At 32.1% G+C, this 230,686-nt stretch carries 197 protein-coding genes, 5 tRNA genes, 2 pseudogenes and 1 riboswitch (1 of these 205 cut by a window edge); of the genes and pseudogenes, 73 read left to right on the forward strand and 131 right to left on the reverse strand.

Going from position 1 to position 230,686, the window contains the following annotated elements; all coding sequences use genetic code 11:
* Window positions 1-239: 239 nt before the first annotated feature.
* From ABD771_RS02275 to ABD771_RS02290, 4 genes are read right to left on the reverse strand one after another with little or no spacing between them, the layout of a single operon-like run.
* Window positions 240-956: a CREC-EF hand family protein gene (locus ABD771_RS02275; RefSeq protein ID WP_345090072.1), complete on the reverse strand. Its 717-nt coding sequence runs from the start codon at window positions 954-956 to the stop codon at window positions 240-242.
* A 21-nt stretch (window positions 957-977) separates the two neighbouring features.
* Window positions 978-1,661, reverse strand: coding sequence for a hypothetical protein (locus ABD771_RS02280; protein ID WP_345090075.1), 684 nt, complete (start codon window positions 1,659-1,661; stop codon window positions 978-980).
* Window positions 1,662-4,079, reverse strand: coding sequence for a TonB-dependent receptor (locus tag ABD771_RS02285; RefSeq protein ID WP_345090744.1), 2,418 nt, complete (start codon window positions 4,077-4,079; stop codon window positions 1,662-1,664).
* A 54-nt stretch (window positions 4,080-4,133) separates the two neighbouring features.
* Window positions 4,134-5,825: a M23 family metallopeptidase gene (locus ABD771_RS02290; protein WP_345090078.1), complete on the reverse strand. Its 1,692-nt coding sequence runs from the start codon at window positions 5,823-5,825 to the stop codon at window positions 4,134-4,136.
* 193 nt (window positions 5,826-6,018) lie between these two features.
* Here ABD771_RS02290 and ABD771_RS02295 point away from each other — a divergent pair, with 193 nt between their 5' ends.
* The 3 genes from ABD771_RS02295 (at window position 6,019) to rny (ending at window position 8,397) form a co-directional block, all read left to right on the forward strand.
* Window positions 6,019-6,309 (forward strand): hypothetical protein, encoded by a 291-nt coding sequence (locus ABD771_RS02295; protein WP_345090080.1) that lies wholly within the window; start codon window positions 6,019-6,021, stop codon window positions 6,307-6,309.
* A gap of 4 nt (window positions 6,310-6,313) precedes the next feature.
* Entirely contained in the window at window positions 6,314-6,607 is a 294-nt protein-coding gene (locus ABD771_RS02300) for a cell division protein ZapA (RefSeq protein WP_345090083.1), read from the forward strand.
* A gap of 227 nt (window positions 6,608-6,834) precedes the next feature.
* Window positions 6,835-8,397, forward strand: a complete 1,563-nt coding sequence (gene rny / locus ABD771_RS02305; protein ID WP_345090086.1) for a ribonuclease Y — start codon at window positions 6,835-6,837, stop codon at window positions 8,395-8,397.
* A gap of 50 nt (window positions 8,398-8,447) precedes the next feature.
* Here rny and xerD read toward each other — a convergent pair whose 3' ends face one another.
* Together xerD and ABD771_RS02315 are read right to left on the reverse strand one after the other, a co-directional pair.
* Window positions 8,448-9,344, reverse strand: a complete 897-nt coding sequence (xerD, locus tag ABD771_RS02310) for a site-specific tyrosine recombinase XerD (protein ID WP_345090089.1) — start codon at window positions 9,342-9,344, stop codon at window positions 8,448-8,450.
* Between the two features lie 112 nt (window positions 9,345-9,456).
* Complete coding sequence (locus tag ABD771_RS02315) at window positions 9,457-10,059, reverse strand: outer membrane beta-barrel protein (RefSeq protein WP_345090092.1); 603 nt, start codon at window positions 10,057-10,059, stop codon at window positions 9,457-9,459.
* A 189-nt stretch (window positions 10,060-10,248) separates the two neighbouring features.
* Between ABD771_RS02315 and ABD771_RS02320 the strand changes: the two genes are divergently transcribed.
* The 6 genes from ABD771_RS02320 (at window position 10,249) to ABD771_RS02345 (ending at window position 14,717) form a co-directional block, all read left to right on the forward strand.
* Window positions 10,249-10,809 carry a porin family protein gene (locus tag ABD771_RS02320; RefSeq protein ID WP_345090095.1) on the forward strand — a complete coding sequence of 187 codons (561 nt, stop codon included), beginning with the start codon at window positions 10,249-10,251 and terminating at the stop codon, window positions 10,807-10,809.
* A 72-nt stretch (window positions 10,810-10,881) separates the two neighbouring features.
* On the forward strand, window positions 10,882-11,301 hold the full coding sequence (aroQ, locus tag ABD771_RS02325) for a type II 3-dehydroquinate dehydratase (protein WP_345090098.1): 420 nt from the start codon (window positions 10,882-10,884) through the stop codon (window positions 11,299-11,301).
* A 128-nt stretch (window positions 11,302-11,429) separates the two neighbouring features.
* Entirely contained in the window at window positions 11,430-11,606 is a 177-nt protein-coding gene (locus ABD771_RS02330) for a GxxExxY protein (RefSeq protein WP_345090747.1), read from the forward strand.
* On the forward strand, window positions 11,593-11,745 hold the full coding sequence (locus ABD771_RS02335) for a GxxExxY protein (protein ID WP_345090100.1): 153 nt from the start codon (window positions 11,593-11,595) through the stop codon (window positions 11,743-11,745). The genes ABD771_RS02330 and ABD771_RS02335 overlap by 14 nt, the downstream gene beginning before the upstream one ends.
* Before the next feature lie 98 nt (window positions 11,746-11,843).
* Window positions 11,844-14,318 carry a DUF5686 and carboxypeptidase regulatory-like domain-containing protein gene (locus ABD771_RS02340; protein WP_345090102.1) on the forward strand — a complete coding sequence of 825 codons (2,475 nt, stop codon included), beginning with the start codon at window positions 11,844-11,846 and terminating at the stop codon, window positions 14,316-14,318.
* Window positions 14,319-14,393: 75 nt separating this feature from the next.
* Window positions 14,394-14,717, forward strand: a complete 324-nt coding sequence (locus ABD771_RS02345) for a hypothetical protein (RefSeq protein ID WP_345090105.1) — start codon at window positions 14,394-14,396, stop codon at window positions 14,715-14,717.
* A gap of 39 nt (window positions 14,718-14,756) precedes the next feature.
* Here the strand turns inward: ABD771_RS02345 and ABD771_RS02350 are convergent, their stop codons facing one another.
* The 4 genes from ABD771_RS02350 to ABD771_RS02365 form a co-directional block, all read right to left on the reverse strand.
* Window positions 14,757-15,524, reverse strand: coding sequence for a sulfite exporter TauE/SafE family protein (locus ABD771_RS02350; protein WP_345090108.1), 768 nt, complete (start codon window positions 15,522-15,524; stop codon window positions 14,757-14,759).
* A gap of 68 nt (window positions 15,525-15,592) precedes the next feature.
* Window positions 15,593-16,900: a UDP-N-acetylglucosamine 1-carboxyvinyltransferase gene (gene murA, locus ABD771_RS02355; protein ID WP_345090111.1), complete on the reverse strand. Its 1,308-nt coding sequence runs from the start codon at window positions 16,898-16,900 to the stop codon at window positions 15,593-15,595.
* 77 nt (window positions 16,901-16,977) lie between these two features.
* Window positions 16,978-17,703 carry a DUF4290 domain-containing protein gene (locus tag ABD771_RS02360; RefSeq protein WP_298306662.1) on the reverse strand — a complete coding sequence of 242 codons (726 nt, stop codon included), beginning with the start codon at window positions 17,701-17,703 and terminating at the stop codon, window positions 16,978-16,980.
* A 1-nt stretch (window position 17,704) separates the two neighbouring features.
* Window positions 17,705-17,989 carry a DUF493 family protein gene (locus ABD771_RS02365; protein WP_298306661.1) on the reverse strand — a complete coding sequence of 95 codons (285 nt, stop codon included), beginning with the start codon at window positions 17,987-17,989 and terminating at the stop codon, window positions 17,705-17,707.
* Window positions 17,990-18,272: 283 nt separating this feature from the next.
* On the opposite strand from ABD771_RS02365, the gene ABD771_RS02370 reads away from it, so the two are divergent.
* From ABD771_RS02370 to ABD771_RS02395, 6 genes are all read left to right on the forward strand, one after another.
* Window positions 18,273-18,809 (forward strand): AAA family ATPase, encoded by a 537-nt coding sequence (locus ABD771_RS02370; RefSeq protein ID WP_345090116.1) that lies wholly within the window; start codon window positions 18,273-18,275, stop codon window positions 18,807-18,809.
* Window positions 18,810-19,304, forward strand: a complete 495-nt coding sequence (locus ABD771_RS02375; RefSeq protein ID WP_345090119.1) for a MepB family protein — start codon at window positions 18,810-18,812, stop codon at window positions 19,302-19,304.
* 77 nt (window positions 19,305-19,381) lie between these two features.
* Window positions 19,382-21,277: a RecQ family ATP-dependent DNA helicase gene (locus ABD771_RS02380; RefSeq protein ID WP_345090122.1), complete on the forward strand. Its 1,896-nt coding sequence runs from the start codon at window positions 19,382-19,384 to the stop codon at window positions 21,275-21,277.
* A complete protein-coding gene (fmt, locus tag ABD771_RS02385) occupies window positions 21,277-22,224 on the forward strand; it encodes a methionyl-tRNA formyltransferase (protein ID WP_345090125.1) in 948 nt (315 codons plus the stop codon). The genes ABD771_RS02380 and fmt overlap by 1 nt, the downstream gene beginning before the upstream one ends.
* Before the next feature lie 181 nt (window positions 22,225-22,405).
* The gene (locus ABD771_RS02390; protein ID WP_345090128.1) at window positions 22,406-22,696 is read left to right on the forward strand and encodes an HU family DNA-binding protein; all 291 of its coding nucleotides are present in this window, start codon (window positions 22,406-22,408) and stop codon (window positions 22,694-22,696) included.
* Window positions 22,697-22,806: 110 nt separating this feature from the next.
* Window positions 22,807-23,367 carry a YqgE/AlgH family protein gene (locus tag ABD771_RS02395; RefSeq protein WP_345090131.1) on the forward strand — a complete coding sequence of 187 codons (561 nt, stop codon included), beginning with the start codon at window positions 22,807-22,809 and terminating at the stop codon, window positions 23,365-23,367.
* On the opposite strand, the gene ABD771_RS02400 is transcribed toward ABD771_RS02395, so the two are convergent.
* Both ABD771_RS02400 and ABD771_RS02405 read right to left on the reverse strand, forming a co-directional pair.
* A complete protein-coding gene (locus ABD771_RS02400; protein ID WP_345090134.1) occupies window positions 23,359-24,189 on the reverse strand; it encodes an aminotransferase class IV in 831 nt (276 codons plus the stop codon). The two genes, ABD771_RS02395 and ABD771_RS02400, sit on opposite strands and share 9 nt — an antisense overlap.
* Before the next feature lie 62 nt (window positions 24,190-24,251).
* Window positions 24,252-24,644 carry an START-like domain-containing protein gene (locus ABD771_RS02405; RefSeq protein ID WP_345090137.1) on the reverse strand — a complete coding sequence of 131 codons (393 nt, stop codon included), beginning with the start codon at window positions 24,642-24,644 and terminating at the stop codon, window positions 24,252-24,254.
* A gap of 136 nt (window positions 24,645-24,780) precedes the next feature.
* On the opposite strand from ABD771_RS02405, the gene ABD771_RS02410 reads away from it, so the two are divergent.
* Window positions 24,781-24,854: transfer RNA gene (locus ABD771_RS02410), tRNA-Met, on the forward strand.
* A gap of 410 nt (window positions 24,855-25,264) precedes the next feature.
* On the opposite strand, the gene ABD771_RS02415 is transcribed toward ABD771_RS02410, so the two are convergent.
* From ABD771_RS02415 to hisS, 3 genes are all read right to left on the reverse strand, one after another.
* Window positions 25,265-25,489 (reverse strand): hypothetical protein, encoded by a 225-nt coding sequence (locus ABD771_RS02415; protein WP_345090141.1) that lies wholly within the window; start codon window positions 25,487-25,489, stop codon window positions 25,265-25,267.
* Window positions 25,490-25,525: 36 nt separating this feature from the next.
* Window positions 25,526-25,939, reverse strand: a complete 414-nt coding sequence (locus ABD771_RS02420) for an HNH endonuclease (protein WP_345090145.1) — start codon at window positions 25,937-25,939, stop codon at window positions 25,526-25,528.
* A 308-nt stretch (window positions 25,940-26,247) separates the two neighbouring features.
* Complete coding sequence (gene hisS, locus ABD771_RS02425) at window positions 26,248-27,606, reverse strand: histidine--tRNA ligase (protein WP_345090148.1); 1,359 nt, start codon at window positions 27,604-27,606, stop codon at window positions 26,248-26,250.
* Window positions 27,607-27,804: 198 nt separating this feature from the next.
* Between hisS and ABD771_RS02430 the strand changes: the two genes are divergently transcribed.
* Entirely contained in the window at window positions 27,805-29,049 is a 1,245-nt protein-coding gene (locus ABD771_RS02430; protein WP_345090151.1) for an ABC transporter permease, read from the forward strand.
* A gap of 1 nt (window position 29,050) precedes the next feature.
* Here ABD771_RS02430 and prmC read toward each other — a convergent pair whose 3' ends face one another.
* Window positions 29,051-29,920, reverse strand: a complete 870-nt coding sequence (gene prmC / locus ABD771_RS02435; RefSeq protein WP_345090154.1) for a peptide chain release factor N(5)-glutamine methyltransferase — start codon at window positions 29,918-29,920, stop codon at window positions 29,051-29,053.
* Window positions 29,921-29,948: 28 nt separating this feature from the next.
* A complete protein-coding gene (locus ABD771_RS02440; RefSeq protein ID WP_345090157.1) occupies window positions 29,949-30,425 on the reverse strand; it encodes a GNAT family N-acetyltransferase in 477 nt (158 codons plus the stop codon).
* Between the two features lie 105 nt (window positions 30,426-30,530).
* On the opposite strand from ABD771_RS02440, the gene ribD reads away from it, so the two are divergent.
* Genes ribD through ABD771_RS02455 form a run of 3 tightly spaced genes read left to right on the forward strand, consistent with a single transcriptional unit; the run spans window position 30,531 to window position 32,751 of the window.
* The gene (gene ribD, locus ABD771_RS02445) at window positions 30,531-31,538 is read left to right on the forward strand and encodes a bifunctional diaminohydroxyphosphoribosylaminopyrimidine deaminase/5-amino-6-(5-phosphoribosylamino)uracil reductase RibD (protein WP_345090160.1); all 1,008 of its coding nucleotides are present in this window, start codon (window positions 30,531-30,533) and stop codon (window positions 31,536-31,538) included.
* A complete protein-coding gene (locus ABD771_RS02450; RefSeq protein WP_345090163.1) occupies window positions 31,531-32,142 on the forward strand; it encodes an HAD family hydrolase in 612 nt (203 codons plus the stop codon). The genes ribD and ABD771_RS02450 overlap by 8 nt, the downstream gene beginning before the upstream one ends.
* Before the next feature lie 3 nt (window positions 32,143-32,145).
* On the forward strand, window positions 32,146-32,751 hold the full coding sequence (locus ABD771_RS02455) for an IMPACT family protein (protein WP_345090166.1): 606 nt from the start codon (window positions 32,146-32,148) through the stop codon (window positions 32,749-32,751).
* On the opposite strand, the gene ABD771_RS02460 is transcribed toward ABD771_RS02455, so the two are convergent.
* Complete coding sequence (locus tag ABD771_RS02460; protein ID WP_345090170.1) at window positions 32,748-33,152, reverse strand: acyl-CoA thioesterase; 405 nt, start codon at window positions 33,150-33,152, stop codon at window positions 32,748-32,750. The two genes, ABD771_RS02455 and ABD771_RS02460, sit on opposite strands and share 4 nt — an antisense overlap.
* Before the next feature lie 184 nt (window positions 33,153-33,336).
* Here ABD771_RS02460 and dnaA point away from each other — a divergent pair, with 184 nt between their 5' ends.
* From dnaA to ABD771_RS02475, 3 genes are read left to right on the forward strand one after another with little or no spacing between them, the layout of a single operon-like run.
* A complete protein-coding gene (dnaA, locus tag ABD771_RS02465) occupies window positions 33,337-34,764 on the forward strand; it encodes a chromosomal replication initiator protein DnaA (protein ID WP_345090174.1) in 1,428 nt (475 codons plus the stop codon).
* A 53-nt stretch (window positions 34,765-34,817) separates the two neighbouring features.
* Window positions 34,818-35,285, forward strand: coding sequence for a low molecular weight protein-tyrosine-phosphatase (locus ABD771_RS02470; protein ID WP_345090177.1), 468 nt, complete (start codon window positions 34,818-34,820; stop codon window positions 35,283-35,285).
* On the forward strand, window positions 35,285-36,010 hold the full coding sequence (locus ABD771_RS02475; RefSeq protein WP_345090180.1) for an SAM-dependent methyltransferase: 726 nt from the start codon (window positions 35,285-35,287) through the stop codon (window positions 36,008-36,010). Before ABD771_RS02470 ends, ABD771_RS02475 begins: the two co-directional genes overlap by 1 nt.
* Before the next feature lie 47 nt (window positions 36,011-36,057).
* Here the strand turns inward: ABD771_RS02475 and ABD771_RS02480 are convergent, their stop codons facing one another.
* The 5 genes from ABD771_RS02480 to dapF all read right to left on the reverse strand — a co-directional run bounded on the left by ABD771_RS02480 (window position 36,058) and on the right by dapF (window position 40,144).
* Entirely contained in the window at window positions 36,058-36,696 is a 639-nt protein-coding gene (locus ABD771_RS02480; RefSeq protein WP_345090183.1) for a peptidoglycan-binding protein LysM, read from the reverse strand.
* 98 nt (window positions 36,697-36,794) lie between these two features.
* Window positions 36,795-37,712, reverse strand: a complete 918-nt coding sequence (locus ABD771_RS02485; RefSeq protein ID WP_345090186.1) for a DUF2279 domain-containing protein — start codon at window positions 37,710-37,712, stop codon at window positions 36,795-36,797.
* Between the two features lie 3 nt (window positions 37,713-37,715).
* On the reverse strand, window positions 37,716-38,750 hold the full coding sequence (gene mltG / locus ABD771_RS02490) for an endolytic transglycosylase MltG (RefSeq protein WP_345090189.1): 1,035 nt from the start codon (window positions 38,748-38,750) through the stop codon (window positions 37,716-37,718).
* A 12-nt stretch (window positions 38,751-38,762) separates the two neighbouring features.
* Window positions 38,763-39,293, reverse strand: a complete 531-nt coding sequence (locus ABD771_RS02495) for a GNAT family N-acetyltransferase (protein WP_345090192.1) — start codon at window positions 39,291-39,293, stop codon at window positions 38,763-38,765.
* A 47-nt stretch (window positions 39,294-39,340) separates the two neighbouring features.
* A complete protein-coding gene (gene dapF / locus ABD771_RS02500; RefSeq protein ID WP_345090195.1) occupies window positions 39,341-40,144 on the reverse strand; it encodes a diaminopimelate epimerase in 804 nt (267 codons plus the stop codon).
* 132 nt (window positions 40,145-40,276) lie between these two features.
* Here dapF and ABD771_RS02505 point away from each other — a divergent pair, with 132 nt between their 5' ends.
* The 3 genes from ABD771_RS02505 (at window position 40,277) to ABD771_RS02515 (ending at window position 43,880) form a co-directional block, all read left to right on the forward strand.
* Window positions 40,277-41,665: a trypsin-like peptidase domain-containing protein gene (locus ABD771_RS02505; protein WP_345090197.1), complete on the forward strand. Its 1,389-nt coding sequence runs from the start codon at window positions 40,277-40,279 to the stop codon at window positions 41,663-41,665.
* A 156-nt stretch (window positions 41,666-41,821) separates the two neighbouring features.
* The gene (locus ABD771_RS02510; RefSeq protein ID WP_345090202.1) at window positions 41,822-43,270 is read left to right on the forward strand and encodes a glyceraldehyde-3-phosphate dehydrogenase; all 1,449 of its coding nucleotides are present in this window, start codon (window positions 41,822-41,824) and stop codon (window positions 43,268-43,270) included.
* Between the two features lie 253 nt (window positions 43,271-43,523).
* Entirely contained in the window at window positions 43,524-43,880 is a 357-nt protein-coding gene (locus ABD771_RS02515; RefSeq protein ID WP_345090205.1) for a hypothetical protein, read from the forward strand.
* 56 nt (window positions 43,881-43,936) lie between these two features.
* Here the strand turns inward: ABD771_RS02515 and ABD771_RS02520 are convergent, their stop codons facing one another.
* The 5 genes from ABD771_RS02520 to ABD771_RS02540 form a co-directional block, all read right to left on the reverse strand.
* Complete coding sequence (locus ABD771_RS02520; protein WP_345090208.1) at window positions 43,937-46,198, reverse strand: aconitate hydratase; 2,262 nt, start codon at window positions 46,196-46,198, stop codon at window positions 43,937-43,939.
* Window positions 46,199-46,511: 313 nt separating this feature from the next.
* The gene (locus ABD771_RS02525; protein ID WP_345090211.1) at window positions 46,512-46,862 is read right to left on the reverse strand and encodes a hypothetical protein; all 351 of its coding nucleotides are present in this window, start codon (window positions 46,860-46,862) and stop codon (window positions 46,512-46,514) included.
* 261 nt (window positions 46,863-47,123) lie between these two features.
* Window positions 47,124-48,077 (reverse strand): AAA family ATPase, encoded by a 954-nt coding sequence (locus ABD771_RS02530; protein WP_345090214.1) that lies wholly within the window; start codon window positions 48,075-48,077, stop codon window positions 47,124-47,126.
* 66 nt (window positions 48,078-48,143) lie between these two features.
* Window positions 48,144-49,550 carry a peptidylprolyl isomerase gene (locus ABD771_RS02535; protein ID WP_345090750.1) on the reverse strand — a complete coding sequence of 469 codons (1,407 nt, stop codon included), beginning with the start codon at window positions 49,548-49,550 and terminating at the stop codon, window positions 48,144-48,146.
* Window positions 49,551-49,564: 14 nt separating this feature from the next.
* Entirely contained in the window at window positions 49,565-51,529 is a 1,965-nt protein-coding gene (locus ABD771_RS02540; protein ID WP_345090217.1) for a peptidylprolyl isomerase, read from the reverse strand.
* A 228-nt stretch (window positions 51,530-51,757) separates the two neighbouring features.
* On the opposite strand from ABD771_RS02540, the gene ABD771_RS02545 reads away from it, so the two are divergent.
* Window positions 51,758-53,347, forward strand: coding sequence for a peptide chain release factor 3 (locus ABD771_RS02545; protein WP_345090220.1), 1,590 nt, complete (start codon window positions 51,758-51,760; stop codon window positions 53,345-53,347).
* A gap of 120 nt (window positions 53,348-53,467) precedes the next feature.
* Window positions 53,468-53,680, forward strand: a complete 213-nt coding sequence (locus ABD771_RS02550; protein ID WP_345090223.1) for a hypothetical protein — start codon at window positions 53,468-53,470, stop codon at window positions 53,678-53,680.
* A 173-nt stretch (window positions 53,681-53,853) separates the two neighbouring features.
* Here ABD771_RS02550 and ABD771_RS02555 read toward each other — a convergent pair whose 3' ends face one another.
* The 22 genes from ABD771_RS02555 to ABD771_RS02660 all read right to left on the reverse strand — a co-directional run bounded on the left by ABD771_RS02555 (window position 53,854) and on the right by ABD771_RS02660 (window position 79,258).
* Window positions 53,854-60,090, reverse strand: coding sequence for a YDG domain-containing protein (locus tag ABD771_RS02555; protein ID WP_345090226.1), 6,237 nt, complete (start codon window positions 60,088-60,090; stop codon window positions 53,854-53,856).
* A 189-nt stretch (window positions 60,091-60,279) separates the two neighbouring features.
* Window positions 60,280-60,594, reverse strand: coding sequence for a DUF3467 domain-containing protein (locus tag ABD771_RS02560; protein ID WP_298303737.1), 315 nt, complete (start codon window positions 60,592-60,594; stop codon window positions 60,280-60,282).
* A 2-nt stretch (window positions 60,595-60,596) separates the two neighbouring features.
* On the reverse strand, window positions 60,597-64,913 hold the full coding sequence (gene rpoC / locus ABD771_RS02565) for a DNA-directed RNA polymerase subunit beta' (protein WP_345090229.1): 4,317 nt from the start codon (window positions 64,911-64,913) through the stop codon (window positions 60,597-60,599).
* 236 nt (window positions 64,914-65,149) lie between these two features.
* A complete protein-coding gene (gene rpoB, locus ABD771_RS02570; RefSeq protein WP_345090232.1) occupies window positions 65,150-68,962 on the reverse strand; it encodes a DNA-directed RNA polymerase subunit beta in 3,813 nt (1,270 codons plus the stop codon).
* Between the two features lie 247 nt (window positions 68,963-69,209).
* Window positions 69,210-69,581 carry a 50S ribosomal protein L7/L12 gene (gene rplL / locus ABD771_RS02575; RefSeq protein WP_333601479.1) on the reverse strand — a complete coding sequence of 124 codons (372 nt, stop codon included), beginning with the start codon at window positions 69,579-69,581 and terminating at the stop codon, window positions 69,210-69,212.
* Between the two features lie 54 nt (window positions 69,582-69,635).
* The gene (gene rplJ, locus ABD771_RS02580; protein ID WP_344815211.1) at window positions 69,636-70,136 is read right to left on the reverse strand and encodes a 50S ribosomal protein L10; all 501 of its coding nucleotides are present in this window, start codon (window positions 70,134-70,136) and stop codon (window positions 69,636-69,638) included.
* A gap of 22 nt (window positions 70,137-70,158) precedes the next feature.
* A complete protein-coding gene (gene rplA / locus ABD771_RS02585; RefSeq protein ID WP_344815212.1) occupies window positions 70,159-70,848 on the reverse strand; it encodes a 50S ribosomal protein L1 in 690 nt (229 codons plus the stop codon).
* A gap of 8 nt (window positions 70,849-70,856) precedes the next feature.
* Complete coding sequence (gene rplK, locus ABD771_RS02590) at window positions 70,857-71,297, reverse strand: 50S ribosomal protein L11 (RefSeq protein ID WP_344815213.1); 441 nt, start codon at window positions 71,295-71,297, stop codon at window positions 70,857-70,859.
* A gap of 66 nt (window positions 71,298-71,363) precedes the next feature.
* Window positions 71,364-71,915, reverse strand: coding sequence for a transcription termination/antitermination protein NusG (gene nusG, locus ABD771_RS02595; RefSeq protein WP_344815214.1), 552 nt, complete (start codon window positions 71,913-71,915; stop codon window positions 71,364-71,366).
* Between the two features lie 10 nt (window positions 71,916-71,925).
* Entirely contained in the window at window positions 71,926-72,123 is a 198-nt protein-coding gene (gene secE / locus ABD771_RS02600) for a preprotein translocase subunit SecE (RefSeq protein ID WP_298305976.1), read from the reverse strand.
* Window positions 72,124-72,144: 21 nt separating this feature from the next.
* Window positions 72,145-72,215 (reverse strand) — tRNA-Trp (locus ABD771_RS02605).
* 57 nt (window positions 72,216-72,272) lie between these two features.
* On the reverse strand, window positions 72,273-73,460 hold the full coding sequence (gene tuf / locus ABD771_RS02610) for an elongation factor Tu (protein ID WP_298120327.1): 1,188 nt from the start codon (window positions 73,458-73,460) through the stop codon (window positions 72,273-72,275).
* A gap of 57 nt (window positions 73,461-73,517) precedes the next feature.
* A tRNA-Thr gene (locus tag ABD771_RS02615) sits at window positions 73,518-73,589 on the reverse strand.
* 41 nt (window positions 73,590-73,630) lie between these two features.
* A tRNA-Tyr gene (locus ABD771_RS02620) sits at window positions 73,631-73,712 on the reverse strand.
* A 28-nt stretch (window positions 73,713-73,740) separates the two neighbouring features.
* Window positions 73,741-73,814 (reverse strand) — tRNA-Thr (locus ABD771_RS02625).
* A gap of 90 nt (window positions 73,815-73,904) precedes the next feature.
* Window positions 73,905-74,207 (reverse strand): ribosome hibernation-promoting factor, HPF/YfiA family, encoded by a 303-nt coding sequence (gene hpf / locus ABD771_RS02630; RefSeq protein ID WP_345090237.1) that lies wholly within the window; start codon window positions 74,205-74,207, stop codon window positions 73,905-73,907.
* Between the two features lie 31 nt (window positions 74,208-74,238).
* Complete coding sequence (locus ABD771_RS02635; RefSeq protein ID WP_345090240.1) at window positions 74,239-75,132, reverse strand: tyrosine-type recombinase/integrase; 894 nt, start codon at window positions 75,130-75,132, stop codon at window positions 74,239-74,241.
* A 92-nt stretch (window positions 75,133-75,224) separates the two neighbouring features.
* Entirely contained in the window at window positions 75,225-75,419 is a 195-nt protein-coding gene (rpsU, locus tag ABD771_RS02640; RefSeq protein ID WP_298303504.1) for a 30S ribosomal protein S21, read from the reverse strand.
* Between the two features lie 239 nt (window positions 75,420-75,658).
* Window positions 75,659-76,831, reverse strand: coding sequence for an acyl-CoA dehydrogenase family protein (locus ABD771_RS02645; RefSeq protein ID WP_345090244.1), 1,173 nt, complete (start codon window positions 76,829-76,831; stop codon window positions 75,659-75,661).
* A 35-nt stretch (window positions 76,832-76,866) separates the two neighbouring features.
* Entirely contained in the window at window positions 76,867-77,763 is an 897-nt protein-coding gene (locus tag ABD771_RS02650; protein WP_345090247.1) for a helix-hairpin-helix domain-containing protein, read from the reverse strand.
* A gap of 3 nt (window positions 77,764-77,766) precedes the next feature.
* Complete coding sequence (locus tag ABD771_RS02655; protein WP_345090250.1) at window positions 77,767-77,988, reverse strand: PspC domain-containing protein; 222 nt, start codon at window positions 77,986-77,988, stop codon at window positions 77,767-77,769.
* Window position 77,989: 1 nt separating this feature from the next.
* On the reverse strand, window positions 77,990-79,258 hold the full coding sequence (locus ABD771_RS02660; RefSeq protein WP_345090253.1) for a DUF2851 family protein: 1,269 nt from the start codon (window positions 79,256-79,258) through the stop codon (window positions 77,990-77,992).
* 111 nt (window positions 79,259-79,369) lie between these two features.
* Between ABD771_RS02660 and ABD771_RS02665 the strand changes: the two genes are divergently transcribed.
* Window positions 79,370-81,031 carry a GLPGLI family protein gene (locus tag ABD771_RS02665; RefSeq protein WP_345090256.1) on the forward strand — a complete coding sequence of 554 codons (1,662 nt, stop codon included), beginning with the start codon at window positions 79,370-79,372 and terminating at the stop codon, window positions 81,029-81,031.
* A gap of 37 nt (window positions 81,032-81,068) precedes the next feature.
* On the opposite strand, the gene ABD771_RS02670 is transcribed toward ABD771_RS02665, so the two are convergent.
* The 4 genes from ABD771_RS02670 to ABD771_RS02685 all read right to left on the reverse strand — a co-directional run bounded on the left by ABD771_RS02670 (window position 81,069) and on the right by ABD771_RS02685 (window position 89,544).
* Window positions 81,069-82,430, reverse strand: coding sequence for a pyridoxal-phosphate dependent enzyme (locus ABD771_RS02670; RefSeq protein ID WP_345090259.1), 1,362 nt, complete (start codon window positions 82,428-82,430; stop codon window positions 81,069-81,071).
* A 168-nt stretch (window positions 82,431-82,598) separates the two neighbouring features.
* On the reverse strand, window positions 82,599-84,548 hold the full coding sequence (locus ABD771_RS02675; protein ID WP_345090262.1) for a putative porin: 1,950 nt from the start codon (window positions 84,546-84,548) through the stop codon (window positions 82,599-82,601).
* A gap of 136 nt (window positions 84,549-84,684) precedes the next feature.
* Complete coding sequence (locus tag ABD771_RS02680) at window positions 84,685-86,319, reverse strand: SusD/RagB family nutrient-binding outer membrane lipoprotein (protein ID WP_345090265.1); 1,635 nt, start codon at window positions 86,317-86,319, stop codon at window positions 84,685-84,687.
* Between the two features lie 9 nt (window positions 86,320-86,328).
* A complete protein-coding gene (locus ABD771_RS02685) occupies window positions 86,329-89,544 on the reverse strand; it encodes a SusC/RagA family TonB-linked outer membrane protein (protein ID WP_345090268.1) in 3,216 nt (1,071 codons plus the stop codon).
* Between the two features lie 199 nt (window positions 89,545-89,743).
* On the opposite strand from ABD771_RS02685, the gene ABD771_RS02690 reads away from it, so the two are divergent.
* On the forward strand, window positions 89,744-90,343 hold the full coding sequence (locus ABD771_RS02690) for a ribonuclease HII (RefSeq protein ID WP_345090271.1): 600 nt from the start codon (window positions 89,744-89,746) through the stop codon (window positions 90,341-90,343).
* 28 nt (window positions 90,344-90,371) lie between these two features.
* Here the strand turns inward: ABD771_RS02690 and lipB are convergent, their stop codons facing one another.
* Together lipB and ABD771_RS02700 are read right to left on the reverse strand one after the other, a co-directional pair.
* The gene (gene lipB, locus ABD771_RS02695) at window positions 90,372-91,070 is read right to left on the reverse strand and encodes a lipoyl(octanoyl) transferase LipB (protein ID WP_345090274.1); all 699 of its coding nucleotides are present in this window, start codon (window positions 91,068-91,070) and stop codon (window positions 90,372-90,374) included.
* Window positions 91,071-91,166: 96 nt separating this feature from the next.
* The gene (locus ABD771_RS02700) at window positions 91,167-91,991 is read right to left on the reverse strand and encodes a hypothetical protein (protein WP_345090277.1); all 825 of its coding nucleotides are present in this window, start codon (window positions 91,989-91,991) and stop codon (window positions 91,167-91,169) included.
* A gap of 234 nt (window positions 91,992-92,225) precedes the next feature.
* Between ABD771_RS02700 and lysS the strand changes: the two genes are divergently transcribed.
* Both lysS and ABD771_RS02710 read left to right on the forward strand, forming a co-directional pair.
* Window positions 92,226-93,920: a lysine--tRNA ligase gene (gene lysS, locus ABD771_RS02705; protein WP_345090280.1), complete on the forward strand. Its 1,695-nt coding sequence runs from the start codon at window positions 92,226-92,228 to the stop codon at window positions 93,918-93,920.
* Between the two features lie 76 nt (window positions 93,921-93,996).
* Complete coding sequence (locus ABD771_RS02710; protein ID WP_345090283.1) at window positions 93,997-94,362, forward strand: hypothetical protein; 366 nt, start codon at window positions 93,997-93,999, stop codon at window positions 94,360-94,362.
* 49 nt (window positions 94,363-94,411) lie between these two features.
* Here ABD771_RS02710 and ABD771_RS02715 read toward each other — a convergent pair whose 3' ends face one another.
* The 4 genes from ABD771_RS02715 to ABD771_RS02730 form a co-directional block, all read right to left on the reverse strand.
* On the reverse strand, window positions 94,412-95,371 hold the full coding sequence (locus ABD771_RS02715; protein ID WP_345090286.1) for a transporter family protein: 960 nt from the start codon (window positions 95,369-95,371) through the stop codon (window positions 94,412-94,414).
* A gap of 4 nt (window positions 95,372-95,375) precedes the next feature.
* The gene (locus tag ABD771_RS02720) at window positions 95,376-96,416 is read right to left on the reverse strand and encodes a cytochrome-c peroxidase (RefSeq protein WP_345090289.1); all 1,041 of its coding nucleotides are present in this window, start codon (window positions 96,414-96,416) and stop codon (window positions 95,376-95,378) included.
* Between the two features lie 57 nt (window positions 96,417-96,473).
* Complete coding sequence (locus ABD771_RS02725; protein ID WP_345090292.1) at window positions 96,474-97,259, reverse strand: MbnP family protein; 786 nt, start codon at window positions 97,257-97,259, stop codon at window positions 96,474-96,476.
* 126 nt (window positions 97,260-97,385) lie between these two features.
* Window positions 97,386-97,763, reverse strand: a complete 378-nt coding sequence (locus tag ABD771_RS02730) for a hypothetical protein (protein ID WP_345090296.1) — start codon at window positions 97,761-97,763, stop codon at window positions 97,386-97,388.
* Between the two features lie 128 nt (window positions 97,764-97,891).
* Between ABD771_RS02730 and ABD771_RS02735 the strand changes: the two genes are divergently transcribed.
* Entirely contained in the window at window positions 97,892-98,344 is a 453-nt protein-coding gene (locus ABD771_RS02735; RefSeq protein WP_345090299.1) for a Spy/CpxP family protein refolding chaperone, read from the forward strand.
* 69 nt (window positions 98,345-98,413) lie between these two features.
* Window positions 98,414-98,740 (forward strand): hypothetical protein, encoded by a 327-nt coding sequence (locus tag ABD771_RS02740; protein ID WP_345090302.1) that lies wholly within the window; start codon window positions 98,414-98,416, stop codon window positions 98,738-98,740.
* 50 nt (window positions 98,741-98,790) lie between these two features.
* On the opposite strand, the gene hemL is transcribed toward ABD771_RS02740, so the two are convergent.
* The 4 genes from hemL to ABD771_RS02760 all read right to left on the reverse strand — a co-directional run bounded on the left by hemL (window position 98,791) and on the right by ABD771_RS02760 (window position 103,868).
* Complete coding sequence (hemL, locus tag ABD771_RS02745; RefSeq protein ID WP_345090304.1) at window positions 98,791-100,077, reverse strand: glutamate-1-semialdehyde 2,1-aminomutase; 1,287 nt, start codon at window positions 100,075-100,077, stop codon at window positions 98,791-98,793.
* 24 nt (window positions 100,078-100,101) lie between these two features.
* Window positions 100,102-100,998 carry a glucosaminidase domain-containing protein gene (locus ABD771_RS02750; RefSeq protein ID WP_345090307.1) on the reverse strand — a complete coding sequence of 299 codons (897 nt, stop codon included), beginning with the start codon at window positions 100,996-100,998 and terminating at the stop codon, window positions 100,102-100,104.
* Window positions 100,991-101,893, reverse strand: a complete 903-nt coding sequence (locus tag ABD771_RS02755; RefSeq protein WP_345090312.1) for a 1-aminocyclopropane-1-carboxylate deaminase/D-cysteine desulfhydrase — start codon at window positions 101,891-101,893, stop codon at window positions 100,991-100,993. Before ABD771_RS02755 ends, ABD771_RS02750 begins: the two co-directional genes overlap by 8 nt.
* A gap of 97 nt (window positions 101,894-101,990) precedes the next feature.
* Entirely contained in the window at window positions 101,991-103,868 is a 1,878-nt protein-coding gene (locus tag ABD771_RS02760) for a T9SS type A sorting domain-containing protein (RefSeq protein WP_345090315.1), read from the reverse strand.
* Between the two features lie 383 nt (window positions 103,869-104,251).
* On the opposite strand from ABD771_RS02760, the gene ABD771_RS02765 reads away from it, so the two are divergent.
* Window positions 104,252-109,639 carry a hypothetical protein gene (locus ABD771_RS02765; protein WP_345090319.1) on the forward strand — a complete coding sequence of 1,796 codons (5,388 nt, stop codon included), beginning with the start codon at window positions 104,252-104,254 and terminating at the stop codon, window positions 109,637-109,639.
* Here ABD771_RS02765 and ABD771_RS02770 read toward each other — a convergent pair.
* Complete coding sequence (locus ABD771_RS02770; protein ID WP_345090322.1) at window positions 109,629-109,961, reverse strand: hypothetical protein; 333 nt, start codon at window positions 109,959-109,961, stop codon at window positions 109,629-109,631. The two genes, ABD771_RS02765 and ABD771_RS02770, sit on opposite strands and share 11 nt — an antisense overlap.
* Window positions 109,962-109,989: 28 nt before the next feature.
* On the opposite strand from ABD771_RS02770, the gene ABD771_RS02775 reads away from it, so the two are divergent.
* The 3 genes from ABD771_RS02775 (at window position 109,990) to ABD771_RS02785 (ending at window position 112,802) form a co-directional block, all read left to right on the forward strand.
* Window positions 109,990-110,166, forward strand: coding sequence for a C1orf53 family protein (locus tag ABD771_RS02775; protein WP_344815243.1), 177 nt, complete (start codon window positions 109,990-109,992; stop codon window positions 110,164-110,166).
* A gap of 60 nt (window positions 110,167-110,226) precedes the next feature.
* A complete protein-coding gene (locus ABD771_RS02780) occupies window positions 110,227-112,203 on the forward strand; it encodes a urocanate hydratase (RefSeq protein WP_345090326.1) in 1,977 nt (658 codons plus the stop codon).
* A gap of 71 nt (window positions 112,204-112,274) precedes the next feature.
* Window positions 112,275-112,802, forward strand: a complete 528-nt coding sequence (locus ABD771_RS02785; RefSeq protein ID WP_345090329.1) for a DUF4136 domain-containing protein — start codon at window positions 112,275-112,277, stop codon at window positions 112,800-112,802.
* A gap of 158 nt (window positions 112,803-112,960) precedes the next feature.
* Here ABD771_RS02785 and ABD771_RS02790 read toward each other — a convergent pair whose 3' ends face one another.
* From ABD771_RS02790 to ABD771_RS02865, 16 genes are all read right to left on the reverse strand, one after another.
* Entirely contained in the window at window positions 112,961-115,009 is a 2,049-nt protein-coding gene (locus ABD771_RS02790) for an alpha-ketoacid dehydrogenase subunit alpha/beta (RefSeq protein ID WP_345090332.1), read from the reverse strand.
* A gap of 74 nt (window positions 115,010-115,083) precedes the next feature.
* Window positions 115,084-116,151, reverse strand: coding sequence for a branched-chain amino acid aminotransferase (locus ABD771_RS02795; protein ID WP_345090334.1), 1,068 nt, complete (start codon window positions 116,149-116,151; stop codon window positions 115,084-115,086).
* A 4-nt stretch (window positions 116,152-116,155) separates the two neighbouring features.
* Complete coding sequence (locus ABD771_RS02800) at window positions 116,156-117,448, reverse strand: dihydrolipoamide acetyltransferase family protein (RefSeq protein WP_345090337.1); 1,293 nt, start codon at window positions 117,446-117,448, stop codon at window positions 116,156-116,158.
* A 39-nt stretch (window positions 117,449-117,487) separates the two neighbouring features.
* Window positions 117,488-118,084 (reverse strand): acyltransferase, encoded by a 597-nt coding sequence (locus tag ABD771_RS02805; RefSeq protein WP_345090340.1) that lies wholly within the window; start codon window positions 118,082-118,084, stop codon window positions 117,488-117,490.
* Between the two features lie 95 nt (window positions 118,085-118,179).
* Entirely contained in the window at window positions 118,180-118,929 is a 750-nt protein-coding gene (locus tag ABD771_RS02810; protein ID WP_345090343.1) for an enoyl-CoA hydratase/isomerase family protein, read from the reverse strand.
* 213 nt (window positions 118,930-119,142) lie between these two features.
* A complete protein-coding gene (paaZ, locus tag ABD771_RS02815; protein ID WP_345090346.1) occupies window positions 119,143-121,638 on the reverse strand; it encodes a phenylacetic acid degradation bifunctional protein PaaZ in 2,496 nt (831 codons plus the stop codon).
* 197 nt (window positions 121,639-121,835) lie between these two features.
* Window positions 121,836-123,038, reverse strand: coding sequence for a 3-oxoadipyl-CoA thiolase (gene pcaF / locus ABD771_RS02820; RefSeq protein WP_345090349.1), 1,203 nt, complete (start codon window positions 123,036-123,038; stop codon window positions 121,836-121,838).
* A gap of 88 nt (window positions 123,039-123,126) precedes the next feature.
* Window positions 123,127-123,534 (reverse strand): PaaI family thioesterase, encoded by a 408-nt coding sequence (locus tag ABD771_RS02825; RefSeq protein WP_345090352.1) that lies wholly within the window; start codon window positions 123,532-123,534, stop codon window positions 123,127-123,129.
* Between the two features lie 56 nt (window positions 123,535-123,590).
* Window positions 123,591-124,739 (reverse strand): 3-hydroxyacyl-CoA dehydrogenase NAD-binding domain-containing protein, encoded by a 1,149-nt coding sequence (locus ABD771_RS02830; RefSeq protein ID WP_345090355.1) that lies wholly within the window; start codon window positions 124,737-124,739, stop codon window positions 123,591-123,593.
* A 28-nt stretch (window positions 124,740-124,767) separates the two neighbouring features.
* On the reverse strand, window positions 124,768-125,550 hold the full coding sequence (locus tag ABD771_RS02835; RefSeq protein ID WP_345090358.1) for an enoyl-CoA hydratase-related protein: 783 nt from the start codon (window positions 125,548-125,550) through the stop codon (window positions 124,768-124,770).
* An 82-nt stretch (window positions 125,551-125,632) separates the two neighbouring features.
* On the reverse strand, window positions 125,633-126,133 hold the full coding sequence (paaD, locus tag ABD771_RS02840) for a 1,2-phenylacetyl-CoA epoxidase subunit PaaD (RefSeq protein WP_345090361.1): 501 nt from the start codon (window positions 126,131-126,133) through the stop codon (window positions 125,633-125,635).
* Window positions 126,134-126,182: 49 nt separating this feature from the next.
* On the reverse strand, window positions 126,183-126,935 hold the full coding sequence (gene paaC, locus ABD771_RS02845; protein ID WP_345090364.1) for a 1,2-phenylacetyl-CoA epoxidase subunit PaaC: 753 nt from the start codon (window positions 126,933-126,935) through the stop codon (window positions 126,183-126,185).
* Between the two features lie 93 nt (window positions 126,936-127,028).
* The gene (gene paaB, locus ABD771_RS02850) at window positions 127,029-127,310 is read right to left on the reverse strand and encodes a 1,2-phenylacetyl-CoA epoxidase subunit PaaB (protein ID WP_298177646.1); all 282 of its coding nucleotides are present in this window, start codon (window positions 127,308-127,310) and stop codon (window positions 127,029-127,031) included.
* 71 nt (window positions 127,311-127,381) lie between these two features.
* Window positions 127,382-128,338 (reverse strand): 1,2-phenylacetyl-CoA epoxidase subunit PaaA, encoded by a 957-nt coding sequence (gene paaA, locus ABD771_RS02855; protein ID WP_345090366.1) that lies wholly within the window; start codon window positions 128,336-128,338, stop codon window positions 127,382-127,384.
* A gap of 548 nt (window positions 128,339-128,886) precedes the next feature.
* Complete coding sequence (gene paaE / locus ABD771_RS02860; RefSeq protein ID WP_345090370.1) at window positions 128,887-129,960, reverse strand: 1,2-phenylacetyl-CoA epoxidase subunit PaaE; 1,074 nt, start codon at window positions 129,958-129,960, stop codon at window positions 128,887-128,889.
* A 151-nt stretch (window positions 129,961-130,111) separates the two neighbouring features.
* The gene (locus ABD771_RS02865; protein ID WP_345090372.1) at window positions 130,112-130,681 is read right to left on the reverse strand and encodes a TetR/AcrR family transcriptional regulator; all 570 of its coding nucleotides are present in this window, start codon (window positions 130,679-130,681) and stop codon (window positions 130,112-130,114) included.
* A 118-nt stretch (window positions 130,682-130,799) separates the two neighbouring features.
* Here ABD771_RS02865 and ABD771_RS02870 point away from each other — a divergent pair, with 118 nt between their 5' ends.
* On the forward strand, window positions 130,800-131,108 hold the full coding sequence (locus tag ABD771_RS02870) for a rhodanese-like domain-containing protein (protein ID WP_345090375.1): 309 nt from the start codon (window positions 130,800-130,802) through the stop codon (window positions 131,106-131,108).
* A 59-nt stretch (window positions 131,109-131,167) separates the two neighbouring features.
* Here the strand turns inward: ABD771_RS02870 and ABD771_RS02875 are convergent, their stop codons facing one another.
* The 4 genes from ABD771_RS02875 to ABD771_RS02890 form a co-directional block, all read right to left on the reverse strand.
* Entirely contained in the window at window positions 131,168-131,833 is a 666-nt protein-coding gene (locus tag ABD771_RS02875) for a DUF4230 domain-containing protein (RefSeq protein ID WP_345090379.1), read from the reverse strand.
* Window position 131,834: 1 nt separating this feature from the next.
* On the reverse strand, window positions 131,835-132,785 hold the full coding sequence (locus ABD771_RS02880) for a GSCFA domain-containing protein (protein ID WP_345090382.1): 951 nt from the start codon (window positions 132,783-132,785) through the stop codon (window positions 131,835-131,837).
* Between the two features lie 101 nt (window positions 132,786-132,886).
* Entirely contained in the window at window positions 132,887-135,523 is a 2,637-nt protein-coding gene (gene alaS / locus ABD771_RS02885; RefSeq protein ID WP_345090385.1) for an alanine--tRNA ligase, read from the reverse strand.
* 14 nt (window positions 135,524-135,537) lie between these two features.
* Window positions 135,538-136,392 carry an SRPBCC family protein gene (locus ABD771_RS02890; RefSeq protein WP_345090388.1) on the reverse strand — a complete coding sequence of 285 codons (855 nt, stop codon included), beginning with the start codon at window positions 136,390-136,392 and terminating at the stop codon, window positions 135,538-135,540.
* Between the two features lie 132 nt (window positions 136,393-136,524).
* Between ABD771_RS02890 and ABD771_RS02895 the strand changes: the two genes are divergently transcribed.
* Genes ABD771_RS02895 through ABD771_RS02915 form a run of 5 tightly spaced genes read left to right on the forward strand, consistent with a single transcriptional unit; the run spans window position 136,525 to window position 139,772 of the window.
* Window positions 136,525-137,502 (forward strand): M23 family metallopeptidase, encoded by a 978-nt coding sequence (locus tag ABD771_RS02895; RefSeq protein WP_345090391.1) that lies wholly within the window; start codon window positions 136,525-136,527, stop codon window positions 137,500-137,502.
* 55 nt (window positions 137,503-137,557) lie between these two features.
* Window positions 137,558-137,890 carry a MerR family transcriptional regulator gene (locus tag ABD771_RS02900; RefSeq protein WP_298120414.1) on the forward strand — a complete coding sequence of 111 codons (333 nt, stop codon included), beginning with the start codon at window positions 137,558-137,560 and terminating at the stop codon, window positions 137,888-137,890.
* Between the two features lie 45 nt (window positions 137,891-137,935).
* Window positions 137,936-138,538 carry a LemA family protein gene (locus ABD771_RS02905; protein ID WP_345090394.1) on the forward strand — a complete coding sequence of 201 codons (603 nt, stop codon included), beginning with the start codon at window positions 137,936-137,938 and terminating at the stop codon, window positions 138,536-138,538.
* Entirely contained in the window at window positions 138,538-138,975 is a 438-nt protein-coding gene (locus ABD771_RS02910; RefSeq protein ID WP_345090396.1) for a TPM domain-containing protein, read from the forward strand. The genes ABD771_RS02905 and ABD771_RS02910 overlap by 1 nt, the downstream gene beginning before the upstream one ends.
* A complete protein-coding gene (locus tag ABD771_RS02915; RefSeq protein WP_345090399.1) occupies window positions 138,972-139,772 on the forward strand; it encodes a TPM domain-containing protein in 801 nt (266 codons plus the stop codon). Before ABD771_RS02910 ends, ABD771_RS02915 begins: the two co-directional genes overlap by 4 nt.
* Window positions 139,773-139,855: 83 nt before the next feature.
* Here ABD771_RS02915 and ABD771_RS02920 read toward each other — a convergent pair whose 3' ends face one another.
* The 7 genes from ABD771_RS02920 to ABD771_RS02950 form a co-directional block, all read right to left on the reverse strand.
* Window positions 139,856-142,636 carry an outer membrane beta-barrel protein gene (locus ABD771_RS02920; RefSeq protein ID WP_345090402.1) on the reverse strand — a complete coding sequence of 927 codons (2,781 nt, stop codon included), beginning with the start codon at window positions 142,634-142,636 and terminating at the stop codon, window positions 139,856-139,858.
* A gap of 215 nt (window positions 142,637-142,851) precedes the next feature.
* Window positions 142,852-144,507, reverse strand: a complete 1,656-nt coding sequence (locus tag ABD771_RS02925) for a tetratricopeptide repeat protein (RefSeq protein ID WP_345090405.1) — start codon at window positions 144,505-144,507, stop codon at window positions 142,852-142,854.
* An 11-nt stretch (window positions 144,508-144,518) separates the two neighbouring features.
* Window positions 144,519-145,442 (reverse strand): PstS family phosphate ABC transporter substrate-binding protein, encoded by a 924-nt coding sequence (locus ABD771_RS02930; RefSeq protein WP_345090408.1) that lies wholly within the window; start codon window positions 145,440-145,442, stop codon window positions 144,519-144,521.
* A 225-nt stretch (window positions 145,443-145,667) separates the two neighbouring features.
* Complete coding sequence (locus tag ABD771_RS02935) at window positions 145,668-146,471, reverse strand: energy transducer TonB (protein ID WP_345090411.1); 804 nt, start codon at window positions 146,469-146,471, stop codon at window positions 145,668-145,670.
* Window positions 146,472-146,492: 21 nt separating this feature from the next.
* Window positions 146,493-147,065 (reverse strand): ExbD/TolR family protein, encoded by a 573-nt coding sequence (locus ABD771_RS02940; RefSeq protein ID WP_345090414.1) that lies wholly within the window; start codon window positions 147,063-147,065, stop codon window positions 146,493-146,495.
* A gap of 19 nt (window positions 147,066-147,084) precedes the next feature.
* Window positions 147,085-147,714, reverse strand: coding sequence for an ExbD/TolR family protein (locus ABD771_RS02945; RefSeq protein WP_345090418.1), 630 nt, complete (start codon window positions 147,712-147,714; stop codon window positions 147,085-147,087).
* A 57-nt stretch (window positions 147,715-147,771) separates the two neighbouring features.
* Window positions 147,772-148,593, reverse strand: a complete 822-nt coding sequence (locus tag ABD771_RS02950) for a MotA/TolQ/ExbB proton channel family protein (protein WP_345090423.1) — start codon at window positions 148,591-148,593, stop codon at window positions 147,772-147,774.
* A 389-nt stretch (window positions 148,594-148,982) separates the two neighbouring features.
* Between ABD771_RS02950 and ABD771_RS02955 the strand changes: the two are divergent.
* Window positions 148,983-150,491 (forward strand): annotated as a pseudogene (locus tag ABD771_RS02955) (helicase HerA-like domain-containing protein).
* Between the two features lie 33 nt (window positions 150,492-150,524).
* On the forward strand, window positions 150,525-150,890 hold the full coding sequence (locus tag ABD771_RS02960; protein WP_345090426.1) for a cupin domain-containing protein: 366 nt from the start codon (window positions 150,525-150,527) through the stop codon (window positions 150,888-150,890).
* Here the strand turns inward: ABD771_RS02960 and ABD771_RS02965 are convergent.
* From ABD771_RS02965 to ABD771_RS03045, 17 genes and pseudogenes are all read right to left on the reverse strand, one after another.
* Window positions 150,887-152,236 (reverse strand): FAD-dependent oxidoreductase, encoded by a 1,350-nt coding sequence (locus ABD771_RS02965; RefSeq protein ID WP_345090429.1) that lies wholly within the window; start codon window positions 152,234-152,236, stop codon window positions 150,887-150,889. The two genes, ABD771_RS02960 and ABD771_RS02965, sit on opposite strands and share 4 nt — an antisense overlap.
* A gap of 64 nt (window positions 152,237-152,300) precedes the next feature.
* Window positions 152,301-154,685 (reverse strand): penicillin acylase family protein, encoded by a 2,385-nt coding sequence (locus tag ABD771_RS02970; RefSeq protein WP_345090432.1) that lies wholly within the window; start codon window positions 154,683-154,685, stop codon window positions 152,301-152,303.
* Between the two features lie 84 nt (window positions 154,686-154,769).
* Complete coding sequence (locus tag ABD771_RS02975) at window positions 154,770-155,858, reverse strand: agmatinase family protein (protein WP_345090435.1); 1,089 nt, start codon at window positions 155,856-155,858, stop codon at window positions 154,770-154,772.
* Window position 155,859: 1 nt separating this feature from the next.
* Complete coding sequence (gene kynU, locus ABD771_RS02980; RefSeq protein WP_345090439.1) at window positions 155,860-157,143, reverse strand: kynureninase; 1,284 nt, start codon at window positions 157,141-157,143, stop codon at window positions 155,860-155,862.
* A 322-nt stretch (window positions 157,144-157,465) separates the two neighbouring features.
* A complete protein-coding gene (queA, locus tag ABD771_RS02985) occupies window positions 157,466-158,515 on the reverse strand; it encodes a tRNA preQ1(34) S-adenosylmethionine ribosyltransferase-isomerase QueA (RefSeq protein ID WP_345090442.1) in 1,050 nt (349 codons plus the stop codon).
* Between the two features lie 152 nt (window positions 158,516-158,667).
* Window positions 158,668-159,918 carry a 3-phosphoshikimate 1-carboxyvinyltransferase gene (aroA, locus tag ABD771_RS02990; protein ID WP_345090445.1) on the reverse strand — a complete coding sequence of 417 codons (1,251 nt, stop codon included), beginning with the start codon at window positions 159,916-159,918 and terminating at the stop codon, window positions 158,668-158,670.
* 2 nt (window positions 159,919-159,920) lie between these two features.
* Window positions 159,921-160,247: a nucleotide pyrophosphohydrolase gene (locus ABD771_RS02995; RefSeq protein WP_345090448.1), complete on the reverse strand. Its 327-nt coding sequence runs from the start codon at window positions 160,245-160,247 to the stop codon at window positions 159,921-159,923.
* Between the two features lies 1 nt (window position 160,248).
* Window positions 160,249-162,237: a transglutaminase domain-containing protein gene (locus tag ABD771_RS03000; RefSeq protein ID WP_345090451.1), complete on the reverse strand. Its 1,989-nt coding sequence runs from the start codon at window positions 162,235-162,237 to the stop codon at window positions 160,249-160,251.
* Between the two features lie 3 nt (window positions 162,238-162,240).
* Window positions 162,241-164,253, reverse strand: coding sequence for a DUF3857 domain-containing protein (locus ABD771_RS03005; RefSeq protein WP_345090453.1), 2,013 nt, complete (start codon window positions 164,251-164,253; stop codon window positions 162,241-162,243).
* Between the two features lie 3 nt (window positions 164,254-164,256).
* The gene (locus tag ABD771_RS03010) at window positions 164,257-166,158 is read right to left on the reverse strand and encodes a DUF3857 domain-containing protein (protein ID WP_345090458.1); all 1,902 of its coding nucleotides are present in this window, start codon (window positions 166,156-166,158) and stop codon (window positions 164,257-164,259) included.
* Window positions 166,159-166,208: 50 nt separating this feature from the next.
* Window positions 166,209-166,661 (reverse strand): D-aminoacyl-tRNA deacylase, encoded by a 453-nt coding sequence (gene dtd, locus ABD771_RS03015; protein ID WP_345090462.1) that lies wholly within the window; start codon window positions 166,659-166,661, stop codon window positions 166,209-166,211.
* 64 nt (window positions 166,662-166,725) lie between these two features.
* Window positions 166,726-167,706: a ribosome small subunit-dependent GTPase A gene (rsgA, locus tag ABD771_RS03020; protein ID WP_345090465.1), complete on the reverse strand. Its 981-nt coding sequence runs from the start codon at window positions 167,704-167,706 to the stop codon at window positions 166,726-166,728.
* A 91-nt stretch (window positions 167,707-167,797) separates the two neighbouring features.
* Complete coding sequence (locus ABD771_RS03025; RefSeq protein ID WP_345090468.1) at window positions 167,798-168,880, reverse strand: chorismate mutase; 1,083 nt, start codon at window positions 168,878-168,880, stop codon at window positions 167,798-167,800.
* Window positions 168,881-168,965: 85 nt separating this feature from the next.
* Window positions 168,966-169,805: pseudogene (locus ABD771_RS03030) on the reverse strand (prephenate dehydrogenase).
* 2 nt (window positions 169,806-169,807) lie between these two features.
* Window positions 169,808-170,950, reverse strand: a complete 1,143-nt coding sequence (locus tag ABD771_RS03035) for a pyridoxal phosphate-dependent aminotransferase (RefSeq protein ID WP_345090471.1) — start codon at window positions 170,948-170,950, stop codon at window positions 169,808-169,810.
* Window positions 170,951-171,051: 101 nt separating this feature from the next.
* Entirely contained in the window at window positions 171,052-171,879 is an 828-nt protein-coding gene (locus tag ABD771_RS03040) for a prephenate dehydratase (RefSeq protein ID WP_345090474.1), read from the reverse strand.
* Between the two features lie 242 nt (window positions 171,880-172,121).
* Window positions 172,122-173,054, reverse strand: coding sequence for a M28 family metallopeptidase (locus ABD771_RS03045; RefSeq protein WP_345090477.1), 933 nt, complete (start codon window positions 173,052-173,054; stop codon window positions 172,122-172,124).
* A 120-nt stretch (window positions 173,055-173,174) separates the two neighbouring features.
* On the opposite strand from ABD771_RS03045, the gene gldA reads away from it, so the two are divergent.
* Entirely contained in the window at window positions 173,175-174,077 is a 903-nt protein-coding gene (gene gldA / locus ABD771_RS03050; RefSeq protein WP_345090480.1) for a gliding motility-associated ABC transporter ATP-binding subunit GldA, read from the forward strand.
* Window positions 174,078-174,192: 115 nt separating this feature from the next.
* Here the strand turns inward: gldA and ABD771_RS03055 are convergent, their stop codons facing one another.
* Window positions 174,193-174,942, reverse strand: a complete 750-nt coding sequence (locus ABD771_RS03055; RefSeq protein ID WP_345090483.1) for a head GIN domain-containing protein — start codon at window positions 174,940-174,942, stop codon at window positions 174,193-174,195.
* 12 nt (window positions 174,943-174,954) lie between these two features.
* A complete protein-coding gene (locus ABD771_RS03060) occupies window positions 174,955-176,043 on the reverse strand; it encodes an acyloxyacyl hydrolase (RefSeq protein WP_345090487.1) in 1,089 nt (362 codons plus the stop codon).
* A 239-nt stretch (window positions 176,044-176,282) separates the two neighbouring features.
* Between ABD771_RS03060 and ABD771_RS03065 the strand changes: the two genes are divergently transcribed.
* A complete protein-coding gene (locus tag ABD771_RS03065; protein ID WP_345090489.1) occupies window positions 176,283-176,573 on the forward strand; it encodes a hypothetical protein in 291 nt (96 codons plus the stop codon).
* Here ABD771_RS03065 and metF read toward each other — a convergent pair.
* The 4 genes from metF to ABD771_RS03085 all read right to left on the reverse strand — a co-directional run bounded on the left by metF (window position 176,570) and on the right by ABD771_RS03085 (window position 182,521).
* On the reverse strand, window positions 176,570-177,526 hold the full coding sequence (gene metF / locus ABD771_RS03070; protein WP_345090492.1) for a methylenetetrahydrofolate reductase [NAD(P)H]: 957 nt from the start codon (window positions 177,524-177,526) through the stop codon (window positions 176,570-176,572). The two genes, ABD771_RS03065 and metF, sit on opposite strands and share 4 nt — an antisense overlap.
* A gap of 70 nt (window positions 177,527-177,596) precedes the next feature.
* On the reverse strand, window positions 177,597-180,272 hold the full coding sequence (gene metH / locus ABD771_RS03075) for a methionine synthase (protein WP_345090495.1): 2,676 nt from the start codon (window positions 180,270-180,272) through the stop codon (window positions 177,597-177,599).
* Window positions 180,272-181,261 carry a homocysteine S-methyltransferase family protein gene (locus ABD771_RS03080; protein WP_345090498.1) on the reverse strand — a complete coding sequence of 330 codons (990 nt, stop codon included), beginning with the start codon at window positions 181,259-181,261 and terminating at the stop codon, window positions 180,272-180,274. The genes metH and ABD771_RS03080 overlap by 1 nt, the downstream gene beginning before the upstream one ends.
* Window positions 181,262-181,333: 72 nt before the next feature.
* Window positions 181,334-181,440, reverse strand: a riboswitch (SAM riboswitch).
* A 151-nt stretch (window positions 181,441-181,591) separates the two neighbouring features.
* Window positions 181,592-182,521 carry a T9SS-dependent choice-of-anchor J family protein gene (locus tag ABD771_RS03085; RefSeq protein ID WP_345090501.1) on the reverse strand — a complete coding sequence of 310 codons (930 nt, stop codon included), beginning with the start codon at window positions 182,519-182,521 and terminating at the stop codon, window positions 181,592-181,594.
* Between the two features lie 224 nt (window positions 182,522-182,745).
* On the opposite strand from ABD771_RS03085, the gene metK reads away from it, so the two are divergent.
* The gene (gene metK / locus ABD771_RS03090; RefSeq protein WP_345090504.1) at window positions 182,746-184,032 is read left to right on the forward strand and encodes a methionine adenosyltransferase; all 1,287 of its coding nucleotides are present in this window, start codon (window positions 182,746-182,748) and stop codon (window positions 184,030-184,032) included.
* A 56-nt stretch (window positions 184,033-184,088) separates the two neighbouring features.
* On the opposite strand, the gene ABD771_RS03095 is transcribed toward metK, so the two are convergent.
* The 3 genes from ABD771_RS03095 to ABD771_RS03105 form a co-directional block, all read right to left on the reverse strand.
* Window positions 184,089-186,329 (reverse strand): hypothetical protein, encoded by a 2,241-nt coding sequence (locus tag ABD771_RS03095; protein ID WP_345090507.1) that lies wholly within the window; start codon window positions 186,327-186,329, stop codon window positions 184,089-184,091.
* A 157-nt stretch (window positions 186,330-186,486) separates the two neighbouring features.
* Window positions 186,487-189,198, reverse strand: a complete 2,712-nt coding sequence (locus ABD771_RS03100; RefSeq protein ID WP_345090510.1) for a carboxypeptidase-like regulatory domain-containing protein — start codon at window positions 189,196-189,198, stop codon at window positions 186,487-186,489.
* A 31-nt stretch (window positions 189,199-189,229) separates the two neighbouring features.
* A complete protein-coding gene (locus tag ABD771_RS03105) occupies window positions 189,230-190,168 on the reverse strand; it encodes a GLPGLI family protein (RefSeq protein WP_345090513.1) in 939 nt (312 codons plus the stop codon).
* A gap of 128 nt (window positions 190,169-190,296) precedes the next feature.
* On the opposite strand from ABD771_RS03105, the gene ABD771_RS03110 reads away from it, so the two are divergent.
* Window positions 190,297-191,088 (forward strand): NHL repeat-containing protein, encoded by a 792-nt coding sequence (locus tag ABD771_RS03110; protein WP_345090516.1) that lies wholly within the window; start codon window positions 190,297-190,299, stop codon window positions 191,086-191,088.
* On the forward strand, window positions 191,088-191,702 hold the full coding sequence (locus ABD771_RS03115; protein ID WP_298303709.1) for a deoxynucleoside kinase: 615 nt from the start codon (window positions 191,088-191,090) through the stop codon (window positions 191,700-191,702). The genes ABD771_RS03110 and ABD771_RS03115 overlap by 1 nt, the downstream gene beginning before the upstream one ends.
* Before the next feature lie 31 nt (window positions 191,703-191,733).
* Here ABD771_RS03115 and ABD771_RS03120 read toward each other — a convergent pair whose 3' ends face one another.
* The 5 genes from ABD771_RS03120 to ABD771_RS03140 form a co-directional block, all read right to left on the reverse strand.
* Complete coding sequence (locus ABD771_RS03120) at window positions 191,734-194,208, reverse strand: beta-mannosidase (RefSeq protein WP_345090521.1); 2,475 nt, start codon at window positions 194,206-194,208, stop codon at window positions 191,734-191,736.
* 93 nt (window positions 194,209-194,301) lie between these two features.
* Window positions 194,302-194,970, reverse strand: coding sequence for a copper homeostasis protein CutC (locus tag ABD771_RS03125; RefSeq protein ID WP_345090524.1), 669 nt, complete (start codon window positions 194,968-194,970; stop codon window positions 194,302-194,304).
* On the reverse strand, window positions 194,970-195,962 hold the full coding sequence (locus tag ABD771_RS03130; protein ID WP_345090527.1) for an isoaspartyl peptidase/L-asparaginase family protein: 993 nt from the start codon (window positions 195,960-195,962) through the stop codon (window positions 194,970-194,972). Before ABD771_RS03130 ends, ABD771_RS03125 begins: the two co-directional genes overlap by 1 nt.
* A 10-nt stretch (window positions 195,963-195,972) precedes the next feature.
* Entirely contained in the window at window positions 195,973-198,240 is a 2,268-nt protein-coding gene (locus tag ABD771_RS03135; RefSeq protein WP_345090530.1) for a glycoside hydrolase family 20 protein, read from the reverse strand.
* Window positions 198,241-198,336: 96 nt separating this feature from the next.
* A complete protein-coding gene (locus tag ABD771_RS03140; protein ID WP_345090533.1) occupies window positions 198,337-200,931 on the reverse strand; it encodes a sodium-translocating pyrophosphatase in 2,595 nt (864 codons plus the stop codon).
* Window positions 200,932-201,147: 216 nt separating this feature from the next.
* Between ABD771_RS03140 and ABD771_RS03145 the strand changes: the two genes are divergently transcribed.
* Window positions 201,148-201,597 (forward strand): DoxX family protein, encoded by a 450-nt coding sequence (locus tag ABD771_RS03145; protein WP_345090536.1) that lies wholly within the window; start codon window positions 201,148-201,150, stop codon window positions 201,595-201,597.
* On the opposite strand, the gene ABD771_RS03150 is transcribed toward ABD771_RS03145, so the two are convergent.
* The 3 genes from ABD771_RS03150 to ABD771_RS03160 form a co-directional block, all read right to left on the reverse strand.
* Window positions 201,594-202,187 carry a DNA-3-methyladenine glycosylase family protein gene (locus ABD771_RS03150; protein ID WP_345090539.1) on the reverse strand — a complete coding sequence of 198 codons (594 nt, stop codon included), beginning with the start codon at window positions 202,185-202,187 and terminating at the stop codon, window positions 201,594-201,596. The genes ABD771_RS03145 and ABD771_RS03150 overlap by 4 nt on opposite strands.
* 21 nt (window positions 202,188-202,208) lie before the next feature.
* A complete protein-coding gene (locus ABD771_RS03155; RefSeq protein ID WP_345090542.1) occupies window positions 202,209-204,695 on the reverse strand; it encodes a DUF5686 and carboxypeptidase-like regulatory domain-containing protein in 2,487 nt (828 codons plus the stop codon).
* A gap of 79 nt (window positions 204,696-204,774) precedes the next feature.
* Window positions 204,775-205,752, reverse strand: coding sequence for a pyruvate dehydrogenase complex E1 component subunit beta (locus ABD771_RS03160; RefSeq protein WP_298303726.1), 978 nt, complete (start codon window positions 205,750-205,752; stop codon window positions 204,775-204,777).
* 335 nt (window positions 205,753-206,087) lie between these two features.
* On the opposite strand from ABD771_RS03160, the gene ABD771_RS03165 reads away from it, so the two are divergent.
* The 7 genes from ABD771_RS03165 (at window position 206,088) to ABD771_RS03195 (ending at window position 211,972) form a co-directional block, all read left to right on the forward strand.
* The gene (locus tag ABD771_RS03165) at window positions 206,088-206,633 is read left to right on the forward strand and encodes a hypothetical protein (protein WP_345090545.1); all 546 of its coding nucleotides are present in this window, start codon (window positions 206,088-206,090) and stop codon (window positions 206,631-206,633) included.
* Between the two features lie 175 nt (window positions 206,634-206,808).
* Complete coding sequence (locus ABD771_RS03170) at window positions 206,809-207,228, forward strand: hypothetical protein (protein WP_345090548.1); 420 nt, start codon at window positions 206,809-206,811, stop codon at window positions 207,226-207,228.
* A gap of 311 nt (window positions 207,229-207,539) precedes the next feature.
* Window positions 207,540-208,286, forward strand: coding sequence for an electron transfer flavoprotein subunit beta/FixA family protein (locus ABD771_RS03175; protein ID WP_345090551.1), 747 nt, complete (start codon window positions 207,540-207,542; stop codon window positions 208,284-208,286).
* 94 nt (window positions 208,287-208,380) lie between these two features.
* Window positions 208,381-209,349 (forward strand): electron transfer flavoprotein subunit alpha/FixB family protein, encoded by a 969-nt coding sequence (locus tag ABD771_RS03180; protein ID WP_345090554.1) that lies wholly within the window; start codon window positions 208,381-208,383, stop codon window positions 209,347-209,349.
* Between the two features lie 149 nt (window positions 209,350-209,498).
* Window positions 209,499-210,119, forward strand: a complete 621-nt coding sequence (locus ABD771_RS03185) for a bifunctional nuclease family protein (protein WP_345090557.1) — start codon at window positions 209,499-209,501, stop codon at window positions 210,117-210,119.
* Between the two features lie 55 nt (window positions 210,120-210,174).
* Window positions 210,175-210,999, forward strand: a complete 825-nt coding sequence (locus ABD771_RS03190; RefSeq protein WP_345090560.1) for a thymidylate synthase — start codon at window positions 210,175-210,177, stop codon at window positions 210,997-210,999.
* 10 nt (window positions 211,000-211,009) lie between these two features.
* The gene (locus ABD771_RS03195) at window positions 211,010-211,972 is read left to right on the forward strand and encodes a TonB family protein (RefSeq protein ID WP_345090563.1); all 963 of its coding nucleotides are present in this window, start codon (window positions 211,010-211,012) and stop codon (window positions 211,970-211,972) included.
* Window positions 211,973-212,023: 51 nt separating this feature from the next.
* On the opposite strand, the gene ABD771_RS03200 is transcribed toward ABD771_RS03195, so the two are convergent.
* Window positions 212,024-212,320 carry an isoamylase early set domain-containing protein gene (locus ABD771_RS03200; protein WP_345090566.1) on the reverse strand — a complete coding sequence of 99 codons (297 nt, stop codon included), beginning with the start codon at window positions 212,318-212,320 and terminating at the stop codon, window positions 212,024-212,026.
* Window positions 212,321-212,557: 237 nt separating this feature from the next.
* Here ABD771_RS03200 and ABD771_RS03205 point away from each other — a divergent pair, with 237 nt between their 5' ends.
* The 4 genes from ABD771_RS03205 (at window position 212,558) to porT (ending at window position 214,931) form a co-directional block, all read left to right on the forward strand.
* The gene (locus ABD771_RS03205) at window positions 212,558-212,890 is read left to right on the forward strand and encodes a 2TM domain-containing protein (protein WP_345090569.1); all 333 of its coding nucleotides are present in this window, start codon (window positions 212,558-212,560) and stop codon (window positions 212,888-212,890) included.
* A complete protein-coding gene (locus ABD771_RS03210; protein WP_345090572.1) occupies window positions 212,890-213,372 on the forward strand; it encodes a dihydrofolate reductase in 483 nt (160 codons plus the stop codon). The genes ABD771_RS03205 and ABD771_RS03210 overlap by 1 nt, the downstream gene beginning before the upstream one ends.
* An 85-nt stretch (window positions 213,373-213,457) precedes the next feature.
* On the forward strand, window positions 213,458-214,189 hold the full coding sequence (gene ubiE, locus ABD771_RS03215; RefSeq protein ID WP_345090575.1) for a bifunctional demethylmenaquinone methyltransferase/2-methoxy-6-polyprenyl-1,4-benzoquinol methylase UbiE: 732 nt from the start codon (window positions 213,458-213,460) through the stop codon (window positions 214,187-214,189).
* 37 nt (window positions 214,190-214,226) lie between these two features.
* Window positions 214,227-214,931 carry a type IX secretion/gliding motility protein PorT/SprT gene (gene porT / locus ABD771_RS03220; RefSeq protein WP_345090578.1) on the forward strand — a complete coding sequence of 235 codons (705 nt, stop codon included), beginning with the start codon at window positions 214,227-214,229 and terminating at the stop codon, window positions 214,929-214,931.
* On the opposite strand, the gene ABD771_RS03225 is transcribed toward porT, so the two are convergent.
* The gene (locus tag ABD771_RS03225; protein WP_345090581.1) at window positions 214,928-215,656 is read right to left on the reverse strand and encodes a TrmH family RNA methyltransferase; all 729 of its coding nucleotides are present in this window, start codon (window positions 215,654-215,656) and stop codon (window positions 214,928-214,930) included. The genes porT and ABD771_RS03225 overlap by 4 nt on opposite strands.
* A gap of 36 nt (window positions 215,657-215,692) precedes the next feature.
* On the opposite strand from ABD771_RS03225, the gene tamL reads away from it, so the two are divergent.
* From tamL to accD, 3 genes are all read left to right on the forward strand, one after another.
* Window positions 215,693-218,239: a translocation and assembly module lipoprotein TamL gene (gene tamL, locus ABD771_RS03230; protein WP_345090584.1), complete on the forward strand. Its 2,547-nt coding sequence runs from the start codon at window positions 215,693-215,695 to the stop codon at window positions 218,237-218,239.
* A gap of 50 nt (window positions 218,240-218,289) precedes the next feature.
* On the forward strand, window positions 218,290-219,357 hold the full coding sequence (gene fbaA / locus ABD771_RS03235; protein ID WP_345090588.1) for a class II fructose-bisphosphate aldolase: 1,068 nt from the start codon (window positions 218,290-218,292) through the stop codon (window positions 219,355-219,357).
* 137 nt (window positions 219,358-219,494) lie between these two features.
* Window positions 219,495-220,349 carry an acetyl-CoA carboxylase, carboxyltransferase subunit beta gene (gene accD, locus ABD771_RS03240; protein ID WP_345090591.1) on the forward strand — a complete coding sequence of 285 codons (855 nt, stop codon included), beginning with the start codon at window positions 219,495-219,497 and terminating at the stop codon, window positions 220,347-220,349.
* A 108-nt stretch (window positions 220,350-220,457) separates the two neighbouring features.
* Here accD and ABD771_RS03245 read toward each other — a convergent pair whose 3' ends face one another.
* Window positions 220,458-221,705, reverse strand: coding sequence for an ABC transporter permease (locus tag ABD771_RS03245; protein ID WP_345090594.1), 1,248 nt, complete (start codon window positions 221,703-221,705; stop codon window positions 220,458-220,460).
* A gap of 228 nt (window positions 221,706-221,933) precedes the next feature.
* Between ABD771_RS03245 and purH the strand changes: the two genes are divergently transcribed.
* From purH to rodA, 6 genes are read left to right on the forward strand one after another with little or no spacing between them, the layout of a single operon-like run.
* Complete coding sequence (gene purH / locus ABD771_RS03250; RefSeq protein WP_345090597.1) at window positions 221,934-223,460, forward strand: bifunctional phosphoribosylaminoimidazolecarboxamide formyltransferase/IMP cyclohydrolase; 1,527 nt, start codon at window positions 221,934-221,936, stop codon at window positions 223,458-223,460.
* A 57-nt stretch (window positions 223,461-223,517) separates the two neighbouring features.
* Window positions 223,518-224,546, forward strand: coding sequence for a rod shape-determining protein (locus ABD771_RS03255; RefSeq protein ID WP_298302974.1), 1,029 nt, complete (start codon window positions 223,518-223,520; stop codon window positions 224,544-224,546).
* A 52-nt stretch (window positions 224,547-224,598) separates the two neighbouring features.
* Window positions 224,599-225,426, forward strand: a complete 828-nt coding sequence (gene mreC / locus ABD771_RS03260; RefSeq protein WP_345090600.1) for a rod shape-determining protein MreC — start codon at window positions 224,599-224,601, stop codon at window positions 225,424-225,426.
* Window positions 225,419-225,925: a rod shape-determining protein MreD gene (locus tag ABD771_RS03265; protein WP_298302980.1), complete on the forward strand. Its 507-nt coding sequence runs from the start codon at window positions 225,419-225,421 to the stop codon at window positions 225,923-225,925. Before mreC ends, ABD771_RS03265 begins: the two co-directional genes overlap by 8 nt.
* On the forward strand, window positions 225,922-227,892 hold the full coding sequence (gene mrdA / locus ABD771_RS03270; protein WP_345090604.1) for a penicillin-binding protein 2: 1,971 nt from the start codon (window positions 225,922-225,924) through the stop codon (window positions 227,890-227,892). The genes ABD771_RS03265 and mrdA overlap by 4 nt, the downstream gene beginning before the upstream one ends.
* 12 nt (window positions 227,893-227,904) lie before the next feature.
* On the forward strand, window positions 227,905-229,170 hold the full coding sequence (gene rodA, locus ABD771_RS03275) for a rod shape-determining protein RodA (RefSeq protein ID WP_345090607.1): 1,266 nt from the start codon (window positions 227,905-227,907) through the stop codon (window positions 229,168-229,170).
* 1 nt (window position 229,171) lies between these two features.
* Here rodA and ABD771_RS03280 read toward each other — a convergent pair whose 3' ends face one another.
* On the reverse strand, window positions 229,172-229,960 hold the full coding sequence (locus tag ABD771_RS03280; protein WP_345090611.1) for a DNA/RNA non-specific endonuclease: 789 nt from the start codon (window positions 229,958-229,960) through the stop codon (window positions 229,172-229,174).
* A 125-nt stretch (window positions 229,961-230,085) separates the two neighbouring features.
* Between ABD771_RS03280 and ABD771_RS03285 the strand changes: the two genes are divergently transcribed.
* Window positions 230,086-230,634 carry a hypothetical protein gene (locus ABD771_RS03285; protein ID WP_345090614.1) on the forward strand — a complete coding sequence of 183 codons (549 nt, stop codon included), beginning with the start codon at window positions 230,086-230,088 and terminating at the stop codon, window positions 230,632-230,634.
* A gap of 43 nt (window positions 230,635-230,677) precedes the next feature.
* On the opposite strand, the gene ABD771_RS03290 is transcribed toward ABD771_RS03285, so the two are convergent.
* Window positions 230,678-230,686, reverse strand: partial view of a carboxy terminal-processing peptidase gene (locus ABD771_RS03290; protein WP_345090617.1) — the end only. It continues 2,265 nt past the right edge of the window; the window shows 9 of its 2,274 coding nt (coding positions 2,266-2,274); the start codon falls outside the window, past its right edge; it ends in the stop codon at window positions 230,678-230,680.

A 230,686-nucleotide genomic window follows, 5' to 3' on the forward strand; every position in this document is an offset into this window, starting at 1 on the left:
TTGCTTACAATTTTGCTGAGAAAAAACCATCTTTAAAAAACAACTTTGTAGATACTAAACAATTAATTCTTTTTCAATAATTTTATGTCGAACTCACGTTAAATATTAATTATTCTTACTGAAGCTAACCAATAAAATTTACGTCATGATAAATCTAATTGTAAAAATCGTTGTTACTGCTTTAAAAATCGTTGTTAGTTATTTGTTCTAAATTTAATGATAAATTATTTTATTTACTTTTAAATCGGATTATACTCCACTACTTTCAAGTCTTTTGAAAGTAAATCAACATATTGATAATGTACTTTATCATCTTTATCAAAGGCACCATTTTTATTGATGTCTTCTATTGTTCTGAAGTATAATCTGTTTTGTGAATCAATCACATTCCAATCTATAAACTCTTGAAATTCAACAGAAAGTTTTTTAAAGTTACTTCCATCGATAGTACTAATATACAAATCTTTGATGTCGTTACTATCAAGTTTTCCGTCTTTATTAGAATCCATATCTTCAAGAACATAAACTAAAAATTGCTTTTTTGTTTTATCAGCAATCGATTTCAAATAGGTTACTCGCTCTATTAAAACAGGTTTGTCGGTTAAAATTTTTAATGAATCTGAACCAATTTGCTGGAATTTAAAATTACTTAAATAACCTGTAATTTCGTATTCATTAGAATTAGAAACCACAAAACTTTCTCTTTCTGAACTCGAATATTTTGTTTTAGATGTTCCATTAGCAACGGTAAACTCACCAATTGGAAATAACAAAACCGAAGTTCCTTCCATCTGAACAGGTAAATCAGCAACTAATATTTTAGAAGTATCAATCTTTGGTTCTGAACGCTCTTTAGAAGTATTTTCGTAAATTACTTTAGGCTTTTCTATTTCTTCTTTACAACCAACTAAAATTATGATTAATGTAAGGACACTATATTTTGAGAAATTTTTCATTTTAACAATATTTAATCTTTATCAAAGATATGATTTTTGATTGTATTTTCTATTTCTATTGAATTTTAGTAGTACAAAAATATTTAGAATTATAATTCCTAAATAAGCTAAATATAAAAACCACACTTTTTTATAAAATGAAAGCAATAATTCATTTTTCTCTTTTTCTTTTTCTTCTGCTTCTATCTTTAAAGTTTCTAAATGAGTGTAAAAACTTGTACCACAGTTTACTATTATATGTTCTTTCTCTCTTTGATTAGCTTTTTCTTTTCTTTGATTACCATTTAAAATCCATAAATAATTTTGATATTCAATATAAGTTGGAGTTTTTTCAGATTGTAAAATATCTAATATTCTAATATAAACTTCATAAGTCATTTTTTTACCAAGTTGAAGTTTAATTCCATTGATAGTGTCTTTAAATTTATTTTGAATTTTAAGAGACTTTTGAAAATTTATTAAATTATTTTTCTCCTTTTCTAATGTATTATTAAAAACAAATATTTTATAATTTCTTAAATTAAGAAAATCAAATTCATTTAATATTTCATAATAAGATTTTTTGTCAGCAAGACCTAACTCTATACACGAATATTCCTTAAAAGAATTACTAAAGTATAAAAACCACAAAAATAGAATTGGCAAAACCACCAAAGAAATCATTCCAGGAACATAAAAAATCTTTCTATGTTTCTTGAAACTCATTTACAATCTTGCAGTCAACTTCACATTAAAAACTCTCGTTGTCATATAATTTGGAATTCCGTATTGATTTTTGGTATAAGCATCACGAACCCAAGTGTTGGTTATCGCGTTTTGATTGTTGAACAAATTAAATGCTTCTACTCCTAATGATAATTCTTTAAACTTTTTTAACCAATGTCCATCTGGTTTTAAATCATTTTTTTCGGTAAACGAATAGAAAAATCCAACATCTGCTCTACGATAATCTCTCAAACGACTTTGATATTGATACACATCAGCATAAGATGGTGAACCACCTGGAAGTCCTGTATTGTAAACCAAATTCAAATACAATTTCACGTTAGGAATGTTTGGCATATAATCTTGAAATAAAATACCAAATTTTAAACGTTGATCCGTCGGACGAGCGATATTTCCTTTATTATCTTGATTTTCTTCTGTTTTTAAATATCCAAAACTAAACCACGATTCTGTTCCTGGGACAAACTCACCATTTAATCTGCAATCAAATCCGTAAGCATAAGCCGTAGCATCATTATTGGCTCTATAACGAATTCTCACATTCTCTAAAGTGTAAGTATTAACGTCGTTCATAGTTTTATAAAATGCCTCTGAAACCAATTTGAATTTACGATTCCACATTTTAAAATTGTAGTCATTTCCTACTACAAAATGAATTGACTGTTGTGCCTTTACATCTGATTGAACTGCTCCATTTTGTTCACGCAATTCTCTATAAAATGGCGGTTGATAGTAAAATCCTGTTGAGAAACGAAAAATCATGTCCTTATCCCAATCAGGCTTGAGTGAAATTTGAGCTCTCGGACTAAAAACCGTTTGACTCGAAGATGAAATATTATCACCAGAAACCATCCAATTGTGTGTTCTAACACCTGCGTTTAAAAACAATTGACTGTTTCCAAGTGTCGTTTTTGTATTCCATTGCGCAAAAGCTGAAATTCTATCAATGTTTACAAAATTAAGCGCTCTTACATTTTGAAAAGGTACTAAAGGACCAACATAAGGATTGTAAGGTTGATCATTAGGAATATCGATTATTGGTGGATTAATAGAAAATCCAGCCGAATCGATAACTTCCCATTCAACTATTCTATCTCGAATATTTTCGCGTGTATATTTTACACCCCAATCTATTTGATATTTCTTTTTAACGTTGTGACTTCCTTTTACTTCTGCATTAATTATAAGCGCATCCAAATCATTTCTTGCATGATTCAATTGTGAACCAACAGCGCGATTGAAAGTTACATCACCAAAAGTTTCAGAACCAATATTACTGTCAACTTCTCCTAAAAAATAAGCCGCATCAATGTCATAATATTCTTGCTCTTGAGTAAGATATGCCGAAGCTATAAATTTGTAGGTATTGTCATCATTTGATTTGAAAGTAGATTTTATAGCTCCAAAATACGTTTGGTATTGATCTTCTTCTTGACCTTCATAAAAAACTTGCAACGCAATAGGATCGCTCAAAGTTCCGAAATTGGTTTGACGTGTTAATGGTTGGTAACTGTATTTATTTTGAGCAATATTTCCTAAGAAACTCCATTGCCATTTTGCAGAAGCATCATAATTCACAACCGTTTGTACATCGGCAAAAGTAGGTCTATAATTACTTTCAGTTTCTTGACTGTTAACCAAAAGTGAATTGTCTCTGTAACGAATACCAGTCATGGCACTCCATTTTTTATTTTTAGAAACACCTTCAGCTGAAATGCTTCCACCAAGGAAACTTGCTTCTAGTGAAGCAGCAAATTTTGTAGGTTTTCTATACGTAATATCTAAAACAGAAGACATTTTGTCTCCAAATTTAGCTTGAAATCCACCAGCAGAAAATTCTATATTTTGAATTAAATCAGTGTTAGTAAAACTCAATCCTTCTTGCTGACCTGAGCGTACCAAAAAAGGTCGATAAATTTCTACTTCATTTACATAAACCAAATTTTCATCATAATTTCCACCCCTAACAGAGTAGGCAGAACTTAGTTCCGTACTTGAAGTAACACCTTGCAATGTTTTAATCACACTTTCTATTCCACCAGACAAACTTGGATTTCTTCTAATAACTTCTGGCTCAATACTTATAATTCCTTGCGCTCTTCCTCTATTATTAGAAATAATAACCTCATCCAATTGAGCATTTTTAGAACTCATAACAGGATTATATTCAACGATATCATTCGCTTTTAATTGAAATGTTGCTGTAATATTTTTTAAAGAAACGTGTGTATAAACCAAAACTACTTTTTGATTAGCCGGTATGGTGATTACATAAAAACCTGTTTTATTAGTAACCACAGATTGGCTTTGATAACTAACATTAACTCCTTCAACAGGATTATTGTTTTCATCTAAAACTAAACCCGTAACTTTTGCAGTTTGCCCTGAAGACACCATGGAAAATAGAAAAAAAACTAGGTATATAAATTTATTAATTGCTTTCAAGTGATATTATTTTTTTTGACTTCTGTTAAACTGAGTTTCAAAGATAGTAGAATTTCCAACATTATCTGTTACAACAACTTTCAATTTATTGCTTCCTTCTAGTAATAAATCGTCGTTAAAAACGTGAGTCAAGCGCTTTAACTTTGATTCATATTCAAATAAAACCCATTTATCATTGATGTAACCATTATAGGTTTTAACGCCAGACAAATCATCAGAAATCGTTACGTTGATACTTTTTTGATTTGTAATCCATTTACCTTCAATGCTTTTTGACATACTTATTTTTGGAGCAGTTATGTCTTTTGCTAATGTAAATTGTCCCAAATTCCTTGTTTTACAAGTAAACGTATTATCTACAAGTTTTGTTGTGATGAATCCTAATTTAGTTCCGTTTACTGTTGCGATAAACATTTTTTTCTTTTCTTCTTCTGAAGATTTAGTGTCTTCGATAGAAATTGTAAAATTGCTATGTGCAGGAACGGTATCATCATGAAGGAAAAGTGTGTTGTTTTTCACATCAAAATTTAGATAAAAATCTTCATAGAACGTCCCAGCTGGAAAATAAACAGAAAAATTATCCTTTTCAAAATTGGATTCTACTTTAGATTTTACCAAATACTTGGTCACTTTAGTATCTTCATTAATAAGAGCTGGCTTTGCAGAATATTTTACAGGAATTGAAATAACAGTTTTGTTTATAAAGAAATCTGACACTTCAATACGTTGAATTTCTGAGGTATTTGGCACAATGTTTAATATTCCATTTTCATAATTTTGATAAATATTACTCCAAGGAAATGGATTTTTCATAAAAAGCTTTTGTACTCTTTGATGCATCTTCTTATATCTCGAATAATCAATAAATGCATTAATATATTTAGCTTCATCAAAAACCATGGTATCAAATTCAAATCCAAAAATAACCTTCCCATTAGATATCAATTGAGTTTTGTAAATACCATTTGCATTATATGATACATTATCATTATCTACTGCAATAATTCCAAATCCAATTTTACCACTTGCAAAAACTTGTTGCGCTAAATATGTACCATCTGATTGAAGAGACAAATTAAGAAGAACTGGTCTTTTAGACTCATTTACTACTGCTGAATTATCTAAAGGATAAACCAAAAGACTTGAAACAGTTGGATTTTTTGTGTCTTGAGTTTGTATACCAAAAAACAATGGATTTATAATTTTCTCTGTTTTATTATCTCTAAACTCAAAATGTAAATGTGGTCCTTCTGAACCTCCTGTATTTCCTGAAAGTGCTATTATATCATTCTTTTTTACAGGCATTTCACCTGGCTTAAAAAAAGCTTCTATTTCATAACTTTTTTCAGCATATTGCAATGCAACTATTTTTTCTTGAATACTTCCAATAGCTTTTTGCAAATGACCATAAACAGATGTGTAACCATTAGGATGAGTTATGTAGATTGCTTTGCCATATCCTGCAGTAGAAACTTTGATTCTAGAAACATAACCATCAGCAACGGCATAAACATTTAGACCTTCTTTTTGATTGGTTTTAAAATCAAATCCAGCGTGAAAGTGATTTGGACGTAGCTCCCCAAAATTTCCAGACAATTGCAATGGAATATCTAAAGGTGATCTGAAGTAATCTTTTGGATACTCATTTTGGGCAAACGAAAAAATCGAAAACAAGAAAATAAGTGGGATATATTTCATTCTATATGGTTTTTTGCTAAAGTATAAAAAACTTTATAATTACAAAAAAAATACCACAAACAGATTTATAACTAACTATTTTACAAAATATTAGAAATGATTAAAAAAATAAATTTAATTTTTAACGAAAAATATTGCTTTAATAGATTAGGAATTATAAATTTGTAAGATTAAGTAATGAATAGTGTCATAAATGAGTGAAATTGCAGAAATAATTGATACTCTTGAGAATAAAATTCAAAAATTGTTTAAAAGGATAAACGATTTAGAAGAAAAAAATCAAGTGTTGCAACAAGAAATCAAGATTTCTGTACAATCACATCAAAATCAAACTTTGACGTATGAGTCGTTAAAAAAAGATTTTGAATCATTAAAAATGACCAATTCGTTACTAGGCAGTGAAGATTATAAAAGAGAAACGAAGCTTAAAATAAATTCATTAATTCGCGAAATTGATTATTGTATAGCCCAACTTGCAGATTAAAACTATGGATGAAAAGCTTAAAATTAAAATATCAATTGCTGACAGAGTTTATCCGTTAACGGTAAATATGCAGCAAGAGGAGGCTATGAGAAGCGCTTCTAAAAAGATAGATTTAATGATTAAGCAATTTGAAGAGAATTATGCTGTTAGAGATAAACAAGATGTTTTGGCAATGTGCGCTTTACAATTTGCATCACAATTAGAGCAAAAAAAAGTGGACAATGCTATCGACGGAACAGAATCAATAGAACGATTAACAAAAATCAATAGCCTTTTAGACGACTATCTCAATAAATAATAAGTTACAAGAAAAAACGTTCTTTTAAATAAACTAAAAATACTGCCTACATTAGTTCATTTTTGGTAAACTCAACACTAACAAATTAAAATGAGTAAATCTTCGCTACTATAGTAAGCCCATTAGGTTGGGAAACTTGAACCGCGAGTTAACTCAAAACTTGTCCTTACGAGTTTATACAAGCAATTAATGTAGGTTTTTTTTATATATAAATTTTTTACACAACCATGGACATAGTATCAATAATTATCGGCGTAATAGTTGGAATAGCTGGAGGTTTTGCAATAGCAAAAATGCTCGAAAAAAGTAACGTTTCTAACCTAATAAAAAACGCAAAAAAAGAGGCATCATCAATATTGAAAGATGCTAATTTAGAAGCAGAGAATATCAAGAAAGACAAATTATTACAAGCAAAAGAAAAATTTCTTGAATTAAAATCTGAGCATGAAAAGGAGATTTTATCGAAAGATAAAAAAATGGCAGAAGTTGAAAAAAGAATTCGAGATAAAGAATCACAAGTTTCAAGTGAATTAGCTAAAGCTAAAAAAATAAATGATGATTTTGAAGCTAAAACTGTAGAATATACTTCTAAAATTGAAATGCTCGACAAAAAGCATCAAGAAGTAGAAAAAATGCACAAAAGTCAAGTTGAACAGCTTGAGGTAATCTCTGGACTTTCGGCAGAAGAAGCTAAAGAACAATTAGTTGAAAACTTGAAAGCTGAAGCTAAAACTAAAGCAATGGCTCACATTCAAGAAACCATTGAGGAAGCCAAACTTACTGCTGCACAAGAAGCTAAAAAAGTAATCATCAATACTATTCAGCGAGTAGGAACAGAAGAAGCCGTGGAAAATTGTGTATCTGTCTTCAACATAGAATCTGATGATGTAAAAGGAAGAATCATTGGTCGTGAAGGAAGAAACATTAGAGCACTAGAAGCTGCAACTGGCGTAGAAATAATTGTTGATGATACTCCAGAAGCAATTATACTTTCTTGTTTTGATCCAGTTAGAAGAGAAATTGCTCGTTTGTCTCTTCATAAGCTTGTTACTGACGGACGTATTCACCCTGCTAGAATTGAAGAAGTTGTTGCTAAAACAACAAAACAAATTGATGATGAAATCATTGAAGTTGGTAAGCGTACTGTAATTGATTTAGGTATTCATGGATTACATCCTGAACTGATTAAAATTGTAGGTAGAATGAAATATCGTTCTTCTTACGGTCAAAACTTGCTACAACACTCTCGCGAAGTGTCAAAACTTTGTGGAATAATGGCAGCTGAATTAGGTTTAAACGTTAAACTTGCTAAACGTGCTGGTCTACTTCACGATATTGGTAAAGTACCCGATGCAGAAAGTGATTTACCTCACGCATTACTTGGTATGCAATGGGCTGAAAAATTTGGTGAAAAAGAAGAGGTTTGTAACGCTATTGGAGCACACCACGACGAAATTGAAATGAAATATTTAATTTCACCTATAATCCAAGTTTGTGATGCTATTTCTGGAGCAAGACCCGGAGCAAGAAGACAAGTATTAGATTCTTACATCCAACGTTTAAAAGACTTAGAAGAAATTGCTTTTGGATTTAATGGTGTAAAAAATGCTTACGCTATTCAAGCTGGACGTGAACTTCGTGTTATTGTAGAAAGTGAAAAAGTTAGTGATGATATGGCGTCGAATCTATCATTTGAAATATCACAAAAAATTCAAACAGAAATGACTTATCCTGGTCAAGTGAAAATTACTGTTATTAGAGAAACTCGTGCAGTTAATATTGCTAAATAAATATTATTTATTTTTATTTATAAAAAGCTTGTTATCAAACAAGCTTTTTTTTATTTTCTAGGATGAAAACTATTCATTATCTGAGTCAAATGCTTTCTATCTAGATGCACATAAATCTCTGTAGTAGTTATTGATTCATGCCCTAGCATTAGTTGAATAGCGCGCAAATCAGCACCATTTTCAAGTAAATGGGTAGCAAAAGAATGTCTAAAAGTATGTGGGCTTATAGATTTATTCAGATTAATCTTGACTGCTAAATCTTTAATAATAGTAAAAATCATCGCTCTTGTAAGTTGTCTTCCTCTTCTATTGAGAAACAAAGTATCTTCATGTCCTTTATTTATAGTAAGGTGATTTCTTACAAGGTCTTTGTAAAGCAAAATAAACTTTTGTGTAACATTACTAATAGGAACAAATCGTTGTTTATTCCCTTTTCCTGTTATTTTAATAAAACCTTCGTCAAAAAATAAATCGGAAATTTTAAGATTAACTAATTCGGAAACTCTCAATCCACAACCATATAGTGTTTCAAGCATTGCTCTGTTTCTTTCACCTTCTGGTTTAGATAGATCAATTGCCTCTATAAGTGCGTCAATATCTTGAATTGATAAAGTATCTGGAAGCTTTCTACCTAATCTTGGAGCTTCTATTAACTCCATAGGATTGTCAGAGCGATAATCTTCAAATATTAAATAGGAAAAAAAACTCTTTAAACCCGAAATTATTCTCGCTTGAGAACGAGCATTAACTTCTTTTGAAATTGTATAAATAAATTGTTGAATGGTTTCTTCAGATATTTTGACTGGAGAAACATCAACAGCGTTTTCTTCAAGAAACAAGCAAAGTCGTTCTATATCAAAAGTATAATTGTCAATAGTGTTTTTTGACAATCCTCTTTCAATTTTTAAATACGACTGATAACTTTTAATAAAGGTTTTCCAATTCATTATTCAAATATATTGGAAAAATTCTGAAATTGAAAAGATTATGAAACTAGTTCAGAATAAAAAAAAACCTCACCAAAGTGAGGTTTTCTATAATTTAAATCTAAAATTTAGATTAGAATTTGTAGTTAACTCCGAAAGATACTGCTCTCCAGTCTCCACCAAAAGAAAATGCTGTAACATTCTCAGCACCAGTTACGTCAGCTTTTGCAGAAGCAAAGTTCAAAACAGCAACACCAGCTTCGATAGAGAAGTTAGAAGATACGAAATAGTTCATACCTAAACCTAAACCAGCACCAAATCCGTTTACTTTAAATTCTGGAGTTGATAAGTTATCAGTTGTAGAAACATACTCAGCACCAAGTTCTCCAAATAAAGAGAATTTAGAAGCTGGAGTAAAGTAATATCTACCTGCTAAACCGAAAGATACAGATGAATCATCTTGAGTATCAACACCATTAACATCAGCTTTGTCAGAAGCGAATCCAACTTTAAGACCAACTGAGATGTTTTCAGTTACGAAATAGTTTACTTGAGGAGCAATTTCGAAAGAACTAGTTTTTTCGTCATTGTTTTTGTTGTTAGTACTTCCAAGAGAAAATGCACCTGTTACAAATACATCACCTTTAGAAAAACCTTCAGAAGATTCTTTTTTGTCTTGAGCGTTAGCAAATCCGAAAGCGAATACTGCAGCTACTGTTAAAATAATTTTTTTCATGTTTTATTTTGTTTAAAATTAATAGGGCAAAGTTAAACCTATTCTCTTTTTATTCATTTATATTAACATTTAGAGTTATCAACATAGTTATTAACAATTTCAATCGCAAAAGGTTTTGACACACAATAACTTATAAACAATTTCGTTAATAACTAAAATCAAGTCTCATTTTATAATCATACTTTTTTTATGCTGAAACACAAAAAAAACGTCGTATTAGTAGTAATTGCATTACTTTTTGGTTCAAAAAGTATTGCTCAAGAAACATCCTTTGCAAAAGTTGGACTTAAAGCCGGAATCAACTATGCCAATTACACTAGCTCAGAAGTTAATACCGATGCCATTACCAATTTTCACGCAGGATTACTTGTAGAATTAAAAATTTTCAAAAATTTTTCACTTCAACCTGAACTACTTTATTCTACTCAAGGCGCAAGTCTAAAGAATCTTAATGAGGAATTTAAAAACGAATTGGGTTATATTTCAATTCCAGCATTAGCTAAATTCTATCTTACAGACCATTTAAGTATGGAACTTGGACCGCAAGCATCATTTTTATTAAGCGAAAGAAATGAAGTTAAAGCAGGAGATTCAAACACCTTTGATTTTGCTGTTGCAGGTGGTATAAGCTATAAATTTGGAAAACATTTCTTCGTTCAAGGAAGATATGGATTAGGGTTAACAGAACCAAAACGTGATGCCGATGTAAAGAATAGTGTAGTTCAAGCATCACTAGGTTACCTTTTTTAAAAATATCATAAACTTTTCTAAAACCGCTTATTTATATGAGCGGTTTTTTTACTTTTACATAAACCTATTTATATGAAGATTATCATTATCAACGGCCCAAATCTAAATCTCCTAGGAAAAAGAGAACCCGAAGTTTATGGAAATGAAACCTTTGAAGAGTATTTCAATCAATTAAAATATAAATATCCTTCTATTGATTTAAGTTATTATCAAAGTAATATAGAAGGTGAATTAATTTCAAAAATTCAAGAGGTTGGTTTTTCTTATGATGGTATAATTTTGAATGCAGCAGCCTATACTCATACTTCAATAGGAATAGGCGATGCTTTAAAAGCAATAACTTCACCATCAATAGAAGTTCATATCTCTAATACCTTTTCGAGAGAAACTTTCAGACATCAATCTTTTATCTCACCAAATGCAAAGGGAGTTATTATTGGCTTTGGACTGAAGAGTTACGAATTGGCTTTGCAAAGTTTTTTATTACACTAATAACAAAAAATTTACACAGAGGACTCAGAGGTTTCACAGAGTGTAATATAATGTTGTTCAATATAAAAACAAACATTGATGATAATTAATTAACAGATAAAATTATAGGTTGTGCAATTGAAGTCCATATAACACTTGGACCAGGATTATTAGAATCTGCCTATCAACAATGTTTGTTTTATAAACTAAGAGAGCAAGGTATTTGGGTTGAAAAAGAGATAAGTTTACCAATTATCTACAAAGAAATAAAAATAGATCATGGTTATAGAATTGATTTATTAGTAGAAAATAATGGGAATTTATAGAGAAACAGTTGAAAAATTTACAGATGTTCATAGTGCACAAATATTAACGCACATGAGATTAGGAGAATATTCTACAGGATTATTAATAAATTTCAATACAAAACTTTTGAAAGATGGATTAAAACGATTTATAATTTAAAAAAAACTCTGTGAGACCTCTGCGTTCTCTGTGCAAATTTAAAACAACCATACAACCTTTTCACATTAATAATCGTCTATAAATTAAACACCATACAAATGAAAAAAATTACCTCTATCCTATTCTTATTGTTTTCAATCTTAAGCTTTTCACAAATTAAAGGAACTGTTACTGACTCTAATGGTAAACCCATGTCTTTTGTTAATATATATGTAAAAGATACCTACATAAGTACTACTTCTAATGAAGAAGGTAAGTATGAACTGAATCTAAAAACAACTGGCTCTTATGTTATTTTGTATCAATACCTTGGTTATAAGACTGAAAAAAAAGTAGTTGAAATTGAAAAAATTGCACAAACAGTAGATGTCACTTTAGTAGAGGAGGAAATTAAACTTAATGAAGTTGTAATTAATCCAAATGTAAATCCTGCTATTGAGATTATTAAAAATGCTATTGCAAATCGTAAGGAAAACTCAAAACTAACAGAGAAATACAATGCTGACTTCTATTCGAGAGGTATTTTTAGAGTAAAGAATCTACCTAAAACTATATTGGGACAAAAATTAGATTTCTTTGATGAAGTAATAGATTCAACAAGAAGTGGAATTTTATATTTATCTGAAACCGTTTCGAAAATTACTTTTCAAAAACCAGACAAATTAAAAGAGACTATCATTGCATCAAAAGTAAGCGGAAATGATAATGGATTTAGTTTCAATAATGCAGCACAAGCCAACTTTGACTTCTATGAAAATTATTTAGATTTTGATGTAAAAGTAATTTCTCCAATTGCAGATAATGCATTTAATTACTACAAATATAAATTTGAAGGTTCCTTTGCTGATGAAAACAATAAAGTAATTAATAAAATCAAAGTTACACCCAAAAGGACATCCGAACCAGCTATGGAAGGATACCTATATATAGTAGACGAATCGTATGCCATTTATGCTGTAGATTTATCTATAACTGGTAGTCAAATGCAAAATCCTGCATTGAATAAATTAACTTTAAAACAAAATTATAGTTTCAATACAAAAACTAAAATCTGGACAAAAAACACCCAAACCATTGACTTTGAAGCTGGAATGTTAGGCATAAACATAAACGGAACGTTTACTCATGTTTTTTCAAATTTTGAATTCCCACAGAAATTTGAAAAGAAAACCTTTACAGCTGAAGTGCTAAAATTTGAAGAAAACGCCAATAAAAAAGAAGATGCTTTTTGGGAAACCATCAGGCCAGTCCCATTAACTGTTGAAGAAAGCACGGATTATACTAAAAAAGATATTCTTCAAACTAAAAAGAAATCTGAAAAATATTTAGATTCTATTGACGGAAAGAGAAACAAATTTAAATTTACCGATATCATTACTGGATATAGCTATTCTAATTCCTTTAAAAAATGGTCTTTAAATTATGACGGCCCTTTACTTTCAACATCGTTCAACACAGTTCAAGGTTGGAAAACTCAAATTGGATTTTCATTCAATAAAAGAGATGAAGAAAAAAGAAGTTTTACAAGAATAGCTACAAAATTAGATTATGGTTTTTCAGAAAATCAGTTGCGTGCAACCGGAATGTTTTATCATAAGTTTAATAATACCAACGATAGTTACATAAATATATCTGGAGGAAGTGCTGTAAACCAATTCAATTCGAGCAACCCAATTTCTAATAGTGTTAATTCAATTAGTAGTCTATTTTTCAAAAACAACTTTATGAAATTGTATGAAAAGAATTTTGTTTCAGCCAATTTTGGACGTGAAGTAGTTAATGGATTAAACTTAAATGTAGGTTTAGAATATTCAGAAAGAAAACCTTTGTGGAATAATTCTGATCAAAGTTCTGTAAAAACATCAGACGTTTATTCTTCAAATAATCCATTAGCTCCATTTGATTTTATAACACCAGCTTTTGAGAAATACAATTTAATGAAAGCCTCTGTTAATACAAGAATTAAATTTGGACAAAAATATTGGACTAGACCGGATGGAAAGTTTAACATTGGAAATGAAAAGTCACCAACATTGTATTTTGGTTATGAAAAAGGATTTTCGGCTTCAGAAAAGAAATATGAATATGATTTCCTTAGCGGAAGAATTACACATGATTTATCTATTGGAAATAAAGGTGACATGAAATTAAATTTAAAAGCCGGTAAGTTTTTCAATGCAGAAAATATAGCTTTTGTTGATTACAAACACTTTAACGGAAATCAAACACACATAACTGGTGGAGATGGTTATACAAATGTTTTTAATAATTTACCGTATTACAAAGCAAGTACAAATGATAGCTTTTTAGAATTTCATGCCGAGCACAATGACAAAGGATATATTATGAATAAAATCCCATTGCTAAATAAATTAGGTTCGCAATTGGTTTTGGGATTTCATAACTTATCAGTTCCAGACAGAAAGCCTTATCAAGAATTTTCTATCGGTTTAGATAATTTAGGTTTTGGAAAATTCAGAATGTTTCGTGTAGACTACGTTCGTTCCTATCAAAATGGTTATCAAGGTGATGCAGTTATTTTTGGTCTAAAATTTTTGAATATCGTTGAATAATAATATAATAGGTTTTTCGTTTAATTTAAAACTAAATGAATAAAAAAAATACTATTATTTATTGTCTTAGCTGTATTGACCTTTTCAATTATTGGTCTAAAACCAATAGATACTTCAAAAGAAAACAGTATTGAAGTCGTAGGAATTATTAAATCGGTTTCTGAAGGTGGCGCGAAAGATTTAGTGTTTGAAATAGAAAACAGCGAAATTACATATTACATCAATCGCGGTTTAGAAAACGGATTCTATTTAGATAAATCCAAAAGTGATTTTATTGGAAAAAAAGTGACTTTAAATTATGCAAAAAGTTGGACACCATTAGCGCCATTTGGAACTACTTGCAAGCACATTACTCAAATTTCCATAGATAACAAAGAAGTTTATTCGGAATTTGAATAACTCTAAATTAAATCCCAAGATTAATCATTTTGGGATTTTTTATTTAAAAAAAACATCATATCCAAATCTAATCAGTGTTCCAATCACTACAATCAAAAAGAAGATTCTTATAAATCCGTTTCCTTTTTTGATGGCCAATTTAGCTCCAATAAAACCACCAAGTGCATTACAAACCGCCATTGGAATCGCAATTGCCCATATAATTTTACCTTTTAATACGAAAAGACAAATCGAACCAAAATTGGTTGCCAAATTCACCATTTTAGCATTGGCAGAAGCGTGAAGAAAATCGAAACCAAGAATGGCTACAAATCCAAGAACTAAAAAACTCCCTGTTCCCGGACCAATGAATCCATCGTAGAAACCAATTACGATACTCATCAATATTCCATAAAAAAGTAAATCATTTTCTGATAAATTCTTTACTTTATGGCTACCAAAATTCTTTTTCATAAAAGTGTAAATCGCTATCAAAATCAAAACAACGAAAAGCAATGGTTTCATAAAATCACTACTAACATAAGTCAAAAGTGTTGAACCCAAAAATGCCGAAATAAATGCTACAATTGCCATGATTATTAGCAATTTCCAATTCATAGTTACTTTTTTCAAATATTGTCTTGCTGCGAACGAAGTTCCGCTAAACGCAGGAATTTTCAACGAACCAATAATAGAAGAAACAGCAACATTGGGCAATAAAATCAGAGCCACTGGAGTTTGAATCAATCCGCCACCGCCAACAATAGCATCGACAAATCCTGCGAAGAAAGAGGCTATGCAAAGAAGTATGATTATATAGGTTTCCATAGTTGTAAAATGAAAAGAGGCACAATTTGCGCCTCTATTTTCTATATTCTTTTTTCTATATTCTAAAATTATACACGAACAATATTTGCACCTAAAGCTCTCAATCGTTCGTCAATTCTTTCGTAACCTCTATCAATTTGCTCAATATTTTGAATTGTTGAAGTTCCTTTAGCAGAAAGTGCAGCAATTAATAACGAAATTCCGGCTCTAATATCTGGCGAACTCATAACTGTAGCTTTCAATTGCGATTTAAAATTATGTCCCATAACCACAGCTCTGTGCGGATCACATAACATAATTTTGGCACCCATATCAATCAATTTATCCACAAAGAACAAACGACTTTCAAACATTTTTTGATGAATCAATACATCACCATTTGCTTGTGTAGCAACTACTAAAACAATACTCAATAAATCAGGCGTAAATCCTGGCCATGGCGCATCAGCAATAGTCAAAATAGAACCATCAATATCGGTTTTTACTTCGTAGTTTTCATGCGTTGGAATATAAATATCGTCACCGCGTCTTTCAAGCGTAATTCCTAATTTTCTAAACACACTCGGAATTACACCTAAGTTATCCCAAGATACATTTTTAATTGTAATTTCACTTCTTGTCATCGCCGCAAGACCAATCCAAGAACCAATTTCAATCATATCTGGAAGAATTCTGTGTTCGCATCCTCCTAAACTTTCAACTCCTTCAATAACTAATAAATTTGAACCAACACCTTTAATGTTTGCTCCCATTGAGTTCAACATTTTACACAATTGTTGCAAATAAGGTTCGCAAGCAGCATTATAAATTGTTGTTGTTCCTTCAGCTAAAACAGCAGCCATAACAATATTGGCAGTTCCTGTTACAGAAGCTTCATCTAGCAACATGTAGGCACCTTTTAATTTTCCATCAACTTCAACACCATAAAAATGGTCTTCTCTTTCATAACGGAATTTTGCACCAAGATTTATAAATCCTTCAAAGTGAGTATCTAACCTTCTTCTTCCAATTTTATCGCCACCTGGTTTTGGAATATAACCACAACCAAAACGTGCCAATAATGGACCAACAATCATAATAGAACCTCTCAAACTTCCGCCTTCTTTCTTGAAAGCTTCTGTTTTTAAGTAGTCAACATTTACTTCGTCGGCTTGAAAAGTATAATCTCCAGGACCATTTTTTTGGATTTTAACTCCTAAATTTCCTAATAATGTAATCAATTTATTGACATCAATGATATCAGGAATGTTTGTAACTCTTACTTTTTCTGATGTTAATAAAGCAGGACATAAAACTTGCAATGCTTCATTTTTTGCTCCTTGTGGTGTAACATCACCTTTTAGTCTAATGCCTCCTTCAATTTGAAAAGTTCCCATTTTTTTCTGTATAATGTAAAATTGTATAATGTATACTGCAAAATCGATTTACAATTTTGCAGTATACATTATACAAATTAAGGTTTTGGATTATTATTATTTTTTATAAAAGGTTTTTTACCAGGAATTGGTTTTTTGAACCCTTGAATTTTCATGTTTTTTTGTTGTAATTGTGATTTGTTTGAAACCTTTTTGTTAGTTCTAATCAAATCATTTGTAGTCGAAAGTTCTTCTTCGCTTCCTGTTAGATTGATTCTTCCATCAGATAATTCGAAAAGATGTTCAAAAATTACGGCATCAGTCACAGTATCTTTATTCCAACTCAAATACGATTTTTTCATGTGATTGGCAATTACTTTTACCAATGCACTTTTCATCTCGCCTTCCTCCCATTTGTTGGCAACTTCTATCATGTATTTGATATTATTACCATAAAAACGATACTTTGGGTTTTTCTGTGGATACGCTAATCGTTCTGGTTTCAAATTGATTACATCACGCGTCGGAATTGGATAAGGTGAATCTACATCCAATTTGAAATCGGACATAATAAAAATTTGATCCCACAATTTGTGCTGAAAATCTGGAACATCACGCAAATGCGGATTCAAACTTCCCATCACTTGAATGATGTATTTTGCCGCTTTGTTACGTTCCGTTTTGTCTTCAATTGCCACAGCCAAGTCAATCAATTTTTGCAAATGACGACCATACTCTGGAATGATTAAATGCGAACGCTCTGCGTTGTATTCTAAATTGAATACCACATCGTTAGCATTTTCTTTTATATATTTTGGTACCATATTAAAATGAAATTATTCCTTCAATCGAAGAAACTTCTATGTATTTCTCAACCACATCTGCTGGCGATTCCATCATTACATTGATAGAAACACTCGTATATTTTCCTGCTTTAGATTGATGTGTTTTTATTACTGCGCCCATATTGTCAAAAGCATTTTCAACTTCTTCAATTTTTTTAGCATCAGTTGGCACAATAAATTTGTAAAGGTATTCTGTTGGCCACTCAGAAGTATTTCCCAATTCTTCCTTCAGCCGAATGTAAAATTCTTCCGTCTTCTTATCCATTCTTGAAATTAAAATAAACGCAAATATACATTTTTGATATTACAATTTGTTTAGTTTTTAGTTTTTTTTAGGAGCGAATGGGTTGGGCTTTCTTGGTTTCCTTATTCCTGCTTTTCGTTTCAATCTTTTCTATAGTTGCCTTCGAGTGCCTCAGGCAACTATAGAAAAAATTTCCACTACAATCAGGGCTAGACAGTAATTGTATCGAATAGAAAATAAAATTTCAAAACAACCTCAATAATCTAAAACAATTCAATAAATTTGCTCCTTATTTCAAAAAAATTTGGAAAAAGAAATTGTAGTTATTATTGGCGGTCCTGGTACAGGAAAAACAACAATTATAGATAATTTATTATCGAAAGGACATTGTTGTTATCCTGAGGTTTCGCGCGAAATTATCAGCGAAGCACAAAAACAAGGTATTGAACAACTTTTTTTAGAAAAACCTCTACTTTTCAGCGAGTTACTTCTCGAAGGAAGAAAAAAACAATACCAAAATGCCAAAAATGAACCACACAAAACAGTCTTCCTAGACAGAGGAATTCCAGATGTTTTGGCTTACATGCATTATATTGGCGATAGTTATCCATCCTTTTTTGATCAAGCTTGTCGCGACCATAATTATGATAGAATTTTCATCCTTCCACCATGGGAAGAAATTTACGTTAGCGATGACGAGCGTTATGAAAACTACGAGCAAGCCAAATTAATCTACAATCATCTTGTAGAAACTTATGAAAAATACGGTTACCACTTAATCGAGGTTCCAAAAGGAACGGTTGAAGAACGTACAAACTTTATTTTACAATCATTACAATAAATGACGCTTCAAGAACTAGAAAAGGCTTCAAGCTTAGTTTTTGAAAAATTGGATTTAAAAATCCGTAATCCCATTATAGAAAAAGAAAGTCAAGAGTATTGCGCAGCTCAATTTGAACTCAACAATTCAAAAATAATTTTTCGAAAATCTAAAATCACACCAACTAAAATAGGACAATTCGTTACTTTATGGAAACGTATTAATGAAAAACCAATTCAACCGTATTCATCAACAGATAACTTTGACTTAGTGATTATTAATTGCGAAACTTCTAATCACTTTGGACAATTTGTTTTTCCGAAAACTATTTTAGAAGAAAAAGGATATCTTCAAAGTCAATCTAAAAAAGGAAAATTAGGATTTAGAGTTTACCCTTCTTGGGATAAAACTGAAAATAAACAAGCGCAACGAACTCAAAATTGGCAATTAAATTATTTTACAGAAACGCCAATTTCTATTTTGAAAATAAAAACGCTTTATTCAAAAAATCTGTAAGTTCAATTATATTTATTGTTTTTAGTACTTTTACGAAATATTCCTAATTTTAAATTCCTAATTCGTAATTGAATACAATGCCTAAACCATTAGAAATCCTTCAAAAATATTGGAATCACGATGCGTTTAGAACTCCGCAAGAAGACATAATTGCCTCCGTTTTAGCAGGAAAAGATACTTTTGGATTAATGCCAACTGGAGGTGGAAAATCAATTACATTTCAAGTTCCAGCCATGATGATGGAAGGCATTTGTTTGGTCATTTCGCCTTTAATTGCTTTAATGAAAGACCAAGTTCAAAATTTGCAAAACAAAGGAATTAAAGCTATTGCATTAACTGGCGGAATTGCATCAGATGAAATCATTGACTTATTAGATAATTGTCAATATGGAAATTATAAATTCCTCTATTTATCACCTGAACGATTGCAAAGCGATTGGATTTTAGAACGCATAAAAGGTCTTCCTATAAATTTAATCGCTATTGACGAAGCACATTGTGTATCGCAATGGGGACACGATTTTAGACCAGCCTATTTAAAAATTTCCAAACTCAAAGAATATTTTCCTAAAGTAGCTTTTTTGGCACTAACAGCTTCGGCAACTAAAAGAGTTCAGGAAGATATCATTACTCAATTACAACTTGAAAATCCTGCGATTTTTGTAAAATCATTTGCTAGAGAAAATTTGGCGTATATGGTTTTTAATGTAGAAGATAAATTGCATTTGATGGAGCAAATTTTGAAGAAAAATCCGCAGCCATCAATCATTTATGTTACCAATAGAAAATCATGTTCAGAAACTGTTAAGCAATTGGAATCTTTAGGATTTTCGGCAACTTATTATCATGGTGGTTTATCTTCAAAAGACAAAGAAAATCACATGAAACTTTGGATGGACGAGAAAGTACAAACCATAGTTGCCACCAACGCCTTCGGAATGGGAATTGATAAAGCTAATGTAAAAACGGTCATTCATTTACACATTCCACCCAATCTAGAAAACTATTATCAAGAAGCTGGACGCGCTGGAAGAAATGGCGAAAAAGCATTTGCAGTTTTATTAACCAATCCCTCCGATGTAATTCATGTTGAGGCGCAATTTCTTAGCATTTTATCAGATAAAGCATTCTTGAATTTGGTTTTTGTAAAACTTTGCAATTATTTCCAAATTGCTTATGGCGAAGGAATTGACGAAAAATTCAGTTTTAACATCAACCATTTTTGTACAAAATACAGCTTTCCTGTTCTAAAAGTTTATAATGCTTTACAATTTTTAGATGGACAAGGAATCATCAGTTTATCACAAGAGTTTACTGAAAAAATCACATTGCAATTTGTAATTCCGTCTAAAGAAGTGATTCGTTATATGAGTTTGAATCCGCAAGATGAGGAAGTTATTTTAACCATTTTACGAACTAATCCAGGAGTTTACGAATCACAATCGGTGATTAACATTTCTTTGATTGCGAAAAAATCCAATTGTGATGAAAGCAAAGTTTTAGCAATTCTTCACAAATTAAATGAAAAGCAAGTTATCGAATTGCATGCTAAAAACAATGATGCCACGCTTACATTCAATGAAGTTCGCGAAGATGAACGAACGATTAGTAGAGTTGTAAAATATCTTGAAGCTCAAAATCAACTTAAAACAGAGCAATTAAAATCAGTATTACATTATATAAAGGAAGAAAAAACTTGTAAGACTAAATTGCTTTTAGAATATTTTGGTGAAACAATCAAAAAAGATTGTGGTGTTTGCTCCTATTGTATTTCCAAAAAGAAAAACAAGACGGATACTTCAAGTTTATCAGATAAAATAATTGGTTTACTGAAAATTCAAGAAATGAGTTCGAGAGATATTCAAAAGTTGACTAAATATACAAAAGACGATGTTATCTTTGCACTTCAAAATTTAATGGAAAACGATACTATTATTGTTAAGACAAATAATTTATATTCGATAAAATCATAATGGAAAAATTAAGAATCGTTTTTATGGGAACTCCAGAATTTGCCGTCGGCATTTTGGATACCATAATTAAAAATAACTATGAGGTTGTTGGAGTTATAACCGCAGCCGACAAACCAGCAGGACGTGGACAAAAATTAAAATATTCTGCTGTAAAGGAATATGCTTTAGAAAATAATTTAAATTTATTGCAACCTACCAATTTAAAAGACGAAAGTTTTTTGGCAACATTAAAAAGTTTGAATGCCAATTTGCAAGTTGTTGTAGCTTTTAGAATGTTACCAGAAGTGGTTTGGAAAATGCCATCATTAGGAACCTTTAACTTACATGCCTCACTCCTACCTAATTATCGTGGAGCGGCACCAATTAATTGGGCAATTATAAATGGAGAAACTAAAACTGGAGTTACCACCTTTTTTATTGATGATAAAATTGATACTGGCGCCATGATTTTGAGCAAAGAAACTTCAATTTTATTTACAGAAAGCGCTGGAGAATTACATGACCGATTAATGACTATTGGAAGTCAAGCAGTAGTTGAAACATTAGCATTGATAGAAAAAGGAAATGTTGTTACTACAATTCAAACTGATTCTACAGAAATTAAGACTGCTTACAAATTAAATAAAGACAATTGCAAAATTGATTTTTCTATATCTGGTATTGAAATTTACAACTTAATTAGAGGATTATCTCCATATCCAAGTGCTTGGTGTTTCTTTAAAGACGGAACTGAAGAGTCGAATGTAAAACTATATGAAGCAAAATTGATTGAAGAATCGCATAATTTTGAAGTTGGAAGTATCATTACAACTAAGAAAGAAATCAAAATAGCTGTTAATAATGGATTTTTAGAAATCCTAAGTCTACAGTTTCCTGGAAAAAAGAGAATGAAAAGCTTCGAATTGTTAAACGGAATAACGTTTTCGACAGATGCAAAAGCGTTGTAAGGTGTTGCAATCATTGAAAAAACTAGGATTTTTTACCTAAAATCGTCACTTTTATTAACAAATATACCGAGTTATCAACAAAATTAACAAAAATAACCCCTGTTACTTGTGTAGTCTGTAATTTCTACTAAATTTGTTTTGATTAACAAAAAAGTTTAACCAACAATTAATAACTATTATTATGAACAAATCAGAATTAATCGATGCTATTGCTGCTGACGCAGGAATTACAAAAGCAGCTGCAAAATTAGCTTTAGAATCATTTTTAGGAAACGTAGGATCAACTTTGAAAAAAGGTGGAAGAGTTTCTTTAGTAGGTTTCGGATCATGGTCAGTTTCTAACAGAGCTGCTAGAGAAGGAAGAAACCCTCAGTGGAAAGAAGGAGATCCAGGAAATGGTAAAATTCAAATCGCTGCTAAAAATGTAGTAAAATTTAAAGCTGGATCAGACTTAGAAGGTTCTGTAAACTAATCTAGTTTATCTTTGATATAGAAAACCATTCGTTGATCGAATGGTTTTTTTTTGCTCTAAAATTTGGTTTTAAAACTTTTATTCGTACTTTTAGTTAAAATTGCGTCAATATGACATATGAAAAACTCCAAAAAGGACAACTTTTAATAGCAGAACCATCCATAATTGGCGACTTATCTTTTAATAGGTCTGTTATTTTATTGGCCGACCATAACGACGAAGGCTCTGTTGGATTTATTTTGAACAAACCTCTTGAATATACTATCAACGATTTACTTCCAGAAATTAACAGTTCGTTTGTCATCTACAATGGTGGACCAGTGGAACAAGACAATTTATATTTCATCCACACTAATCCTGAGTTGATTCCAAACAGTATTGAAATTTCAAATGGAATTTTTTGGGGTGGCGATTTTGAATTAACCAAGAACTTAATCAACGATGGTAAAATCAATAAGGAAGATATTCGCTTTTTCTTGGGTTACACCGGTTGGGGTTCATGTCAACTTGAAGATGAACTGCAAGCCAACTCATGGATAATTACGGCTAATAATTATCAAGCTTCAATTTTGAGTAAATCTTCAAAGCAATTTTGGAAAGAAAAAATTATCGAATTAGGTGGCGAATATGTCATTTGGTCTAACGCACCAGAAAATCCAATTCTAAATTAAGTCATTAATTTTCTCCAATAGCACTTTAGACAAATCACTTTTATATTCCTTTTTGCGGTATTTTGTAATAGGTTGAATTCCTGTAATTACATTAGTAATAAATAATTCATCTGCTTTTTGCAAATCGAAAGGTGAAATTGGTTGTTCCAAAACTTCAACATCTTCAATTTTTCTAGCAACTTGAAGTACTTGTTTTCTCATGATCCCATTTAAACAGCCGTCTTCAACAGATGGTGTTATCAATTGATTTCCAATTAACATGAAGAGATTTCCATTCAATGCTTCGACTACGTTTTTTTCATTGTTTAGAAGCAAACAATTTTGCAAATCATTTTCATCGGCAAAAATACTACCAGTTATGTTTATCATCTTATTGGTAGTTTTGATAGTGGAAAGTAACTGCTTAGTAATAAAAAAATCTTTGTATAAATCTACTTCATAAATCGCATCCGAAAAGGAATAATGCGTTTCATTTAATGGTGAAACTTGAATTAAAAACGAAACAGTTCTTGTTTGTGGAAGATAAAATCCGCCATCGTTTCTATTAACGGTTAATCTTACTCGAGCTGAATTTTCACAATTGTTAGCTTTCGCCAAATTCAAAACTTGCTCTTCTAGATATTCTAAAGTAAAACTATTTGGAATTTGCATTCTAACAATTCGCATAGAAGCCATTAATCTAAAATAATGGTCTTCAAAAAATAAGATTTTATTATTTACGATTTTTAGTGTTTCAAAAACACCATCACCATATAAAAAACCTCTATTAACATTAGACAAAGTAGTGTCTGAAGATTGAATTTCTCCGTTGTAATTAATCATAAAAAAAATCTCGTCTCATTATTAGAAAGAGACGAGACAAATATAAGTTTTAAAAATGATTTTTAAACAGAACCAATAACATGTTTTAAATCGGAAACTTGATTTTCCCATAGTTGTTTAGATTCGTCTAATTCTTCTTCGATTGCAAAATCTACAACCATTAATGAGACATCTTTAGTAATTTCATCTTCTAAAATTCTTAGTTCAAAATAGTATTCTGTATCCTTTTTGTTGTCATCAATCCACTTGAACTTTACTTTTTCGCCAGTTTTCTTTGCGGCTAATCTTGCATGTTCTTCCGTATCATCCCACTCAAAGGTAAAAAACTCACCTCTAGAATTAACAATATCTGCAAACCATTCTTGTAATCCAGAAGGAGTTGATATATATTGATATAGTAATTGAGGAGAAGAATTAATAGGAAATTCTATTTCGTAACGTACTTTTGGTGACATAATGTAATTTTTTGCGAAATATATAATTTTTATTTAAAAAAGCAGTCAAGAAAAAAAATATTTTTTTTCAATTTATTATTTGGTCAATGTTATAATAGTCTTATATTTGCACCCGCATTCAGGGAATGCCAATTTAGGCGAGGTAGCTCAGTCGGTTAGAGCGCAGGATTCATAACCCTGAGGTCGGGAGTTCAAATCTCCCTCTCGCTACACATTAACCCCTTAACAATCAGTTGTTAAGGGGTTTTTTATTGGAAATCACTCTTATTCGTGTTTTATGGAGTAAGGAAACGGAGTAAGGAAATTTGAAAATCATGGTTAAAACACTTGATATTACTGAATAAATTAAAAGGATACACAGGGTAAAAAGTTGTCTTAATTCTGGGGATTGTATTTTATTAATTTTGCAGTTGTGGATTGGTGAAATCTATTTACAAGAAACGAATACAAAGACTTGCTTTTAGAAGTTATTGTGTGTAGACAAGAATAAAATACAGCAGTGCTACTGACTACATAGGTAAAAAAATAATGTTAAAGGGGGGGGTGTGTTTTTCAATATTTTAAATTGCAGTACCAAGCGAATGAATTTGCGCGGGAAGCTGGCGCATATTACTATTGAATTATTTGTTTTTATTATACATCATTTGACAGACCTTATCCATTGCTTTAAAAATTGTAATATCAAAAATGAGTTCCTTTGTAATACTTGTTAAAGTAATAACAGCATTATAAAGAACTTCATTGTCTTGACGTTTAATTCGTTCAATAAATATTATTTCATTACTTCCTTTTGGAGAATCTGAAACGATTATTTCCTCCGTTTTAGTGTCTATTGCAAACAACATACTCATGTTCGTTAAGATTTTAAATTGTTTAATAAATTATAGATGTAAATAACAACGTCCACTAGAGTTGGTTGTCATTTTTTTACATCTTTTGCCTTTTTTTGTTGTGCCTCCGCATTGGGTTGATGTAGTTGTTGGCTTACTGGTAGTGTTGCCATCACAACAATTTGAACCTACTTTTTTATCATGAACTTTACAATAACAACTGTTAGATTTACTACGATTGCATTTACGACAAAGCAATTGAATATTTGAAGGACTGCTGCTACCACCACAAGAAAATGGAACAATATGGTCATATTCTAAACTATAAGAACTACCACAACATTGGCATACACCACCATCTCTAGTGTATACAATCTTTTTTGTTGTTTGTGAAACATAACGACTTTGAGAAAAACAACAAACACTAAATAAAAGCAGTGATAAGATTAAATATATTTTTTTCATTGTATCGTATTTATTTCAAGAATAATTAAAATAGTATTATGTGCTTCTTGAATAGTTTTATTTTGTTTTAATACATCAAAACTAGGCAAAAGATTCTGAAAATCAAAACATAACAGGTTTTGTACGATTAACAATACCTATCTGTGTCTTCCAGCCTCCACACCAAGCTGTAGCGCGAATCCTTTTGCGCGGTTCTTAATAAAAAAGGTGATACTAGCAAAAAAATCGTTTTTAATTAAGGTTTAAATGATTGATTTGACGCCAAAAAGCTACTTAAATAGACTGCACCCAAAAGTTTAGACAAATTTTTAATTAATTTTAGTCAACAATTCTTCAAAACTAACCTGGACTTGCAAACCAGAAATAATATTTTTCAAAGTGAATAAACCATTTGAAATCTCCTTAACCACAAAAGGAATTCCTCTTTTTTCAGCATGCTTAAACTGTTTGTCAATCTTTACAGCATCAGGATACATTTCAGTTTTAATATTAATTGAACGAAGTTTCTGAACAGCTTGCATTACTTCAAAAGATTGGGTTTCTCCAAAATTTAAAAACATCACCTTAGTTGCGATAGTTACCGTTTCTGGAAACAATCCCAACTCATCAAGAACCAAATAAATTCTATCCAAACCAAAAGATATTCCAACGCCACTAATATTTTTCAATCCAAAAATTCCAGTCAAGTCGTCATATCTTCCACCACCACCTATAGAACCCATGGCAACTCCTTCTGGCGCAGCTACTTCAAAAATTGCTCCAGTATAATAATTCAATCCTCGAGCCAAAGTTACATCTAAATCTAAAGTAGCTTTTTGCAATCCGAGTTTAGTAACATTATCACAAATAAAACGTAACTCCTCTACTCCTTTCATACCTTCATCTGACGAAGAAAGTAAAACCGAAAGTCTCGCGATTTTCTCTTGAATGGTTCCAATAAAATTAAATAATGGTTGTACTTTGACCAACGCTTCCTCAGAAATTCCTTTTTCAAGCATCTCTTTTTTAACGCCGTCCTCTCCTATTTTATCTAATTTATCTAAAGCTACTGTAAAATCAATCAATTTATCTGAAGCTCCTATGACCTCAGCAATTCCTGATAAAACTTTACGATTGTTAATTTTGATAGTAACACCATCCAAACCCAAATCAGCAAAGACAGCATCATAAAGTTGGACCAACTCTACCTCTTGCCACAACGATGTTGAACCAACAACATCGGCATCACATTGATAAAACTCTCTAAAACGACCTTTTTGTGGTCTATCGGCACGCCAAACAGGTTGAATTTGATATCTTTTAAAAGGAAACTCAATCTCACTTTGGTGTTGCACTACGTATCTTGCGAATGGTACCGTTAAGTCATAACGTAAAGCTTTTTCAGAGATTTTACTAGTTAATTGTTTGTAGTTAATTGTTTGCAATTCTTCAGATGATACTTTATCTAAAAAATCACCACTATTCAATATCTTAAAAATCAATCGATCACCTTCTTCACCATATTTACCCATCAAAGTATCTGAATTTTCAAAACTTGGTGTTTCTATAGGTTGGTAGCCATAGTTCTCAAAATGAGTTCGCATAATAGCAATAATATAGTTACGTTTAGAAACCTCAACTGGTGAAAAATCGCGTGTGCCTTTAGGAATACTTGGTTTAGATGCCATTTTTAAAATATTAGATTTTTGATTTTTGATTTTTGATAACAAATATTAAATTTTCAGATTGCTTTTTAGACATTAAATCCAATATCTAAAATCAGATATCTGAAATTATGGTACAAATATCATACTTTTTAAAATAATTTGTAATTCTTATAACACAAACTTGTAACAAAAACTGTAATTTCGTGTCAAATAAGAATTATGAATTCAGTTTTTAGAGAAAATATTAAGATTGCTTTGGGTTCGATTCGTGCACAATTGTTGCGTACGATTCTTACCATCGTCATTATTGCCATAGGAATCACAGCTTTAGTAGGAATTCTTACCGTTGTTTCAGCAATTGACAATGAGTTGAACTCGAAGTTTGCTTCTATGGGTTCTAATACTTTCAACATCAATCAATATGAGTTTTCGACAAGAAACCAAGGTGGTGGCGAAATTGAAAAAATAAATCCTATCATTTCTTATCCTGAAGCCAAAGCATTCAAAGAAAAATACGATTATCCTTTTACACATACTTCTATTTCATTTACAGCAACAAGTACCGCTGAAGTAAAATATGAAAACGAAAAAACCGATCCCGAAATAAGTGTATTAGGTGTAGACGACCTTTATACAACCAATTCAGGTTTAGAAATTGTAAATGGTAGAAACTTCAATCCATTCGATATTTCAAACAATGCATATGTTTGTGTTGTTGGTAGCGATTTTGCAACAAAAGGTTTACTAAAAGACGTCAATCCTGTTGATAAAATTCTTTCTATAAGAGGTGCAAAATTTAAAGTAATTGGGGTTTTAAAAGAAAAAGGTTCAACCTTCGGAAACAATCAGGATTTACGAATTCTTATTCCAATACAAGTCGCACGTTCTATATTTTCGACACCAAACATCAATTACACAGTAAGTTCGATGGTAGATCAAAAAGAACTTTTAGAAAGTGCTGTAAATGATGCAACGGTTACTATGCGACAAATTAGAAAACTAAGTCCAGTAGAAGAAACCAATTTCGGAATATCAAGAAGTGACGATTTAGCCAACAGAATTGCTAATATTACAGGATATTTAAGTGCTGCTGCATGGGTAATCAGTATTATCACCATTATGGGTTCATCAATTGCCTTAATGAACATCATGATTGTTTCTGTAACCGATAGAACAAGAGAAATTGGTGTTAGAAAATCACTTGGAGCCAAAAGAAATACCATTGCTTGGCAGTTTTTTATGGAAACCTTACTAATCGCTCAAATTGGTGGATTAATTGGAATAATATTTGGAATGTTGGTAGGTTATTTAATGGCATCCTTAATGAAATTCGGATTTGTAATTCCTTGGGGAGCAATTCTAGCTGCAGTAATTACAAGTTTCATAGTAGCAATAGTTTCTGGACTTTATCCTGCTATAAAAGCATCGAAACTTGATCCTATTGAGGCTTTGAGATACGAGTAATTTATATCCAACAAGAAATCATTCTATCATTTCCATAAATATCTTTTTTCAGAACAATATTCTTGAAACCCATTTCTTCAAGTAATTCAACTGTTTCTTTGCCTAAATATTGATTGATTTCAAAGTATAATTTTCCGTTTTCAGATAAATTTTTCTTGGCTAATGTTGCAATTTTTCTGTAAAAAAGTAAAGCATCATTATCCTCAACAAACAATGCTAGATGAGGTTCATATTGTAAAACATTAGACTTAATTTCTTGTTTTTCAAGATTTCGAACATAAGGAGGATTGGAAACAATAATATCGTATTTTTCATCTAAAACTTCTGTTTCCAAAATATTTTCCAAAATAAAATTTACTTCTACTTTATTTATTTCAGCATTTTTATAAGCTGTAGCCAAAGCTTTTTCAGAAACATCAATAGCAGCAACTTGAGCATCTGGAAGATTTTTAGCCAATGAAATAGAGATACAACCACTTCCTGTTCCTATATCTAAAATTTTCAATTTTGCACTTTTGTCAGACTGAGCTTGTCGAAGTCCTTCATTATTCGAAATAATCCATTCTACCAACTCCTCAGTTTCTGGTCTTGGAATTAAAGCATTTTCATTTACAAGAAATGGCAAACCATAAAATTCGGTTTCTCCTAATATATATTGTATAGGTTTCTCCTTTTTTAAATCAGATAAAACGCTTTCCCAACGCAACAATTGAACAGCATCCATTTCCATTTCTGGATTTAATGCCAAATCGATTCGTTTCTTGTTATGAAAACTTTCTAATACAATATAAAAGAAACTCTCTATTTCCTTTTCATCATATAAAGTAGAAAGCTCTTGTAAAAATGTGGATTTGTATGATTTCAGTAACATTAAACTATTTTTAAACAACATTAAACCACTATAAACTTTTTATCATCCAAATAGGACAACTCGTATGACCAGTTCCACCAAGTGGTTCGCAAAGATACTCAAACCCAACTTTCTTATACAAACTTTGAGCTGGAAGCATTTCGGGAAGTGTCTCTAAATAGCATTTTTCATAGCCAAACTCTTTTGCTTTTATCAAACATTTTTGAATCATTTCAAATCCAATTCCTTTTCCACGAGCTTCTTGTAAGAAATACATTTTCTGCAATTCACATATATTTTCTTCCGAATTATCCAATTGACTTACTCCTGCTCCACCAACAATTTTTCCATCAATCACTACAACAAAATAGATAGCTTTTGGTTTATCATAGGTTTCAAACATAAAATCCAATTGCTTATCGGCAAAAGCAGTTCCTGTTTTTGGATAATCATCCGATATAAACACTTGACGAATTACATTGGCAATTTGTTTGTTATCTTCAGATTGGATTTCTCTAATTATCATTTCTAAAATTTAAAAATTCTTTATTCAAAGTTGGATATTCAAAATTCAAAAAATCAAATGCTTTTGAATGATAAAATTACATTACAAAAATAGTACTTTTGTGATGTGAAAACACATGATACATACATAAAACGCTGCATCGAATTAGCAAAAAATGGTTTGGGCACAACTTATCCAAATCCTTTGGTTGGAAGCCTAATTGTATATAATGATGAAATTATTGGTGAAGGTTGGCACAGAAAATCAGGCGAACCGCATGCAGAAGTAAATGCTATAAATTCTGTAAAGGACAAATCATTACTATCTAAATCAACTATTTATGTAAGTTTAGAACCTTGCAGTCATTTTGGAAAAACACCGCCATGTTGCGATTTAATTATTGCTAATAAAATTCCAAATGTAGTTATTGGAACCATAGATCCATTTGCAAAAGTCGCAGGAACTGGAATTAAAAAGCTTATCGAAGCCGGAAAAAATGTCACCGTAGGAATTCTCGAAGACGAATGCAACGAACTAAACAAACGATTTTTTACTTTTCACAATAAAAAGCGACCTTACATTATATTAAAATGGGCAGAAAGCCAAGACGGATTTATAGCTCCATTAACAAAAGAAATAAAAGAACCTGTTTGGATAACTAACGAATTTTCACGTCAATTGGTTCATAAATGGCGCAGTGAAGAACAAGCAATTTTAGTTGGAACCAATACTGTTATAGAAGACAATCCAAGCTTAACAACCAGAGATTGGTCTGGAAATCATCCTATTAGAATAGTTTTAGACCAAAATAATAGAATTTCAAAAGAAAGTCATATCTTTGATAATCAAATAAAATCCATTACGATAACTAAAGAGAATATCAATTTCAATAACAATATTGCTCTTGAAATTACCGATTTCTTATTTAATGAAGGAATTCAATCGGTAATTATTGAAGGTGGAGGACAAACTTTGCAGACATTTATAGATGCAAACATTTGGGATGAAGCGCAAGTTTTTAGAGGCGAAATTTATTTCAAATCTGGAACCAAAGCGCCAACTATTTCTAGAGAAAATAGTAAAAAAGAGAAAATTTTAAATGACGAACTTTTAACATTTTTCAATTATGATTGATACAATAATTTTTGATTTTGGCGATATTTTTATCAATTTAGAAAAACAGGCTCAAATTGAAGCATTCAAAAAATTAGGTTTAAACGAACCTAAACCTGAACTGATGGAAATAAATGACTTATTTGAAAAGGGAAAAGTTACAGAATTAGAATTCATTCAGTCGTTTCATCAATTTATTCCTAATGCATCTTTAGAAGAAATTAGAGGAGCCTGGAATACTATAATTGGTGAATTTCCATTATATAGATTGGAGTTTTTACAAATGCTTTCCTATAAAAAGTACAGATTATTTCTACTAACAAATACAGATGAAATTCACATAAGCAGATTTGAACACAATGTTGGAGTTTCTTTTTTCAGTGATTTCTATCAATGTTTTGAAAAAGTTTTTTACTCGTATGAAATGGGAATGAGAAAACCCGATCCTGCCATTTTTACAACCATAATGAGTAAATACGATTTATCTCCTAAACGCACTCTATTTGTAGATGATAAAAAAGTAAATACCGATGCAGCAGCTAGTTTAGGACTTCACGTATGGAATCTAGAAGTTGGAAAAGAAGATGTTGTAGACTTGTTCAATCAAAAACATTTGCCGCTTTAAGTTTTGAACGATACCTACAAAACCATTGCCACATCATCTGAAGAAATTTTATTTAAAGAAAAAAATAGCAAGTTTTTTGGCTACGCATTTCCTGTAACTTCTGAAGAAGAAATCAAAAATCATTTAGACATCTTACGAAAGCAACATTATGGCGCAGTACATTTTTGCTATGCTTTTCAAATTGGAACCGATAAAATTCAATATAGAGCCAATGATGATGGCGAACCAAGTAATACTGCTGGAGCACCAATTTATGGACAAATTCAATCTTTTGGACTAACTAATATATTAATTGTAGTAGTTCGATTTTTTGGCGGAATTAAATTAGGTGTTGGCGGATTGATTTCAGCATACAGAACTTCAGCTCAAATGGCATTGGAAGCATCAGAAATTATTGAAAAAACAATTAACATACATTATACAGTATCCTTTGATTACAAAAACATGAATAAAGTAATGCGAGTAATTAAAGAAAAAAATCTTGAAATAATTTCGCAAAACATGAACGAAAGTTGCGAAATTGAAATTGCAACACGCAAAAAAAATGCCGAACAAATTGTCGACATTTTTAATAATTTATTTGAAATTGAGATAAAATTAAAAGACTAAACTTCTGCTTTTAAAATATCTAAAATGTAGCTTGGTGGAACAATAGGTTTTCCATTTTTTATGTCCACAAAAACGAGTATAAAATGAGCAGTTGTTAACAACTCTTCGTTTTCACTGCGGATTTCACAATCAAATTCAATCTTTACACCACTATATTTCTTCAACTTCGTATTGATTGTTAACATATCATCATAACGAGCTGGTTTTTTGTAATTCAAATGCATTGAAACTATAGGTAAGGCTATTCCGCTTTCTTCTAATGCTTTGTACGAAACGCCTTTATTTCTAAGCCATTCCACTCTTCCTATTTCAAAATAAGGCACATAACTGCCGTGATATACTACTCCCATTTGGTCGGTTTCACCATATCTAACTCTAACTTGTACTTCGTATCCGTTCATCTATTTTTTTTGCTTTTAATCAAAATTCAAATTATTCTTTACAACAAAATTTTTAAAAAATCAATACCATATTATTTTTTTTTAAAGAAATTTGTTCACATATTTGTTAACCCAAAAAACACGAAGAAAATCTCCTTTTTTTTGTAAGAGAACCTTTAATTAAATTAGTAATTTTAACAATAATATGAACAAAACTGCGCAATCGGTATGGGAAAACTGTCTGTCATTTATAAAAGACAATATTCAAGAGCAAGCATACAAAACTTGGTTTGAACCTATTAAGTCAGTTGAACTTTCTGATAACGCATTGTACATTCAAGTTCCAAGTAAATTCTTTTACGAATGGCTAGAGGAACACTATGTGAAATTACTAAAAGTTGCCCTAACCAAAGAACTTGGAAAAAACGCAAAGTTACTCTATAAAATTAAAATGGAAAACACTTATGGCAATAAACAACCGTTTACGGAACAATTGCCATCTGCTCACCGTGGTCCAATTAAATCACAAGATGTTGACGCTCCTTTTAAAAACCTAAACCCTGAACTTAAAAATCCTTTTGTGATTCCTGGAATTAGAAATTTAAAAATTGAGTCGCAACTTAATCCGAATTATAGCTTTGATAATTTCTTAGAAGGTGATTCTAACAGATTAGCTCGTTCAGCTGGTATGGCAGTTGCCAATAAACCTGGAGGAACTTCATTCAATCCATTATTAATTTTTGGTGGTGTTGGACTTGGAAAAACTCACTTAGCTCATGCTATTGGTGTTGAAATTAAAGATAAATATCCTGAAAAAACCGTGTTGTATATTTCTGCCGAAGTATTCACACAACAATATATAGATTCTGTTAAGAAAAACAATCGTAATGATTTTATTCATTTTTATCAATTGATAGATGTGTTAATAATTGATGACGTTCAATTCTTATCAGGAAAATCAGGTACTCAAGATGTGTTCTTCCATATTTTTAATTATTTACATCAAAATGGAAAACAAGTAATTCTTACTTCAGACAAAGCTCCTGTTGATATGCAAGATATCGAACAACGTTTGTTGTCTCGTTTCAAATGGGGATTATCTGCCGAATTACACCAACCTGACTACGAAACAAGAGTTTCTATTTTGAACAATATACTTTATCGTGATGGTGTTGAAATGCCAAACGAAATTGTAGAATATGTTGCACAAAACATAAAATCTAATGTTCGTGAACTTGAAGGCGCAATTATTTCTTTAATCGCACAATCATCTTTCAATAAAAAAGAAGTTACTCTCGAATTAGCTAAAAGCATTGTTGAGAAATTTGTAAAAAATGTAAAACGTGAAATATCAATCGACTACATTCAAAAAGTAGTTTCTGATTATTTCCAATTGGATTTAGATACTTTACAATCTAAAACCAGAAAACGTCATGTGGTTCAAGCAAGACAGCTAGCTATGTTTTTTGCAAAGAAATTTACTAAAGCTTCTTTAGCAAATATTGGTTCTCAAATTGGAGACAGAGATCACGCTACTGTTTTACACGCTTGCAAAACAGTTGACAACTTGGTTTCTACCGATAAGCAATTCAAAAAATTTGTTGAAGATATTCACAAAAAATTATCATTATAGCAATCAGCTTTTCTTACTTTTGCATTTGAAAGTAAAAACTGAAACTTAATACTATGTCCGTTAAAATTTTAATGGTTTGCTTAGGCAATATCTGTCGTTCACCATTGGCAGAAGGTTTATTAGCTGCAAAACTTCCTAAAGATAAATTTTTGGTAGATTCTGCCGGAACTGGTCATTGGCATGTTGGTAAACAACCTGATGATCGTTCTATAGCTACAGCTAAAAAAAACGGACTGGATATATCCAACCAAAGGGGTAAACACTTTTTTCCTAAACACTTTGACGAATTTGATTACATCTATGTTATGGATGGTTCAAATTATGACGATGTTGTCTTTATGGCAAAAACCGAAGAAGACAAAAACAAAGTACAACTTATTTTAGAAGAATTATTTCCTGGTGATAATGTTGACGTACCAGACCCATATTATGGTTTACAAAACGGATTTGATATGGTTTACGAAATGCTTGATGAAGCTACGGATTTATTAGCAAAAAAATTAATAGCAAAACATTCCTAATGAAGCCAGTAAACTTAAAAGGTATTTTATATTTAATTCCAACAACACTTGGAGAAAGTAATCCAGATGATGTTTTGCCTCAAACAGTTAAAAGAGCCATCGAATTTATTGATTGCTATATTGTTGAGAATGAAAAAACTGCACGTAGGTTTATAAAAAGTATTTACCCAGAAAAAGTACAATCCTCTCTAATAATTAGTTCTTTAAACAAACACACCGAAGTTTCTGAACACAATGAAATGATTCAGCCTTGTTTGCAAGGAATCAATGTTGGATTAATGAGCGAAGCTGGTTGTCCTGGAGTTGCCGATCCTGGTGCTGCAATTGTTAAACTAGCTCATGAAAAAGGAATTCAAGTAGTTCCTTTAGTTGGGCCATCCTCCATTTTATTAGCTATGATGGGAAGCGGAATGAATGGACAAAGTTTTGCTTTTAATGGTTATTTACCCATTGACAAATCTGATAAAAAATCGGCTTTGAAAAATTTTGAAAAACTTTCTTTTGACAAAAACCAATCACAAATTTTTATTGAAACACCTTATAGAAACAATAAATTATTAGAAGATTTTCTCCAAACATTACAACCAAATACTCATTTATGTATTGCTGCAGATATAACACTTCCAACAGAATACATCAAAACAATGAAAGTTTCAGAATGGAAAAAAGCAACTATTGATTTACACAATCGACCGACGATATTTATAATACACAAATCCTATTAAATAAAAAAGCCATCAGAATTGATGGCTTTTTTTAATTTAACTCTTAACTATTTTATCACTTTAGGACTGCTCTCTGGTTTGATATTATGAGTTTCATAACCCCCAAACTCTTTCATGTAAGACTTTACAGAAGTTCCATAATTGTCTTTACATTTTTTTCTTCCGTTAGATTCTAGAAACTTTCTAACAGAACCTGCTCCACCTAAATGAGCCGCAGCTAAAATTCCTGATTCAGTAATTCTTACACCATCAATCATTTTACCTCTATATTCTTTTATCACTTCTCTTAATTCCCACTTGTTCTTTTTCAACAACGCGATAAAAGCTTTTTCTTGCATTTTGTGATTTCTCAAAAACAGCATGCTATCTTTAATTCCGATTGAAGCTAATGTAGATTTACCAAATTGGTATTTACCTAAATATCCTAAAGAATTAACTTTACTATATTTTCCTTGAGATTCTTTGAAAGCGATAGCTTCTTTAAATCCAATAAAATATTTTCCGGTAAAAGGTATTGAAGTATTAATATAATCTGATGGTTTTTCTGAAGGAAATTGATATAACAATTCTTCATTTTCGTCTACATAAAACCAGTTATGATTGAAAGATTCTATAGGTTTAAAAGCGGAGCTTATAAATCCAATTAACACAACGATTCCTATGTAAAACGACCACCTATTTATCATAAATTGTAATTTCCAAGTGCTGTCACCATCTTGATATTGACGATGCAAATGTACAACTTATTTTTAAATAAAATTGAAAATCAAGCAGTTAAAGTTTTCTAAAAGTAAAAACCTTGCCATTTAACTCCTTGTGAGCCACTGATTTCAATCGTTGGAGCTGGAATTTTGATAGCGTTAAAAATCGAAAAAAAAGTCTTTAAAAAAGCAGATTTTGTTTCAATTTTTGTTAAATCTGCATCCAAACTTAGGTAAAATTGTCGTTCTCTTTTCGAAAAAGGAAGGTTTAAATCAACTACTGTTTCACTTCTTCCAGCTATCATTCCATCAGCACCATAACCAACAGCCAAATTTAACCATTTGGGCAATTTAGACGATTTTAAAAACGAATGTAAATTCACTGATAACCAATAAGTTTGTCCGTTATAATCTTTAAAAATCTCTTCAGAAAGTGAACTACCCAACACATTTGGACGTAAGGAAGCATATTTTGTAGTATGAAATGAAAATTTTGGCACAATGCGTTGCTCTTTCCATAATAATTCTTGCGAAACATATAGAGCAGTTCCACCAGCATTAGCAATTAAATCTCCTGAAGATGCACCCCATTCTTGGGAAAAGCCGTCAAAAACCTCGACAGCAGTTAAAAAAGCAAAACCAACAGTTGCTCCATATACTAATTGACCTTTTCTATCACAACCACTCCATTTCAAAGCATTTGCACCATAGCTTCCCAGATGATAAGCCGAAAAAATATGTCCAGCTTTATCCATTTGAAGCCATTCATCATTATCATTAATAAAATGAAAGTCAGATTTTGGGTAATCTGCATACCAAAGTTGATTAAGACCTACCAAAGCACTAGATGCTAAAACAGTTTCAGAGATAATAACTCCGTTGAGACGTTTTTTATTTAAAGAATCGGAAGGTTTAAAAAAATTATTGAAGTCACTCTGAGAAAATCCGAAGTTGAATTTTAACAGAAGTAAAAGCAATAGTATTAAAGGTGATTTTTTCAACACTTATCGGTTGGTTCCAGTCGTATTTAACCAATCAGCATACTTCTTTGCATTAACTTGATGCTGAGGATAAGTTGAAGCAAATTCATGATATCCAAAACGTTCAACGCTTGCACAAAAGTAGATATAATCATGCTTTTCAGCATTCAAGACAGCATCTATAGCATTAATATCTGGCTGCGCAATTGGTCCTGGAGGCAAACCAATATTAACATAAGTATTGTAAGCTGATGAAATAGTCAAATCACCGTAAAGAACTCTTTTTATAACTTGATCAAAATCATTATCTCTAAGTTTAAGTGAATAAATAACCGTTGGATCTGCTTGCAAAGGCATTCCTTGTGTAATTCGATTCAAGTACGCACCAGCAACCCTAGGGCGTTCGTCCTTTTTTACTGTTTCTTTGTGCACAATAGAAGCTAAAGTTATAACTTGCTCAGGTGTCATTCCTAATTCTTCTGCTTTAGCTAAACGATCTTTATTCCAAAATTTCTTGTACTCATCAAGCATTTTATCACGGAATTTTTCTGCAGAGGTATTCCAATAAAATTCATACGAATTAGGAAGAAACATACATAAAACATTTTCTTTTGTAAAACCATTTTTCTTTAAAAAAACGCTATCTCTAAAAGCTGTCATCAATCCTAAAGAATCCGCCTCAATTTCAGAACCAATTCTTTGAGCCACGTTTTCTAATCGTTCTTGATTGTTAAAAGCAATTTTTACAGGTAAATTTCTTCTTAAAGAAGCTATCAAACCAAAGTTACCCATTCCTTTTTTAAACAAAAACCTACCAGACTTAACATTATCATCATATTTTCTCAAACCAGCCATAAGATCAAAACCACTCATACTTTCAACATATGGTGAAACGATTCGTTTAACATCTTCATAATTGGAACCTGTTGGAATTTCAACATAGAGTTCTTCTTTGGAAAATTTAGTATTAGATGAGAAAAATTTGACATAAACGACAGTAGCGACAATTAGAAAAAGAGCCGTTCCAATTCCTAAAATGGTTTTTAATTTTTTGTTCAAAACAATATTTTTTTAATGTTGATGATTGATTAACTGAAAAAGTGCTTCGTCATGAAAGGCATTGTGATAAATCCAATCTTTCTTCACTCCTATTTTCTGAAATCCAAAAGTAGTAAAAAGGTTTAAACTTGCTTCATTATCCATTCCAATATTTGCATAAAGTTGATGTAATTGAAGTTGGTTAAAACTATAATCGATTAATAAACCTAGCGCTTCCTTACCAATTCCATTGCCACGATTAGTTTCATTTTGGATTAAAATCCCAATTCCTGCACGATTATTTACAGGATCAAAATCGAATAAATCTATTAATCCAACAGCTTCAAAAGTGTCATTTTTACATATTGCAAGTCGCAATTGTTTGGCTTCATAAATATCTTGATGTGCGTTTTCAAGATACTGACGAATTAAAAACTTACTGTAAGGCGTTTGCGTATTACTCACATTCCAAATAGATTCGTCATTTTCTATTTGATAGACAAATTCCAAATCTTCTGGTTCGAGAGCACGTAAGTATATGTTTTTTCCTTTTAATGTTATCATGAAAAGTACGAATTACGAGGTACAAAGTACGAAGTAGTATTTACAAATTATATCTCAATTATTCCTTCAAAAACAAAAGTTGCTGGTCCAATTAAAAAAACTTTTTCGAAACCTTTGTCTGCTTTTTCAAATGTGACTTTTAACTTTCCGCCTTCTACATTTATATCAATTGAATTTGAATTGGTTTTTCCGATTACATTCATTGCAATAGCTGTTGCAGTTGCTCCTGTTCCACATGATAAAGTTTCGTCTTCAACACCACGTTCATAAGTTCTTAGTCGGAAATGATTATCAGAAATTTGATTTACAAAATTCACATTACTTCCCGCTTTTCCATACAAATCGGAATACCTAATTTCTACTCCATTTTCTTTTACATTATAGTTTTCCAAATCATTTACCAAAGTTACATGATGTGGCGAACCTGTATTTAAAAAAACATATTCTGTATCGATTTTCACCTCATCAACATCTTTCATTTGAAGAGAAACAATACCGTTTTCGTCAATTGTTGCATGATGTAAACCATCCGTTGCAATGAATGTTGCGTTATTGTTTATAACATTCAAACTTTTAGCGAAAGCTACCAAACATCGTCCGCCATTACCACACATCGAACTTTCATTTCCGTCAGAATTGTAGTAAACCATTCTAAAATCTACCTTCTCGGTAGACAAGTCTGTCGAATTGTCATTTTCTAAAAGAATTAAACCGTCAGCACCAATACCAAAACGTCTGTCGCAAAGGCGTTCAATCAGTTTGGTATCGTTTTTGGGAAATAAATTTTGACGATTATCAATCATCACAAAGTCATTTCCTGTTCCTTGATATTTGTAAAATTTGAGTTGCATTTTTATTTTTGTATTCCACAAAGTTACAAATATTAATGATACGTTAAAGATTGTTAAACGAGCGTTAAACTGATTTTATAAAAATAATAAATTACTAAATTTGATGTTAAATGATTTAAAACAATTTAAAAAATGAAAAGATTATCAAGTTTATTTTTAGTGTCTTTGTTAAGCGGTGCGACAACACTAGGTGCTTATAAATTATTTATTGAAAAAGATGTCAATGGAAATTCAATTGTTACACAAGCTCCGAGTTCCTTTGGAAGAACTGTTGGAATGGGTGCCGAAAATATTGATTTTACCGCAGCTGCTGAAAATGCAGTACACACGGTGGTTCACGTAAAAAATGTCTCCATAAGAACAGTTTACAACCCAATTATGGAGTTTTTCTATGGTTCGCGAGGTGGTCAACAACAAGAACAAATAGGGACAGGTTCTGGAGTAATAATTTCGGAAGATGGTTATATTGTTACTAATAATCATGTGATTAAAGATGCTTCTGAGTTGGAAGTAACTTTAAATAACAATAAAGTTTACAAAGCAAAATTAATTGGAACCGATTCTAAAATGGATATTGCTTTGCTAAAAATTGATGCTGATGGAAAATTACCTTATTCAACATTTGCAGATTCCGATCAAGTGAAAGTTGGTGAATGGGTTTTAGCAGTAGGAAATCCATATAATTTGAATTCGACCGTTACAGCAGGAATTGTTTCTGCGAAAGCTAGAAATTTGGATACCAAAGGAATTCAGTCATTTATTCAAACCGATGCAGCTGTAAATCCAGGAAATTCTGGTGGTGCTTTGGTAAATACTCGTGGCGAATTGATTGGAATTAACACTATGATTTCTTCTCCAACAGGAAGTTATACTGGATATTCATTTGCAGTTCCATCAAATATTACACGCAAAATCATTGAAGACATCATGGAATTTGGAAATGTTCAAAGAGGAATTCTAGGTGTTGAAGGAAGTGAATTGACAGGAAACTATTCTAAAGAATTAGGAATTAAAGATACTGAAGGATTCTATATAAATAAGGTAAATAAAAATTCTGGTGCTGAAAAAGCAGGTTTAAGAAAAGGTGATATCATCAAAAAATTAGACAATCAAAAAATTTCATCTTATGCTGAACTATCTGGATTTATTAATACAAAACGTCCGAATGATAAGGTAAATGTGACTTATGAAAGAGACGGACTAATCAAAGTTGTTCCTGTAATTTTAGTGAAAAATGATATCATTCAAACAGACTTTAAAGGTTTAGAATTAGAAAATTTAACTGATGCTGACAAGAAAAATTTCCGAATTGACTATGGTGTAAAAATCAAAGAAGTAAGTAACAAAAGACTTTTACCATACAAAGACGAATTAGAAGGAAGCATCATTTTAGACATCAATGGTGTAAAAGCATCCGATGTTGAAACGGTTTCGAGAGCAACAAACAACACCAATGAAAGTCAAGGAACGAGTGTAAAACTTATGACAAAAAATGGTCAAGTAATGCGCATTATCATCTAAACATAATTTAATAAAAGGTGAAAAACCATTCTGAATAAAACAGAATGGTTTTTTTATTTAAAAAAAGTTTGAAATAATTTTACGAAAACGTTATAGTTGATTACTTTTGCACCGAAATTTATTTATAAAAACACAACTAATCAATTTTTTCTCAAAATGAACAAAAACGCATTATACGAAAAAGAGCTCTCTTTTCAAGCTGATAGAAGAAAGGCTGGTGTAGAATTTATTAAAATTATCAGTGATTTATGGTATGACAAATCTATTGAATTGGTTTTTTTTAGAAATCAATTAATTGATAGAAACGTTAGCGATATTATGAACTTGCATGAATATGCTGGTGAATTCGTTCAAAAACCAATTAATGTTTTTGATTCTGTTGAAATTGCTCGTGCTATTGAAAATTTAGATTTACCACCATCAAGAATTGATATTGGAAAACTAACTTATGAATATCATTTGGAAGACAATAAATATCACGATGCACGTGCGTTTGTAATTGACAAATTAAAAGACGCTAAAAATTCACAAGAAATTAAACCTAAAGATGTAGTTCTTTATGGATTTGGTAGAATTGGAAGATTATTGGCTCGTGAAATGATGAGTAAAATTGGAAAAGGACAACAACTTCGTTTGAGAGCTATTGTAACTCGTGATAGAAATGACGCACAATCTTTAGAAAAAAGAGCTTCGTTATTAAGATACGATTCTGTTCATGGCGATTTTGAGGGTTCTGTAAATGCTGACACTGAAAATGATGCTTTAATAATCAACGGAACTACAGTTCACATTATTACTGCTAATTCTCCAGAAGAAATTGATTATACAAAATACGGAATTGAAGATGCTTTAGTTATTGATAATACTGGAGCTTTCACAACAGAAGAGGCTTTGAAACGCCATTTAACTTCTAAAGGAGTTGATAAAGTTTTATTGACTGCACCAGGAAAAAGTGTTCCGAATATTGTTTATGGAGTAAATCATAATGATTATAATCCAGACACAGTAAATATTTTCTCGGCTGCTTCTTGCACAACAAATGCAATTACACCAATTTTAAAAGCAGTTGAAGATACGCTTGGAGTTGTAAAAGGCCACTTAGAAACAATTCATGCTTATACCAACGACCAAAACTTGGTAGATAACATGCACAAAAAATATCGTCGTGGGAGAGCTGCTGCTTTAAACATGGTAATTACAGAAACTGGAGCTGGAAGTGCAGTTGCAAAAGCATTGCCTAATTTAGCAGGAAAATTAACTTCCAATGCTATTCGTGTTCCTGTTCCAAATGGTTCGCTTGTAGTTTTGAATCTTGAAGTTGGTAAAGAAACTTCTATTGAAGAAGTAAACAATATCATGAAGAAATATGCTCTTGAAGGAGAACTTGTTGAGCAAATAAAATATTCATTAAATAATGAGCTAGTTTCTTCTGACATTGTTGGAACATCTGCTCCGTCTATTTATGATAGTAATGCAACAATTGTTTCTGGCGATGGAAAAAACATTGTCCTTTACGTTTGGTACGATAACGAATATGGTTACAGCCACCAAGTTATAAGACTTGCAAAATATATTTCTAAAGTAAGACGTTATACTTACTATTAGTAGATTATTAATTCGAGATAAAAATTCCATTTCATTTATTTGAAGTGGATTTTTTTTTAATTTCAAAATTAAACCAAACTATTTCAATTTCCATTTTATAGAGTTTTTCACAGCAAATACAATACTTCTTTGAATTATTATTTAATATTTAATTAATTTTTAAAATAAAAGTTACTACTTTCCAATAATTATGATATTTTAGCGTTTTGAAATGTAACCCGAATTTACATCTATAAACAAATCCTTTTTAGTTTTGCTACTTTTAGTATTGACACAATTTTCTTTTGGTCAAGAAAAATCAAAAGTTACCACTTATAAGTATGGCTACAATGGCATGGAGCTAATTGTAAAAAACAATAGCGGAAATATGATTGTTGTGAGCACCTTTAATTCTAAAAAAGAACTTAAAGAAGAAATAGCACAAAAAGTTTATCAGCAATTTAAAGAAAGTAAAGTAGTAACAGGTGATACTCTTAAAATTCAAGTTGACAACGCAATTGTAACCGGAAAATGTTTCATCCAACAAAAAGGAAAGTTAACTACACTTAACTTTTATTATGAAACTGTAGAATGGGATTCTAGCTTGACCGAAATTTATAAAAATATATAATTAAAAAAGCTCCTAAATTTAGGAGCTTTTTTTTGCAAAAATAAATTACTAACCAATTATGCGTTAGCAGCAATTAAGTTTAATGCACTTCCAGCTACAAACCAACCAATTTGGCTTTCGTTGTAAGTGTGATTTGCTAAAATTATATCTTTTGAACCATCAGCGTGAACAAACTCTAATGTTAATGGTTTTCCTGGTGCAAATTCTGTTAAGTCTAAGAAATTGATAGTATCATCTTCTTTAATTTTATCATAATCTGCTTCGTTAGCAAAAGTTAACGCTAACATCCCTTGTTTTTTCAAATTAGTTTCGTGAATACGAGCAAATGATTTTACCAAAACCGCTTTCACTCCAAGGAAACGTGGTTCCATTGCAGCGTGCTCTCTTGATGAACCTTCGCCATAATTTTGATCACCAACCACAATTGAAGGAACACCAGCAGCTTTGTAAGCTCTTGCCACAGCAGGAACAGCAGCGTATTCTCCTGTTAATTGATTTTTAACCTTATTAGCTTCTTGGTTGTAAGCATTAACAGCACCAATCAACATATTGTTTGAAATATTATCTAAATGTCCACGGAAACGTAACCATGGTCCAGCCATAGAAATATGGTCAGTTGTACATTTTCCGAAAGCTTTGATAAGCAATTTTGCTCCTGAAATATTTTTTCCATCCCAAGCATCAAAAGGTGCTAAAAGTTGTAAACGATCTGAAGTTTCAGAAACAGCAACTTGAACGTCACTTCCATCAGCAGCTGGAGCTTGAAAACCTGCATCTTCAACATCAAAACCTCTTTTTGGAAGTTCGTCACCTGTTGGAGGATTTAATTTTACAGCTTCACCTTTATCATTCAATAAAGTATCAGTTATTGGGTTGAAAGACAAATCACCTGAAATTGCTAAAGCAGCCACCATTTCTGGGGAGGTTACAAAAGCATGCGTGTTTGGATTTCCGTCAGCACGTTTTGAGAAATTTCTATTGAACGAGTGAACTATTGTATTTTTTTCTTCCTTGTCTGCTCCTGCTCTATCCCATTGTCCGATACATGGTCCACAAGCATTTGTAAATACTTTTGTTCCCATTTTTTCAAAAGTTGCGATAATTCCGTCTCTTTCAATTGTATAACGAATTTGCTCTGAACCTGGATTGATTCCGAATTCTGCTTTTGGAGAGATTCCGTGAGCAACGGCTTGTTCAACGATTGAAGCAGCACGGGCCATATCTTCGTATGAAGAATTGGTACAAGAACCAATTAAACCCCATTCTACTTTTAAAGGCCAACCATTTTTAGTTGCTTCCTCTTTCATTTTAGAAACAGGCGTTCCTCTATCTGGAGTGAAAGGTCCGTTAATATGTGGTTCTAACTCTGATAAGTTGATTTCGATTAATTCATCAAAATACTGACTTGGATTAGCATAAACTTCAGCATCACCAGTTAAATAATCGGCAACTTTATCTGCAGCATCCACTACATCTTGACGACCAGTTGCTGCTAAATATCTTCTCATTGAATCATCATATCCGAAAGTTGAAGTCGTTGCTCCAATTTCTGCACCCATGTTACAAATTGTACCTTTACCAGTACATGACATATTGATAGCGCCTTCTCCGAAATATTCTACAATAGCGCCAGTTCCACCTTTTACAGTAAGAATATCAGCTACTTTTAGAATCACGTCTTTTGGAGCCGTCCAACCGTTTAATTTTCCTGTCAATTTAACTCCGATAAGTTTTGGAAATTTCAATTCCCAAGACATTCCTGACATTACATCAACTGCATCTGCACCACCAACACCGATTGCTAACATACCTAATCCACCAGCATTTACTGTATGTGAATCGGTACCAATCATCATTCCACCTGGAAATGCATAATTTTCTAAAACAATTTGGTGAATAATTCCAGAACCTGGTTTCCAGAAACCAATTCCATATTTATTAGATACTGAAGAAAGGAAATCAAAAACTTCTTTCGATTGTGAATTCGCTACAGCTAAATCGGTTGTAGCACCAACTTTCGCCTGAATTAAGTGATCACAATGTACTGTTGTTGGAACAGCAACTGTTTTCTTTCCCGCATGCATGAATTGTAACAATGCCATTTGAGCTGTTGCATCTTGACAGGCAACTCTATCTGGAGCAAAGTCTACATAATCTTTTCCTCTTGAAAAAGCTTGAGAAGGAGTTCCTTCCCATAAATGTGAATATAAAATCTTTTCAGAAAGTGTTAACGGACGACCAACTAACTCACGTGCTTTATCAACGCGCTCAGCCATTGTTCCATACACTTTTTTAATCATTTCGATATCAAAAGCCATAATATAATAGGTTTATTTATTTGCAATGCAAATTTAATGAAATTAATGATAATTAAAAAATATTTAATAAATCTCATGTTTCAAAAGATTATTATTGCCAAATCACCATTTTGACTAATTATTATTGCATAAAAATGAATTTTGAATAAAAATTTTGAATAATTGTTAATTTAGAAACCTTTTTTTATCATATTCGAAATTTAAGAAACAAAATCACAACTAAGAACGTTTCTAAATTAGACGAGAAACTTAACCTTAAATAATTATATTATAAAATTGAATTCGCTTTGTTAAAAGAAAGGAATAATAAAATTTAGATTTTTTTTGGAATAGATTTATAAAACATCCCAATGGAAGCTGCAATTAGTACGAAACAGATTAAAAAACCAACTGAAATTAATTGAATTGCTGAAAAATCGATTGTTGCAAATTTTTTAAATTCAGATAGTACTGCTAAAATCATATACAATCCAAAAAGGAAAAAGACGGAACCAAGAATAATTCCGACAATCTTATTTTTGATAAAAAGTTGAAGCGATACAATAATAAAAACGACGACTGTAAAATAATTAATGTGTCCTGAACCTAAATAATTATCTAAAAACCAAAATATTGATAATGATATAATAAAAAATTCTGGAAGTAAGAATAAGTATTTTTTCATGGTTAAAAGTTTATTTTAGAACGAAAAAAAAATACGAATATTATTTAATTTCATTGTTTCTTCCAAAAAAATAAAACAAAGTAAGCAATCACGCCAATTCCTAAAAACAAAAAAATCTTTTTATACCATGTAGCATAAAAAGATTTCAATTTTAAAAGATATAATATTCCTAAAGTTAAAAAATATAGAATACTATTACAAAACAGATACAAACAGATTAATAAAAATAGTGCTTGACTATTCATGCTTGTTAAAAACATCTTACATCAACTTACTTATAATTACTTCTTCTGTAATTCCTTCAGCATCGGCTTTGTAATTTTTGATGATTCTGTGTCTTAATATTCCGGTTGCAACGGCTTTTACATCTTCAATATCTGGAGAGAATTTTCCGTTGAAAGCAGCATTCGCTTTGGCTGCCAAAATTAAATTTTGCGAAGCTCTTGGTCCTGCACCCCAATCTAAATAATTATTTACATAATCAGTTGCCAACGGCGAATTCGGTCGCGTTTTCCCAACCAAAGTCACTGCATACTCAATAACGTTATCCGCTACTGGAATACGACGAATTAAATGTTGGAAATCGATAATTTCTTGAGCTTCAAATAAAGGATTTATGGTTGGTTTTGCATCTGATGTTGTACTTTTTACTACTTCGACTTCTTCTGCAAAAGTTGGATAATCCAATTTGATAGCAAACATAAAACGGTCTAATTGTGCTTCTGGCAAAGGATAGGTGCCTTCTTGCTCAATCGGGTTTTGTGTCGCTAAAACAAAATAAGGTAAATCTAATTTATAATTGTGACCGGCAATGGTTACTGAACGCTCTTGCATGGCTTCCAATAATGCAGCTTGTGTTTTTGGTGGCGTTCTATTAATCTCATCAGCCAAAATAATATTAGAAAAAACTGGACCTTTTATAAATTTGAACTGACGGTTTTCATCTAAAATTTCACTTCCTAAAATATCCGAAGGCATCAAATCTGGTGTAAACTGAATTCTTTTAAAGTTCAACCCTAAAGCTTGAGAAATAGTATTAACCATTAAGGTTTTTGCCAAACCAGGAACTCCAACTAGCAAAGCGTGTCCACCTGAAAAAATACTCAATAATATTTGGTCAACAACATCGTCTTGACCAACAATTATTTTGGAAATTTCTTTTTTAAGTTCGAGCCTTTTCTGAACTAAATTCTGTATCGCTGTTACGTCTGACATATTTAATTTTAGATTTTAGATTTTAGACATTAGATGCTTCCTTGCATTTAAATCCAAAATATACTATTATTTTTTTAACCAATTGTTAGTGAAAGTACAATCTTTGTACTCACCATTAATCTTGATATAAGTTTCTTTTACTTTAGCATCAGTCCATTTTGCAATGGCATTGATTTGTTTTTCTTTCAGAGCTAACTCTTTAATCTTGATAAAATCTTTACTAAAATCAGCAGTATGCTCTTCAATTTTATTAGTAACCATTATAATTTTATAACGTTTTCCTGCTTTTGCATCCTCATCTAAAATAACTGAAGAAATTTCACCACTTTTCAAATTAGAAACCTGACCATAAATAACTGGATCCATATTGGTCAATTCAAAATGCGTATCTTGAGTTTTTGGGTTAACTAATGTTCCTCCATTTGCACGAGTTTCTTTCTCATCGGACATCGTTCTTGCTGCTTCTGCAAAAGTAATTTCCTTAGCCAATATTCTTGTTCTTAACAATTCTATTTTATCTTTTGCTTCTTTTAGTGCATCATAAGATACTTTTGGCATCATCAAAATGTGGCGTAATTCTAAATCTTGGCCTTTTACTTTTTCTAAATAAATAATGTGAAAACCAAACTCCGTTTCAAAAGGTTCTGATATTTCTCCTTCTTGTAATGAGAACGCAATATCTTTAAACTCTTTTACGAAAGGTGTTTTCTTGTTTATTTTATAAAAACCACCACTAGAGCGAGAACCTGGATCTTCTGTATACAAAACGGCTTTGGTTGTAAAACTTGCGCCTTCTTGCACTTGTTTCTTGATTTCTTTCAATCGATCAATAACCACTTGTTTTTCTGCTTGCGAAACTTTTGGTGCAATAACTATTTGTGCAATTTCAAGCTCAGCACCCAACATTGGACGTTCTGATTCTGGAATTTTCTTGAAAAAATTTCTTGTTTCTTCTGGTGTAATTTGAATTGGATCAATAATTTTCTTCTGCATTTCAGAAGCTAATTTTTGTTGTTTCAAGATTTCGAAAAGTTCGGTTTTAAACTCGTCTTCGTTATTCTTTTTGAAATATTTCACCACATTCTCCATAGACTTAAGTTGTTCTACCATATAGTCTATCTGTTGATTCATTTTTTCTTTTACTTCTTCATCTTTTACAACAATAGAATCTTGAATGGCTTGATGCGCATACAATTTATCCTCAAGAAGTTTTCCCAACATTTGACATCTTGTAATGTCTTTTACAGAACCACCAGAACCTTCAATTTCAAGAAAAGCTTTATCAATATCAGAATCTAAAACCGTGTAATCTCCAACTGTTGCTACAATTCCATCAACACGTTGACGCTTTTGTTGTGGTGTTGTTGCTTTCTTTTCTGGTTCTTTGTCTTTAATTATCTCTTGAGCGTTTACAGAAAAACCAATTAAAAAAAGGAAAATACCTTGTACAATTTTGTTATTCAATACATTCATCATTACTTCGTTTATTATTTTTTAATTTGTTTTTTTACTGTTTCAAACACGTCTTGATTTACATTTACAGTAAATTCTTTTTTAAGTTCATCAACCCAATTTTGTTCTAAATATTGCTGATAGTCGTTCACTAATTTACCTTTACATTCTTCTAATGATTTTGCACCTGCAGGAAGGACTTTATTTACTTTAGTAATAAAATAGTATTCACCTTTATTAGTTATTTCTGAGAGCCCCAACTCCATTTTAGTTCCTTGTGGCAAAGCGCTATCACCTTCTTCATAAGTTCCTTCGTAAAGCATTACGTTTAATACTTCCTCTGTATTAAATTTATCTTTTACATCCTTAGGTGTTTTTCCTTTTTTAAGCATTGCTAAAACCTTGTTCATAGTTTCTTTATCTCTTGAAGAATAAATTTCACTAGTCACACGAGCTTTCCATTGATATTTATTTTTTTGAGTATCGTAAAATGCTTTCAATCCAACAGAATCTGTTTTAGAACGTTGCCAAATTTCTTTATCCATTAAATCAAATAATAATAATCCATCACGATATTCTTCCATAACTGAGGCAAATTCAGGAAACTCATTTTCTAAATTCTCATTATTGTATTGGTTACGGTGCTCATCAGCAAAATTTTCAAATAACTTTTCAACCAATTTTTCTATTGGTTTAATAGCTATTCCTGATTTTTGTTGAGAATAAATATAATCTAAAAATGTTGTTCCTGATAGATTTCTAGTTCCAACATTGAAAAGTGTTGCAGAATATTTTTTTGCGTCAGCTGGCAATGTCCATTTTGCTTCATAAAAATCGTTAGTTACTAATTTTACAATAGAACTATACAATTTAGCATCTCTTTTTACTGGATATTTTTTTCTTAATTTTTCAGTTAAAGAATTTGTAATCAATCTAGAACGATCGTCTTTACCAATTTTGTTTTCTAATTCGATTCTAGAATCCTCGTATGATTTTATTGGAAATTTTTCGATTAATTTTACAATATGCCAACCAAATTGAGTCTCAAAAGGCTCAGAAACCGGATTCTCTTTTGTTAATGAAAAAGCTTTATTTTCAAATTCTTCTGAGCTCAATTGCCCTGAACCAAAACGATTTAAAACACCACCTTTTGAAGCTGAAGATTTATCTTCTGAAAATTGCTTAGCTAATTCTTCAAATTTTTCGCCTTGTAGTAGTTTTTTATAAATATCCTCGATAGTAGTTTTTGCGGTTGTAACTTCTTCATTATCTTTTTGTTTCAAAATCATAATGTGAGCAACTGCTACTTCGCCTCTGTTTGCTCTAACATCATTTATTTTTATCAAATGATATCCAAATCGAGTTCTCACTGGATTAGATACGGTTCCAACAGGAGTATTGTAAGCGCCATTTTCAAAAGCGTAAACCATTCTGAAACTTGTAAAATAACCTAGATTTCCTTTATTTTCTTTAGCCGATGGATCTTGAGAAACTTCAGCAGCTACGGTTCCAAAATCTTCACCCTTCATTAGTCGTTGTTTGATGACCATAGTTTTATTGTAGGCAGCTAAAGTATCAGCAGGCGAAGCATTTTCATCAACTAAAATCAAAATATGAGAAGCGTTAACCTCTTTTTGAAGTCTTTTATAACCTTCATCAACTAGTTCTTTAGTAACTTTTGAATCGGTTGTATAGTTTTTAGACAATTGCGTTCTGTAAGTTTTTAACTCAGCTAGATATTGTTGTCCTTCTTGAAGTCCTAATTTATTTGCTTTGTTAACTTTAAGTTTGTAACCAACGTAAAGATCCAAATATTGATTCAAATCTTTTTGAGATTCATCCTTTACTAAATCCAAATTTTTATTATAAACCCTTACAAATTCATCCGTATAATAAGGTTTATCATTGATGGTAAATAAAACTTCTTTGGATTTATTTTGTGCATTTGATATAAAAGCAAGACACATTGTTAACCCTAAAAACATTTGTTTTAACTTCATATTCTGTATTTTAATTAAATAAGTGGTTTTATTAATTTCTATTTTACGTGCACAAACTGCACATATATAACAATCAACAAAAGTAACAAATCGACTGTATTAAACAAGTATAGCACTTACTATTAACAAAATTTTATTAACAGAATAAAAAGGAAGATTTTTTCAAATCACAACTTCCATTAGTTATTTATTTAATAAATAGTATTTTTGCAGTCCATTATAACAATTATGAGCTTTTTAAAAGAAATACAACGTCGCAGAACATTCGGAATTATATCTCATCCTGATGCCGGAAAAACAACACTAACAGAGAAATTATTACTTTTTGGTGGTGCTATTCAGGAGGCTGGTGCAGTAAAAAACAACAAAATCAAAAAAGGAGCAACCAGTGACTTCATGGAAATTGAGCGTCAAAGGGGAATCTCGGTGGCAACTTCGGTTTTGGCATTCAACTATAAAGATAAAAAAATCAACATTCTTGATACACCTGGACACAAGGATTTTGCAGAAGACACTTTTAGAACTTTAACAGCTGTAGACAGTGTTATAGTTGTGGTTGACGTTGCAAAAGGTGTTGAGGAACAAACAGAAAAACTAGTAGCTGTTTGTAGAATGCGAAAAATTCCAATAATTGTATTTATCAATAAATTAGACCGTGAAGGTAAAGATGCTTTTGACTTAATGGATGAAGTAGAAAAAAAGCTTGGTCTTCAAGTAACGCCTTTAAGTTTTCCAATTGGAATGGGATATGATTTCCAAGGAATTTATAATATCTGGGAACAAAATATAAATCTTTTCAGTGGTGATAGCAGAAAAAACATTGAGGACACTATTGCAATTTCTGACATCAATAGTCCTGAATTAGAAAAATTAATCAAAGAAAAACCGGCTCAAAAACTTCGTGAAGAGTTAGAACTAATAGATGAAGTATATCCAAAATTTGATAGACAAGAGTATTTGGATGGAAACCTACAGCCTGTGTTTTTTGGTTCTGCATTAAATAATTTTGGAGTTAGAGAGTTATTAGATTGCTTTGTGGAAATTGCTCCTACTCCAAAACCAAAAGAATCAGACACAAGAATTGTAAACCCAGAAGAAGAAAAATTATCTGGATTCGTGTTTAAAATTCATGCTAATATGGATCCTAAGCACAGAGATCGTTTGGCTTTTATAAAAATTGTCTCAGGAACTTTTGAACGCAACAAACCTTATATGCACGTTCGTTTAAATAAGAATTTAAAATTCTCAAGTCCAAATGCTTTTTTTGCTGAGAAAAAAGAAATTGTAGATATTTCTTATCCAGGAGATATTGTTGGATTACACGATACTGGTAATTTTAAAATTGGTGACACTCTTACCGAAGGCGAAATGATGAGTTTCAAAGGAATTCCAAGTTTCTCACCAGAACATTTTAGATACATCAACAATGCTGATCCATTAAAAGCAAAACAATTAGAAAAAGGTGTTGACCAATTAATGGACGAAGGTGTTGCTCAGCTGTTTACACTTGAAATGAATAACAGAAAAGTTATTGGAACGGTTGGAGCACTTCAGTATGAGGTAATACAATATCGTTTAGAACATGAGTATGGTGCAAAATGTACTTATGAAAATTTTCCAGTACACAAAGCTTGTTGGGTAAAACCAGATGATGCTAAAAATGAGGAGTTTAAAGAATTTAAAAGAGTTAAACAAAAGTTTTTAGCACACGATAAGTATAAACAATTGGTGTTTTTAGCAGATTCAGATTTCACAATTCAGATGACTCAGAGCAAATATCCAAGCGTAAAATTATTTTTTACGTCAGAATTTGACTAGGATTTACATAAACTATGTCGATTTCGTAAAATTTATTCTACTTTTAATCGATAAATTACAATAATATAACATTATTAAAAAAAATGATTTTATATTTGCACCTTGAATTAATGTTTAGTTATGAATAAATTTTATAAATTTTGTTTGTTTTCATTTATTTTGCTTTCAGACTTTGTTGCTTTTGCACAACCTGATGATGAAGAAGATGGCGGTGGTGGTCTTGAAGGTGGAGATCCTGCTCCTGCTCCAATTAATGGTAAATTATTAATTTTAATGCTTTTTGGTTTAATTTTTGCGTTTTATAAATTAAAAAGCGTAACCAAAAAAGCTTAATATTCTAATATAATAAAAAAAACCACTCTTTAGGAGTGGTTTTTTTATGGCTAAAAGTTAATATGTATTTAGTTAAAATTATTTTTAGTTTTGCAACTTGACTTTTTATGCAGACAAAAAACCTCCTCAATTTCTTGAGGAGGTTTTAAACTATTTAGTTCTTATTTAAAAAACTATCTTTTTATAACACGTAGTGTTTTAGTATTGGACTCTTGAGATACAATTACATTGTAAACTCCAGAAGGATATTGGTTTCCTAATTCAAAGTTTTGAATATCAGAAGCGTTTATCATTTTATCTTCTACTAGTTTTCCTATCATGTCGTAAACTCTAACTTGAATGTTAGCTTCGCTAGTAGTTTTCACATCCAACTTGAAGTTTTCTGCAAATGGATTTGGATAAGCCAATGCTTCAAATACATTTACTACTTCTAATTGAACATCTGATGCAATAGCTCTTGCTTGCATTGGAGTCTTGATAGTACATGCTTTACTATATGGACCAAAACTTGGCTCATTTGGTAACTTAACCGCAACTTGTACAGAATAAATAGCTCCATTTGGAATTAAGCCAGGGAAGTTGTTTAATGTAAATCTGTTGAATTGGTTGTCGTAGAATGTATCATAATCAACTCCGTTGTAAACTCTAAATCTGTAGGTAGTTGCACCAGTTACTGCATCAGCAATAATTAATTCTGAGTTACTTGTAACTTGATAGTTATTACATTGAACCGATCTTACTTGAGTAGTAGGATAAACTGGTGTATTAATAGTACATGGTGTACCATAAGGTAAGAAGGTACCATCAGTATTTCTTAATGAAACTTCTACTCTATAAGTACTAGCATATAAGATACCTGACAATTGAGTCATATTAAACTTATTCCCTGCTTGTGTAGTTTCTTGAGAAGTTCCTGTTGGATTTCCTGCGATTACTCTGGTAACTCTGAATTTATAAGCAGTAACATTAGAAACTGCTCCTGCAGTAATCCATTGATTCATAGCCGTTAATGTACTTCCACATTGAGCACCAATTGTTGAAACTGGGTTCGGTGTGTTTAAGTAACATGGTGCTCCAAAAAATGGTTGCCATACATTGTTGTATCGTACTGCAATCTCAAACATATATCTTGAGTTGTAAGTCGTTCCTGGAACGTTAGCCAATGAAATATTATTGGTTGGTCTGTCAATGATAACTGGTGCTGCAATTGGAGCATTTGTATTCATATCCACTTTAGTGATTTTGAATCGGTATCCTTGAGCAAAATTAGTCCAGTTTGCCGTAACAGTTGAATACCAGCCAGCAAGAGTTGTACCGCATGTTCCTGCTGGTAATGAACCTACAATTGGGGTACAACCACCTGGAAGACCTACATTATCAATAATTCCATTACAATCATTATCAATTCCGTCGTAACATACATCAACAGCTCCTGGATAGATAGCAGCATTTGCATCATTACAATCTGTTCCTAAGGTTACATAACCAGGGAAAGGAACACAAGATTGAAAAGTTGGAGCTAAAGGATCACCATAACCATCACCATCATTATCAATATAATAGGTTAAATTTGGTAACAAAGTTATTACTGCAGAACCAGTATTACCAGTTCCTGTGTAAGCTAAGCTGTCAGTAATTGACACTAAAGTATAAGTTGATGAAGTTAATGGTGAAACAATAATGTTTGTTCCACTAATATAATTAGTTTCTGTAAAAACAGTAGTTCCATCAGTATATTGAATTGTAAATGGGCTAGTTCCTCCTGTTAACATAACCGAAATGGCTGCGCTATCACCTTCGCAAATAGAAGTTGTTCCAGAGATAACCGATGCTGTTGGACCAGTTAACTCGGCTGTAGTTCCATACAAAATAACATTATTTTGATTTGAATTCGTATCAAATCCACCAGTACCTCCTGCAGCTGTTGCTCCAAACCCATAAAGTCTAAAAGTTGTTGTTGAAGACACATTTGTTAAACTTGTGATAGGAATTGTTTTGATAGCTGTTGTACTTGCTGACATATTAGTAAGTGCACCAATATCATTTGTAAATCCATCTGCAGAAGATCTAAGAGCTACTGATTTCGGACCTGTTCCTGAAAAATCCCAAATAAAAGAGAAAGATGTCGGTGTAAAAATATATCCTGAGTTAGGAGTAACCACAAATTGAATATAATCGTTTCCTGTAATAGCTTCAGAAAGAGTATTTCCTCCTGCAGTATTTCCTGTATTAAACCAACCGGTACCTCCAAAACGATTTCCATTTGCGGTTACAGCAATAGTTCCTTGAGTAAGATTTGCAGAAGTTACATTTGGATTATTGTATGTACTTGGCTCAATTGTTTCATTTCCTGTGTTACCAAAAGTGCTCCATTGTAAGATTGCTGGTGGAGTAATGTTAGCAAAAAGACCTGTTGGCTGAGTTAAAGAGTAATTTCCTGAACTTGCTCCACCTAATGTTGATGTTGAAGTTACCGAAATTCCATTAGCTACAGCAGAAGATACGAAATTACCTGTTCCAATTAATGTAACAACATCACCAGAAATAATTCCTGTTAAAGTACCTGATATTGTTGCATTAGTATTTCCGTCAAAAGGTTTGTTCTGAGCAATTGCTCCAGTTAGTGTAAGAGACTTTGGAGTAATATCTGCTGACAATCCTATTGGAAGTGTTAGTGTATATTTTGCAATATCAGCTCCACTTAAAGTTTGTGTTGAAGTAACAGAAATACCATTAGCAACATCAACAGAAGCAAATGTAGCTGTATTAGAAACTGTAACATCATCTGTACCTACAACACCCACCAAAGTGTAACCAGAAATTGTTGTAGTATTTAATTTATTATAAATTTTATTATCAGCCACAGCATCTGTAATAGTAAGCTCTTTAGCTAAAATAGTATAATTCAAAGTTGCTATACCTGTTCCTCCTCCATTTGTAGCAGAAATAGAAACTGGATATACACCAGGTAATCCTGTTGGAGTTCCAGTAATTTCACCATTAAAAGTATTTACAGATAATCCTGCAGGTAAACCAGTAGCATTAAAACTTGATGGTGACTCTGAAGCGGTTATTGAGTATGTTGCAGCGGAAACACCATATGTAGCTGAAAAAGTTAAAACACTAGAGATTACTGGTGAGGGTTCACTAGTAATGTCAGCTACCAAAGAAGGCTGAGTAAGGTTATAGTTAGCAGAACCTGCTCCACTAATTGAGTATCCAGTTACTGAAACAGCAATTGCATTTGCAACAGCAGAACTTGCGAAAGTCCCAACCGGTGTTCCATCTAAAGAAACCACATCGCTATTGATTACACCAACTAAAGAACCTGTTCCTGATAAAGTCGCAGTTGTATTTCCATCAAAAACTTTATTATTAGCAGATAATCCATTAACCGTTAATTCTTTTGCAGTAACTGTACTTGAAACTGTTGCAACATTAACAGAAGTGGCATTAGAACTAGAAAGCACAATATCTCCTGAATAAGGTGAACTAATAACTGACGCCGTTGCACTTAAACGCACATAAACTGGTGTAGAAGAAATAGTTCCACCTGAACCAACAGTAACTGAAGAAGCAAAACTAGAACCTGATGATAATGAAACTTCATATCCAGCAGGAGGTGTTACTAAAATTCCAGCTTGCATGAAAGTTCCTGAAACAGAGAATGAAGTTTCTGAAGATGGTGTTCCGTAAACAGTAGACAATGCAGATAAAGTTCCTGAAGCAGCAATGGCTGGTGGTGGAGCTACGGTAGAATAGCCATTTAATCGTACATTATTTTGTGAAGTTCCTGTATCAAAACCTCCGGTACCTCCAGTAGCTGTTGCTCCATATCCATAAAGTCTAAAAGTAGTTGTAGATAAATCAGAAAGACCTGTAATATTTAATGTTTTGAAAACAGAAGTACTCGCAGTCATTGCGGTTAATGTAGCAATATCATTGGTATAATTATCTGCTGAAGATCTAAGTGTAACAGCTGACGGACCTGAACCAGAAAAATCCCAAATAAAAGATAAAGAGGTTGGTGTAAAAATATACCCTGCAGTTGGAGCAACAGTAAACTGAATATAATTTGAAGTAGATAGCGTTGCGCCAACACCCCAATTAGATCCACCAAAACGATTTCCATTTCCTGCAGGTGATACAGTACTTCCCGTAAAATTCAAACTAGAAGATAACATATTAGCATCATTAGTAGCACTTGGCTCTATTGTTTCAGTCCCTGCATTTCCAAAAGTATTCCATTGTAATAAAGGAACTGTTGGGACAGTAATATTCGCAGTCAAACCTGTTGGCTGAGTCAATGAATAGTTTCCAGAATTTGCACCTCCAATTGTAGAAGTTGATGTAACAGCTATTCCAGTTCCAATTACAGAACTAGCAAAAGTCCCTGATAGAATTAAAGTTACTGAATCTGGAGAAATAACACCATTTAAAGTACCTATAATAGTTGCAGTAGTATTTCCGTCAAAAGATTTGTTTTGAGCAGCTGCACCAGAAATAGTTACTTCTTTCGCTGTAATATCTGCTGCTAATCCAGTAGGTAAAGTCAAACTATACTTCCCTGCATCCAAACCACTTAATGTTTGAGTTGAAGTAACTGAAACGCCATTTGAAACATTTATAGTTGCAAAAGTTCCTGAATTTGAAACAGACACATCATCACTACCAAATATTCCAACTAAACTTGAACCAGAAATTGTAGCTACATTAGTTCTATCATAAATTTTATTATCAGCAATAGCTCCAGAAATTGTTAATTCTTTGGCTATAATTGTATAAACTAATGTTTGACTATCGCCTGCACCAGCACCATTAGTCGCTGAAATCAAAACATTATAGGCACCAGGAGCAGCAGTTGGAGTTCCTGAAATTTCACCATTTGTAGTATTTAAAGTCAATCCACCTGGCAAACCAGATCCACTATAACTAGTTGGTGATTCAGAAGCAGTAATTGTATAAATCGACGCAACAGTTCCATATACTGAACTAAAAGTTAGTCCACTAGTAATTGAAGGCGTTGGCGAAGAGGTAATTGAAATAGTTCCATCTGCAGCTAAAAAATTATAATTTGTAGCTGTTAACGATGACACATCAGGAGTAATAGTAACACCAGTAGTAGCTGCTGGAGTAGTATCAGTATAAGACGTTGTATAAGATGCAGAACCACCTATTACAGACGCATTTTCACTATTAACAAATCCTGAAGATGTATAAGAACCAGCAGCAATAACTGTTGCTACAGGTGTTCCAAAAGCAACATTTTGATTATTTGCTGTGATAGTGATTGTAGCTGGAGAAACAATGTTTCCAGTTGATGCTGTTGTAATATTTACTGGAGATGCTCCAGTGCTTGAAAGAACAATATTTTGAGAATTATAAGAACCCGAAACAGGAGCATCAGCTTTTAATCTAATTCTTAAAGTACCACTTGCATTTCCAGAAGATTGTGTGAATGAAGTTGAAGCACCATAGGTGGCTCCGTCATTAGAAACTTCAAAACCTGCTGGAGCTGTTGCAACTAAATTTGCAGACAAATCTGTTCCTGAAACAAGAAATGATTGTTCTGTAGAAGCTGTTCCGTATGTTGTTGTGAAAGCTGTTGCTGTTGCAGCGCCAGTTATTGAAGCTGATGAGGGTAAAATACTAGCCCAAGTTGAACCTACTCTTATTCCATCAATTGTTGCATTTGGTGTATTTCCTCCAGCTTGTCTGAAAGCAATACTTCCAACACCTGATGTAAGATCTGCTGCTGAAGTATCAGCTGCCGAAATTGTAGATGATCCTGGTTCAGAACCATTAAGCATAGGATTAATAAACATTGCAACTGCATCGTTATTTGTTCCAGAATTTATTGAGTATTTCAAAACTATTAAATACGTAGTATTCAATGAATAACTATTAGGTGTAAAAGTTGCACTTGCTATTGCAGCTGCTTTAGATAATCCAAAAGACAAATTATTTGACGCGTCTCTTCTAACAAAAAGCCTACCTAAAAAAGTTGTACCAACACTTGTTTGTCCAAAATGAGCAAAATAATCACCAGTCGTAGTTACTCCTGTTATATTTACTAAAAAAGAGGCATAAACAATCCCAGAAGTTTGATTAGTAAAAACTCTATTGACATCTGCAGTACCTGAAGTACTTATTGTCATTGCTCCTCCAACATTAGAACCTGAAAAACCTGAATAGGTCAATCCACTATTGGTATATTGTGGATAGTTTGTTGTTCCGCTATGAGCAGTCCAAACCCCAGCTGAAGATGTAGTTATGTCACCAGTAGTAGAGTAACTAAAATCTTCAGTTAATAACTGACCAAATCCTTTAGAAGGAAAAAGCAATAATAAAAATGCTAAGCTATAAAATAGCATTTTTATTGAATTAATAACTTGTAAATTTTTTTTCATAAAATTATGATTTTTTTTGATTTTGAATTACAAAGTTAAAAACTAAACCTCTCAAAACGTATGTTTTATGTTAGCTTTTTGTTAACATTTATAAACAATTACTTTCATCGGTTAAATCAGTTTTTAATCGGTTTAATAATAGAAAACACATAAAAAAAACTCCTCAATTTCTTGAGGAGTTTTGATATATTAAGCTTGTCCTGTTGGACCAAAGTTTAAAGGTATTGGCGGTTGTTCAGAATCTTTGATTTCGCCATGAGCCACTTCAAATCGGTGAATGTTTTCTCCCAGCGCTTTAAGAAACCTTTTTGCATGTTGAGGAGTTAAAATAATTCTCGATTTTACTTTTGATTTTGGAACACCAGGCATGATGGTCACAAAATCTAAAACAAACTCTGATGGAGAATGATTGATAATTGCTAGATTAGAATAAATTCCTTCAGCAACTTTTTCATCAAGCTCAATGTTTATTTGTCCCGGTTGTGGTTGATTATTATCACTCATGATTAATAAATATATTCTTCTTTATTAACCATTAACTCATTGTAATCCTCTTTAGATCCAACTATGATGTGATCGTAATCTCTCATACCTGTACCTGCAGGAATTCTGTGTCCAACAATTACATTTTCTTTCAATCCTTCTAAAGTATCAACTTTTCCAGCAACAGCTGCTTCGTTTAATACTTTTGTAGTTTCCTGGAACGATGCTGCAGAAATGAATGATTTAGTTTGAAGCGAAGCTCTTGTAATACCTTGTAATACAGGAGTTGCAGTAGCAGTAATAACATCACGAGCTACAACTAAATTTTTATCATTACGTTTCAATAATGAATTTTCATCTCTTAATTCACGTGGAGAAATAATTTGACCTGGTTTAAGATTATCTGAATCTCCAGCATCTTCTACCACTTTCATTCCATATAATTTATCATTTTCAACGATAAAATCACTTGTGTGAATTAATTGCTCTTCTAAGAATAAAGTATCTCCTGGATCTTCAACTCTTACTTTACGCATCATTTGACGAATAACAACCTCAAAGTGTTTATCATTGATTTTTACACCTTGAAGACGGTAAACTTCTTGAATTTCGTTAACCAAGTACTGTTGAACAGCAGATGGTCCTTGAATTCTTAAAATATCGTCTGGAGTGATTGCACCATCAGATAAAGGAACTCCAGCTTTTACGAAGTCATTTTCTTGAACAAGAATCTGACTAGATAATTTTACTAGATATTTCTTAACCTCACCAAATTTAGATTCGATGATGATTTCACGGTTACCTCTCTTAATTTTTCCAAAAGAAACAACTCCATCAATTTCAGAAACTACAGCAGGATTAGAAGGATTACGAGCTTCTAACAACTCTGTAATTCTTGGTAAACCTCCAGTAATATCACCAGCTTTAGAAGAACGACGAGGAATTTTCACAAGGATTTTACCTGCTTTAATTTTCTCTCCATCTTCTACCATAAGGTGAGCTCCAACTGGCAAGTTGTAAGAACGAATAAGCTCTCCATCTTTACCATAAACTAATAATGTTGGAATTAATTTTTTATTTCTTCCTTCAGAAATTACTTTTTCTTGGAAACCAGTTTGCTCATCGATTTCAACTTGGAATGATTGTCCTTGTTCTAAATCTTCGTAAGCAATTTTTCCAGTAAATTCAGAAACGATAACACCATTATATGGATCCCATTTACAAATAGCTGCTCCTTTTTCAACAACATCACCATCTTTTACGCTGATGATTGAACCATAAGGAATATAATGAGTACTTAATAGGATACCAGTTTTAACATCAATTAATTTTAATTCTGTTGAACGAGAAACTACGATATCTACTTTGTTTCCATCAGCATCTTCACCAACAACAGTTTTTAAATCTTCGATTTCAAGTTTTCCACCAAATCTAGCAATAACGCTAGATTCTTCAGAAACTCCACCAGCAACTCCACCAACGTGGAATGTACGAAGTGTTAACTGTGTTCCTGGCTCACCAATTGATTGTGCAGCGATAACACCAACAGCTTCACCTTTTTGAGTCATTTTTCCGGTTGCTAAGTTTCTTCCGTAACATTTAGCACAAATACCTTTTTTAGCTTCACAAACTAGAGGAGAACGCACTTCCACTTTTTCAATTGGAGATTCTTCAATAATTTTAACGATAGCTTCAGTAATTTGTTCACCTGCGTGGATAACAATATCAGAAGTTAAAGGATTGATTACATCTTGCAAAGCAACACGTCCTAAAATTCTTTCACCTAATGTTTCAACAATTTCTTCATTTTTCTTTAAAGCTGAAACTTCAATTCCTCTTAAAGTACCACAATCTACAGAGTTTACAATTACGTCTTGAGAAACGTCATGTAATCTTCGAGTTAAGTAACCAGCATCGGCAGTTTTAAGAGCCGTATCCGCAAGACCTTTACGCGCACCGTGAGTAGAAATAAAGTACTCAAGGATGGAAAGACCTTCTTTAAAGTTAGAAAGAATTGGATTTTCAATAATTTCACCACCACCAGCAGTTGATTTTTTAGGCTTAGCCATCAAACCACGCATACCAGTTAACTGACGAATTTGCTCTTTAGATCCACGCGCTCCAGAGTCAAGCATCATATATACAGAGTTGAAACCTTGTTGGTCTTCTCTAATATTTTTCATTGCTAATTCTGTTAATTGAGCATTTGCAGAAGTCCAAATATCAATAACCTGATTGTAACGTTCGTTATTTGTAATAAGTCCCATGTTATAGTTAGCAGAAATACCTTCTACTTGAACACGAGCATCAGCAATTAATTTAGTTTTTTGTTCAGGAATTCTAATATCACCTAATGAGAATGACAATCCACCTTTGAAAGCGAATTTATAACCCATATCTTTCATGTTATCAAGGAAAGCTGCCGTTGTAGGAACATCTGTTACTGCAAGGATTTTTCCAATAATATCACGTAAAGATTTTTTAGTTAATACTTCATTTATATATCCAGCTGCCGGAGGAACTACTTCATTGAAAAGTACTCTACCTGCAGTTGTTTGAATAACTTTGTAAACTAACTCTCCATTTTCATTAAAATCTTTAGCACGCACTTTTACACGAGCATTCAATTCTAATCTACCTTCATTCAAAGCAATATTTACTTCTTCTGCAGAGTAGAAAGTTAAATCTTGACCTAAAATTACGTGTCCTTCAGTAGTCAATCTTTCTTTGGTCATATAATAAAGACCAAGAACCATGTCTTGAGAAGGTACAGTAATTGGAGCCCCATTCGCTGGATTCAAGATATTGTGAGAAGCCAACATTAATAATTGTGCTTCCAAAATAGCTTCTGGTCCAAGTGGCAAGTGAACCGCCATCTGGTCACCATCAAAATCCGCGTTGAACGCCGTACATACTAATGGATGTAATTGAATCGCTTTTCCTTCAATTAATTTTGGTTGGAAAGCTTGAATACCAAGTCTGTGTAACGTAGGAGCACGATTCAGTAATACTGGATGTCCTTTAATTACATTTTCTAAGATATCCCAAACTACTGGCTCTTTTTTGTCAATTATTTTCTTAGCCGACTTAACTGTTTTAACAATTCCTCTTTCGATTAACTTACGAATAACGAATGGTTTGTATAGTTCAGCAGCCATATCTTTAGGAAGACCACATTCGAACAATTTCATTTCTGGTCCAACAACAATTACCGAACGAGCAGAATAATCCACACGTTTTCCAAGTAAGTTTTGACGGAAACGACCTTGTTTACCTTTTAATGAGTCAGATAAAGATTTTAATGGTCTATTTGATTCTGTTTTAACAGCAGAAGCTTTACGAGTGTTATCAAATAATGAATCTACAGATTCTTGCAACATACGTTTCTCGTTTCTTAAGATAACTTCAGGAGCTTTAATCTCCATTAATCTTTTCAAACGGTTGTTTCTGATGATAACTCTACGGTACAAATCATTCAAATCTGAAGTTGCGAAACGACCACCATCAAGTGGCACCAATGGACGCAATTCTGGCGGAATAACTGGGACAACTTTAAGAATCATCCACTCAGGACGGTTCTCTCTGTTTAAGTTAGAATCACGGAAAGATTCAACAACTTGTAATCTTTTTAATGCTTCTGTTTTTCTTTGTTTAGAAGTTTCATTATTTGCACTGTGTCTTAACTCGTAAGAAAGTGCATCTAAATCAGTTCTTGCTAATAAATCCATTATACATTCTGCTCCCATTTTGGCAACAAATTTATTAGGATCAAAATCGTCAAGATATTGGTTTTCCATTGGAAGCGTATCCAAAATATTTAGATATTCTTCTTCTGTTAAAAAGTCAAGACGTTGTAAAGCATCACCTTCTGCATTTTTTGCAATACCTGCTTGGATTACTACATATCTTTCGTAGTAGATAATCATATCTAATTTCTTAGAAGGAAGTCCAAGGATATAACCAATTTTATTTGGAAGTGAACGGAAATACCAAATGTGAGCGATTGGCACAACAAGGTTAATGTGTCCTACTCTATCACGACGTACTTTTTTCTCAGTTACTTCAACACCACAACGGTCGCATACGATTCCTTTATAGCGAATTCTTTTATATTTTCCACAAGCACACTCAAAATCTTTTACTGGACCGAAAATTCTTTCGCAGAATAGACCATCACGTTCTGGTTTGTGAGTTCTGTAATTAATGGTTTCTGGTTTCAAAACCTCACCACGAGACTCTGCCAAAATTGATTCTGGAGAAGCTAATCCAATAGTGATTTTATTGAATCTTTTAATTGTGGTTTGCTTGTTGTCTTTGTTATTGTTTCTGTTATTCATCATAGTTTTTACTATTGATTTACTACTATTAATTGAACTTAGATTTATGATTTTTGCTTTCCTAAAAAAACTAAACCATTAAGTTACTACCTCGAATTACTTCTCTAAACCTCAAATTTGGAGGTGCTAGTTATAAATAAAAAATCTATAAAAAATCGGAACGGTTTACGGGTATAAATCTTTAAAAACTTATTATAAATGGAAATATAGAGACGTGATAAATCACGTCTCTATTATAATTATTCTTCTAATCTAATGTCTAATCCAAGACCTTTCAATTCATGCATTAATACATTGAATGATTCTGGTAATCCTGGTTCTGGCATAGTTTCACCCTTAACGATTGCTTCGTAAGTTTTAGCTCTACCAATTACGTCATCCGATTTAACAGTTAAAATTTCTCTTAAAGTACTTGAAGCACCATAAGCCTCAAGAGCCCAAACCTCCATCTCTCCAAAACGTTGACCTCCAAATTGAGCTTTACCTCCAAGTGGTTGTTGCGTGATAAGTGAGTATGGTCCGATAGAACGAGCGTGCATTTTATCGTCAACCATGTGTCCAAGTTTCAACATATAGATAACTCCAACTGTTGCTGCTTGGTGGAAACGTTCTCCTGTTCCTCCGTCATATAAATAAGTATGACCAAATCTTGGGATTCCTGCTTCGTCTGTTAATTCATTGATTTGATCTAAAGTTGCACCATCAAAGATTGGAGTTGCATATTTACGACCTAATTTTTGACCTGCCCATCCAAGAACAGTTTCATAAATTTGACCAATGTTCATACGAGAAGGTACACCAAGTGGATTCAATACAATATCAACTGGAGTTCCATCTTCAAGGAAAGGCATATCTTCATGACGAACAATACGTGCAACAATACCTTTGTTACCGTGACGTCCAGCCATTTTATCACCAACTTTTAATTTACGTTTTTTAGCTATATAAACTTTCGCTAATTTCAAGATTCCAGCTGGTAATTCATCCCCAACAGTAATAGTGAATTTTTCTCTACGTAAAGCTCCTTGTAAATCGTTCAACTTAATTTTGTAGTTGTGGATCAAATCATTAACCAAACGGTTAGTCTCATCATCAGCAACCCATTGTCCTTTTGTTAAGTGAGCGAAATCCTCAACAGATTGAAGCATTTTTTTAGAATACTTTTTACCTTTTGGTAAAACTTCTTCTCCTAAATCGTTCATAACACCTTGCGATGTTTTTCCGTCAACAATAACAAAAAGTTTCTCGATTAATCTGTCTTTTAAATCAACGAATTTAGTTTCGAATTCCATTTCTAAAGCAGTCAAATCGTCTTTGTCTTTTGTACGTTTACGTTTGTCTTTTACTGCTCTAGCGAATAATTTTTTATCTAAAACTACACCGTGTAATGAAGGAGAAGCTTTTAATGAAGCATCTTTTACATCACCAGCTTTATCCCCAAAGATAGCTCTTAAAAGTTTTTCTTCTGGAGTAGGATCTGATTCACCTTTTGGTGTAATTTTTCCGATTAGGATGTCGCCAGGTTTAACTTCAGCTCCAATTCTAATCATTCCGTTTTCATCTAAATCCTTAGTAGCTTCTTCAGAAACGTTAGGAATATCATTAGTCAACTCTTCGTTACCTAATTTAGTATCTCTAACTTCTAATGAATAATCATCTACGTGGATAGAAGTGAAAATATCATCACGAACAACTTTTTCAGAGATTACAATTGCATCCTCGAAGTTGTAACCTTTCCATGGCATAAATGCTACTTTAAGGTTTCTACCGATAGCTAATTCTCCGTTTTGAGTTGCATATCCTTCACAAAGTACTTGACCTAATTGAACTCTATCACCTTTTCTTACGATTGGTTTCAAGTTAATAGAGGTACTTTGATTCGTTTTTCTAAATTTTATTAATTGGTATGTTTTTTCATCTGGGTCAAAACTTACCATTCTTTCTTCTTCAGTTCTGTCGTATTTGATAGTAATCATATTAGCATCAACATATTCAACAGTTCCGTTTCCTTCAGCATTAATCAATACTCTTGAATCGGAAGCAACTTGTCTTTCAAGACCTGTTCCAACAATTGGAGCTTCTGGACGTAATAATGGGACGGCTTGACGCATCATGTTCGATCCCATCAACGCACGGTTCGCATCATCATGTTCCAAGAAAGGAATTAAAGAAGCAGAAATAGATGCAATCTGATTTGGTGCAACGTCAGTGTAATGAATTTCTGTTGGTTTTACAACAGGGAAATCACCTTCCTCACGAGCAATAACAGTATCAGCAGTGATAGCTCCTTTAGCATCCATTTCGATGTTTGCTTGAGCAATCATTTTACCTTCTTCTTCTTCTGCGCTTAAATATGTAGGTGTAGATTCTAAATCAACAACTCCATTAGTAACCTTACGGTAAGGAGTTTCGATGAATCCCATTCCATTAACTTTCGCATAAACTCCTAGAGATGAAATCAATCCAATGTTTGGTCCCTCAGGAGTTTCAATTGGACAAAGTCTTCCGTAGTGTGTATAGTGAACGTCACGAACCTCGAAACCAGCTCTTTCTCTAGAAAGTCCACCTGGTCCAAGTGCAGATAACCTTCTTTTGTGTGTAATCTCAGCTAATGGATTGGTTTGATCCATAAATTGAGATAACTGGTTAGTTCCAAAGAAAGAGTTGATTACCGATGATAATGTTTTAGCATTGATCAAATCGATAGGTGTAAACACCTCGTTATCTCTAACGTTCATTCTCTCACGAATAGTTCTAGCCATACGAGCTAAACCAACACCAAATTGTTGAGAAAGTTGTTCACCAACTGTTCTAACACGACGGTTTGATAAGTGATCAATATCATCAATATCTGCTTTCGCATTGATTAATTCGATCAAATATTTGATGATAGTAATGATATCTTCTTTAGTTAAAACTTGTTTTTCCATTGGAATATCAAGGTTTAACTTTTTGTTCATTCTATAACGACCTACTTCACCTAAGTTATAACGTTGGTCAGAGAAGAACAATTTATCAATAATACCACGAGCTGTTTCCTCATCAGGCGGTTCAGCGTTACGTAATTGTCTATATATGTGTTCAACAGCCTCTTTTTCAGAGTTAGTTGGATCTTTTTGTAATGTGTTGTGGATGATTGCATAATCAACTTGATTATTTTCTTCCTTGTGTAATAAAATTAATTTTACATCAGCTTCAAGAATTTCTTCTACATTATCTTTATCTAAGATAGTGTCACGATCTAAAATAATTTCGTTACGCTCAATAGAAACAACCTCTCCAGTATCCTCGTCAACGAAATCTTCGTGCCAAGTATTCAATACTCTCGCGGCTAATTTTCTACCTACATATTTTTTAAGACCTGTTTTTGAAACTTTTATTTCTTCTGCAAGATCAAATATCTCAAGAATATCTTTATCTCTTTCAAATCCGATTGCACGTAAAAGAGTTGTAACAGGTAATTTTTTCTTTCTATCAATGTACGCATACATTACGTTATTGATATCTGTAGCAAATTCAATCCAAGAACCTTTAAAAGGAATTACTCTAGCAGAATACAATTTAGTACCATTTGCATGGAACGATTGACCAAAGAAAACTCCAGGAGAACGGTGTAATTGCGAAACAACAACACGCTCAGCACCATTTATTACAAATGTTCCGCTTGGCGTCATGTAAGGAATCGTACCTAAATAAACGTCTTGAACTATAGTTTCAAAATCCTCATGTTCAGGATCAGTACAATATAATTTAAGGCGTGCTTTAAGAGGTACACTGTACGTTAAACCTCTTTCGATACACTCTTGAATAGTGTAACGTGGTGGATCAACAAAGTAATCTAGGAATTCTAATACAAATTGGTTTCTTGTATCAGTTATTGGAAAATTTTCCATGAAGGTATTGTATAAACCTTCGTTGCCTCTTTCGTCAGATTTGGTTTCCAATTGGAAAAAATCTTGAAACGATTTAACCTGAACATCTAGAAAATCTGGATATTGAGGAATGTTTTTAGTAGAGGCAAAATTCAATCTTTCAGTCTGATTTGTTATCATCAATGGACAAAATTTTGATTAAAAAAAAGTAATTGTTTTGTGTAATGTATACTTTCTTTTATTATCAATACATCTTAAAAATAAACCAGTATCTGTAAATTTTCTTCTTCGTATTGACTAAAAGCTTTTTCGTATTTAAACTCTTTTAAGATAACTTTTAGAGTATAATTTTATTATACGAAAAATGGTTTAGGCCATTGAGTGTTTAAACTCAAGACCTAAACCTTGTTCTAAAACTATGTTAGAGTTATTTTAACTCAACAACAGCTCCAGCTTCTTCTAAAGATTTTTTCAAACCTTCAGCTTCAGCTTTAGTAACTCCTTCTTTAATATTAGCTGGAGCACCATCTACCATATCTTTAGCTTCTTTCAATCCTAAACCAGTTAATTCTTTAACCGCTTTAACAACTGCTAACTTAGAAGCACCTGCGTCTTTTAATACTACAGTGAATTCTGTTTGCTCTTCAGCAGCACCAGCATCTCCACCACCAGCAGCAACTACTACAGCTGCAGCAGCTGGTTCGATACCATACTCATCTTTTAAAATTGTAGCTAAATCGTTAACTTCTTTTACAGTTAAGTTAACTAATTGTTCTGCGAATTGTTTCAAATCTGCCATTTTTTCTATCGTTTAAAATGTTTTTAATTCTATTTTTGTTTACTTGTGCGCTAATTATTCAGCTGCTTCGCCTTTTTGTTCTGCATTATTTAATAAAGCAGAAATGATGCGTTTAGCTGGAGATTGAAGTAATCCAATGATTTCTCCAATAACTTCTTCTTTAGATTTAAGTGAAGCTAAACTATCTAAAAGATTTTCTCCAATATATATTTCATTATTGATGAAAGCTCCTTTAAATTGTGGCTTATCTGATTTTTTTCTAAAGTCTTTAATTATTTTTGCTGGTGCGTTAGCAACATCAGAAATAAAGATTGATGAATTTCCTTTAAGAACTGAAGGTAAATCTCCATATTCCTTATCAGAAGCTTCCATAGCTTTCTCTAATAGAGTGTTTTTAACAACTTCTAATTTGATTCCAGCTTTAAAACAAGCTCTTCTTAAATTTGAAGTAGTGTCTGCATCTAATCCTGAAGTATCAGCAATATATACTATGTTTGCTTCAGCCAACTTTGCAGTTAAATCTTCTATCGCGATTGATTTTTCTTCTCTAGTCATAATAAAATTTGTTAACTACCAATTATACGGCTTTAGGATCTAAAGCTATAGCAGGACTCATTGTACTTGACAAGTGAATAGACTTGATGTAAGTACCTTTAGCTGCAGTTGGTTTTAATTTAAGTAATGTTTGAATAATTTCATGAGCGTTATCTACAATTTTATCAGCTTCGAAAGAAATTCTTCCAATACCTGCATGTACGATACCTGTTTTATCAACTTTAAAATCGATTTTACCAGCTTTTACTTCTGCAACAGCTTTACCAATTTCCATAGTTACAGTTCCTGTTTTAGGGTTCGGCATTAAACCTCTTGGACCTAAAACACGCCCTAATGGACCTAATTTACCCATAATAGCTGGCATAGTGATGATAACATCAACATCTGTCCAACCATCTTTAATTTTTTGAAGGTAATCGTCTAAACCTACATAGTCAGCACCAGCTGCTTTAGCTTCTGCTTCTTTATCTGGAGTTACTAAAGCTAATACTTTAGTATCCTTACCAGTTCCATGAGGAAGAGTTACAACACCTCTTACCATTTGATTTGCTTTTCTAGGATCAACTCCAAGCTTAACAGCAATATCTACAGACTCATCAAATTTTGCTGAAGCAACAACTTTCAATAAAGATGAAGCATCTTTAAGAGAATAAAGTTTGTTTTTTTCAATTTTTGAAGCAGCCTCTTTTTGTTTTTTTGTCAATTTTGCCATTTCTTACCTTATTTTAGAGGAGAATCTCCAGTTACAGTTATACCCATAGATCTAGCTGTTCCAGCAATCATGCTCATCGCTTTTTCAATTGTGAAAGCATTTAAATCAACCATCTTGTCTTCAGCAATAGCCTTAATTTGATCCCAAGTTACATTTGCAACTTTTTTTCTATTAGGCTGGCCTGAACCAGATTTCAATTTAGCAGCATCCAATAATTGAATAGCAGCAGGTGGAGTTTTTACAACAAAATCAAACGATTTGTCTTTATACACAGTAATTTGTACTGGTAAAACTTTGCCAGGTTGATCTTGAGTTCTAGCATTAAATTGCTTACAGAACTCCATAATGTTAACCCCAGCAGCTCCCAAAGCAGGTCCAACCGGTGGCGACGGGTTCGCAGCACCTCCCTTAACTTGTAGTTTAACTACTTTACTAATTTCTTTAGCCATTTCTTAAAAATTTTACATCTCTCAATTGGAAGCGATTGATGCGGTTTAATATATATGTAACAAAAATTATACTTTTTCAACTTGCATAAAACTCAATTCAAGAGGTGTTCTTCTTCCGAAAATTTTCACCATAACTTCAAGTTTACGCTTTTCTTCATTAATTTTCTCAATAGTTCCGTTAAAACCATTGAAAGGTCCATCAATAACCTTAATTGTTTCATTAATTTTGAATGGAATAGATTGTGTATCAACATTAACAGCCAATTCATCAACCTTACCTAACATTCTGTTTACTTCTGACAATCTCAATGGAACTGGATCACCTCCTTTTACCTCTCCCAAAAATCCAATTACTCCTGTAATAGACTTAATAATGTGAGGTATTTCACCTGTAAGATTTGCTTCAATCATTACATAGCCAGGAAAATAAACTTTATCTTTAGAAATCTTTTTTCCATCACGAACTTGAACAACTTTTTCAGTAGGAACAAGAACTTGTGAAATATAATCACTCATTCCAAGTCTGCTAATCTCAGTTTCAATATAGGCTTTCACCTTATTTTCCTGACCACTTACAGCTCTTACTACGTACCATTTTTTCACACTATTATCAGCCATGGTAAAAATATTAACCTTTTATCAATTTGAAAAAACCTTCAATAGCTCTTGAACAAAGTTCATCAACTCCCCATGTAGCCAAAGCAAATAGAATTGAAAAAAGAGCAACAATAATAGTTAATCTTTGCACTTCAGCCCATTCTGGCCAAGTTACATTTGACTTCAACTCTTCAAATGCTTCTGAAAAATAATTTAATACTTTTGACATAATAATGTATTTATTTTTTTGCACGGGCGGAGGGATTCGAACCCCCATCAACGGTTTTGGAGACCGCTATTCTACCCTTGAACTACACCCGTTTCATTAAAAACCAGTGTCGTCAAAAAAACGACACTGGCTCTTTATTTATTTTGAAATTATTCTACGATTTCAGTTACTTGACCAGCACCAACTGTTCTACCACCTTCACGGATAGCGAAACGTAAACCTACGTTCATTGCAATTGGGCTTAATAAAGCTACATCAATAGTTAAGTTATCACCTGGCATTACCATCTCTACACCTGCTGGTAAAGAAATAACTCCAGTTACGTCAGTTGTACGAACGTAGAACTGAGGACGGTAGTTATTGTGGAATGGTGTGTGACGACCACCTTCTTCTTTTTTCAAGATATAAACCTCAGCTTTAAATTTAGCGTGTGGTTTTACAGATCCTGGCTTAACAATAACCATCCCTCTTTTGATATCTTCTTTAGCAACACCTCTTAACAAGATACCTGCGTTATCTCCAGCCTCACCTCTATCAAGGATTTGACGGAACATTTCGATACCTGTAATAGTTGAAGTTAATTTTTCAGCACCCATACCAATGATTTCAACTGGATCTCCTGTATTACAAACTCCTGTTTCGATACGACCTGTAGCAACAGTTCCACGACCAGTAATTGTAAATACATCCTCAACGGGCATCAAGAATGGTTTTTCTGTATCACGGATTGGCTCTTCAATCCAGTTATCAACTGCTTCCATTAATTCAATAATTTTTGGAACCCAGTTTGGATCATTATTCAATCCTCCTAAAGCTGAACCTTGAACTACAGGACCATTATCTCCATCATATTCGTAGAAAGATAATAAATCTCTGATTTCCATTTCAACTAATTCTAATAATTCCGCGTCATCAACCATATCCACTTTATTCATGAATACAACGATTCTTGGAATACCTACTTGACGTCCTAAAAGGATGTGCTCACGTGTTTGTGGCATTGGTCCGTCTGTAGCAGCAACTACTAAGATAGCACCATCCATTTGAGCAGCTCCTGTAACCATGTTCTTTACGTAATCAGCGTGACCTGGACAGTCAACGTGTGCGTAGTGACGGTTAGCAGTTTCATATTCTACGTGAGACGTATTAATAGTAATACCTCTTTCTTTTTCTTCAGGTGCATTATCAATTTGATCAAATGATTTTGCTTGACAGTAACCAGCATCAGATAATACTTTCGTGATTGCTGCTGTTAAAGTTGTTTTACCGTGATCCACGTGTCCGATCGTACCAATATTTAAGTGTGGTTTCGAACGGTTAAAGGTTTCTTTTGCCATTTTACTTAATTTTTAATCTTAGTTATATATTTATTAGTGTTCAAATTTTCAATTTTGAGCCAACTACGGGAATTGAACCCGTGACCTCTTCCTTACCAAGGAAGCACTCTACCCCTGAGCTAAGTCGGCAGAGTTTTTTTTATTCATTCAAGCAAAAACTCTTGAATTTGTGGGGAGAGCAGGATTCGAACCTGCGAAGACGTAGTCAGCAGATTTACAGTCTGCCCTCGTTGGCCGCTTGAGTATCTCCCCAAACCATTATTATTCAATACCTTAAAAGAGCCGGCGGAGGGACTCGAACCCACGACCTGCTGATTACAAATCAGCTGCTCTAGCCAACTGAGCTACGCTGGCAATATCAATAAAAAAAGTCCGCTATTTCTAACGGACTGCAAATGTAGGCATTTTATTTTTTAATCAAAATATTTTTTATAAAAATTTTAATTAAATATGAGTTCTAATTTTTTCTTTTCTTTTTACCAATAATCGTTCTAAAGATTCAGCTGATAATTCAACGGCTTCTTCAAAAGTTTTGCATTGTTTTTTTACTAAAAAATCATCTCCTGGAACGTGAATTTTTACTTCGACAATTTTATTTTCTTTATCACTTGTATTTTCAACTTTCAAAAAAACATCTGAAGAAACAATTTTATCATAATACTTTTCCAATTTATCCATTCTTAGTTGAATAAAATCTATTAGCTTTCTATCAACTGTAAAATTTACTGCATTTACATTTACCTTCATAATTTTTAAAATTAATGGTTACACTTTTAATTTATTTTTGATTCCTTGGATGGGAATTCCCATACACTTTTTTCAACTCTGCCAAACTATTGTGCGTATATACTTGAGTAGAAGCCAAACTTGAATGACCTAATAACTCTTTTACAGAATTTAAATCTGCTCCATTGTTTAACATGTGAGTTGCAAATGTATGACGTAATATATGCGGACTCCTTTTTACCTTCTCGGAAACATTACTAAAGTAATAATTTATTAATCGATATACAAACGAATCATTTAATTTAACTCCTTTTAACATTAAAAAAAAATGTTCTTTATCTTTAATCACCTCAATTTTAGTTCTTTCTAATAAATAACTTCTGATTTGTTTAGATATAATTGGCAAAATTGGAAGAATTCTTTCTTTGTTTCTTTTTCCTAATACTTTTAGCGTATTGCTCGATAAATCAATATTTTGCATTTTTAAATCGATTAGTTCTACTCTTCTTATGCCTGTTGTATAAAAAAGATCAATTATCAATTTATCTCTAATTCCGTCAAACCCTTCTGGATAATTAAGCTGATCTAAAACTTGGTCTAATTCTTTTTCGGAGAATGGAATTTGAATTTTTTTTGGTGTTTTTAATGATTTATGTTTTAAAAGTGGGCTATTTTCTATTTGTTTTGTTTTTAATAAAAACTTGTAGAATGATTTTAAGGAAGAAATTTTTCTGTTTACCGAACTATTAGAAATATCATTATCGACCATTGACACTATCCAGCTTCTAATCATACTATAATTTACATCTTCCAGTTTTTCGGTATCAAAATTTTCTATTAAAAATTCTTTAAAAAAAACCAAATCATTTACATAAGCATTGACAGTATGTAAAGAATAATTCTTTTCTAGTTGAAGATAGTCTTGAAATGCTTTTAAATTATTCATTAATGATTAGGGATTTGAAAAATAAAAAACCGCTAGTAACAAAGTTATGAAACTTTATTGACTAGCGGTTGTATTTTTATTCTAAAAATTAATTAACTTTCTAATGAGTCTCTTAAGTTTTGAATATACGCTGCTTTTTGAACTTGTGCTCTTTTAACAACAGAAGGTTTTATGAAAGCTTGACGTGCACGTAACTGACGAACAGTACCTGTTTTATCAAATTTTCTTTTATAGCGCTTTAATGCTCTATCGATATTTTCTCCGTCTTTAATTGGTATAATTAACATAATCTAGACACCTCCTCTCATTTAGTGGTGCAAAAGTAGTATTATTTTTGATATCTGAAATAGAATTGTGTATTTTTTTAGCCCAGATAGAAACGGTTATCCTTTTTTGATAAAATTGTAGTTTTTCTTATAAAAAAAGAGCGACCAACGGAAGCTCCTTTATTTATATATAGAAAAACACAATTTTATGAAAAAGATAATAGTGGTATAACTGGATTAGCTTCTAAACTTAACAATGACTATTTCTTTTCTGCTGGTTTATAATTTTGGTTATCAATAATCATTTTGGACAAAATTTCTTTCAAAATTTCAGATGTTCCTCCACCTATTGGTCCAAGGCGACTGTCTCTTAACAATCTTGCCATAGGATATTCTTCCATATAGCCATAACCGCCTAACATTTGAAGACAACTATAAATAGTTTCGTCGGCTACTTTGGTTGATTTAAGTTTTGCCATTGTAGCTTCTTTTACTACATATTCACCTTGATTTAATCTTGCTACTGCAGCATAATTGAAAATTTTGCAATGTTCAACATCTGTAGCATGCTCTACCATAGTGTGACGTAATGCTTGAAATTTATTGATTTTTGTCCCGAACGCTTCACGCTCTGACATGTATTTTATAGTGTAATCAATTGCGTATTCTGCTCTTGCGTGTGCATTGATTGCCATAATTAATCGTTCTAGCGCAAAGTGCTCCATAATATATGGAAAACCTTTGCCTTCTAATCCCATTAAATTTTCGGTTGGAATTTCAACATTGTCGAATGCTATTTCGGCAGTATCGGAAGCTCTCCATCCTAATTTATCGAGCTTAGATGCGGAAATTCCGTTTAAATTAGTGTCAACCAAAAATATACTTATTCCTTTATTTCCTAATTCTGGGCTTGTTTTAGCAGCAACTACATAATAATCTGCATAAACACCATTAGTAATGAAGGTTTTTGAACCATTAATTACATACTTATCGCCTTTTCTTATAGCCGTTGTTCTCATTCCGGCAACATCGCTACCGCCAAAAGGTTCTGTGATACATAATGCACCAATTTTATCACCTGAAATACTTGGAGCTAAATAGTCTTGTTTGATTCGCTCGTCTCCTTCTGCGTTTAAGTGCGTCATAGCTAAATAAGCATGTGCCCACATAGCAGCTGCAAAACCTGAAGATTTTATTTTTTGAAGTTCTTCTAGAAAAATTACGGTATAGAATAAATCTAAGTTTAAACCTCCGTATGCTTCTGGATAATTGATTCCGAAGAAACCCATTTCACCGAATTTTCTCCAGATAAAACGTTCTATAGTTCCTGTTTTCTCCCATTTTTCAATATGAGGTACTACTTCTTTTTGCAAAAAATCTTGCAAACTCTTCCTAAATAGTTCGTGTTCTTCCGTGAAATATGTTGAATTCATATTGATAAGCAATTTTAAAAAAATATTCATTTATTTTAGAATTCCAAATATAAGGCAATTATTTTTATTTTATCAACAGGAAAAGCTTTAATATTTGTTAAATCCTCAATTTTTAAATCGCCATTCATACTTCTGTAAGTTACAATATTTTTAGAAATTGGGTATTTGAAGTATGGAAACTGACCTAATTCCTTGATTGAAGCATTATTAATATTGATTTTCTTGGGTTTTGGATTGACAACTTTGAAACTTTGATTGAGTTTTTCAATAACTTCTGGAGACAATCCCCAAACATCATTCATTTGTTCCATAGAAACAAACTGGCCAAACACTTCTTTTTGTTTTAAAATTCTGTCTGAAATGGCTTCCCCAATTCCATAAACTTTCATTAAATCTTCTTTAGTTGCTGTGTTGATATCGATAACGACTATATTTTTTTCTTTCTTTTCGTATTTATCTTTAGAATAGTCTACCCAACCATTACTTCCGTTTTGATTTGAACTCTTTTTGTTAACCCAATCTGGAAATTTGAAATAAGGAGAAATTGCATTTAGAAGTGAATCGGAAATTCCAGTAACTTTTTGAAATTCTTCAGGTGAATTTGCAAATCTACCTTGTTTCCTGAAAGCCAATAAACGATCTATTTGCTCGACAGACATACCTAATTTGTGACCTTTAAAATCTGTTATGAAGTTTGGATTAAAAGGGTAAATCTTATAAGTGGTTTGTGGTTTTTCAGACTTTAAAGAATCGATATTACATTGTAAAGAAAGCCAATTTTGTTTTTCTGGAGTACTTTTATCATCATTTGAAAAATCTAAAAAGTAACTTCCTAATTGCAACCCTATGATTATAATGAATAGCAATAGAATTCCTTTTCGTTGGTCTTTCGAAAAATGGAATAATGATTTTATGTAATTGTTGTTTTCCAAAATTTATAAATCAAAAACTGATGTTCTTTTTGCTCTTACTAAATCTTTCAGTTTTAGCCAAAATGCTAACGTTAAATAAACTCCGAAACCTAAACCAATAGTAACGAAAGATATATAAATAAAAAATAATCGGACGCTTGTTGCTCTCATTCCGAGTCTATCTGCCAATCGAGAAGATACGTGAAATCCGTGTTTTTCAAAAAAATAGCGTATGTTGGTTATCATCTTAATTCTTTAATAATTCTAAACCTATGGAACATTGCAAACACTTTTTATGATTACAATATTCATTTTTCAATTGCAAAAGAGATTGCGTTTGAAAAGCATTTGTAGATTTAATTCCAAAAGTAGTAAACTTTTCAATAATTGTATTTTTCTCTGGTGGAATATTTGACAATAAATTAATCAAAAATTCAGAATTATCTTTTCCTTGACTGTTTGCAAATGCAAATTGAATTGGGATAATTGTATTTGTAATCAATAAATCAATAAAAGATTTAGATAATGCTTTTTCCTTTTTGGAACTTGGTTTATCAAAATTATAATGTGTTTTCCAATAATCGCTTACAGAAATATTGAAAATTTTATAAATCTCTTGAATTGTTTTCGCTTCAATTATCTTAGAAAATAAATTTCTTTGTTGATGATAAAGCATCGCTAATTGAGCCAAACGAATGGTTGGAAAATTATCTGGTCTGTGTTTGAAAAACTGAACTGGTGCAATCGCTGGTTTTTCTAATTTATATTTTAATGCAATATAATCAAACCAAGATTTTAGTTCTTTTGAATAATTATCTTCTGCATTTATTGAAATCATATCGGCTTGACCGAAAAGTAAGGCTTCCAAATATTTTACTTCTAAAGCTTCTTTTCTAATGATAGGAAACGTGATTGACTTTGCTACTTTAAAAAACATTTCACCATTGGTATTCAAACCAAAATTCTTAGCCAACATACAAAACAAAACTGCTTCCCAATCGTTTTCAGTTTCTTGAAACAATTGTTGAATTGGATTAGATTTTCTTTCTAATCTTTCAAAAAACAATCGTTCTTGCCAGTTGGAGAAAACAAAACTTGGAACTTTCTCAATTTGATTTTCGCAATAAATCCATGATTTTTGAGCTGTGAGTTCATGATATTTATTCAATTCTTCTTTGGAGACATATTTTTTTAGTTCCAAAACAGGGATTTCTGAATTGTCTTTTCTAAATATTGGCGTGTCGTTTTCCCAAACAACGTGAAGAATTACATTATTATAATTATCATCTTTTTCGTGATGATGCACATACCAATCGGAGGATTTTAAATGAATTTCAATATTTCCAGCCCATTTTTGATTATCAATTACTACTTGAGCATTGAAAAAATCAGGTCCTGCTTGTTGAATGTATTGTCCGAAGTTTATTATGGTGATAACTTCTCCGTTTGTGGTTTTTAAATTGGTAAAGTCCAATTTCTTGTACAACCAAATGTAGTGTAGAAAATCTTCTTTCATAAATAGTATCTGTATGGCTTTGAAGGCACTAAAGTACTTTTTTGATTTGAATTACACAAATTTCGGAAAATTAAATTTGTAAACATATATTTGTAAAACAAACAACACATCATGAAACGACTTATTTTATTTGCTATTTTATTATTTTTCTCATTTTCATTTGGTCAAACGAATTATAAAATAACTTACACTAGAACTTCTAATGGAACTTTGGTTGAAAATCAAGATCCAATAATAGCTTACTCTAACGAAATTTTTACTAGAGTAATTTCAAAATCAATTGATGAAAATAAAAATATTTATCCTTCTGAATTTTTCAATTTGGATAGAAAATCGAATACAATAATCCAAATTGCTTATTTAAACTCAGATAATTCTATTGTAACAAAAGACAGCATTTCACTTATAAAACAATCGTTTGAATTAATTGATGAAACTAAAAAGATACTTGGTTACAATTGCAAAAAAGCCAAAACCATAATTAACTCAAACACTATTGAGCTTTGGTATACCAATGATTTAAAAGTAAAAGGAGCGCCAACTCAACTTGGACAAAATTTAGGACTAGTTTTAGAATTGGTGCGTAATGGAAATTTTGTTATTTCTGCATCTAAAATAGAACAACTAAAAAAGTTTCCTATAATTCCAAAAAATGAAATTTCAGAAAAAACAGTTGATTTATTAACTTATAGGGATTTAGTTTGGAAAAGTAGGTTTACGACGATTCCTATTTTTAAAGAGGAAATCATTAATTTTTCGGATGCTTCTAAATCAAATGATAGTATTTTGAGATTTGCTAACGGGACTATTATTTTAAGAAAAGTAAAGATTCCTTCTATTGAGAAAGGAAGTCAGGTTTTTGTTGATGTTACAGAGCAATCTAATGGCGATGCTTATGACAGAACCGGTTCTGTGTTTATGATTCCGATGGATAAAAAAGTTTCTTTTTTGGATGGTTTGAAAAATGGTGCTAAGACATTACCAGTCTATGAAAATGGAAATGGAAAAAAATATCAAGGCGTTGTTTCTACAGATGATTATTCATCATTGATTGAATTGATGCGCTTTTTTACACCATTTGGAATTAAACAATATAATTCGCTACAATTAAAAGATAAAATTTGGGAAGAAAAAGTAAGTTACCGTCAGGATATTTCTGAATTGACTGCGGCTTTAAATAATAAAGAAGTTTATATTGGAACTTTCATCGGAAATTATGATAAAGGCGGTCATAAAGTAAGTGTGAATTTGACGATTCATCCAGAGGAAAATGGTGTTAGTAAAGCTTCTAATGTAGTATCGATTTTCAATACTACCAATGTTATGGAAATGGCTGGGCAAGAATATGGAACCATGTTTAATTCTGATAAAGGTCTCGTTGTAAACTTTAAATTAGATAAAGATTTAAAAAATGTAAGACTGAGATACATCACAACAGGTCATGGTGGATGGGAAAATGGTGATGAATTTGTGCCAAAGAAAAATACTATACTATTGAATGAAAAGGAAGTTTTTCATTTTACTCCTTGGCGAGAAGATTGTGGTTCTTTCCGTTTATACAATCCAGCTTCTGGAAATTTTCCTAACGGATTATCTTCTTCTGATTATAGCCGTTCAAATTGGTGTCCGGGAATGGTTACTAATCCAGTTTATATTGATTTGGGTGATTTGAAAGCCGGGAATCATACTTTGCAAGTTAAAATTCCACAAGGTGCTAATGAAGGAAGTAGTTTTAGCGCTTGGAATGTTAGTGGTGTTTTAATTGGAGAATAAAAAAACCTACAACTTTCATTGTAGGTTTGATTAATTACTATTTTATGGAGCCAATGATATCATATTTTGTAATGATATGATGTTTTCCATTTCCTAAATCTACTAGAACAGCTTGATTCTCTTTTGTAAAAAGTTTGGAAACTTCTTCAATTGGAGTACCTAGTTTAACAATTGGATAAGGTTTACCCATAACTTCTTTGATAGGCTTATCGGCAACATTTTTATCTGAAACGTAGCTTTGAAACAAATCTGATTCGTCTACTGAACCAACGAATCCATTGATGTCTATTACTGGAATTTGAGAGATTTTAAATTTTCTCATTCTTTCAATAGCATGCGAAACTAACTCTTCTGTACGAACAATAACAAGAGATTTATCAATGTGGTCTTTAATTACATCTTCTGCTTTTGTAATTTCTTCATCTAAGAAACCACGTTCACGCATCCAATCGTCATTGAACATTTTACCTACATATCTACTTCCTGAATCGTGAAACAAAACAACTACAACATCTTCTGGTTTGAAATGTTCTTTTAATTGATGTAATCCTTTTACACAAGAACCTGCTGAGTTTCCAACAAAAATTCCTTCTTCAAGAGCTATTTTTCTTGTATATACTGCTGCATCTTTATCGGTAACCTTTGTAAATCCATCAATAAGCGAGAAATCTACATTTTTTGGAAGAATATCTTCTCCGATACCTTCTGTTATGTAGGAATAGATTTCATTTTCGTCAAATATTCCAGTTTCATGGTATTTTTTGAAAACAGAACCATATGTATCAATTCCCCAGATTTTGATGTTTGGATTTTTTTCTTTTAAATATTTTCCAATTCCTGAAATCGTTCCTCCTGTTCCAACACCAACTACGAAATGGGTAATTTTACCGTCGGTTTGTTCCCAAATTTCTGGACCAGTTTGTTCGTAATGTGCTGTTGCATTCGATGGATTATCGTATTGGTTTACGTACCAAGAATTTGGAATTTCTGTTCCTAATCTTTTAGAAACAGAATAATAAGAACGTTCGTCTGTTGGCTCAACATCTGTTGGACAAACGATTACTTTTGCTCCAACTGCTCTAAGGATATCCATTTTTTCTTTGGATTGCTTGTCTGTAATTACAAAAATACATTTGTATCCTTTTACAATGGCTGCAAGAGCTAATCCCATTCCTGTGTTTCCAGAAGTTCCTTCGATTATTGTTCCACCTGGTTTTAATCTTCCGTCGGCTTCGGCATCTTCAATCATTTTTAGAGCCATTCTATCTTTTGTAGAATTTCCTGGATTGAAAGTTTCAACTTTAGCAAGTACTAAAGCGTCAATACCTTCAACTACTTTGTTTAGTTTTACTAAAGGTGTATTACCTATAGTTCCTAATATATTTTCTGAATAATTCATATTTTTAATTTGATGTAGCAAAGATATTGATAATAAAATCGTTTTACAACACCTTGATTTTAGAGAAAATGGAATACTGCTTAACCCTGATGGGAGAAGTTACCGTGTAACTCGGACAGCAGGAAAATGGTTTTGTAAAACTCGCAAGCGATTCGTTTCTGAATAAAATTATTGAAAGAAATTCCAAACTAAACCAAATCGAATCATGAAGTCGTGAAAAGGTGTGTTGGGAGCGGAATAGTATGTATTACCAGTAAAACTTGAATTAAAATGTTCAGCTTTAAGAAAAATTCTGGTTTGTCTTATTCTGGCATTTACAAAGAAATCTAACATTGGAAAATTTCCTATTTGCTTTTCATTTTGCACGAAAAACTCACCTAAGATTGGGTTATAATCGTTGGCATAATATTTTGTAAAATAGTTTATGGTTATACCTGTTTGCAGAAACATTGCTTTTTTGAAAACATTATCTGAAAAATAAATGGTACTTCTTAAAGTTAATTCTGGTACATTTAGAATCGTGTCTTTTTGAGTTACTTTTTGATATAGAAAAGTATTATCAAGAGCCCATTTTTTGTATTTAAATTCTTTCGCTGCTTTTAATGAAAGGTAATTAATAGTTCCAGAATATTGATGAGGCGTAACTAGTTGCTGATTTGTAACTTGTTGAATATCTTGAAAGTACAAATAATCAGTAAGTGTTGTCAATTGTGCAGTAGCATTAATCCATTGAGTGTTAGCATTTACAACTATATTATTAATTTTTTCGTTTTTAAAATTATTTAACCAATTGTAATTGATATAAGTACTTTGATTGAGTGTGTAATTATGATTTGGAAGTTTACTTACATTTTGATATTGAAAGGAAACTTTATTTTTATCATTTATTTGGTAATCTAAATTAGCATCAAAATTTCTAAAAGCTTGAGTTGAAATTGAATTGGACAGCATTGCCTTTCCATTCCATTTATTTTTTCGGTATTCGTATTGACCTCCAATAGAGTTAAAAGTTGCTTTTAATTGGTTAGGAAAAGTTACACTTCCAACAGTTTGCACTAAACTATAAAAATACTTGTAATTAAAATTTTCTATAAAGAACTGAAACTTACCAAGCGTTTTGTTCTCGTAAATAGCTCCAACCTTATTATATAATCTATCATATCTTGTATGATCGTTTACTTTTGTATAGGCTGCTGAAGGAACATCACCAAAACGTTTGAAAACACCCGTACCTGTTCCAATTTCAGAGTTTAAACTTACTTGATTGTATTCAAAAAATTTATGTTCATAATTAAGTTGATGTGTTATAAATAAATTGTTGTTGGCATCTTTAGAGTTGATTCTAAAACTATGGTCTAAAAAAAGTCGTTTACCTTTTAAGAAAGACTTTGCGTCAGAGAGAAAAACTTGCAAACGAGGTCTATTTTTAAAGGCATCATCTTCGCTTTCAAAATCTAAAGGAATTGTCAAACCTCCATTTTCGCCATTGAGCAAATCTTGACCTGTGAAATGGAAATTAGCATGATATTTATTATTCTTGGTAAAATAACTTGATGTAAATCTAAAATTTCCTGCGCTTGTAAGTTGATTAATATATTTTCCTAAGGATCTTAATCCTTTGAAAGCAATTGAAAAATTAAAACGTTCAGATGTATTTAAGGTTATTAAAGCATCAACATTTTGTCCTTGCTCCATTACAGTTTTAAAATATAGCTCGGTTAATGGCGTTGCAACCGAATAATACTTAATATCATCTACTTCTAAATAATTAAAATGTTTCGCTTTAAAACCGAATTCAGGATAAGCATTAAATTTATTTAATCCAAAATTTAAAGTATTATATGTTTGACCTTCATTAGGAAATGGCATCAAACCGAATATGTCTCTTCTTAAATAATTATAATCATACTCCTTTTTTATTGCAAGAGTGGTGTCAACAAAAGTAGTATCCCTTTCAATAGAGATAATTTTATACGAAGTAATAGGTGCTTTTCTAGCTTGCTCTTTTGCTTTCTGCTCAGCGGTTTTTACCAAACTCTTACGTTTATCTTCTTTTCCTTTCTCTTGAGATAAAAGTAAGCATGGAATAAACAACAATAAAAAATATAATCTTCTCATAATAAATACAAAGCAACAAAAATAGACAATTGTTTATAAACTATACTAATTGAAAATCATAATATAAAGCAAAAAAAAGACCGTCAATAAATGACGGTCTTTAATACTATATAAGTGTAATAACTTAAGATAATTCTTAGTTAGGCGCACCTGGAACCCAGAAAGGAGTTTTACTGTTAATAGTAAATACTTCAGTTGAAGACATTGCAGGAACGTTAGCACTATTTGCAACATACTCAGAAACTGGATAGATTAATCTATATGGCTTACGAGTTTGAACTGCATTAGTAGAAAGTGGAGTTAATGGATAACCTGTTCTAGTATAATCGATATACGATTGAATAGAGTTGTTAACACCCATTAAAGCAACCCATTTTTGATACATAATTGCATGCAATTTTTGAGCATCAGTACCAGTCCAACCAAAGTTTGGTTTAGTATTAATTGTAGCAATGTAAGAACCTGCAGCAACGAATTTCATATCCATACTATCTTGAATACCTGCATTAAACCAAGTAGAACCACCTGAGAATAAAGAAGGATATCTTAAAGCAGCTTCAGCTTGTAAGAAACAAGACTCTGAATAAGTCATTACAAAACCATCTGTTGTAGCATAGTCACCAATAGTAGCACCTGCATGAGTTGTTCCATAAGCATTATAGTTACCTAAACCGAATCTACATGGTAAACCTGGGAAAGTAGCAGTTGCAGGACCAACATCAACAAGTGAACTACCTTGATTTACAGCTCTTCTAGGGTTAGATGGAGCAGCAGTAAACAATCTAGCAGAACGTGGATCTGTAACGTTTGGATAAAACACACCTGAACCTGCAATTATTTCTTGAGAACCTGCAGCAGGATAGTTAGTTGTAGCATAAGATTGTAATGCTTTGTAAGCATGTCCAGACATTGTTTTGAAAGTTCTGTTTTGTGCTAAGTTACCAGCAGCATCATACTCATAAAAATTGAATTCAGGATTCATATTATCATTAGAAGCATCAGAGAAACCAGGATTAATACTAACATTGTCTGATAAAAATGGACCAGCAGCAATATCTGCTAATTTAGTATCTCTAAATGTAGCTTTGGCACCAGTAACTTCAGACATACGTAAACACATTCTTAATTGTATAGTATTAGCAAACTCAGCCCATTTCGCCATATCCCCACCTAACATTGTATCGTAAGGAGCAATATCTTCGTTAACAGATGGATCAGCATTAGCAATCAAATCTCTTGCGTCCTCTAATTCAGCAATTAAAGATTGGTAAATTGCATAGTCATCATCGTAAGCTGGTGTAGTATTAGCACCACCTGCCCAAGCTTGAGAATATGGAGCATCACCATACAAATCAACAATTTCTTGCATATAGTGTGCTTTACAAATTTTTGCAGCGGCAACATACATATCATACTTCCCATTAGGATTTGGATACTTAATGATAGCGTCAAAATTCTTTAAATTTCTGAACAGTCCATCCCATATACCAGTGTAGAAACCGTTATCAATTTGTAATTGTAACTCTCTATCATAACCATTTCCAAAAGAAAATACATTTCTTGTCCATGAGTTCATAAAAACATTACCTAACTGATTCATAGTAGTTGCCTGAACTCTATAAGTAGATACTTGAGCTCCTGGTAACAACTTACTTGGTTTAGCTTCAGTAAAAGCTAAATCGTTAGGACTAGGACTATTTATATCTAAATAGTCATCGCACGAGAAAAAGGCTAAAGCCAATATCGGCATTAAAATTTTAATTCTTTTCATAATCTTTTTTTAAAAAGTTAAATTAACAGTAAAACCTAAAGTTCTAGTAGATGGATACTGTCCTATGTTCATATACCCTTGAGCATTTCCTGTAGTATTAGATGCTTCAGGATCACCATAACTGTTGTTTTCAAGACCATTTTTAGCTTTGATAAGTGTACCATCTGCTAAGAAAATAAATGGATTTCTTGCATTAACACCAACTCTAAATGATTCTAAACCTGTTTTTTCAATCAATTTTTTAGGCAAAGCATAACTTAATGACAACTCTCTAATTTTAAGAGCAGCAGCATCAATAACACTTGTTTCACCAACTTGTCTATGTACAGAAGTAAAATAATTTAAAACTCCTGCATAACTAGCGTCGTTATTTGCTGGAACAGTATTAGCAGCACCAGTAGCTGTTACACTTCCAGGAATAACATAACCTTGTTCTCTGTCATAACCTGCAGTATCTAAATCACCTCCTGTAAAATACAATAAGTTTTTAGCTTCAGACCAAGTAGAAGCACCTGTTCTAAAATCAGCAACCATTGTTAATTTCAATCCTTTGTATTCAAATGAATTTGTTAATCCAATGATGTAATCTGGCACACCTTTACCTAATTTAGTAAATGTAGAATTTCTAGTTGGGTTACCATTTGCATCTACTATTACATTTCCATTTGCATCTCTCACATAAGTTGTACCTTTAATTAAAGGAAACTCTTCACCTACTTCTGCAAAAATACCGAATTGTGCAAAAGGCTGTTGTAAGTTAACACTTAAAGCACCATCAGCTAATTTAATAATTTTAGTTTTGTAAGAAGATAAATTAGTTCTTAAATCCCATCTGAAATTAGCTGTTTTAACAGGTACCAAACCTAAGTCAATTTCAAAACCTTTATTTTCTAACTCACCAACATTATCTAAAACATTTATTAGACCAGATGCTGCAGAAGCAGTTTTTCTTGTAATCAAATCTTTAGTGTTAGCTACATAGTAAGAACCTTCTAATGTAATTCTATCATTAAAAAATCCAAATTGTGCACCAACTTCAAAAGTATTAACAAATTCTGGTTTAATATTTGGAGAAGTAGCAGTATCATCAAAACCTAATGCTGACAAATTACCAAATGGAAATCCTAATGGAATTTTAGTTAATTCATTTGTATCATAAGCTGCAACAGCTGATGTATTACCTACAGAAGTGTAAGAAGCATTTAATTTAGCATAATTTAATACTTTATTACCTCTTAAACTTTCGAAAGCTTTTGTCGGAATAAACGAAACCCCTACAGATGGATAAAAGTATGAATCTTTTACAGCTGAGAATTGTTCAAGTCTACCAGTAGCATTCAAAAATAAGTAATCTTTGTAAGCTAAGTCAGCATTTACAAAACCAGCAACACGTCTAGTTCTAATAACACGGTTATTATATCCTGCATTTCTTAACGCTGTAGGATTGTAAGTGTTTAGAACATTAGATATGTGATAAAAACCATCAACATCTAAATTCTCACCACCTTGTGAAGTTTCTCTAAACAATCTATCTTGAATATTGTTACCAATATTAAATTTAAGATTCAAATCTTTAGTTAAATCATAATTAAAGTTAACTAATAAATCTCCATAGATGTTTCTAGTAGTAGATTGGTTTGCAAAATAGTACGATGTAATCGCACCAGCTCCACCTCCACCTAATAAATCAGAATAAGTGTAATTAGAAGATCCTGAATAACTATATGCACCAAAATCATATGGAGTATTTATTTCATCCAAAAATGCATTTCTATGAGTTTGAAAATCACTATTTCTCATTTGAACATTACCAGTATAATTTATACTAATATTTTTGTTAAACTCATAACCTAAGTTAAGCACACCATTAAAGGTATCAGCTCTGTTATCAATTCTTTCATTTTTAATAGTCCAATAAGGAGATGTAGCGTAAACCGTCCAGTGATGTTGGTTTAAACCACCTAAATCACCAAATTTACCAACAGGAACAGTAGATGCAGTTTGAATTAAATCATCAAATAAATTATCATTTGTTTCAGAAGTTCTTTGAGTGATATAGTTAACATTACCATCAATGTTAAATTTACCTACTTTTTTACCTGCTTTGAACAAGAATGAATTTCTTACCAATTTATCTCTATCTACAACGAAATCTGTTGTTTGTCTGTTGATTGCCAAGAAAGCATAAGATTCTGGACCTCCAACATTAAAATTGAAACCTGTTTGATAAATAGTACCTGTTTTAAAGAATTGTTTGATATTATCTTTAATTGGTTTCCATTCTGTCATCAAGAAATTTCCATCTGCTTGTGGTAAACCTGTTGGAACCATTGGTCCAACTGCTGTATTACTATACGCAGGACCCCAAGAACCATTTTCAAAAGGAACGTTAGTAGGAATAACTCCAGGACCAGACAAACCTAAATCCGTAGCCCATCCTTGTCCATACTCTTGTTGAACTTGTGGAACGAAACTTACATTTTCAAAATCAACTGAAGAGTTGAATCCAAAAGTAAACTTATCTTTACTAGTTCCTTTTTTAGTTGTAACAATAATCACACCATTAACCCCTTGAGCTCCATATAATGCAGCACCTTGAGCACCTTTGATAACGTTTACATTTTCAATTACATCTGGAGGCAATTGACCTAAAACCGTAGAAGAAGAAACCGCTCCATCAATAACAACCATGGCTTGGTTATCACCAGTGATAGATCTGTTACCTCTAAGAAGGATTCTAGTATCAGCATTTACACCATTACCAGTAGTGTTAATTTGTAAACCAGAAACTTTACCTGTCAACGACTGAATCGCATTAGGGTTAGCCGCTTGAGTTAACTCTTTAGCACCAATTTGTTTTGAAGCAGCAACAACAGCATCTTTAGGTCTTTTAATACCCATAGCACCAATTACAACCTCTTTCATGATGATTGCAGTTTCACTTAAAGCTACTTTGTAGTTGTTTGCTGCACCTACTGTTAATGTTTTGGTATCATAACCAATTGAAGAAACTTCCAAAACATCACCTGCTTTTGCTTTGATAGAAAATTTTCCATCCATATCAGTTGATACTCCTTTAGTTGTTCCTTTAATAACAACATTAGCACCAGGTAAAGGTAACTTACCATCGGTAATTGTACCTGTTACAGTTTTCTCTTGTGCAAACGAAAACTGCATTGATAACGCTACTAATAGCGTAAAAATCCATTTGAACTTCGATCTCATATTAAATTTATTTGAGTTAGTTATTCCGCAAACTTCTTAATAATTTCTTAAATAAACAAATAATACTTCGGAATATTACAATTTATTTTTGTTAAATTTTTTAAGCGGTTTACTAACATTGTGGTTGCAACACATTACTATGATGCAGAATTATGCAAAAGGTTGCGTTAAAATTTGTATTTTTATCAAAATTAATTTTATGTTAAGTTTAAGATATTCTGAATCACCTTATGAGTGCGGAACTGATGAAGCTGGAAGAGGTTGTTTAGCAGGTCCTGTAACAGCCGCTGCTATTATTCTTCCTGAAGACTTTAAATTAGATTTATTAAACGACTCAAAGCAATTGTCTGAAAAGGTTAGAGAAAAATTAAAACCAATTATAGAAGAAAAAGCAATATCTTATGCTGTCACTCATTTGGAGCCTATAATCATTGACGAAATAAACATCTTAAACGCATCTATAAAAGCAATGCAAGAATGTGTTGTTAAGTTAAATCCTATACCTAATTATATAATAGTGGATGGAAATAGATTTAAACCTATCAACAATATCCCATACAGCACTATAGTAAAAGGTGATTCTAAATATATGAGTATTGCAGCGGCATCGGTTTTGGCAAAAACTTACAGAGATGAATATATGGATAAAATACACGAAGAATTTCCAATGTATAATTGGAAACAAAATAAAGGTTATCCAACTAAAGAACACAGAGAAGCTATTAGAAAATATGGAACAACTAAATATCACCGAATGAGCTTTAGATTGTTACCAGAACAACTTTCTTTTGATTTTTGATTTAGGATTATGGATTTAGGATTTTGAATTAGCAGTATTCTGATTCAAATAATTTTGAGAAATGTTTTTGAATTTTTTCTTTTACTTCTTCTTCATTAACACTTTCTACACCAAGTTCAACTTGTAATGATGTAACAGCTTTTCCTTTTATACCACATGGAATGATATTGTCGAAATATCCTAAGTTGGCATTTACATTTAGTGCAAAACCATGCATGGTTACCCAACGACTTGCTCGAACACCCATAGCGCAAATTTTTCTAGCAAATGGAGTTCCAACATCTAGCCATACACCTGTTTCACCTTCACTTCTTGTTCCAGTTATATTGTATTCGGCTAAAGTTAAAATAATTACTTCTTCGAGAAATCGTAAATACTTATGAATATCTGTAAAGAAATTTTCCAAATCTAAAATTGGATATCCTACTATTTGGCCTGGACCATGATAGGTAATATCTCCTCCTCTATTTATTTTGTAAAAAGTAGCTCCTTTATCTTGAAGTTGTTTTTCTGATAAAAGTAAATTAGATATATCTCCACTTTTACCTAATGTATATACATGAGGATGTTCTACAAACAAAAAATAGTTTGGCGTTTCAACCAAAGTGTTTTCTTTTCTATTTTGAATTTTTATATCAACAATTCCTTTAAAAAGTTCTTCTTGATAATCCCAAGTTTCTTTGTAATCTTTTTTACCTAAATCTTGAATCTTTATTTTTTTATTCATATGTGCAAAATAAGATTTTATAGCGGTCACATATGGTATCGCCTTTTTTTAATGTATTTGTTTGCAACAAATTTTTTGTTTGTGGCGATTTCATTATTATTCAAAAATCACTTCAAAATTAAGCTTGTCTGGATTTTCCATATAATCTTTCAAAGGATATTCTATGGTAATTGTTTTTCTATCTTCACTATAAAGTGCATTTTCAATAGAAATCTTTTTTACAGCTTTTGGAAATTGATAAACTACTTTGAAATTAGATTGGTCGTAAAACATATCTAAAGATTCTTTCATTTTATTAGCAACATCATCCTCTGAACCTTCTTCTGCTTCTTCAGTAACTTCTTTTTTCTTTTCAATTTTAGCTACAGTCTTTTTGAATGTTTTTCCATCATAAAAGAAACTTGTAGAAGAATTGTCTTCTAAGGCATCTGGAGCCATTCCCATTCCACCAGATTTTTGACCTGTAGGAGAAATTGATTTCATTGATTCAACTGGCGACATTACATCTTGAAGTTCTGAAATTGAATTGAAATCTGTAAACATGCTATAATTCATTATTCCTTTTTCCTCATCAATAATGGTTCTCACACTAAAGCGTTCCATTTTTTTAATTTTGGCTTGCTCTTCTGGAGATAATTTAGAAATACTATCTTGTTTACTTGCAAACATTTCTTTGAAAGTAAAAGTACTATCAACTACTTTTTTATTTTTTCTGTTTACCGTTTCTTTTTTGTCTTTTTTAGTATCTTCTTTATCATCTCCTTTAAATGCGCTACCCATCATAGACATCATTTTAGTACCATCAATATCATAGGCAAATTTACCCGAACCATTATCATTAATAATCATTTTTTCTGTTATGGTACAACTCGTCATAGCTAACGTAAGAAGTAGTGCAAAAAGTAATTTTATTGATTTCATCTTTAATTTAATTTATTTTACAAATATACAAAAAGTTTACAATTTAGCCCTGACAGAAATGGCATCCTTTTTTTCTCGTTTTTTTTTAACGAGAAAAAAAGATAGAATGGATGGCAGGAAAATAGATAACAAATAAAGCCCAAGCCATTCGCTACTTTTACAAAATAAATTTGAAAATTGTTGTTTTGAAACTTTCTAACTAATACCTATCTTTGCACGCTTAAATACAATTATATGCAACTTTCAGAACAAGAAATCATTAGACGAGAAAAACTTGATGCTTTACGCACTCTTGGAATTAACCCTTATCCTGCGGATTTATATCCAGTAAACACTACTTCTAAACAGGTGAAGGAAAATTTTGAAGAAGGTAAGAAGGTTAATGTTGCTGGACGATTGATGAGTGTTCGAGATCAAGGAAAAGCTTGTTTTGCCGAATTACAAGATAGCGATGGCAGAATTCAATTGTATTTTAATAGAGATGTAATTTGTGAAGGCGAAGACAAAACGCTTTACAATCAGGTTTTTAAAAAATTGACCGATTTAGGTGATTTCATTGGTGTTGAAGGAGAATTATTCATGACTAAAGTTGGTGCTCAATGTATAAGAGTTGATAATTTTACATTCTTGAGTAAAACTTTACGTCCGTTGCCTTTGCCAAAAGTTGATGAAGATGGAAAAGTACACGATGCCTTTAATGATGCTGAATTGCGTTACAGAATGCGTTATGTTGACTTGGTTGTAAACCCAAATGTGAAAGAAGTTTTTGTAAAAAGAACGAAACTTTTTACAGCGATGCGAAATTTCTTTAACACTGCTGGATACATGGAAGTTGAAACACCAATTTTACAAGCAATTCCTGGTGGTGCTGCGGCAAGACCTTTTATTTCTCATCATAATGCTTTGGATATTCCATTATATTTGAGAATTGCAAACGAATTATATCTTAAAAGATTGATCGTTGGTGGTTTTGATGGTGTTTATGAATTTTCTAAAAACTTCAGAAATGAAGGTATGGATAGAACGCACAATCCTGAATTTACTGCAATGGAAATCTATGTAGCTTACAAAGACTACAACTGGATGATGGAGTTTACAGAAAATTTATTAGAATATTGTGCAAATGAGGTAAATGGAACAACTGATGCAACTTTTGGCGAGCATAAAGTAAGTTTCAAAGCACCTTATGCTAGGGTTACTATGACCGAAGCCATTAAAAACTTTACAGGTTTTGATATTTCTGGTAAAACGGAAGCAGAACTTTTTGAAGCTGCAAAATCAATGGGAATTGAGGTTGATGCAACAATGGGTAAAGGAAAATTAATTGATGAGATTTTTGGAGCAAAATGTGAAGGAAATTTCATTCAACCAACTTTTATTACTGATTATCCAAAAGAAATGTCACCATTGTGTAAATCACACAGAGATAATCCTGAATTAACAGAACGCTTCGAGTTGATGGTTTGTGGAAAAGAAATCGCAAATGCGTATTCAGAATTGAATGATCCTATTGACCAACGTGAACGTTTTGAAGTACAAATGGCATTGTCTGAAAAAGGTGATGATGAAGCTAACGGAATTATAGATGAGGACTTTTTAAGAGCATTAGAATATGGTATGCCACCAACTTCTGGATTGGGAATTGGAATGGATCGATTAATTATGTTTTTAACAAATAATCTTTCAATTCAAGAAGTGCTTTTCTTTCCTCAAATGCGACCAGAGAAAAAGCAATTGGAATTGACTGAAGACGAAAAGTTCATTATTGAGCTATTAAAAGTTGAAAATAATCAGCCATTAAGTCAATTAAAAGAGAAATCTGCATTAAGTGGAAAAAAATGGGATGCTGCCATGAAGGGATTATCAAAACATGGTTTAACAAAAGTTATTGTGGATGGTGAAAACAAAACAGTTGAACTGAAATCATAATTTTTTTTATCATTTGTATTGATTTTTAAAAAAAATTATTAAATTCGCTTTTCAACAAATTAATTTAAAGAAGATTATGAAAAGAATTATCGCAATATTCACATTGTTTTTAGCATTTAGTTTTAATGCAAATGCTCAGGAAGCCAAAGCTTTATCAGCAAGTAACACTACAATCGAAAAAGGTTCAAAAGAAATTATTATTGAACAAATTACTCAAATCTCTAAAACAATTAAGATTGAAGATAGCCTTAGAAATGATTTAACTTCACTTCTTTTCATGAGAAATGAAGACATAAATAACTCTAAAAATGAAGAGGAGAAAAAAGCTGTTTTTGAAAGATACACTTTAAAGTTATTAGGTGCTTTCAACGAAGAGCAAATTGAAGCTCTAAAGAAAAACAAAGAATTATACAACAGATTAACTCAGTTTTCTAGCAAATAATATTAGAATATAATAAAAAATAGGCGATTCAATTGAATCGCCTATTTTTTTATAAACTATAGTTGAGATTTACACTCCAACGATGATTGGCAACAACATTGCCTCCAGTAAGGTTTTGGTTTATAGGAAGCATAATATTTGCTCCAAATGAAAATTTCTTTTTACCCATTTCAAATCCAAATTTACCCATAAAAATATCGCCAGAAGTATTTCTAACTTTTTGATTATGTTGATAATTAGTTTCAAAAACTTCACCAGCTATTCCCAATTGTGGAACAACTGAAACCTTTGAAGTTTCATATACCCAAAACAATGTTGACGCATAATTAAACTGATTTCCAAAACGATAGTTTTTTTGATTCTCCGTTTTTATCACATAATTCAACATTGAATTCAATCCGAATTTTTTTCTTTTTATAACATACTCTGTAGCTAAAAGATAATCCCATGCCCCAGTTCCAACTTGATAACTTGGATTAACACTTCCGTTATTAGTCTCGTCAAATTTTCCAACTGGAATTTTCAATCCACCACCAATTTGAAGTTTATGAATAAAAACTGTGCTATCTTTATGTGTTTGATATAAATCATACATTCCTAAAAGAGTAAGATCTCCCAAGCCAGAAATTTTCTCACTTCCTAAAGCAGTTTCTCTATTGTGAAAATGATAAGGAATTAAAGCAGAAATTTGTACTTTTTTTACAATTGGAATTCTTGCCCAAACTTGCATTGTATTGAAATTCTCATCATACCATGGCGAGTTACTATACAAACCATTAGTACTTTTATAACTTTGATTAAAATATCTAATTCCAACAAAATTGGAATTTAACATAGAAGAAAAACCCATACTACCTCCACTAGCAGAGCAACCACAAGCGTCGCAATCGTCATCAACTTTAATAAAACTGCTAAACTTCGAATAGTTATAATTTATTGGTATAGTATCTTTAGTAATTGCAAAACTAAATTGTATAGATAAAACTAAAAGTAAAATATGTTTTTTCATAATGTTAGTATTCTGCAAATTTAGGATTCGTTAAAAACTCATTATCAGTTAATGTCTTTAAGAAAGCAATAAGTTTAGTTTTCTCACTTGAAGATAAAGAAATTCCTAAAACACCTGAATTATTTAAACTAGCATCTAAAGTTGTTGAATTAACAACACCTGAAGAATAATGGTCTAAAACAGCTTCTAGTGTAAAAAATCTTCCGTCGTGCATAAAAGGAGCTGTTTTTTCAATATTTCTTAAACTTGGAACTTTAAATTTATTCATATCCTGTGGAAGTTCTGTAACTCTATATCTACCAACATCATTAATAGACGGATTTACTGTTAAGCCATTATTTCTATAAGAATTGTCAGTAAAAATATCTGTTGCATGACAAGACGCACATTTTTGATTAAAAATGGTATATCCATCCAACTCATCGGCTGTAAAATTTCCTCCTTGTTCATTTCTTCTGTATTTATCAAATCTAGAATTGGAAGAAACTAACAGAATTTGAAATTGAGCTAATGCCTTCAACATATTTTCAGAATTAATTTCGCCATTAGAAAAAGCTTGCTTATATAATTTTTTATAAGCTGCATCATTTTTCATCATATTGATTGCATTCTCAAAATTTCCATGCATTTCAATTTCGCTTGTAAAAGGAATTATTGGTTGCAAATCTAAATGTGTCGTCGCTCCATCCCACATAAAAGTAGTTTGAAATACCATATTTTGAATTGGAGGTGCATTTCTTGTTCCAATAGCATCTCCAACTCCGTGACTAAAAGTATGGCCATGATGCGTAAAAGCATCTTCTTGAATATGACAAAAACCACAAGAAACAATCCCATCTGAGGATAATCGACCGTCATAAAATAGTTTTTTACCCAATTCAAATCCTTTTTCTGTTAAAGGGTTATTAGCAAAATTATAATTAGCGGCAGGAAAATTACTTGGTATTTGAAAATCTATAGGTATATTTTGATATTCATCAGAATCGTCAGAAGAGCAACTCCAAAGAATAGGAAAAATGAGCAACAATAAAATTTTTGTTTTCATTTTAATAAGGTTTAAAAAAGCTGTTAACTGTTTAAAGCTAACAGCTTTTATAATTATTTAGTCGTTGTGAACATGATGAACTTCAAACATATTAGCCAAATTAGCTGTAGCTAAAGCTAATTTTGAACCTCCCATAATTGTAGCTCCTTCAGATAAATTTATTTTATTAGTTCCATCTAATAAATGTTTTAAATCTGCCATGATATGTACTTGAGGAGTTATATTTGTTCTCACCAATGCATTATCAGGAAAGTTCATTGAAATTGTAGCATAGTTGTAATCTGTTCCTGTTTGACCTGTGTGAAGTTTAAAATTAGTATCAGTTGTTACTGTTGAAGATGTGAAAGTTCCTTCAAAGGCAACAAATTTATAACCAGCACTCCAAGACCACATCATACCTGCATTTTGAGCAGTAGTTAGGAAATTACCTTGACCGGTCGCTCCTAAATCAAATTGAGCCTTATCTACACCTATTCCGTAAGAAATACTTTTATAATTTCCTGCAGGAATATTAGGAATTGTTAATAAAGTAGAGGCTGGAGTTAATTCATCAATGATAAAATAACTTTCCGTTTTTGGCACCGTATAGGTTGTACCATCAGCCTTTGTTAAAACGATGTTACTTACTATATATTTAACTTTATTTGCTTTAATAACTTCGCCATTTGAGTTCGTATAAGCTGTATTTGCAGCAAAATCTGCTGAACCATACACATTATCAAACTCTATTTTTAAACTACCTTCACCAGTTTCTGAATCATTGTTATCATCATCGTTTGAACATGAAGTGAATGCTAAAGCCATAGCCATAACAGCTACAATATTTTTTAATTGAAATTTCATTTTTGTCTTTTTTTATTAATTAAAATTTATAGAATAAGTAGTCTTGAAAAGAGTTCTCTTCAAAACAATTTTGGATATAAGAATACAGTCAATTCAATTGTATATGAATTAACTTTTCAATAAAATTTAAGAAATAAAAGTTGGCGGATGAAAAACGGAGTAACTTACCGTGTGAAAGTATAAGTTGGCATAGTTGTCTCCAATAGAAGTTTTATTATGAAAGTAAATTTGTCTAAAATTAATTTCGGTTACTTCGTTGCAGAATAAAAGTTCAATTTCTTGTTTAGAATTGTCTTTTTTATCTGAATTAATTGGTTTTTCATCTTCAGATGCTTTAGCCAATTCTTTCATCAAATGACATTTACCATTACATTTTAGTTGTGGCTTAGCTTTGTTTTCACAAAGAACTTTTGAGATATAATCATAATTAATAACATAATCTATAACCGGAAGAATTGGTTTTAGAAATATAGCAAGAATTACTATGATTATAATTTTTTTCACTTTGCAAATATACAACCATGATTATAAATTTATATAGGCTAACAATATTTTTTTACTAAATATTTGTTAACGAATAAACCTTTTGAAAGAGAGTGAGTCTTATCACTATAACAATTAAAAAACACATCATGAAAAAAGTATTTTTATTAGCATTACTAGTTGTAGGATTTACAACATTTGCCCAAGGAAAAAGAGGAGAAAGAAAAGAAAAATTATCAACTGAAGAACGAGTTGAATTACATGTCAAAAAATTAACTACTGACTTATCATTAAACGAGAAACAAGCACAAGAAGTAAAGGCTTTAATGACTAAACAAGCTGAAAAAAGAGAAGCAAAAAGAGCCGAAATGAAAGCTTTAAAAGAAGAACGTGCTCAACAAGCAAGACCTTCAAAAGAAGAAATAGCCACAAGAAAAGCTGAAATGAAAAAAGAACAAGAGGCGCTAAAAGCAGAAATGAAAAAAATCCTTACTGCTGAACAGTATACAAAATGGGACCAAAAACGTGAAGATCGCAAAGAAAAAGTGATTGAAAAAATGAAAGACAAAAAGAAAAGAGGTCAAAAAACTGAAGATAAATAAAATAAATTTTGTGTTTTCATTTAAATGAATTATTTTTGAATATAATTGACGTCAAATAATTTAAAAAACATGAAAAAAATATTTTTTATTTTCGCTTTAGTTTGTGCTTTTACTATAAGCGCTAATGCTCAAGAAAAAAGACTAACTTCGCAAGAAGCTGCAAAGAAAGATGCTGTTGAGCTTGCTGAATTAGTAGGTTTAAAAGACAATCAAATTGAAGATTTTTATAGATTGTTTGAAAGAAAATACATAATTCTTGAAGATAGAAGTTTATCTGCAGAAGGAAAAGCAGAACTTGAAAAAGTGATGGATGCTAAAATTAGAGCAACATTAAGTGAAAAACAAATGTCTATTCTTGAATCTAACAAAGCAATGTTTGAAAGATTAAAAAGATAATTTTAATATTACATATAAAAAAAGCTTCACAATTTGTGAAGCTTTTTTTATTACAACTCTTTTGATACTTTATCAATTGCATCAATAGTATAATCTAAATCTTGATAAGTTAAAGCGTCTGTTATAAACCAAGTTTCATAAGCAGATGGCGCTATATAAACACCTTGATTTAACAGACCGTGAAAGAATTTCTTAAAAGTTTCATTATCTCCATTTTTAGCTGTTTTGAAATCAACTACGGCACCTTTATCAAAATGAACTGAAATCATCGAACCAACTCTATTTACAGTAAATTCTACATTATTATTTGAGAGTACTTTTCTGATTCCGTTTTCTAAATAAGCTGTTTTTTCGTCTAATCTTTTGAAAATTTCAGTATCTTGATTTAAAGCTTCCAACATTGCTAAACCGGCTGCCATTGCTAAAGGATTTCCTGATAAAGTTCCAGCTTGATAAACTGGACCAATTGGCGCTAAATAATTCATTATTTCATTTTTTGCAGCAAAGGCTCCAACAGGTAATCCTCCACCAATAACTTTTCCAAAACAAACTATGTCAGCTTGAATATTGTAAAGTTCTTGAGCACCACCTTTAGCTAATCGAAATCCAGTCATTACTTCATCAAATATCAGCAATGTGTTATTATCAGAACATACTTGTCTTAAATCTTCTAGAAATCCTTTAACTGGAGGAATGCAACCCATATTACCAGCCACTGGTTCTATGATAATAGCCGCAATTTCATTTTTATTTGCTTCAAATAATGCTTTTACGTTTTCAATATCGTTATAATTAGCTAATAAAGTGTCTTTTGCTGTACCTTGAGTTACGCCTGGTGAGTTTGGTGTACCAAAAGTACTAAGACCACTTCCAGCTTGAATCAAAAAAGAATCGGAATGACCATGGTAGCATCCTGCAAACTTTATTATTTTATCTCTTCCTGTAAATCCGCGAGCCAATCTAATAGCACTCATACAAGCTTCTGTTCCAGAATTTACAAAACGAATTTTATCAATATTTGGAACCATTGAAACTGTTAATTCAGCTATTTTCGTTTCTAGTTCTGTAGGCATTCCAAAAGAAGTTCCTAACTTAGCTCTTTCTGTTATTGCATCAATAACTGGCTGAAAAGCATGACCTAAAATCATTGGACCCCAAGAATTAATATAATCAATCAATTGGTTTGCGTCTTCATCATATAAATAAGCACCTTTGGCACTTTTTACAAAAATAGGTGTTCCACCAACACCTTTAAAAGCTCTTACAGGCGAATTTACACCTCCAGGAATCACTTTTTCTGCATCAGCAAATAACTGACTGCTTCTTTTATATAGCATTATTTTTATTTTATTTGTAGTAAACTATTTTACAATCAACTTTTGACCAATAGAAATTCCAGTATCAGAAATATTATTTTTCTTTTTCAAATCATCGATAGAAATATTATATCGTTTTGATATTGAATACAATGTATCACCTTTGATTACTTGATGTAAATCAATATTTGTTGAAACAATGTCTTTGGACTTATCAATTGATGTGACATTATTTGGAACATAATTTATTCCCAACACCTCAGCATCATATTTTTGCAATTGATATCTTTCAATTAATCCTATCAATTTTGTTGGATAATTTGGATCGGTTGCGTAACCAGCATTTTTCAAACCTTTACTCCAGCCAACATAATCGTTTTTATCAAGTTTAAATAGATTAGAATAACGCTCTCTTGTAACTAAAAACAAGGAATGATCTCGATAAGATTCGTCTGGATTATTGTATTTTCTGAAACATTCTTGTGCTTCGTCATCGTCATATTTTACACTTGGTCCAGTCCATTCTTTGTGACATTTAATTCCGAAATGATTATTTGCCTGAGCACTCAATGGTCCTGTACCAGCTCCTGATTCTAAAATTCCTTGACCTAATGTAATACTTGCAGGAATTCCGTATTCTTTCATGTCTTTTATGGCAATTTCTTTATATTTTTCAATATATTCTAAAACCAATGCTGTGGTAACTTTAACTCGAGTTGTAGCTTCCAAAATTTGAGTTGATTCATCATTTTTAGCGGTTGAATTCGTGCCGTTTTCAGAATTTGTATTAACAGGATTACTAGGTTTTTCAACAGGTTTTCTAACTGTTCTAACTACAGGTTTAGATGGAGATGAACTTTTAGATGTTCTCACAACTGGCTTATTAGAACCGCAAGCGATGAAAAAACCAATACAACATAATAAAATTATTTTCTTAATCATTGAAATTAATAGTTTGTAAGTTTTTATTACTCAATTTTAAATTCATTCCTTGAACACCTTGAATTCCACCTGTATGAATTAGTAGAATTTGAGAATCTTCAGAGAAATAATTTTTATTTATTAAATCTATAACGCCAAAAACCATTTTTCCTGTATAAATAGGATCTAATGGGATGGAATATTTTTTGTAAAAATCATTAATAAATTCAATCAAATCATCTGAAACCTTTCCATATCCACTAAAATGATAATCAGAAATTATGTCCCAATTTTCCTTTTTTGCAAATTTACGAATATCTTTTTTTATAAAATCACCTTTCAATGATGGAAATCCTAAAACTTTTTGACGTGAAGTCGAACTATTGATAATCCCAGATATTGTTCCTCCAGTTCCTATGGCACAACAAATGTAATCAAACCTTTCATCTTCATTTGACAAGATTTCCTCACAACCTTTTACAGCAAAATCGTTAGTTCCTCCTTCTGGAACTAAGTAAAAATCATCAAAATCATTTTTAAGATTACATAAAAAATCTTCTGTGCTTTTCAATCTATATTGTTCTCTTGAAACAAAAACAAATTCCATACCGTTATCTTGACAAAATTTTAAAGTAGGATTTTGAGAAATTTTAGAACTCAATTCATCTCCGCGTATAACTCCAATTGTTTTAAATCCATTCTCTTTTCCTGCAAATGCAACTGCCGCAATATGATTTGAATAGGCACCTCCAAAAGTGAGTAAAGTTCTATGATTTTGTTTTTTTGCTTCTAACAAATTATACTTTAGTTTTCTGAATTTATTTCCAGAAACAAAAGGATGAATCAAATCTTCACGTCTTATGTAGAGTTTGACTGTTGTATTTGGTAATATTATTTCTTGTGTAGGAACTCGCAAGATTATTTTTTTACAAAGTTACAAATGTTATCTTCTTTGAAACAAAAAAAGGTATCCAAAATAGGATACCTCTTTGTACTTTTTTTATGAATTGCAACTACTTAATTCTTTCAACAATAATTTTCTGTCCTAAACTTTGTCCATTTGTAGATTCTATTTTAACAATATAAACTCCCTCACTCAGTGAACCTGTAGAAAACTCATAAGTAGTTTTTGTTCCTAAATCTACTTTATCAAATATTTTTTTACCTGTTATATCAAACAATACTACTGTTTTTAAATCTAAATCGTTAGGATTAGAAATTGTAAGCAATTGATTAGTATTATTTTGAACGATTGCCAAGTCTTCAATGTTATTTTCAGTTACAGCTAATAATTGATCTGTAAAAGTGATTTCAAAACGATTATTATGTTCACCAGGAGCAAGTACAACTTCATAGAAATTATTTTTAATGTCATGATAAAGTCCCGTTAAACTATCAAATAAAAACACATTTTGAACATCAAAATTGACAAACTCATTTACTTTTAATGCATATGTTGAAACACCAGTATTAATGTTTTTAAAACCAATAGGAAATCTTTTATTGATATCAAAACTTGTTACAGAGTGAACATAAGGCTCATTATTTAAATATAAATACATATCGGTGCTTATGTTCTCGGTAGCTTCAGGAAATTTCGAATCGGCCAAATCAACTCCATCAATTGCATTTGGCAAAAATCCGATTGCAATTTGTCTAACTGCTTGACTATTTAATGATGTATTTACAACAAAATGAGGTGTTGGTGCTTTACTAATCTGACTATAATCAACTCCTGCAAGATTCGGAATTGCATCATAAAAACCATAATTTACTGTGGAATTTTCGTCTGAGCTTCTTTCGAATTGTGAATTATTTGCAACACCTTCTTTTACATATACTCTATAAACATTTCTCATTTGCAATGTTCCATTAGCAACACCTCTAACCATAAATCCTTGCCCAATAGGCGAAAATCTTCTTTGATAAACATTATTTGGATTACTAAAAACAGAACCTTGATTTCCAGCTAGATCATAAGTATAAAAAGTTGCTGGAGAATATATACTCGTAGTACCATTATATGTTCCATAACCACCTCTATATTGAGCAATATTGTGAGAATTCACAGTTTTATCTTGTTCCCAAAACAATGCAGTTCCATCACAATTTGGATTTCCAGGTATATCATCTCCTGTTCCAGAAATTAAATCTGGTCCAGGACCTCCAACTAGAAACAAATTCAAATCTATCGCAGAGGGATAAGGATTTCCTGTTAAAGTTGAAGCTGCATTTGCAACATTAATTGTAATGTTCCCATCATTAGGTTTTCCTCTGAAATCGTATCTTTGAGCACTTCCAATATTATTTGCAACAGCTTCACTAGGATTCGTAGTATCAGTTCCACTCACACCTTTCATTGTGAATCCTTGACCAGCAGAAATATTTGATAACGCTGCAGACTGAACCCATTGAAAATATCCATTCGAAGATAAAAATCGCCAAATCCAATAAGATGCAATTGTTAAAGTTCCTGTATTAGAAACTCCATTATAACTAGTACTAGTAATTGTTACAGGAGTACTTGAAGTACTAGTTGTAGGAACATTTAACATAGTAATCCCAAAATCTTCATTTCCAGATGCTGCAGATGCATTTCCAACTGGCGAACACCAATAGTTGTATGCAAAATTATTAACGGTTCCTTCTTGAAAAACAGATAATTTTCCAGCACCTGTATTTGTTGAGCTTCCTGTTGTTCCTTGAAGAAATTGTCCTTCGTTTCTAACATAGAAATTACTATTCAATCCATTAAGTTCAAGATTTCCTCTAGAATATACTAATGAACCTCTATTAAAAACGTAGCTATTATTACTAACATAGATTTGAGCAACTAAATTGCTTGTAAACAAACTTGTTACCAAAAAACTTAATACTATAAACTTCTTCATAATCAAACATTTAATTTATAAAATTAGAAAAAAAAATTAAAGAAGATAAAAAAAAATAGAAAAAAAACACAACAAATCATTTAGTCGAATAAATTTGTTTTTAATCGATTATTTTTGTTGAATTCGGATTTTACTATCATACAATTCTTAAAAATATTTATTTATAAAATCATTTTTATTATCACAATTTTTAGAACAAATTATAATCTGTTTATCTTTTCTTTGATAATTTTAAAAACAAAGCAGTTTATAATAGATTTAAAAAGGTTAAAAATCGGAAATTTCTGTAGTTTTTTTTTATTTAAATATTTAACATTTTTTATGCATTAAAACTTGTTTTTTACATGTTTTTGTTTATTTTTGATAAATACAATCAACTTGATATGCTGAAAAAATTACCTTTAATTTTTAACAATAATTTGGTTCCAATAAAAGTACAGTATTTAGTATGTATTGTATTATTTTTCATTTCGTTTCAAATTCAATCACAAACTACTATAATATCACCAACAGGCGATGGTGGTTTCGAAACTGGAACTACATTTGCTTTAAATGGATGGACTACAAACAATCCTGCACAAACTGGAAGAAATCAATGGGTTTGTAATACAGGCGCAACAACAGGTTTCTCAGGCGCTAGATCAGCATATGTTACTAATAATGCAACAGGAACTCCTCCACACACCTATGCGACTGGTACTGCAAGAGCATCACACTTTTACAGAAATGTGACTGTTCTCGGTGGTGAAACTAACATAATATTATCTTTTAGTTGGATTGGACAAGGTGAATCAACTTTTGACAGACTAAGAATATGGCTGGTTCCAACAACTTATAATCCTGTATACGGAACTGAAATAACAACCACTGGAACAGCTCCAACAGGTAGAATTCAAGTAGGGCTTGCGAATTATAGTCTTCAAGGAACATGGGCAAACGTAAGCTTTAACCTTCCAACTTCCTACGCAGGCACAACTTTTAGATTGGTTTTTGAGTGGGCGAATGATGGAAGTTTCGGTACCAATCCTCCTGCAGCTGTAGACAATATTTCCTTAACATCAGCTGCTATAGTTGCTCCTTCAAACAATGACTGTTCTAATGCTACATTGGTTTCGACTAATCCAACTGCGACGTGTGCAACTAGCACATCTGGAACAACAATTGGAGCAACACAATCACAAGTTGGATGCACTGGTAATGCAGATGATGATGTTTGGTATAGTTTTATTGCCACAGGAAGCACTCATGCAATTACTGTAACTCCTACGACATTAACAAACGCTGTTTTTGAAGTCTTTAGTGGTTCATGCGCTGGATTAACTAGTTTAAATTGTGTCAATTTAACAACAGGATCGAATACTGAAACTATAACTTTATCAGCATTAACACCAACCAATAGTTATTATATCAGAGTATATAGTAATGCAAACGGAAGCAATCAAGGAACTTTCACAATATGTGTTACTTCACCTCCACCTCCACCATCAAATAACTTATGTACTAATGCTACTGTTTTACCTTGCGCAACAACAATAGCAGGAACAACAATAAATACTAGTAATATTGTAAATAACTCAGGATGTAGTATGGCAGACTATGGAGTTTGGTACACATTTGTTGGAGATGGAAATAACTCAACCATTTCTGTTACAACTACAAGTTATGATATTGAAATGTCAATTTCTAGCGGATCTTGTGGTTCGCTAACAAGTATTACTTGTCAAGATTCAGCATTATCAAGCGGAATAGAAACCTATTCGTTTTCAACAATCTCAGGGATTAATTATTATATTTACATAGCCCATTATTCGTCTGGAAATACTTCAACAGGAACTTTTACAATATCTAGATCTTGTGCATTAGCTCCAAATCCATGTGTTGCCATTCCTAATATCTCTAGTTGTGGAACAACCATAAATGCAACTATTCCAGTTGGTACTGGAATTTATAGTCCTTCTTCATGTGGATGGACAACGCCAGGAAATGAGCAAATTTTTACCTTTACACCAACTCAAACTGGAAGTTATACTATTAGTCAGCTTGGTTCATTTGGCTATATTGATTATCAATTTAAATTAGCATCTTTAGGATGTAATGGTACTGGATGGACTTGTATAGACGATATGTCTGGAGCCATTACTAGTCCTGGATTTACATTAACTTCTGGTGTTCAATATTACATCCTTTTAGATCCTGAAAGCGCTATAGGAGGAAGTGTTAGTTTTATACTTAATTGTCCTTTAACACCTCCAGTAAATGATGACTGTATAAGTGCAACACCATTAATTGTAAACGCTGTATGCTCTTATGCAACTTATACAAATGCAGGGGCTACAGCAAGTTCAGGTGCTCCTGCTCCAGCATGTTCAAGTTATTTAGGTAGTGATGTATGGTTTACAGCTGTTGTTCCTTCTAATGGTATACTTATTATTGACACTCAAACCGGAGTTATTACTGATGGTGGAATGGCAGTGTATTCGGGTTCATGCGGAAGTCTTACCGTTTTAGGATGTGATGATGATTCAAGTTTAAATGGTGCAATGCCAAGTCTAACTTTATCAGGATTAACTCCATTTCAAACTGTTTATATTAGAGTTTGGGAATATGGGAATGATAACAATGGTACATTTGGCATTTGTGTTACCAGTCCAATACCACCGAGTAACGATGAATGTGCAACAGCTGAATTACTCACAATCAACCCAACCATAACCTGTACTATAAGTACAACTGGAACAACTTTAGGCGCTACTCAATCACAAGCAGGCTGCACAGGAAATGCAGATGATGATGTTTGGTATCAATTTATCGCAACTGATGTCAATCATACAATAACTATTACTCCAACAACATTAACAAATGCAGTTTTTCAAATTTTTAGTGGCACTTGTGGTAGTTTAATTAGTTCAGCATGTATTAATAACACAACCGGTTCTAACGTAGAAACAACAACATTAACTGGACTTACAATTGGGGCAACCTACACAATAAGAGTTCATAGTAATGCAAACGGAAGCGGCCAAGGAACCTTTAGTATCTGTATTACAACTCCGTGTTCTCCTGGAGGAGGAATTGGTTTATCGAGTATGGGATGCCCAACAAATGTTGCTGGTGGACTTGGATTAAATGGTTTAGATCCCTTACCTATTTTAGATTGCTCAACTTCAACTTGTACTAATTTAGAGGCTAATTTCATTCAACTTGGACAAACAACAAACTATACTGTGCAATCAATTCCATATTCGCCTCCATATCAATTTGGTTGTTTACAAAACTCTGTAAGCATAAATGTTGATGATGTTTGGTCTCCAACAATCAGCTTACCTTTTAACTTTTGTTATTATGGCAATACATACAATCAATGTTTAATTGGTTCAAACGGCGTAATCACTTTTGATCAAACAAGTAATTCTCCTGGAGGTTATTCTACATGGTCTTTCTCAAATGACTTACCTAGCACCTCATTGTTTTTAAACAGTATTTTTGGTGCTTATCATGATATTGACCCTAGTGAAGGTGGTGAAGTTGGTTGGGAATTGGTTACTTTAAGTTCGGGATGTCGTGCTTTAGTCGCTTCTTGGAATGAAATTCCAATGTTTTCAGCATCTTGTAACTCCTTACTTTACACTGGAATGATTGTTTTATATGAAAATACAAATATTATTGAGGTTTATATGAAAGAAAAAAGAGTTTGCGCCTCATGGAATTCTGGTAATGCTTTGGTTGGTATACAAAATGCGACAGGAAGTCAAGCCGTTGTGGCACCAAACAGAAACTCAACAAGTGTAGATTGGACAACAACTAATGAAGCATGGAGATTTGTTCCTTCAGGAACCTCTTTAACAACAATAACTTGGTACGAAGGAAACGGAACAGCCGGACCAATAATAGGAAGTACTGCAACAATTAACGTATGCCCAACTGCTACAACGACTTATACAGCTAAAGTAACCTATAATTTTTGTAATGGAACAACCTTAGATTTAATAGATACTACCACATTAACAATTAGTGGCAGAAAAACATGGAATGGTTCTATCGATACCGATTGGAACAAAGCGAATAATTGGACACCAATTGGAATTCCTAACGGAAGTGATTGCGTTGTAATACCTATTACACCGAACAATCCAATAGTATCAGGAACAAATTATAATGGGCTTGCAGGAACATTGTCAGTATTGAATGGAGCTACTTTAACTATAAATTCAACAAATAACATTACTGTAACTGATTGGGTTAATGTTCAAGCTACTGGCTCATTTATAATAAACAATACTGCTAGTTTAGTTCAAATAAACAATACATCAAATACTGGAAATATCACCTATAGAAGAACCGCTAATAACATAAGAAGTTTAGACTATGTTTATTGGTCTTCACCAGTTTCAAACTATAATGTAAATAATATAATTTCGCCATTAATTCCTGGTCCAATTTGGAAATGGAATCCAACAATTGCAAATACTAATGGTGGACAAGGAAATTGGGAGGTTGCAACTGGTAACACGATGCTAACAGCAAAAGGATATATTGTGAGAGGCCCAAGTTCCTTTAGTCCAACAATACCAGCTCCATTAAATGGAACGTTTGTAGGCACGCCTAATAACGGAATTATTAACTATACCATTTCTAGAGGTACCGACCAAAATACAGCTTATCATCAAGGGATAAATGGAACTGAAATCAACAATTTCAGTGACAATTGGAATCTTCTAGGGAATCCATATCCATCAGCAATTAGAGGAAGTCAATTTCTTTTCAATAACAACACAAAAATTGAAGGAAATATTAAACTTTGGACTCATGGAACTCTTCCTTCAATTATTGCTAGTCCGTTTTACAATAGTTATCTTTATAATTATAGTCCAGGAGATTACTTGACCTATAATTTTACAGGAACTAGTTGTTGTCCAGCTGCAGCTTCCGACTTATTTATAGGAGCTGGACAAGGATTTTTTGTTCAAATGATAGATGGACCAGCAGGCTCAGACATCGTTACATTCAACAATGGTTTAAGAAGCGCTTCCTACGACAACAGCTTATTCTACAGAATGAGCACTCCTTTAACACAAACTAATTCAACTTTTGATGTAAATAATTTGGTTAGAAATAGAATTTGGTTAGATTTAATAAGCAGCAACAATCAATCAGACAGAACTTTATTCGGATATATTGAAGGAGCTACAATGGGAAGAGATAGTTTCTTTGATAGTCAGACTTTAAAAACAGGTTCTATGTCAATTTATTCATTGATAAATTCTGATAAATTTTTGATTCAAGGACGCCAACTTCCATTTGATGTTTATGATGAAGTACCTATTGGAGTTCACCTACAAAATTCTGGAAGTTATGATATTGGAATTGGCGGTTTGGATGGGATCTTTACTACTCAAAACATTTATTTAAAAGATAAAGAATTAGATATAATACACGATTTAAAAGTGTCACCATATCGTTTTAGTGCTCAAAGCGGAACAATAAATAATCGTTTCAAAATAGTATATTTGAATAGCGCATTAAGTAACAATGACTTATCATTAAATAATAATATAGTTATAATAACCAATGAGAACATTGTAATCCGTTCATCAAATGAAAAGCTTCATTCAATAACAGTTTTTGATGTTTTAGGAAGAAATTTAGGAGTTTACAAAGACATCAATTCAACTGAATTTACTATCAAAAATCTATTAAAAAACAATACAGCTTTATTTTTACAAATCAAACTTGAAAATGGAGCAATAAAAAACGAAAAAATTATTTTTTAACATACTTCAAAAAACTCCAAAAAGACCTTTGCTTTAAATAGTTAAGGTCTTTTTCATTTTTATAAGCTTCTCTTTCAAAAGAGATATTAAAATAAGCTTCTTTTCTATCTTTGTATTGAATCAATCGAAATAAATATTCCGTAAAATACCATAAGTAAAATGGCAAAATAAGTAGTTCTAACTGTTGTCTAATATGAATTTTTTCATGATTAATAAATACTTTATTCAACTTATCATCCTTATCTGCAAGAAATACAAATGGATAAAATGTCAAACCTCGAAAACCTCTTGGCGTTAAATATTTAAAAACAATTAGAATCATGTGATGCAAAGTTGCTAAATTTGTAGCTATGAATGAAGATTTAAATCCGAAAAATTTAAAAGAAGGAGAAGATTACTATTTAACTCCTGAAGGCTATCGCTGTTTTACAGAAAAATACCATTTAAAACGAGGTTACTGTTGCAAAAGTGGGTGTCGACATTGTCCTTACGGATTTGATAAAAAAACAGGAACAATAAAAAAGTGATCAGTATTCAGTCGCACTATTCAGTTAAAAAAATATACAACAATATACATACATCAAAAAATGACCTTTCAAGAACAAATACTACAAGGAATTCCATCGGTTTTGCCAAATTCAAAACCATACGAAGCCGAAATAAATCACGCACCAAAACGAAAAGAAATTCTTTCTGACGAGGAAAAAAAGTTAGCTTTAAAAAATGCTTTACGCTATTTTGACGCAAAACATCATGCTGAATTACTTCCAGAATTCAAATCCGAATTAGAAACCTACGGAAGAATTTACATGTACCGTTTTCGTCCAGATTATAAAATCTATGCAAGACCAATTTCAGAATATCCTGGAAAATGCGAACAAGCAAAAGCCATAATGTTAATGATTCAAAATAATTTGGATTACGCCGTTGCACAACATCCACATGAACTTATTACCTATGGTGGAAACGGAGCTGTTTTTCAAAATTGGGCGCAATATTTATTGACCATGAAATATTTGGCAGAAATGACTGAAGAGCAAACTTTGGCAATGTATTCTGGTCATCCAATGGGTTTATTCCCTTCGCATAAAGAAGCTCCAAGAGTTGTGGTCACTAACGGAATGGTTATCCCTAATTATTCCAAACCCGATGATTGGGAAAAAATGAATGCATTAGGCGTTTCGCAATACGGACAAATGACTGCAGGAAGTTATATGTATATTGGTCCACAAGGAATTGTTCACGGAACTACAATCACCGTTTTAAACGGATTTAGAAAAATAAAAAAATCTCCAAAAGGTGGATTATTCGTTACTTCTGGATTAGGCGGAATGTCTGGCGCTCAACCAAAAGCAGGAAATATTGCAGGTTGCGTAACCGTTTGTGCCGAAGTAAATCCGAAAATAACTCACATTCGTCATTCGCAAGGTTGGATTAATGAAGTGATTGAAAATATTGATGAATTAGTTCCAAGAGTTAAAAACGCTCTAGTAAATAACGAAATTGTTTCCATTGCATATCTAGGAAATGTTGTAGATGTTTGGGAACGCTTCGACCAAGAAAATCTACATATCGATTTAGGTTCTGACCAAACTTCACTACACAATCCTTGGGCTGGAGGTTATTATCCAATTGGATATACTTTTGAAGAGTCCAATGATTTAATGGCAAATAACCCAGATAAATTCAAGGAAGAAGTTCAAAAAACATTGCGTCGTCATGCTACAGCAATTAATAAACATACCGAAAAAGGAACCTATTTTTTCGATTATGGAAATGCGTTTTTACTTGAAGCTTCTCGAGCTGGAGCCGATGTTTTTGCAGAAAACCATGTCGATTTCAAATACAATAGCTACGTTCAAGACATAATGGGACCAATGTGTTTCGACTACGGATTCGGACCATTCCGATGGGTTTGTGCTTCAGGAAATCCAGAAGATTTAGCAAAAACAGACAAAATCGCTTGTGATGTTCTGGAAGAAATGATAAAAAATTCTCCAGAAGAAATCCAACAGCAAATGGCTGATAATATCCAATGGATAAAAGGCGCTCAAGAAAATAAATTAGTAGTTGGCTCACAAGCAAGAATTCTGTATGCTGATGCAGAAGGAAGAATTAAAATTGCTGAAGCTTTCAATCAAGCCATTGCTCGTGGCGAAATTGGATACGTAATTTTAGGACGCGATCATCACGACGTTTCCGGAACCGATTCACCATACAGAGAAACATCAAACATCTATGATGGCTCACGATTTACTGCCGATATGGCTATCCAAAACGTTATTGGAGACAGTTTCCGTGGTGCCACTTGGGTTTCTATTCACAATGGTGGCGGTGTTGGTTGGGGCGAAGTAATTAATGGTGGTTTTGGTATGGTTCTTGATGGAACTAAAGAAGCATCAAAACGTTTAGAATCAATGCTTTTCTGGGATGTAAACAACGGAATTTCAAGAAGAAGTTGGGCAAGAAACGAAGGCGCGATTTTTGCAATAAAAAGAGCCATGGAGACGCAACCTTTATTGAAAGTTACCATCCCTAATATAGTGGACGAAAATTTATTATAGTTTCAGGTTTAAAGTTTCAAGTTAAGCTTTTTTACCTGAAACCTAAACTTGAAACACAAAAATAAAATACTATGAAAACAACAAAATTTTTACCGTTACTCCTACTCTTCGTTCTTGCTTCGTGCAGTTCGGTTAGAGTAAATTCTGATTACGACAAAAAAGCCAATTTCGAAGGCTACAAAACCTATGCATATTCCAAAAACGCAATAGACAAAGTAGAAATTTCCGATTTGGATAAAAAACGCATTTTACGTTCCATTGATGAAGCATTAGCGGCGAAAGGTTTTACTAAAAGCGAAACACCCGATTTACTAATCAGTATTTTTACCAAAGAAACGGAACGTATTGACATTTACAACAACAACGGATTTGGTTGGGGTTGGAATCCTTGGTGGGGAATGGGAATGGGTTACACTAATGTTTCAAGAACTCCAGAAGGTACTTTATTCATTGACCTAATCGATGCAAAAACTAAAGAATTAGTTTGGCAAGGCGAAGGAAAAGGTTATCTAACTAAAGACACCGAAAAGAAAGACGCAAGAATTAAAGAATTCGTTGATAAAATTTTGGAGCAATATCCTCCAAGCGCAAAAAAATAAAACAAGAAAACCTCCTAATTGGAGGTTTTTTATGATTATTAGGAGCCAATGGTTTATACTTTTTTGGTTTCTGTTTTCCTGCTTTCCGTTCTACTTCGTGCCTCTCCAATCAGCGCTAAATTGGTTTTGTATTGAATAGAGGCAGAATTTCTAAGGAACTAATAATTCAAAAGTTCCTCCATCTTAGCTTTCACTTTATCCACATTCGGAATCATGGTAAACTCCAACGTGCTATTCAACGGAATCGCTGGCATATTTTCCGAACCGATTACCATTACTGGCGCATCTAGATATTTAAAACAGTTCTCCTGAATCAATCCAGCCAAACTTCTTGCGAAAGAATTGTTAGTTGGTTCTTCGGTTACTACAAGGCATTTTTTAGCTTTTTTAACCGATTTAAAGATAGTTTCTTCATCAAGCGGATAAAGAGTTCGTAAATCGATAATCTCAACTTGATTTTTCATGTTTGTGGAAGCGTTCAATGCCCAATGAACTCCCATTCCGTAAGTGATAACGGTTATTGTTTCATCGGTTTCTTGTTCCCAAATTTCTTGAACAATATTCGCTTTCCCGAAAGGTAAAATGTAATCATCGCTTGGTTCATTTACTCTTGCGGCATCGGTTCCTTTTACTTTGCTCCAGTACAAACCTTTATGTTCCAAAATCACAACAGGATTTGGGTCGTAATACGCAGCTTTCAAAAGTCCTTTTAAGTCGGCACCATTGCTTGGATAGGCAATTTTTATTCCGCGAATATTAGTTAAAACACTTTCTACAGAAGATGAATGATAAGGTCCACCACTACCATAAGCTCCAATTGGAACTCTCAAAATCATACTCACTGGCCATTTTCCGTTGGATAAATAACACGAGCGACTCACTTCGGTAAACAATTGGTTCAATCCTGGCCAAATGTAATCAGCAAACTGTACCTCAACAATCGGTTTCAAACCAACTGCCGACATTCCAACCGTTGAACCCACAATAAAAGCTTCTTGAATTGGTGTATTAAAAACGCGTTCGTCTCCAAATTTTTGAGCCAATGTTGCAGCTTCTCTAAAAACGCCACCCAATCGTCCGCCAACATCTTGTCCGTACAACAAACATTCTTGGTGCTTTTTCATTAATTCTTCCACAGCAAAAAGAGCGCAATCCACCATTACGACTTTATCTTCTCGCTCCGGATTTCGTTCTCCAACTTCTTCTATGATTGTCGTTGGAGCAAAATCGTGTGTAAATAAATCTTCTGGTGCTGGATCTTCTGCAAGTTGTGCTTTATCAAAATCAGCTTGAACTTTTGCGACAGCCGTATTTTCTATAGTTTGAATTTCTTCTTTGATAAATCCTGCTTCCAATAATTGTTGTATCAAAACTGGATAAGGATCACGTGATTGCGCCTCTTCCAAATCGTCACGATACCATTCCATTCTAACTCCTGAAGTATGATGATTTAACAACGGAACTTTGGCATGAACCAAAAACGGACGACGTTCTTCGCGAATGGTTTTCACTACTTTTTGAACCGCTAAATAACTTTCTGTAAAATTCGCTCCATCAATAGAAATGGCTTCAATTCCGTGAAAACCTTTGGCATATTCGAACGCATTTTGCGCACGAGTTTCAGCCGCATTTGCAGAAATATCCCAACCGTTATCTTGTACCAAATACAAAATAGGAAGTTGTTTCAAAGCTGCCATTTGTAATGCTTCGGCAATTTCTCCTTCGGTAACTGATGCGTCACCAAGCGAACATACAACTAATGGCTTCTCTTGATTAGTATCTTGAATTCCAATATTTTCTTTGTACCAAAATCCCATTGCTGCACCAGTAGCTGGAATAGCTTGCATTCCTGTTGCTGATGATTGATGTGGAATTTTCGGTTTATCAGCATCTTTCAAACTCGGATGACAATAATACGTTCGTCCGCCCGAAAACGGATCGTCTTTTTTTGCCATCAATTGCAACATCAAATCATAAGGTTGCATTCCTATTCCGAGCATCATAGCGTCATCACGATAATACGGAAACGCATAATCTTGTGGTAACAATTGCATCGCCATCGCAATTTGAATCGCTTCATGTCCGCGTGATGTGGCGTGCACGTATTTGGAAACTATTTTGAAATTATCTTCATACAAGGTTGCCATGGCTTTGGCAGTTGCCATTGTTGAAAATGCTTTTTTAAGAATCGATTTATCTAAATTCATTTATTTAATGCTTATCTGAAAAGTAAAAAACTTTGCGTTCGTTGCGCCTTCTTTTCGAACCTTGCGGTTAAATATTATTTTGCTTCTACAATCCAACCAAATTCATCTTTGATATCTTGAACTTTAATAGCATTCAAAGTATCATTTACCATTACCGAAACTGGATTTTCTGCTGGAAATTTAATAGACAAATCGTTATTACCAATTTCTTCTACCATTGCAATTCCAACTGCTGTTCCTGTTCCGAATGCTTCTTCTAGAGTTCCATTTTGAGATGCTTCGATAATTTCAGACATTTTGATTGGTCTTTCTGTTACTTCAAAACCTTTACTTCTTAATAAATCGATTACGCTCATTCGGGTAATTCCCGATAAAATAGAACCTGTTAGACTCGGCGTAATCAATTTCCCATCAATTTTGAAGAAGATATTCATTGTTCCCACTTCTTGAATGTATTCAAAATCTTGGGCATCTAACCATAAAACTTGGTCAAAACCTTTTGCTTTGGCGTATTCCGTGGGACGAATGGCTGCTGCATAATTTCCTGCGGCTTTGGCTTCTCCTGTTCCACCATTTACGGCACGAACGTATTTTTTCTCGGCGTACAATTTAATTTTTCTACTGAAAAATGGTCCCGCTGGCGATGCCATTACGATGAATTTGAAACTTGTTGCTGCACGCATTCCGATAAAAGCCTCATCAGCATACATAAACGGACGCAAATACAAAGCACTTCCTGTGGATGTTGGAATCCAATTTTTCTCTAAAGCGGTGAATTGTTTTAATGCTTCTACAAATAAATCTTCTGGAAATGAAGGCATTCCCATTCGGTCAGCACTAAAATTCATTCGTTTTGCGTTTTCATCAGGACGAAATAATAATGGTGTTCCGTCTTTCCCTAAAGTTGCTTTCATTCCTTCAAAAATGGCTTGTCCGTAATGTAAAGCCATCGCTGCTGGATGCGTTGGAATTAAAGCTAATGGTTCAATTCTTGGATTGCTCCATTCTCCATTTTCATAATCACAAATAAACATATGATCAGTAAAATTGGTTCCCATGGTAATGTTTTCAAGATTTACTTCTGAAACTCTTGATTGTGAAACTTTAGTTATTTTTATTGCTTGTGTCATTACTGTTTCCATAATGTTATATTGTTGTGTTTGTGTCAAATTGTTCTAAATAATCGCCTACTTTTCTTAAGAATGAACCTCCTAAAAATCCGTCCACTACTCTATGGTCGAACGATAAAGAAAGATACATCATACTTCTGATGGCGATTTCGTCACCTTTTTCAGTTGTGATAACTTCGGGACGTTTTTTGATAATTCCTAAAGCTAAAATCGCAACTTCAGGTTGGTTTATGATTGGTGTTCCCATCAAACTTCCAAAAGTTCCTACGTTGGAAATGGTGAAAGTACTTCCTTGAATTTGTTCAGGTTTTAACTTGTTATTTCTTGAAGCTTCTGCCAAATTATTTACATCTTTTGCTAAAGCGACTAAATCTTTTTCATTGGCATTTTTCACTACAGGAACTATTAAATTTCCTGATGGTAATGCGGTTGCCATTCCGATATTAATATCATTGTGAACGATAATATTTTTCTCATCTACCGAAACATTAATCATTGGAAAATCGGCTACAGCTTTTGCTACAGCTTGAACGAATACTGGTGTAAACGTCAATTTTTCATTGTGCTTTTCCTGAAATTTATCTTTGTTTTCGTTTCTCCAACTCACCAAATTTGTCACATCGACTTCAATATAAGAAGTTACGTGAGGCGAAGTTTGCTTAGAATATACCATATGATCGGCAATCATTTTGCGCATTCTGTCCATTTCTACAATTCGGTCTTTTCCTTCTACGAAATTGATTTTTGGTTTAGGATAAGATGAAGTTGCAGGTTGTCGATTGTCAGATATCGGTTTTGACTGAATAGGATATTTACGGTTCTTTAGATAATTAAAAACATCGCTTTTTTGCAAACGTCCATCGGTTCCTGAACCAGGAATGGTTTGTAATTCCTCAATTGAAAGATTCTCTTTTTGTACAATTGAGATGATTAATGGTGATATGAAAGCATTTGGATTGGTTGTCAGTTTTCGGTTGTCAGTCGGCAATTGTTGATTTTGTGAAGTTAATATAACTTCATTTTTCTCAACAGCAACATCTTGCTTCTTGTTTCTTGCTTCTGTTTTTCCATCAGCATCAATCAACGCCAAAACAGTTCCCACTTCAACCACATCATCTTTCTGAAAACGAATTTCCGTGATTACTCCAGAAACTGGCGCAGGCACATCACTATCGACTTTATCGGTAGCCACTTCTAGAATGGTTTCTTCGGCTTCCACAAAATCACCTACGTTTTTCAACCAACTGATTATGGTAGCTTCGGAAATACTTTCACCCATTTTGGGCATTTTGAATTCTGTTATTGCCATTTTTATATTTTGTTGTACAGACAACGCAATGTGTTGTCTCTACGATTTTTTAAATTCTTCTAATGTTTTATAAAATGCTTCTTGTGTTGGTCGATTTGCTGGAATTTCTCGTAACGGTTCAACTGCTTTTAAGGTTTCGTAACACTCTTTTGGCAACTGTTGATATAAAGCTGTTCCTTTGGTTTTCCAATCAATCATTTCATCGGAAACGTCTTTTATTATTGCAGCTGGATTTCCAACTACCATTTTACGATTTGGAATTTGCATTCCGGCTTTTACGAAACTTAATGCGCCAATGATACATTCATCTCCAACATTCACGTCATCCATAATTACAGCGTTCATTCCGACCAAACAATTTTTTCCGATATTTGCTCCGTGAATAATCGCTCCGTGACCTATGTGCGCTCCAGCTTTCAATACCATTGACTTTCCTGGAAACATATGAATCGTACAGTTTTCTTGAACGTTACAGCCATCTTCAATAATGATTTCGCCCCAATCACCACGAATAGCTGCGCCTGGTCCAACGTAAACATTTTTTCCAATAATCACGTTACCCGTTACCGCAGCTTGCGGATGGATAAAACTACTTTCGTGTATTACTGGGATGAACCCTTTGAATTCGTATACCATATTTTTAGATTATAGATGAAAGACCGCTTCGCTGCAAGATGAAAGACATCCTTCTAAGAAATTTTTCTTGTCTCTTGCTCCTTGCCTCTATCTTCTTACTTAAACTTATTCAACGTTTCTTTTGTAAAATCAGACAACACTAATCTTCCGCTAATAGCGGCTCTTTCGGCTAATAAATTGTCCCAATCTTCTGTTCCTCTCCAAAATACCTTTTTCATTTCGAGCATTGCTTCTGGATTGTAGGTGCACAAATGTTCGGCGAATTTTTGAACGGCTTCGTCCATTTCTTCAATGGATTCATACACATTAGCAAACAATCCTTTTTCTTTTGCCCAATTAGCATCATAAAATGTATTAGCGTCAATTGCAATTTGTGACATGGCTGAAACTCCCATTTTTCTTTCGATGGCTGGCGAAACTACGAATGGTCCGATTCCCACATTTAATTCGGATAATTTTATGGCAGCGAATTTTGTTGCCATACAATAATCGGTTGATGCTGCTATGCCTACTCCGCCACCAACGGTTTTTCCTTGAATTCTTCCGATGATGAATTTCGGGCATTTTCTCATGGCGTTGATTACGTTGGCAAATCCTGAGAAAAATACTTTTCCGGTATCGGCATCGTTGATGGAAATTAGTTCTTGAAAACTTGCTCCGGCACAAAAAGTTCTATCGCCACCACTTTTTAAGATGATTACTTTTACCTCATTATTATTTCCAACTTCTGTAATTGTGTTGGCTAATTGTGCTAGAATATTGCCCGGTAAGGAGTTTTGCTCTGGATGAAAAAACTCGATAGTGGCGATGTTGTTTTGTATGTTTTGTTTTACGTATGCTTCCATATTTTTATTTAACCGCAAAGTCGCGAGGTTTTCGCAAGGTTTGCTGTGTTTGTTTCTCGCAAAGACGCTAAGGTGCAAAGCTTTTGTTATTTTAAATATTTTTTTTCTTCGTTACTACTTATTCCTAGCCCTGATAGTAGCGGCATCCTTTTTCTTTTTTCTTTAAAAAGAAAAAGATACAGCGGATAGCAGGATTAGCTCCAAATTATTATTTTACAAAATATTAAATTGTTCAAAATGATGGTTCAAATGCTTTCTTTCTAACAGATAAGAAGCGTATTTATTCATTTCTCCAAAAACCATATTCTTTAAAACCGCTTCTGGATTTTCTTTGAAAAAGGTTTTATATTGTTCTCTAGCTTCAAAAAATTTGGCTTTGGCTGTCTCAAAATCAGAATGAATTAAGTCTTCCAATTGGTCTTTTTTCATCGTTGGAAACTTGGTTCCCATTGGAAATTTATCGTAATTATATAACGAATTATGGACTTTATCCAAAATCTTTTCTGGTGTTGCGATTTCGAAATCCTGAATTTCACCCGACATGATTCGGTAGCCTTGTTCCAAATGTTCTAACAAATGTTGCGGCGTTAGAATTCCCCAACTTGGTTTTGTATTTTCCGTAAGTTTATTCAAACATTCGGCTATTTTTTCATCCGTCATTTCAACAAAAACTTCTTGTTTTTTCTGCACCATTGTTAGAATTGTGGCAACTGCAACCAATTCGTTTTCTGTATCAAAAACCTCAACAAACCATTTTACTATTCCGCTTGGATGTTCTGCTGAAGCTACATCTCTATCGACTTTTTGCTTGCACGTTAAACGCACATAAACGGTATCGTTATGGTAAATTGGACGCAAGAAACGACATTCTTCCAATCCGTAATTAGCGGCAACCGGACCTTTATTTGGGTACACGAACAAACCTGCAGCAGCGGCTAAAATGAAGTAACCGTGAGCAGTTCTTTTCTTAAAAATACTTCCGTCAAGCGAAGTAATATCGGTATGTGCGTAAAAATGATCCCAAGTGATATTAGCAAAATTAATAATATCGGTATCGGTAACTGTTCTGTTGTGAGTTCGCAATGACATTCCGGGTTGGATGTCTTCCCAATGGTATTGAAACGGATGTTGCGTGATTTCTTTGTAAGCAGAATTAGCTTGATAAATTCCTGTGATTTCGGTTAAAGTTGTTGGCGAACCTTGAATGGCGCAACGTTGCATGTAGTGTTTTATTCCTCGAACACCACCCATTTCTTCTCCACCACCAGCACGTCCTGGACCACCATGCACCAACAATGGCAATGGCGAACCGTGACCTGTACTTTGTTTGGCATTTTCACGATTTAGTACTAAAATTCTACCGTGATGTGATGCTGCGTTTACTACGTATTCTTTAGCAATTTCGTCTGAATTTGTAACTATTGACGACACCAATGAACCTTTACCCATTTGAGCTAATTCAATAGCTTCATCAAGATTTTTATAAGGCATAATCGTTGAAACCGGACCAAAAGCTTCCGTTTCGTGAATGGCTAAATTGGTGAATGGATTGTCTTCGCGAAGTAAAATTGGACTTACAAAAGCCCCTTTTTCATCGGCTCCGATTATGTTGGTTTTTTCTAAGTCGCCGTAAACTATTTTGGCAGATTTTGATAATTCTTGAACTCTTCCTTTTAGAACTTCGACTTGGTCTTTACTTACCAAGGCACCCATTCGGACTTCTTTTAATCTTGGGTCACCGATGGCAACTTTGTCTAATGATTTTGAGAGAGCAGTTTGAACGTCATCCATGAGTTTTTCAGGAACAATCATTCTACGAATTGCGGTACATTTTTGTCCGGCTTTTACCGTAATTTCACTACGCGCCTGATTGATGAATAAATCAAATTCTGGTGTTCCTGGAACCGCGTCTTCTCCTAAAATGGATGCATTCAAACTATCGGCTTCCATGGTAAATGGAACTGATTCTTGAATTAACCTTGGATGTGATTTCAACAATCGTCCTGTGGCTGCCGAACCTGTAAACGTAATCACATCCTGACTTTCAACGGTATCAAAAATGTTTCTAGCTGTTCCCGAAATTAATTGTAATGCACCTTCTGGCAATATATTGGATGCGATAATTTCACGAACAACAGCTTCGGTTAAATAGGCTGTAACAGGAGCTGGCAAAACAACAGCTGGCATTCCCGCCATCCAATTACAAGCACATTTTTCTAACATTCCCCAAATTGGGAAATTGAAAGCGTTGATGTGAATCGCTACTCCTTTTTTAGGAACCAAAATATGATGCGCCATAAATCGTCCACCTTTTGACAAATCGATTGAATCTCCTTCTACATGATAGGATTGGTTTGGGAATAATTTTCGTAAGGACGCATTAGCATATAAGTTTCCGAAACCACCTTCTATGTCTATCCACGAATCTACGCGAGTGGCACCTGTTCTATAACTGATTTCGTAAAAAGCTTCTTTGCGTTTGGTTAAATACATCGCCAAACTTTTAATCATATTGCCACGCTCTTGGAAGGTCATTTTGCGAAGTTTATCGCCGCCTTTTGTTCTTCCATAATGCAAAATGGCAGGAATATCCAATCCTTCCACAGAAGTTTCTGCGATGAATTCACCTGTTACAGCATCGTAAGAAGGTTTTCCTTCTCCGGTTGCTGACGTCCATTTTCCTTGTACGTAATGTTGTGTTTTGTTCATACTTTTTCTTTTAACCGCGAAGAGCGCAATGATATACGCAAAGCTCGCTAAGTTTTTATATTATCCAGCCAAAACTTTTTTGAAGCGAATGGCTTGGTCTTTATTTGTAATCCATGTTCCTGCTTTCCGCACCACACGGTGGATTGCTCCAATCAGGGCTAGTTTGTAATTGTCTTTTGTATCTTTTACACTTTCAATTAAACTCTTTCTATGATTGCGGCATAGCCTTGACCAACACCGATACACATTGTGATTAATGCATATCGTTTTCCTGTTAGTTGTAATTCTAATGCTGCTGAATAGGCGATTCTTGCTCCGGTTACTCCTAGTGGATGACCAATTGCGATGGCTCCACCATTCGGATTTATTCTTGAATCGTTGTCTTTTAGTCCTAATTCGCGGATGCACGCTATACTTTGTGCTGCAAATGCTTCGTTTAATTCTATAATGTCGATTTGATCTAAGGTTAAACCTGCTTTTTCTAATGCTTTTTTGGTAGCTTCTACTGGGCCAATTCCCATGATTCTTGGCTCTACTCCAACCACCGATGAACTTACAATTCTAGCCAATGGTTTTAGGTTATATTTTTTAACAGCTTCTTCTGATGCAATTATTGTTGCACAAGCGCCGTCATTTAATCCTGATGCATTTCCTGCAGTTACGCTTCCGTCTTTTTTGAATGCTGGACGTAATTTGGCTAAACCTTCCATTGATGTGGTTGGTTTGATGAATTCGTCTTTGGAAAATTGAATCGCATCGCCTTTTCGTTGTGGAATTTCAACCGTAACTATTTCTTTGGCTAATCTTCCTGAAGTTTGCGCTGCAGTTGCTTTCAGTTGACTATGTAAAGCAAACGCATCTTGATCTTCACGAGTAATATTATATTTTTCTACAAGATTTTCGGCAGTTTCACCCATCGCATCTGCGCCGTACATCGCGTGTAGTTTTGGATTTATGAATCTCCATCCGAAACTGGTGTCGTACATTTTAGAATCGGTTCCATAAGCTGATGATGGTTTGGAAACTACTAGTGGTCCGCGTGTCATGTTTTCGATTCCGCCTGCTATAAAGATGTGTCCGTCGCCTGCTTTTATGGCTCTATTGGCGTGGATTATAGCTGATAATCCTGAACTGCAAAGACGGTTTACCGTTTCGCCTGGAACTGAATAAGGCAATCCTGCTAATAAAAGTGACATTCTAGCCACATTACGATTGTCTTCACCAGCTTGATTGGCACAACCCATGATTACGTCGTCGTAAGCATCGATTTGAATGTTTGGATTTTTTTCTACTACGGATTTGATGACCAAAGCTCCTAAATCATCTGGGCGAACCGATGATAATGTTCCTTGGTAACTTCCTATTGGAGTTCTTACTCCGTCTATGATGTATGCTTCCATTTTTTTATTAATGGATAATTGATAATTAATAATGGATAATTATAAACCCAAAAACTTCAATTGTCAATTATCAATTGTTAATTGTTAATTATTCTTCCCAATCTTTTTGGGTGCGATAGACTACACCTTTAAAAAGCGCCACTAATTCATCACCTCGTTTTACTTCTATTATATTGAATCCTAACTTGTTATTTACTTTTTCTATTACTGATTCGGCGGTTAAATAATCGCCTTCGCTCACGGCTTCGATGTGATTTATTGAGGTTTCGATGGAAACCGAAAATTTACCGTGCGTGTTGGCTGCGAATCCGAAAGCGGTGTCGGCTAACGAATAGGTGATTCCACCGTGGGCTTTGTACATACTGTTGAGCATTTCTTTGCGAATCGTCATAGCTACTTTGCATCGACCGATTTCACATTCGAGAATTTCGATGCCGAGCCATTGACTGTAGGCATCTTGAGACAACATTTTGTATGGTATTTTGGTTCCTTCCATTTGTTTATTTTAACCGCAAAGATCGCAAGATATTACGCAAGGTTCTCTAAGTTTATTTAGTAAAAAGATTTGTTTTCTCTATTCATTCTTCTTAAAATTGGACTGCAACGGTATCTATCTTCGTGGTATTCGTTGTATAATTCGTCTAATTTTTCTACGCACCAATTGATTCCGAGTTCGTCTGCCCAAGCTAGTAATCCTTTTGGGTAATTTACTCCTTTGGTCATAGCGTTGTCGATGTCTTTGGCTGATGCGATGTTTAAAAATAATGTGTCGGCTGCTTCGTTGATTAGCATTACGATTACTCTTTCGAAAATGGTTTTTGCTAAAACAGTATCTTCTGTTGGTGCTGGTAATTCTTGATTGTAATTGTAAAAACCTCGTCCTGATTTTCTTCCTAAAAATCCGGCTTCCAACAATCTTTTTTGTGTGAATGATGGTTTGAATTTTGGATCGAAATAGAACGCTGTGAATACTGTTTCTGTTACTATATAATTTACATCGTGACCTATCATATCCATAAGTTCAAAAGGTCCCATTTTGAAATTTCCGATGATTTTTAAAGCCCAATCGATTGTTGCAAAATCGGCTACACCTTCATCGTAAATTCGCAAACTTTCACTGTAAAATGGTCTTGCTACACGGTTTACAATGAAGCCTGGTGTGTCTTTTGCAACGGCAACTACTTTTTTCCAATCGGAGATAATTTGCACAGATTTTTGGAGTACTTCTTCGCTGGTTTGAACCGCTGGTATTACCTCAACCAATTGCATTAATGGTGCTGGATTAAAAAAGTGAATTCCAATGACGCGTTCTGGTTTTTGGCAAGAAGCAGCAATGGAAGCTATTGATAAAGAAGACGTATTGGATGCTAAAATGGTTTCGGGCGAGACGTAATTTTCTAATTCTGAAAATAATTTTCGCTTGATTTCCATATTTTCAATTATAGCTTCGATGACTAAATCAGAATGCGATAATTCTCCTAATGTGTGTGCGTAGGAAATGTTGTTTTCGATTCGGGATTTTTCGTGCTCGTCTATTTTTGCTTTTTCGACTAATTTAGATAGCGTATTTTCGAGATTAGATTTGCTTTTGGCAAGCGCATCGAGATTGGTGTCGTAAATTTTTACTTCACAACCTGCTGTTGCGGCAACTTGCGCGATGCCACTTCCCATTGTTCCTGAACCTATTATTGCGATTTTCATGCTACCTATATATTGTTCCTACGGAACTTTAATTTCCTTTGAATTCTGGTTTTCTTTTTTCTACGAAAGCGGTTACGCCTTCTTTGTAATCGTTGGACGAACTGGCTTCGATTTGTAAATCTGATTCTAAAGCTAGTTGTTGTTCTAGATTATTTGTCACCGATTGATTTAATAATCTTTTGGTTAAACCAATAGCTTTTGTTGGCATTTGAGCTAAAGTGGTTGCTAAAGTCATTACTTCTTCTTCAAAAAATGAACTTGGATAAATTTTATAAATCATACCCATATTTAATGCTTCTTCAGCAGATACTTTGTCGCCTAACATCATTAAAGCTGTTGCTTTTTGGAAACCAATTAATCTTGGCAAGAAGAAAGTTCCTGCGCTGTCTGGAATTAAACCGATTTTGCTGAAAGCTTGAATAAAACTTGCGTGATCGGTTGCTACGACAATATCGCAAGCTAAAGCAATGTTTGCACCTGCTCCAGCAGCAACTCCGTTTACAGCTCCTATAATTGGCTTTTCTATGTTTCGGATTTTTTGGATGATTGGATTATAGTGTTCTTCCAATATTTTTCTGAAACCTGGATTTAATTCTGGATCGGTTACTTCTTTTAGGTCTTGTCCGGCGCAAAATGCTTTTCCGTTTCCGGTGATTACTATTGCGCGTACATTTGTATCGTTTTCACAATTATCTAAAGTTTCTTGTAACAAAAACGCCATTTCTCGATTGAAACTATTGAAAACTTCGGGTCTGTTGAGTGAAATCCACGCGACATTGTTTTCAATTTTTAGTTCTATTGAATTGCTCATACCTTATTTTATTTTTTAAACCATTAAGAAATTAAGCTTCATTAAGGGTTTGATTTCAAAAGATTCCCATTTTCATGGGAATTTATTTTAAACATTTAAAGTAGTCGAATGGTTCTAGGCAATCTTCGCATTGGAAAAATGCTTTGCATGCTGTGGAACCAAATTGACTTACTAATTTTGTGTTCAATGAACCGCATTGCGGACATTTTACTAATTTTTTATTACCTAGAAGCGCTTCTTTATCAGCTGATTCTGATAATGGTGAAGCAATTCCGTATTTTTCTAATGCTGCTCTGCCCTTTGGAGTAATCCAATCGGTTGTCCATGCTGGCGAAAGGATTAGTTCTACTTTGGCTTCGTAGCCTTTTTGTTTGAATGCCAATTTTATATCATCTCCAATTACATCCATCGCTGGGCAACCGCTGTAGGTTGGTGTGATTTGAACTTCTACAATTCCATCTATTATTTTGGCAGAACGCACTACTCCCATTTCCATAATCGATAAAACTGGAATTTCCGGATCAGATACTGTTTCGAGAATTTCGAATAGTTTTTGGTCGATATGTTCTGTTGTTTCTGTCATTTTTGTTTTTATGAGATTCTGAAACAAGTTCAGAATGACAAATCATTTTCTACCAATTCATATTCGGATAAGCTAATTGCATGTATTGCATTTGTGCTAAAAGATATCCCATATGTTCGCTGTGAATTCCTTGTTTTCCTCCTTTTTGAAAGTATTCTATTGTTGGAATTTGCAATGTTGCTTCTTCTAAAATTTCGTTTATTTTTTTAAAATAATTTGTTTTTAAAAGTGTTACATCTACTCCTATTCCTTCAGTTACCATTGCTTTATCTGCATCGGTTTGATGAAATAATTCGTCAGTGAAAATCCACAAATCGTTGATTGCGGATTGGATTCTGTTATGACTTTCTTCGGTTCCGTCGCCTAATCTTCTAATCCAATCGGAAGAAAATCTTGTGTGATAGGAAACTTCTTTAATGCTTTTTTTGGCTATCGCAGATAATGTCACATCATTACTGTTTTGTAATTCTTCTAACACTAATAAATGATAGACATCGAATAGAAATTGTCTTGCAATGGAATTGGCAAAATCTTGATTGGGTTGTTCAACCAACAGAACGTTTTTATAGTCTCTTTCTTTTCTCAAGAAAGCGATTGTATCTTCTGTGGCATCACCTCCAATTAATTGGGCTGCGTATTGATAATAGCTTCGTACTTGACCGAATAAATCTAGTGAAATATTGGTCATTGCAATATCGGTTTCTAGACTTGGACCGTGACCGCAAAGTTCACCGAGACGTTGTCCTAGAATTAGAGAATTATCTGCAATTCCGTATATGTATTGAATTAAATTGTTGTTCATTTTTTGTTTTTTAAACCCTTAAGAAATTAAGAAAAATTAAGTTTAAACTTTATAAGACAGTTAAGGTCTTTTAATTAAAACTTATTTCAAATTCTACATGTGTTTTAATTCATCTGGCAATTCGTAAAAAGTTGGATGACGGTAGGCTTTGTCTTTTGCAGGATCGAAAAGTTCAGCGCTGTCGTCTGGATTTGAAGCTGTGATTTGTGCTGATGGAACAACCCAAATACTTACACCTTCCATACGTCGTGTGTAAACATCGCGTGCGTTTTCTAATGCCATTGTTGCATCGCTTGCGTGTAAACTTCCGCAATGGCGGTGTTCTAATCCGTTTTTACTTCTTATAAATACTTCCCAAAGTGGCCAGTTTTTCATAGTGTTGAAAGTTGTCGGTTGTCGGTTGTCGGTTTTCAGTTAAAACTGATAACAGATAACTGACAACTGAATTATATTGCTTGTTTTACTTCTTTGTTTGCTTGTTTTTCAGCGTAAGCCATTGCAGCGTCGCGAACCCATTTTCCTTTTTCCCAAGCGTTTACTCTTGAAGAGATACGTTCTTTGTTACATGGTCCGTGGCCTTTTACTACTTGCCAAAATTCATCCCAATTCATTTCACCAAAATCATAAGATTGTTTTTCTTCGTTCCATTTTAAATCTGGATCTGGAATGGTTAAGCCAATCATTTTCGCTTGAGGAACAGTTTGGTCTACAAATTGTTGACGCAAATCGTCGTTGCTTTTGCGTTTTAGTTTCCATTTCATCGATTGTTCAGTGTGAACTGATTCGGCGTCTAATGGTCCTAACATCATTAATGATGGCCACCACCAACGGTTTAATGCATCTTGTGCCATTTCTTTTTGCTCTGGAGTTCCTTCTGCCAATGTCATCATAATTTGAAAACCTTGACGTTGGTGAAAACTTTCTTCTTTACATACACGAACCATTGCTCTTGCGTAAGGTCCAAAAGATGTGGAACATAAAGGCACTTGATTTATGATAGCAGCACCATCAACTAGCCAACCAATGGCACCCATATCGGCCCAAGTTAGTGTTGGATAATTGAAAATACTAGAATATTTTGCTTTTCCAGAATGCAATTGTTCGTATAATTCTTCGCGTGATACACCTAAAGTTTCACAAGCAGAATACAGGTATAATCCATGCCCGGCTTCGTCTTGTATTTTAGCCAAAAGCGCTACTTTTCGTTTTAACGATGGTGCACGTGTTATCCAATTTCCTTCGGGTAGCATTCCTACAATTTCGGAATGTGCGTGTTGTGAAATTTGACGAATGTGTGTTTGACGGTATTTTTCGGGCATCCAATCTTTGGGCTCGATTTTTTCGTCTCTTGCAATTCGTGCATCGAAAATTGCTTCTAAATTTTTTACTTCTTTTTCTGACATACTTTTTTGAATTAGTGTTCAGTGTTCAGTCGCCGTAATATTTTACTTTGCAGTAACTTTGAACGATTATTATTTTTTTTCTTTTGAACCATTAAGTTATTAAGGTTCATTAAGTTATTTTTATTTCTCGCAAAGTCGCGGAGTCGCAAAGACCTCTTTATACCGCAAATTCGCAAATTATATTTTTTCTTTTTAAACCATTAAGTTATTAAGGTTCATTAAGATTTTTTTATTTCTCGCAAAGTCGCGGAGTCGCAAAGACCTTTTTTACCACAAATTCGCAAATTATATTTTTTCTTTTAAACCATTAAGTTATTAAGGTTCATTAAGATAGTGTTGTTTTATATTTTATTTTTATTCAATTCGTTTACTTTCTAGCCCTGATTGGAGCAAGTATCCTTTTTTGTTATAAAAGCACCTCGACTGCGCTCGGCGTGACAAAAAAGATACTGCGGAAAGCAGGAAAATGGATTGCAAAAACTCACTAGCCATTCGCTTCTGACTTCGATATTTCGACAAGCTCAATATAAACCTAGCTCAGCCTGACATTACACGCCAAAATCAACTACAACTTTGTCGGTTGTTGGAACGGCTTGACAGCTCAAAACCAATCCTTTTGCGACTTCGTGTGCGTCTAAAGCGTAGTTGACTTTCATTTCGACTTCGCCTTCTAAAACTTTGCATTTGCACGTGCTGCATACACCGCCTTTGCAAGCAAATGGTAAATCGGCTCCGGCTGCTAATGCGCCATCGAGAATGTTATCGTAGGCTTCGTCCATTACGAAATGGAATTCTTTTCCACCGTCGATGATGGTGATATCGGTTCCGTTTACTTTATTTTCTACTATTCTTTGAATACGCTTTTTGTCTTCTTCGGAAATTCCGGAAGTGAACAACTCATAATGTATTTTATCTTGATTCAATCCTGCAGCTGTTAATTCGTCGCGCAATAGAAAAATCATATCTTCTGGTCCGCAAATGAAACAATCGTCAGTTGCTGGAATGTCGATTATTTTTTCGGTTAAAACCTGAATTTTTTCTTTGGTAAATCTTCCATTAAATAATTCGGATGCTCGATGTTCTTTGGTTAGGAAATGAAAAATTTCGAAACGATTGAAATACACGTTTTTAAGTTGTTCAATTTCTTCTTTAAAGATAATGGATTTTACGGAACGATTTAAATAAAATAATTTAAATGTGCTGTTTGGCTCTGATTTTAAATGTGTTTTTATAATTGACAGAATTGGCGTGATGCCGCTTCCTGCTGCGAATGCTATATAATTTTTGGCTTTTTGGGTATCAATTTCTACATTGAACTTTCCGCTTGGTGGCATTATTTCTAGGATATCACCACTTTTTAGCGTTTCGTTTACGTAAGTTGAAAACAATCCGCCATTGATTTTTTTAACGGCTACTTTCCATTTATTTTCGATTGGAGAGGAACATAACGAATAAGAACGACGAACATCTTCACCGTCAATTACAGCTTTTAGCGTGAGATGTTGTCCTGGTTTGTATTGAAATTCTTGCTTTAATTCTTGTGGAATCTCAAAAGAAAGCACGGAACAATCTTTGGTTTCCTTGTAAATATCGGCAATTTTTATGCTGTGAAATTTTGACATAACCCCTGAGTAATTTTTAACTAACACTTGTTAGTTTGTTATGCAAATTTAGTGAAAATTTTAATATGTTACGAAAACGTTATAATTTTTTGTTTTAAGTACTTTTTCTATTTCTCGCAAAGTCGCAGAGACGCAAAGTTTTCTTGTCGTTTTATACAATTCCGTTTAGCAGGACTTGAATCATATTTGCTTTTAAAACTTCGGGTTTTATTGTTTTTTTCTTTCCGTACCAAAGGTAAAGTGTTCTTAATGTTGACAGTGTTGAGAAGATGATTACTTCGATGTTTAAGTTTTTTATTTCGCCGTTGGCTATTCCGGTTTTGATTATTTGTCGAAAACTTTCTTCATAGTCGTTTCGCATTTTGATGAAATAAATTAAATCATCATCGGTTAAGTGCATCCAATCGTTGTTTAGGCAGGCTAACGCATCTGAATTTCTGAGTGTAATATCGATGTGAAGTTGGATAACTCGTTCGATTTTTTGGATAGTTGAATCGCTTGAAGCAAGGATTTCATCGATTACAGAAGTAAATTCTTCTGCAATTTCGATGATGATTAAAACTAAAATTTCTTGCTTGGATTTAATGTGATTATATAAACTTGCTGCTTTGATATCCATAGCTTGAGCTATATCACGCATGGTCACAGCGCTGTATCCTTTTTCTTTGAAAAGTTTTGCGGCTACATTTATGATTTCGGCTTTTCGGTCGGTAATCTTCATTGGTGTCAAATATATAGAATATTTTTAGTTGGGTAACTTTTGTTACAAATTTATAGGATGTATACCATTAATTTTGCTGTAGAAATCTGAAATAGAAAACAAATTAAAAATATAAAACATGGGATTATTAAGTATGTTAGGTTTTGGCGGAAAATCGGAAAGTGTAAAAGAATATATGGACAAAGGAGCCGTTATTATTGATGTAAGAACAGTTAGTGAGTTTAGAGAAGGTCATATTAAGAACTCTAAAAACATTCCGTTAGACAACATTTTTTCTAAGGTTAATGAAATTAAAAGATTAGAAAAACCTGTAATTGTATGTTGCAGAAGTGGTATGCGAAGTGCACAAGCTGCATCGATTTTGAAAAACAGCGGTATTGATGTTATGAATGGTGGTGGATGGCAAAGCTTGGAAAATAAATTATAGTTTATTGATTAAATAGTAATTGGTTTTTGTAAAAGTGAACTTGAAATTCAGAGTTGCTTTTACCCTTTTATTTTATATTGAAACTCTTGATTATTATTAACCACCTCACCATCATATTTTAAAGTCCAACCCATAGAACTTGTTAGAATTAAAATCTTAGATAATTCGCTAATTAATCTATTTTTAGCATTTGATTTTAAAGTAGATTTATCTATTTTCTTTTTTAAATTCTCTCTAGCCAATTTATTGATTTTATTATAATCATCTCCTGTAAATTCATTGAAAGTTGAAGATTCAGTATCATAATATTTTATATCAGGACTAATTTTTATTTCTTCTTCAGGAATGTTTGTGATGGTTACTGTTTTATTTTTTGCATCAATATCATATTTTACTTTGCTTAAATCAAAACCTACAGTTACATCAGCATTGATGACGACTAAAGCTTTTTTATCAAAACTCAAACCCGGAATATAAGTTTCTTTTCTGTCTTTATAAGTTAGAACTTCGGCAAAATGGCCTTCAGTTACAACTAGTTTTCCAACATTTTTAATTTGTTGTTGTATTAAATTAGTATCATATTCTATCGAAGACGTTTCGCTTTTGGTAGTAAAAAATTTATATCCAAAAGACAAAACTAATCCTATTAGAATTAAAACTGCCCATTTTCGAAATTCTGATAAGGCTCCAAAAAAGCCCACTTTAGGAGGAGTTTGTTGCGACATTTTAAAATTGTATTTGCGGATATCTTGAGACTAAAGTACGAATTTTTTCATTCACTTTTTTTAAAAATATTTGATGATTTTCAGAATTAGGATTGAATGGTCGGTGTTTCAATGCTCGTTGTATTTCGCAAACTTGATTCATCGTTGCAAATTCATTTTCTGAAATATAACTTTCAAAGAATTTTATCCAAATATAATCGATAGCCGACTGACTTGGATGTAGCATATCATCGGCATAAAATCGATAATCACGAAGTTCGTCCATCATAATTTCATAGGAAGGAAAATAGTTGCACTTCGACAGGCTTAATGTGACAACTTTTTGCAGAGCAGTAATTAAATGCGCTTTACTTCTTTGGTTTTCTACAAATCCATCTTTTATATGTCGCACTGGCGAAATGGTGAAAATAAAATTACACTTTGGATTTATTTTCTGAATTAATTTGATTGAATCCTCAATTGATTTTTCAATAATTTCAACAGATAAAACTTCCTTATCAAATTGATTTTGTGGTACTTTATGACAATTAGCTACCTCTTTATTAGAAACTTTATTTCTATAAATCCATGAGGTTCCGTAAGTAATAATAAAATGAGATGCTTCTATAATTTGAGTTCTAAAAAAATGTAAAATTTTATTTAATTTCTCCAACATCAATTCTGAAGAAGTATCACTTAAAAGGGAATGAACTTCATAACAATGCCATAAATCGTTATGAAAAAAAATGTCTTTTTCTGTAAACTCAATTTTATTTACAGCTCTATTTATAAGATTTTCAATAGATATTGGATTAAAAATAATTCCAAAAGGATTTACACAATTTTGAAACTTAAAATACTCAAATTTTTCTCCCATATTTTCAGCAAAACACGAACCAATAGAAATAATTTTAGAATTATAATCTATAGGAAAATTTGACTTTTGAATAGGTATTTTAGTGGTGAAGTTCATGAGATTTATATCACTTTCAAAATTATTATCAAATATATAAAAAAAACAATCCTGATAAGTTAAAAACAAATCAGGATTACAATTTACATTTTTCTGTTTATCTATTTCACAAACTCAACCACTTTCTCCAAAGCATCCTTTATTCCCAAAACATGTTTTCCTTTTCCAGATGCGAAGAATGGCTGTCCTCCACCATTTCCGTCAATGTATTTACCTAATTCTCTGATTACATTTCCAGCATTTAATGATTTTTCTGTAACCAATTCTTTTGAAATGTAGCAGTGAATATTAGGAGCGTCATCTTCAACCGAAGCTAAAAACACGAATGAGTTTGGTTTAGATGTTCCAATAGCTTGAGCTAAATCTTTAGTTGAACTCATTGACAAATCAACTTGTTTAGCTAAAAAGTTAATTCCGTTTATTTCTTGAAAATCTGAAACTAACGTATTTTTTAATCCGTCTATTTTTTCTTTTAATAATTGCTCAATTTGTTTTTTCAACTTTGCATTATCGTCTTGCAATGAAGCAACCGATTTTAAAATATCTTGTGGATTTTTCAAAGTTTCCTTAATTTCTGCCAAAGTTGTTTCTTGATTTTTGTAGAAATCTTTCACAGCATCTCCAGTGATTGCTTCAATACGACGAATTCCTGCGGCAACTGCACCTTCTGAAATGATTTTGAACTGCCAAATATCTGCAGTATTTTTTACGTGAATTCCACCACAAAGCTCTTTGCTTTCGCCAAATTCAATCATTCTTACTGAATCACCATATTTTTCTCCAAATAAAGCCATTGCGCCTTTCTCCAAAGCTTCTTTAATTGGAATATTTCTGTGCTCTACCAATTGCAATTGTGCTTCGATTTGCTCATTTACACTTGCCTCAACTTGACGTAATTCGTCATCAGAAACTTTAGAAAAATGCGAAAAGTCAAAACGCAAGTAATTTGGATTTACTAACGAACCTTTTTGTTCCACATGTGTTCCTAAAATGTTTCTCAATGCTAAATGCATCAAATGCGTAGCCGAGTGATTTTTAGAAGTTGACGTTCTTAAATCGGTGTTTACTTTTGCTACAAATCCTGCTTCAATATTTTCTGGAAGTTGTTTTGCAAAATGTAATATTAAATTATTTTCTTTCTTAGTATCAATAATATCAATGGTTTCGTTAGCAGAAACTAAGGTTCCTTTATCTCCCACTTGTCCTCCACCTTCAGGATAAAATGTTGTGTTGTCTAAAACAATTTGATATAAAATTCCATCTTTTTTTGAATCTACTTTACGAATTCTAGTGATTTTTACTTCGTTTTCGGTTTGGTCATAACCTACGAAAGTTTCTACGTTTCCTGGAATTAAAACTGACCAATCTTCTGTAGAAACCTCTGAAGCTGCACGAGAACGCGCTTTTTGTTTTTGTAATTCCGATTCGAAATCTGATTCGTTGTATGAAAATCCTTTTTCTTTTAAAATTAACGCAGTCAAATCCTTTGGAAATCCGAACGTATCGTACAATTCAAAAACTTTTGCTCCTGAAACTTCTTTCCCTGATGTTTCAGCAACAACTTTATCTAACAATTGTAAACCTTGGTCTAAAGTTCTTAAAAACGAAGCTTCTTCTTCACGGATTACATTAGTAACCAATTGCTGTTGCGATTTGATTTCTGGGAAAAATTCGCCCATTTGATTAGCTAAAACTTCAACTAATTTATTGATAAAAGGTTCATTAGTATTCAAAAATGTAAATCCGTAACGAATCGCACGACGCAAAATTCTACGAATTACATAACCTGCACCAGTGTTGGATGGTAATTGTCCGTCAGCAATTGCAAAGGCAACCGCACGAACGTGATCAACAATTACACGAATAGCTATGTTAGTTTTATTTTGTTCTTCTGAAACGTTTTTAACTTCGTTTGAAGTATATTTTAATCCTGTAATTTGTTCTACTTTTTCGATTAGCGGAGTGAAAACATCCGTATCATAATTGGAAGTTACATTTTGCATCGCCATACACAAACGCTCAAATCCCATTCCGGTATCAACGTGTTGTGCTGGTAGTTTTTCTAACGAACAATCAGCTTTTCTGTTGAATTCCATGAAAACGTTGTTCCAAATTTCAACTACTTGTGGATGATCGGCATTTACTAAACTTCTACCAGAAACTGCAGCTCTTTCAGCATCGGTTCTTAAATCGATATGAATTTCTGAACATGGACCACACGGACCTTGATCTCCCATTTCCCAGAAGTTATCTTTTTTATTTCCAAGAATGATACGATCTTCTGGAACATATTGTTTCCAAATATCCCAAGCTTCTTGGTCAAAAGCAACATTTTCTGCAGGATTTCCCTCAAATACAGAAACGTACAAACGGTCTTTGTCTAATTTTAAAACTTCGGTAAGAAATTCCCAAGCCCAATCCAATGCTTCTTTCTTGAAATAATCTCCAAAAGACCAGTTTCCAAGCATTTCGAACATAGTGTGATGATAAGTGTCAAAACCTACATCTTCAAGATCATTGTGCTTTCCTGAAACACGAAGACATTTTTGCGTATCGGCTATTCTTCTACTTTTCGGAGTTCCATTTCCTAAAAAGTATTCTTTGAATTGGGCCATTCCTGAGTTATTAAACATCAAGGTTGGATCGTCTTTAAGCACAATTGGTGCCGATGGAACAATTAAATGTCCTTTTGATTCAAAGAAATTGAGATAAGCTTTTCTAATGTCTTGCGATTTCATTATTTGGATTTTATTTATTTTCTGATATTTTTTTTTAATTCTTGTAATGCTAATGGAAATTTTTCGTTCATGTAATTGATATATTCAGGAACGCAATCAATTTCGGCAGTTACTGTTGTAACACCGTTTTCTTCATTTAATTTATAGGTTTCAAAACTACCTGTCCATTTTTCAGTTTCGGCATCAATTGGTAATTCTTTCAAATCTTTTAACATTCCAATGTGTTTGAAAATAATCAATTTATTTGGAATAAGATAAAACACATCACTGTACATTCCTTCAAAACTTGGAGCAATAAAATGAATTCTACTTCCTAGCTCTATTTCACCTGTAAAATAAGTTCCAGCACAAAATGGCATTGTCCATTCAGTATATGATTTTTTATCCCACATTTTATTCCAAACAGTTTCTACTGAAGCATTAATTTCTTGAGTAAAAACTATTTTTTTAATTCCGTAAAGGTAGTTTCTCAAATTGGTTTTTACTAGAGCATTCCATCCCATTTCATAATTGGCAATAGTAAAATTTGGTCCAGCATCTGAAAAACTTTCAACACCTTCGTGAGTCAATGTAACTTTTGATTTTCCATCAATCTCATCAATATTCCAAGTTAAAACAGAAGTTCCACTAGATTGTTCTGGGTGTGTCCAAGTGTGTTGTAACAATTTATTTTCTTCCACTTTCAAAATTTCACCTTCGTGAAGATATTCTTTTTTCTCACCTTCATAAAAGGAGAATTTATTTCCAATATTCAAATTGAAATTTGTTATATCAAAATACCAAATTTTCATAATTTCTGAATTTGTTAATGCTTCCCAAACTTTTGATTTAGTAGCATCGAAAACAGCTTCTACTTTTATTACACCCATAATTTGAATATTAATACACGAAATTAGTACGATTTAAAAATAAAAAATAGTTTAGTTTGAAACATTTCTTAAATTTGTTCGTATAACCATTGTTATTCTTAAAACGATTACAAAAATAGTATAATTTAAGAAATGTCGAAGAAAGTTAAGTATTATTACGACCCAGAAAGTTTAGCTTACCGAATTATTAGTCCGAAGAAAAGGGAAAAATTTGGTTATGCCTTGTTATTCTTGGTTGCATCGGCTTTATTTGGATTTCTTTGTTTTGTAGTTTTAATGAATACACCCTATTTTGAAACACCAAAAGATAAGATTCAAGCCAGAGAAATTGAAAATTTGAAGTTGAGTTACGCTCTTTTGAATAAGAAAATTGAAGATATCGATCAAGTAGCTTCCGATTTGGAAGAACGAGATAATAATTTATATCGCGTTTATTTTAACTCCTCACCCATTTCAAACGAAAAACGAAGAGGAATTATCGACAGAAAAAGATATAAAGAATTAGAAGGATTTAATAATTCTGAATTAGTTATAAATACATCCGAAAAAGTGGATGCGATTTCAAAAGCATTGGCAGTTCAATCAAAATCATTGGACGAAATTTTGAAATTAGCAAAAGCAAAAGACAAATTACTGAGTGCTGTTCCAGCAATTCAACCTGTTAAAAATGAGGATTTAAAACATATGGCATCTGGATTTGGATACAGAACTGATCCGTTTACAAAAGCAAGAAAAATGCACGAAGGAATGGATTTCACTGCCAAAACTGGAACTCCAATTTATGCTACTGGTGATGGTGTTGTGAAAAGTGCAGATAATTCACTTTCGGGTTATGGAAATCATATTGAGATTAATCATGGTTTTGGCTATTTAACATTGTATGCCCATTTAAGCAAGTACAAAGTAAGACCAGGACAACGAGTAAAACGCGGAGATATAATAGGATATGTAGGAAGCACAGGAAGAAGTCAGGCGCCACATCTACATTATGAAGTTCACAAAGACGGAAAAGTAACAAATCCGATTAATTTTTATTACGGAAACATTTCGGCAGCAGAATACGTAGCGATTTCAAAAATTGCTAATCAAGAGAATCAGTCTTTAGACTAGTGTTCAGTGTTCAGTGTTCAGTGTTCAGTGTTCAAAATTAAATAAATAGAAAAAAATGCACATAGAATTATCAAAAGACAAATTATATTTTAGTATTGGTGAAATTGCCGAAGCTTTTGATGTAAACGCATCACTTATTCGTTTTTGGGATAAAGAATTTGACATTCTTAAACCAAAGAAAAATGCCAAAGGAAATAGAATGTTCACACAAGAAGATGTGAAGAATTTACAACTAATTTATCATTTAGTTAAAGAACGTGGATTTACATTGGAAGGAGCAAAAACGCATTTGAAAGAAGGTCAGAAAAAAACCTTAGATAAATTTGATATCATTTCAAAGCTTGAAGGAATCAAAGCAGAGTTGACAAACATTAAAAACAATTTATAAATCAATAAACAAAAACAATAAATAAACTTTAAACAATTAGAAATTATGAGAAAATTTTTGCCTTGGATAATTGTAGCAGTAGTAGTATTAGGAATATATAGTTGGGCTAGTGGCATTTATAATAATGCTATGACTTTAGACCAAGGAATTAAAGAAAGTTGGGGTAATGTAGAAACCGCATATCAAAGACGAAATGATTTGATTGTTAATTTGGTAAAAAGTGTTCAAGGGCAAGCTGATTATGAAAAAGGAACTTTAGAAGCAGTTGTCAAAGCACGTGCAGAAGCGTCACAAACTAAAATTGATCCTACCAAAATTACATCAGAACAATTAGAAAAATTCAATAATGCACAATCTTCTTTATCAAGATTATTAATGACTGTTGAAAACTATCCAAATTTACAAGCAAATCAAGGTTTCTTGAAATTGCAAGATGAAATAACTAGCACAGAAAATCAAATATTAACAGCCCGAACACGATTTAATGAAGCCGTTAAACCGTATAATAATAACATTTTGACTTTTCCAAGAAATATTTTTGCAGGTTTTTATGGATTAAAAGAAAAACCTTATTTTGAAGCAGTTGAAGGAGCCGAAAAAGCACCAGAAGTAGAATTTAATTTTGATAAAAAAGAAGATAAAAAATAATGTCAAAAGTAGAAGATTTTTTAACTAAAGCCGAAGAGGAAGAAGTAGTTGAAGCTATTCGTTTGGCTGAAAAAAATACTTCAGGTGAACTTCGTGTACATATAGAAAAAGAAACATCCATAGCTCCTATTAATAGAGCTGTGGAGGTTTTTAATCTTCTTAAAATGGAAAACACCAAAGACAGAAATGGTGTTATTATCTATGTGGCTGTAAAAAGCAAAGAATTTGCAATTTATGGAGACAAAGGCATCAATGAAAAAGTTGCTGATGATTTTTGGAATTGTACCAAAGACATCATGTTAAACCATTTTAAAAACGGCAACAACAAACAAGCATTGGTTGACGGAATTAACAATGCAGGCGAACAACTTAAAAAACATTTTCCTTTTGTGGATAATGATACTGACGAACTTTCTAACGAAATATCAAAAGGATGATACAACTAGTTTTTAGAATCGTAAAATTCTTGTTGATTGCTTCATTATTGTTGTTACATCAGCTTGGTTTTGGGCAATTTAAAATTCCACCAAAACCTGATTTTGAGACTTCTGTCTATGATTATGCAAAACTTTTAAATGCTTCAGAAAAAGCAGCATTAGAAGACAAATTAATTAAATATTCAGATTCTACTACTACTCAAATTGTAGTCGTAACCGTTGACAATATTTATGGAGAAGATATTGGAATTTTAACTCCAAAATGGGGTCACGAATGGGGAATTGGTCAAGCAAAACAAGATAATGGTGTCTTTATTCTTTTGGCAAAGGAAGAGCGAAAAATATGGATTTCACCAGGATATGGAGTTGAGGACAAACTTGTGGCCGGGATAACTGGTGACATTGTTAGAAAAATTATAATTCCAGAATTTAAAGCAGGCAGTTACTATAAGGGATTGGACAAAGGCGCCGATGCTGTTTTTCAGGTTTTAAAAGGAAAATATAAAGGCACTAGAATTGAAGATTCTAATGACAATAGTATTTTTCCAATACTTCTTTTCATAGTTATTTTCGTTGTAATAATGATTTTAGCCTCGAAAAACAAAGGTGGAGGAAACTCTGGAAATTCATCTGGAGGACCAAGTTTACTTGATATTATCATATTGAGTAATATGGGAAGAAGTTCTGGTGGCGGAAGTTTTGGTGGTGGTTTTGGTGGTTCATCTGGTGGTGGTGGTTTTGGTGGTGGTTTTGGCGGTGGAGGCTTCTCTGGAGGTGGCGCAGGTGGTGATTGGTAAAATCAAAATCTTCGATATATAAAAATAAATACCCCAAAAGTGAATTGCTTTTGGGGTATATTTTTATCTAATTTATTTCTGAATTAAAACCACATCATTCCGCCTGATTTCTTTTCTTTTCCAGAGAATTTTTCTAGCTTGTAGGTTAATGAAAACATTACGTAACGTCTTAGCACTACGTTTTCTTCATCTCTAATCGACGTTGCAGTGATGTTTCTCGTTGCGTTTTGATTTTGATTCAACATATCATATACTTTTACTTTTGCCATCAATTTCTTTTGATAAAAACTATATGACAAACTGGTATTCCACAAGTAGAAATCTTTCTTAAATCCGCTTGCTATGTTTGAGTTGTAAGTGTATCCAAAGTCGTTTCCGAAAGTCCAATTTTTTGGCCAAAAACTTGTAACTTGTAAATTCAATCGGTGTGTAAAATTGGAAGCTGATTCAATTACATAATTTGAAAAATCCGTTTTGTTGTAAGAATAGGTATACGATGGATTAATCGTTAACAATTCGCCATATTCATAAGTAAAATTAACTCTTGGATTGAACGTAAATGTTTTTGCACTAAACAATTCTCCATCGGTAAATCCTTTAGACAAACCAAAATTATTGTTTGCTCTTAGTTCAAATCTATATTTGTGTGCGTCTTTTTTTATCGATTTATTCCAATATAATCCAAACCACGAATTATATGTACCCGATACATTTTCGTATGAAGTTGTTCGTTTTCTATTGGCATCAAACGTTGTTGAAGAGACGATTTGATTATCGTAAAAATTTCCTCCTGTGTAAACTCCATATCCAGAGCGCGTTGCGTAATCGAAATCTCTGTAAGAAAAATAAATACCGTGATTTTGATTCAAATCTAAATTTGGATTACCAATTATAGTATTCAATGGATTGGCTAAATCTTCTACAGGTAATATTTGTCTTGCAGTTGGAAGCGTGTAAGAGTAATTGTAGTTAATCCATAAATTTTTACTTTTCGAAAAACGATAACTCGCATAAGTGTTTATATAGGGTAAAACAAACTCTTTTTCTAAACTGGTTTTTACATTTAAATATTCTGAATCATTATCAAAATTGATTAAAGTTGTTCCTACATTCAAATTGAAATTCATTTTTTTGCTATTGTAGGCTATACCTGTATTTGGTGTAATTGTTCTTTCTAACGAATTGAAAACATTAGATAATTCATCATTTGCAATCGAATAAGTTTCATTTGCAGCATCAAAATCAAAAGAATTTCTTCTATCTCTGTTTTTATCAATTTTATACTCTACACCCAATTTTACCTGAAGTGAATCTGTAATTGGTTGATAAAACTCCACTTCAGCCCTATAATTAGAGCTTATGTTTTTAGAATTATTGGTTTGATTCCTGACATCATCTGGATCGGTTCCTTGATAAAAAACAGTTGTTGATCTAACAATTTCATCTTCTTTTGTATTTGAATTTTCATTATCAAAAACAAAACTCAAACTCTTTCCTTTTCTTTTAAATGATTTGGTAAAAGACAATGTATTATTGAACGAGTCATTATTGTTTTCATAGAAATTATTTGAACTACTTTCGTTTAAAAGAGCATTAGCTGCATCAAAAGATGATTGAGAGGCAACATTTCTATTTTTGTTATTAGACTTTGTGAAATTTGGTTCTAATGATATTGTTGTTAATGAATCTATCTTAAATTCAAATAATGATGTAACATTATGTACATATCTGTCTTCGTTTGTATTAGAATTAGAATTTGTTGTAAAATTTCCTGAAGGTAAAAAATTAGTCAAACTTGTTCTATTAGTATTCTTTGAATTTGCTCCAGAATAAAAATAACTTAACGAAGTTTCTGCATCTTTAAACCATTCATCAGAATAATTTAATCCAACTAAATTAGACTGCGTAATCCCTTTATTTCCGCCAAAGCTTCTTCCGTTTATTCCAAACGAACCATTGTCACCAATCCAGACACTCCTATTTCTTCCGCCACCCATATTATCAAAAACTTCATCCATTGAAAAACCAGTTGCATTGATATTATTGGAAGATGCTAAGACACTAATTTTTCGTTTATTTTTAAAATAATTCACCAAAGTACTAGATTCATATCGTTTATCAGAACCACGTCCGCCCATGAACTTACCAAAAAATCCTTTATTTTTATTTTCATCGATGGTTAGATTTATACTCGCTGTATTGGCACTTGCCGCCGCACCTGTTTGCTCTTCTTTTTTAGTTTTAGTATCAGAAACTTGAACTTTATTGATGATATCTGAAGGCAAATTTTGAAGCGCAATTTTACCATCTTTATCAAAAAATGGTTTTCCGTTGACTAGGATTTGATTTACTTCTTTACCATTGACCGTTATTTTCCCATCAGCGTCAATTTCTACACCAGGTAATTGCTTTAATAATGTTTCTACATTTGCATCTGGACGTACCTTAAATGAAGACGCATTAAACTCTAAAGTATCTTTTTTAATTCTTATTGGAGGAGTTTCTTTCTTGATGATGACTTCATCTAGATTATTTATTGCTACTTTTAATGCTAAAGTTCCAAAATCTTTGTCTGCAGTTACATTCTCTAAAGGTATTTTGTACTCATCATAGGTTACAAAAGATACTTTTAAATAAACTGGTTTGTCAATTTTCTTCAATTTGAAATCAAATTTTCCAAATTTATCTGTAATCGTATAGTCAATCACGGTAGAATCTTTGGCTGACGAAAGGTAAACTGTTGCAGATTCTATTGGTAATTTGGTTACTTCATCAATTACTTTTCCTTTTAAATTAAAGGTGTTTTGACCATAAGTAAAGGAGCAAAATACAATTGCAAGAATGGTGTAGAACGTTTTAGGCATAAAATTTATTGGTTAGTTTTTCTAAATAACTGCGAAATAAAGACTTTAGTATTTAAAGAAATAATTTCTTACAAAACTTTAACATATATAAATAAAAAAACGTCCAATTTCTTGGACGTTTCTGATTGTTATTTCTTCTTTTTAGTTGTCTTTTTTACAACTTTCTTTTTTGTAGCTAAAGGAGATTTAGTTTCGGTTATTATGGGGTCCTCTCCTCATTTTAACAATTTCATAGACTCTAAAGCATAATTATTTGTTGGATCTAAAGCTAAAGTTTTGCTAAAAAACTCTTTTGCTTTTACTTTATCAGTATTAGCATAGTGTGCTCCAATACTGTTATAAGATTCTGTAACTTTTGCTTTATTTTTAGCTATTTCTTCGTCTCCTTTAGGTAATACGATATCTAAATATTTTTGATAAGTAGCTGCCATCACATCATCTTTATCCAATGAACTGTTAATTCTTGCTTTGTATAAATAAGCCTCTTGATAAGTTGGTGATGCTGTAATTACATTATCCATAGCTTTATCAGCTTTATCTAAACTTACAAGGTCAATAGTTTTAGCATCTTTACCTCTATTAATAGTAAAAACAGAAAGACCATAATAAACATTATCTTCAAGATAGTTTTTAGACGTTGGGTTAGAAATTGCTGCTTCAAAAATAGCTGAAGAAACATCATACAACTTTTGTCCAAAATACTTTTTACCAATTTCGTTCAAACCATTTGCTAAAACTGGCTCCATATTAAGTGCTTTCTGAATCTCAGCTGCTCCATTTTTTAACATTGTTGCGTCAACTGTTTTCCCATCTGCACCAATTGATTTTTTTACAAGAGCTAATCCTAAGTAATAGTAATCACCAGGAATTACTTTAGTTCCTTTAGCAATAAATTCATTAAGTGCTGTAATAGCTGCTTCTGTATTTCCATTTTCATAAGCAGAGTAACCTAAATAACGTAGAATTCTTGGATTAACTTTATCTAGTTTTTTCATTTCATTTGCTTCTGCTTCTAGAGCTACATAATCTCTTGCTAAGATTAAGAAGTCTGCATGACGCATACGAGATGCCAATGAATAATCTGTTAATTTCATATACTCATTATAGCTATCTAATGCTTTTTTGATGTTTTCTGTATAAGTAGAAGGTTTATTGTTAGCCCACAAATAGTAGGTTTCTGCTAATTCTCTGTAAACAGGACCATAACTTTTATTGATAGCAATTACCTCATCATAAGCTTTAATTGCTTCACCATACGCTTTAGCTCCTTTTAACAAAACACCTAATTGCATTTTAGCTCTAATCAAAGAACTATCTGATTGGTATGCGTTTCTGTAGGCAGCATAAGCTTCATTTTGATTTTTCTCACCATAATAAGCATCACCTAACGCCAGTTGTATATAGGCATTAGTTGGATTTGCAGCTTTGGCTTTATTCAAAACTTCAATGGCTGCTTTATAGTCAGGTTTTTCAGAATTCATATAAGCTTTTGCAATATAGATGTACTCTTCAACATCTTTCTTTTTAAGGTCTTTGGTTACTAAATCAAATTTAGATTTTGCAGCAGCAACATTACCACTATTCAATTCTAATTGACCTAGACCAATGTTATTGATTTTCCCTTCTTCTGAAGAAAGTCCTTTATCAAAAGAAAATCTTGCAGAATCCTCAATGTTTTGAGTTAGATATATATTCCCTAAAAGAAATGATGCTCTACCATTACTTTTGGTTTGAATAATACTCTTTAATAATGACTTAGCTTTTTCATACTGTTCAGCATCAATCGCTTTTCTAGCTTGATCTAAGTCTTGTGCTTGGCTCACTGCGGCTGAAGCTAACAAAGCAATACTGAAAATTTTAAATTTGCTCATCTTATTGTAATTTATTTTTTGTTTTCTATTTGATTTCTAATTCTAATATTTCGACTTGGTTCTCTTATTGGAGCTAGTCCCGATTGTGAAATTATTCTTTGTCCTATCTCTCCAGCTATAAATGAAGCAAAGCCCATTCCTAAACCATTATATCCTTGACAATTGATAATATACAAAACACGTGCCAAAGGGTATGTTCTACTTCCTATGTTCTCTTGTGATGGGTAAACATACTTATTATCAGCAGTTTTAACACTTAAAATTTTTACACTATTTACATATTTTTGCATTGCTGCTTTTGGTTGTGTCAACCAATTTATTCCAACTACACCAATCATTCCATCATTTTCTGAAACGTGTTTTATTACTTCATCATTAGTTTTGAATGAAAAAACACCTTCACTTGGTAGAGATTCTATTTTTGCTAATCTGCATAAGTAGCTAACTGTACTTGAATTAGGGTTGTCAAAAACCAATCCTTTTATGCTGTTTTTAGTTCCTTTTAAATAATCAATTACTTCTTTTAAATCAATTAAAGTATCGTTAGATTTTTTATTTTTTATAAATGTAATGGCATCTATTGCAAAAGGTGTTGATCTCGGTACAATTCTATTGTTTTTAAAAAAAGTAAATTCTTCTTTGCTTAAATCTCTTGAAAGTACAATTATCCCTGATTTTTTAGTTAAAAAATCATTCATACTCTCTTTTTCCGACTTTGGCAATAAAGTTAACTTTGCCTTATATTCGGTTTCAAAAATAGTTACCTGATCTTCGACAATAGGCATCAATGTTTCATCTACTAAAATCGAAGTTTTACCTTCAATAATACTATCCGAATTTATACTGTTTTTATCTTTTTTCTCACATGAGATAACTACAATTAAAAGAGCAATTTGAATTAAAATTAAAAATAAAATCTTTTTATTCTTCATCATTATTGGTGTTAAAATATCTGTAGAATCTGAAAAACCCGTAAGCCATTAACAATATACCTAATGCTATTCTATATTTTGGTTGTAATCTAACTGGGAAACTAGTCCAAAATATTAAAATAATTCCAAATGTTAAATAAATCAAAAAAAACAAAATTCCTATAAATAGAAGAAATCGCTCGTTAAGCGATTTCTTCTTATAGTTTGAAATTAATTTCTTAATCATTACTATTCTTCTTGAGGAGCAGTAAGCGTGATAGGTAATTGGTAAGAACATCTCACTTTTTTACCATTTTGCTCAGCTGGAGTCCATTTTGGAGATTTTCTCAACACTCTTTCAGCTTCTTTTCCAGTTCCGTAACCAATATCTCTTAAAACTTTGATATCAGTTAATGAACCATCTTTTTCAACAACGAATTGAATAAAAACTTTTCCACCCGGACTATCAGAAGGTACATTATAGTTGTTTTCGATAAACTTATAAAACTTAGCCATACCACCTGGAAATTCAGGTTTTACTTCGATACCAGCTGAATTATAAATAGTATTATCCTCTTCAACAACTGCAGGTCCTTTTGGTCCATCACCTGGTGGATCTAGAGATAACCCAGCATTAGGATCACCATCAATATTTTCCTTACCAATTTTAGTCTCTTTCAATTCCTCCACTTTTGGCGGTTCTTCTGTAACCTCATTAGTTTTAGCAACTACAGGTTTTACAAACTTAACCACATCCTGTTTTGGTGGAGGTGGTGGAGGTGGAGGAAGATTTTCCTTAGGTTTTTCCTCCTTAGGAGGCAACTTAATACTTGTAATTTTATCGTTTAATGCTTGATCATCATCAGATGAATCTGGCAACATATCAATGATTACTGGCGCTGCAACTGCCAACGAAAAAATAATAGCTCCAATTATGAACGCTCGTACATTGGTACTGGTGTTTTTTTTACGCAACTCGTAAGCACCATAACTTTTGTTACGACCTTCAAAAACGATATCAATCCATTTATTATTTAATAAATCTAATTTCATTTCTTTCTAGTTTTATAAGTACTATTGAGTACTTTTATTAAGTTCGTCTGCTAATTTATTTTCTTCTGGAGAAAAATCATTAACTATTGCATTTGTTGGTACTTTGCAAATTGCCATCTCATCTAATATATCTACTAAATTTTTGTAAGTAGACTTTTTAGTAGGTTTAATAATTACAATTAAACCTTTGTCTTTATCGCGTGTAACTTGCGGAATTGATGCTACTCTTGATAATAACTCTTTACGAATTCCTTCTTTACCATATCCAGTAGTTTGCGGTTTTCCGTTAGGTTCTGGAGCTTCAAGAAGTCCATGAAACCATTTTATTTGGTCATTCGCACCTAGAATAACGGTAACTGTTCTTCTTTGGTCGGTTTTCATTTCTACTTCATCATTTGGATCATCTTCCTTATTAGGCAATCCCAGATCCATAGATTTTGGTTTAGATAACGATGTGGTTAACATGAAGAAAGTGATTAGTAAAAATGCTAAATCCACCATTGCAGTTAAGTCAACTTTAGAATTTTGTTTTTTACTTCTTACCTTACCTCCGCCTTTTTTACCACCACCGTCGCCGGTATTTAATTCTGCCATTTTGCTAAATAATTAAATATTAAAAATCTTTACCTCTAGAACCAGTAACTAAATTAAAGCTATTGATTTTTTGGTCTTGTAAAATATCCATAACTTTTTTGATTTTTGGATATTCTTGTTTAGCATCACCTTTTATAGCGAAGTCAAGTTCTTTATCTTTTCCAAGCTCAATATTAGCTTGACGTGCAGTATAAATCCAATCTTTCAATTGGTTATTTAAAGAATCCAATGGAATACCTGGTTGTAATCCCTCTTTATTTCTATCTACTGCCTTCATAGCTATGATTTGTTTAAGAGCTTCTACTGGAACACCAAATTCCTCGATTAAACTAAATTGAGCTGTTTCTTCAGGTGTAAATGATAACTGATATTTTGCTGCCATTAACTCAAGTGTCTTTACACGAATATCTCTATCCTTCATTCCAAAAAACACTTTGTCTTTACCTTCACTTTTTCCAATAGTCAGTGTAACTAATCCTGTCTCTGGAAGTTTAACTTCAACAGTCGATGCAGGAGTTGTAACAGGCAAAGCCTCTGGCGATTTTGCTGTTGCAGTTAAGATAAAAAACGTGAGCAAAAGGAAAGCTACATCACACATAGCCGTCATATCAATAGACGCTGCGTTTTTAGACATTTTTATTTTTGCCATTTGTAATTTTGTTAGTATTTAACAATTTGACTAATATCAATTGTTAAATCATTACTATTATTTTAAACTTCCTCTTAATCTTCTGTACGTATTTACGATAGAAGTACCAGCCTCATCAATTGAATAAGTTAAAGAGTCAATTTTAGAGTTAAAGAAATTATACATTACAATCGCCAATGCAGATGTTGCAATACCAGTTGCAGTATTGATAAGTGCCTCAGAAATACCTGTTGCAAGAGCAGCTTGGTCTGGTGTTCCAGATGATGCTAACGCTCCAAACGCTTTAATCATACCTGATACTGTTCCTAATAATCCACCTAATGTACCTAAAGAAACTAAAGTAGAAAGAATAGTCATGTGTTTTTCTAACATTGGCATTTCTAAAGTTGTAGCTTCTTCAATTTCTTTGTGAATCATTTCAGCAGCTTCTTCACTGTTGAAACCTTCTTTTTTAACATCTTGGAATTTCACTAAAGCAGATTTGATTGCATTTGCTACAGAACCTTTTTGTTTATCACATGCATCAATAGCATCATCAATTCTTCCTTCTTTGATATGTCCTTGAACATTATTCATAAACTTATCAAGATTTGCTTTTCCAGCAGCTTTAGAAATGACAAAAAATCTTTCAAAAGAAAATACTATTACCATTAATAACATACCTAGTAATATTGGAACAATAAATCCTCCCATGTATACCATACCAAGTGTGTTGATTGGTTTTGGATGCTCCGAATTGAAACTTCCTGGTTCAAAATTAGATTCTGCACCCATAATAAATTTCCATACCAAAGTACCCACTATAATACATGCTACGATGATAATTCCTGTAATCATTCCTCCTCCGTTTGAACCGTTGTCTTTTTTAACGTTTGCCATTTTTTAAAATTTTAAGTTTTTAATAATTTATAAGTTTTAGTTGTAAGTAAACTTGAATAGGAGCAAATTTAATTTTTTAGTTTAAATAAAAAAACTTTTTTTGTTATTTATAACATTATCTTAAAACAAACAATATCATAGAATTTATTCTATTGAAAATTTAATTTTAATGTTAAAAGTTTAAAAGTTTTAATCAATTACACACAAAAACTACATAAATCTTATTTTAAATAACGTTTACTTAGTTACATTTATTATTAAGATAGAGGTAAAAAAACAACAAAAGGTTGGGAAGAGGTAAAAAAATGAATAATATAGGGACATTAAGAGAAGTGAAAAAATGTATTATATTCGCTTTAAATAAAAAAACCATTCTAATTTTCATAACAATGAGTAAAAAAGATAACTTCATTCAGCATATCAACGAAGGTTACACTTCTAAAGGAGAAAGTTTAATTCTTGGAGCAGCAATTTTAGAAGGTGAACCTATTGGAGAAACTCAAGTAAAGATTCCTTTAAAAACATTGAATCGTCATGGATTAATTGCTGGTGCTACTGGAACCGGAAAAACTAAAACAATTCAGGTGCTTTCTGAACAATTGTCTTCTTTTGGAATTCCTGTTTTAATGATGGATATTAAAGGTGATTTTTCTGGAATAGCACAACCCGGTGAAGAAAAACCATTTATTACAGAGCGTCATGCAAAAATTAATATACCTTAATCTACAAGTTCTTTTCCTGTTGAGCTAATGACGCTTTCGGCACAAGATGGTGTAAGATTAAGAGCTACAGTTTCTGAATTTGGACCTGTTTTATTTTCAAGAATATTAGATTTAAATGACACTCAAGCTGGAGTAATGGCGGTTATTTTTAAATATTGCGATGATAACAAAATGCCTTTATTAGATTTAAAGGACATCAAAAAAGTCCTTAATTATATCACCGAAGAGGGAAAAGATGAAATTTCTGAAAATTATGGTAAGATATCATCAGCTACTACTGGAACAATTCTGAGAAAAATTATTGAATTAGAACAACAAGGTGGCGATTTCTTTTTTGGAGAAAAATCATTCGAAATTGATGATTTGATGCGAATCGATGAAAACGGAAAAGGATACATTAATATATTACGTCTAACAGACATTCAAGATAAACCAAAATTATTCTCGACATTTATGTTGAGTCTGTTGGCTGAAATTTATCAGCAAATGCCTGAAAAAGGTGATGTTGATCAACCAGAATTAGTTTTATTCATTGATGAAGCACATTTAATTTTTGATGAAGCTAGTAAAGTACTTTTAGATCAAATAGAAACAATTATCAAGCTTATACGTTCGAAGGGAATTGGTGTTTATTTTGTCACACAAAATCCTATGGATATTCCTAAAGGTGTTTTGGCACAATTAGGTTTAAAAATCCAGCATGCATTGAGAGCTTTTACAGCAAATGATAGACAAGCCATCAAACAAACAGCAGATAATTATCCAACATCTGATTACTATCAAACGGATGAAATTTTGACTTCTCTTGGAATTGGAGAAGCTTTTGTTACTGCATTAAATGAAAAAGGAATTCCAACACCTTTGGCTGCAACAATGCTTCGCGCACCAATGAGTAGAATGGATATTTTGGTTGATTCTGAAATTGAAGCAATCAATGCAAAATCTAAATTGGTCAAGAAATATGCCGAAGAACTTGATGGAGAAAGCGCTTATGAAATTTTGACTAAAAAAATCAATGAAGCTGTTGAACAAGCTGAAGAAATTGAAGTAGAAGAAAAGAAAAGTAACGAACCTAGCACAGCCGAAGTTATTGGTAAATCGGTTACTAAAGTTGTTACAAGTGCTAGCTTCATTCGTGGTGTTTTTGGAATTTTAATGAAAATTTTTAAAAAGTAACTAAATTGAAAAAAGAATTTAGAGGATAATATTATGAAAAAATATTTAATTCAAAAAACACCTTTTGTAGTTCCTACTACAGATGGAAAATTGATTGAAGAGCATCATGGGAAAGTTGCTACAAATAATAATGATATTTCAATTGCCCACATGATTGCGCCACCAAAATGGAGTGAACCTTTTCAAACACCTGAATTTGAAGAATATACTTATATTATTTCAGGTAAAAAGCAATTTATAATTGAAGACGAAATTGTAATTTTAGAAGCTGGACAATCTATAAAAATTGAAGCTAATACTAGAGTTCAATATTCCAATCCATTTGATAAATCTTGTGAATACATTGCTATTTGCAAACCGGCATTCGATTTTGAGAAAGTAAATCGAGAAGAAAATTAGTTCGCAGTTTTCAGTTTTTCTAAAATTAAACTTTCCACTTCTTCTGAATTCCAATTTTCTTGAATATTCTCTATTCTCAAAACATCTTCCATGATTTTATTTTGAAAATCACCTATGGCTAATGCTTCAGAATAAGGCTGTAAACTAAAAGTTACACGACTATATAGAGGCATCCATTTGTCTGGATGTTTGTCTGAAAACCATTTTTCAATTTTCTTTTGAAGTAGAAACTTTTCATCAGCAGTTTTGGAACTCATTTCCATAAAATTTCTGTATGAAAGTTCTGCAATAGCATCAGTGTTTGGTTTTCTAGAGTTTTCGTAATCGTTTAACAAATTTGCCCAATCATCACCATATTTTTCAATCATATTGTTTAAAACGGTAATATCTTCAAATCCGGCGTTCATTCCGTGACCATAAAATGGAACTATAGCATGACAAGCATCTCCAATTAGAGCTACTTTATCACTAAAAGTCCATGGAAAACATTTCATTGTAACCAAGTAACTCGTTGGATTTTTAAAGAAATCTTCAACGAGATTAGGAATCACTTCTTTAGTATCTGGAAAATATTGAGCAAAAAAATCAACTAGTTGTTCTTTTGATTGCAATGATTCAAAAGAGTTTTCGCCATCATGTGGCATAAACAATGTACAAGTAAATGTACCATCTAGATTGGCTAAAGCCATCAACATAAACTTACCTCTAGGCCAAATATGTAAAGAATTTTTATCTAATTTATGTGAACCATCTGCATTGGCAGGAATGTGTAATTCTTTGTAACCAATTTCTAAAAATTCTTGTGAATAATTAAACATACTCTGGCGTTGCATTCTATGTCTAATTCTTGAAAAGGCACCATCAGCACCAAAAGTTAAATCATAGTCTTTAGTAAACCATTCGCCTCTTTCAGTTTCTCCAATTGAAATCGTTGCAGTAGTTAAATCAACATCCCAAACCTTTTCTTCAAAGAAAAATTCAACACCAGCTTTTTCAGCTAAATCAACCATTTTTTTATTTAATAAACCTCGAGAAAGTGAATAAATAACTTCACCATCTTTACCATAAAATTGTTCATTAACTGTGTTTTCACCCACGTGAATAGCTCGTTTTTCAACAGGAATGCCAATCCCTAAAACCTCTTTCTGTAAGCCAACATCACTCAAAGCTTTAACTCCTCTATCTGATAAAACTAAGTTTATAGATCTTCCAGAGAAATTTATTTTTCTAATATCTGGACTTCTATCATAAATATGAACAGTGTGACCTCTTTTTTTAAGATAAATTCCTAATAAAGTTCCAACTAATCCTGAACCTACAATGGCTATTTTTTTGGGAGTTTGCATTAAATAATTACGAATTTAAAATTACAAATTATTAATTGTTTTAATTGTACAAAGATGCGTCAAATTATTTAGCAATAAAAACCAATTTAGTTGATGAAGCAATAATTTCCTTTTTATTCATCTTCATTTTTCTAAACTTGCCTTGATTGTACATTTCGGCTTGATCGTTATAATGCTTACTCATAGGATTTCCTGAATTTCCTGTCGGTAAAATACTTACACTATTTTCAACATCAGAAAAATCGATAATTCTTCTTGTTGATGGCCCTGCTTTTACTTCATAAATTCCATTAGAAGGAAAGCCAAACATCAAATTATTAATCACTTCATTACTTCCTGCAACTTCAAATTTTCCAACATTAAAAAACGGCGCTAAAAGTTCAATTTTACCTATTGGATGTTCGTGTTTCAAGGTATGAACCTTATTCCATGTCCAAGTATTTACATCTTTTCCAAGTTGTTTTTCGAGTTCGGCAACGGTTTCTCTAAATGATTTTGTTAGAATTTCTTTACGCGTTTCTTTTTTATCTTTAGTTTTAGAATCATCCCACCAAACTGAATTTTCATTTGCTACTTGAGGTTCTATCAATTGCTTTATTACATGAGTGGAAAGCAACACCGAAAATTTATCTCTACCCAATTCATCTTGAAAAGTATTTTCTAAATATCTGTAAATTAGCTTATTGTAAATTGTTGATTGAATAGTAGTTAATTCGTTTTCGCCATCCCATTTTACTAAAGAATACATTGCGTCTTTTTCTAAACGAGAAAAATCATTTGTATTCAAACTTGAAACAATTGTTATTGCATTTTTTGCTGCATTGGTTGAAGTATTATCCAAAATCATTTTTTCAACATCCTTTGAAGTCCAATTGTTTTTTGGAAAAAGTATACTCTCAATTCTCATTGCTCTATCTTTTGGTAAATAATAACCTGGATATAAATAACCATCAACTGCTTCTGTCTGATTATTGGAAGAATACACATAATTCCAACTTGGATTTAAAGCTGTTGGATTTTTAGAAAAATCAAGAAATTCCTTTCTATCATCTTCTCCATTACTTCCATTTAGAATAAAATTCGAATTTACATTTTTTGGCAATTTATACAATTTTCCTGCGGCTGTCCATGAAATATTATTTTGAGCATCACCATACATAATGTTCAATCCTGGCGCATGAATGAGTTCAATATTTGTTCTAAAATCATTCAGGTTTTTAGAATGACTTAAATGATAAACTGCATCTAAAATTTGATTTTTTTGTTGTGTATAAACCCACGAAAGTGCAATAGATTTATCGGTAGAAATAGTATTCAAAACTCCATTCATTATTGGTCCATGAATGCTTTCTTTAATATTTAAAACTATATCTGAACTGTCTTTTACTTTGATATTTTTTTTACGAACTTTATAATCTAAAAACTCATTTTTATACTTGTATTGATTTTCATTCTTCGGATTAATTTCCTCTTGAAACAAATCTATATCGTCGTTTTCAAACATCGTTAATCCATAAGCATAGTCTCGATTATGTCCTAAGAGAGGAAAAGGAGTTCCTGCCAAATAATAGCCATAAATTTCATAATCTGGGCAAGAAATATGTGCCTCATACCAAGTGCAAGGTTGTGCAAAAGCAATATGAGGATCGTTGGCAAAAATTACTTTTCCATTTTTGGTTTTTTGTGAACCTATTACCCAACTATTACTTCCAATAAACGCTGGAACCGGTGAATTGTCTAAAATACTTGTTACTTGTTTAGAAATCTCAGAATAATTAGAAACTTTACCCTCAAAACTTTTTAATTGAACAGCACCAAAAGAACCATCAAGTCCAAAATCTTTCAAATACTCTGAACCTAAATTATCTCGAATATCCGTCATTAATGGATCGGTTTTTTGAGCCATTGCAAAACTAAAAGACATAAATCCGAAGATATTATAAACATCTTTTAGTGTAAATGGTTTCTTTTCTAAACCTAATAAAGTGTATTCTACTGGGGTTTTTCCGTTTTCAATGTACTGGTTAATTCCATTAAGATAAGCCATTGCTAATTTGTAGCTTTCAGAATTTTTATCAATATTAGCGACCGCTTTTTCAGAATTTTCATCAATACCTAAACCTACAAAAAACATATCCGTTTTAGAAACTTTATTTCCAAAAAGTTCCGATAATCTTCCTGCAGCAATTCTTCGTAACAATTCCATTTGCCATAATCTATCTTGTGCATGAACATAACCTAAAACTACTTGAGCATCGGTTTGATTAGCAGCATAAATATGTGGAATTCCATAATCGTCAAAGAAAACTTCGGTAGTTTTAGAAATATTTTTTATATCAATTTCACCTTCATACTGAGGTTTTGTAGTTTGCAAATAGATTAAAAGTAAAAATGCAATTACAACTAGAAAGGCAACAATTATTAGAAGTACTTTTTTAAGTTTTTTCATTGGTTGGGAATTGAATACCAAATGTAAATAAAAAACCTACAAGGTTTTGAAAACCTTGTAGGAATTTAATTGTAAATGAAATTATTATTTTCTTGGAAACTCAATTTTTGTTCCAACATTCAAACCGTTATTTTTGGCAAGAACACCACACATATGAAACAACATTCTTGCACCTACATTTCCATCCCAATCATCATTTTCACCTGGAGCAACTTCTACTAAATCGAAACCTATAATTTCTTTACCGCTTTCGGCTAATTTATTGAATAAATAAGTGGCTTGTTCAAATGAAAATCCGCCTGGAACTGGGGTTCCTGTATTTGGACAATACCATGGATACATACCATCAATATCAAAAGAAATGCATACTTTTTGTGGTAATGAAGCTATAATTGCGTCACATTGTTGTGCCCAAGTCATTCCTTCAAAAGTTTCTTTTTTCAAATCGGAATCAGTATGAACCAAAACTCTTCCGTTTTCAGATTTTACAACGTCAACTTCTTGTTCACAGAAATCGCGAATTCCAACTTGAATAATTTTAGAAATCTGTGGAATTTGTAATGCATTATACATGATTGATGCGTGCGAATAAGTAAATCCTTCGTAGGCAATACGCAAATCCATGTGCGCATCAAGATGTAAAATTCCAAAATTATTGTGTTTGGTTGCCAAAGCTTCGTAATAACCAAGCGGTGTTGAATGATCGCCACCAAGAAGAACTACTTTTTTACCTTGATTCATCCAATGCAAAACAGTTTCTTTAACTTCTGAATGCAAATCTCTACAAATAGTATTTATTGTATCTAAATCGGCTTTCAATGCAGGAATTTCAGACACATCTTGACCGTCTTCTAAAGCTTCGATAATGTGTTGAGCTAAGGCTTTGTATTTATCAGAATTGTTTTTCCATGAATCTGGAATTTCTGCGTAATACATTCCTAATTTCCACAATTCCGGAAAATCTTGATGATTCAAATCCACTTGAAAAGAAGCATCTAAAACAGCTTCTGGGCCTTCGGACGCACCTGCTCCATAACTTACGGTCACTTCCCAAGGCACAGGAATTATGATTATTTCAGATTGTTCTGATGAAAATGGCAATCCGAAAATGGTTGCGTCAGCTAATCCTGGTTGTGATGGATCGAAAGTATTTATTATTTCTTGCTTAGTCATTTTATTTTGAATGAATTGAAAGTATTCCTTGTTTTAAAATCTGTCCAAAGTTGTACATGTCTTCATACGAAGTATATAAAGGAACTGGAGCAAGACGAATTACGTTTGGTTCGCGCCAATCTGTTATGACACCATTGCTCATTAAGTACTCAAATAAACTTCTACCTTCACCATGCAGAAAAACAGATAACTGACAAGCTCTTTCGTCTTGTTTAGATGGCGTAATTACTTCAAATGTACTATTTACTTCTTTGTCTATTTCGTGAAGAATGAATTCTAAATAAGCTGTGATTTGGTTTCTTTTTGTGATTAGTTTTTCCATTCCTACTTCAGCAAATAGTTCTACTGATGCTAAATAGGGTGCAAGTGATAGAATTGGCAAATTAGAAACTTGCCATCCATCGGCTCCGTGAACTGGATCGAAAGTTGGTTCCATTTTGAAGCGTCTTTCTTTATTATGTCCCCACCAACCTGCAAATCTTGGTAAGTTGGAATGATGGTGCTTTTCGTGAACAAAAACGCCTGACGCATTTCCTGGTCCAGAATTCATGTATTTGTATGAACACCATGCGGCGAAATCTACATTCCAATCGTGTAATTCTAATTTTATATTTCCGGCTGCATGAGCTAGGTCAAAACCAACGTTTGCTCCTACTCTATGTCCAGCTTCAGTAATGGTTTTCATATCAAAAACTTGACCCGTGTAGTAGTTTACGCCACCAAATAATACTAAAGCTAATTCATCGCCTATTTCTTCAATTTTAGCTAAAATATCTTCTAAACGAATGTTGTGTTCGCCTTCACGTCTTTTGATTTCAACAATAGCATCTTCGAGTTTAAATCCGTGATGATTGACTTGCGATTGAAACATATATTGGTCTGAAGGAAATGCTTTTTCTTCACAGATAATTTTATAACGTGTTTTTGTTGGACGATAAAACGACACCATCAATAAATGTAGATTGATAGTTAACGTATTCATTACCGAAACTTCTGAAGGTTTTGCTCCTACGATTTTACTTAATGGTTCTGCAAAACGTTCTTGATAATCCCACCAAGGTTTATCGGCATAAAAGTGACCTTCTACAGCTAGATTTGCCCAATCGTTCATTACATCGTCTACATAAGTTTTGGCAGATTTTGGCTGTAAACCTAGAGAATTTCCGGTGAAGTAAATCACGTCTTTACCATCATGTTGCGGAAAGATGAATTCTTGTCTGTATTTTTTTAACTCGTCTTGTGCATCTAATTGTTGAGCAAATTGAAGATTATTTTGAAATATCATTGTTTGGTTTGTTTGTGGTGTAAATGTAAAGAAAAAAGAGAATAGAGAAAAGAAAAAAGACTTATGAAAATTGATTTTATGTAAGACAATTGCCAACTAGCCCTGATGCTGAAATTGTTTGAGCTCTTTTTCTAATGTTGCCTTCGAGAGCATTTCGACAAGCTCAATGTAACACCTCAAGCAACATTAGACAAAAGCGAGTTTCAGCAGCAGGAAAAGGGACTGCAAAAATGCGGTAGATTCGCTCCAAAAAAAAATCTCACCATTGCTGATGAGATTTATTATAGTATTGAGCACTTCAACTGCATTCAGTGTGACAAAATTATATTATCAACATTGCGTCGCCATAAGAATAGAATTTATAACCTTCTTTGATAGCTTCTTCGTATGCTTTTTTCATTAAATCGTGTCCACAGAACGCTGAAATCATCATTAATAATGTTGATTTTGGTGTGTGAAAATTAGTAATCATTGCATCTGCAATACTGAAATCGTATGGTGGAAAAATGAATTTGTTTGTCCAACCATCAAACGGATTTAATGTTCTTTGTGATGAAACTGAACTTTCAATAGCACGCATTGAAGTTGTTCCTACACAACAGATTCTTTTCTTTTTAGCTTTTGCATTGTTTACAATATCACAAGCTAATTGGTTAATTTTTAACTCTTCTGAATCCATTTTATGTTTAGATAAATCTTCAACCTCAACTGGATTGAAAGTTCCTAAACCTACGTGAAGTGTAACTTCTGCAAAATCAACTCCTTTGATTTCTAATCTTTTCAAAAGGTGTTTTGAAAAGTGTAAACCAGCAGTTGGAGCGGCTACTGCACCTTCTTCTTTTGCATAGATGGTTTGATAACGTTCCGCATCTTCTTCGGTTACTTCACGATTAATGTATTTTGGGATTGGAGTTTCTCCAAGTTCTGTTAATTTATTTCTGAATTCTTCGTAAGAACCATCGTAAAGGAAACGTAAAGTTCTTCCACGAGAGGTTGTGTTGTCGATAACTTCAGCAACTAATGAATCATCATCACCAAAATATAATTTGTTCCCAATTCTGATTTTACGAGCAGGATCAACTAAAACATCCCAAAGGCGTTGCTCAGCGTTTAGTTCTCTTAATAAGAAAACTTCGATTCTTGCACCAGTTTTTTCTTTATTTCCATACATACGCGCAGGAAAAACTTTAGTATTGTTAAGAATCATTACATCGCCATCACCGAAATAATCGATAACGTCTTTAAACATTTTGTGTTCGATAGTTCCTTTTTTCCTGTCGATAACCATTAAACGAGATTCGTCACGGTTTTCTGCTGGATATTCAGCAAGTAATTCTACTGGTAAATTGAATTGAAAATGAGATAATTTCATAATTAAATTTTAGATATTAGATATTAAATTTTAGATATTGAAATCATAAAAATTAAATCGAATGCAAATATACGATTGTGAAATAGGCGTTGTCAAGTGTTTTGATGTTTATTTTTTATTTTGCCACAAAGACGCCAAGTCGCGAAGTTTTTTTATTCTTTTTCTATCAGAAAGCCTATGTTTTGCAAATCTTCCCAAAAGGCTGGATACGATTTAGAAACTACTTCGGCATCTTGAATAATTAGTGGCGTTTTTAATGCTAAAGGTGCAAATGCCATTGCCATTCTATGATCTTGATAGGTTGCAATTGCTATATTAGAGTTTAGATTGTTGGATTGTTGGATTGTTAGGGAATCAGTTGTTACTGAAATGTTTGCTCCTAGTTTAGAAATTTCTGTTTTCAGAGCTTCCAATCTGTCAGTTTCTTTAATTTTCAAAGTGTGTAAGCCAGTTAGATGACAGCCAATTCCCAATCCGAAAGATGTTACTGCAATAGTTTGCGCGATGTCTGGACAGTTGTTTAGTTCAAAGTTTAAAGTTTCAAGTTTAAGGTTTGAGTTTTTTGAAATCGTTATTGAATTATTGCTATTAAAAACTGTTTCCACGCCAAAACTCTTGTAGATTTCTACTAATGCGGAATCACCTTGAAGGCTTTCTTTTTTGTAACTTGAAAGTGTAATTTGTGTTCCAATTTCTGAAAGTGCTACGATGGAATACCAATAGGATGCCGAACTCCAATCGCTTTCAATTGTTGATTGATGATTAACGATTTCTGATTTTTGATTAATTTTGATTACATTTTTTACAAATGAAGTTTCAACTCCAATTTCATTTAGCAATGCTAAAGTCATTTTGATATATGGAATTGAAGTGATTTCACCTTCGAGTATTAGTTCTAATCCGTTTTCTAATTTTGGTGCGATTAACAAAAGTGCAGAGATGTATTGACTGCTGACATTTGCAGGAAGTGAAACCTTACTTTGCCTGAGTTTTTTTCCTTTTATTTTAATTGGTGGAAAGCCTTCGTTTTCTTCATAAGTTATTTCTGCACCAAGTTGTTGTAATGCTTCTACTAATATTTTTATTGGTCGTTCTTTCATTCGTGACGAGCCAGTTAAAATGACTTCCTTGTCTTCTTGAATCGCAAAAAAAGCTGTAAGAAATCGCATGGCTGTTCCAGCGTGATGCACATCAATGATTAACGATTTTTGATTTTTGATTTTTGATTTTTGAAGTGCATCAGCCATAACCTCTGAGTCATCTGAATTGGAGGTGTTTTCTAATGAAATATTTGAATACAAAGCTTGTAACAATAACAATCGGTTGGTTTCTGATTTGCTTCCTGTTATTTCAACTTTTGATTTTTGACTTTCGGCTTTCGACTTTTGAACTTTAAGATTCATAATTATTTCAACTTATCGTTGTTTTTATGTCGGTCTTTATCTCGAACTGATTTCAAATCCATTTTTTTGTCAAAAGCAGCTTGAAGATCAATTCCTGTTTGATTGGCTAGACATAAAACTACGAAAACTACATCGGCTAGCTCTTCTCCAAGGTCTTTGTTTTTATCACTTTCTTTTTCGGATTGTTCTCCGTAACGACGCGCAATAATTCGTGCTACTTCGCCTACTTCTTCAGTAAGTTGCGCCATATTTGTAAGCTCGTTGAAATAACGAACTCCGTGATTTTTTATCCAGTTGTCGACTTCTAGTTGGGAGTTTTTTAGGTTCATGTTATATCTTTTTTAGCACAATTTTTTCATTTTGTTTATCAATGATAACTTTGAAAAATTCTTTTAAGGAATCGTAATAATCCGCAGGAATAAAATAATTATTAATATCTAAACTCATAGAAATATTTATCTTATTATCAGTTTTTGTAGCAGAAAAAACAAAACTTATTAATTTGTCAACCATTGATATGTTTACTGATTTTGGTAAACTTTCAATTTCGTATCCATCAGGAATTGTTATTACTATTTGATACTTGTCTTTGTTAGGAAAAGAGAAATCTACAGGGTATTGTCTTTTCTCCTGCTTAAATGGGTTCTGTGTTAAAGCAAGGTATAATAATGGTGAGAAAAACATTTTATCTCCAATAATTTCAACTACATTATTATTTTTAATGTTATAAGTTTCTATAACTGGCTCATAGATAGATTTTTCATTTTTTATTTCATAATTTTCAACTTCGATGCCTTTATAATATTTACTTTCCAGTTTTTCTAGATAATTCTCTGTTGAAATTCCAGCATATTTTTGTCTAAATCTTAAAGCATTATAGTCTATATATTGCTCTCTGACTTGTCCAGAAACTAATCCTGTATTATCAATGTTAACAAGAACACTTACTACATCATTTGAATTATATTTTGGTATTAAATTAACCTCAACTGAACTTCCATCTTTCTTTATTAATCGTCCATTACTAGTTAAATCTCTTGTTGGAAGACAATTTATTGAGGCAAACTTTTCTGTAGCATCCAATAAAATTTGTTTTCCATCCAAATCAACACAAGCAATAACATAATTAAATTTAGATCTATTAGGAAATAAAGCAACACCATTATCTCTTGTGCTCAACAAAACTGGATTAGCTTCTAATCCGCTCATTTTGAGCATTGCTGTTAACATTAAATTTATTTCAGCAACATTTCCAGAGCTTTCATTGAATGCTACTTCTACACCTTTTTTAGTATAATAGCCGTATCTCCCATTCCAAGTCATTTTGCTTTTAACAAATTCAAAAATAGCTTTCAACCGTTCTTCTTTCGATTCTATTTTATCTGTAATTTGCTTTAAATTATTTAGAAAATAACTATTTTTATTCAATTCAGCCCCAAATTCTTTGTCCTCATAAATTGATTTAGCTACACTTTCCCAAGTTGTTGCTATTTGTTTTGGCGCTTCTTTTGGAAATCTAATTAATTGTAATTCTTGTTGAATTTTTCCATAATAATCATCAATATTACTAACATAATCTTCTTCAATTAAAGCAGGAACTTCGGCAACTTCGTATAATGCTTTTATTTGCTGATAGCCCAAATATTCAACTTGATTATATTTATTATTGTAAGATATGGATGTATGCTCCATAACATCATTTAGAGTAACATTTACATAACCAGATTTTATTGCTTTGTATATATAGAATTCTGGTATTTCTGTTTGCAATTGAGCATAATCTACAGGTATATTATACTGAAATTGAAATGTAGGAAGTTCTGATAGATTTGGTGATCTTAATTCATATTCTAATTCTAGTATTGAACCCTCTTTGATATTTGGGAACGTAATTAACTTTGTTTGCCATAACTCGTTAACTTTTTCCACAAACTTTCCTTCACCTGTAACTTTTTGCTTATCAATCTTTCCTTTTTCTAGATTGTATGTAAATGCTTTGGTAATGTATACTTTTTCATCATCCAAACTTTCGTAACCAACAAAATATGGTATTTGAAAATTAGCCCATTTAAAACCTTCCTTTTTATATATTTTTAATTTTATAGAAAATTTAGTTGTACACTCAAAACCATTCTTTATGTTGTAGGTAAAATAAGTTCTTGCCTTTTTAAAAATAAATGCTGCTGGCGCTGAAGTATCACTAGAATGCACTCGTTCTTCCAGCTCTTTTTTTGTAACTTTTCCGAGTTCTAAATTCTGTGTAAATCCTTCATTAAAAAACAAACTTATTATTATAAATTGAAGAAAAATCTTTTTCATAAATTAGATTTTTTTCAAGATTATTTTTTCTTTTTGCTTATCAATTACAATCTTGAAAAATTCTTTTAATGTATCATAATCTTCTGATGGAATTATTGAAGCATTAATAATAAAATTAACAACAACTTGAATTTGTGTATCAGTGTTTGATATTGACATGTTAAAACTTCCATAATTGTTAGCCATTGCAAATGATGCTGATTTTGGTATACTCTCTACTTGATAACCTTGAGGTATGGTAATGTTTACCATGTATTTATCTTTAAATGGAAATGCAAAATCAATTGGATATTGTCTTGTTTCTTGTTTGAATGGATTTTCAGATTGTGTAAAATGAAGTAATGGTTCAAAATAAATCTTATCGCCAATTTGTTCAGTTAGGTTATTACTTTTTATTGAATATTTTTCGATTATTGGTTCATTAATAATTTTATCATTAGTCAATTCAAAATCTGCAATTTCCAAACCTTCATGCCTTTTTTCTAAATTCTCTAAATAACTATCCTTACTTAATCCTAAATATCTATCTCTATAATTTAACGCAGCGTAATCAAAATACTGCTCTCTAACTTTTCCTGAAACTTGACCTTGATTATCAATACTAACAAGCATATTAACAACATCATCTGACACTAGTTTAGGCATTAAATCTACGAGTTCTGATGTTCCATCTTTTCTAATCATTCTTCCAAACCAATTCAAATCATAGAGTGGTAGAATATTAGGTGAAGATATTTTACTTGTTGCGTCTAATAAAACAATTCCATTATCTGTTGTAACTGATGCAATAACAAAATTAAAAGCTGTTCTACTTGGAAATATTGAAATCCCATTAGATCGTGTACTAACTAATACTGGATTAGCATCTAAACCAATATGACGTAACATTGCAATTAACATTAAGTTTATTTCTGCAGAATTTCCTGTTTTATCTTGATACGCTTTTTTTACACCTTCATCGCAAGAATAGCTATAATATTTATTCCAATTCATTCTGTTTTGTACATAATTAAATACTGCTGCTATTTTTTCATCTCTATTTTCTAAATCTTTTACAACATTTTTTAAATCTTCTTCAAAATAATTTTCTTTGTTTAATTGATCACCAAAATCTTCATTTTCATATATTTTTTTGGTTACATCTTCCCATGTTGTAGAGTAAAACTCAGCAACAGCTTGAGGCAATCTTTTTTGAGACAATTCATGATAAACACTAGTTTTGTAATTATCAATATTATTCACAAATCCTTCTTCTTTTAATGCTGGAATATTTTCCAACTTATAAACAACTTGTTGTTCGATATAATTAAATGAATCTGTTGAACGCTCATATTTTATTGCGGCACCACTTCGAACTAAATTTCTGTCACTTGTAGAAACAGTTTTAGTTGAAGAATTTTTTCTTTCAATTGGCTGCAAACTTCCTTTTCTGTAAACATTGTAAACATAATATTCTGGAATAACTGTTTCATACTCCGAAGAATTTACAGGAATGCTTTGTTGAAAACTCCATTCGGGAAAAGTTGATATGTATGGCGACTTTATTGTATACTTATATTCAATAATGGAACCTTCTTTAACATTTGGCATGGTGATTTTTTTTCGAGACCAAAACTTATTAATATTTTCTGAAAACTCTCCTTCACTTTTTAATTTTGTTTTTTCAATTTGTTCGCCATTTAAATTATAAGTTACTGATTTTGAGAATGAAACGTTCTCTTTTGCTGAACCACCAACATAAAATCTTACTGATTTATTAGCCCAATCATAACCTTCTTTTTTGTATATTTTTACTTTAACATCTACCTCAGTTATCAAAACGAAACCTTCATTTTGATTGTATTCGAAATATGTTTTCCCTTTTTCAAATAATACCGCTGCGACAGCTGAAGAATCTTTAGGATGAACTTTTTCTTTTAACTCCTCTATTGTTACATTTCCCAACTCTTTCTTTTGGGCATAATTAATTTGAATTCCAATAAAAAGAAAAGCTATTATTAATAAGTTTTTTTTCATTTTTTATAATTTAGTTATAACTATTTTAGAATTATCAATTTTGGCTATTTGTTCTCTAAACTTTCTATAGTTTTCATACTCAGATTTGTCATAAAATCCTTTTTTGAGGAGAAAAGAGCGCTTGTAAATAAGTTTAGTTGGACTAACGACTATTAGTTCCATTTTATATGTACCAAATTTATCATCTAATGAAAAATTATCTGGTTTCGCTTCCAATAAAAAGCCATTTGGTAGATTAATTTCTACCTCGTCTTCATCAAAAAATCCTCTGGAAATTTCAACTGGATTTTTTCTATTACGATATCTTTGTGGAATGTTTGAACTTTGATTAAATACATTTATTGGAAGCATAATACTATTTCCGTTCTTATTTCCATAACCTATAGCATTAAATTGCAAATCTTCTGTAAACTCTATATTCTCTTTATCATTGTGGAATTTAATCTTTTCCATTTTAAGATTATTAATCCAAGAAAAATAGTCTTTATAAAGTTCATCGATTTTTTCTTTAGATAATGATTCTAATCTAAATTTATCGTCATATTGAATTCCTTTAGATTTAATGATAATATTGCCAGACAAATTTCCTCCCTGATCAATTGAATAATTTCCTTTTGATAATTGAGAACTAACTTTTTCGTTATATTCATTAGTTTTAATTAATTCACCTTTTTCTGGTTTTATTAATAATGCATACCTATCATCGGTAAAACGTCCTTGATATCCAAACGGATCAACTTGACTTGTGCATTCCAAAAAAATCATTTTATCTTCACTAGGTAAAGCTAAAACAATATGATTTCCTTGCATCGAAACGAAATCTTTTTCAAAATCTTTCTTATTTGTATCGCCATAAATCACAGTGTAAAATGATTCAACACCAACGGCCTTCAATAATACCCTCGTATAATTTGTAAGTGCTTTGCAATCTCCATAACCAAGTCTATCTACATCTTTTGCCAGCATTGGTTTCCAACCACCAATACCTAATTGAATACTTACATATCTAGTTTTATCTTGAACATATTTATAAATAATTTTAGCTTTTTTAATAGGATCACTTTCATTTCCTACTAACGAAACAACTTTGTTTTTAGTTTCATCTGATAGTTCTTCTGTATCTGCAAGCAATGTTTTGTATCTCCACTTTCCAAAATCTTCCCAATTTTTAGCATTCCCTTCTACTCCTTCAAGATTAAACCTTTCTAAGCTAAAAATTACTATTGGAAAAATTTTTTGAAATGAAGGTGAGTAATCTTCTGGTTTTTCGGCAAATAGATTTTCGACTGAATAGGATAAAAAATTCTCCTTTTCGATTTTATTTATAACTCTATTCTCAAAATTCATTTCTTTGTATTTGAAACCTAAATTTGAAGGATATGAAATTTTAAATTCAGATTTTTCGACGCTTTCAAAATAGTCATCTATAGGATTCCATGGAAAAATAAAAGCCGTATTAGAAGTTTGAGACTCACTTTCAAAAACTACGGTATATGGATATTCAACAGGAGTATAATCCATAAAAATCCTTCTATCATCACTATAAATAGAAAAACCATCAGCTACGCTTTGGTCTATAAAATCTTTCCTTTTAATTTTTTTTATTTCTTTACCAAATGCATTGTAAATAGTTGCCTCAATAGCTATTACTTTATTGGATTTATCATAAAACTCAATGGCATCAACATTATTCTGACCTCTTTTATTTAAAACAGTCACAACTTTTTTCTTTTTAACAGTCATTGACTTTTGTGAAGCAATATTTATGTCAATCAATTGATATCTTAAAACACTATTAGCATTTTCTTTTAAGTTATCAGGAATTAATATTGAAGTGTAAGCAGTTTGAGCATTTAAAGAATGAATAGCAAGCCAAATAAAAATTAAGCAAATCTTGAATTTCATAGATTAAAGTATTTAATCAAAAATAAGAATTTATTTAATAAAATCAATATTTACTCTTTATTTTTTGTATCAATAATTATTGTCACTGGACCATCGTTTATAAGTGCAACTTTCATATCTGCTCCAAACTTTCCAGTTTGCACTTTTTTTCCAATTTCTAGTTCCATTTGAGTGATGAAATTTTCGTAAATTGGAATAGCAATTTCTGGTTTTGCTGCTTTAATGTATGATGGTCGATTTCCTTTTTTGGTTAGCGCGTGAAGAGTAAATTGACTAACAATAATAATATCGCCATTAGTGTCTTTTAATGATAAATTCATCACATCGTTTTCATCACCAAAAATGCGAAGATTAGCAATTTTAGAAGTTAACCATTCAATATCTTCGCTTGAATCTGATTCTTCAATTCCGATTAGAATCAATAGTCCAGAACTAATATTCGCTACTATATTACTGTTTATTTCAACTGATGCTTTTGATACACGTTGTAAAACTGCTTTCATTATTATTAACGATTGAAGATTAACAATTTTTGATTTTTGAAGTTTTTAAACCAGAAACTGATTCCTATTTATTCCTAGTTTCATCACTTGCAATTCTATCTTCATTGTATATATCGGTGCGATAATTTTCATCATCACCTTCTAATATTTTTAGATAGCTATTATAGCGTGTCCAAGAGATTTCATCTTTTTCCAATGCATCCTTGATGGCACATTTTGGTTCTTCTTTATGCAAACAATTATTGAATTTGCATTGGTCTTTTAGTTTGAAAAATTCAGGAAAATAACCGCTTATTTCATCTTTTTCCATATCGACAATTCCAAAACCTTTGATTCCTGGTGTGTCAATTATTTTTGCTCCAAAAGATAAATCATACATTTCAGCAAAAGTTGTAGTGTGTTGACCTTGCATACTTTGTTTAGAAATAGTTTTGGTTTTTAAATGTAAGCTTGGTTCTAAAGCATTAACTAAAGTTGATTTTCCAACACCTGAATGACCTGAAAACATGGTTGTTTTTCCAATCATTATTTCTTTTAGTTCCTCAATACCTTTACTTTCTTTAGCAGAAACCCGCAAACATTTATATCCAATTTGTTGGTAAACATGTTGCATGTATAATTGCTCGTCTAAAGTCACATCGTCTAAAGTATCTATTTTATTAAAAACCAAAATAGTTTCAATTCCATAAGCTTCGGCAGTAACTAGAAATCTGTCAATAAAATTGAACGTTGTTGGCGGATTATTAATGGTAATTAACAGAAAAACATAATCTAAATTTGAAGCAATGATGTGCATTTGATGCGACAAATTGACTGACTTCCTAACGATATAATTTTTTCTATCATGAATGTTATTTATAACTCCTGTTGTAGTATCTGAAGATTCGTCAAGTTCATAATCAACAATATCACCAACCGCAATAGGATTAGTACTTTTAATACCTTTTATTCGGAATTTACCTTTTATACGACATTCCATGAAATCTCCTTGCAAAGATTTAACGGTGTACCAACTTCCTGTAGATTTATAAACTAGTCCTGTCATTAACGATTGAAGATTAACGAATTTTGAATTCAGATTTATGCAAAAGTAAACAAATCAAAAATCAAAAATCGTTAATCAGCATTCAAAAATCTTACGAATTAAATATTTTCTCCTGATGCGTTATACTCTCTTGATGAATAGCTTTGAAAAATTGAATGATAAATTCTTCGCTCAATCCTTTTTGACTTCCGTCATTGACCATTTTTTCTAGAATTTCGTTCCAACGTTTGTTTTGTAAAACAGCTACGTTTTTCTCTTTTTTCAAAGCTCCAATATCTTCAGAAACTTTCATTCTTTTTCCGATAACATCTAATAATTTAGCATCAAATTCGTCAATTTTACTTCTTAATTTTGCTAATCTTGTTTGATATTCGTCAGCTTCATCAGTTTCTTTTCTGATAGTTAAATCAAAAATTATCTGTTTCAAACGTGTTGGCGTAACTTGTTGTGCAGCATCACTCCACGCATTATCAGGATCGATATGAGTTTCGATTATCATTCCGTCATAATTCAAATCCAATGCTTCTTGCGTAACTTGAAAAATCATGTCGCGATTTCCAGTAATATGTGATGGATCAATAATTAATGGTATATCTGGAAATTTATTCTGAAAATCAATTGCAATTTGCCATTCTGGATTGTTGCGATATTTTGTCTTTTCATAAGTCGAAAATCCTCTGTGAATTACACCCAGGTTTTTGATATTGGCATTATACAAACGTTCAACACCACCAATCCACAAAGCCAAATCAGGATTTACAGGATTTTTCACCAATACTATCTTTTCAGTATTTTGTAAAGCATCCGCTATTTCTTGAACTGCAAACGGATTTACTGTTGTGCGCGCACCAATCCATAACACATCAATATCATGTTCTAAAGCTAATTTCACGTGAGCAGCAGTAGCAACTTCAACCGCCATTTGCAAACCTGTCTCGGCTTTTGCTTTTTGTAACCATTTTAATCCAATTTCACCAACGCCTTCAAATCCTCCAGGACGCGTTCTTGGCTTCCAAATTCCAGCTCTAAAAATTGACACTTTTGAATCTTTCAATTCACGAGCGATTTTCAAAACTTGTTCTTCGGTTTCTGCGCTACAAGGTCCAGCGATTACTAAAGGATGTGGCAAATTGAAATTATTCAACCACGTTCTCATTTCTTTGATATTTTCCATTTTATTTAATTTGAGAGAAAAGAAGCAAGAATGAAGAGAAAAGACTAAACAATTAATCTTGCATCTTTCTTCTTGTCTCAATTATCTATTTCAATATTTCTTTAATTCTATTCGTATTTTCCATTTCATTATAAACTTCCTCAAAATTATCGTTTTCTAATAAATCTTTGAAATTAGTTAAGTTTTGAATGTATTCTTCTAACGATTTTATTACATGTTTTCTGTTTTGTTTAAAAATTGGTGTCCACATGGCTGGTGAACTTTTGGCTAAACGAACCGTGCTTTCGAATCCTGAACCTGCCATGTCAAAAATATCTTGTTCGTCTTTTTCTTTCTCAATTACTGTTTTCCCTAGCATAAACGAACTTATGTGCGATAAATGTGAAACATAAGTGATATGTTTATAATGCGATTTTGAATCCATATATCGAATACGCATTCCGAGTTTTTTGAACAAATCCATTGCTTTTTTCTGCAATTTGAAGGTTGTTTTTTCAACTTCACAAATGATGTTTGTTTTTCCATCATACAATCCTTTAATTGCTGATTTTGGTCCTGAAAATTCGGTTCCTGCAATTGGATGACAAGCCATGAAATTTCTCCTTTTTGGATGATTTTCAATTGCTTCACAAATTGGATTTTTGGTTGAACCAACATCAAAAACCAAGGTTTGTTCTCCAACATTATTCAAAATCTATGGCAAAATTACTAAAGCAACATCAACTGGCACAGCAACGATTACTAAATCTGCGTTAATTAAATCATTCTCGGTTGCTATTTGGTCAATAATTCCAAGATTTATTGCTTCTTCAAGATGTTTTTCGTTGGCATCAATTCCGAAAATGGTGGCATCATCATAAATTGATTTGATGTCTAATGCCATTGAACCACCTATTAATCCTATTCCTATTATATAAATATTCATATCTAAAATCTTTTAATTGATTCAAGAATATTTTCTTCTTTCACACATAATGAAAATCGAATATATCCTTCACCGTTACTGCCAAAAATGGTTCCTGGTGTTAGAAAAATATGCTTTTCATATAATAAATTATCGATGAATTGTTCTGATTGAATTCCGACTGGTAATTTTGCCCAAACGAACATTCCGACTGCGTTTTTATCAAAAGTACAATCCATTTTTTCAGCCAATTCAAAAATCAATTTTCTCCTTTTGGTATAAATTTCATTTTGACTTTCAAACCAATTTTTTCCTAATTTTAATGCTGCAATTGCTCCTTTTTGAATTCCGTAAAACATTCCCGAATCCATGTTGCTTTTTACTTTTAAAACAGCATCAATTAAACTAGCATCTCCTGAAACCATTCCAACGCGCCAACCTGCCATATTGAATGTTTTGCTCAATGAATTCAATTCTAAAGCAATTTCTTTTGAACCTTCTATTTGAAAAATTGACAACGGATTTTCGTTCAAAACAAAACTATATGGATTGTCATTTACAATTAATATAGAATGCTTTTTTCCAAAATCGATTAGTTTTTGATGCAATTCTAAAGTTGCATTTGCTCCTGTTGGCATGTGTGGATAAGAAACCCACATCAGTTTCACTTTTGACAAATCTATTTTTTCTAATGCTTCAAAGTTAGGTTGCCAATTATTTTCTTCTCTTAAATCATAATAAACTGCTTTTGCCTGAATCAATCCCGTTACTGAAGCATAAGTTGGATAACCCGGATTTGGAATTAAAACTTCATCGCCTTCATTCAAAAAAGTTAATGAAATATGCATGATTCCTTCTTTCGAACCCATTAATGGCAAAATTTCTGTATTTGAATTTAATTCTACATTAAAATTAGTTGCATAAAAATCAGCAAAACCTTGACGTAATTCAGGCAAACCTTGATAGCTTTGATACTCATGTGCTTTTTGATCAAACATAGCATTTTGAATGGCTTCAATTACCGACGAATGTGGAGCCAAATCGGGACTTCCAATTCCCATATTGATGATTGGTTTTCCTTCTGACATGAGTTGTCTTACCTCTTTCAATTTTCTTGAGAAGTAGTACTCTTGAACGGTTTCTAGTCTTTTTGCTGTTTGTATCATTTTATTTTGCCACGAATTACAAGAATTATCACAAATTCAAAATCTTAAAATTCTGACTAATTGAACTTTGAAATTGATATTGTCAACTAATTTGATTTTTGTTATTGCTTTTTGTATATGTATTCTCCCAAAACCTTAAAATGATTAGTCATTATTTCTAAAACTTTAACAGCTTTTTCATAGTGTTTGTACTTTTCAAAAACTACATCTACAAAAAATGAATACTGAAAAGGCGTTTCAATTATGGGCATTGATTGGATTTTGGTTAGATTTAATTTGCAATTGGTCATGACATTTAAAACTGTTGCTAAACTTCCTGGTGTGTCGTCTAACTCAAACTTTATGGATGCTTTATTGATTTCTTCTTTATTTACTTGACCTTTTTCTTTACTAATGATAAAAAAACGAGTCATATTATTGTTAACAGTTTGAATTTCTGGTGCTATTATGTTTAAATCGTATAATTCAGCAGCAACTTTACTTCCAATAGCGGCAATATTTTTTAATTGATTTTGATGAATTCTTCTTGCTGTTTCGGCTGTATCTTTATCTTCTACTAATTTGATATTTGGATGTTTTTTTAAGAAATCCATACATTGTAACAACGCCATTGGATGGGAATGAACTTCTTGAATTTCTTCTAAATTTTGTCCGTTTAAAACCATTAAATTCTGAATAATATCTAAATAATATTCGCCAATAATGTGGAAATTATTCTTATCAATCAAAGCATAATTTGGAATAATCGAACCTGCAATAGAATTTTCAATAGCCATAACCGCCAATTGCGATTTATTGTTTATCAAACTATCAGCAAGTGCTTCAAACGACAAGCATTCATCAATGGCAACATTTTCTCGAAAATATTCTAGGGCAACTTGATGATGAAACGATCCTTTAATTCCTTGTATGGCTATTTTTTCTTTCATTTTTGGTCAAAAAAAAATCCCGATTTGCATCGGGATTACTATTTATGTTTTTATATAATTTACTTTTTTACATAACACAATAACAATCCCTGTTTCTTCCAAAAAAAGAAATAAGAGAAATTGTTATAATATGTAGTGAAAATTGTGATCATTGTTGTTAATTATGTTTCGCTAAAGTAACAAAAAATGTTACACAAGTATAATTTATTTAAAAAAAACTTACGGAAACGTTTTCGTGAAACTTAATTTCCTCTAAGCTTTTTCACTCTTGTCGGTGTATCAATTCCTTTGATGATAGATTCTGAACTGATGGCGATTGCTTTTATAATTTCGGTCATGTTGTCTAAATCCAACGTTGAAACGTCATCACTCAATTTATGATAATTAGGTTCAGAATCCATTTTGGAAGTTGAAATTGTATGCGCCGGAACTCCTAAAGCCGCTAATCTCGCATTGTCTGATCGGTAAAAAAGTTGTTCTCTTGGATATGGATCTTCGTAGAAATTGAAATTGGAACCTTTTAAATTCTTTTGCAAAATAGCTCCAAAATCAGATTTTTCGAATCCTGTAATGTAAGCTGAATTTTTATTCCATTTGCTTTCTGTTCCTATCATTTCTATGTTGAACATTGCCACTACTTTGTCGGCATCCATATTTTTAGAGAAAAATCTGGAACCAAATCCACCAACTTCTTCACCTGTAAATGTTACAAAAATAATGGTGCGTTCGTTTGTATTCAATTCTTTAAAATATTTGGCTAAAGCAATAACGGCTGTAACACCAGAAGCATCGTCATTAGCGCCGTTAAATACTTTGTCGCTTTCAGAATCATCCATTCCTAAATGGTCAAAATGAGCAGAAAATATAACAAATTCATCAGGTTTAGATTTTCCAGGAAGTATTCCAATTACGTTATTAGCCGATTTACCTTTAGCTATAAATTCTTGTCGGTAATTTTTTAAATCATTAAAATACGATAGCCCAACTTTGGCAAATTCTTTTTCAATAAATACCGAAGCAGAATCTATTCCTGGTGTAAAAATTGCTCTTCCTTGCATTTTATCGGAAGCTAATTCGGTTTCGATTCTCGTTACTTCTTCCTTTAGGATTTTTGGTTTCTCTTGCGCTTGAACTGACAATCCAAACAAGAACATTAATAACATTAGTTTTTTCATGAGTTATTTTAACTTTATAATTAGTAAATATAGAAATGATATTTAAAAAAATAACTAATGTGATGAGAAAAACAATAAATCAAAAATATTTCTGTTTACATTTGCTACAAATATCAAGTTATGTCAATAGAAGTTCAAAATATTTCGAAAAGTTATGGTGCTCAAAAAGCATTAGACAATGTTTCATTTTCTGTGAAAAAAGGTGAAATTGTTGGTTTCCTTGGTCCGAATGGTGCTGGGAAATCTACTTTAATGAAAATTTTGACGACTTACATCAATTCTGATGAAGGAAAAGCTTCAGTAAATGGTAATGATGTAAATGAAAATCAGAAAGCTGTGCAGCAATCGGTTGGGTATTTGCCTGAGCATAATCCGTTGTATTTGGATTTATATGTTCGTGAATATTTAGAATTTAATACTGATGTTTATAAAGTTGCTAAATCCAGAATTGAAGAAGTAATCCAATTGACTGGTTTATCTTCTGAAAGTCATAAAAAAATCGGACAATTATCTAAAGGTTATCGTCAGCGTGTTGGATTAGCAACCGCTTTATTACATAATCCAGATGTTTTAATTTTGGACGAGCCAACAACAGGTTTAGACCCAAATCAGTTGGTTGAAATTAGAAATGTGATTAAAAACGTTGGTAAGAACAAAACCGTTTTTCTTTCTACACATATTATGCAAGAAGTGGAAGCGATTTGCGACAGAGTTATCATCATCAACAATGGAAAAATTGTAACCGATAAAAAACTAGACAAATTGGTTTCAGATGTTGTGGAACAAATTATCGAAGTAGAATTTGATAAAGAAATTAACGAAGCTTTATTTTCAAAATTATCAGATCTAAAATCATTCAAGAATACACACGATAAAGTTTGGGAATTAACTTTTAAAACTGAAGAAGACAAACGTTCATCAGTTTTTGACTTTGCTCAAGAAAATGGATTACGTGCACTTCAATTGACCTTGAAAAGTAAAAATTTAGAACAGATTTTTAGAGAAAAAACAGCTAATAAATAGTATTCATATTGCAGTTTTTAGATTACAGATTACCGTTTTTAGCCTTTTCATTTTATGTAATATTTATTAAAATGAATTTAGTAAATATGTTTGATGTGAAAAGCTGGTTTGACTTCTAATTATAAATAACTTGTCCTTGATATAATTCTTCAACATCTACAATTGGCGGATTGTTCTTTAGAATTATATCTCCTGTACTTACCATTTTCCCAACAATACTTTGTATTGGTTTTACAATCATATCATTAGAACCTCTGTGAAAAACTTTGATTGTTTGTGCTGTTAAATTAGGAGCATCAATTCTACCATCTCCAGCATAGAAATTAAAGAATGCTTGGTTTGTACTTCCCGAAATAAAATATCTAGCAACATTATTATTTTCAATAACTAACTGACTATTATTCACATTAATATAAAAATCACTTGTACCAGCGCCTTCTTTTCCATCACCATCTTTATCTAATGCAAATAATCTTAAAATAGGATAAGTAAGCACACCATTAGATGAAATTTTTCGATCACTTTTAGAATAAATATCTTCTATGTTGGGCGCAGTTATATAAACTTTCGTTTGTCCGTATTCTCTAACCCAGTTGCAAGACGAATTCTCTTTAAGCTTCAAAATATTACCTTCTTGCTTAACTTCAATGTTTTCAATTATGTTTTCTCCAGTAACAATTTCTACTTTGTATTCCGTGCCTTGAGTTATGATAAGTTCTATTCCAGAGTAAACTTCAACTCTTGTGAATGGTGTTACTTCTACAATTTTTGTAATAGTATTTCCAGCAGATTCAATACAATCACTTGGTTTTTCACAGGAGATTAATGCTATAAATAATACTGTTGCAATTATTATTTTCTTCATGTTATAATTATTTTATAAACGAACGCCAACTCCAAACTCCAATGCTTCGGCAAGAAACAAATGGGTTTTTATTGTAAATCCGGCAAAAATTTTATTGGTGATATAATATTTCATTCCTACTCTATCATAAATAGGTATTTCATTTTTGAATGGATCATAAACATAATATCCTATTTGAGCTTCGAGTGAAATTCTATTAACAAACAATTCGTGACCTATAAAAACTCCAACTCTTTTGTAATCTGTATTTGGATCTAAATTTAATTCAGGATAAGCAATAGATTTATATTTAATAAAATCTTTAAAACTAGTAGTAAGAAAAACTTCTGTACCAAATTGAATGGCGCTTTTTCTATTTAATCTTTTATCAGCATAAACACTTATGTGATAAAATGGATGTTGACCACTTCCAATAACAGCGCTTTCATTAACACCTGATCTAAAAACTAAATTGTATTTTATAGGCTCTTTATAATCTGTTTTAACTAAAGTTGAATCAACACTATTTGGTTTTGATTTCTCAAAATTGTAATTGATTCCTAGATTTAAACCATAAGTATTTATTCCACTATTTGGAGATTTCGTTCTACCATTTGAATAATGTGTGAAAAGAATTCCTGCTTCAATTCCGAACTTATCAATAATATTTTCTTTTTTGTAAAAAAGGCCGAGGTTGGTATTGGCAAGTATTTTTGAACCAAAAGCTTTATTCTTACTGTTTTCGACTTTATCATAAGGTGAAGTTGTAAGCGCAACTCCTTGAGACAAAAGCAACTTTACATTTCTATTCAGAAAATAAAAATTATATAAGGCTCCAACTGAATAATTACTTCCTATATAGGGATTATTAAAATTTTGATAAAGAAAAAAAGCCCCATACTCTGGATAATTGTATGCTGCATGCCATTCGCTATTGCCATGAGTTTGTTTTACAAAGTCTACCATTACACCACTTGGATGACCTTTAAGATGTTCTAAATCTGGAGTATGCGGTAGAACATTAGCTCTAAAATAAGTTACACTTATTGCAGGAGTATCTTGATTATTTTGCGAAAAACAACCTAAAGAAATCAATAAAAATAGATAGTAAAATCTCCTCATTTTAAAAAATTAATTCGCACAAATATAACAGAATAAGTTAAAGAATTAAATCTTTTTGATTTAGAGCGAATGGTTTGGGAATTTTTGAAATCCTAATTCCTGCTTTTCGTTTCAATCTTTTCTTTATAAATGAAATTCATCGAATACCAATAAAAATAAAATCAAAGTGAGATAATCAGGGCTAGTTAGGATATGTCTTTTGCAAAATCTAAATTAAAAACTAAATTTGTTCAAAAAAGATGATAATAAACCCAAATAAAATAAATGAAAATTTAGTGGTTTTAATGACTATTGAAATCATTGCTTTTCTATTCTTTATTAGTTCTGATTCTGTTTCAGCTTTATTAATTTGGTTTTTAACTATATCTATTTTAAACTCAATAGCAGTTTATCTATTAATAAAACACAAACCAAAATATTACAAGACTTCTGTAACAATAATGCTCTCTTTACTCGTTTTTATAATACTATTTATTATAATTTCGGCAATTGCTTTTACACAATTGTACAACCACATTGAATCTAATTAAAAAATTTCTTTAGCAATAGCTTTGATATTTTCAGCTTTACCCATAGAGTAATAATGTAAAACTGGAATTCCTGCCGCCACTAATTCTTTACTTTGCTCAATACACCATTCAATACCAATTTGTTTTACGTGATCATTATCTTTAGCTTTTACAACTGCCATAATCAAATCGTCTGGCAATTCTAAAGAAAAACGATGTGGAATTAAATTCAGCTGCTTCTTGGTTGCAATAGGCTTCAACCCAGGAATAATTGGCACTGTAATTCCAGCTGTTCTGCATTTATCTACAAAATCGAAGAATTTTTTATTATCAAAAAACATTTGTGTAATAATATAATCGGCTCCGTTTCTAATTTTTTCTTTCAAAAAATGAATATCGCTATCCAAACTTGGCGCTTCCATGTGCTTTTCTGGATAACCTGCAACTCCAATACAAAAGTTAGTACAAGCTGAATTTTGTAAATCTTCATCTAAATAAATTCCTTTGTTTAGATTATTAATTTGAGTTACCAATTCAGATGCGTATTCGTTTCCTTCTTTTTCGGGTTTAAAATAGGTTTCGTTTTTCAAAGCGTCACCACGAAGAGCTACAACGTTATTAATTCCTAAGAAATCTAAATCTATCAACAAATTTTCAGTATCTTCTTTAGTAAATCCACCGCACAAAATATGCGGAATAGCATCAACTGAATATTTATTCTGAATTCCGGCACAAATACCAACTGTACCAGGACGTTTTTTTACGATTTTCTTTTGCAAAAGTCCACTTGGTAATTCTTTAAACTCATATTCTTCACGATGATATGTTACATCAATAAATGGCGGCTTGAATTCCATTAAAGGATCAATTCCGTCATAAATAAATTGAATATTTTGCCCTTTCAATGGTGGCAGAATTTCGAATGAAAACAATGGTTTTCCTTGGGCATTTTCTATGTGTTGAGTTACTTTCATAATTTTTAGTTGTCTGTTGTCGGTTATCTGCTATTCTGTTGATTTTGCAACTGATAACTGACAACTGTTTTTAATCTGCTATATTCGGTGCAAGCCATTTGGTTGCTATTTCTGTTGAAATGCCTCTTCGTTTTGCATAATCAATAACTTGATCTTCTTTTATTTTCCCTAATCCAAAATATTTACTTTCTGGATTTGCAAAATAATATCCAGAAACCGATGCTGCTGGCCACATTGCCATACTTTCGGTTAAGGTTACTCCTATTTCTTGTTCTACATTAAGCAATTTCCAAATGGTTGGTTTTTCTAAATGGTCTGGACAAGCAGGATAACCTGGCGCTGGACGAATGCCTTTATATTCTTCATCAATCAAATCTTGATTACTCAAGTTTTCTTCAGAAGCATAACCCCAAATTTCTTTTCTAACTTTCAAATGCAAATATTCTGCAAAAGCTTCGGCCAATCTATCGCCAAGAGCTTTTACCAAAATAGAATTATAATCGTCTAATTGTTTTTCAAATTCAAATGCTTTTTCATCAACTCCAAAACCTGTGGTTACACAGAAACATCCAATATAATCTTGTTTCCCTAAATCTTTTGGTGCAATAAAATCGGCTAATGCAATGTTTGGTGCACCTGCTGTTTTTTGAGATTGTTGTCTTAAAGTTAGAAAAGTTATCGGTTGTCGGTTGTCAGTTGTTAGTTCGATATCGTCATCGTTAATTGTATTTGCTGGAAAAATTCCCATAATTCCTTTAGCAGTTAGCCATTTTTCAGTGACTATTTGTTGCAACATCTTTTTAGCATCATCAAATAAATTTGTGGCTTGTTCGCCCACAACTTCATCTGTCAAAATCGCTGGAAATTTTCCGTGTAATTCCCACGATTGAAAAAATGGTGTCCAATCTATGAAATCTACTAACTCAGAAAGTTCAACTTCAATAGTTTTTGTTCCGATGAAATTTGGTTTTGATGGATTAAAATTATCCCAATTTAATTGGAATTTATTTTTTCTTGCTTCTTCAATGGAAAGATAATTTTTGTCACGGCTTCTACTTAAATAACCTTCACGAAGTTTGTCATATTCTTCTCGAACGGTTTTTGCATATTCTACTTTCGTTTCGTTTTGCAACAAATTACTTGCAACAGTTACTGCACGCGAAGCATCGTTTACGTGAACTACTGTTTCTTTATATTCTGGAGCAATTTTTACTGCTGTGTGTGCACGTGAAGTTGTTGCTCCACCAATCATTATTGGAATTTTGATATTTAATTTATCTAACTCTTTTGCTAAATAAACCATTTCGTCTAAGGATGGCGTAATCAATCCGCTAAGTCCAATAATATCTACATTATGTTCAACGGCTGCTTGAATAATTTTTTCTGGAGGAACCATAACTCCTAAATCAATGATTTCAAAGTTATTACAACCCAAAACCACTGCTACAATATTTTTTCCGATATCGTGCACATCACCTTTTACAGTTGCCATCAATACTTTTCCTGCTGAAGAAGATTTTCCATCTTTTTGTGCTTCAATAAACGGAAGTAAATAAGCAACGGCTTTCTTCATAACACGAGCCGATTTTACTACTTGAGGCAAAAACATTTTTCCGCTTCCGAATAAATCGCCTACGACATTCATTCCTGCCATTAAATTAATTTCAATAACATCAATAGCTTTTTCCGAATTTAATCGCGCTTCTTCAACATCTATTTCTATGAATTCGTCGATTCCTTTTACTAAAGAGTGTGTCAATCTTTCTTGAACAGAACTATTTCTCCATTCTTGAATTGCTTTTTCATTGGTTTTGAAATCACCTTTGAAACTTTCTGCTAAATCTAATAATCTTTCTGTAGCATCATCTCTTCTGTTCAACAAAACATCTTCTACATGCTCTAATAAAATTGGATCGATTTCATCGTAAATCTCTAGCATTTCAGGATTTACAATTCCCATAGTCATACCGTTTTTGATGGCATGATAAAGAAAAGCCGAATGCATTGCTTCACGCACTTTGTCATTGCCTCTAAACGAAAATGAAACATTACTCACACCACCAGAAATGTTGGCATAAGGAAGATTTTCACGAATCCATTTGCTGGCTCTGAAAAAATCTAAAGCATTCAATTTATGTTCGTCCATTCCTGTTGCTACTGGAAAGATATTTGGGTCAAAAATGATATCTTCTGCTGGAAAATGAACCTTATCAACCAAAATGTCATAACTCCTTTTGCAAATTTCGATACGTCTTTCATAGGTATCAGCTTGACCATCTTCATCAAATGCCATTACGATTACAGCTGCTCCGTATCTTTTTATCAACTTGGCATGATGTACAAAAACTTCTTTTCCTTCTTTTAAAGAAATAGAATTTACTACACCTTTTCCTTGAATGACTTTCAATCCAGCTTCGATGATTTCCCATTTGGAACTATCAATCATTACTGGAACTCTTGCAATATCTGGTTCTGCAGCAATTAAATTCAAGAATTTGGTCATAGCATAAACGCCATCCAACATTCCTTCGTCCATGTTGACATCTATAATTTGAGCGCCACCTTCTACTTGTTCTCTGGCAACAGAAAGTGCTTCTTCGTATTTTTCTTCTTTTATTAATCGTAAAAATTTACGTGAACCAGTGACATTGGTTCGCTCACCAACATTAACAAAATTAGTTTCAGGTGTTACGATTAAAGGTTCTAATCCTGATAATTTTAGATATTTGTTCTTTACTTCCGTCATTATATTGTTTCTAAAATTTGTCTTGGTTTGAAATCTTTGGCAACATCTGCTATTGCTTTGATATGTTCTGGTGTTGTACCACAACATCCGCCTATAATGTTTACTAAATTATCTTTTAGATATTCTTTTATAAGAGTTTGCATTTCTAATGGTGTTTGGTCGTATTGCCCGAAAGCGTTTGGTAAACCTGCGTTTGGATGTGCTGAAATATTTAATTGTGTATTCATAGCCAAACGTTGTAAATAAGGTTTTAATTGATCAGCACCAAGTGCACAATTGAATCCGATGCTTAATAATGGAATATGTGAAATGGATATTAAAAATGCTTCGACCGTTTGACCAGACAGTGTTCTACCTGATGCATCTGTAATAGTTCCTGAAACCATGACAGGAATATCAATATTTCTCTCGTCTTTTACTTCTTCGATGGCAAAAAGTGCAGCTTTGGCATTTAATGTATCAAAAATAGTTTCTACTAATAAAACATCGCAACCACCATCGATTAGAGCTTCTACTTGTTGACGATAGGCAATTTTTAAATCATCAAAAGTAACGGCACGAAATCCTGGATCGTTCACATCTGGACTCATGGATGCTGTTCTGTTTGTTGGACCTATTGAACCTGCGACAAAACGTGGTTTATCTGTAAATTCGTCGGCAACTTGTCTTGCTATTTTGGCCGATTCATAATTTAATTCGTAAACCAAATCTTCCATATGGTAGTCGGCCATTCCGATGGTAGTTCCAGAAAAAGTGTTGGTTTCAACAATATCAGCTCCTGATTGAAAATACAGACGGTGGACTTGTTTTACAGCTTCTGGCTGTGTTATTGAAAGTAAATCGTTATTTCCTTTTAAGGGATGAGGAAAATCTTTGAAACGTTCGCCACGAAAATCTTCTTCAGAAAAATTGTTGCGTTGTAACATAGTTCCCATGGCTCCATCGAGAACTAGGATTCTTTCTTTTATTGCTTGGTTTATTTTTGACATATAAATAGCACAACTTTTAAAGTTGCTGTTGTTTAATTATATGTTATCATGGAAAGTGAGAAGAAAATCTCGTGGTTATCTTTGCTTAAATTTACTTTAAACTAGAATGTAGCACCTTCTACAGTGTAGGGTTGCTAAGCTTTCATCGGGTCTATTCCCTCGGGCTTTCGTGATAACAATCAATAAGTTTATGAACACTACAAAGTAATGACATAGAAATTAGAATTACAAAAAAAACGTATAATATGTTTAAAAATATTACGATAACGATATAATTCCATAAAAAAAGGAGCTTTGCAGCTCCTTTTATCAAACATTAAAAATATTTAATTATTTTTTTATAATTTTTGATGTCCCAACACCTAAATCTGATTGTACTCTTACGAAGTATACACCAGAATTTAAGTCCGAAACATTAACTTGTAAAGCTTCTGTAGATGACCCATTAACTTGACTAACAATTCTTCCGTTAATATCTAATACTTCAACTTTTTCAATTGCAACTCCGTTTTTAGTATTTAATGTGAATACATCACTTACTGGGTTTGGTTGAATTGAAAAGTTTCCTGTAAAGAAATCTTGTGTATTAGCAGCTGGTCTATCAACTAAAAAAGTATCTAAACCAATTATATCAGAATTTGCACCTCCAGGTCCACCGTCTTCAACAAAATAACGAAATGCAAATCTAACATTTGTTAATCCAGACAATCCTGTAACAGTATAAGTATACTGACCCCATGCTGTTGGATAAGAAGTTAAATCATAATCAGGATTAACATCAACTAACAAATTAGTAAAATCTCCTAAACCAGTAGCACCTCCAGAAGGTAAAGAAGTAAACGCACCTGCAGTGCTCATTCTTAACTGTAATCTGTCAGCATACAAAGCTGCTGCATTTCTACCAATTCTAGTATAAAAAGAAACTACATCTCCATTTTGCACATCAACTGCTGGAGAAATTAACCAGTTACTAATAGTTCCTGTACCTGCTGTTGAAGAAGTTCCTGTGCTAGTGTAATTAATTAAAGCAAAAGAAGTTCCTCCTCCAGCTTGTCCACCACCTGCAAATGTTGTTGTTGGTGCAGTTGCTGGGATACTCCAAGTAGGGGCTCCAGTATATACAGGAGAGCTTTGATTGGTAACTTCCCATCCAGCGGTTAACATTGCAGCTGTTGTTCCGTTAAATCCAAAAGAGTAAACAACTTGTGATTGACCTAAAAAAGGAGCAAAACACAATAATAAAAGTAGTTTTTTCATCATAGTATGTATATTTATTAATTTTATTAAAGACAAATATATAAAAAAAAACAATTAAATATTTTTTTACTTAAAAACTTTTCTAAATTTGCAACACAAATAAATGAGGAAAAATTTGAACTGATTGCAACCTCTTAAAAAAATGCTAAAGCAGAATCCCTTCTTTAGCTTTTACTTGCAATTTTTCTTTTTTCTTCACAAAAATTAATTTTAAAATAAATTATATTATGGCTTATTTATTTACGTCAGAGTCAGTGAGTGAAGGACATCCAGACAAAGTTGCTGATCAAATTAGTGATGCGTTAATCGATAACTTTTTAGCATTTGATGCTGAATCAAAAGTAGCATGTGAAACTTTAGTTACAACTGGACAAGTAATTCTTGCTGGAGAAGTTAAATCAAATACTTACTTAGATGTTCAACAAATTGCGAGAGATGTAATCAAGAAAATTGGTTATACCAAAAGCGAATATATGTTTGATGCAGATTCTTGCGGAATACTTTCGGCAATTCACGAACAATCTGCTGACATTAATCAAGGTGTTGACCGAGCTAACAAAGAAGAGCAAGGTGCAGGCGACCAAGGTATGATGTTTGGTTATGCCACTAATGAGACAGAAAACTATATGCCCTTAGCATTAGATTTATCTCACGCTTTGTTGATTGAATTGGCTAATTTAAGAAGAGAAAATAATGAAATTGCTTATTTGCGTCCCGATGCTAAATCTCAAGTAACATTAGAATATTCTGATGACAATAAACCACAACGTATTGATGCTATTGTAATCTCTACTCAACACGATGATTTTATTAAACCTTTATCAAACTCTAGAGAAGACAAAGACAAGGCTAATGATGAGATGTTGGTTAAAATTAAAAGTGATTTGATTTCTATTTTAATTCCTAGAATCAAAGCAAAGTATCCTCAATATGCTCATTTATTTAATGAAAACATCACTTATCACATTAACCCAACTGGAGTTTTTGTAATTGGTGGACCACATGGAGACACTGGTTTGACAGGAAGAAAAATTATTGTTGATACTTATGGAGGAAAAGGTGCTCACGGTGGTGGTGCATTTTCAGGAAAAGATCCAAGTAAAGTTGACCGTTCAGCAGCTTATGCGACACGTCATATTGCTAAAAACTTAGTTGCAGCAGGATTATGTGATGAAGTATTAGTTCAAGTTTCTTATGCTATTGGAGTTGCAAAACCTACTTCTATTAATGTAGTAACTTATGGCACATCAAAAGTAAACATGACTGATGGGGAAATTAGCAAAGTAGTTGAAAAAGTATTTGACATGCGTCCGTACTTTATTGAACAACGTTTAAAATTAAGAAATCCAATTTATAGTGAAACTGCTGCTTACGGACATATGGGAAGAACTCCTGAAACAGTTACTAAAACGTTTCAACTTCCAAATGGAGCACCTAAAACGGTTACTGTTGAATTATTCACTTGGGAAAAATTAGATTTTGTAGATCAAGTAAAAGCTGCTTTTGGATTGTAATATTTCAAAAGAAATTATAAAAAAAACCTGACTATTTTTAGTCAGGTTTTTGGTTTTTAATAAGCTCCTGTTTTCATTTTTTCTAGAACAATCTTGTACTGTTCGGTTTGTTCCGTAGAATTATCTTTAATATTTTCAATTGCTTTTAACTCTGTTGCAATTGCTTTTTCTTTCTCACCATTTTTATAGTAAAGTTGTGCTAAAGTATCTAAATAATAGCTATTATCTTTTTCGATTTTTAAACTGGTTTCGCTCCAAAAAATAGCTTTTTTTACCCAATTCACATCTTTGTTTTTCTCTACAACTGTCCAGGCGGCTTCATTTGCATTATTTGCAAACTCATATTTAAAATCATTCCAACCAATTCCGGCTTCGTTATTTTGCTTGTAAGCATTATCTAAATTTTCAATTAAATTGGTGTTTTCTTTAACTATAGTATTAAAAAAATCTTCATACTGCACAAGAAATTCTTCAAAAAATTCTGATCTCTTTAATGCATTCATATAACTATTTTTAACTAGAAGATTGTTATTTGTAATAGTTAATAAATCTTTATATGACTTTAAAACCTTTGTTTGATATTCTTTAGAAGGATTATTACTTAAATCAGAATTCCTATCAAGAACACCTATAAGCGTATAATTTAAATTGTAATAATCATAATTGGTTGCCACTGTATCGTTAAACTTTGTGTTAGTAATAATTTTATAATGTTTATTAATATAATTTATAGATTGTAAATCGGTTGGAATTACAATTGGCTCAGATGAATTGTATAAAGCTTTATTGAATCCATCATAATTAAATTCTCTTAGAATAATATCAACGGTTGTAAAATTCACCTCTTTTTCTAACAATCTATTTTCAAGAATTTTAGACCATTTTTCTTTTAAAACATCTTGCTTAGTTTTTAGTTGATAAACATTTTTTCTTTGTCTAAAAATATCAAAACCGTAAACAGAAAATGTTGAATCGACTGCTACTTCATTAACAATAGGTTTATCTGTGATTTCTTCATTACTATGTAAAAATTCTAGTTTAGAAACTTCTAATAATTGTTTCTCAACATCTTCTAGTGTTGCCTTTTTGTTTGAAATCATTGCATCTGACTTAAGCTTAGCATTAATACCAATCAATTCCGAATAAGTGCTTGAGGAATTATAATAGGTAAAACTATCATGATAATTATCTACATTACCCGCATACAATTTTTGTCCTTCTGAATTTAAAACTAGTAGCGTTTCATTATTCAAAACTCCTAAATTCTTTAATGTTTCTTTATCTTTTTTAGAAGTAAAATAAAAAATAAATCTATCATTTTCAGGAACATACCCATCATACATGCTGTAACCAGCTTCAGATTCATAATTCTTTATGAAGGAATTAAAACTAGATAATGATGTTTTGCTATTTGGATTGTTGATTACAACTAAAAATTGATTTTTATGGGATTTTGCTTGTTTTAAAGCATCTTTTAAATTACTGTCAATTTTCAATTTAAAAATGTAAGATGGCACGTAAGAAGTATCTACAACAGCAACAGCAGTATCAACAGCAGTATCATAATTATTTATCTCTTTTTTTCCAGGATAGGTCCAATCTTTTTCAACCCGTTTTTCAATTGGTTTTTCTTTTAGAACATCCTTTTTCACATCTTTATTTAGTGAAAATTTCAAAGGAATTTTCCCTTCAGCCACGATTAACTTTTTATTAGTTTGGTCATAAAATCCTTTTAAATTAAGTCTTCCAAGATCATTTGAATAATAGGTCACTTTTATTTGAGATACATTATTAGGAATTTGATATTTTTCGATAACTGATTCTTTGTATAAATTCTCTTCAACAAAATATATGAAACTAGATTTATCTATCTCAAAACTTAATTGTTTTCTTTCATAGTCAAAATCATCTGTGATATTTAAAAGTTCCTTAATCGTTTTATATTCTATTGCAGTATCACTAGTTTTCTGAATTCCTACATAAACATTATAAAATCTATAAAATGAATTTTCTCCTAAATCGATGGTAATTTTATCAGATTTTGGATTTGGATTTGAGTATTCTAGAACAAATTTTGGCGTATCATCATAAGATGTTTTAAAATAAACTGAATCGTTTACAACCTCATAAGTTCCCGATAGTATGGATAGATGAAATTTATTGTTATCAGATAAAATCATCTTAAGCGATTCTGCTGCCGGAGTTGTCGAAGAATACTCGCCTGTTTCTAATTTATTGTTTTGTGAAAACAAACTAAAAGAGAAAACAAAAAACAAAAGTGTAACGTAATTTTTCATTTGATTTTAAATATAAATTTCAAGCATTAAAGCTACTAATAATTATAATGTACAAACTTTATTTCTAACTATTTTTAGATATTATTTTACAACATTTAATTACAAATAAAAAAGGAGCTGCCATTGACAACTCCTTTAATCTTTTAATCTAAAAATTTTACAAATTATACTTCAAAGTAAAAATTAAATATCTTGGCTGAACTGTATATTGAGATGTTCTAGTAGAGAATTGAGAAAAACTATCATCATTCAATGATTTAGTATTTAAAATATTGGTAGCAGCGATTTTATACTCCCACTTACTATCTTTTGTTTTTTGATAAATTAAACTTGCTGAAAGAAAATCGTATTCGTTTTCGACAGTTTTGTTCTTATTGTAATAATGATAGAATTCATACTCTGAAACAAAAGAAAAACTCTTTAAGAAATAATAATCCAATCTTACAAAAGGCTTATCTGTATAGAATTTAGAATTGTTATAATCATTTACTGTATAAGAATATCCTAATTCTATATTTGGTAAATTTTTATAATTTGTTGATGCTGTTAACGTATGAACTTGAGTAAAACTATCTGCACTTGCAAAAACCCCATTTTGCTGGTTATTAAACTTTGACCAATTTAATCTAGTATTGAAAGATGCTTTGTAATTTTTTAAGAAAGAACGACCATAACTACCAAAACCAGATAACGTTTCCTCTGCAAAATCTGAATTGAAAGGTGTTGAAGTTTGGTTAACACCTATAAAATTTGCTCTCGATTTTACTGCGTCAATTGTTCTAGTATAATTAATAAAACCTGTAATATTCTCAAAATTGAACATATTATACTTAAAATAACGAAGCGAATGTGATTGCTGCGTAGCATTCTCAAGCGTTCTACTTCCTCTCGACAAACTATTGTATCCATTAAGAACAAAACCTTCAGCCAGTTTATTAATATCAGTAAAGCTATTAGTTATGGCATAATTATAGGTTAGTGTTTCTGCTTTTTTAATTTGATACAATGCAAGGAAATCTGGTAATACTCTAAAGAAATTTTGAGAAAAATCTGTACCTAATTGACTGTTTGTCATATTATAGGCGTGCAAACTTACACCTGGCGTGAAGGTGAATTTCCCAGTTAAAATTTTGTAATGTAATCCTAAGAAAGCATCATTAAAATTATAATTTACTCTATTGGTATTACTTGCATCTGTCAAAATGTTTTTGGTTCCGTTGTCTAACATTTGGTAGATTGAAGAATCAAAACTTTGGTAAGAATAAGTATTTCCTAAAGTCACATTAATGTTACTTTTTGGAGTCAACATGTAGTAATAATCTAATTTTGCATCTAATTTATTGGTCTTAACAAAACGTGTTTGATTAATATCATTTCTATTTTGACCTGCTACATAACCTGCAAAACCGAAAGGTTGTGTTTGTAAATTAGCATTATAAAAAGGATCTTCATCTTGGTATAAATGCTGCATTTCTAGAGCAAAAATATTTTTATCGTTGTGCGTATAATAAAAACTCAAATTCTGGTTTACAGATTTAGGATCTTGTTTTTTTGCAGTAAGAATAGTTTCAGTATTTGACAAAGGACCAACTATAGATTGTCTTAGCAACGAATTGTCTTCATCTTGTTTAGAAAATTTTGATAAAATATCATAATCAAATTGAAATCTTGCACTTGGTTTGTAGCTAGAACTCAATTTAAAAAGTGCTAAATTACTTTTTTGATGCGCTATTTCATTTCTATTTTCTGTTGAAGCAACATTAGAAGAATTTGGCTGAAGAAAATTAGTTTGTGACTTTGTTTCTAAATCTGTTATTGATGAAGAAAGAATACCAAAACCACTTAAAGTCCATGCTTTTGTTGGATTGTATGAAAAGTTTGTGGCTCCAAATTGAGTTTCAATTTCTTTTGCACGATTATTTCTTAATAATGAAATTCCTAAATCGTTGGAAGCTACATTAAAATTGGAACCTCCTTTTGCCATCATGCTTCTAAAACCACCTGTAAACTTAAAATAATCTTGAATGGTTAAAGGTAATTCACCAATATTATTAAAATTTGAAATTAAATTAATACTGTATTTTGGATTATAATAAAACAATTTCGGATTTATTAAATAACGATCATACTTATTATCATCTGCTGTTCCTCCACCTGCAGTCATGTCACCAAACCAAAAGTTTTTCTTACCATCTTTAAGTTTGATGTTCATTGCCAAATTATCCTGATTGTTTTCTACACCTTTTAGAATAGAATTTTCATTATAATTTCTTAGTACTTGAATTTTATCAATTGCGTCTGCTGGAATATTTTTTACACCAAGTTTGGTATCACCATCAAAAAAGTCTTTTCCTTCTACCATCAATTTGGTTACTTTTTTACCTTCTACCTCTACTTCTCCATCGGCGTTTACTTCTACTCCTGGTAATTTTTTCAAGACATCTTCGAGTTTTCTTTCCGTACCCGATTTAAATGAATCTGCATTGTAAACTATCGTATCTCCTTTGATTGAAACTGGCATTTCACGAACAATTTCAACACCATCCAATTGGATTCCACCTGGTTCCATTGAAATGTTTTGTGTGATATTCTCCGTTTTGGTTTCAACGGTGATTTGCTTGTTTTCCATTCCAATGTAACTCAACTTTATTAAGTACGTTGAATTTGGTTTTAAATTTAAAACAAATCTTCCTTTGTCATTGGTTATCGCGTAACCATCCATACCTTTTGTAACTTGATTAACTGCCATAATATTGGCCATTTCAAGTGGTGTTTTTCCAGATTCTAAAATAACACCTTCAAAACGAATATTTTGTGAAAATGAGATAGTTGAAATTAAAAATAAGGCAAATAATAATATTTTTTTCATAAGTGTAAGCTATTGATTTTTTTATAAGAAATTATCTTCCCATTCTCATTTGCATTCCACCTCTTCCTTGACCTTGATTCATTTCCATCATTTCTTCCATTTTTTTAGTTACAATATCATCATATTCTTTTTGAGTCACTACTTTACCATTATTTGATGCTTTTATTTCTGTTTTCTCTTTAGGATTGATAACAATTTTAGAACATAAAATAATTGTTTTTCCGTCATTTACTTCAAGAATTAAACCAGGTAAACCCCAATATCCTTCTGGACCTTGATTTACAGGAATGTCCATTGTATACCAAGCTGTGATCGTAATTTCTTTTGGCAATTCTACTTCATCAAAAAAGCTCGTTTTCTTTTCTTTTTTATCTTCAGCTTTTGCCTCTACACTTTTATTCTCGCCTTCCTTTTTTGCTTCCTCTTCTTTTTTCTTTACATCTTCTTCTTTCTTAGGTCTGAAATTTCTAAAATCGGTTTTACTTGCTGGAATTACTGCTGTTGCTTTGTAACACATATAACCACCAATTTCTCTGGTTTCACCTTCCATTTTCCAGTTGTAATTTCTTAGAGTATCTTTTACAAGAAATTCTTTTCCCATAAATTCTTTATCGACTGTAAACGTTTTCTCTTTTGCATTTTTGTAGTAAGTTCCTCCGCCACCCATCATGGACGACATCATTCTAAAACCTCCTTGACCTTGACCAGGAGCTTCTAACTTTTCTTCTTCCTTATAAATTGAAGACGTTTTATCAAAATTTAGAATGAATGTTTTTTCAAACATTTTCTTCATTCGTTCTTCAATCATTTTTTGCATTTCTGGAGTCATGTCTTTGTTTCCAGACATTCTTGATTTGAAATCGGCAGTGCTTGTTTTTGATTCATAAACAGCCATTCCTTGAAAATCTTTTTGAGCATTAGATGCAATAAAAACTAATAATAGTGCTAAAGTGAACGTTATTTTTTTCATTTGATGTATCTTAATTATTTGACGTAACAAATATGACGATTGAATTTGTGTTTTGTTACCAAAGATTTGTTAAATATTTTTCTTTGACTTTATATATTTCAAATAGTTTAATGTAATTTAGCATCACGATGAAAAAAATATTTAATATACTGCTTTTATTATTAGTTACAGATAGCTATTCACAAAATGAAAAGCTAACTGTAACAAGATTAGATTCCATTGCAATAAATGCTGATGCATTTGTTGGATTTGATGGGTTTAATAATTGTATTTATATAAAAAACAATGTTTTATATAAAAAAATAGATTCATCAATTTTACAATATCAAAATCTTGGTTTGGGAAAGATAACCAAAGTTGACATCGCAAATCCGCTTAAAATTATTATTTTTTACGAAGAATTTAATGCTGTAATTGTGTTGGATAATCAATTGAATGAAATACAAAAAATTGAGTTTTCAAGATTGGAAACACCAATTTTAGCCTCAGCAATTGGTATATCTGGACAAAATAAATTATGGGTTTTCAATAATTTAAATCAGCAAATAGGATTGTATGATTTGAATTTAAATACTTATGAAAACAAAAGCATTCCTTTAAATGAAAGCATTACATACTATCAAACAGATTTTAATTATTTTCATTGGATTGATAAACAAAATAATTGGTTTACTTCTACAATTTTTGGCAGAATTGTCAGTAACGGAAAAGTTGAAATAACAAATAATTTACAATTACTACCGCAAAACAAAATACTTTTTTCTAAAGAGAACAAGTTGTTTCTAAGAGATCGTAACATCAACAAACTATATGAAATTGAAATTGTTGAGAAATCATTTAAAAAATTTTATTACAAAGAACAAATTTTATCTATTTTTACCGACCAAGGAATTACAAATTATAAAATTACAATACCATAATGCATATAGCAGTAGCAGGAAATATAGGTGCTGGAAAAACAACATTAACTCGTTTTTTGGCAAAACATTTTAAGTGGGAACCTCATTTTGAAGACGTAGTTGACAATCCTTATTTGGATGATTTTTATCATCAAATGGAACGTTGGTCGTTTAACTTACAGATTTACTTTTTGAATAGTCGTTTTAGACAGGTTTTACAAATTCGTGAAAGTGGAAAAAAAATCATTCAAGACAGAACGATTTATGAAGATGCGCATATTTTTGCTCCCAATCTTCATGCTATGGGATTGATGACTAATCGTGATTTTGAAAACTATTCTTCCTTATTTGAATTGATGGAGAGTCTTGTGGAAGCTCCAGATTTGTTAATTTATTTGAGAAGTTCTATTCCTAATCTTGTTGGTCAAATTCACAAAAGAGGTCGTGAATATGAAAACACCATTTCGATTGACTATTTAAGTAGATTGAACGAAAGATATGAAGCTTGGATTACGACTTACAACAAAGGAAAATTATTAATCATTGATGTTGATGATATTGATTTCGTAAATAACCCAGAAGATTTAGGAATGATTATCAACAGAATCGATGCCGAAATAAACGGATTATTTTAAAACACAAAGCACTTCAATCGAGGTGCTTTTTTTATTCATTTAACATATCAAATAAAGAAACCATCTTTATGTTAAATGATAGTTTATCAGTCTTGATGATTTTGGAAATTCCTGGCAATAAATCAAAATAGTTTTCTTTAAAAAAACTATCATTGGATTGTAAATACAAATTTTTAACTAACGTATTTGCTTTAAGTTCAATTAATGTTTCGCCTACAATTTTCATTTCAATAGTTGGCTTTTCTAGTTGTAGTTCTTTTGGTTTAACAAAATAATGATAGGCAACAGTTTTCTTATTGTTGCAAATAAATTCAAATTGTAATACCGTTTTTTCTTTCACAAATTTTGGTAATTCTGCGAAGAGAATATCCATACAATTTGTATTTTTTTCAGAATTAAGTTCGCAATCTTTTGAATCTGCCCAAAGTTCTTTTCCAGAAAAATCGATTAACTTAGCATTTAGTGTTCCTTTTTGTATTTCAAGGTTGTCATTGCTGCCAATAATTGAAAGTCCATCTACATTTTCTGATGCAACTAAAAGTATAGGTGCAAAACTTTCCTTTACTTGGTAATGAGACGCTTTCCAATTTCCATAATAATCTAAAGTGCTCCACGAAGTCACAGGCCAACAATCATTTAATTGCCAATACAAAGAACCCATACAGTAAGGTTTTGCAAGACGATGAGCTTCTATAGCGGTTTTCATACCATAAGCTTGCAAAATTTGCGATACATAATTGTATTTTTCTAAAGATTTTGGAACCGGAAAATCGCGTGCCATATATTCATTTATGGTTTCAAAACCTGTAGGATGCTTTTGATGGTTTTTAAAGGCTTCGGAAGTGAAATTCATGTATTCCTTTGGGATGACTCTTTCTAATGTTTCTAAATTTGGCATTCCTTGAAAACCATATTCACTCATAAAGCGACCTACTTTTTGTTTGTAGACTTCAAAAGGTTCTTTGCCCCACCAAACTCCCCAATAATGAGCATCGCCTTGCGTCAAACTTTCTTTTTTACCCCAACCAATTGAGGGTGATGATGGCCAATATCGATTCTCTTTTTTGGACAATAAACTATCTAAAGTTTTCGGAATTAATTGATGAAATAGTTTTTCATAATTGTTCCAAATTTGGGTGGAATCTTGCTTTGAATACTTGAATTGTTTTTGCCAACCCCAATTTTTCCAACCTTCGTCATTTTCATTATTACCGCACCAAAGTGCTATACATGGATGATTTTGAAGACGATTTACATTATCAATTACTTCATTTTTTACATTATCAAGAAAATCGGAATCTCCAGGATACATGGCGCATGCAAACATAAAGTCTTGCCAAACTAAAATTCCGTTTTTATCACATTCATCATAAAAAGCATCATCTGCATAAACGCCTCCACCCCAAACTCTCAGCATGTTCATATTAGCATCAACAGCTTTTTGTACAATGTCTTTATATGTAGAAGTTGTCGCACTTGGTAAAAAACTATCCGGCGGAATATAATTAGCACCTTTCATGAAAACTGGTTTTCCGTTTAATTTAAAATAAAAACTTTTACCTATGCTGTCTTTTTCCTGAACTAATTCAATAGTTCTAAGCCCAATATTCAATTTTTTAAGAGATAATTGAACTTTACTTTTAGATAAACTAATTTCAAATGGATAAAGATTTGCTTTTCCCAAACCATTTGTCCACCAAAACTTTGGATTTTTGATTTCATAAGGAAAATCTATAACATTTATTCCTTTTTTTAACTCAAAAACTTTTTGAGCTTCATTAATTTTTAAATAATAATTTCCAGCAAGTTGAGCATTTACAGTTACTTTAAAATTCAATTTTGCAATGGTTTCACTTAATTCTTGTTGATCGTATTTTACATTTTCTATTGTAGCATTGTTCCAAAAAAGAAATTTTATTGGACGATAAATTCCTGAGGTTACAAATCTTGGTCCCCAATCCCATCCAAAATGATATTGTGCTTTTCTTGAAAAAATTCGTTCCTTTTCTGGCAATATGTAAGGTAACTTTTGAGCTTTTGCTTTACCGATTTCTACTGCAGATTTGAAAACAATTTTTATATTATTTTTACCAACTTTCAAATTGTTTTTCACATCACCTTTCCATAAGCGAAACATATTATTGGCATCCAAAATCTTTTTATTATTCAAAAAGACTTCGGCATAAGTGTCTAATCCTTCAAATTGCAAAATGGTGTTTTGATTCTTCAATTCCTCTTTTGAAATTTTAAAACTTGTTTGATATTCCCATGTTTCATTTTCAATCCATTGCAACTCTTTTTCGTTGTTCCCGAAAAAAGGATTTGGGATAATTTTGTTGTTATATAAATCAGCGTGAACTGTTCCAGGAACTTTTGCTGGAAACCAATTGGAATCTGATATTTTTTTGAAACTCCAATTTTCAGAATTCAAATTTCGTTCAGAATTTTGCGACCATAAGATTAATGGTAACAGCATTAGAATTAAAAATTTAAATTGGTATTTCATATGTTTAAATTTTATTTTTCAGCGGTAACATATGTTATCGCCTTTTTAATCATTGGTGTTTGCAAGCAAACGAGTTTGTTTATTGCGATTTCATTACTTTAAATTTTTTTTCAAATTGAAAATTTCTTCTGGATTTGCGATTTGACTTCCATCAATAATAGCTGAAGAATGATAAAAAGTGGCTTGTGTTACTTCTTGAACATGATTGATGTTTGTAGATCGTAATCCACCACCAGGCATAATTGTAATTCTATTTTGTGCTTGGTGAACCAACTTTTTAAGAACATCTATGCCATCCAAAACATTGGAATGCGTTCCTGAAGTTAAAATAGTCGAAAATCCACAAGAAATGACATCTTCTAAAGCTTGCTCATAATCTGCAACTTCATCAAAAGCACGGTGAAAAGTACATGGAAATGGTTTAGCTAGATTTACTAATTCGGTGTTTCTTTCGATATCAATTTTATTATTTTCATCTAAAATTCCAAAAACAAAACCATTCACTTTTAGTGATTTGAAGTACAAAATATTCAGTTTCATTTGAGTAAATTCTTCGTTGGAATAAACAAAATTTCCTCCTCGTTGTCGAATCATTACAAACAAATCTGAAGATAAAAATTTTCTAGTATTAATAACATCCATTGGATTTGGAGTAGTTCCACCAACATCAAATCCGTCGCATAATTCAATTCTGTCGGCTCCATTTTCATGAGCAATTTGAGCAGATTTAATATTAAAACAAGCAATTTCTAATTTGTTCATTACTTTAAATAATAACCTGCGTCAATTAATTTATTTCCAGAATTATCGTTAACCGCATAATTAAATCCGCTTTGAATACAATAAGAACCAAATTGTCCTTTTTTATTTAAAGCAATAAAACCTACTTGAATATCTTTGAGTTCTTTTCCTCGATTTTTAGTCAATTTTACAATTCTAGCCACCGCTTCTTCACAAGCTTTTTGTGGTGATTTTCCTTGACGCATTAATTCTACAACCAAATGACAACCAGTAATTCTAATAACTTCTTCGCCGTGACCAGTTGCAGTTGCTGCTCCAATTTCATTATCAACGTATAATCCAGCGCCTATAATTGGTGAATCTCCAACTCTTCCGTGCATTTTAAATGCCATTCCACTTGTTGTACATGCTCCGGATAAATTTCCATGACTATCTAATGCAATCATTCCGATGGTATCGTGATTTTCGATGTTTGCAATTGGTTTATACTGACTAGTTTTAAGCCATTCTTTCCATTCTTTTTCTGATGCTTCTACCAACAAATTTTCTTTTTTGAATCCTTGAGAAAGAGCAAATTGTAAGGCACCATCACCTACTAACATTACGTGTGGTGTTTTTTCCATAACAGCTCTTGCGACAGAAATAGGATGTTTTATATGTTCTAAACAAGCTACCGAACCAATATTTGAAAACTCATCCATAATGCAGGAATCCAGTGTAACTCTTCCATCTCTATCGGGTCTTCCTCCATAGCCTACACTTCTTTCGTTTGGATCGCCTTCAGGAATTTTCACTCCAGCTTCAACAGCATCTAAAGCTCTTCCATTATTTTTTAAGACTTCCCATGCGGCTCCATTGGCTTGAACCCCAAAATTCCAAGTGGAAATGACGATTGGTTTATTTACTTTACTATCTTCAAACGTTATTTCATCTTCTTTTGATTTAAACGAATTCAAGGCAATGGCTACTGAACCAATAGCTGCCGTTTTTATAAAATTTCTACGATTTGCCATACTTGTATTTTTATTCTAAGCCAATTTCATCAATAAATAACCAAGCAGCAGAACCTGCGCCAGGATTTCCTTCTGGAATTTTACCCAGATTTGAAGCAATTACTTTTATGAATTTTGCCTTTACGGATTTTACTTCAATTGTAATTTCTCCTCTTTTTTCAATAATTTCCTGAGCTGAAACTGATTTTAAACTTTTGAAATTTACACCATCATCGGATAGTAAAAACTCAATGCTTTTTGGAAAATAAATCCAACTTCCTTCATTAGCTAAACTACTTATTGAAACTTTATTTATAACCTCAACTTTTTCTAAATCGATGATTGCAACCATATCTTTACCTGAAAATCCGAGCCAGTCTCGACCAAATTTTTGTCTATCACCAATAACTCCATCAACTAATGTAAAAGCACCACTTGCTGCATAACTTTCGCTAGGTTGATTTAGTAAAGAAATCTTTTTGCCTGTTGCTTTATTTATAGAAAATGATTGTTCAATGGTTGCGCTTTTTTGCTCTCCGTTTTCAAAATAAGCGGCTTTAATTGTTTGACTTTTTGTTATTCCAATTGGATTTTGATAGCTATCAGAATTTAAACTAGGATTAGAACCATCGGAAGTAAATCTGATTCCTTCTTGATTTTTGGAGGATTTTAATGAAAACAGAATGTTTTTATCAACTTCTGAATGACTTATTTTGGAAGTTAATTCGAAAATTGCTTTGCTGTAGTTGATTTTATTTTCTTCAAAATATTGAAAATGCTGTATCATTCTATCTTGAAAATCTTTATATTTTTCAGTATTAGATGTGCCCCAAAGCACTTCTGAAAGTGCCAACATTCTTGGAAAAATCATGTACTCAACTTTATTCTCATCTTCCATGTATTCGGTCCAAACATTTCCTTGAGCTCCCAAAATATAGTTGGCTTCGTTTTTATTTAGAGATGTTGGTGTTGGATTAAAACTATAGACTTTTTCAACTGTTGTGAACCCTCCAATGGCTAAAGGTTCGTTTTTGGGTTCACCTTGATAATGATCAAAGTAGCAATGTGATCCTGGTGTCATCACTACAAAATGGTTTTGTTTAGCAGCTTCTATTCCACCTTTTGTTCCGCGCCAACTCATTACAGCTGCATTCGGTGCTAAACCACCTTCGAGAATTTCATCCCAACCCATTATTTTTCTTCCTCTGCTGTTTACAAATTTTTCAATTCTTCGAATAAAATAACTTTGTAATTCATGCTCGTCTTTTAATCCTTCGCGTTTAATAACCGATTGACAATTAGCACATTTTTTCCATCGTGTTTTCGGACATTCATCGCCACCAATATGAACATATTCCGATGGAAATAAATTTATAACTTCTGATAAAATATTTTCTAGGAATTCGAAAGTTTCTTCTTTTGGACAAAACACATCGTCTAAAACACCCCATTTTAATGCTACTTCAAATGGTCCGCCAGTGCATGAATATTGTGGATAAGAAGCTAATGCAGCTACTGCGTGTCCGGGCATTTCAATTTCTGGAACTACGGTAATGTGACGTTCTGATGCATAAGCTACAATTTCTTTTATTTCCTCTTGGGTGTAGAAACCACCATAAGGTTTATCATCAAATTTTTGTTCTCTGTAATGACCAATCATCGAACCTTTTCGCCATGCTCCGATTTCGGTAAGTTTTGGATATTTTTTTATTTCAATACGCCAACCTTGATCATCGGTTAAATGCCAATGAAAAACGTTCATTTTATATCTAGCGAGATAATCAATATACTTTTTGATGAATTCCTTTGGAAAGAAATGTCGGCTTACATCAAGGTGCATTCCGCGCCATTTGTATTTTGAGTAATCATTTATCTGTAAAAAAGGTATTGAGATTTCATTCTTTTTATCGGAAGGAATTAATTGTAAAAGTGTTTGAATTCCATAAAAAATCCCTTGATTTGAAAAAGCTGTTATTGTAATTTTATTATTGGAAACACTTAATTCATATTGTTCTTTATCAAAATTTATAGTGTCTGGAAGTTTCATTATAAGCTGAATACTATTTGAACTATAAACTTCACTTATACTTAAATCTAATCCTGATTTTGATTTAATTATTTCTTTCAAATATTTTGCTTCAAACGAATTTTCATCTGCTTGTATTGTAGTTTTATCATTAAGTACAAAACTTCCTGAGCCTAACTCTACTTGAGAAGGATATGGAATTATAGGTAATTGATTTTGCGAAAAAACAGTGTTGAAAATCAATAGTAGTAAAAATAGAAATTTCTTTTTCATGCAAGTTTGAATTTATCAATGGCTAAATTTACATAAAAAAAGTCAAAAAAAATGCCCCACTTTCGTGAGGCATTTTATATAAAACATTTTATTCTATTATTTTAAAGCGTCAACTTTAGCTTTTACTTCAGCTTCCGTTCCTTCAATAACTTCAGAAGTTGAAACTCCATTTGAAGTTGAAGTAACAGTAGCTTTAACTTTACCGTTATCCAATTTTTCCATGATAACTTTTCTTAAAACTTCTTTTTTTACTTCACCTTTAAATTTACCATTTTCATCGTACATAGCCATACATTTAGCTTTGTCTTCTGCAGAACAACCATTTTCGTCACACATTGCTGCACACTCTTCTTTGGTCATTGTAGCACATTTGCTCATATCACATTTTCCTGCAGCAGCACCTTTAACTTCACATGAAGTGTTAGTACATCCTTTTTCTTCACATTCCTCTTTGCTCATTGAAGCACATTGTTCAGTAGCAGCACAACATGATGATTTTGCATCATCAGAATGTCCGCTTCCTAAAATTGGAGCTATTACTAAACCAATTAAACAAGTTAATTTGATTAAAATGTTCATAGACGGACCAGAAGTATCTTTGAATGGATCACCAACAGTATCACCAGTTACAGCTGCTTTGTGAGCATCAGAACCTTTGTAAGTCATTTCACCGTTGATTTCAACACCAGCTTCGAACGATTTTTTAGCATTATCCCAAGCACCACCAGCATTGTTTTGGAACACAGCCCAAAGCACACCAGAAACAGTAACTCCAGCCATATAACCACCTAACATTTCAGCGATTAATTGGTTGTTATCTCCGTAAACTAATTTACCTAATAATACAATTGCAATTGGGAAACCAATAGTCATAACTCCTGGCAACATCATTTCACGTAATGCCGCTTTAGTAGAAATTTCAACACATTTACCATATTCTGGTTTACCAGTTCCTTCCATAATCCCTGGAATTTCTTTGAACTGACGACGTACTTCATATACCATATCCATTGCAGCTTTACCTACAGAGTTCATTGCCAAAGCAGAGAAAACTACAGGAATCATACCTCCAACAAATAACATTGCTAATACTGGAGCTTTGAAGATATTGATACCATCAATTCCTGTAAAAGTTACATAAGCAGCAAATAAAGCTAAAGATGTTAATGCAGCAGAAGCGATTGCGAAACCTTTTCCAGTTGCGGCAGTTGTGTTACCAACTGAATCTAAAATATCTGTTCTTGTACGAACTTCTTTTGGTAATTCACTCATTTCAGCGATACCACCAGCATTATCAGAAATTGGTCCGAAAGCATCGATTGCTAATTGCATAGCTGTTGTAGCCATCATTGCAGAAGCAGCAAGAGCAACACCGTAGAAACCAGCTAAAGCATAAGTTGACCAGATTGCTCCAGCAAACAATAACACAGTTGGGAAAGTAGAAATCATACCAGTAGCTAAACCAGCGATTACGTTAGTTCCAGCACCAGTTGATGATTTTTGTACAATTGCCAAAACTGGTTTTGTACCTAAACCTGTATAATATTCAGTTACTGATGAAATGGCTCCACCAACAAATAATCCAATTAAAGAAGCATAGAATACTCTCATTGAAGAAATATCTTGTAATCCTTCACCAAAAAATGTCATTTTCATAGTTTCTGGCAACATCATTCTTACAAGGAAGAAACAAGCAACAGCAGTTAAAACAATAGAAACCCAGTTTCCAATGTTTAATGCTTTTTGAACTTGAGCTTCTTTAGCATCATCGCTAGAGATTTTCACTAACATTGTTCCGATGATTGAGAATAAAATTCCGAAACCAGCTATAGCCATTGGTAATAAAATTGGACCGATTCCACCAAAAGCGTCTTCGATTTTACCGCCCATATCTTTAATTACATAGTTACCTAAAACCATTGCAGCAAGAACTGTAGCCACATAAGAACCAAATAAATCGGCACCCATACCAGCAACGTCACCTACGTTATCTCCAACGTTATCTGCAATTGTAGCAGGATTTCTTGGATCATCTTCTGGAATACCAGCTTCAACTTTTCCAACTAAGTCAGCACCTACGTCAGCAGCTTTGGTATAAATACCACCACCAACACGAGCAAACAATGCAATAGATTCAGCTCCAAGAGAGAAACCTGCAAGCGTTTCAAGAACAACTGTCATATCTTCAGTGTTTGTCCAAACGCCTCCAGGCATAAAATATCTAAATAGTAATATGAAAAATCCTGTTAAACCTAAAACTGCTAAACCAGCAACTCCAAGTCCCATTACAGTACCACCACCAAAAGAAACTTTTAATGCTTGTGGCAAACTTGTACGAGCAGCTTGCGTAGTTCTTACGTTAGTTTTAGTTGCAATTTTCATACCCATGTTTCCAGCTAAAGCCGAAAAGAAGGCACCAAAAACAAAAGCAACTACTATTAATAAATGCGTTTTTACTCCTGGCAAATAGGTAATTCCAGCTAAAACAACACTCGCTATAACAACGAAAATTGCTAATAATCTGTATTCTGCTTTTAGGAAAGCTAAAGCACCTTCGTAGATGTAATCTGAAATTTCTTTCATTTTTCCATCACCAGCATCTTGTTTTAATACCCAAGATCTTTTGATTGCCATAAAAGCTAATCCAATTAATGCCATTACAATAGGCACATAAATCATCATTGATTCCATAAATATAATTTTTGTTATAAATTTTATCGGGTGCAAAAATAACAAAATTTTAAGAACTTATGCAACTTGATTCATATTATAAAAAGAAATGTGCTAAATTTATATAGTTAAGGCTTGAATTTTTCAATAAACATTATAAATAATTGGAATTTTGACAGAAATTATAGACTTTTGGAATGTATAATTACCAATTCATAAAACTTAATCCAGTAAAAAATGAAGAAATTAGTGTTATTTTCACCAAAAGAAATCAATAGAGACTTAGGCTTATTTCTTATTAGACTAATAGTAGGATTGCTTATGGCATTTTATGGTTACGAAAAATTAATTCATTTTAATGAAATGGCAGCTTCAGAATTTTGGACAAAAAATGTAAATTTTTTAGGAATGAGTGGCTCAGTTCCATTGGCTCTAACTGTATTTGCTGAATTTTTTTGCAGCTTGTTTCTTATTGCTGGATTCTTAACAAGAATTAATTTGTTTTTCCTACTATTTTGTATGGCTTATATTTTCTTGGTGATTTTTCCATTTTCAATTTTAGATAAAGGTGATAATGGTTATCAATTTAATGATGCTTTTTTATATTTTATTATTTATCTTGGATTATTTTTTACAGGACCAGGAAAATATAGCTTGGATCAAAGGTTATTTGGTAAAAACAATTAAATTTTATTTCTCTTTTTGAGATAATAATGCCAAATGGTAAAAGAAGCAAATGTTCTAAAAGGCTTCCAATTGTCTGAAAGTTTTTCCATTTCTTCATGAGTTTGACAATCGTATAATTCTTTCAAAGTATTTTTTATGGCGACATCGCCAAGAGGAACTACATCTGGTGACTGAAGACAAAACATTAAGTAAACTTCAATACTCCAATTACCAATTCCTTTGATTTTTACTAGCTCTTCTCTGATTTGCTGTTCGGATTTGATTGCAAAACTCTCAAAATTGATTTCGTTATTAAGTACTTTGGCTGCTAAATCTTTGAGATAAACTATTTTTTGTCGAGACAACCCACAAGATTTTAATTCATAATCAGAAGAATAATAGATGTTTTCTGGTGTGATTTTCTTGAAATAATTCTCTAGTTTAACATAACATGCTTTTGCAGATTCTATAGAAACTTGTTGTTCTAGAATAATATGACACATAGAAGCAAATCCTTCTTGGCGCTTTTGAACAATTGGATGTCCATAAGTATCAAGAATAAATTTTAAAGTCTCATCTTTAGAAGTCAGAAATTCAACAACTTGCTCCATAATTAAAGAAACTAGATTGAATTAAAAATAGAAACCAAATTCTCCTTTAATTGTAAAATTATTTGTTCCAGGAATATCTCTATAATTTCCTCTCCAACTTGCATCAATTCGGAATACTTTGAATATGTTTCCGATTCCAACACTATATTCCCAATAAGGTTGTTTTGGAGCTTGGTAAACCAAACCTGAGGCATTTATTAGTTGATTTTCTTGAGAAATTGTTCCATAAACTCCTATAACACCAATGATTTCTCTCCAATTTAATTTTCTCATAAGAGGAATTCTAGACAATAATCGTCCCTGAAAATTATGATCCCATTGTAAAGTAGCATATTCGTCGGCTACAAACTCATAAAAATTTAGGTTACTAAATGTATTTCCAATAATAAAATAAGTTTGATTTCCAGGCACAACACTCATCAAGCCAAGAGGTACTTGCCCAAAAGTTTTTCCGAGTTCCATAGTTAAATTTGTTCTTCCTAATGGTCCTATTGTTATGGGTTGCTTATAATATAATTGAAGTTTGCTGTAATCAAAATCACTATCTATTAATCCTTTAAATCCTTGACTATAATTTACAAAAAAGCGGCTGTATGGGTTATCTACATTAAGACGTTCTACTCCGTAACCAACCGTTTTCTTGCCTGGCGTATACTCTACTTGGAGATTAACTTCAGATTGTTTCACTTCACTTTTTGTTGTTGTATAAGTATCATCAGAATAATAATCTAAACTAAATGTTGGTGAAGCTGATTCTAAGGTACGATAGGAAAATCCTGTTTGAAAAATTAAATTTTTAACCGGTTCAATTTCGACAGAAGCTGTGGTAAGATTGATGTTGGTTAATTTTCCATTATTACCAGAACTAAACAAACTTGAAGAAGCAAAACTTCTACCCAAAACATCATTGGTAGTGGTTAAACTTGCACCAATTTGCTCAACATCTCTTCTATTACCTGCGGTTAAAATGATACGTTTTTTAGAATCCACCATCCACTTTCCTGACAAGCCGTATTTGAATTTATTATCGTCAAATCCGTAAGCGGTGTAACCTTGCAAACGCCATTTATCGTTGGGTCCAAAATAGGTTCTTCCTCCTACTCTAACTCGAATTCCTTCTACAACATTGTACCCAAAGGTTGAAAAAATAGGTCCGAAATCTATATTTCCTTTTTGTATATATCCGCTACCTAAAATGGTTACAAGATTATACATTTGTTTGAATTTTTTAACCGTTTTTAAGGTGTCAAGCATTTTGTAAACTCCAATTTCATCTTTATTTAGTTTCTCAAATCGGTTTTCTTCCCAATATTCATCTGACTTGGTGTAAACTTCATTATCAATAAAATTGACTTCTTCTTTATAAAACTTATCGGGTTTTACTTCGTTAAATTTATGATTTCTCACTAAAGTTGTTCGTTTTCCATAAACACCTTTAGATTCTTCTTTTTTGTTGATTGCAAAATCTGACATCATGTAATCCCTAGTAAGAAGAAAAACAGAATCATTTACCACTTCAAATTCTTGTTCAATATAGATATCTTTAACCCAGTTAATATTAGCACTTTTAGAAACTGCCATATTGATAGTTTTAATAGCAAACGTAGAATCATTAACCCAAAAATCACCTTTAAAAGTTAGTTCGTTTTTTCTTCTTGGATAAAACACAATGTTGTAACACCATTTATTATCAATAAAAGAGCTATCTCTTAATACATAATTATAAACATCTATCCCAGTTGTTGATAATGGACTTGTAAAACTTTTATCAAAAAAAGTTAAGTGATTATTGTAGATATTATAATCGTTGTAAAGGTCTTTAATGAAAGTGTTTACTCCATCGCCATTTCCTAAACCTGAGTTTTTGTTGGCTTTAATAATTGATTTCTCTTTCTTTAATTTATTATCACCATAAACATCATACATAGATTCATTTATGAAAATTGGAAGATATGTTTTTCCAGTAACTTTAGAGGTGTCTACTTTATTGAAAACAAACTCCATTCCTTTGAAGATTTTTTGCTTCATAAAAGCACTATCTATGGTATTCAAATCAAATTCAACTTTCTCGTATTTTTCGTATTGATATTGGTCAAACATACGTAAGCCGTTCTTTCTTTTTCTTTCCCAAATTTTTCTTAGAATATCTAATGCTGGATTGTTTTTCTTTGATGTTTTTCCTTTGTAAATAACAACCTCTTGCAACATTTCTTCTTCATTTAAAACCACTTTCATATTGTAAGTTACCAACTTTTCTAAATCTACATCTTTAGTAGTAAAACCAACGAAAGCTACTACTAATGTTGTGTAATTTTTAGTTGATTCTAAGTAAAACTTACCGTTTTCATCACTAACAGTTCCTTCGTTAGAACCTTTAAATACAATATTAGCATAGGAAACTGGTTGGTTTTTCTTATCAATAACAACTCCGCTTACTTTTGTTTGAGAAAAAACAAAAGAAGAAAAAAGAAGAAAAAGAACTATAGAAAAAGATATTTTTTTAAGCATAATACTATTTGCAAATTTTTGGTAAAAAAAAAGCTTCATCAAGATTTCTCCGATGAAGCTTCAAATATAATAGATTATATTATTTGTACATTACTTTTTTTACTGCTTTAACAACATCTTGCGCATTTGGCAACCATTCTTTCAATAAAGTTGGTGAATATGGCGCTGGAGTATCAGCAGTTGTGATTCTTTGAACTGGCGCATCAAGGAAATCGAATGCTTTATCTTGAACCATATAAGTTATTTCTGAAGCCACACTTGCAAAAGGCCAAGCTTCTTCAAGAACTACCAAACGATTTGTTTTCTTAACAGAATTGATAATCGCATCATAGTCCATTGGGCGAACGGTTCTTAAGTCGATAATTTCACAAGAAATTCCTTCTTTCGCTAATTCGTCAGCAGCTATGAAAGCTTCTTTGATGATTTTTCCGAAAGAAACGATAGTTACATCTGTTCCTTCTCTTTTAATATCAGCAACTCCTAATGGAATTATGTATTCGCCATCTGGCACTTCACCTTTATCACCATACATTTGTTCTGATTCCATGAAAATAACTGGGTCATTATCACGAATGGCAGCTTTCAACAAACCTTTAGCATCATAAACTGTAGATGGAACTACCACTTTTAAACCTGGCGTATTAGCAAACCAATTTTCAAAAGCTTGTGAGTGTGTTGCTCCTAATTGTCCAGCAGAAGCTGTTGGTCCACGAAAAACCATTGGCATTGGAAATTGTCCAGCCGACATTTGACGCATCTTAGCAGCATTATTTATAATTTGGTCAATTCCAACTAACGAAAAGTTAAAAGTCATGTATTCTACAATAGGACGACAACCGTTCATAGCTGAACCAACTGCAATTCCTGCAAAACCTAACTCGGCAATTGGAGTATCAATCACTCTTTTTGGACCGAATTCATCAAGCATCCCTTTTGATGCTTTGTAAGCACCATTGTATTCGGCAACTTCTTCACCCATTAAATATACGGCTTCATCGCGACGCATTTCTTCACTCATCGCTTCGGCAATCGCTTCTCTAAATTGTATCGTTCTCATATATATTGTTTCTTAAAATCTATTTTGGATAGCAAAAGTAAAAATTTTATTTAGATTATTGGATATTTAGATTATTAGATTGTTAGATTTACTATTTTGTTTTTAACGAAAACGATGTAATATATTTTTTTAATTGCTTGAATAACATTTAAACCGATTACTCAAAAAAATTATTACTCTCAAAAAATCAAAAAAGAAAACTTGAATTAAGTGATTAATTTGTTAGATTTGTTTTGATGTAGAATTTTGGCACGGATTAAACTAAACTATCAAGTGTTTCGAAAATGAGGTTCGAAAGAAATTTAGAAATATAAAGAAATACCATATTATTGAAAATGAAGAAAATAATAATATCAATTATTATAGTGATAATTAGTTTTTCTTGCGTAATTAAGAAGAAGAATGAAGTTATTTATGATTTAAAATGTATAGTTAATAATTCTGACAATAACTTATTTGTCTCGTTTTCTAAAATTGGAGTTTCAAGAAAACACCAAAATATAATCTACAAAGATTCTAGTTTAATAATAAAAACATTTAACGATTACGATTATTTTTTTGATTTATATAAAGAAAAAATTTTAATTATTTCAATCAGAAAGAAAGGATATACTGGTTGGGCAGGCATTTCAGATATTTATAAAGACTCAACTTATTTTTATGATTTAGAAAACGATAGGAAATCCTACATCTCATTAAAAAGAACATATTTTGTCAGAAACAAAGACGAATTAAAACAAATCTATAAAGGACGAAGTAGTTTTGATGAAACTGAGTATAATTATTATGGAATAGAAAGTATTAGTATAGAAAAAAATGAATTGTTCTTAATTCAGCCCAATCTTAATCTTAAGAAATATGAATTAACAAAAGTAGATTAATTAATGTTTAAGAGATATTAAGTAATAACCGATTGCTCTGTTTTAGAATTTTGGCACGGATTGCAAATCCGCGCTATCGGGTTTAAATCTTCTGAAATAGCTACACCAACAGAAAACCAAGATCAAAAAATGATAGGTCACCCATTTTAAATAATTCTGCTTTAAAATTCTAACTATGGTACTATTAAAAGCATATCAATATTTTTTTTATAAATTATATAGGTTTTATGAAAGTTCTACTTATTCAAGATGGTGGAGTGATTGGAAAGCTTATATAACAATTTTAGCTTTAAGCATTTGGCTTTATTGTGCTATGGATACTTGTTATCATTACTTTTTTAATGTACCAATGGTTTCTTCTGATGACATAATAGATTTAGGAATGTTAATATTTGGTTTAATTGTTAGTGTTCTTAACTGGTATTTATTTGTATATCAAAATAAATGGAAAAACATTGTTGAAGAATTTGATAAATTATCAGATAAAGAAAACAGAATTGGTGGGACAATTGTTTGGATTATCATTATTTCTATAACTATTTTTTATTGGTTCTATTCAATTCCATTATTAGAGAAATTAAAATATAATAGTTGAATTAAATACTAAACCGATCTCGCGGAATTGGATTCCGTGCCCACAAAGAAATTAATTTCAAACAATAACCAATCAAGTTTTCAAAAATCTGTATCAAAATTACTTAAATAAAAAAGCACTTCTTTTCAACTCCATCTGAATTCATCGAAATTTTAATTCAACAAAAGTTAAATCTTCAGTTTGGCTTCCTTGTAATATCAGCGAAATCGATATAATACTGACTTTTTTTAAAAAATAGTATGCGCGCATATAAATATTCGAAATATATTTTATACTTTTACACTCAGAAAAAACTTTTTAAAAAATATATAATGAAAATATTAGTTTGCATCAGCCATGTGCCTGATACTACTTCAAAAATCAACTTCGTGAATGGCGATTCTGAATTTGACACCAACGGAGTTCAGTATGTTATCAATCCAAATGATGAATTCGGATTAACAAGAGCCATTTGGTTTCAAGAACAACAAGCAGCAAACGTAACGGTTGTGAATGTTGGCGGACCAGATACAGAACCAACTTTAAGAAAAGCATTAGCTATTGGAGCGAACGAAGCCATTCGTATAAACGCAACTCCAACTGATGGTTTCTTTGTTGCAAAACAATTAGCAGAAGTTGTAAAATCTGGTGGTTACGATTTAGTAATTTGCGGAAAAGAATCATTAGATTATAATGGTGGAATGGTTCCAGGAATGTTAGCAGGTTTACTAGGATATAACTTTGTAAATTCAGCTGTTGAAATGACCGTTGATGGAACTTCTGCAAAAGTAGGAAGAGAAATTGATGGTGGAAAAGAAATCGTTTCTGCATCGTTACCTTTAATTGTAGGTGGACAAAAAGGCTTGGTTGAAGAAAAAGACCTACGTATTCCAAATATGAGAGGAATTATGACAGCAAGAACTAAAGTTTTAACTGTACTTGAGCCAGTAGCAGCTGACAATAACACTAAAGCGGTGAAATTTGAAAAACCAGCAGCAAAATCGGCAGTAAAATTGTTTTCAGCTGACGATTTAGACGGATTAGTTAGCGCATTACACAACGAAGCAAAAGTTATTTAAGAATTAGGATTCTGGAATTGGGATTTAAAATCCTTAATCTAAACTCCTAACTCTCAAAATCCTTAATTAAAAAAATCCTTAATCCTAAATTATTATGTCAGTATTAATATATGCAGAATCAGCAGACGGAAAATTCAAGAAAGTAGCTTTCGAATTAGCGTCTTATGCAAAAAAAGTTGCCGAATCACTTGGCACAACGGTAACCGCTGTAACAGTTAACGCAGGAAATGTTTCTGAGTTATCTAAATATGGTGTAGATAAAGTTTTAAAAGTAACTAACGATAAGTTGGCTAACTTTAACGCAAAAGCTTACGCAGATGTAGTAAAACAAGCTGCACAAAAAGAAGGCGCAAAAGTAATTGTACTTTCTTCAACAACAGACAGTTTATACCTTGCTCCTCTTGTATCTGTTGGATTAGAAGCAGGTTTTGCTTCAAATGTTGTTGGATTACCACTTTCAACTTCACCATTTCAAGTTAAAAGAACCGCTTTTTCAAATAAAGCATTCAATATCACTGAAATTTCAACAGATGTAAAAGTACTTTCAATTAGCAAAAACTCTTTTGGTTTAGTTGAAACTGCTTCCTCTTTATCTGAAGAAGATTTTGCACCAACATTAAACGATGCCGATTTTTCAGTAAAAGTTGAATCTGTTGAGAAAACAACAGGAAAAGTAACTATTGCAGATGCTGATATCGTTGTTTCAGGTGGACGCGGAATGAAAGGTCCAGAAAATTGGGGAATGATTGAAGAATTAGCTTCTGTTCTTGGAGCTGCAACTGCATGTTCTAAACCAGTATCTGATATTGGATGGCGACCTCACAGTGAGCACGTTGGTCAAACAGGAAAGCCAGTTGCAAGTAATTTATATATTGCAGTAGGAATTTCTGGTGCAATTCAACATATCGCTGGAATCAACTCTTCTAAAGTGAAAGTGGTTATCAATACTGATGCAGAAGCGCCATTTTTCAAAGTAGCTGATTACGGAATTGTTGGTGATGCTTTAGACATTGTTCCAAGATTGACTCAAAAATTAAAAGAATTTAAAGCAAATAATAGCTAAAAATAAAACTAAATCAAACGTGATAAGCTATCTGAAATTATTTTTAGGTAGCTTATTTTTTTTGTTTAAAAAAGAGAAAGTTTTTTGTTACTTTGCAATCAATACAAATACAAAGTATTATTGTTTTCCAAATTTGATAAAATATAAAAATGAGTTTAGTAAAACTTACCATAAAAGGAATTTCGTATAGTCAAACCCAAAATGGAGCTTATGCCTTGATTTTAAACGAAGTTGATGGAGAAAGAAAACTACCAATCGTCATTGGAGCTTTTGAGGCACAATCCATCGCAATAGCTTTAGAAAAGGAAATCAAACCTCCAAGACCATTAACGCACGATTTATTTAAAAGTTTTGCAGACCGATTTGATATAGTAGTTAAACAAGTAATCATTCATAAACTAGTTGATGGTGTTTTCTATTCCAGTATCATTTGTGAAAGAGACAAAATTGAAGAGATTATTGACGCTAGAACTTCTGACGCTATTGCATTAGCATTGCGTTTTTCTGCGCCGATTTTTACCTATAAAAATATTCTTGATAAAGCCGGAATTTACTTGAATGCCAATCCATCAGAAAACGAAAATACAGAAGATGATGGCGCACTTTCAACTCCAGAAACTTTCGGAATTGAAAGCGATTCAAATACTGAAAATTCTTATGCAAAACTAAGTTTATCTGAACTTCATGAACTTTTAGAAAGCGCAGTTCAAGACGAAGATTACGAGAAAGCAGCAAGAATAAGAGATGAAATTTCAAAAAGAGAATCATAAAAAAGCAATTAGCTCTTAGCAATAAGCTAAAAGCTAAAAACTAAAAGCTGAAAAAATGAAACAATACCACGATTTAGTTAAACACGTTTTAGAAAACGGAACTCAAAAAGGTGACCGAACAGGCACAGGAACCAAAAGTGTTTTTGGCTATCAAATGCGTTTTGATTTAGCCGAAGGTTTTCCTATGGTTACTACTAAAAAGTTGCATCTAAAATCTATAGTTTACGAATTACTTTGGTTCTTGAAAGGCGATACCAATATAGGCTATTTAAAAGAAAATGGCGTAAAAATTTGGGACGAATGGGCTGATGAAAACGGCGATTTAGGTCCGGTTTATGGTCACCAATGGCGCAATTGGAATAGTGAAGAAATTGATCAAATCACCGAATTAATCGAGACATTAAAAACCAATCCAAACAGCAGAAGAATGTTAGTTTCGGCTTGGAATCCATCGGTTTTACCAGATACATCAAAATCATTTTCTGAAAATGTTGCCAATGGAAAAGCGGCTTTGCCTCCATGCCATGCCTTCTTTCAATTTTATGTTGCCGACGGAAAATTATCTTGTCAGTTGTACCAAAGAAGTGCCGATATTTTCTTGGGCGTTCCTTTCAATATTGCATCTTATGCGTTATTCACCATGATGATAGCACAAGTTTGTGATTTACAAGTTGGCGAATTCATTCACACTTTTGGCGACGCACATATTTACAACAATCATTTTGAACAAGTGGAATTGCAACTGTCTCGTGAACCAAAACAACTTCCAAAAATGATATTAAATCCTAATGTGAAAAATATTTTCGATTTTACATTTGAAGATTTTACTTTAGAAGGATATGACCCACATCCACATATTAAAGGTATTGTTGCTGTATAATTTATTTACAATGAAAAAAATTATTTTCTTCTTTTTGCTTTTTACAGAAGTTCTTTTTGCTCAAAAGTTAAATAATAAAATTGTTTATTTAGACTCCTTATTTATAGAAACTTCTCAGGATAGTCAAGTATATTATAGAATTGTTAAAGACTACCATCTAGAAAAGAAAGAATACTTATTTACTCAATACTACAATTCAGATAAGATTGAAAGTAAAGGCAACTCGCTAAATAAAGACCATTTTATGAAAAATGGAGAGATTAGCTCATTCTTTGAAAATGGAAATCAAAAATCAGTAATCAACTACGAAGAGGGCTATAAAATAGGAAGGTGTGAGTTTTGGTATGAAAATGGCATCAAGAAGTTAGAAGGTGAATACTTTCTGGTTGAAAATAAAGAAAAAAAAATTGAATCAATTCTTAAAATAAATAATTTTTGGGATTTAGAAAATAATCAAAAAGTCAGCAATGGCATTGGTAATTATATTGATGATGAAAATTTAATCAACGATTCGAAAAATAATTCAATTTCAAGTGGATCCATTCTAAATGGATTAAAACAAGGCACTTGGATTGGTTCAAATAAAAAGTATAAATACAGCTTTGAAGAATCTTATAATGAAGGAATTCTAATTTCTGGAATCAGCACTGATGAAAATGGTCAAAAATATAATTACAATGTTATTAATGTAAACCCTGAACCCAAGGGAGGAATTTCAGCTTTTTACAATTTTATAGCAAAAAATTATAATCAACCTGAAAATTTAAAAGTTAGTGGAAAAGTAATAACATCCTTTGTTGTTAACTCACAAGGCAAAATTACCAACATAAAAACAATTAGAAGTTTACAAACCGAAGCGGATGAAGAAGCCATCAGAGTCATAAAAAAACATAATGACTTTATTCCAGGTTTGTCGAGAGGAATTAAAGTTGATAATACATATACAATGCCTATATCACTCAAAGCATATTAAAAAAATCCGCTTAACTTTCGCTAAACGGATTTTTAAACAAACAAACTAAACCTATACTTCTAAAACGCTGTTTTCAGCATTTGCGAATTCATTCCAACGATAGCTATCTGCTTGTGGTTCGTTTATGTAAGAACCATCAACGATGTATTTAAATTCAAATGAATTATCTTTTGGTAAATCGAAAGCTGCTTTGAACGTTCCGTTTTTTAACTTAGATAATTCTCCTTCTGTTGGATTCCAATTATTGAAATCACCAACAACAGCAGCTGTATTTGCTTCTTTTGCTTCTAGAGAAAAAGTAACTTTACAAACTGGTTTTGTTTTTATAAATTGTTTCTTAATTGCCATAACCATTTCATTTATAGATTAATGCAGCAAAGTAAAGGAATAAAAACATCGATTTTACATCGAAATTAAGAATTGTTATTTTATCATTATTGCTCAAAAAAACAAGATACATTCTTAATTTTTAAGCAGTTAAATTTTGATATTAAAATAAGAAAACGTTTTCTTAATATATAATATCCATTTATCATTTTTATAATTTCAAAAATAATTGTATCTTTAAATTCAAATTTTCGACTTATGAATACAGAACAACACGAAATGTATGAATACGCACGAAGAAGAATTAAACAAAAAAAAGGTTTATATTTTCATTTTGTTTTATTTTTCACTGGAAGCATTTTTATATTTGCATTGAATAAATGGATGAATATCGGAGAACCAACAAATTGGTATATTTGGGTTATAACAACTTGGTTTTTCTTATTTATTTTGCATTTTATTAAAGTCTTCATAACAGATAGTTTCATGAACAAAAACTGGGAACGAGAACAAATTAATCGTTTGATGACCATGCAAGAAAAAAAAATAGAACAACTTAAAAACGAAGTTGAAAATAAAAAAATTGTTTAATGATAACTCTCATAGCAGCTGCGGCTGAAAATAATGCTTTAGGAAAAGACAATCAATTAGTTTGGCACCTACCTAACGATTTTAAACGTTTCAAACAAATAACTTCTGGCCATTACATCATTATGGGAAGAAAAACATTTGAAAGTTTTCCTAAACCATTACCCAACAGAACGCACATAATTATTACAAGACAAAAAAGCTACAAAGTTGAAGGCTGTTACGTTGTAAATTCAATAGAAAAAGCTATTGAAATTAGCCCAAAAGGCGCAGAAGTTTTTATAATTGGTGGCGCAGAAATCTACAACCAATCTATTGATTTTGCCGATAAAATTGAACTTACAAGAGTTCATGCTAGTTTTGATGCAGATGCTTATTTTCCTGAGATCAATCTCAATGAATGGAAATTAATTTTTGAAGAACATCACACCAAAGACGAAAAACATAATTTTGACTTTACCTTTCAAACTTTTGTAAAAAAGTAATCGCTTTATTAAGATACTTTTAGATTTTGTTTTTGATGTTTTGACTTTTATTATTTGTACTTTTGCACCCTAAAAAGCGCTTAAAATGTCAAAAAATATTACTCCATATAAAGATTCTACTTTAGGAAAAAAAGAACAAGTTACTCAAATGTTCGATAACATTTCAGAAAATTATGATGGTCTAAACCGTGTAATTTCTTTTGGAATTGATGTGAAATGGCGTAAGAAAGTTTTAGACCTTGTAAGTGCTAAAAATCCTGAAAACATTTTAGATATCGCCACAGGAACTGGTGATTTAGCAATATTAATGACCAAAACTAAAGCCAAAAAAATTATTGGATTAGACATTTCTGCTGGAATGCTTGAAGTAGGAAAAAAGAAAATTGCGGAAAAAAAATTAGAGCATATCATTGACATGGTAATAGGCGATTCTGAAAACATGCCTTTTCCAGACAATCACTTTGATGCAATAACAGTTTCATTTGGAATTAGAAATTTTGAAACACTTGAAAAAGGGCTTTCAGAAATCTTGAGAGTACTGAAACCACAAGGGATTTTTGTTATTTTAGAAACTTCTGTTCCAGAAAAAACACTTTTCAAACAAGGATATAATTTTTATAGTAAAAATATTTTACCTATCATTGGAAAACTTTTCTCGAAAGACAATGTTGCGTACGGATATTTATCTGAATCTGCCTCTGTTTTTCCTTATGGTGAGAAGTTAAACAATATTTTGAGAAAAATTGGGTTTATAGATGTTGAAGCAAAGCCACAAACATTTGGAGTTGCAACCATTTACAAAGCAACAAAAAAATAAAAATAGGTACGTTTGATTAAGTTCAAGCCAAATTAAAATGAAGAAACTACTTTATATTATACTATTATTACTTAGCATTACGACGTACTCGCAATCTAAAGGAATTTTTTCTAAAAACCCAATTTTGAATTTAGAAAACTTCGACAAACAGCGAGTTCATTGGGGTTATTTTTTAGGATTTAATATCTATGATTTTAAAATTGATTATTTAGATACACCAGATGTTGATATTGCCGTAAAGAGAAATACTGGTTTTAATGTTGGTTTAGTAGGAAACCTTAGACTTCATGAATATATTGATTTGAGATTTGAACCAGGTCTTTATTATTCGCAAAGAAATCTAACTTACTCTGGTTTTACCAAAAAGCTTGATGCCGAGAGAGAAGTAAGATCAACCTATATTGATTTTCCTTTATTAGTGAAATTTTCTTCATTAAGAACTGGAAATATTAGACCTTATCTTGTAGGTGGAGTTTCTGCAACATTAAACCTTGCAAGTAATTCTAAATCTATAGATGATAATTATCAACAGCGTTTTAGAGTAAAACCTTGGACACAAAACTATCAAATTGGGTTTGGAGTTGATTTATATCTAGAATATTTCAAATTCTCTCCTTCTATTAGAGGTGTTTTTGGCTTGAATGACGAGCTAATTCGTGATAACAACCCTAATAGTCCTTGGACAGGAAATATCAAATCTATGCAGTCTCGTGGTATTTTTGTAAATTTCACTTTCCACTAAGAATTTCTTTTAAACTCACTTAAGAAAATGGCTGTTGCTGTTGCTACATTCAAACTTTCTGTTTGTTGTAAATCACCAAATCTAGGAATAGCCAATTTATCGGAAACTAATTTTTCTATTTTTTCTGAAATTCCGTTGGCTTCATTGCCTAAAACTAAAATTCCTTCTTGAGGTAAATTTTCTTTGTAAACATTTTTTCCATCCATAAAAGTTCCAAAAATTGGTGTACTTGCTCTTTTTAGATATTTCTCTAAATCCAAATAAGCTACAGAAACTCTAGAAATCGAACCCATTGTTGCCTGAACTACTTTTGGATTGTAAACATCAACTGTTTGCTCACTACAAACCATTTGATCAATACCATACCAGTCACACAATCTAACAATTGTACCTAAATTTCCAGGGTCTCTAATATCGTCTAAAGCAACTATTAAACCCTTGTCGTTTCTTGGCTTTTGTTCTGGAATTTGAAATAATGCCAAACAATTATTAGGCGTTGATAAACAAGATATCCTTTTCAAATCTTGATCGGAAATTTGTGTTTTTTTATCAGAACTTATTGTTTCAAAAATATTCTGAGTTACATACAAATGTTCTAGCACGAAATTTGATTGTAAGAGTTCTTGGATTACCTTTACACCTTCAGCAATAAACAATTGATGAATTTGTCTGAATTTTTTTTGTTGTAAACTCGTAATTAGCTTTATTTGGTTTTTACTAACCATAAAAAAATGTACTTTTGAATTAAATTTTCCAACCCATTGAAAAAACACGTTACAAAAATATCATTATTTATTTTAATCGGACTCATAATTGTCTCTTGTAATGTCACAAAAAAAGTGCCTGCTGGAAAACGACTTCTTGTTAAAAACGAAATAACTGTTGATAATAAAGAGACCAAGCAAGAAGATGTGTTTATTCAATTGTATCAAAAACCCAATAGTTCCATTCTTGGGTATCGTCTACGTCTGAATTTATTCAATCTCGCAAAGAAAAACGCCGACACTTCTTATGCAAAATGGTTGGCAAAAAAACCTAATCGAAGAAAAAATTTAGCAAAATTACTATCTGAAAAACAAGTTGATCGTCTTGGAAAATCATTTCTAGTTTCTGGATTTAGCAATTTCTTGATGAAAACTGGTGAAGCTCCAGTGGTTTTTGATACAATTAGTACAAAAAAATCACTTAGAAGATTAGAATCTTTCTATTACAACAAAGGTTATTTTGATGTAAAAGCAAACTATACAAGAGACACGAGCGTTTCCAAAAAAATTGGAATTAAATATAATGTTGATTTAAAAAAACCTTACATAATTGATTCTCTAAAAACCTTAATTGAAACTCCAGCACTAGATTCGTTATATCAAACAAGAAAAAACAATTCGATTATTAAATCAAATGTACAATACAATACAGAAGATTTTAATAATGAAAGAAATAGAATCACAACCCATTTTAGAAATAACGGTGCGTTCCTTTTTCAACAAAATTACATTACTTACAAGTTAGACACTATTGACACTAACAAAAAAGCAAATGTAAAATTACTTATAAAAGATTATTCTTACAGAGAAGATGATTCTTCTAAAACCGCTCCTTTTAAATTATATAAAATAAGTAAAGTTGCCATTTATACTGACCACACAACCAACAAAAACGATATAAAAATAAAAGATAGTCTAGAATACAAAGACTTTTTCTTGTACAGCGAAAACAAATTAAAATACCGTCCAAAAGCAATTACAGATGCTGTTTTCATTACCAAAGGAAGTCTGTATTCTGATAATTCTAATGTGCTTACCACTCGTTATTTGAGTAATCTAAAAGTATTTAACTATCCAACTATTCAATATAAAGTTGACCCAAAAGATGAAAATGCTTTGATTGCAAATATTTTCTTAACACCTAGAAAGAAATATACTTTTGGTGCTTCGGTAGATTTTACACATTCTAATATACAAGATTTTGGTATTTCAGGTAACACTTCTATGGGAATTAGAAACGTATTTAACGGAGCTGAAACTTTTGAAATTGGATTTAGAGGAAACGTTGGTGCATCAAGAGATAATGCCAATCCAAACAATACTTTTTTCAACATATCAGAAATCGGTATTGATGCCAAGTTGAACTTTCCTAGAATTTTCTTCCCATTTAATACAGAAAAAATTATCGCAAAAAGCATGATTCCATCTACTTCTATTAGTGTTGGTTTTGCAAAACAAAGAAACATCGGATTGGACAAGCAAAACTTTACAAGTGCTTTTTCTTACAATTGGACACCAACAAGAAGTACAGCGTTCCGATTTGATATATTAAACATTCAATTTGTTAAAAATGTAAACATTGGAAATTATTTCAATATTTATCAATCTTCTTATAATGTTTTGAATCTTTTAGCAAATAATTATTCGACTAATCCAGACTATTTTGATAATAACAAATTGATTATTGGATCAGGAACAGATGGTTTTGTAAACGATGCTTTATTTGGTACTTTATCAAGTTCAATTGCCGCAAGTGATTTAAAAACCATTAGAAGTATTGAAGAAAGACGAAAAAGATTAACCGAAAATAACTTGATTTTTGCAGCGAATTTAAGCTACTCTAAAACCACTAGTAAAGGTCTAAACGACAATAGTTTCTATTCGTATAAAACTAAAATTGAATCTGCAGGAAATCTACTCTCAATCTTAGCTAGAGCCTCTAAACAACTTGAAAATCAATCTGGCGCCAACACTTTCTTTGAAGTAGAATATTCTCAATACATAAAAGGTGAATTTGAATTTATTAAACATTGGAATTTTGGTACAAAAAAAGTTATTGCTATGAGGAGTTTTGCTGGAATAGCTGTTCCTTACGGAAATTCGAATAGCATTCCTTTTTCTCGAAGTTATTTTTCTGGAGGATCTAACGATAATCGTTCTTGGCAACCCTACAGTTTAGGCCCTGGAAGCAGTGGCGCTATAAACGACTTTAATGAAGCCAACATGAAACTAGCTTTTAGTGCGGAACTTCGATATAACCTTTTTGGAAAATTCAATAGTGCGATTTTTACTGATATCGGAAATATTTGGAATGTTTTTGATAATGTAACTGATGAAGCAAATAAATTCAAAGGATTAGAATCAATGAAAGAACTTGCAGTAGGAACTGGAGTAGGTTTACGATACGACCAAGGCCTTTTTGTAGTGCGATTTGACCTCGGATTTAAAACCTATAATCCTTCAAAAATTGAAAACGAAAGATGGTTTAGAGAATTGAATTTTTCTAAATCAGTATTAAATATTGGAATAAATTATCCTTTCTAATTTTAGAAATTCTTACTTTTGTAAACTTAACTAAAAAACATAACTACAAGATGTCACACAATATCAAACCCGGAGTTGCCACTGGAGATGAAGTTCAAGCAATTTTTGCTTATGCAAAAGAGAAAGGATTTGCGCTTCCTGCTGTAAACGTAACTGGTTCAAGTACCATCAATGGTGTTTTAGAAACAGCAGCCAAATTAAATGCACCTGTTATCATTCAGTTTTCTAATGGTGGAGCACAATTTAACGCTGGAAAAGGACTTTCAAATGCTGGCGAAAAATCGGCTATTGCTGGTGGGATTGCTGGAGCAAAACACATTCATACTTTAGCAGAAGCTTATGGCGCAACTGTTATTCTTCATACTGATCATTGTGCAAAAAAACTATTACCTTGGATTGATGGTTTATTAGATGCTTCTGAAAAACATTTTGCAGAAACAGGAAAACCTTTATATTCTTCTCACATGATTGACTTGTCTGAAGAACCAATTGAAGAAAATATCGAAATCTGTAAAACTTATTTAGCTCGTATGAGTAAAATGGGAATGACTTTAGAAATTGAATTAGGAATTACTGGTGGTGAAGAAGATGGTGTTGATAATTCTGATGTTGATAGTTCTAAATTATACACACAACCATCAGAAGTTGCTTATGCTTATGAAGAACTTTTAAAAGTTAGTCCAAGATTTACAATAGCAGCTTCTTTCGGAAACGTTCACGGTGTTTACAAACCAGGAAATGTGAAATTAACTCCAAAAATCTTGAAAAACTCTCAAGAATACGTTCAAAACAAATTCAATACTGGTTCAAATCCAGTTGATTTTGTATTCCACGGAGGTTCAGGTTCTACATTAGAAGAAATTAGAGAAGCAATTGGTTATGGCGTTATCAAAATGAATATAGATACTGACTTACAATTTGCTTTCACTGAAGGAATTCGTGATTATATGGTAAACAATATTGAGTATTTAAAAACTCAAATCGGTAATCCAGAAGGTGCTGATTCACCAAATAAAAAACATTATGACCCAAGAAAATGGGTTCGTGAAGGAGAAGTTACTTTCAACAAAAGATTAGAGCAAGCATTTGCTGATTTAAACAACGTAAACACTTTGTAAGAACGAAGTACGAAATACGAAGTACGAATTAAAAAGACGATGTACGAAGTTAAAAATAATTGAATTATAAAACAGTTAGAATTATAAAGTATGAAGGAAACTTCTAACTTCCAACTTCTAACTTCTAACTTACTATTATGGCTTGGTTTAAAAGAAAAGAAAAAGGAATTACTACCGCAACTGAGGACAAAAAAGATGTTCCTAAAGGATTGTGGTACAAATCGCCAACAGGAAAAATTATTGATACTGACGAATTAGCAAGAAATCTTTGGGTAAGTCCAGAAGACGATTTTCATGTTAGAATTGGAAGTAAAGAATATTTCGAAATTTTGTTCGATAACAACGAATTTAAAGAATTGGATGCAAAAATGACATCTAAAGATCCTTTAAACTTTACAGATACTAAAAAATATTCTGACCGATTGAAAGACGTTATGGACAAAACCAAATTGAAAGATGCGGTTAGAACAGGCGTTGGAAAATCTAAAGGTAAAGATTTGGTAGTTTGTTGTATGGATTTTGCCTTTATTGGTGGATCAATGGGAGCTGTTGTTGGAGAGAAAATTGCTCGTGGAATTGATTATTCTATCAAACATAACGTGCCTTTTTTAATGATTTCTAAATCGGGTGGTGCTCGTATGATGGAAGCGGCTTTTTCATTAATGCAATTAGCTAAAACCTCAGCAAAATTAGCCCAATTAGCCGATGCAAAAATTCCTTACATTTCATTATGTACAGACCCAACTACTGGAGGAACTACAGCATCTTATGCTATGTTAGGTGATATTAATATTGCAGAACCTGGAGCATTAATAGCCTTTGCCGGACCAAGAGTAGTGCGTGATACGACAGGTAAAGATTTACCAGAAGGTTTTCAAACATCAGAATTTTTGTTAGAACACGGTTTCTTGGATTTTATCACTCCAAGAAAAGAACTAAAAGACAAAATCAATTTATACATCGATTTAATTTTAAATCAAGAAATTAGATAGATTTTAAAAGATATTTATAAACAAAAAAACACAAAGTGATTGCTTTGTGTTTTTTTATATCTTTATTTTAACCTTCGTACTTCTAACTTCTACCTTCGTACTTCCAAGTTACATTCCACTTCGAATGGCTTCAACTGGATCAAGTTTAGAAGCTGAGATGGCTGGTAAAATTCCAGCAATTAGTCCTATTATTATGGCTAATCCTGAGCCTAACATAATGTTACTTAAACTCAACACAAACTCAAAGTCGAGTAATTTTGTTAAGGTAATTGCAATAATCCAGACTAGAAAAATTCCTATTAATCCGCCAATTAAACACAAGATTACGGCTTCAAATAAAAACTGAAATAAGATAAACCTATTTTTAGCACCAAGTGATTTTTGAATTCCGATTAAGTTGGTTCGTTCTTTTACAGAAACAAACATAATGTTGGCAACACCAAAACCTCCAACCAAAAGTGAAAATCCTGCAATAACCCATCCTCCAAGATTCATAAAACCAATTACACCATCAATTAAATCGGTAAATCCTGAAAAAACGTTCACAAAAAAGTTATCAATTTCACCAGTTTTTACGCCACGAAACGTACGTAATTTTTGTTTTAAATCGGCTTTGAAGGCTTCCATATCGATGCCTTTCTCAGGTTTAATAACAATTACAGGAGTCATCGAACCGTTGTTATCTCCATACATTCTTCTAATAAAATTCACAGGAATAAATGCCGAAGTATCATCGTCACCAAACATTCCAGCGCCTTGTTTTTTCAATACGCCAATCACAGTAAAACACTGTCCATAAAGTCTGATTTCCTTTCCGATGGGATCAATATTTTCAAAAAGACTGTTTGCTAACTCGTGTCCAATTACCGTTACAGCCGCACCAGAATTCGATTCCGATTCGTTATAAAATCGTCCATCGGTAAACTCTAAACCTTGAATATCAATAAACTCATAAGAAACTGGAACCACATTTACATTACTAACCGATTTCTCTTCATATTTTACGGTTTCCCAACTCAAGAAAATCTGAAAAGCTAATTCTTGAGCGTCTGGAAGTGATGTTTTAAGATATTCATATTCGGTATAAGTAACATTCGGAAATTGATCTCTCTTCCATCTCGGAACTTCTGATGGACCAAAACTGCCATTGAATAAATAAATAGTATTTTTATCTAAACTGCTTAACTCCTTTTTGATTTTTTGATCTAAAGAATCTACTGCTGCTAAAACCGCAATGATTGAAAATATTCCAATCGTTACTCCAAGCAGCGAAAGAAGTGTACGCAACTTATTGTTTCGCAAGGCATTCATTGCAAAACTGAAACTTTCACTCAATAATCGAAGGTAAACAAGCATATCGGTTTTATTTTCTAGGTCAAATTTAAGATATTAGTAAATAGAATGATGGAATTGTTACAGAAAATAAAGTGAAATTATAAGTTGTCATACTATTTTTGAAAAATCAACTAATAACTATCATTTTATAAACCTAAAAAACATCCAATTTTGTTAAAATATTCTACAAAAAACTAAAATAAAATCCGATAAAAAAAACTACTTTTGCGTGCTTAACAACACAACACAATGAGCACTACAAAAACAATTCAATCTGCTCTTATTTCGGTATTTGATAAAACGGGATTAGAGCCTATTGTGAAACAACTTCACAAACAAAACGCAACCATTTATTCTACTGGAGGAACCGAAGAATTTATTAAAAATCTTGGTATTCCTGTAGTTCCTGTAGAAGATATTACTGCCTTTCCAGAGATTCTTGGTGGAAGAGTAAAAACATTACATCCTAAAATTTTTGGTGGTATTTTAAACCGTCAAGACAATCCAACCGATGTGGAGCAAATGAAACAGTTTGAGATTCCGCAAATCGACTTGGTTATTGTTGATTTATATCCGTTTGAAAAAACAGTTGCTTCTGGTGCAAATGAAACCGATGTTATCGAAAAAATCGACATTGGTGGCATCTCCTTAATCCGTGCTGCAGCAAAAAACTTTAAAGACACCGTAATTGTTCCCTCAGTTGCAGAATACGAATTGTTCCTAGGAATGATAACTGAAGGAAATGGAGCTACAACTTTAGAACAAAGAAAATACTTGGCTACAAGAGCATTTCATGTTTCATCCAATTATGACAATGCTATTTTTAATTATTTTAATACAGAAGACACGTATTACAAGGAAAGTATTGCTAATGGTCAAGTGTTGCGTTATGGAGAAAATCCACACCAAAAAGGATTCTTCTTTGGCGATTTTGATGCGATGTTCACCAAATTGCACGGAAAAGAATTATCGTACAACAACTTGCTAGATGTTGATGCTGCTGTAAATTTGATTGAAGAATTTAAAAACAACGAACCAACATTTGCCATTCTAAAACACAATAACGCGTGCGGATTAGCAACAAGACCAACAATGAAAGAAGCTTATCTTGCAGCTTTGGCTTGTGATCCAACTTCTGCTTTTGGAGGCGTTTTGATGGCAAACGGTCACATTGATACAGCCACAGCCACAGAAATCAATTCTTTATTTTGTGAAGTAGTAATTGCACCAAGTTATGATGACGAAGCGTTAAATATTCTACAAGAAAAAAAGAACCGAATTGTATTGACAATAAATGATGTACCTTTACCTCAACGTCAAGTAAGAACTTGTTTAAACGGATTGTTGGTACAAGATAAAAACAACATCACAGATACTAAACAAGACATAAAAAACGTTACTATAACAACACCAACAGATCAAGAAGTAGAAGATTTATTGTTTGCTTCCAAAATTTGTAAAAACACCAAGTCAAACACTATTGTTTTTGCTAAAAATAACACTTTAATTGCTTCTGGAACTGGACAAACCTCTCGTGTAGATGCTTTAAAACAAGCCATTGAAAAAGCAAACACGTTTGGATTTGATTTACATGGAGCTGTAATGGCAAGCGATGCTTTCTTTCCGTTTCCTGATTGTGTAGAGATTGCAAATCATGCTGGAATTACGGCTGTTATTCAACCTGGTGGTTCTATTAAAGACGAATTAAGCATCAATTATTGTAACGAAAATAAAGTTGCAATGGTATTTACAGGAACACGTCATTTTAAACATTAATTTTATTATTTTTGTAGGCTGATAAAAATTTAACAAACTAAACACCCTTTTTTGAATATGGGATTTTTTGATTTCATGACCGAGGATATAGCAATTGACCTTGGTACCGCTAATACACTAATCATTCACAACGACAAAGTTGTTATTGATAGTCCTTCTATTGTTGCAAGAGATAGAATCACTGGAAAAATCATCGCTGTTGGTAAAGAAGCCAACATGATGCAAGGTAAAACCCATGAAAACATAAAAACCATTCGACCATTAAAAGACGGAGTTATTGCCGATTTTGATGCATCAGAAAAGATGATTAGTATGTTCATCAAAAGCATTCCTGCTTTAAAGAAAAAAATGTTTACTCCTGCTTTACGTATGGTAGTTTGTATTCCTTCTGGAATTACAGAGGTAGAAATGCGTGCCGTAAAAGAATCGTGTGAGCGTGTAAACGGAAAAGAAGTTTACTTAATTCATGAGCCAATGGCTGCAGCAATCGGTATTGGAATCGATATCATGCAACCAAAAGGAAACATGATTGTTGATATTGGTGGTGGAACAACAGAAATTGCTGTAATTGCTCTTGGTGGAATTGTTTGCGACAAATCGGTAAAAATTGCTGGTGACGTTTTTACAAATGATATTATCTACTACATGAGAACGCAACACAATTTATTTGTTGGAGAAACTACTGCAGAGAAAATCAAAATCCAAATCGGTGCCGCTACAGACACTTTAGATTCTCCACCAGATGACATGTCAGTTCAAGGTAGAGATTTACTTACAGGCAAACCAAAACAAGTAGAAGTTTCTTTTAGAGAAATTGCTAAAGCACTAGACAAATCAATACAACGTATTGAAGATGCTGTGATGGAAACTTTATCACAAACTCCGCCAGAATTAGCTGCCGATATTTATAATACTGGTATTTATTTAGCTGGTGGTGGTTCTATGTTGAGAGGATTAGATAAACGTATTTCTCTTAAAACAGATTTACCAGTTTACATCGCTGAAGATCCTTTAAAAGCAGTTGTTAGAGGAACTGGTATGGCATTAAAAAACATACCTAAATTTAGAAGCATTCTTATAAAATAGTATTTAATTACAAATACTAAAAACTAAATACGGATCACTGAATACTTAAAAGATGCAGCAAATATTTAATTTTATATTTAAAAACAGCTATCGTATGCTGTTTTTGCTGCTTATGATAATAGCTGTTTCTTTAACCATTCAATCCCATTCCTATCACAAAAGTAAAGTCATTAGTTCTGCTAATTTCTTCACTGGAGGTGTTTATGAAATGACAAGCAATGTGGAAGGTTATTTCAATTTAAAAGTACAAAACGAAGAACTTGCCAAAGAAAATGCACGTTTGAAAGGATTACTTTTTAACATTAAGGATTCTACTAAAGTCCCAAATTTAGATTCTATCAAAGGTGTTAAAAAAACTGACATCATTATTTCGAAAGTTATCAAAAATTCCTACAGTAATCAGGTTAACTTCTTGACGCTTAACTCTGGTTTCAAACAAGGTGTAAAACCAGAAATGGGTGTAATCAATAGTTTAGGAATTGTAGGAGTTGTAGAAAATACCTCAGCAAATTATAGTACAGTATTGAGTATTTTAAATACTGAATCTCCTTTAAATGCTAAAGTTAAAAAATCTAATCATATTGGTTCATTAACTTGGAATGGTAAAAATACTGGTTTCGTTCAACTAACAGACGTTCCAAGATTGGCAACTGTTAGAAAAGGTGATACTATTGTTACTGGAGCGCAATCTACTATCTTTCCAGAAAATATAGGAATTGGAACAATTGAAAAAATTTACATCGACAATGAAACTAATTTGTACATGATAGACGTAAGACTCTTCAATGATATGACAAGTTTAGGTCACGTATACATCATCAGAAATAAAGATAGAGAAGAAATTATTAACTTAGAAAAGAAGACACAAAAAAATGAATAGTGCTATGTTATTTAATATGGCTCGTTTTATTTTACTGCTTGCGGTACAAGTTGTTATTTTCAATAATTTCAATTTCTTAGGTTATATCAATCCGTTTCCTTACATCCTTTTTATTATTCTTTATCCAGTTAATGGAAATAAATATGCTTTGTTATTATCAAGTTTTTTTCTTGGTATTACAATGGATTTATTTTGTAATTCTGGAGGTGTTCATGCTGCAGCCTGTTTACTTTTAGCATTTGTAAGACCCTCTATATTTAAATTTTCATTTGGTTTAAGTTATGAATATCAAACTGTTAGACTAAACGACACTTTAACACCAGAGCGTTTTTCATTTATCCTATTAGCAGTAATAATACATCATTTAACACTTTTTGTTCTTGAAGTTTTCACTTTTGAATACCTTTGGGATATTGTTCTTAGAACTATTATTAGCACCATTTTTACTATTATAATTTGTATCTTAATTATTTACTTAATCAAGCCAAGTAAACGATGAGAAAAGCATTATTACCTTCTGTAGTAATTATAGCAGCATCTTTGTTGTTGCTCCGAATTTTTTATTTGCAAGTTATAGACGACTCTTTCAAACTAAAGTCGGAGAATAACGCCATTAAAATCAAATATGATTATCCTGAAAGAGGTTATGTATATGATAGAAATGGAAAATTATTAATTGCCAATCAACCATCCTATGATATTATGGTTGTGCCAAAAGATGTAAAAAACATAGATACTTTAGAGTTTTGTTCACTACTTGATATTAGCAAAGAATTTTTTATCAAAAAAATTAATAAAGCTAAAGTCTATAGTCCAATGCTTCCATCTGTTTTTTTACCTCAATTAAACAAATTGGAATATGCGGCTTTTCAAGAAAAAATTAGAAAATTCGGCGGCTTTTATATTCAAAAACGTTCATTAAGAGATTATCAAGTTGATTATGGCGCCAATGTATTTGGTTTTATTACACAAGTAAATGAAAATATCGTTAAAAAAAATCCATACTACATTGGAGGTGATTTAATTGGAAGACAAGGAATTGAAGAAAGTTATGAAGAATTTCTTAGAGGACAGAAAGGTGTAAAATATATTTTAAGAGATAAATTTAATAGAGAAATTGGTTCCTATAAAGAAGGAAAATACGATACCATCTCCAAACAAGGAAGTGATTTAACTTTAACTATTGATGGAGAACTTCAAAAATATGGTGAAGAATTAATGATTAATAAATGGGGTGGAATTGTTGCTATTGAACCTAAAACTGGTGAAATTTTAGCTTTAGTTAGTGCTCCAAGTTTCAATCCTGCTTTATTAGTAGGTAGACAACGTTCTAAAAATTACACTTTGCTTCACAATGACTCAATTGCAAAACCATTATACGATAGAGGCTTACTTGCCGAATATACTCCTGGATCGCCTTTCAAAATTCTAACTGGATTAATTGCCTTACAAGAAGGAGTTGTCACTGATAGTACACGATTTTCATGTCATCGAGGTTTTAGTTATGCAAGAGGTCGTTTTATGAAATGTCACTGTTCTGGTGGTGCTGTTCAGCTTCATAGAGGAATTTATCAATCATGTAATACATATTTCTCTAACTGTTATATCAAATTAATTAACAAATACAAAGACCATAGTTATGCTGTTGACAAATGGGCAGACCATTTAAAAAGTTTTGGCTTAGGCGCTTTTATGGGTTATGATTTACCTATTGGTAAAAAAGGAAATATACCAACTTCTAAAACCTACAATAGAGTTTATAATGGTTGGAATTGGGATGGTAAAACTATCGTTTCAAATGCAATTGGACAAGGAGAAGTATTGATGACTCCTATTCAACTTGCTAATTTTATGGCAACAATTGCTAATAGAGGCTATTTTTATACTCCACATATTGTCAAGAGAATAAAAGGAAATATTATTGACAAAAAATTCAGAACCAAACATATTACTACTATTGATAGAAAATATTTTGACCCAATAATCACTGGCATGAATGCTGTTTATGGACCTGGCGGAACAGCATCAGGACTTGGAGTAACAGGTATTGAAATTTGCGGAAAAACTGGAACCGCTGAAAATTATCTGAAAGTTAATGGTAAACGTGTAAAACTTCAAGATCACTCCATTTTTGTTGCATTTGCTCCAAGAGACAATCCAAAAATTGCAATTGCAGTATTTGTTGAAAATGGGTATTGGGGTAAACGTTGGGCTGGACCAATTACAACTTTGATGATTGAAAAATATTTAAACAAAAAAATTACTAAAGTTGATTTCGAAAAAAGAATGTTAACCGGAAGTTTGAAAGCACAATACGACAAATTATACCCAAGAAAACATCAGGATAGTATTTCATTAATTAATAACAGAATTAAAGATAGTTTATCAAAAATTAAAAGAACAAGAGATTCAATAAATGGTGTTTTGAAAAAAGAAATTAAAATTGATACTTTACAAAATCCTTAGTTAAAGTTAGAAATGAGAAATCAAAGTGTAACCAACAATATCGACTGGATAAGCATAGTCATTTACATTGCATTAGTAGTAATGGGATGGCTAAATATCTATTCTTCATCATTGTCTACAGTTTCTGAAGATGCCTCTATTTTTGATTTTACTCAAATTTATGGCAAACAATTTCTTTTCATTGCCTTTTCCATTCCTATCATTTTCATCGTTTTATCGGTTGAAGCCAAGTTTTATGAAAAGTACTCTATAATTATTTTTGCCGTAGCACTTTTATCATTAATAGGATTATTCCTTTTCGGAAAAACTATTGCTGGTCAACGTTGTTGGTACGCCATAGGAAGTTTCACATTACAACCCTCAGAATTTACAAAGGCAGCGACTTCACTAGCTTTAGCTAAATATTTAAGTGATGTTCAAGTTAACTTAAAAGATGTTAATAGGCAAATTCAAGTTTTAATTATCATTTTTCTTCCTGTGATGTTAATTTTACCTCAACCCGATCCAGGAAGTGCCTTAATTTATAGTGTATTCTTTATAGTTCTTTACAGAGAAGGTTTGCCTGGTTGGTATTTACTAACTGGTTTCATAGCAATAATTTTATTTGTATTAACCTTAGCAACAAACAATCCTTATATAGTAATCGGAATTACAACATTAGTATTAATTATAAACTATTTTAGAAGTCGATTAGTTGATAGAAATATCATTGCAAGTGCTATTCTTTTAATTATTATAACAGCTTTTTCTTTTTCTGTGAATTTTGTTTTTAACAATGTATTTAAACAACATCACAGAGATCGTTTCAATATTTTACTTGGTAAAGAAGTTGATATGAAAGGCGTAGGATATAATACTAATCAATCTGAAATTGCTATTGGTTCTGGAGGATTATTTGGAAAAGGATATCTTGAAGGAACACAAACCAAAGGTGGTTTTGTACCAGAACAACATACCGATTATATTTTTACAACTGTTGGTGAAGAATGGGGTTTCTTGGGTTCTATCTTCGTTGTTGGATTATTTGTTGGATTGATTTTAAGAATAATATATTTGGCAGAACGGCAAAAAACAAAGTTTAGTCGAGTCTATGGTTATTGTGTAGCCGGAATTCTCTTTATTCACTTTTTTGTAAATATAGCAATGGTTGTGGGTGTTTTTCCAACAATTGGTGTTCCGTTACCTTTCTTTTCATATGGAGGTTCTGGACTTTGGGGTTTCACGATATTATTATTTATTTTCTTAAAAATGGATGCCAATAAAGTAAATGAATGGTAGTTTAATTAAAACTCCAAGATTTGTAATCGCTACTTTTTTCCAAACTATTCTCAATTTTATCATTCAAACTCGGATAGAAATCAATTCCGGTCATTTTTTCTATTTCATCAACCGTAACAACAAACTCGTAAAGCGGCTTATTACTATCAACGGCTGGAACTAAAAAACCAATCATTTTATATTCACCTCTTGAAGTGTCTAATAAAACTTTGTAAAAATATTCTGGCACTGCAACATCTTCTTCTCCAATAGTTTTTAAATTACCGTTTAAAACTCCTCCAGTAACAACATAAATTCCATCATACTTAACTGCCCAATAACGAACTTTTTGCTCTAAAGTATTCCAAATTCCATCATTGAAATTATGCTTTTGAGGCGAAATATTTGATGTTAAAAAAGTTTCATCATAAGATTCTTTAGAAAATTTCATATCACCTGCTGGGCATAAATGACCTTTATCATAACCCGAACGTTTGTAATTTCTCCAATCTGCAGAACCAGTTTTGACCTTTTCATCTTCAATAAAAAAAGGTCTATCATAATCATGGTATGCTTTAATCCCTTTTAATTCATAGGCTACCCATTCTGCTTGCTCATATTCTTCACAATAAGATAATGTATAATATTTATGCACAACTATATGATTGGTAGTTGAAGAAGGTAAAAAATCAAAATTCTCACTATCGTTTTCAATTAAATTTTTATTCTTTACAATAGAATCTGTTGAAATTTCTTGTTCCAAGTTAAGATCAACCTCTTTTCTACAAGAACTAATTATTATAGAAAACATTAGACAAAAAAGAATTTTTTTAAGATAATTATTTCCCATAAATTTATAATTTATTTAAAGTATTATATAATTCATATAATGCTAGAATTCTTAAATTTGATTGTTTAACTTAATACAAAACAAATATGAAAAATAAATTATTAGTTACAGCTATAGTTTTATTAAGTTTTCAAAACTTTTTTGCACAAGAAAATCCAGTTAAACGTGCAATAGATTCTGTAAAGCAAAATCAAGATAGTGTGTACACAGGAAATCCAAAAACTTTAGAAAAAGAAGTATTGGAACAACAACTAAAAGAAGAAAAGAAAGCTTTAAAAAATCAAGAAAAAGCGGAAGAAAAAGTAGAAAAAGCGGAAAAAGATGCCAAAGGCTCTGAAAGAAAAGCGGAAAAACAACAAGACAAATTAGAAAAAGAGCAAAAGAAATTTGAGAAAGAACAAAAGAAATTAGCTAACGCTGAGAAAGATGTTGAAAAAGCTCAAAGTAAAATTGAAAAAGAAAGAAAGAATCTTGAAAAAATGCAAGCCAAATATGCTAAAGCACAAGCTAAAGGAAAACTTTCTCCAGTTGAAATTGAAAAAGGAAATGTCTCTTTAACAAAACAACAATTGAAAATTAAAGAAGCTGAGGAAGATTTAGAAAAAGCTCAAAAGAAATTGAAAAAACTTAGATAATAAAAAATGCTCCTAAATTTAGGAGCATTTTTTTTCTTTATTCTTATGATTT

The sequence above is a fragment of the Flavobacterium chungnamense genome, from assembly GCF_039539165.1.
Taxonomy (GTDB): Bacteria; Bacteroidota; Bacteroidia; order Flavobacteriales; family Flavobacteriaceae; genus Flavobacterium; species Flavobacterium chungnamense.

Coding starts and splice junctions, on each gene's coding strand:
- ABD771_RS02375 (WP_345090119.1), top strand. CDS start 18,810: ATGACGCTTCAAGAACTAGAAAAGGCTTCAAGCTTAGTTTTTGAAAAA.
- ABD771_RS03110 (WP_345090516.1), top strand. CDS start 190,297: ATGAAAAAAATATTTAATATACTGCTTTTATTATTAGTTACAGATAGC.
- accD (WP_345090591.1), top strand. CDS start 219,495: ATGGCTTGGTTTAAAAGAAAAGAAAAAGGAATTACTACCGCAACTGAG.
- ABD771_RS03155 (WP_345090542.1), bottom strand. CDS start 204,695: ATGCTTAAAAAAATATCTTTTTCTATAGTTCTTTTTCTTCTTTTTTCT.
- porT (WP_345090578.1), top strand. CDS start 214,227: ATGAAGAAACTACTTTATATTATACTATTATTACTTAGCATTACGACG.
- ABD771_RS02760 (WP_345090315.1), bottom strand. CDS start 103,868: ATGAAGAAGTTTATAGTATTAAGTTTTTTGGTAACAAGTTTGTTTACA.
- ABD771_RS03285 (WP_345090614.1), top strand. CDS start 230,086: ATGAAAAATAAATTATTAGTTACAGCTATAGTTTTATTAAGTTTTCAA.
- rplK (WP_344815213.1), bottom strand. CDS start 71,297: ATGGCTAAAGAAATTAGTAAAGTAGTTAAACTACAAGTTAAGGGAGGT.
- mreC (WP_345090600.1), top strand. CDS start 224,599: ATGCAGCAAATATTTAATTTTATATTTAAAAACAGCTATCGTATGCTG.
- ABD771_RS02710 (WP_345090283.1), top strand. CDS start 93,997: ATGAAAAGAATTATCGCAATATTCACATTGTTTTTAGCATTTAGTTTT.
- paaZ (WP_345090346.1), bottom strand. CDS start 121,638: ATGAACAAAACACAACATTACGTACAAGGAAAATGGACGTCAGCAACC.
- ABD771_RS02870 (WP_345090375.1), top strand. CDS start 130,800: ATGGGATTATTAAGTATGTTAGGTTTTGGCGGAAAATCGGAAAGTGTA.
- ABD771_RS03000 (WP_345090451.1), bottom strand. CDS start 162,237: ATGAAAAAGATTTTTCTTCAATTTATAATAATAAGTTTGTTTTTTAAT.
- ABD771_RS02965 (WP_345090429.1), bottom strand. CDS start 152,236: ATGCAAACTCCCAAAAAAATAGCCATTGTAGGTTCAGGATTAGTTGGA.
- ABD771_RS02320 (WP_345090095.1), top strand. CDS start 10,249: ATGCTGAAACACAAAAAAAACGTCGTATTAGTAGTAATTGCATTACTT.
- ABD771_RS03160 (WP_298303726.1), bottom strand. CDS start 205,752: ATGAGAACGATACAATTTAGAGAAGCGATTGCCGAAGCGATGAGTGAA.
- ABD771_RS02785 (WP_345090329.1), top strand. CDS start 112,275: ATGAAAACAACAAAATTTTTACCGTTACTCCTACTCTTCGTTCTTGCT.
- ABD771_RS03080 (WP_345090498.1), bottom strand. CDS start 181,261: ATGTCAAAAATAAACCAAGCAATAAAAGAAAGAATCCTAGTTCTCGAT.
- dtd (WP_345090462.1), bottom strand. CDS start 166,661: ATGAAAGCAGTTTTACAACGTGTATCAAAAGCATCAGTTGAAATAAAC.
- ABD771_RS02290 (WP_345090078.1), bottom strand. CDS start 5,825: ATGAAATATATCCCACTTATTTTCTTGTTTTCGATTTTTTCGTTTGCC.
- ABD771_RS02765 (WP_345090319.1), top strand. CDS start 104,252: ATGCTGAAAAAATTACCTTTAATTTTTAACAATAATTTGGTTCCAATA.
- ABD771_RS03125 (WP_345090524.1), bottom strand. CDS start 194,970: ATGAACAAATTAGAAATTGCTTGTTTTAATATTAAATCTGCTCAAATT.
- ABD771_RS02935 (WP_345090411.1), bottom strand. CDS start 146,471: ATGAAATTAGATTTATTAAATAATAAATGGATTGATATCGTTTTTGAA.
- ABD771_RS03150 (WP_345090539.1), bottom strand. CDS start 202,187: ATGGAGCAAGTTGTTGAATTTCTGACTTCTAAAGATGAGACTTTAAAA.
- dapF (WP_345090195.1), bottom strand. CDS start 40,144: ATGCAACTCAAATTTTACAAATATCAAGGAACAGGAAATGACTTTGTG.
- ABD771_RS02395 (WP_345090131.1), top strand. CDS start 22,807: ATGACATATGAAAAACTCCAAAAAGGACAACTTTTAATAGCAGAACCA.
- ABD771_RS03045 (WP_345090477.1), bottom strand. CDS start 173,054: ATGAAAAAACTAATGTTATTAATGTTCTTGTTTGGATTGTCAGTTCAA.
- ABD771_RS02910 (WP_345090396.1), top strand. CDS start 138,538: ATGTCAAAAGTAGAAGATTTTTTAACTAAAGCCGAAGAGGAAGAAGTA.
- ABD771_RS02945 (WP_345090418.1), bottom strand. CDS start 147,714: ATGGCAAAAATAAAAATGTCTAAAAACGCAGCGTCTATTGATATGACG.
- ABD771_RS03140 (WP_345090533.1), bottom strand. CDS start 200,931: ATGGAATCAATGATGATTTATGTGCCTATTGTAATGGCATTAATTGGA.
- ABD771_RS02975 (WP_345090435.1), bottom strand. CDS start 155,858: ATGACTAAGCAAGAAATAATAAATACTTTCGATCCATCACAACCAGGA.
- ABD771_RS02735 (WP_345090299.1), top strand. CDS start 97,892: ATGAAAAAAGTATTTTTATTAGCATTACTAGTTGTAGGATTTACAACA.
- ABD771_RS02770 (WP_345090322.1), bottom strand. CDS start 109,961: ATGATTCTAATTGTTTTTAAATATTTAACGCCAAGAGGTTTTCGAGGT.
- ABD771_RS02675 (WP_345090262.1), bottom strand. CDS start 84,548: ATGAGAAGATTATATTTTTTATTGTTGTTTATTCCATGCTTACTTTTA.
- dnaA (WP_345090174.1), top strand. CDS start 33,337: ATGAACAAAACTGCGCAATCGGTATGGGAAAACTGTCTGTCATTTATA.
- ABD771_RS02795 (WP_345090334.1), bottom strand. CDS start 116,151: ATGGAAACAGTAATGACACAAGCAATAAAAATAACTAAAGTTTCACAA.
- ABD771_RS02510 (WP_345090202.1), top strand. CDS start 41,822: ATGAACAAAAACGCATTATACGAAAAAGAGCTCTCTTTTCAAGCTGAT.
- ABD771_RS03205 (WP_345090569.1), top strand. CDS start 212,558: ATGAATACAGAACAACACGAAATGTATGAATACGCACGAAGAAGAATT.
- ABD771_RS02440 (WP_345090157.1), bottom strand. CDS start 30,425: ATGATAATTAGAGAAATCCAATCTGAAGATAACAAACAAATTGCCAAT.
- ABD771_RS03170 (WP_345090548.1), top strand. CDS start 206,809: ATGGTACTATTAAAAGCATATCAATATTTTTTTTATAAATTATATAGG.
- ABD771_RS02360 (WP_298306662.1), bottom strand. CDS start 17,703: ATGGTACCAAAATATATAAAAGAAAATGCTAACGATGTGGTATTCAAT.
- paaA (WP_345090366.1), bottom strand. CDS start 128,338: ATGTCAGAAAAAGAAGTAAAAAATTTAGAAGCAATTTTCGATGCACGA.
- ABD771_RS03065 (WP_345090489.1), top strand. CDS start 176,283: ATGATAATAAACCCAAATAAAATAAATGAAAATTTAGTGGTTTTAATG.
- ABD771_RS03010 (WP_345090458.1), bottom strand. CDS start 166,158: ATGAAATTCAAGATTTGCTTAATTTTTATTTGGCTTGCTATTCATTCT.
- rplA (WP_344815212.1), bottom strand. CDS start 70,848: ATGGCAAAATTGACAAAAAAACAAAAAGAGGCTGCTTCAAAAATTGAA.
- ABD771_RS02505 (WP_345090197.1), top strand. CDS start 40,277: ATGAAAAGATTATCAAGTTTATTTTTAGTGTCTTTGTTAAGCGGTGCG.
- ABD771_RS02350 (WP_345090108.1), bottom strand. CDS start 15,524: ATGGAAACCTATATAATCATACTTCTTTGCATAGCCTCTTTCTTCGCA.
- hemL (WP_345090304.1), bottom strand. CDS start 100,077: ATGCTATATAAAAGAAGCAGTCAGTTATTTGCTGATGCAGAAAAAGTG.
- ABD771_RS03145 (WP_345090536.1), top strand. CDS start 201,148: ATGAAGAAATTAGTGTTATTTTCACCAAAAGAAATCAATAGAGACTTA.
- ABD771_RS02530 (WP_345090214.1), bottom strand. CDS start 48,077: ATGTCAGACGTAACAGCGATACAGAATTTAGTTCAGAAAAGGCTCGAA.
- ubiE (WP_345090575.1), top strand. CDS start 213,458: ATGTCAAAAAATATTACTCCATATAAAGATTCTACTTTAGGAAAAAAA.
- ABD771_RS02545 (WP_345090220.1), top strand. CDS start 51,758: ATGAGCTTTTTAAAAGAAATACAACGTCGCAGAACATTCGGAATTATA.
- ABD771_RS03265 (WP_298302980.1), top strand. CDS start 225,419: ATGAATAGTGCTATGTTATTTAATATGGCTCGTTTTATTTTACTGCTT.
- hisS (WP_345090148.1), bottom strand. CDS start 27,606: ATGGCATCTAAACCAAGTATTCCTAAAGGCACACGCGATTTTTCACCA.
- murA (WP_345090111.1), bottom strand. CDS start 16,900: ATGGGAACTTTTCAAATTGAAGGAGGCATTAGACTAAAAGGTGATGTT.
- purH (WP_345090597.1), top strand. CDS start 221,934: ATGAGCACTACAAAAACAATTCAATCTGCTCTTATTTCGGTATTTGAT.
- ABD771_RS02830 (WP_345090355.1), bottom strand. CDS start 124,739: ATGAAAATCGCAATAATAGGTTCAGGAACAATGGGAAGTGGCATCGCG.
- ABD771_RS02280 (WP_345090075.1), bottom strand. CDS start 1,661: ATGAGTTTCAAGAAACATAGAAAGATTTTTTATGTTCCTGGAATGATT.
- rny (WP_345090086.1), top strand. CDS start 6,835: ATGGACATAGTATCAATAATTATCGGCGTAATAGTTGGAATAGCTGGA.
- paaD (WP_345090361.1), bottom strand. CDS start 126,133: ATGACAGAAACAACAGAACATATCGACCAAAAACTATTCGAAATTCTC.
- ABD771_RS02900 (WP_298120414.1), top strand. CDS start 137,558: ATGCACATAGAATTATCAAAAGACAAATTATATTTTAGTATTGGTGAA.
- ABD771_RS02895 (WP_345090391.1), top strand. CDS start 136,525: ATGTCGAAGAAAGTTAAGTATTATTACGACCCAGAAAGTTTAGCTTAC.
- fbaA (WP_345090588.1), top strand. CDS start 218,290: ATGTCACACAATATCAAACCCGGAGTTGCCACTGGAGATGAAGTTCAA.
- ABD771_RS02995 (WP_345090448.1), bottom strand. CDS start 160,247: ATGAACCTAAAAAACTCCCAACTAGAAGTCGACAACTGGATAAAAAAT.
- ABD771_RS02285 (WP_345090744.1), bottom strand. CDS start 4,079: ATGGTGTCTTCAGGGCAAACTGCAAAAGTTACGGGTTTAGTTTTAGAT.
- ABD771_RS02415 (WP_345090141.1), bottom strand. CDS start 25,489: ATGTTGTTTGCAATAGACACTAAAACGGAGGAAATAATCGTTTCAGAT.
- ABD771_RS02780 (WP_345090326.1), top strand. CDS start 110,227: ATGACCTTTCAAGAACAAATACTACAAGGAATTCCATCGGTTTTGCCA.
- rpsU (WP_298303504.1), bottom strand. CDS start 75,419: ATGTTAATTATACCAATTAAAGACGGAGAAAATATCGATAGAGCATTA.
- ABD771_RS02475 (WP_345090180.1), top strand. CDS start 35,285: ATGAAGCCAGTAAACTTAAAAGGTATTTTATATTTAATTCCAACAACA.
- ABD771_RS02890 (WP_345090388.1), bottom strand. CDS start 136,392: ATGGGTGTAATAAAAGTAGAAGCTGTTTTCGATGCTACTAAATCAAAA.
- ABD771_RS02680 (WP_345090265.1), bottom strand. CDS start 86,319: ATGAAAAGAATTAAAATTTTAATGCCGATATTGGCTTTAGCCTTTTTC.
- ABD771_RS03245 (WP_345090594.1), bottom strand. CDS start 221,705: ATGCTTGTTTACCTTCGATTATTGAGTGAAAGTTTCAGTTTTGCAATG.
- rplJ (WP_344815211.1), bottom strand. CDS start 70,136: ATGACTAGAGAAGAAAAATCAATCGCGATAGAAGATTTAACTGCAAAG.
- ABD771_RS03175 (WP_345090551.1), top strand. CDS start 207,540: ATGAAAATATTAGTTTGCATCAGCCATGTGCCTGATACTACTTCAAAA.
- ABD771_RS02865 (WP_345090372.1), bottom strand. CDS start 130,681: ATGAAGATTACCGACCGAAAAGCCGAAATCATAAATGTAGCCGCAAAA.
- ABD771_RS03190 (WP_345090560.1), top strand. CDS start 210,175: ATGAAACAATACCACGATTTAGTTAAACACGTTTTAGAAAACGGAACT.
- lysS (WP_345090280.1), top strand. CDS start 92,226: ATGCAACTTTCAGAACAAGAAATCATTAGACGAGAAAAACTTGATGCT.
- rpoB (WP_345090232.1), bottom strand. CDS start 68,962: ATGATAACAAATCAGACTGAAAGATTGAATTTTGCCTCTACTAAAAAC.
- rsgA (WP_345090465.1), bottom strand. CDS start 167,706: ATGACAGGACTAGTTTATAAATCTACAGGAAGTTGGTACACCGTTAAA.
- ABD771_RS02635 (WP_345090240.1), bottom strand. CDS start 75,132: ATGAATAATTTAAAAGCATTTCAAGACTATCTTCAACTAGAAAAGAAT.
- ABD771_RS03135 (WP_345090530.1), bottom strand. CDS start 198,240: ATGAAAAAGAAATTTCTATTTTTACTACTATTGATTTTCAACACTGTT.
- ABD771_RS02775 (WP_344815243.1), top strand. CDS start 109,990: ATGAATGAAGATTTAAATCCGAAAAATTTAAAAGAAGGAGAAGATTAC.
- ABD771_RS03280 (WP_345090611.1), bottom strand. CDS start 229,960: ATGTTTTCTATAATAATTAGTTCTTGTAGAAAAGAGGTTGATCTTAAC.
- ABD771_RS02950 (WP_345090423.1), bottom strand. CDS start 148,593: ATGGCAAACGTTAAAAAAGACAACGGTTCAAACGGAGGAGGAATGATT.
- ABD771_RS02700 (WP_345090277.1), bottom strand. CDS start 91,991: ATGAAATCAATAAAATTACTTTTTGCACTACTTCTTACGTTAGCTATG.
- alaS (WP_345090385.1), bottom strand. CDS start 135,523: ATGAAATCGCAAGACATTAGAAAAGCTTATCTCAATTTCTTTGAATCA.
- ABD771_RS02665 (WP_345090256.1), top strand. CDS start 79,370: ATGAAACGACTTATTTTATTTGCTATTTTATTATTTTTCTCATTTTCA.
- paaC (WP_345090364.1), bottom strand. CDS start 126,935: ATGAACAACAATTTAATTCAATACATATACGGAATTGCAGATAATTCT.
- fmt (WP_345090125.1), top strand. CDS start 21,277: ATGGAAAAATTAAGAATCGTTTTTATGGGAACTCCAGAATTTGCCGTC.
- ABD771_RS03095 (WP_345090507.1), bottom strand. CDS start 186,329: ATGAAAAATTACGTTACACTTTTGTTTTTTGTTTTCTCTTTTAGTTTG.
- ABD771_RS02660 (WP_345090253.1), bottom strand. CDS start 79,258: ATGAAAGAAGATTTTCTACACTACATTTGGTTGTACAAGAAATTGGAC.
- ABD771_RS02420 (WP_345090145.1), bottom strand. CDS start 25,939: ATGAAAAAAATATATTTAATCTTATCACTGCTTTTATTTAGTGTTTGT.
- ABD771_RS03055 (WP_345090483.1), bottom strand. CDS start 174,942: ATGAAGAAAATAATAATTGCAACAGTATTATTTATAGCATTAATCTCC.
- queA (WP_345090442.1), bottom strand. CDS start 158,515: ATGAAATTATCTCATTTTCAATTCAATTTACCAGTAGAATTACTTGCT.
- ABD771_RS03130 (WP_345090527.1), bottom strand. CDS start 195,962: ATGGCAAATCGTAGAAATTTTATAAAAACGGCAGCTATTGGTTCAGTA.
- ABD771_RS03255 (WP_298302974.1), top strand. CDS start 223,518: ATGGGATTTTTTGATTTCATGACCGAGGATATAGCAATTGACCTTGGT.
- paaE (WP_345090370.1), bottom strand. CDS start 129,960: ATGTCAAAATTTCACAGCATAAAAATTGCCGATATTTACAAGGAAACC.
- ABD771_RS02495 (WP_345090192.1), bottom strand. CDS start 39,293: ATGATAACATTAAAAGGAAAAAACATATACTTACGTGCTCTCGAACCA.
- ABD771_RS03085 (WP_345090501.1), bottom strand. CDS start 182,521: ATGATGAAAAAACTACTTTTATTATTGTGTTTTGCTCCTTTTTTAGGT.
- ABD771_RS02400 (WP_345090134.1), bottom strand. CDS start 24,189: ATGATTAATTACAACGGAGAAATTCAATCTTCAGACACTACTTTGTCT.
- ABD771_RS02925 (WP_345090405.1), bottom strand. CDS start 144,507: ATGAGCAAATTTAAAATTTTCAGTATTGCTTTGTTAGCTTCAGCCGCA.
- ABD771_RS02470 (WP_345090177.1), top strand. CDS start 34,818: ATGTCCGTTAAAATTTTAATGGTTTGCTTAGGCAATATCTGTCGTTCA.
- ABD771_RS03060 (WP_345090487.1), bottom strand. CDS start 176,043: ATGAGGAGATTTTACTATCTATTTTTATTGATTTCTTTAGGTTGTTTT.
- ABD771_RS02875 (WP_345090379.1), bottom strand. CDS start 131,833: ATGTCGCAACAAACTCCTCCTAAAGTGGGCTTTTTTGGAGCCTTATCA.
- mrdA (WP_345090604.1), top strand. CDS start 225,922: ATGAGAAAAGCATTATTACCTTCTGTAGTAATTATAGCAGCATCTTTG.
- ABD771_RS02740 (WP_345090302.1), top strand. CDS start 98,414: ATGAAAAAAATATTTTTTATTTTCGCTTTAGTTTGTGCTTTTACTATA.
- ABD771_RS02380 (WP_345090122.1), top strand. CDS start 19,382: ATGCCTAAACCATTAGAAATCCTTCAAAAATATTGGAATCACGATGCG.
- rplL (WP_333601479.1), bottom strand. CDS start 69,581: ATGGCAGATTTGAAACAATTCGCAGAACAATTAGTTAACTTAACTGTA.
- prmC (WP_345090154.1), bottom strand. CDS start 29,920: ATGTTACTGAAATCATACAAATCCACATTTTTACAAGAGCTTTCTACT.
- ABD771_RS03210 (WP_345090572.1), top strand. CDS start 212,890: ATGATAACTCTCATAGCAGCTGCGGCTGAAAATAATGCTTTAGGAAAA.
- ABD771_RS03225 (WP_345090581.1), bottom strand. CDS start 215,656: ATGGTTAGTAAAAACCAAATAAAGCTAATTACGAGTTTACAACAAAAA.
- nusG (WP_344815214.1), bottom strand. CDS start 71,915: ATGGCTGATAATAGTGTGAAAAAATGGTACGTAGTAAGAGCTGTAAGT.
- ABD771_RS02720 (WP_345090289.1), bottom strand. CDS start 96,416: ATGAAAACAAAAATTTTATTGTTGCTCATTTTTCCTATTCTTTGGAGT.
- ABD771_RS03100 (WP_345090510.1), bottom strand. CDS start 189,198: ATGAAAAAAATATTATTATTTGCCTTATTTTTAATTTCAACTATCTCA.
- ABD771_RS02915 (WP_345090399.1), top strand. CDS start 138,972: ATGATACAACTAGTTTTTAGAATCGTAAAATTCTTGTTGATTGCTTCA.
- ABD771_RS02750 (WP_345090307.1), bottom strand. CDS start 100,998: ATGATTAAGAAAATAATTTTATTATGTTGTATTGGTTTTTTCATCGCT.
- ABD771_RS02300 (WP_345090083.1), top strand. CDS start 6,314: ATGGATGAAAAGCTTAAAATTAAAATATCAATTGCTGACAGAGTTTAT.
- gldA (WP_345090480.1), top strand. CDS start 173,175: ATGTCAATAGAAGTTCAAAATATTTCGAAAAGTTATGGTGCTCAAAAA.
- ABD771_RS02655 (WP_345090250.1), bottom strand. CDS start 77,988: ATGATAACCAACATACGCTATTTTTTTGAAAAACACGGATTTCACGTA.
- ABD771_RS02460 (WP_345090170.1), bottom strand. CDS start 33,152: ATGAACGGATACGAAGTACAAGTTAGAGTTAGATATGGTGAAACCGAC.
- ABD771_RS02535 (WP_345090750.1), bottom strand. CDS start 49,550: ATGAATGTATTGAATAACAAAATTGTACAAGGTATTTTCCTTTTTTTA.
- ABD771_RS02480 (WP_345090183.1), bottom strand. CDS start 36,696: ATGATAAATAGGTGGTCGTTTTACATAGGAATCGTTGTGTTAATTGGA.
- ABD771_RS02450 (WP_345090163.1), top strand. CDS start 31,531: ATGATTGATACAATAATTTTTGATTTTGGCGATATTTTTATCAATTTA.
- ABD771_RS02520 (WP_345090208.1), bottom strand. CDS start 46,198: ATGGCTTTTGATATCGAAATGATTAAAAAAGTGTATGGAACAATGGCT.
- hpf (WP_345090237.1), bottom strand. CDS start 74,207: ATGAAGGTAAATGTAAATGCAGTAAATTTTACAGTTGATAGAAAGCTA.
- ABD771_RS02275 (WP_345090072.1), bottom strand. CDS start 956: ATGAAAAATTTCTCAAAATATAGTGTCCTTACATTAATCATAATTTTA.
- ABD771_RS02930 (WP_345090408.1), bottom strand. CDS start 145,442: ATGATGAAGAATAAAAAGATTTTATTTTTAATTTTAATTCAAATTGCT.
- ABD771_RS03200 (WP_345090566.1), bottom strand. CDS start 212,320: ATGGCAATTAAGAAACAATTTATAAAAACAAAACCAGTTTGTAAAGTT.
- ABD771_RS02905 (WP_345090394.1), top strand. CDS start 137,936: ATGAGAAAATTTTTGCCTTGGATAATTGTAGCAGTAGTAGTATTAGGA.
- ABD771_RS02685 (WP_345090268.1), bottom strand. CDS start 89,544: ATGAGATCGAAGTTCAAATGGATTTTTACGCTATTAGTAGCGTTATCA.
- rpoC (WP_345090229.1), bottom strand. CDS start 64,913: ATGATGAATAACAGAAACAATAACAAAGACAACAAGCAAACCACAATT.
- ABD771_RS02335 (WP_345090100.1), top strand. CDS start 11,593: ATGGGAATTTATAGAGAAACAGTTGAAAAATTTACAGATGTTCATAGT.
- ABD771_RS03105 (WP_345090513.1), bottom strand. CDS start 190,168: ATGAAAAAAATAACGTTCACTTTAGCACTATTATTAGTTTTTATTGCA.
- ABD771_RS03120 (WP_345090521.1), bottom strand. CDS start 194,208: ATGAAATACCAATTTAAATTTTTAATTCTAATGCTGTTACCATTAATC.
- ABD771_RS02920 (WP_345090402.1), bottom strand. CDS start 142,636: ATGCCTAAAACGTTCTACACCATTCTTGCAATTGTATTTTGCTCCTTT.
- paaB (WP_298177646.1), bottom strand. CDS start 127,310: ATGAAAAACTGGCCACTTTGGGAAGTATTTATAAGAAGTAAAAACGGA.
- ABD771_RS02805 (WP_345090340.1), bottom strand. CDS start 118,084: ATGGTATACGAATTCAAAGGGTTCATCCCAGTAATACACGAAAGTAGT.
- xerD (WP_345090089.1), bottom strand. CDS start 9,344: ATGAATTGGAAAACCTTTATTAAAAGTTATCAGTCGTATTTAAAAATT.
- ABD771_RS02555 (WP_345090226.1), bottom strand. CDS start 60,090: ATGAAAAAAAATTTACAAGTTATTAATTCAATAAAAATGCTATTTTAT.
- ABD771_RS03180 (WP_345090554.1), top strand. CDS start 208,381: ATGTCAGTATTAATATATGCAGAATCAGCAGACGGAAAATTCAAGAAA.
- kynU (WP_345090439.1), bottom strand. CDS start 157,143: ATGATATTTCAAAATAATCTTCAATTTGCTCAACAATTAGATGCACAA.
- ABD771_RS03165 (WP_345090545.1), top strand. CDS start 206,088: ATGAAGAAAATAATAATATCAATTATTATAGTGATAATTAGTTTTTCT.
- ABD771_RS02315 (WP_345090092.1), bottom strand. CDS start 10,059: ATGAAAAAAATTATTTTAACAGTAGCTGCAGTATTCGCTTTCGGATTT.
- ABD771_RS02525 (WP_345090211.1), bottom strand. CDS start 46,862: ATGAAAAAATACTTATTCTTACTTCCAGAATTTTTTATTATATCATTA.
- tuf (WP_298120327.1), bottom strand. CDS start 73,460: ATGGCAAAAGAAACCTTTAACCGTTCGAAACCACACTTAAATATTGGT.
- metF (WP_345090492.1), bottom strand. CDS start 177,526: ATGAAAGTAACTCAACACATAGAAAATGCCCAAGGAAAACCATTGTTT.
- metH (WP_345090495.1), bottom strand. CDS start 180,272: ATGACGGAAGTAAAGAACAAATATCTAAAATTATCAGGATTAGAACCT.
- ABD771_RS02365 (WP_298306661.1), bottom strand. CDS start 17,989: ATGGATAAGAAGACGGAAGAATTTTACATTCGGCTGAAGGAAGAATTG.
- ABD771_RS02880 (WP_345090382.1), bottom strand. CDS start 132,785: ATGAACTTCACCACTAAAATACCTATTCAAAAGTCAAATTTTCCTATA.
- ABD771_RS02340 (WP_345090102.1), top strand. CDS start 11,844: ATGAAAAAAATTACCTCTATCCTATTCTTATTGTTTTCAATCTTAAGC.
- ABD771_RS03195 (WP_345090563.1), top strand. CDS start 211,010: ATGAAAAAAATTATTTTCTTCTTTTTGCTTTTTACAGAAGTTCTTTTT.
- ABD771_RS02690 (WP_345090271.1), top strand. CDS start 89,744: ATGTTAAGTTTAAGATATTCTGAATCACCTTATGAGTGCGGAACTGAT.
- metK (WP_345090504.1), top strand. CDS start 182,746: ATGGCTTATTTATTTACGTCAGAGTCAGTGAGTGAAGGACATCCAGAC.
- ABD771_RS02790 (WP_345090332.1), bottom strand. CDS start 115,009: ATGAATTTAGATAAATCGATTCTTAAAAAAGCATTTTCAACAATGGCA.
- ABD771_RS03185 (WP_345090557.1), top strand. CDS start 209,499: ATGAGTTTAGTAAAACTTACCATAAAAGGAATTTCGTATAGTCAAACC.
- ABD771_RS02645 (WP_345090244.1), bottom strand. CDS start 76,831: ATGAATTCAACATATTTCACGGAAGAACACGAACTATTTAGGAAGAGT.
- ABD771_RS02550 (WP_345090223.1), top strand. CDS start 53,468: ATGAATAAATTTTATAAATTTTGTTTGTTTTCATTTATTTTGCTTTCA.
- ABD771_RS02560 (WP_298303737.1), bottom strand. CDS start 60,594: ATGAGTGATAATAATCAACCACAACCGGGACAAATAAACATTGAGCTT.
- secE (WP_298305976.1), bottom strand. CDS start 72,123: ATGTCAAAAGTATTAAATTATTTTTCAGAAGCATTTGAAGAGTTGAAG.
- ABD771_RS02540 (WP_345090217.1), bottom strand. CDS start 51,529: ATGAAGTTAAAACAAATGTTTTTAGGGTTAACAATGTGTCTTGCTTTT.
- aroQ (WP_345090098.1), top strand. CDS start 10,882: ATGAAGATTATCATTATCAACGGCCCAAATCTAAATCTCCTAGGAAAA.
- ABD771_RS03115 (WP_298303709.1), top strand. CDS start 191,088: ATGCATATAGCAGTAGCAGGAAATATAGGTGCTGGAAAAACAACATTA.
- ABD771_RS02670 (WP_345090259.1), bottom strand. CDS start 82,430: ATGAATTATTCAGAAAATATATTAGGAACTATAGGTAATACACCTTTA.
- aroA (WP_345090445.1), bottom strand. CDS start 159,918: ATGAATCTTAAAGTTCAAAAGTCGAAAGCCGAAAGTCAAAAATCAAAA.
- ABD771_RS02405 (WP_345090137.1), bottom strand. CDS start 24,644: ATGTCACCAAAAGTACGTTACGAAATAGAATTTCCTATTAATTCTTCT.
- ABD771_RS03035 (WP_345090471.1), bottom strand. CDS start 170,950: ATGATACAAACAGCAAAAAGACTAGAAACCGTTCAAGAGTACTACTTC.
- ABD771_RS02800 (WP_345090337.1), bottom strand. CDS start 117,448: ATGGCAATAACAGAATTCAAAATGCCCAAAATGGGTGAAAGTATTTCC.
- ABD771_RS02940 (WP_345090414.1), bottom strand. CDS start 147,065: ATGGCAGAATTAAATACCGGCGACGGTGGTGGTAAAAAAGGCGGAGGT.
- ABD771_RS02825 (WP_345090352.1), bottom strand. CDS start 123,534: ATGGAAGGAACCAAAATACCATACAAAATGTTGTCTCAAGATGCCTAC.
- ABD771_RS02725 (WP_345090292.1), bottom strand. CDS start 97,259: ATGAAATTTCAATTAAAAAATATTGTAGCTGTTATGGCTATGGCTTTA.
- ABD771_RS02960 (WP_345090426.1), top strand. CDS start 150,525: ATGAAAAAATATTTAATTCAAAAAACACCTTTTGTAGTTCCTACTACA.
- ABD771_RS02430 (WP_345090151.1), top strand. CDS start 27,805: ATGAATTCAGTTTTTAGAGAAAATATTAAGATTGCTTTGGGTTCGATT.
- ABD771_RS02810 (WP_345090343.1), bottom strand. CDS start 118,929: ATGGAAGCATACGTAAAACAAAACATACAAAACAACATCGCCACTATC.
- ABD771_RS03040 (WP_345090474.1), bottom strand. CDS start 171,879: ATGAAAGAAAAAATAGCCATACAAGGAATTAAAGGATCGTTTCATCAT.
- ABD771_RS03025 (WP_345090468.1), bottom strand. CDS start 168,880: ATGGAAAATATCAAAGAAATGAGAACGTGGTTGAATAATTTCAATTTG.
- lipB (WP_345090274.1), bottom strand. CDS start 91,070: ATGAATAAAAAAATAAAGATTCAAGATTTAGGTAAAAAAGATTACAAA.
- pcaF (WP_345090349.1), bottom strand. CDS start 123,038: ATGGAAGCATACATCATAGACGGAGTAAGAACTCCAATAGGAAGTTAC.
- ABD771_RS02970 (WP_345090432.1), bottom strand. CDS start 154,685: ATGAAAAAACTTAAAAAAGTACTTCTAATAATTGTTGCCTTTCTAGTT.
- ABD771_RS02835 (WP_345090358.1), bottom strand. CDS start 125,550: ATGAGCAATTCAATAGAACTAAAAATTGAAAACAATGTCGCGTGGATT.
- ABD771_RS02390 (WP_345090128.1), top strand. CDS start 22,406: ATGAACAAATCAGAATTAATCGATGCTATTGCTGCTGACGCAGGAATT.
- ABD771_RS03005 (WP_345090453.1), bottom strand. CDS start 164,253: ATGAAAAAAAACTTATTAATAATAGCTTTTCTTTTTATTGGAATTCAA.
- rodA (WP_345090607.1), top strand. CDS start 227,905: ATGAGAAATCAAAGTGTAACCAACAATATCGACTGGATAAGCATAGTC.
- ABD771_RS02295 (WP_345090080.1), top strand. CDS start 6,019: ATGAGTGAAATTGCAGAAATAATTGATACTCTTGAGAATAAAATTCAA.
- ABD771_RS02715 (WP_345090286.1), bottom strand. CDS start 95,371: ATGAAAAAACATATTTTACTTTTAGTTTTATCTATACAATTTAGTTTT.